Below are 220,572 nucleotides of genomic sequence, written 5' to 3'. Positions count from 1 at the left end.
TCAAGCGACAAGCGACAAGCGACAAGCGACAAGCGACAAGCGACAAGCGACAAGCGACAAGCGACAAGCGACAAGCGACAAGCGAAATGATGCGCGCGATTGGCTGTTGCGATGCAAGCGCCACGTTGGCGACAGGGAAGCGACAAACCCAACAGACCGTCATCCCCGCGAAGGCGGGGATCCAGAGCCGGGTCGTTGCAACCCGGCCTCGCAAAAAAGCCGGAGCGCGCAGCGCGCGCCGAACCTCACGCCTGTTCGGCGTCGGACTCCACCGCCGCGCGCGCGCGCTTGAGCGCGATCAGCGCCGAGGTATCCGACTCGCCATGCCCACGCTCGATCAACTCGGCGTAATCCGCCGCGGCCTGATCGATGGTGTTGGTGCGGATGCCGCTGTCGCGCGCGATGCCCTGGACGATGCGCAGGTCCTTGAGCATGTGCTGACACTTGAAGCCCGGCGCGAAGTCGTCGCGCAGCATGGTCGCGCCGCGCTTGTCCAGGAACCAGTTGCTGGCCGCGCCGGCCATCAGCGTCGGCAGCAGGCGCTCGGGCTCCAGGCCGAGCTTTTCGCCCAGCGCCAGACCCTCGCACACCGCTTCGTTGATGCCGGCGACCAGAATCTGGTTGATCGCCTTGGTCGCCTGTCCGGCGCCGGTACCGCCCATGTGGGTGATGCGCGCAGCGTAACTGTCGAGGACTTCGCGCACGCGCTCGAGCTGCGCTTCATCGCCGCCGACCATGATCGACAGCTTGCCGTTGCGCGCGCCCTCGGCGCCGCCGGACACCGGCGCGTCGAGGAAACCGATGTTGTGCGTGGCCAGCATCGCCGCCGAACGGCGCGCGGTTTCCAGCGAGACGGTGGAGTGGTCGACCACGATCGCGCCGGGCTTGAGCACCTCGGCCAGGGCGGCAACGTTTTCGAGCACGTCCGCGTCCAGCGACACGCACAGGATCACCAGGTCGCAATCGGCGAAATTCGCCGGCGAACGCGCCGCGCGCACGTCCAGTTCCGACGCCAGCGCGTCGGCCTTGGATTGCGTGCGGTTGCCCACCGCGGTCAACACGCCCTTGCCGTGCACGTAACGCGCCATCGGCGCGCCCATGGCTCCCAGACCGATCACCCCTACTTTCATTTCAACCTTCTGCCCGTTCGGGCGCTTGATGTTGCAAAAACCGTGATCCGGCACGACCGAGCGCTTAGCCCGGCCATCGTGCCATGCGGCAGCGCCTTGTTGCTGCGACCGATCTCATATGGGTACACGCGAACACCTCCACGTATACGAAACCGCGACCCCTATCTGCCTGAACGCGCGAACATCGGCGCGGTGAAGCCGACGCGACGGCCGTTCAGGTCAGCCATTCGTACACGTCGATCCGCGACGAACCCGTGATGTGCAGCGGGTCGCCGAACGCGAGCACGCGGGCCTCGTCCAGGTCGGCCGCGCGCAGCACATAGGCGCCGCCGCTCTTGTCGGAAAAGCCGCCGGCCAGCTCCAGCCGGCCCTGCTCGCGCAGGCCGTCGAGGAAGTCGCGATGCGGGCCGATCTGCTCGCTGTCGAACTGCGGCAGGCGCATGGCCATGACCAAGTAACGATTCATCGTCTCGTACCCGCTCAAGCCAAGGGTGCATCGCTGAGGTAGGTGTAACCGGTCAAGCCGGTTTCCAGCGCCTCGTCCAACCGCGCGGCTTCGTCGGCCGGCAGATCCGCCGCCGCGACCTTGCTGCGATACGCCTCGCGCAGGTCGGCCAGCTTGTAGCCGACGTAGTCGAGCATGACGTCGGTGGTATCGCCGCGGCGCTGTTGCGCCAGGCGATAGCCATCGCCGTCGACCCGCACTTCTACCGCGTCGGTGTCGCCGAACAGGTTGTGGATGTCGCCGAGGATTTCCTGATACGCGCCGACCAGGAAAAAGCCCAGCCGATAGCTTTCGCCCGGCTTGAGCGCATGCAGCGGCAGCGAGCTGTCCAGGCCTTCGTTCTCGACATAGGTGTCGACCTTGCCGTCCGAATCGCAGGTCAGGTCGGCGATCACGCCGCGCCGGTCCGGCCGTTCGTTCAAGCGCTCGATCGGCGCGATCGGGAACACCTGGTCGATCGCCCACACGTCCGGCATCGATTCGAACACGCTGAAATTGACGAAGTACTTGTCGACCAGGCGCTCGTTGAGTTCGTCGAGCAGATCGCGATGGCTCTTCTCGCCCACGTCCAGGCGCGCGCGCACCGCATGCGCGATGGCGTAGAACAGATCGTCGATGCGCGCGCGGTGGGTCAGGTCGATCTGGCCGAGCGCGTACAGCGACAGGCCTTCGCCGTGATGGTGCTGGGCTTCATGGAACAGCTCCACCGCCGGACGCAGGTCGAGCTCGTCGTGGATCTCGCGCAGATGGCGGATCACCGCCGGCTCGTCGTCGTGCGACGGCGGCACCCGGCCTTCGGGCGCTTCCTCGATTTCCGAGACGTTGGCGACCAACACCGCATGGTGCGCGGTCATCGCACGGCCGCATTCGGTGACGATGCGCGGCGGGGTCAGGCCGTATTCCTGACACGCCTCGGCCAACGGCTGGACGATGTTCGACGCATATTGATTGACGCCGTAGTTGATCGAGCAATAGCTGCGCGAACGGGTGCCTTCGTAATCGATGCCCAGGCCGCCGCCGACGTCCATGTAGCGCACGTTGGCGCCGAGCTTGGACAGTTCGATGAAATAGCGGGTGGCCTCACGCATGCCGTTGGCGATGTCGCGCACATTGGAGATCTGCGAGCCCATGTGGAAATGCAGCAGGCCCAAGCAATCCTGCAGGCCGCTGTCGCGCAACTGCTTCCACAAGTCCAGCACCTGGCGCGGGCTCAGGCCGAACTTGGCCTTGTCGCCGCCGCTGTTCTGCCACTTGCCGGCGCCGAGCGAGGCCAGCCGCATGCGCACGCCCAGGCCCGGCTTCACGCCGAGCGCCTTGGCTTCCTCGAACACCAGCTGCAGTTCGGAGGGCTTCTCGACGACGATGTAGGTTTCCATGCCGAGCTTGCGGCCGATCAGGGCCAGGCGGATGTACTCGCGGTCTTTGTAGCCGTTGCAGACGATCAGCCCGCCCGGCCGACTCAGCGCCAGCACCGCCATCAGCTCGGGCTTGCTGCCCGCTTCCAGGCCGAAGCCTTCGCCGGCGTGCGAGGCCAGGGTGCCGGCCACGCCGTGGTGCTGGTTGACCTTGATCGGATAGACCGCGGTGTAGCCGCCGGCGTAATCCCAGTCGCGCATGGCCTGGTCGAACGCGCCCTGCAGCGCGCCCAGGCGGTCGCCGAGGATGTCGGGGAAGCGCACCAGCATCGGCAGCTTGGCGCCCTGCGCGCGCGCGGCGTCGACGACTTCGGGCAGGGCCACGGTCGGGCCGCGCTCGCCGCGCGGCTTGACCACGATGCGGCCGGCGCCGTCGATGTCGAAGTAACCCTCGGACCAATGCGGGATCGAATAGGTCTTGCGGGCCTGATCGAGCGACCAGTCGGACATCGGCGGGCTTTCCAGAAAACCATGGGGAACACGCATTCTACAGGCCGCGTCCGGCGCGGGGGCCTCCAGCGCGATCCGGGACCGGGCACAGGCGGCCAAGTCGGCAAAATCCACGCCAGGGCGGGCCGTTCGCGACGAACGTTCATGCAGGTTCGCTACAATCCGCGCCCCAAGCCCGGCTCGCGCCGGGCGCCGGCCCGGCGACCGGTCCGACGGCCACCGCCGCGACCCGCCGGGACCTTCGCAATTCCCGCCCCAGCCCAGGAAGCAAGCGCATGACGACCGAACCGACGTGGCATTACGAAAACTTCGAGCCGACAGGCTCGTCCATCGGCTATCGGATCACCCGCAAGCTCGATGAAGTGCAGTCGCCGTTCCAGAAGATCGAGATCTACGAGACGACCGATTGGGGCAACCTGATGCTGATCGACGGCGCGGTCATGCTGACCACCCGCGACAACTTCCTGTATCACGAGATGATGTCGCACCCGGCGCTGTTCACCCATGCCGCGCCGAAGAACGTGGTCATCATCGGCGGCGGCGACTGCGGCACCCTGCGCGAAGTGCTCAAGCACGACGGCGTCGCCGAGGCGGTGCAGTGCGACATCGACGAGCAGGTCACCCGCATGGCCGAGAAGTGGTTCCCGGAGCTGTGCGACCGCAATAACGATCCGCGCGCGCAGTTGCTGTTCGACGACGGCATCGCCTACATGGCCAACCGCCCGGCCGGCAGCGTCGACATCATCATCGTCGACTCGACCGATCCGGTCGGTCCGGCCGAGGGCCTGTTCAACAAGGCCTTCTACGAAAGCTGCTTCCGCGCGCTGCGCGAGGACGGCATCCTGGTCCAGCAGTCCGAGTCGCCGCTGATGCTGCTCAAGCTGATCCAGGAAATGCGTACCGAGATGGGCAAGGCCGGCTTCCAGTCGTTCAAGACCCTGCCGTTCCCGCAGCCGTGCTACCCGACCGGCTGGTGGAGCTGCACCCTGGCGCGCAAGAGCGCCGGCAGTTTCGAATTCCGCGAAGCCGACGCCAAGGCCAAGACCTTCGACAGCAAGTACTACAACGCCGGCATTCACCACGGCGCGCTGTCGACCCCGGCGTTCGTGGCGCAGGCGCTGGGCGAATAAACCCTCCAGCATCCTGGCAACACAAAAAAGCCCCGCACTCGCGGGGCTTTTTCGTAGTACCCCTGCAGGAGCTGCGCAAGCTGCGACCGCGGCACCGCACGCCCGACGCAAGCGTGGTGTCGCGGTCGCAGCTTGCGCAGCTCCTACAGGGAGAATCCGAAATACTTCGCTAACCTGCGGCAAGCGGCCTCGGGGCAATGCCCCTCGGCCGCCGCAACCGCGCCGCCGTCAGCGGAACGCCGCCACCGCCGCCGCGCGCTCGCGCATGACCCGTTCGTTGTCGCGGGTGCTGGTGCCCAGCGGCCGGCTCACGCCGCCGGACACATAGCTTTGGTCGATGGTCGAGAAATAGCCGATGCGCGGCTGCGGATTCGAGTTGACCGCCATGATCGTGCGGAAATTGCCGGTGGTATTGACGTATCCGTGACCGAACGAGAACGGTGTGGTGGTCGGATCGTTGTCGTGACGCGCGCCAAACAGGTGCGCCGCCTCATGCACGAAGGTGAAGGTGCTGCAGGAATGGTTCTGCACGAAGAAACCGTTGGCCGCGGTCGCGCCGATCGAATACGCCTGCCCGCACAGCAGTCCGCCGCTGCTGCTCACCAGTCCGTCGCGCACGACCAGGGTCACCAGATCGGCGCCGGTGCTGTTGCGCTCGGTGGTCGAATAGGCGTCGTACCAGCCGTCGGTGGTGCCGCGGATGCGCGACAGCAGAGTCCCGGAATTGTCGGTCGACTGCGCCTGGGTGGTGAAGCGGACCCCGGCGCTTTCGAACCGCAGCGCCAGGGCGTTGTTGGTGAACGCGGTATTCGACTGGGCGATGAAGAACGCGGCGCGATCGTTCGCCGAATTCTGCCCGCCCAGTTCGGCCACGGCTTCCGGGGTGTAGACCTGCAGGACGCGGACGATCGAGTCGGCGAGCAACGCGCCCGCCGCCGGACGCGCGGCGAGCGCGGGGCCGCGATCGGTCTGCGGCGCCAGATCGACCTGGGCGGGCGTATCGTCCGCGCCCTCCAGGCTCGCCGGATCGCGCTTGACCAGGTATTGCCGCGCGCCGTCCTCCGAGGTCAGGACCTCGTACACCTCGCCGGTCGCGGCGACGATCTGTCCGGTGACGCGCTCGCCGCGCACGACGAACAGCGCCGTCGACGGCGGCTGGCCGCCGAGCTTGAGCTGGCCGCCGGGAAGCAGGCGGTCGGCGCCGGACCAGATCACATCGCCGTTGGCGTTGCGATAGGACTTCGCCAGGCGCATATGCAGACGCGCGCCCTCCGGCATGCTCAGCATCAATTCGCGCTGCCCGCCAACCAGGACCTTGCGGTCGATCGATACCGACGCGGCCCATTGCGCGGTCTTGTCGCGCACCATGTTGCTGACGCTCGCGGGCGCCGCGGCCTTCGACGGCTGCGCCTGAAACAGTTCCGGCACCGCGGCCGATTGCGCGTCGGCGATGTTGACCGCGGCGGCGACCAGACCGGCGATGGATAGTGCCAAGATTGCCTTCTGCATGTGATTCTCCCCGTAAGCGCTGCGACATCAAGAGTGATGGCGGGCGACCGCGGCCGCCCGGTGGCGTTCATCGCCGGTTCGCCGGCCGCCGCGCGCGATGACGCGATCGCGGAAGACTTCGAGCGAAGCTGAAGAACGGACTTGAGCTTGCACGCAAGTGCACGAACGCAGCGGGCCGGGCAAGCGGCGCATTCCCCGTTCAAACGCGATACGAATCACATATCGGCATATCGGTGACGCGATGCGGACGCGACATGCAAGCGGCGGCGGCGGAGCGCAGCCGCATGCGCCGGACGCGATCTCGCCGGCATCGCGGCGTTCGTGGCCGAAGCGCCTGGCACGCAAGAAAAAACCCGGCGATCGGCGGGGTTTTTCGTTATCCGGCGGCAGCAGGGGCGCAAGCTGTGAGTGCGTACTCATAACCATTGCGCGCGGGTTGTGCCGAAGGCACGCGTCGCGCCTTCGGCGATCGCCGCACCTCGCGCAGCTCAGCCGATCGCAGTAAACAATTTCGCCGCACCGACATTGAGCGCATAGCCGCCGATCGTCAGCACACCGAACAGAATCGCCGCCAGCAGCATCGGCTTCGCCCCGGCCTGCTTGATCGCGCCGACATGCGTGCGCAGACCCAACGCGGCCATCGCCATCGCCAGCATCACCGTGTCGATCTGCACGATCGCGGCCTTCCACGCCGCCGGCAACAGATGCAGCGAATTGAACCCGCTGACCACCACGAACAGCAACGCGAACCACGGGATAACGATCTTCGCCTTGCCCGCGGCGCCCTCGCCGCCCGCGCCGATACGCGAGGACAGGATCAGCAGGAACGGCGCCAGCAGCATGACCCGCAGCATTTTCTCGATCACCGCGGCTGAGGCGGCCGACTCGCCGATCGCGCGGCCGGCGACCACGACCTGGGCGACTTCGTGGATGGTCGAGCCGGCATACACGCCATACGCGTGCTCGCTCATTCCCAGATACGGATACAGCCACGGGTACACGAACATCCCGAGCGTCCCGAACACCACCACGGTCGCGACCGCGACCGACACCTTGTGCGCCTGTCCGCGCACCACCGGCTCGGTGGCCATGACCGCGGCCGCGCCGCAGATCGCGCTGCCAGCGCCGATCAGCATCGAGGTTTCGCGGTCGAGCTTGAGCCAGCGCGTGCCGATCCAGGTCGCCAGGCCGAACACCGTCGCCACCATCACCACGTCGATCGCCAGCCCGGCCCAGCCGACCCCGGCGATTTCCTGAAAGGTGACGCGAAAGCCGTACAGGACGATGCCGGCGCGCAGCAGCGTGCTCTTGCAGAAGTCCACGCCAGGACCGGCCTGCGCGGCGACGGCCGGGAACACCGTGTTGCCGACCGCGATGCCGAGCACGATGGCCAGGGTCAACGCGCTCAGGCCAAAGGATTGCAGCGCCGGCAGCGAGGCCAGCCCCATCGCCACGGCGGCGATCGCGGCCGCCAGACCCAGCCCCGGCCAGAACCCGCGCTGCCGGTGGGCACCCTGCGGGGCGGCGGCGGGAACGGTCGAAGTCGGATTCAGGGCGGACACGGCGGTGGACTCGGTGAGGAAGCGGCGCCAAGGTAGGCCCGCCCCCTCGGGGAGTCCAATACATATAATTCAACTATCCATGAGGTGAGCTCATAGCATGAACCTGCACCTGCTGCGCGTGTTCCTGACCGTGGTCGAGCAGCAAGGCTTCTCGCGCGCGGCCGAAAGCCTGTTCGTCAGCCAGTCGGCGGTGTCCAAGGCGGTGCGCGAACTCGAGCTGCAGCTGGACCTGCCGCTGATCGAGCGCACCGGCAGCGACGGCAAGGCCGTGCGCGGCATCCAGCTGACCGACCACGGCCGCGCCGTGTTCGAACATGCGCGCGCGATCTTCGCCCTGGAACGGATCGCGGTCGAGGACGTGCGCGACCGGGTCGAACTGCGCCAAGGCCGGCTGCGCATCGGCGCCAGCACCACCATCGCCGCGTACTGGCTGCCGCAGCAACTGGGCCCGTTCGTGCGCCGCCATCCCACCCTGGCGACCGAACTGGTGGTCGGCAATACCGAACAGATCCGTCATGCGGTGATCGATTGCACGGTCGATATCGGCTTCGTCGAAGGCTCGGTCGACGACCCGCGCATCGAGGCGACGCTGTGGCGCAGCGAACCGCTGCGGCTGATCGCCGCGACCGACAATACAGTGGGCACCAAACGTCGCGCCTCGATCGCCGAACTGAGCCGGCAGACCTGGCTGCTGCGCGAACACGGCTCGGGCACGCGCCAGGTCGCGCAGTCGCTGTTCGCCGCGCGCGGCATCGAACCGGCGCGGGTGATCGAGATCGGCAGCAACGAAGCGATCGCGCGCGCCGTGGTCGCCGGCGCCGGCATCGCCCTGCTGCCGGCGACCGTGGTCGCCGACCTGATCACCATGCAGCGCGTGCGCGCGGTCGCGCTGGGCGACGACGACGGCCTGACCCGGCCGCTGTATCGGTTGGAATTGCGTAATCGGCCGCGCGCGCCGGCGTTGCAGGCGTTCTTGCGGGCTGAAGACTAAGGGCGAGAAACGAGTGGAGAAAAGTGAGGAACGAGTCTAGGAGCGAATATTCGTAACGGTCGGGCGCGACGCCCCCACTCGTTGCTCACTCCTCTGAACTCTTTCCTCGCTCAAAGCGCGCCGCCATCCAGCTCGCCGGTACGAAGCTGCCGGCGACCGTGGTCGCCGACCTGATCACCATGCAGCGCGTGCGTGCGGTCGCGCTGGGCGACGACGACGGCCTGACCCGGCCGCTGTACCGGTTGGAACTGCGCAATCGGCCGCGCGCGCCGGCGTTGCAGGCGTTCTTGCGGGCTGAAGACTAAGGGCGAGAAACGAGTGGAGAGGAGTGAGGAACGAGTCCAGGAGCGAAGCTGCGCAGCGGTCGGGCGTGGCGCCTCGACTCGTTCCTCACTCCTCTGAACTCGTTTCTCGCCTTAACGAGTGGAGAAAAGTGAGGAACGAGTCTAGGAGCGAATATTCGTAACGGTCGGGCGCGACGCCCCCACTCGTTGCTCACTCCTCTGAACTCTTTCCTCGCTCAAAGCGCGTCCCCATCCAACTCGCCGGTACGAATACGCACGGCGCGCTCCAGGTCCCAGACAAAGATCTTGCCGTCGCCGATCTTGCCGGTGCCGGCGGCTTTCATGATCGCTTCGACCACGGTGTCGACCTGATCGTCGGTGATCGCCACTTCCAGCTTGATCTTGGGCAGGAAGTCGACCACGTACTCGGCGCCGCGATACAACTCGGTATGCCCCTTCTGGCGGCCGAAGCCCTTGACCTCGGTGGCGGTGATGCCGGCCACGCCGGCCTCGGCCAGCGCCTCGCGCACATCGTCGAGCTTGAACGGCTTGATCACCGCCATGACCATCTTCATTCGTCTGTCTCCGCGCCACCGATTCGAGTCGCGCGCAGGATAGCGCGCCACCGCCGCCGCGACCTAGCCGGCGACTCAAGCGCGGCGGCCGCCGTACCGTCCGTCCGGTAGCGTTCACACCGCCTGCGCGTCCGGCGTTGGACGATCATGTAACGCCGTCCGAAGACCTGAACGCGTGCAGGCCGCAGTGCTTGCAGCGCCGGTCGAGGGCGTGATGTAGTGACCGCGTCATCCACTTCGGACTTTTCCGACAGCCCGCCACGGCCCCAGCCGACGGCGCGGTCCCGGTCCGGCGGTCAAGCTGACCCCAACACCGGAGGAGCTTCTCTACATGATCGACCTGAACACCATCGACGACCTCGCCCGTCGCCTCAGCTCGCTGGTCCCCTCGGGCCTGCGCGAAGGCCGCGAGGAAATGCAACAGAACTTCAAGTCCGTGTTGCAGACCGGGTTGTCCAAGCTCGACTTGGTCACCCGCGAGGAATTCGAAGTCCAACGCGCCGTGCTGCTGCGCACGCGCGAGAAGCTCGACGAACTGCAACGCGCGGTCGCCGAGCTGGAAGCGCAGCTCGATCGCGCCGACACGCCCCAGCACTGATCCCGCCACCATGAATCTGGCACTCGTGCACAGCCGTGCGCGATCGGGCGTGCGTGCGCCCGCGGTGCGGGTCGAGGTGCATCTGGCGGGAGGTTTGCCGAGCATGTCGATCGTCGGCCTGCCCGAGGCGGCGGTGCGCGAAGCCAAGGACCGGGTGCGCGCGGCGATCCAGTGCGCGCAGTTCGAATTCCCGCAGCGGCGCATCACCGTCAATCTGGCCCCGGCCGATCTGCCGAAGGACGGCGGCCGCTACGACCTGGCGATCGCGCTCGGCATCCTCGCCGCGAGCGGGCAGATTCCGCTCGACGCCTTGAACGGTTGCGAGTTCCTCGGCGAACTCGGCCTCACCGGCGAACTGCGCGCGATCGACGGCGTGTTGCCGGCGGCGCTGGCCGCGGCCGACGCCGGGCACCGGCTCGTAGTGCCGGCCGGCAACGGCGCCGAAGCCGCGCTCGCCGGCCGGGTCGAAGCGCGCACCGGCCGCACCTTGCTGGAAGTGTGCGCGATGCTCAGCGGACAGAAGTCCCTGCCCGAGGCGATTGCCCTGCCGCTGGTGCGTGTCGCCGGGCCGGACATGCTCGACGTGCGCGGTCAGGCGCAGGCGCGGCGCGCGCTCGAAATCGCCGCGGCCGGCGGCCACCATCTGTTGCTGATCGGCCCGCCCGGCTGCGGCAAGACCTTGTTGGCCTCGCGCCTGCCCGGCCTGTTGCCCGAGGCCAGCGAAGCCGAAGCGCTGGAAACCGCGGCGATCGCCTCGGTCAGCGGCGGCGCGCACGGGCGCGGGCTCGATCCGGCGCGCTGGCGCGAGCGCCCGTTCCGATCGCCGCACCACACCGCCAGCGCGGTCGCCCTGGTCGGCGGCGGCGCCGACCCGCGCCCCGGCGAAATTTCCCTGGCTCACCAGGGCGTGCTGTTTCTCGACGAATTGCCCGAGTGGGAACGGCGCGCGCTGGAAGTGCTGCGCGAACCGCTGGAGTCGGGCGTGGTGACGGTGTCGCGTGCGGCGCGCAGCGCCGAATTCCCGGCGCGGTTCCAGTTGGTCGCGGCGATGAACCCCTGCCCCTGCGGTTGGGCCGGCGATAGCAGCGGCCGCTGCCGTTGCGCCGGCGATGCGATCCGCCGCTATCGCGCGCGCATCTCCGGCCCCTTGCTCGATCGCATCGACCTGCACATCGAAGTGCCGCGCCTGCCGCCCTCGCACCTGCGCCCGGATCAGCCCGGCGGCGAATGCTCCGAGGCGATCCGCGCGCGCGTCGTGCTGGCGCGGCAACGGCAGCACGCGCGCAGCGGCCGCATCAACGCCCAGCTCAGTCAGGCCGAGACCACCGCGACCTGTCGCCTGCACGAACGCGATCACGAGCTGCTCGAACGCGCGGTCGAAAGCCTGCAACTGTCGGCGCGCTCGATGCACCGGATCCTGCGCGTGGCCCGCACCATCGCCGACCTCGCCGGCAGCGAAGCGATCGCCACCGCGCATCTAACCGAGGCGATCGGTTATCGGCGCGCCGATCGCAGCACGGCTTCTATACCGTGAGCTATGCAAGTCGTCGCCGATGTCACCGCATCGGGTACCGCTGTCGAATATCCGTTCTCACAACTGAGGCGACGCTGGCCTAGCCGATAAAAACAGCAGGGCTGATGATGCCATTCGGGCAATTCGATTTCACCGACAAATGGCATGGCAACCGATCCAGTGAATTTAGCGCTCGTCGCAACGCCCTCATCATCGACACCGCAGGTCACCGCAACCGCTGTATGGAAGGCTATCTGGGAAAGTGGGGCCTCCCCCCCACAAACGGAAAACATGAATTCGGCCAACCGGGAACGGAACGCATCAGTAAAAAAGCTCTGCGGCGATAAGAAGTTCGGCCTATCGGACGAAAAATCCAAGCAGCTACAACGGACTGGCGCCATGCGCGGCGGCCGACAGGAAGTCCCGCAAGAATAAATAGCAGACACTGCCCGGCTCGGATATAACAGACTCACTGATACACCTAGCAGACGCAGCAATGGCCAAACGATCCGCACAAGTCAAAAAACTACGGATACGACCTCTTCTTTTACTGCTCTTGGCCCTATTTTTTTTGTCGCAAATAGTGGTAATTCCTTATCGCTACCCAGGGCCTTGGAAAAACCGAGCCACGATCGAGCAAGCCGAAAAGGCGGCGCTCGCTCGTTTCGGCGAGAATGCTCCTTTGAAGCTTCACAATATTTCGGTGTTGGAAAGCGGCGGATCGCCGATCGTATGCGGCGAATTGAGCAGCGACGAGCGTGAGTATCGACCCTTCGTCTTTCAGAAAAAAATCATCCTGCCCGAAGACATCGGCGCAGAGCATTTCGATAATTTGCAAAACGTCGCTTGTCAATGAGAACGAGATAGAAGAGCTCGGTCGCCGGTTCCGAAGTCGCGCGGGCCGAGCAACGCCTGTTCCGGTCGCACCCTCCCAAAAGTGCGCGCGATGCTCATATGCCCGCGTCACCGTCGACGTTGACTTCATGCACGGAACCGTCGCCCCATCACAGCGCGCGATCGCTCATCACCACATCATGGAATACGCCATCAGGATCGTACCGCCCGCGCAACAGGCGCAAGCGTGACCAGTTCTCGGCGGAATAGCACCGGTGCGCACTGGCCGATCGCTCCTCCAGATCGAACTCGTTGATGTAACAGCCCGACGCCACCGTCGCCAGTTGGTCGTACAAGGATTTGAGCCAGCCGCGGTTGATTTCGTCGTCCGCGACTTCATTCCATTGGGCATAGGTCGAAAAGAACCAACGGCCCTCGGCCGAATAGGCCGCGTCGGGCCAGGACGAGGCGCCACGCCAGATCAACAGCGGCAACGTGGCCGGCGAGGGCTGCGACGGCAGATGCGCGGCGAGTATCGCGACCGCGTCCGCGCCGCGATCGGTCAGGATGTTGTCGGTGCGGTAGCGCCTGGACACCAGCATCGCATCGCCCTGGCGGTAGATGGATTCGAAATCGCTGGGTTGATCGACCTCGACCGCGCGGATCAATCCGGGGGACAGCCGCTGCGCCAACGAGGCGTGCAGCGCTTGCGCATGCGCCGGGTTGTCGGCGAACGCGATCGTGTTCAACACCACCTGCCGGCCATATTCTCCGGCCGCGCGATCGTCGCTCTGCGGCACGATTGCGAGCATTACCTGCAACGAAGGATCAGGCTGTGCCTGTTCGATCTGCGCCAGCAATTGCGGCAGGGCGCTGAACTTCGCCAGATAATTGTTGCCGGTGATGCAAGCCGGCAGCGGCCAGCAATCCAGATGGAACCGGGTCACCACAAAGAACAGGCCGGGCCCGCCGCCGCGCGCGGCCCACAACAACTCGGGGTTTTCGTGCGCATCGGCATGCAGCACCTCGCCGTCCGCGGTCACCACATCGATCGCGCGGACATTGAACGTGCTCATGCCGCCCCAGGCGCGGAAGTTGATGCCGAGTCCGCCGCCGAGCAGGAACCCGCTCAGGCCGACCTCGCCGCCGTGTCCGGTCGGAAAAGCCAGGCCGTGCCGGGCGAGCGCGGCGCTCAGCTGTCGGCTGCTCACACCAGGCTGGATCTGCGCCAAGCGCCGACCGGGATCGATCTCGATGTCCCGCAAGGCCGACAGATCCAGCAGGACGCCGGTGTTGCGCAGGAAACAGCCGGCGTAGCTGTGGCCGCTGCCGCGCACGCTGACCGGTAGGCCGTGCCGGCGCGCGAAGTCGATGCTGTGCACCACGTCGGCGATCGATTCGGCGCGCACGATGTACTCCGGGTAGCGCTCGAAACCGCGCCCGTTCCAGCTCAGGTCGCGATGCCAGCCCGCGTACTCGGGGTGATGGCGCGAGCGCGCCTTGCCGTCGAGGCTGCGCGGAAAGATGCGGAAGTCATCGGCGCTGAGGGTTTGATAATGCGATTGCACGGGCTGGCTCCAGTCGCACGGGCGATGACGGTGAAGGGAATCAGTGCAACGCGCGCCGCGCCGGATCGGCGGCCGGCAAAGCGCCGCGGCCCGCGTGCGAATCGAGCGCGGCGTGCAGCAGGTCGCGGGCGACCAGCGAATACAGCGGCGTGGGCGTCAGGCCGAGCCGACGCTTGATCCGCTCGTTGAGGCGGCCGCCCTCCAGTCGCTTCAAACCACGCGCGAAGGCGTAGCGGTAAGCGCTGGCGAAGCACAGGGTGTAGGGACTGAAGCTGGAGCGGTCGTAGACGACGCCGGCCGACCACAGATGGATACGCTCGGCCTGCTCAAAACAGATGATGCCGCCGACCAGTTCGCTCCCGCATTCCACCACGACCAGGCGCACCAAGGCGCCGCAGCGTCTTACGAATCGCGCCAGCGGCGCGGGCGGAAAATACTGCGGGGTGCCGTTGCGGGCGGTGGTGCGATAACACAGTTCGGTCAGGCGCTCGAGCACGTCATCGAACGGCGGCGCGATCACTCTCGCCGTCGCGCCGCTCGCTTCGAATTTTCGCAGCTGACGATTCATCTCGCAGCGGCCATCGCTTGGAAGCTGCCGCACCAATTGTTCGAAGTTTTCGAATCGGCGCAGGTCGACATCGTAGCGGTCGACCAGATGGCCAGTGCTGAAGCCCTGCCCGCGCGCTTGTTCGAGCAGCGCCGGGTCGCGCACGCTCAGCAGGCCGGCATGCCGGGCGCCCTGGTCCCGCGCCAGTTGCTTGAACGCCCGCAGCAGCGCGGTACGCGCGTCGGGACGATCGGCTAGCGTGGGGACGGTGCTGTCCCAGCAATGCATGATGTGACTGAACAAGCCCAGGTCGCTGCCGCCATCGCGCACGCCGGCGCTCCGTTCCAGCAGGCCGAGCGGATCGATGGCGGCGACGCGCTGCAGATACGCCGGCAGCACGCCGATCAGCTCATCGCCCTCGCTCGCGCACAGATAAAAGACTTTCTCCACCGGCAGCAACGGCGAATGCTCGGCGGCGTCGAGAAAACGCCGGTCGTAGAACACCGGCGCCGCGCTCGCGGCATGCAGGGCGCGATACGCGTCGTCGTCGATGGATTGCAGGAAACGATGCACGTCGATGGTCAGGGCCATTGCGACTCCGCTGAACTTCGCGCAGCGGTCGCGCGACTGCACGACCGCTCCGCCGAGGGTTGGAACGACGTCGCGAACCTCGCCTGCGGTTGCCGAGATTCGCGCTGCCACGAATGCATCCACATCGTGGCTTCGTGGCAACTGCCGCCATCCAGGCGCATGTCTGTGCTTTGGCGCCGGCCCGGCAGCATCGACGGCAGTCGCCGCCATCTGCGGCGGGATGCGAATGGATTCGCGCGCGCCGCGTCCCGAGCCATCGTTTACGGACACGCGGCGACGCGATATCGCGAGTCAACATCGGACACGCAGTGCCCGGCGCGCTCCGGATAAATCAAAAAACCCACCATCCACCCGGCGCCCGACGACACACCGATGACGAGGAAACGCGACCGCTTGCGCAAGCGACCGTCCGGGAAATAGTTGGTCCGCGCCGATTCGAAAAACGTGATCGACATTGGCGGGTGAGCGAGGGTTATTCCGCGGATTCGTCAACGGTTCACCCGGACACAGACGCTGGATGCCGCGCGTCATGGATTCATGCACGACCGCATTCACCATTCGCCTTGCGACGTCGCATTCATCGCCGTACTCAGGCGTCGCCGCGACGACGATCGCGGCCGTCGAAAACCAGCGCCACGCGAACCGAAGCGCTAAGCTAGCCCGTCGCATCCATCGCCGCGACATCGGCGTCCGGCCTGGCCGTCGCCGTCTACCGCACCCAGCCATCGCAAGGGCATGTCCGAACTCACCGTCCACGCTCTGCTGCAAACCCCGACCGTCACCGTTCGCGACGTGTATTGCACCGGCAGCTGCCGAACGCAGAGCGAGGAGGAATGCGCCGACGCCACCCACCTGGTGTTTCCGTATCGCGGGGTGTACGTGCGCCATGTCGGCGAGGACCTGACCGTGGCCGAGTCCAGCCAGGTCCTGTTCTTCAATGCCGGCGAACGCTATCGGATCAGCCATCCGATCGAGGGCGGCGACGCCAGCCTGGCGGTCTGGGTCGAGGAGGCGATGCTGCGCGAACTGGCGCCCAAGGCCTTGTTGCGCGACGAGGACGCGCTCGCGTTCCGCTTGCCGCGGCTGCGCATCGACGCGCGCGCGCAGGCGCTGGTCGCGATGGTCCGCCACAGCCTGCGCGAAGGCATCGCCGAAGCGCTGGAAGCCGAAAGCCTGACCCTGACCCTGGTCCAGCGCGCGCTCGGCCCGCGCACCGCACATGCAGCCGGGGCCAGCCTCGGCCGGCAGCGCCTGGTCGAACGGACCAAGCTGGTGCTCACCAGCGATTTGTCGCGGCGCTGGAAGCTGGCCGAGATCGCCGCCGAAGTCGGCGTGTCGGCGGTGTACCTGACCCAGGTGTTCCAGCAGGTCGAGGGCCTGCCGCTGTATCGCTATCAGCTGCGCCTGCGGCTGGCGCGGGCGCTGGACCTGCTGGGCCAGTACGAGGACCTCAGCGCGCTGAGCCAGGACCTGGGCTTCTCCAGCCACAGCCACTTCAGCGCCGCGTTCCAGCAGACCTACGGCCGCTCGCCGTCGGAATTCCGCCAGTCCGCGCTGCAGCGCTGAGGCGCCGCCGGGCCGGCCGCTCCGAAGCCTCGGCCACCGATCGCTAAAGATTCTGACAGCGCCGCCCGCGCCGCGATGGCCTACTGTGCTCGCCCGGACGTCGGGCGCATCCCAGAGAAACCGCCATGACCAACAAAACCTGCGCCGCCTGCGATTGCCCGCTGGACGACAGCGCGTACCAGGTCCGCATCGGCGGCAAGGCCGTCGAAGTGTGCTGCGACGATTGCGCGCGCAAATTGAAGGAAGCCTACGACTCGGCGATCACGCCCGGAAACGACTGACATGGACGGCAATGCGCCCACCCTCACCCTGCAGCACGTCGACACGCCGTCGGGCTCGATCGCCTACCGTGAGCAAGGCCGCGGCCCGGTCGCGCTGTTCGTCCACGGCGTGTTGTTGAACGGGCATCTGTGGCGGCATCAGTTGGCCAAGTTGTCCGATCTGCGCCGCTGCATCGCCGTCGACCTGCTGGCGCATGGCGATACCGCGATCGCACCGGATCAGGATGTCTCGGTCACCGCCAATGCCGCGATGCTCGCGCAGTTCCTCGATGCGCTGAGCATCGATCAGGTCGACCTGATCGGCAACGACAGCGGCGGCGGCATCGCCCAGATCTTCGCCGCGCTGCACCCGCGGCGCGTGCGCAGCCTGACCCTGAGCAACTGCGACACCCACGACAACTGGCCGCCGGAAGCGTTCAAACCGTTCCTGGCCATGGCCGCGGGCGGCGGCCTGCACGATGCGCTGAGCGGCATGTTGGCGGACAAGGCCGTATACCGCTCGCCGCAGGCGCTGGGTCCGGCCTACGAACATCCCGAGCGCTTGTCCGACGCCAGCATCGAAGTCTATCTGCGGCCGTTCCTGCGCAGCCCGCAACGCACGCGCGACCTGCAGCGGTTTCTCGGCGAATTCGATCCGCGCCATACCCTCGCGATCGAACCGCAGTTGAAAACACTGCAGGCGCCGACCCTGATTGCCTGGGGCACCGACGATGTCTTTTTCGACACGCGTTGGTCGCACTGGTTGGCCGAAACGATTCCAGGCACCCGCCAACGGGTGGAACTGGAAGGCGCGCGGATCTTCTTCCCGGAAGAACGCTGGGCGCAGTTCAACGAACTGCTGCGCGCGCACTGGCTGGCGAGCGCCTGAGCCTCGCGCGTCGCAGTTGGCTAATTCAGCCCGCGACGATTTACGCCTGACCGCATAGCGGCGGCATCGCAACACGAACCTTCGATCTTCGACGCGGCGGCAACGCGCGGCGATGGCGACGTATTGCCGTCGCGTCGACCCGATCGATCCAAACCGACCCGATTCCACGCCGGCGCAACCGCCTTCTGGAGAATTCGCTCATGAACCGCAGACGTTTCCTGCAATTCGCCGGCGGCAGCCTGGCGACCGGCGCCCTGGCCGCCTGCCTGGCGCCCCGTCCCGACCACCCTTCGGCAAAGACGGTGACCGGCGAACTGGAAGCATCGAGCTTCCACGCGAGCCGTCGCTACGCCAAGCTGCGTTCGGGCGAGATCGCCTATGTCGAACGCGGCAGCGGCCCGGCCGCCTTGTTCCTGCACGGCTTCCCGCTCAACAGTTTCCAGTGGCGCGGAGCGCTGACCCGGTTGTCGCCGTACCGCCGCTGCATCGCCGCGGATTTCATGGGCATGGGCTACACCCGCGTCGCCGCGAATCAGGACGTCGGGCCGAAGGCGCAGGTCGCGATGCTGATCGAATTGCTCGACCACCTGGGCATCCACGACGTCGACGTGATCGCCAACGACAGCGGCTGCACCGTCGCGCAACTGTTGCTGGTCAATCACCCGCAGCGCGTGCGGACTCTATTGCTGACCAATGGCGACACCGAACACGACAGCCCGCCGCCCGCGTTGCAACCGGTGATCGACCTGGCGCGACAAGGCCGCTTCGTCGATGAATGGCTGGCGCCGTGGTGGCAGGACCCGCAACTCGCGCGCTCGGCCGCGGGCATCGGCGGCATGTGCTTCGCCGATCCCACCCAGCCGACCGACGAAGCCATCGACACCTATTTCGGCCCGCTGCTGTCGAGCGCGCATCGCAAGGCGATGGCGCACGCCTACGCGGTCGGACTGGAACCGAACGTGCTGCTCGGCATCGAAGCCGAACTCAAGCGCAGCCAGACGCCGACGCGGATCGTGTGGGGCATGGCCGACACGATCTTTTCCAAGCAGAGCCCCGATTACTGGGCCAACACCTTCGGCGGCTCGCGTGGCGTACGCAAACTCGAAAGCAGCAAGCTGTTCTGGCCGGAAGAGCGGCCGGACGTGATCGCCGAGGAAGCGCGGCGTCTTTGGAATGCATGGGCGGCGCAGGACGCCGATTGGCGTTGAGGCTCGATGCGAACGCAGTGAACCGCGTTCGCTCATCGCGTATCGACGCATCGGCGCCAATGCATCACGGCGAACGCATGCGACCGCTCAACCGGCGCGAGCACCGATCAACGCCAACGCCTCCCGCGCCAAGGCACGCGTCAACTCGTAAGTCGACAACTCGCGTCGATAACGCGCCTGCCCCGACCACAGCGGCATGAAATCGGCCGAGCCCGCGGCTTCGGCCTTCGCGCGCAACGGCGCAAGCGCGCCGCCGGCGAGCGGAAACGCGGGCGCGAGCGGCGACAGCGGCCCGGCGTCGCGCATCAAACGGTTGACGATGCCGCGCGCCGGCCGGCCGGTAAAGACGTTGGTCAATGCGGTCTCGTCCTCGCGCGCATCAAACAAGGCGCGGCGATGCAGCGGCGAAATCTTCGCTTCCGGGCAGAACAGATAGGCGGTACCGATCTGCACCCCCGCCGCGCCGAGCGCGAATGCCGCGGCGATGCCGCGCGCGTCGCCGATCGCGCCGGCGGCGATCACTGGCACATCGACCGCGTCGACGATCTGCGGCAACAGCGCGAACAGGCCGACCTGGGTGGATACGTCGTCGCTCAGGAACACGCCGCGATGGCCGCCGGCCTCGGCGCCCTGGGCGATGATCGCGTCGCAGCCGTGCTGTTCCAGCCAGCGCGCCTCGGTCACCGTGGTCGCCGATGAAATGACGCGCGCGCCGGTAGCGCGCACTCGCTGCAGCAGATCGGCGTCGGGCAGGCCGAAGTGGAAACTCACCACCTGCGGCCGCTGCTGTTCGACCAGTTCGCACCACTGCGCGTCGAACGGCGCGCGGTTCGACGGCGACACCGGCATCGCCGGGTCGAGGCCGAACTCGCGGTAATACGGCGCGAGCCGTTCGCGCCACGCCGCTTCGCGCGCCGGATCGGGCGCGGGCGGTCGGTGGCAGAAGAAATTCAGATTGAGCGGCCGGTCGGTGGCCTCGCGGATCAGACGGCATTGCTCATGCGCCTGCTCCAGGCTCAGCAGCGCGCAAGGCAGCGATCCCAGGGCGCCGGCGCTAGCCGCGCCGATCACCATCTCGGCCAAGGTCGGCCCCGCCATCGGCGCCTGCACGATCGGCAGTTCGATGCCGAACAATTCCTGGATACGACGATCGGGCCACATGCGGGTCGACCTCACTCGGGATATGCCGCGAGGATGGCATTAGCGCGGCGGCGCTGTCCTGGTCCGGGTTGGCATGCTGTGTTGCGGATGCGGGTTGGATTTCGCGAAGGTTTGGCGTTTGTTGCGGCACAGAAAAATCGAGCGCGGTGGTGTCTGTCTCGTCATTGTTTTTCGGGCGCTGGGGCCCGGACTTCTTTGAAGATCTGGAGTGCTGTCGCAGCGGAGAGGAACACAGCGCGGTTGGGCCTGTCTCGTCTCATTGTTTTTCGGGCGTTGGGGTCCAGACCTCTTCGTTTGGATCAAACTCCGTGGTTTCCATGCGCTGCGCGCGCCAACCGAAGCCGCACACCGCCAACGGGCCCTCGACCAGCGGGTCCAGACCGAAACCGCGTTCGATATCGATCTCGTTGATCGCCGACGTCACGAACGCGGCCAGGCCGAGCTCGGTCGCGCTCAAGTACAGCGTCTGCGACAGGTGGCCGCTGTCGAGCACCAGCGCGCGATACGCCTTGGGATGATTGCGGTATTTCCAGAAGCAGCGCGCATAGCGCGGCGCCAGCACCGCCAGCACCGGCGCGTTGGAGAACCAGTGTTGGCCCGCGAGTGCGCGGCGGGCGAAGGTTTCCAGCGGTTCGTCGGGCGCGGGCAAGGGCTGCAGCGCATGATCGGCGGCGTGGTAGTGGTACAGGCCCGGCGCGACACCGTCGACGCGCTGCACGATCAGATAGGCCTCGGTCGGATGCAGGCCGCCGCCGGACGGCGTGTGTTTCTTCAGGAACACGGTGTCGTCGTCGATCCGCACCTGCGCCTGCGCGGCGAACACGCGTTGCAGCATGTGCGCGAACAATGCGAACGGCAGCGAACGTTCGCCATCGAAATTGCGGCAGGTCGCGCGTCGCGCCAGCAACGTGTCGAAGTCGTTGCCGTCGATGCGCGGCAACGTCACCCGGCCATGCGCATCGCCGCGTTGCGGCGCATGCACCGGCGGCGACCCGAGCTTGCGCCGCAGTTCGGCGGCGGTGGTCATTTCGTTGGCTTCCATGGCGCTGACGCTGTCGAGCCCCTGCCAGCGCGCGAGCCGGTGCGCCATCGCCGCCGCCGGCCACCAGTGGCCGGCGCGCAGGGTCTCGTCGCGTTCGCGATGGCCGGCGTGGCGCTCGTCCTCGGCCACGATCAGGCCTTGTTCGAGCAGCCGCGGCAACGACGGCGCGAAACGCGGGTCCAGGGTCGCGCTGTCGATCCAGAAACCGGGACTGAGCGCGCCGAGCAATTCGCGCTCGTCGCCGTCGACCTCGACCTCCGCCTCCAGATGCGCGGCCAGGGCCAGCCAGCGCAGTTCGCGGCGCAGGCCGGCGCCGCCGCCGAGCAGCGAATTAAGATCGAAGCCGATCTGTTCGCGCGGCTCGAAGAAGAGCACGGCGCAGCGGCGTATGCGCATGAAGCGGTCCTGTGTCGTAGACGAAGCCGGAGGTGCGAGCCAGACCCGCCCAGTGCCGGCCGGGACAGGACGTTATCACGCGATCCGGACCGTCAGCGCCGACGCCGCGGACTCGCGCAACGCCGGCCATGCCATCGCCAGCGTGCCTGCGCCGCAAGCTGAATTGGCATAACGAAACAGCTCACGCCACGCTGCGGTCACACCAACCGGTTAGAAATCGGCGTCATCGAGTGCATGCAAGGCGTGCGAGCAGGCATGGTTGACCTGTTCGCGCGGGTTGTCGCGTTGTCCCTACGGGGTTAGATTCGGCGCTCAGTACGCCCTAAATGGGCATCATTAGTGGGGGAAATGGGGAATTATGGCTATCAGAAAACCACCCGGCGGCGGGCACACGCCGTTCGACCCGGCCGTCGCCGACAAGCTGCTGGAACTGCTCAGCACCGATAACGACTTCCGCGATCTGTTCGCGAAAGATCCTGAGGCGGCGGTACGCAAAGTCGGTCACGAGATCCCCGAGGACGCCTTGATGGCGTGCATGGCCACGGTCCAGATCGCGCCCAAGGAAGAGATCGCCCAGGCCCGCGCCTTGATCAAGGACTTCCTGACCTCGGCCGCGGCCTACAACAACCCTCACTGTTTCGAAGCGGGCAGGATCGTCTCGACTCTCGAGAAGAAGTAAGCCGGCAGCCACTTGGGAGGGCAGGCGGCCAAGAACGCCTGCGCCTCCTTGCGCGCCTCTTCGGTGCGGCCGAGTTGATTCAGGAACTCGGCCGCGCGCAGTTGGGCCAGGCGCGAATCGGCGACGTTCAACGGCTGCAGCGACTGCGCGCCGACCGGTTCGATATAGGCCAGGCCACGATGGCTGGCCAACCAGCGTGCCTGGATCAGCGCCTGCTCGGGCTGGTCGGCGGCGGCATAGGCCTCCATCAGCGCGGCGCGGCTTTGATACAGCTCGTGCCCGGTCAACAGGGTACGCAGGCGGCGGATCGCCGCTTCGGGCTTGCCGGACAAGCGCTCCTGGCCGGCCAGTACGATTTCGCGCAGTTCCGAAAGTTTCGGCGTCGCCCACAGCTGCGGGCGGTCCTTGAGCGCGTCGAGCACCGACTGGGCCAGGCTCGCATCACCCTGGCGCTGGACCACGTAGGCCGAGGCCAGGGCGAAATACACGTAATCGACTTCGTCGTAGGCCGCATCGGCCGCGGCCGCGTCGAGCGCGCGCTTGGCCAACGCGCCCAGGCGCTCGCGCGCACGCACGCGGTCGCCGTTGAGCGAGGTCACGCTGCCAGCGGCGACGCCGAGCACCTGCTGCAGCAGTTCGTTGCCCTCCACCGGCAGGCGCGCGGCCGCGTCGATGTAGCGTTCGGCCTCGGCCCAGCGGCCCTGGTCGAGCAGGACCGAGGTCTTGTCCAGGTCCTGCACCCGCGCATAGCCCTGCTTGCCGCCGTCGGACTTGCTCTCCAGCCGGCGCATCGCGTCGGCATAGCCTCCCTGCGCCGCCGAGACATTGGCGCGGCGGCGCGAGGCGTCGGAAATATTGAGCTTGAGCGCCTGGTCGAAGGCGTTGCGCGCGGCGGCGAAATCCTCCTGGCCCAGTTCGCTGCGACCAAGCTGATCGTAGCCGTGGCCGCGCAGCGGGTTCTGCGGCAGGGTGGTGCGCTCGGCGTAGGCCTGCGCTTCCTTGTAGCGGTTTTCCTGCATCAGGTTGAAGGCGTAGTTGGCCGCGCCGGCGAAGTAATCCGGGTACAGGTCGGCCAGCAGCTTCCACTTGCTCGCGGCCTGATGGCCGGTGACGAACTCGGCCGACCAGGCGTCGAGGTACAGCGCGTCGCGCGGCGGCAGGCGGTCGCGGTGTTCGATCGCGCGGGCCAGGAACGGCTTGGCATGGGTCGCGTTGACCGAAGCCACGCCGGTGCGCACGCTGCCCAGATAGGCCAGGGCGAAGTTCGGATCCAGCGCGGTCGCGCGCTGGTAGAAATTGGCCGCGTCGTCGTAGCGGCCGGCGCCGAAGGCCTTCTGGCCGAGCGCGTAGGAACGCAGCGCGTCGAGGTTCTTGGTCGCGACTTTCGGCAGCGGCTCGGAATCGCGTTCGATCGACTTCATCGCCTCGCCGAGCTTCTCGCGCAGCCCGGCGGTGACCGTGTCGATCGAACCCAGCGCCGAGTCGGCGCCGGCGCCGTCGGCCGATTGCGCATAGACGGTGGTCTGGGTATGCGGGTCGATGACTTCGGCGCTGATCCGCACCCGCCCGCCGACTTCGGCCACGGTCGGCAGGATCACCGCGCGCGCGCCGTCGCGCAGCGCGATCTCGGAGGCGACCGCGCGATCGAGCGTGGTGTCGGGCTTGCGCTGCATGCGTTCGAGGGTGTCGCGCGCCTTCAGGTCGGACAGCACGTTGACGTAACGCGACTGCTCCAGGCTGATGCGGAAAGCCTGTTCGAGCGAGTCGTCGAGCACGCTCTGGCCGGTCAGGTTGCGCAGGTCGCCGACCACCACCCAGTCGCGCTGGTTGAACGCGATCGCCGGCTGCGGCCGGGTCGCGAACCACACGCCGGTGCCGATCACCGCCAGCACCGCGATCTCGGCGGCGAGCGCGGCCGGACGCCGCCACAGCGGGATGTCGCGCCAGGCCTTGGGGCCGTTCGGCGGCGCGCGCAGCGGCGCGATGCCGGGTTCGCCGACTTCGTAGATTTCCTGCGGCTCGGGCACGCCCTTGAAGCGCCAGCGACCGTGCGATTTCCACAGCAGTTGCTGGCCGCGCTCGCCGAGTTCGCGCGCGGCGCGATGGGCCAGCGGCTCGGCCACCGCCGACAACAGGATCTGGCCCGGACGCGCGGTCGCCATCAAGCGGCCGGCCATCGGCTTGGCCAGGCCCTCGACTTCGACCGGCTTGGCCCCGACTTGCACCGCCTCGTCGCTGTTGCGCCAAGTCAGCACTTCGCCGACATGCAGGCCGGCGCGCGCCTTCAGTTCCAGCTTGCGCGCCGCGCCGAGCTCGCGCAGGCCGCGCGCGTAATCCAGGGCAAACCCCAGGCCGTCGATCGGGCGCTCGAACAACAGCAGCAGGCCGTCGGAGCGGTCGATCAGGCGGCCGCGCCAGCGTTGCTGCAAGGCCAGCACCAGACGGTCGTGAGCGCGGAACAGCTCCGCCGCCGGACCGTCGCCGAGGCGCTCGACCAGGGTGGTCGAATCGCACAGGTCGGTCAGCAGCAAGGTACGCAGTTGCGGACCTTCGGCCAGCGGGCGGTGGGCATCGTTCATCGCGGCATCCTTGTCGGCGGAACTCACGCCGGCGTCAGTTCGGCGTCCTGCCAATGCACGCGATTGCCGCCCAGGCGCTTGGCCTGATAGAGCGCGGTATCGGCGTGTGCGTACCAGTCGTTCCACTCGTGCTTGGCGCTGACCAGGCAGGCGCCGACGCTGACCGGACAGATGGTCGGCGGCGACTGCGGGATCAGCAGCAGGCCATGCACGGTGTGAACGATGAAGTCGGCGAAGCGCATCACGTCCTGGCGGGTGCGCGCGGCGACCAACAGACAGAACTCATCGCCGCCCAGACGGCAGGCGATGTCCTCGGGCCCGGCGACCGAGCGCAGGATGTTGGCCACGCTCTGCAGCACGCGGTCGCCGGCCAGATGGCCGTGATCGTCGTTGACCTGCTTGAAGCGATCGCAATCGATCAGCACCAGGCCCATGGTCTCGGCGATCCCGGCCGCGCGCGCGTCCTGCAGGTGCAAGGTCAGGCCGCGGCGGTTGTACAGGCCGGTGAGGTCGTCGGTGCGGATCAGCTCTTCAGTCTGGTTGAGCTGATGGGTGGTCGCGTACAGGCTGTCGAGCGCGGCTTCCAGATCCTGATTTCGCCGGCGCAGGCGCCGGATCAGGCTTTGTTCGTTGAGCACCACGCGCATGATCGCGCGGCGCAGGAAATACGAAACGAGCGAGGGATCGCGATCGACCAACCGCTGAAATTCTTCGTGGCGCAGTTCCACCAGCAGGCCGTCGGTGGCCGCGATCGCATCCGCGCTGCGCGCGTGATCGCCGATCAGCAAACCGAGCTCGCCGAAGAATTCGCGCACGCCCAGGCGCTTGGTGACCAGGTCGTCGCCGAAGTCGAGAGTGATCGCGCCGCGCGCGATCACGAACATGGTGGTGCCCAGTTCGCCGCGGCGGAACAGCACCTGGCCGGCTTCGATCCGGCGCGGCCGACCGATCTCGGCGAACAGTTCGAATTCGCCCGGGGTAAGCACCGCCATCGCCACATCCGTCGGCGCCGCGGTCGCAGTCGAATTGTCGGTCTCGCGGCCCAACGAGGGCGCCGCCGTGTCGCGATTCATCCCGATCTCCCGGCGCTCCACGTCCTGTGGAGCCTTGGCGGCAGGATAGCACCTGGTCTGAACTGCTAACGCCGCAAGACGGCCGAAACGGCCAGTCAGGTAGGCGATGCTACAGGCCACAGCGTGCGCTGACGACGTGCGTTTCGTCACTGCAACAGCACGCTCGGACCGCATCGCGTCGCGCTGAATGCGAGGCCGGCATCGCCGTCCGGTCCGACGCCTCTATCGCCGCCGCGCTCAGGCTGTTCATACTCGACCCGCCATCCCGTACCGCCGCGTCGTCCCGTCTTTCACCGGAGTCCGTCATGTCGCCACGATCCCTCGCCCCCCTCGCCGCCGCCGTGCTCGTCGGCTTGTGCAGCAGCCCCGCCTTCGCCGTGCGCCCGGCGGTCGACGGCGAACTGATTCCGCGCGCGGCGCTGTTCGGCAATCCCGATCGGATCAACGCGCAGATCAGCCCGGACGGCCGTTACCTGGGCTGGCTCGCGCCGCTCGACGGGGTGATGAACGTGTGGATCGCGCCGATCGACCAGCCCACCAAGGCGCGCGCGGTCACCGACGACAAGGCGCGCGGCATCCGTCAGTTCGTCTGGAGCTATCGCGACAGCACCTTGCTGTATCTGCGCGACAGCGGCGGCGACGAAAACTTCCATCTGTACGCGGTCGACCTGTCCAAACCCGGCCCGGCGCGCGACCTGACCCCTTACCCCAAGACCCGCGCCAGCCTGGTGCGGTTGGCCCACCGCCATCGCGACAGCGTGCTGGTCGCGATGAACGACCGCGACGGCAAATGGCACGACCTGTACCGGGTCGACCTGGCCAGCGGCGAACGCACCCTGGTGCATCGCAACGAAGAACGCATCGCCTCGTATTACGCCGACGGCGATCTGAAGGTCGGCCGGGTCAGCCGCGCGCGCGACGACGGCGGCATCGAACTGCTCGCGCCCGACGGCGACAAGGGCTGGAAGGTGGTCGACACGATCCCGTTCGAGGACACCCAGACCAGCGCGATCGAAGGCTACAGCGACGACGGCAAGACCCTGTACGCGACCGACTCGCGCGGCCGCGACACCTCGGCGCTGTACGCGATCGACGGCGACGGCCACAAGACCTTGTTGTCGGACGACCCGCGCGCCGACATCGGCGAACTGCTGACCGATCCGGTCAGCGACGAACCGCAGGCGGTCTCGGTGAACTACCTGCGCCGGCAATGGCGGCCGCTGGACCCGGCGATCGCGGCCGAACTCGCGCGCCTGGAATCGAAACTGGGCAAGGGCGAATACACCATCACCTCGCGCACCCTCGACGACAAGACCTGGATCGTCGACTACAGCTCGGCCGAACAACCCTCGACCATCTACCGCTACGACGGCGGCGGCAGCGGCACCCTGACCAAGCTGTTCTCCTCGCGCCCGGCCCTGGACGGCGCCGCGCTGGTACCGATGTGGCCGCGGGAAATTCCCGCGCGCGACGGCAAGACCCTGGTCAGCTACCTGACCCTGCCGGCCGGCGCCGAACGCGACGGCACGATCCAGCGCCCGGTGCCGCTGATCCTGACCGTGCACGGCGGGCCGTGGTCGCGCGACGTCTACGGCTACAACGCCACCGCGCAATGGCTGGCCAACCGCGGCTACGCCTCGCTCAAGGTCAACTACCGCGGTTCGACCGGCTTCGGCAAGAACTTCATCAACGCCGCCGATGGCGAGTGGGCCGGCAAGATGCACGACGACCTGATCGACGCGGTCGACTGGGCGGTCAAGCAGGGCATCACCACGCCCGACCAGGTCGCGATCATGGGCGGCAGCTACGGCGGCTACGCCACCCTGGTCGGCATGACCTTCACCCCGGACACCTTCAAATGCGGCGTCGACATCGTCGGCCCGTCCAACCTGGAAACCCTGCTCAAGACGATCCCGCCGTACTGGGCCAGCATCTTCGAACAGTTCGCCCGGCGCATGGGCGACCCGCGCACCGAGGCGGGCCGCAAACTGCTGGCCGAGCGTTCGCCGATCACCCGAGTCGACAAGATCAGCAAGCCCTTGTTGATCGGCCAGGGCGCTAACGACCCGCGGGTGAATCAGGCCGAGAGCGACCAGATCGTCGAGGCGATGCGGGCCAAGAAGATCCCGGTGACTTACGTGTTGTTCCCGGACGAGGGCCATGGCTTCGCGCGGCCGGAGAATTCGATGGCGTTCAACGCGGTGGCCGAGGGGTTTCTGTCGCAATGCCTGGGTGGTCGGGCGCAGGCGATCGGCGAGGATCTCAAGGGCTCCAGCATTACGGTGCCGGCGGGCGCGGATGGGGTTAAGGGGTTGGCGGATGCGTTGAAGGTGCATACGCAGGAAGTGAAGAAGTAGGTCGAGATGCGCTGCACGCGCGGATGAACGCACATGCCCGCATACGCGCGGACAGGTCCGCGCGTATGCGCCCCACGTCGTCGCGTCGTCATTACGCATTACGCATTACTCATTACTCATTACGCCGAAGCCTAGCTCCTTGTAGCGCCCCTCATTGCCCCCTTTGACAAAGGGGGCACGCGCCCCGCGAATTCCGAAGTCTCTACTGCGCTCCAGCGCGGGGGATTTGCTGTTGCTGTTGCTAACGCGAGTGCGTGGCCTCGCAGCGCTGGGTGAACTGCGCGGCTTCAAGCGCAAGCAAAAGCTACATGGGATTCCTGTAGGAGCGGCGTAAGCCGCGACCGCGAAAACCCAACCACGGTGCAAATCCCGAGGTTGCCGCAATGGCGCGGTCGCGGCTTACGCCGCTCCTACAGGAAGGAGATGGCGCCACGTCGGAACTGGGAACTCGAGACAGCGGTTGAAAATCACAGACCGGGCCATCGCACCCGACACAAACAACGAAGGGCCCCTCGCGGAGCCCTTCGTCTTACCCTCAAAAACCGCGATATCAAATCACGCCGCAGCCTTCTTCGAATCGTGGAACTGCTCCTCCTCCGTCGAGCCCTTCAGCGCGACCGTGGACGACTGCCCGCCCTGGATCGTCTGCGTCACCGCATCGAAATACCCGGTACCGACCTCGCGCTGATGCTTGACCGCGGTGAATCCCTTCTCCGCCGCGGCGAACTCGGCCTCCTGCAACTCCACGAACGCGCTCATCTGACGGCGCGCGTAACCGTGCGCCAGATTGAACATGCCGTAGTTGAGGCTGTGGAACCCGGCCAGGGTGATGAACTGGAACTTGTAACCGTAGGTCGCGATTTCCTTCTGGAACTTGGCGATGGTCGCGTCGTCCAGGTTCTTCTTCCAGTTGAAGCTCGGCGAGCAGTTGTAGGCCAGCAGCTTGCCCGGGAACTTGGCGTGGATCGCCTCGGCGAACTTGCGCGCGAATTCCAGGTCCGGCTTGCCGGTTTCGCACCACACCAGATCGGCGTACGGCGCGTAGGCCAGGCCGCGGCTGATGGCCTGATCCAGACCGTTGCGGGTCTTGTAGAAACCTTCGTTGGTGCGCTCGCCGGTGGTGAAGGGCTGATCGTTCGGATCGATGTCGGCGGTCAGCAGGTCGGCGGCTTCGGCGTCGGTGCGCGCGACGATCAGGGTCGGCACGCCCATCACGTCGGCGGCCAGACGCGCGGCGACCAGCTTCTCAACCGCTTCGCGCGTGGGCACCAGCACCTTGCCGCCCATGTGGCCGCACTTCTTGACCGAGGCGAGCTGGTCTTCGAAATGCACGCCCGAGGCGCCGGCTTCGATCATGCCCTTCATCAGTTCGAAGGCGTTGAGCACGCCGCCGAAACCGGCTTCGGCGTCGGCCACGATCGGCTGCAGGAAGTCGATGTCGCCGGTGCCTTCGGCGCACTGGATCTGATCGGCGCGCAGCAAAGTGTTGTTGATGCGGCGCACGACCTGCGGCACCGAATTGGCCGGGTACAGCGACTGGTCGGGGTACATCTCGCCGGCGATGTTGGCATCGGCCGCGACCTGCCAGCCCGACAGGTAGATCGCCTTGAGCCCGGCCTTGACCTGCTGCATGGCTTGGTTGCCGGTCAGCGCGCCGAGCGCGTTGACGAAGTCTTCCGTGTGCAGCGAGGCCCACAACTTGTTGGCGCCGAGCTTGGCGATGGTGTGTTCGACCGGCACCGTGCCGCGCAGGCGCACCACGTCTTCGGCCGAATACGGACGGGTGATGCCGTCCCAGCGCGGGTTGCTGGCCCAATCCTGGCGGAGTTGATCGGCGGTCGGCAGCGTGTGGCTCATGACTTCGATTCCTTGCGTTTGGGTCGTTGTGACGTGGGATTCGTGGGATTGGGGTAGGAGCGGCGTGAGCCGCGACCGCGAAGCCGCGGTTGCGTCGTCGGCGCGAGGTCCGTGTCGCGGCTCACGCCGCTCCTACCCCCGTTGATGCGGTGAATCAGTCGATGCGTTCGTAGGCCGGCAGGGTGAGGAATTCGGCCAAGGTGTCGGCGTGGGTCAGTTCGTCGAGCAGCGCGATCGCTTCATCGAGCTTGGCGCTGCCCGGCAACTTCGCATCGCCGGCGAGCTTGCTCGGCAGGCCGATCAGGGCGCGTTCGAGCAGGGCGAAATCGACCGGCGTGCCGTCGTCGAGGAACAGCGACGGCGCGTGCAGCCACTGCCACAACTGGGTGCGCGCGATCTCGGCGGTGGCCGCGTCTTCCATCAGCCAATGGATCGGCACGCAGCCGTTGCCTTCCAGCCACGCGGCGAGATAACGCACGCAGACTTCGACGTTGCCCTCGAAACCGGCGCGGGTGATGGTGCCGAACGAAGGCTTGATCAGATCGTCGCGGATGATCAGCACGTCCTCGCGCAGCACGTGCTGCTGGTGCGGGGTCGGCATGCGTTCGTCGAAGATGCGCATCGCCAGCGGGATCAGCGCCGGATGCGCGACCCAGGTGCCGTCGTGGCCGGCGGTGACTTCGCGCAGCTTGTCGGCGCGGACCTTGGCCAGCGCGGCCTCGTTGGCGGCTTCGTCGCCGCTGATCGGAATCTGCGCGGCCATGCCGCCCATCGCATGCGCGCCGCGCTTGTGGCAGGTCTGGATCAACAGTTCCGAATAGGCGCGCAGGAACGGCTGAGTCATGGTGACCTGACCGCGCTCGGGCAGCACCTTGTCGCGGTGCGCGCGGAAGGTCTTGATGTAGGAGAACACGTAGTCCCAGCGACCGCAGTTGAGGCCGGCGATGCGGCTGCGCAGCGCGTGCAGGATTTCGTCCATCTCGAACACGGCCGGCAGTGTCTCGATCAGCACGGTGACCTTCATCTGCCCGCGCTCCAGGCCCAGTTCGTTCTCGACGTGGTCGAGCACTTCGTTCCACAGCGCCGCCTCTTCCATCGACTGCAGCTTGGGCAGGTAGAAGTACGGGCCGCGGTCCAGCGCGGCGAGCGCCTTGGCGTTGTGGAAGGCGAACAGGCCCAGGTCGAACAGGCTGCCCGAGATCGCCGCGCCGTCGATGCGCAGGTGCTTCTCGTCGAGGTGCCAGCCGCGCGGGCGCACCATCAGCACCGCCTGCTCTTCGAACGGCTTGAGCGCGTAATGCTTGCCGCTGTCGGGCGCGGTCCAGTCCAGGCGGCCGGCGACGGCGTCGCGCAGCGCGCGCTGGCCGGTCAGCAGGTTGGCCCAGGTCGGCGCGGTGCTGTCCTCGAAGTCGGCCATGTACACCTTCGCGCCGGAGTTCAGCGCGTTGATGACCATCTTCGGGTCGGTCGGGCCGGTGATCTCGACCCGGCGGTCGAGCAGCGCGGTCGGCAGCGGCGCGACGCGCCAGGTGGAATTACGGATCGCGGCGGTGTCGTCGCGGAAATCGGGCAGGCCGCCGGCGTCGAAGAACGCCTGACGCTCGCGGCGCGCGGCCAGCCGGGCCTGGCGGGTGGGTTCGAAACGGCGGTGCAGGCCAGTGAGGAAGCTCAGGGCGGCCGGGGTCAGCAACGGCTCCTGTCCGGCCACGGCGGCCGTGAGCTCGATGCCGTCACCCGGCGGACGTTGCGGCTCGGGTTGCGGGTCCTGCCATTGCTTGATCACTGCCGACATGCTGCGACTCCTGTGGGGATGGGGCGGCCGCTACGAGCGCGTCCCTTGCCCCAGACCATGCGGCGCCGTCTTGTATTTGACAATCAAGTTTTTTCAATGCATATCATTTGGAAAACTTATATATGGCTTTCACGTGACATCCACGCGTGTGCTAAGTCCCCGATTTGCTTACAAAGGCGACCGCCTGAAGCCGCTGCGGGCGTTCTGCCAGACCGCCCGTTTGGGCTCTGTCTCACGTGCGGCTGAGGCGCTGTACCTGAGCCAGCCGGCGGTAACGCTTCAGCTTCAGGCCCTGGAGCGCGAAATGGGGGTGCGTCTGTTAGAGCGCAGCGGCCGCCGCCTGAGCCTGACCCGCGAGGGCCAGGAGCTGTACGAACTGGCCCGGCCGCTGGTCGAGGGCCTGGACGGGCTGGACGGCGCCTTTCGCGAACGCATCCGCGGCCTGGACGCGGGCGACCTCAACGTCGCCGCCGGCAGCTCGACCATCCTGTATCTGCTGCCCAAGATCGTCGAAGCCTTCCGCGCGGCCCATCCGGAGGTGCGGCTGACCCTGCACAACGTCACCGGCGCCGGCGGCCTGGACCTGCTGCGCTCGGACGGGGTGGACCTGGCGGTCGGGTCGATGCTGGATGTGCCCGGCGACCTGAGCTACGCGCCGGTGTATCGGTTCGAGCCGATGTTGATCACGCCGAAGGATCACCCGTTGGCGAAGCTAGAAAAGTTGACGCTGCAGGATCTGAGTCCCTTCGGTCTTATCTTGCCGCCGCAGCGACTTACGACTTACCGCATGGTTGACTTGGTGTTCCAGCAGAACCGGGTGCCGTACACGGTCGCGCTGGAAGTCGGCGGCTGGGAGGTGATCAAGCAATACGTGGCGATGGGGCTGGGCATCAGCATCGTCACCGCGATCTGCCTGACCGATGCCGATCGCGCGCGGCTGTCGGCGCGTTCGCTGGCCGACTACTTCCCCTCGCGCAGTTACGGCGTGGTGGTGCGCAAGGGCAAGTACCTGTCGCCGCAGGCGCGCGCTTTCACCGAGTTGATCCAGCCGGATCTGTTCGTGCGTGGCGACTATTACGCGACCGGGCAATCCGATCGCTGACGATTTCGTCCGTAGCCCCTGTAGGAGCGGCGCGAGCCGCGACCGCGATACCGCAGGTACGACGCCTGCGTCGCAGTGGCGTCATCTTCACCCGCGGCCCTATCGGCTTTACCGAGGTGGCGTGGTATCTGCGGTGTCGCGGTCGCGGCTCACGCCGCTCCTACAGGTAGACAATGAACCTTCGATGCTGTGCGAAAGCCCCTCTCCCGCTTGCGGGGTGAGGGGCCGTGCTTGCGAGCCACCGGCTCGCACGGCACCGAACGCCCGAACGCTATGCGTTCGGGCTGGGGCGGGGTTGGGGTGAGGGCCGATCAATACCGCGCAGTCACCCGCACACCACTGAACGCACTCACGCCATACAAGCTGACGTACACATACCCGGCCTGCGGCTGCGAGACCGTCACCGACTCGCCGTTGCCCGCATTGGTCGAACGGTACTGGTACGACTCACGCGTCGCCCAGTTGCGCGTGCTCGCATACATGTCGGCATTGCCGCTGCCGCCGCTGCTGGCGAAACTCAGCTGGCTGGTGCCGGCCGGCAGGTACAGATAGAAGTAGGCGTAGTTGCCCGCGCTCGCCGCGACATTGCTGCGCGCGCAGTTCTTGCCGAGCACCCGCACATCGTTGCCCACGCATTCGGGCAGGCCCGGCGCGCTGACCGCGACGGTCTTGCTGACGCTGTGGCTGGCGCCGCGATCGTCGGTGACGGTCAGCTGCACGGTGTAGCTTCCGGCGGCGGCGTAGGTCTTGCTCGGGTTGGTGGCCGTGGAGCTGCTGCCGTCGCCGAAGTTCCAGCTGCGCGAAACGATGCGGCCGTCGGCGTCGCTGGAGCTGTCGCTGAAGTTCACGGTCAAACCGGTGATCGCGAAACCGAAGCCCGCTTGCGGCGGTTGGTTCGGCGTAGTGCCGCAGTTCGGCGAATCCGGCTGCGCCACGCACGGCAGCCAGGCGCGGAACGCCGCGTCGTTGCTGCTGCCCAGGCTGGCCATGTAGCTGGCGTAGCCGGTGTAGTTGCCGGGACGGAAGTAACCCAGGATCGCGTTCACCTGATCGTGGCGCTGCTCGAACATGAAACGCACCGCCAGATAACCCCAGCGATAGACCAGGGTCTGGCCGCTGTTGTAGTCGTTCTGGTAGACCTTGCTGAGCGCATAAGTCGCGCGCGCGGCCTCGTCCCGCGCGCCGTCGTTGGCCACGCCGCGGTAGCTGTACGACAGGTACTCGGCGAAACCTTCGATCCACCACACCGTCTTTTGCGCGATCGCGTCCTCGAAGTCGCCCCACATGTTGAAGCGGCCGTCGAGGTAATGGACGTACTCGTGGGTGAGGTTCCAGATCTCGAAGGTCTGCGGACGCAGCCACTCGGCTTCATAGGCGATGAAGCGCGCCTGGTTGCCGGGCAGCGACGGATCGCCTTCCAGGTACATGCCGCCGTTGTTGGTGTCGATGCCGTAGATCGCGCCGGCGTAGATGCCGTAATCGTCGCTGCTGTCGAACACGGTCATTTCCAGGCTCGCGTTGCCGTCGCCGTTGACCGGCGCGCCGCTGGTGGCGAGCGCGTTGTGGAAATAGGTTTCCTGCCCGGCCACGGTGGCGCAGGTCGAGGCCAGTTCCGCCGCGCTCATCGATTGCGCGCGCAGCCGCAGGGTCGGGCTGCAGGTGTGGCGGATCGGCAATGCCGCCGCTTCGACCCGGGCGACGAAACCGCACAGGCCGTAGTAGGCGCAATTGGCCTGGTCGTAGTAATCGACCATCTCGCCGACGCCGACCCACAGCCGCGCAGTCGGGCCGGTCACCGCCGAGCGATCGATCAGCGCTTTCACCCGCGCCCGCGTCAGGGTCTTCAAGGCGCCGTCGTATTGCAGAAAGCGACCGAGCTCGCGACCGGCGTTGGCGACCAAGTACGCGTTGTCGCCGCCGAGCAGGCCGAAGTTGCGGTCGGCGAATCCGTACAAGGTCTCGACGATGGAACTGTCCGACTGCACCAACGCGCGGAACGCCGCGTCCTGATGGCCGCGGAAGGTGATCGTGTAAGCGTTGTTGACCGCCACCTTCATCCAGTAGAACGCGTTGTAACTGGCGTTGTAACCGTCGAGCAGACGCTTGACCACGGACAGATAACGCGCGTTCTCGGCCGAGCTGTCGATCAGGGTGACAAACTCGGCCAGCACTTCGCCGTGCACATCGTTGACCAGGCCGAAGCGGGCGTTGCCGGCGAACGCGTCCAGCGCTGAACGGATCGCGTTGCGCAGCGGAGCGCCGTACGCGCCGACGCTGGTGTCGTAGTACTGCACGTAGTAACCCGCGCGCAGGAACAGCACCAGTTGCAAGGTGCTGTCGGCATTGGTGCCGCCGTAGCCGCGCGCCGAGGTGGCGAAGGCATTGGCGATGCTGACCATCTGCGCTTCGCGGAAGGTGGCGTAGGCATTGGGCCCGCTGACGTTGAACAACTGGTTGACGCAGTCGGCGCTGGCGGTCTTGACCGCGCTGACCAGCGCAGTGCCGCTGAGCGCGCCGAACGCATTGGGGTCGCAAGCCGCCGCCTTCGCGCGTGCCGAGGCATGCGCGAACGATGGACGGCGCAGCAGATCGCGGCGCGTTTGCGCGCCGTCGTAGGCGCTGTCGGCGCGATCGACCAGGGACGGTTGCTGCGGCGCGCGGCGCGACGGTGCGAGCGCGCGATCTTGCTGATGTTCGCCGAACAACTGGCGTTCGGTGGCGGGTTGTCGCGGCAGGCCGATGATTGCCGTGGCGCGCGGTTGCGCCATTGGTGCTTGCGAATTCACGGCAACGATGAGGCCATGCGAATCCGCGCTCGGCTGCGCTTGCGACGACGCCGGCGCGACCACGCGCGCCTGCACCGATTCGAGCATGGACGCCCACGGCAAGGCATAACTGAAACAACTCACGACACTGACGGCCAGACCAAGCATGAGCGCTTGGCGCGTCCGCGGTTTGGGTGCGAAGGACATCGACGATCTCCTTGAAGGTAAGACCACGCGCAGGCGACGCCCGCGCGGATGCGCGGCGTGGCGGCCCGGGGTCGCGGTGATGGGTGCTGCGACTGCAAGTGGTGCGGATGCTGCGCGGTGCGGTCGGACGGTTGGATGGCGAGCGGCTCTCCGGCGTCGGAACGGGCGCGTGCGGCGTGCGGCGCGGGAACGCGCAGCCGGCATGACGATGCAGGGCATCGGGGTCCGGTTCCGCGATCGGTGGCACACGACCCATTGCGCCGGCTGCGGGCATGCGCCGACCCGGCCGTCGAGCGGCCGCGCGTGCGTATCCCGGTCACCGCGACTGCCCCCTCAGGCATGAGTCGCCCGATTGCCGCGGCCTTCCCCCTGCGTGTCATACGGCGGACACGGAAAGCTGCATATCGGTATAACGTATACGTTATATGCCTTGTTCATGCCGCTTCCGTGATCTCGGTCGTGGCTTGGTGTGCCAGTACCAGCCCGTGGCGGCACGCCGACGAACGGTCGGGGCTGGATCGTCTCGCCCGCCACCGAAAGCATCGAGGTCTGTTGTGGGAGGGGCTTCAGGCCCGACACTTTTCGATCCGCCTCGACTTGACTTCCAAGCGACCTGAGACAAGAGCGTCGGGCCTGAAGGCCCTCCCACAAAGGACTTCGGCTTCTGCGCAAATTGCCGAGGATGCAGAGCCAGATCCCGAGGCCGGTAAAACCTGCAAGTTCGCAAAACCCGACGCCTGCAAGCCCGCAAACTCCGAGGTCTATGTCGGTGGGGCTCCACCCCGACGCTTCTGTGCGCCCAAGCCGAACCCGACCGGCGAGCCGACCCCGACTTCAAACCACCCGGACTCGCGCACTGAAGCCCCAGCCCGCATTCGCGAGCGCGCGGCGGTTGGTTAGACTGACCGAATGAGCATCGTCCCCCGTTCGTTGTCCGACCAAGCCTTCGAAGTGGTCCGCGAACGGATCCTGTCGACCCAGATTCCGCCGCTGGCGCCGATCCGTCAGGAATTGCTGGCCGAGGAACTCGGCATCAGCAAGATTCCGCTGCGCGAGGCGCTGGGCCGGCTCGAACAGCAGGGCCTGCTGTCGTCGCACCCCAACCGGGGCTTCTTCGTGCCGGCGCTGACCTCGGCCGAGGCCGAAGAAGTGTTCGCGCTGCGGCTGAAGATCGAACCCGAGGCCGCCGCCGACGCCAGCCTGTGCGCCGACGAAGGCGAACGCGCGGCCGCGCGCGCGGCGCTGACCGCGCTGGAAAACGCCGGCACCGCCGACGCCCACGCCACGGTCCGCTTCAACCGTAGCTTTCACCTCGCGTTGGTGCGGCCGGGCGGCAAGCACATCACCGCGCAACTGGTCGAACGCCTGCAGGTGCTGGCCGAGCGCTACGTGCGCAAGCATCTGGAACCGGCCGGGCGCGAAGCGCGCGCGGCCAGCGAACATCGCGCCATCCTCGAGGCCTGGCTCGCGCGCGACGCCGCGCTGGTGAGCCGGCTGTTGTCCGGACACATCGTCACCACCCTGCACGACCTGCGCGAGCAACTGGAACAGATCGGCCCCGACGAGCCGATCAAGCCCGCGCGTCGGCGGCGGCGCACGGTGGATTGACCGGGAGGCCGGGCTTTTCCCTCTTCATTGCCACGAGCGCGGGCTTCGGTCTGTTTCGACGCAACCGAATATCCAGCGACTTCGAACGTTCCGGCGCGAAAGCCGTGGATGCACGACGGCGCCGAGCTGAAGCACGGCCCGCGTTCGCGGGAGTGACGAGCAGGTTTGGCGCAACCTCGCGCGGCCCTCAAACCGTGCCGTGGTGCTTACCCTGCCAGGGCTTGTACCAGTCGCGGATGCGGCGCATGTCGGCGTCCATGTCCTCGCCGAGGTGGAACATCTCGCCGATCCCGATGATCTTGTCGGGGTAGTGGAAATACGCCGGCACCACCGGCACGTCGGCGGCCTTGGCGATCTTCCAGAACCCGGCCTTCCAGCGTTCCACCGCCTTGCGCGTACCCTCCGGCGCGATCCCCAGCCAGAAACGCTCGGCGCCGCGGATCATCGCCACGGCCTGCTCGATCACCCCGTGCGCGGCGTTGCGGTTGATCGGAATCACCCCGAGCCGGCGCAGCAGCATGCCCAGCAGCGGCACCCGGAACAGCGATTCCTTGGCGATGATCTTCACGTCCAGGCCCATCGCCGCCTTGGCCGCGAAGCCCCAAACGCCGTCCCAGTTGGACGAATGCGGCGCGCCGATCAGCACCGCGCGCGGGATGTCGGGAAACGCGCCGACCATGCGCCAGCCGCCCAGCCGCAGGATGCTGCGGCCGATCCAGCGGGTCAGGCGGTTGCGCCGCACCTGCGGCACCTTCGGCGGCAACGGCAGCACGACGGGCAATTGATCGTCGTTCGAATCGTTGTTTCGATCGCTAGACATGCACGCTCCGTCGTCAGTCCCAATCGCGTTGCGCGCGGTTGCGCTTGGTCGCGCCGCGCTCTTTCTTGGCCCCGATCCGGCGCTCCTTGGCGGCGCGGCTGGGTTTGGTGGCGATGCGCGGCTTGGGCACATGCAGGCCGCTTTCGACGAACGCGGCCAGGCGCACGCGCGCGTCCTCGCGGTTGCGTTCCTGGGTGCGAAAGCGCTGCGCGCTGATCACCAGCACGCCTTCCAGGGTCACCCGCCGGTCGCGCTTGGTCAGCAGACGTTCGCGCACGGCCTCGGGCAGCGAAGGCGACTGCGCGATATCGAAGCGCAGTTCCACCGCTGTCGCGACCTTGTTGACGTTCTGCCCGCCCGGGCCGGTCGAACGCACGAAGCGCTCGACCAACTCCTGTTCGGGGATGGTGATTTCCGGTTCCGCCATGCTCTCCTCCGGGGCCGATTGTAGACCGGCGCGCGTTCACGTCCATGACGCGGCCTAGACCGGGCCCGGCGTTTGCGACCCGCGTCGTTGACGCGACCGGCCCCCGGGGCGACCATGCCAGACCGGTCCATGGAGGAACCCCCGCATGCTGCGTCCATCCCGCCCGCTTCTCGCGTCCTTGTTCGCCGCTTGCCTGCTGGCCGTGCCGGCGCTGGCCTGCGCGCAAGGCTACGACCCCGCGCGCGTGCAGTCGATCAGCGACCCGCGCTTCCAGAACCAGATCATGCAGTCCAGCCAGGCCGTGGCCGAGGCGCTGGTCGGCCGCCGCGCGAACGCGACCGATCAGGAAATCCTGCGCAAGTTCGCCGGCCAGCAGAGCAGCTTCCTGCGGACCTTGGAGAACGCCGCGCGGGCGATGCCGCAGAACGGCTACGACGGCTACGACAACCGTTACGACAGCGGCAACGGCTACGACGGCCGCGGCATGAGCTCGGGCGACCTGCAGGCGATCGCCGAGCTGTCACGCACGCCCGAAGGCCGGCGTGTGCTTGAGCAGCTGACCAACCAGCGCTACAACAACGGTAACTCGGGTTACGACTCGGGCTACAACGGCTACCAGCAGGGCGGCTATCCGCAGAACAACCAGCAAAAGCCCGCGCAGGTATTGCGCGATGCGCTGCTGCAGGATCTGACCAACGCCGCGTCGAATGCGGCGTATGGGCAGCCGGTGTATCGCGGCAACGGCGTGCATCCCTGAGCTATGCGGATGCGTCGGAGCGGATCGTTCGCTCCACACACGGCCTAAGGCCACGAGGGCTGAGCCCTTCTCCCGCACGGAGTTGAGTCCTTCTCCCGCTCAGCGGGAGAAGGTGCCCGAAGGGCGGATGAGGGCGCTCGCAATCTGAGTGACGACGGCAAATGTCAGCCCGCGCGCCCTCACCCCAACCCTCTCCCGTAAACGGGAGAGGGAGCAGATCGTCGCGCCGCGCCGACCGCAGCGCATTGACGACACACGCCCGCGCGCCCGACCATGCGGCTCCACGCATGGAGCACCCCGCATGAAATCCGTTTACCGTCTGCCCGCCATCCTGCTGTCGACCAGCGCCCTGTCGCTGGCCTTGCTCGCCGCGCCGGCCCAGGCCGCGCCGCCGACCGACGCCCAGGTCGACAAGCTCATGCAGACGATGAATTACGAGCGCATGAAGCGCGAGATCGTCCAGCAGATGAACGCGTCCACCCAGGGCATGGCCGAGGCGATGGCCGGCACCAAGCTCAGCCCGGCCCAGCGCCAGTCGCTGCAGCGTTCGATGGACAAGATGATGGCCCGCGCCGACCAGCTGCTGGCCTGGGAGAACGTCGCCCCGATCTACCGCAAGGTCTACCGCGACACCTTCCAGGCCAACGAAGTGCAGGCCATGATCGATTTCTACGGCACGCCCGAAGGCCGCAGCATCCTGGAGAAGATGCCCAAGGCGATGGGCCAGACCATGCAGGAAATGCAGCCGCTGATGAAGAAGATGTTCGAACAGATCCAGCAGGACCTGCAGAAGGACATCCGCCAGATCACCGACGAAGCGCCGCCCGCGCCGCCGGCACCGCCCATCCCGGTCACGGTCCCGGAACCGCCGCCGGTGATCGTCAACCAGGGTCAGTAACCGGGTTATCGGCTCACGCCGCCGGTTCGAACAAGGCCAGCGCCTTGGCGAACTGCGCATCCACCGGCGCGACCACCTGCATCCGCTCGCCGCTGCGCGGATGCAGGAACGCCAGCCGCTGCGCGTGCAGCAGCATGCGGTGGATCCCCATCATGCGGAAACTGCGGTTGTGGCGGCCGTCGCCGTGGCTGGTGTCGCCGATCAGGTGATGCGACAGATGCTTGAGATGGCGACGGATCTGGCGGAACCGCCCGGTCAGCGGCTGCGCGCGCAGCAGCGCGTAACGCGAGGTCTCGAAGCCCGACGACGGCAGCGCCAGCTCAGTCCGGCCCAGCACCGCGAACCGGGTCTGCGCCGGCTTCTTGAGCGGTTTGCCGGGGCCGCCGTCGAGATCGTGATCGACCTCGAACACGTCCTGCGCCGGCCAGCCGCGGCACACCGCGAGGTAATCCTTCTCGACCTCGCGCGACATCAGCACCTTGCCCAGGTCCGAGGCGGTCTGCCGATCGAACGCCAGCAGCAGGCAGCCGCTGGTGGCGCGGTCGAGCCGGTGGACCAGGAAGATCGGCCGGCCGAACTGGTCGCGCAAACGGTCGGCGGCGAAGTCGGTCTCGCCGCGCGCCAGCGCGCTGTCGTGAACCATCAGCCCCGCCGGCTTGTCGATAACCGCCAGAACCTCGTCGGCGTACAGCACCGGCAGTTCGGCCGGGACGGCGACGGATGCATCGTCGCCGTCGAAGGCGTCGTCGGCGCAAGTCAGTTCGTGGTTCATGCGGCCGTGGGTCCGAAACGAAGGATCGACGGCCATTTTCGTCTATTTGCCGCGTCTCCACCCAGACTCGCCGCGCTGCTACCTTGATCGCTTCGCGCTTCATCGTTCATCGCCGCCCGCAACTCAGGACCGTTCATGCCTTTACGCCGCTCTTCCGCCCTCTCCGCCTCGCTCAGCCTCGCTCTGGCGATCGCGCTGGGCAACGCCCACGCCGCCACTTCGCCGCCGCCCGCCGGCGTCAGCACCGGGCCCTGCGTGGAAGGCATCTGCGAATACCGGCTGGGCAATGGCCTGCGCGTGCTGCTGTTTCCCGACGCGACCCAGCCCACGGTGACCGTCAACCTGATCTACAACGTCGGCTCGCTGCAGGAGAACTACGGCGAAACCGGCATGGCCCACCTGCTCGAACACATGCTGTTCAAGGGCACGCCGAGCCATCGCGAGATCCCGGCCGAGATGAAGAAGCGCGGCATCAACTACAACGCGCAGACCTCGCAGGACCGCACCAACTACTTCGCCTCGTTCCCGGCCAACGACGCCACGCTGGACTGGCTGCTGGCGCTGGAAGCCGACCGCATGGTCCATTCCGACATCGCCCGCAAGGACCTCGACAGCGAGATGACCGTGGTCCGCAACGAGATGGAAAGCGGCGAAAACAGCCCGGTGTCGGCGCTGATCGAACGCGTGCGTTCGACCGCGTACCTGTGGCATCACTACGGCAACGACACCATCGGCGCGCGCAGCGACGTCGAGCAGGTGCCGATCGAACGCCTGCAGGCCTATTACCGCGCCTGGTACCGGCCCGACAACGCGACCCTGGTGCTGGCCGGACGGATCGATCCGGACAAGACCCTGGCCGCGGTCGCGCAACGCTTCGGCGCGCTGGTCAAGCCCAGCGAGCCGATGCGCGCGTTCTACACCCGCGAGCCCGCGCAGGACGGCGAACGCGAGGTCACCGTGCGCCGGGTCGGCGACGTGCGCGTGCTGATGAGCGCGTACCACATCCCCGCCGGCACCCATCCCGACGCCGCGCCGCTCGGCGTGCTCGACGACATCCTCGGCCACGTGCCCGGCGGCCGCCTGCACAAGGCGCTGGTCGAATCCGGCCTGGCCGCGAGCATCGGCGCCGGCAGCGAACAGCGTCGCGATCCGGGCCTGATGACCGCGCTGGCCGCGCTGCCGAAGGACGCCGACGCGGCCAAGGCCGAGCAGGTGCTGATCGATCAGCTCGAACAGATCCAGCGCCAGCCGATCACCGCCGAGGAAGTCGCCAGCGCCAAGCAGCGCATCGCCAACGGCTTCGAACTGGCCTACACCAACGTTTCCGGCGTGGCGATGGGCCTGTCGGACGCGGTCGCGGCCGGCGATTGGCGTTTGTACTTCCACTACCGCGACGCGCTGGAGAAAGTCAGCGCCGACGACGTCAACCGGGTCGCGCGCACCTACCTGCAATCGAGCAACCGCACCTTCGGCCGCTTCGAACCGACCCAGGCGCCCAAGCGCGTCGACATCGCCCCGGCGCCGAGCGCGGCGAGCGTGTTGCAGGGCTACACCGGCAAGACCGCGTTGCAGGCCGGCGAACACTTCGACCCGACCCCGGCCAACATCGACGCGCGCACCCAGACCTTCACCCTCGACACCGGCGCTGGCGGCGGCTTGAAGATCGCGCTGCTGCCGAAGAAGACCCGCGGCGGCACGGTAAACGTCGCGGCCTCGTTCAATTTCGCCGACGCCGATGCGCTGAAGGGCCATGACGTCGCCGGCAACGTCGCCGGCGCGCTGCTGATGCGCGGCAGCAAGGCGCTGAGCCGCGAACAGATCGACGCGCGTTTCGACACGCTGAAAACCGCCGCGCGCATCGGTGGCGGCCTGCAATCGGCGCGCATCGACCTGAGCACCCGCCGCGAGCAACTCGCCGACGCGCTCGCGCTAGCCGCGCAGGTGCTGCGCACGCCGAGTTTCCCGGACAAGGAATTCGAGCAGTATCGCCTGCAGGCGATCACCGGCCTGGAAGCCTCGCGCCAGGAACCGGGCAGCATCGCCGGCATCGCGATGAGCAAGCATTTCGATCCGTGGCCGGCCGGCCATCCGCTGCATGCATTGGATCTGGACGAATCCTTGGCCGCGATCAAGGCGCTCAAGATCGAGGACGTGCGCGCCTTCCATCGCGATTTCTACGGCACCGCCGAAGGCCAGATCAGCGTGGTCGGCGATTTCGATCCGGTCGCGGTCAAGCAGCAGTTGCAGCGGTTGTTCGCCGATTGGCGTTCGCCGAAGCCGTACGCGCCGATCTCCACCCGCTACACCGCGGTGGCGCCGCAACAGCAGCGCTTCGAAACCCCGGACAAGGCCAACGGCGTGCTGCTGGCGCGCGCGAACATTTCGCTCAAGGACACCGATGCGGATTTCCCGGCGCTGATCGCGGCCAACTACATCCTCGGCGGCGGTTCGATCAAATCGCGCCTGGCCGATCGCATCCGCCAGAAGGACGGCCTGAGCTACGGCGTGGGCAGCGATATCGACGCCGACAGCAGCCGCGACGGCCGCGACGATGCCGGCAACTGGTCGATGCAAGCGATCGCCGCGCCGCAGAACCTCGGCAAGGTCGAGACCGCGATGCGCGAGGAACTCGCGCGGCTGATCAAGGACGGCGTCGCCGCCGACGAATTGCGCGACGCGGTGTCGGGCCTGTTGACCCAGCGCGAACAGGCGCGCGCGTCCGACCCGGCGATCGCCGGCGGCCTGGTCAGCAACTTGTTCTATGGCCGCACCATGCAGTTCTCGGCCGACCTGGACGCGAAGTTCAAGGCCTTGACGGTGGAGTCGGTGAATGCGGCGATCCGCAAGCACCTCAAGCCGGAGCAACTGAGCGTGTACACCGCCGGTGACTTTGCCGCGGCTGCGAAAAAATCCGGCGTGAACTGAGTCGCCGGGGCCGCTGGAGCCACCGAAGCGTCCGAAGCCACCAGCCTCACCGATCCCACCTAACGGGTTCCCCCCTTTGCAAAAGGGGGGCCAGGAGGGATTTGCTTTTTGCTTTTGCTCTTCACCGCAAGCAAAAGCAAAAGCAAATCCCCCACGTCCGCTTCGCGGCCGTTCGCCCCCTTTGTCAAAGGGGGCAAAAGCAAGGGCGCATGCGAATGATCGGGGTGGTGTCGGACGGTTCCGGATCGTCCAGATCGAGTCACGGGAATCCGATCCGATCCGACCCGGAGCGATCGGAGTGGTCGAATCGAATCGAATCGAATCGAATCGAATAAATCAGATCACATCAAACCGACCTAACGCGATTCGCGCTTGCCCCGCGGCCACGCCGCCAGCAACGCCCACAAACCGCCCAGCCCGGCGATCCACGACGACGCCGGAATCGACCACAAACGCGGCCCGCCCGCTTCCAGCCCGAACAGCACCGCCGCCACGATCAACAGACCAGTGCCGAGAATCGCCGCCACAGTGCGGCGCACCGCGTCGCGGATGCTGCGGTTGAGATCGGTGATGTCGGTCGAACGCATCTTCAGTTCGTGCTGGCCCGACACCTGCTGGCTCAGCCATGCATGCAGCAGGCGCGGCATTTCCGGCGCGCGGGTCACGAACTCGGGCAGGCGCTTGCGGAACTCGGTCGCCAGCCGCTGCGGGCTGTAGCGCTCCAGCAAGATGCGTTGCAGCACCGGCCGCGCCACCGCCCAGATATCGAGCTTGGGATCGAGCAGGCGGCCCACGCCTTCGATATTGAGCAAGGTTTTCTGCAGCAGGATCAGTTGCGGCTGCAAGGTCAGTTCGTAGCGCTGCGCGGTGCGGAACAGCTTGACCAGCACCTCGGCCAGCGAGATCTCGCTCAGCGGCCGGGTGAAGTACGGCTCGCACACCGCGCGCGTGGCCGCTTCGAGTTCGTCGATGCGGATGTGCGCGGGAATCCAGCCGGCCTGCACGTGCAGCTCGGCGATGCGGCGGTAGTCGCGGTTGAAGATCGCCATGAAGTTTTCGGCGAGGTAATACTGATCCTCGTCCGACAACTGGCCCATGATGCCGAAGTCGAGCGCGATGAAGCGCGGATTGCGCCGGCGCGACGGGTCGCTGTCGACCCAGATGTTGCCGGCGTGCGCATCGGCGTGAAAGAAATTGTCGCGGAACACCTGGGTGTAGAACACCCGCACGCCCTTGGCCGCGAGCGCGCTGCGGTCGATGCCGGCGGCATCCAGTGCGGCGATGTCGTCGGAGGGAATGCCGTAGACGCGCTCCAGGGTCAATGCGCGTTCGCTGGTATGCGACCAGATCACCTCGGGCACGTACATGTCGTCGCTGTCGGCCCAGAACCGGCGCAGCACGCTGGCGTTGGCGCCTTCGCGCTGCAGGTCGAGTTCGGCGGCCAGCGTGCTTTCGATTTCGGCGACGATCGCGCGCGGGCGGATCTTGTCGGCGGCCGGATGGGCCCGATCGACCAGCGCGGCCAGCGCGTTCAACAGCGCGATATCGCCGGCGATCTTGCCCTCGATATCCGGACGCAGCACCTTGACCACCACCTCGCGCGCCGGCTTGCCGTTTTCCGGCGCCAGCCGCGCGGCGTGCACCTGGGCGATCGAGGCCGAGGCCAGCGGTTCGATATCGAAGGATTCGAACGCGTCCTCGATGCTGCGCTCGAGCGTGCCCTCGACGATGCGGCGCGCGGTCTCGCCGTCGAACGGCGCGACCCGGTCTTGCAGCAAGGCCAGTTCGATCGCGATGTCCGGCGGCACCAGGTCGCGGCGGGTCGACAGGATCTGCCCGAACTTGACGAAGATCGGCCCGAGTTCCTGCAACACCAGACGCAAACGCGCGCCGCGCGACATCGCCGCGATTTCGGCCGAGGCGCGCGGCACGAACGGGCGCGCGAGCTTCAGCCAGCGCTCGGCCGGGGTGCCGTCGAGCAGGTCGTCGAGGCGATAGCGCAGCAGCACGCGGCCGATGCGCCAGGCGCGGATGGCCGACCTCATGCGCCGCGCCTCGCGCGATCGCGCGCACGCGCCACGCGCGCGGCCGCGCGCTCGACATCGTCGCGCAGCACATCGACATCGTCGTGGAAGGCATTGAGTTCGTCGCGCGGGACCACGTCGCGCGATTCCTCGGTCACGTATTCGGCGACATTGCTGGCCAGCGCGCCGGCGGCGTCGCGAGCATGGCGCAGGGCGCCGGACACCGCGTGCGCGATCTGCACGCCGGCGACTTCGCCGAACACGGTGGTGAAGGGTTGTTGCCAATCCGGATCGAAACGTTCGGCCAGACGCTGCAGGCGGCGGGCCAGATCGGCGTCGCCTTCGATCCGCATCTTGCCGACCGGCGCGGCCTGCTCATTGCGCGCGGCGCCGAGCAGGTTGGGCAGTTGCGAGAAGATCGCGCCGAGGGTGCTGCGCACCGACAGATCGGGTTCGTCGCTGTCGCGCACCGGCCCGACTTCGAGCCGCTCACCGGCGACCAGGATGCGCAGCGCCAGCGGCGGCGAGGCCAGATGCAGGGCGACGCTGCGGCCATCGAGCGCACGCAGGCTGTCGCGGGTATCGGGGTCGAGCGCCAGCGCGCGGTTGAGCGCGGCTTCCAGCGCGCGTCCGGCCAATGGCTTGAGCGAGGACAGGAACGAGGGATCTGAGGCGGTCATGCGGCCATTGTAGCCCTCAGGCCGAGTCCATCCATGCATCGATGCCGGCGACGGCGAGCGAAATGGAACGGGCGAAATAGAGCGGGCGAAATACAGACGGTCCGGCCGAACGCACGCCGGCCCGCGCGATGCGCGGGCCGGCGGCGGAACGCTCGAGCGTCGGAGCGGGCGTCAGGCGACCTTGCGGCCGCGGAACAGCGAGATGATCGCCAGGATCACGAACACGACGAACAGGATCCAGGCGATGTTGCTGGCGGCGCCGGCGATGCCGGTGAAGCCCAGGACCGCGGCGATGATCGCGATGACGAAGAAGACGGCGGCGTAGTGAAGCATGGGGGAACCTCCTGGCATGAGAGAAAGCCACCACCGGGCTAGGTTTCCCGATGGCACGGTCCGATCCTGTGCCAGCGAAGGTTGTCAGCCGGTGACGATGGGCGCCTGCGTGCAGGCGGCCTTCAGCCGGGTGAGTCCTTCGTGAAAACTGACCTTCGGCACGTAACCGAAATCGCGCGTCGCCGGGGCCATGTCGTACCAATGCGTGGTCGACAACTGCTCGGCGAGAAACCGGGTCATCGGCGGCTCGCCCTTGAGCGGCAACGCATGCCACAGCACCTCGCACACCGCGCCGATGGCGTAGGCGGCGCCGAACGGCAAGGTCTTGTCGACCTGCGGCGCGCCGACCGCGCCGAGCAGGCCGTTGAGGGTTTCGCGCAAGGTCTTGGGCTCGCCGTTGCTGATGAAGTAGGCGCGGCCGGCGCAGGCGGCGCCAGGTGCGAGATGATCGAACGCATCGAAATGCGCCTGCGCGGCGTTGTCGATGTAGGTCGTGTCGATGCGGTTGTTGCCGTCGCCGACGAAGCGCAGGCGGCCGGCGTTGGCGCGCTGGACCAGTCGCGGCAGCAGTTGATTGTCGCCCACGCCCCAGATCAGGCGCGGACGCAGCGCGACGGTGGCGAGCTGCGCATCGTTGGCGGCGAGCACGGCTTTTTCGGCGATGGTCTTGGTGGTCGCGTACGCGGCCTTGAAGCCTTCGCCGTAGGGCACGGTGTCGGCGGTGCCGCCTTCGACCGGATGGGTCGCGCGGTGAGTCACGCTGGGCGTGGAGGTGTAGACGAGTTTGCCGATCCGGTGCTCGCGGCAGGCCGCGAGAACATTCTCGGTGCCGACCACGTTGGCCTGGTGGTAGCTGTCGTAGCTGCCCCAAGCGCCGGCCTTGGCGGCGTTGTGGAAGATCGCCTCGCAGCCTTGCGCGGCGGCGATCACCGCGGCGCGATCGGCGAGGTCGCCTTGCACCTGGGTCACGCCGAGCGCATCGAGCGCGGGGTAGTGACCGCGGTTGAAACTGACGACGTCGTGGCCGCGCGCGACCAGGCCGCGGCATAGCGCCTGGCCGAGGAATCCGCCGCCGCCGGTGACCAAAATCTTCATAGCATCAGTCCCGAAGTCATAGAGATAAAAGTGATCATGCTAAGTCGCACAAAGCCCGATCGATGCATCGCCACGATCCCCGACTGGATGTCCGACTGTAGGAGCGGCGTGAGCCGCGACCTCACCGTTGCGACGCATGTGTGATGTCGCGGTCGCGGCTCACGCCGCTCCTACAGGGGGCTTACCGACTTTCGGTGGCCTGGGCTTGCAGGGTGAGTTTTTCGCGACCGATCTTCGCGTTATGCCGAATATCCACCGGAAACCCCGGATGGAAACGGAACCGCTCGATCCCGGCGGTATGCGCATGCGCCGCGCCTATCGCGCGCAACTCCTCGACGATGCGTTCGCGCTCGGTATTACCGATGCGCGGCTTGTGCAGTTCCACCCACAGCAGCGGCAGCTGCGCGCCTTTCGCGCCGGTGCCGACCAGCGCGGTGCGGCGCACCTTGGGATGGGTGTTGAACACCGGTTCGACCTGCTCGGTGTACAGCGGGCCGTTCGTGGTCTCGACCCGGTGGGTCTTGCGTCCGCAGAACCACAGCCGGCCTTGTTCGTCGAGATAGCCCACATCGCCCATGCGATGGACGATGCGCTCGGCGCCATCGGCATGTTCGCGAATCTTCGCCAACTTGGTCATCGCGTCGCGATTGAAATAACTGTCGGTGGCGGTCGGCCCGGCGACGGTGATTTCGCCGACCACGCCGGCCTCTACCAGCAAGTCGTCGGACCAATGTTCGATCGGCGCATCGTCGATGCGGATGATGCGTACGTCGTTGCGCGCCACCGCGCGGCCGACGCAGGTGCCGGCGCCGGCTTCGGTAGCGGCGCGGGTGGATTGCAGTTCGCGGCCTTCGATCACCGCGACCGGCAGGCATTCAGTGGCGCCGTACGGGGTCCAGAACTGGGCGTCGTCGGGCAGCAGTTCGCGCAGACGCGCAACCGTGTCCGGCGGCACCGGCGCGCCGGCCGAGGTGACCCGCTTGATCGTCGGCATCGGCTGGCCGTGCCGCGCCAGCACCGCCATCAGCGCCGGCGAACCGAACAGCTGATCGCAGCCGAAGCGGTTGATCGAATCGAGCAGCTTGAGCGGATCGGCCTGCGCCGGCCGGGTCGGGTCCATGTCGGGAATGACCGAGGTCAGCCCCAGCGCCGGATCGAACAGGGCGAACGGCGGGAACGTCGGCAGATCGACGCCGCCGGGCACGATGCCGAAGGCCTCGCCCATCATTTCGATCTGGGCGACGAAGTGGCGATGGCGGAACACCACGCCCTTGGGCACCCCGGTCGAGCCGCTGGTGAACACGATCGCGGCGACTTCATCGGGTTTGGTGTCGGCCAGTTGCGAACCCACCCCCGCACCGGCGCGTTCGACCCGCTCGAGCGTGTCGTCGGCCAGGAAGGCGCGCTTGCCGGTGGTGATGCGGATGCGCGCGGATTTCGCCCAGCCCAGCACCACCCGCGCGACATGCGCCAGCGGAATGCCGATGAAGGCTTCCGGCGCGGCCTCGTCCAGGCATTGGCGCAGCGCGCGCTTGTCGATGCCCGGGTCGATCAGCACCGGCACCGCGCCGGCCTTGAACAGGGCGAACATCAGCAGGAAGAACTCCGGCGACGGCCGCACCATGATCGCCGCGCGAGTGCCGCGCACGATCCCGCGCTTCGCCAGGCCGGCGGCGATCGCATCGCTGCGGCGGTCGAGTTCGCCGTAGGTCAGCTCGACGTCGTAACTGGCCAGGCCGTCGGCGCGGCGCGTGCCGGGGCAGCGCATCGCCACGCGCTGCGGCGATTGCGCGGCCAACCGCGGCAAGGCGGCGGCAATGTTGCAGGTGGCGTGGTCGGGTGCGGCGTCCATGCGGACCTCAGCTCAGCGGGTGGCGGTCGAGGAAGGCGCGGATCTCCGGCACGAGCAGCTCGGCCTTGTCTTCCAGCACGTAATGCCCCGCGTCCTTGAACGCATGCACCTGCGCCTGCGGCAGCGCGTCGGTGAAGCCTTTGAGGAAATGATGGTCGAACACGAAATCGGCCAGGCCCCAGCCGATGAAGGCCGGGCGGTCGGCGTACTCGGGCAGCTTGCGACCCATCGCCTGCACCAGCGGCCAGGCCTTGTCGCCGTCGCCCAGTGGAATGTCCTGGACGAAACGCGAGGTGGCGATGCGGTTGGCCCAGCTGTCGTACGGCGCGACATAGGCGCGGCGCACCTGCGCCGGCATCGCCTTGACCACGCCCAGGCGCGAGGCGCCACCGGCGAAGGCGTTGAAGCCGCGGATCAGGCCGGTGCCGATCGACGAATCGCGGCCCAGGCGCAGGCGCTTGGGCAGCGGCTTGGCCGCCGGCAACGGGAACGCGCCGGTGTTGGTGATCACCAGTCGCTTGATCTGATCGGAATGCTTGAGCCCCCAGCCGAAGCCGATGCCGCCGCCCCAGTCGTGCACGGCCAGGGTCATCGGACCGGTGATGCCGAGGTGGCGCAGCAGCGTTTCGACGTCGTCGACGCGCGATTGCAGGGTGTATTCGTAGCCGGCGTCGTCGGGCTTGTCGGACAGGCCCATGCCGACGTGGTCGGGGACGATGCAGCGGTAGCGATCGCTCAGCCCGCGGACCAGCTTGCGCCAGTAAAAGCTCCACGACGGGTTGCCGTGCAGCATCACCACGACTTCGCCGTCGCGCGGGCCCTCGTCGAGATAGCTCATGCCGATGCCCGGGCGGACCTCGAAACGCCGCGGCTGGAAGGGATAGTCGGGGAAGCGGGAGCTGGAGCTGGACGTCATCGGCGACTCGGTAAGCGGCGCGCGCGGGGGGCGGGCCTGGCGGACAGGGCGACATTATCGGCTGTTTGGGGCCGGGAATCGGGAATTGGGAATGGGGAATCGGCCGTGACGATCCGTAACTCGAACGCTGCCGCCGTCGAATGAGGCCACGCGGCTTCGGGTCTCGGCGCTGAAGCTTCCTCTCACGGAGCCATCGTGCCCACCCGATCGCCGCACCCCGCTCTTCCGATTCCCGACTCCCCATTCCCGACTCCCCGTTCCCGATTCCCCATTCCCCATTCCCGATTCCCGATTCCCCCGCCCCACTCAATACAAAACCTATCGTTTGAACATGCGACCCCTGTGCGATTGCCACTGTTTGCTTGACGCACACTCCGGGGCCATGAGTGATCTCGATCCGCCGCGGTGGCCGTATGCGTAGCAAGCTGTTCGTGCCCGGGGTACGGCCGGAGCTGTTCGACAAGGCCCTGGCCGGCGACGCCGACGCGCTGTCGCTGGATCTGGAAGACGCCGTCGCCGAGGAGCGCAAGGCCGCCGCGCGCATCGCGGTCGCCGCGTTCGTCGGCTCCGAGGCGGTCGCCGCATCGCGCAAAGCCATCATCGTGCGGGTCAACGATCCGACCTCGGCGCATTTCGCCGCCGACCTCGCCGCGGTCGCGCGCGATGGCGTGGCCCTGATCAATCTGCCCAAGATCGAATCGGCCGCCGCGCTGCACGAAGCGGTCGCCGCGATCGAACGCGCCGAGGCGCTCAATGGCGTAAGCCAGCCGATCGGGCTGCTGGTCAATATCGAAACCCCGCGCGCGCTGCTGTACGCGGCCGACATCGCCGCCGCGCATCCGCGTGTGGCCGGTTTGCAGCTCGGCCTGGCCGATCTGTTCGAACACGCCGGCATCGAACGCTACGACCTGGCCAACGTGCATTCGGCGATGTTCGCCGTGCGCATGGCCGCGGCCGCGGCCGAGGTGTTCGCGCTCGACAGCGCCTACGCCGATCTGCACGACGAAGCCGGTTACGTGGCCGAAGCGCGCGCGGCGCGCCGGCTCGGGTTTCTCGGCAAGACCTGCCTGCACCCGCGTCAGGTCGCGCTGGCCAACAGCGCGTTCGCCGCGACCCCGGCCGAACTCGAAGCGGCGCGGCGCATCGTCGACGCGGCCGCGGCCGCGCCCGACGGCGGCCGCGGCGTGTTCGTGGTCGACGGGCGCATGATCGACCTGCCGTTCCTCAAGCGCGCGCAGGCGCTGCTGGCCTCGGCGCGGCGGACGTGAGCCGCACCGAAGCGCGCGGCCTCCAGATAGACATGGCAACACCGCGGGCCGGACCTTCCGGTGCGCGTCGATGATGGGACGTAATTCGATGTCGCAATTTTTCTTCGCGTTCGCCCGTGCTCGCCGCAGCGCGCGCGCCAAAGCAGTCGCGCTGGGCTTGTTCGCCAGTCTGGCCCTGGCCACGCCGCTGCAGGCCGAACCGCTGACGCCGCTGCTCGCCGGGACCTTGCCGACGCTGGAGACCGCCACGCCGCTGGTCGGCATGGCCAACCTCGACGGCCGCAGCGTCGCGCTGACCCGCGATCAGGCCTGGCGCCTGGACGGCGAGCGCAAGCAATGGGTCCCGCTGCAATGGACCGGCGCGGCGCAGGCCGGCGCGGTGATCGGCGATGGAACCCGCGCCTACCTGCTGCCCGCCGATGCGCAGGCGAGCGCTGCGCTTTCCGAAGCCTTGCCCTCTGAAGCATTGCCTTCTGAAGCCGGCCCTTCGAAAGCCGCCGACCGCAACACCGAACCGTCCAGCGCCGTCGCAATCGCCCCGGTCATCGCGCGCCTGGACGCCAGCGACACCCGCCTCGACCTGAAACCGTTGCCGCCGCTGCCGATCGCGCTGTCCTCGCTGCGCGCGAGCTTGTCGGGCGACAGCCTGTACGTCGCCGGCCTCGCCAGCGACGGCAGTGCGCATCTGCTGCAGCGGCCGCTCGCCGATGAAGCTGCGACCTGGACCTCGCTGCCGGGCTGGCCCGGCGCCGCCGCGCCGCGTTCGCTGGTCGCGCAGACCCGCGCTGTGTTCGTGATCGTCGCCGATCCGCAGGGCGGCGCCGACCGCATGCTGCGCCGCTCGCCGGAAAACCAGTGGAGCGAAGTCAGCCGCGTCCCCGGCCAGGTCCTGCCCGGCGCCGGCCGCGCGACCGGTCAGGCGCACGTGCTGTACCCGATCGTCGACCCGGCCAACGCCCAGGCCGCGGCGAAACTGATGATCTACCAGACCATCACCGGTTCCTGGGCGACGCTGCCCGGCGCCCAGGTCGCCGCCGGCGCAGGCGCGACCGCGAGCTGGCCCGACGGCCTGCTATGGGCGCGCGCCTCCGCCGACGGTCACCGCGTCGAATTCGCCACCGCCCAGGTGCAGGCGCGCAAGCTCGGTCTGCACTGGCTGGACTGGGTGGTGATCGTGGTCTACCTCGGCGGCATGATCGGCATCGGCCTGTTCTTCTACCTGCGCGAAAAGCGCGGCTCGACCAGCAGCTTCTTCGTCGGCGGCCGCAGCATTCCGTTCTGGGCCGCGGGCGTGAGCCTGTACGCGGCCAACACCAGCTCGATCAGTTTCATCGCGATTCCGGCCAAGGCCTTCGAAACCAACTGGCAGTACCTGGCCAACAACGTCATCGGCGTGCTCGGGCTGATGTTCGTGGCGGTGTGGATCGTGCCGCTGCTGCGCCGGCTCGACCTGATGTCGGTGTTCTCGTACCTGGAAACGCGCTTCCATCCGGCGATCCGCATGCTCGCCAGCGCGCTGTGCATCGTGGTCCAGATCGGCAGCCGCATGAGCGTGATCCTGTTCCTGCCCGCGCTCGGCATCGCCACCATCACCGGCATCAGCGTGTTCTGGAGCGTGATCCTGATGGGCGGCTTCACCATCGTCTACACCGCGATGGGCGGGATGAAGGCGGTGATCTGGACCGACTTCGTCCAGGTCATCGTCAAGATGGGCGGCGCGCTGTTCGCGATCGGCTTCATGATCTGGCACCTGCCGGGCGGCTTCGACCAGTACTGGTCGACCGCGATGTCGCTGGACAAGATGCACACCTTCGACTTCAGCTTCGACATGACCAAGGCCACGGTCTGGGGCTTTTTGTTCCTGGTGGTGTTCGAAGTGGTGCTGACGTTCCCGAAGGATCAGGTGCTGATGCAGCGCACCTTGTCGACCAAGTCCGACAAGGAAGCCGGGCGTTCGATCTGGGCCTTCGCCGCGATCACCATCCCCGGCGGCATCATCTTCTACACCATCGGCACCTCGCTGTTCGTCTATTACAAGAACAACCCGGAGCGGATGAACCCGTTGCTGCCGATCGATGCGACCTTCCCGATGTTCATCGCCGCCGAACTGCCGGTCGGGGTGACCGGGCTGATCATCGCCGGCATCTTCGCCGCGGCCATGGCCACCTTGTCGGGGATCATGAATTCGGTGGCCACGCTGATTTCGGTGGACTTCTACGACAAGCTGGCGAAGAACCGCACGCCGAAGCAGAGCGTGTTCTTCGCCGAGATCATGACCGTGGTGGTCGGCCTGATCGGCATCGGCACGGCGCTGCTGCTGTCGAAGTTCGACATCCACTCGTTGTTCGATCTGTCGATCGAACTGGCCGGCTTGCTCGGCGGCGGCTTCGCCGGCGCCTATACGCTGGGCATGTTCACTCGCCGCGCCAACTGGCAGGGCGTGGCGATCGGCATCGCCGCGAGCATCGCGTTGACCCTGGGCATATGGACCTTGCAGATGGTGCACCCGTACTACTACCTGGCGATCTCGATCCTGCTGTGCATCGTGATCGGCTATGTCGCCAGCCTGTTCTTCCCGGCGCCGCGGCAGTCGTTGAATGGGTTGACGATTTATCGCGATGCTGTTTGAAGCGGGAATCGGGAATAGGGAATAGGGAATAGGGAATCGGAACGGCAAAAGCCGACGCGGCTGGCACTGCGCCCAAGGTTGATGTATTGAGTTGAACCAGGTAGTCGGCGAAGCATCAATCGCCGGCGCAAGTGCTTTACCGATTCCCGATTCCCCATTCCCGATTCCCGCCCCATCGGTGCCCCGTGGAAACCCAGTTCCTCAATACCTTCGTGACCGTGGTCGACCAGGGCTCGATGGCCGCCGCCGCGCGCGTGCTCAACATCACCCCGGCCGCGGTCGCGCAGCAGATCCGCACGCTCGAACGCGAGATCGGCGCGCCGCTGATCGCGCGCGTGGGTCGCACCGTCAGCGTCACCGAGGAAGGCGCGCGGATCCTGCCGCGCACGCGCGAGCTGCTGCGCAACGTCGCCGACCTGCGCAGCGTCGCCAACGACAGCGAAATTTCCGGCGAGCTGCGCCTGGGCGCCTGCCCGACCGCGCTGGCCGGCATGCTGCCGGACGTGCTCGCGCGCATGGTCGAATCGTTTCCGGGCATCAACGTGTTCATCCAGCCGGGCTATTCGGCCGATCTGTACCATTGCGTCGAAAAGGGCGACATCGATGCCGCGGTGGTGCTGCAGGCGCCGTTCCCGCTGCCGAAGACCTGCGAGTGGCAGTTGCTGCGCGAAGAACCGCTGATCGTGCTGGCGCCGCGCAGCATGGCCGGACGCGATCCGCGCGAACTGCTGTCGACCCAGCCGCTGATCCGCTACGACCGTCACCACTGGGGCGGGCGCCAGGCCGACGAATACCTGCGCGCGGCCAACATCGTGCCGCGCGAGCGCTTCGAACTGAACGCGCTCAACGCGATCGCGGTGATGGTCGATCGCGGCCTGGGCGTATCGCTGGTACCCGACTGGGCGCCGCCGTGGCCCGAGGGCCTGCAACTGGCGCGCATCCCGCTGACCGATTCGACCGCGAAACGCTGCATCGGCATCGTCTGGTCGCGCTCCAGCGTGCGCGTGCGCCTGGTCACCGCGTTCCTGCGCGAGAGCCGCAAGGCGATGACCACGCAAGCACGTTGAGCGGACGTTGAGCAGCAGCGTTGAGCATCGCAGGTGACGTCTCGCCACCTTGACGATTGATCCAAGTGCAGACGCCAGCGCAATGCGATCACGCCGACAAATAACGTTGCGCACATGCAACTAAAACCTTGGTCTTATTCGCGCAGTTCCGGGTTCCAACCCGGCGATGCGGCGGTTAGGCTGCTCGCGAACGCAGCCCACGACGCACTCGCATCGCCAGGTTTCGCTCGGTAACACTCAATCCTCGGACCTCCCCAAAGACCGCCGCCGGCAGGACGCCTGCGGCGGTCTTGTCGTTTTTACCGCGACGTCGCGCTCGCGCGCACCGATGCTGCAATGCGACAAAACTTTTGCTATCGATCCGCGTCGCTTAAGACAACAAAACCTAGGCTGTGAACATACTCCGCGTCGGTTCCAACTGTGACAGCGAGCGCATAGGCTCGCCTCGAACCTGCACAGACGTCGGCGCGACAGGGAGAGGTCGCGACAGCGACAGCGCCGCCGCCCTGGGCACGCCACCACGGGCACGCGTCCCCCTCACGCGCAGGCTCGATCACCGGCACTCAACGAGACCGACATGCTCAAGCCACTTACCGCCGCGATCAGCAGCGTCCTGCTGCTCTCCACCTTCGCGGGCACCAGCCACGCGCAAGACGCCGACCCCGCCGCCACGCCCGCCAGCGACAAGGCGGCCGTCGACCTCGACAACGTCGTCGTCACCGGCACCCGCAGCCCCAAGGCGGTCGACAAGATCCCCGGCGCGATCACCCTGGTGTCCAAGGCCGAACTCGCACGCAGCCTGGTGCTGACCGAGGACGCGACCGCGGTGCTCGCGCGCACCGTGCCCGGCTACGCCGAGTCCTCGCAGGCGATGAGCAACACCGGCGAAAACCTGCGCGGCCGCGTCGCCCTGCGCCTGTTCGACGGCGTGCCGCAGGGTTCGCCGCTGCGCGAAGGCACCCGCAACGGCACCTTCACCGACATGGGCATCGTCGGCCGGATCGAGGTCATCAACGGCCCGTCGGCCTCCGAGGGCATCGGCGCGGCCGGCGGCATCATCAACTACCTGTCCGCGGCGCCGACCAAGGAAGGCAACGAGTTCACCATCACCTCGCGCTATACCACCCAGTTCAAGGACGACAGCGCCGGCTGGAAACTCGGCGCGACCTTCGCGCGCAAGGCCGGCAACTTCGACATGATCGCCGCCGCCTCGTTCCTCGACCGCGGCATCACCTACGACGGCAACGGCCGCCGCATCGGCATGAACACCAGCGGCTCGTTGTCGGACACCGAAGCGCGCAACCTGTTCATCAAGGCCGGCTACAACTTCGGCGAAGACGGCGTGCAGCGCATCGAAGGCTCGGTCAGCCACTTCAACATCGAAGGCAAGGCCAATTACATCCAGGTGCTGGGCTGCCGTCCCGACGAAGCCGCGCTGTGTGGCGCGACCCGCACCAACACCTCCGAGCGCGGTTCGATCTTCGGTTCGAAGGCCGCGATCAACGACTTCAAGCAATACCAGCTCAGCTACATCCATTCGGATTTCTTCGGCGGCACCCTGACCATCAACGGCTACAAGGCCGATCAGGAAATGCGCTATCTGCCGGAGAACACGATCGACAAGCAGGACCCGTTGATCGCGCCGATGGACACGATCTACGACCAATCCGAAATCGTCACCAACAAGAAAGGCTTGCGCACGTCGTGGGCGCGGCCGTCGCTGTTCTCGGTCAGCGGACTGGAACTGCGGGTCGGCCTGGACCTGGTCAAGGACACCGCGCAGCAACGTCTGGCGCTGACCAACCGACTGTGGGTGCCGCCGATGGAATACACCAGCAAGGCGCCGTGGGCGCAGCTGTCGTGGGACATCGGCCCGGTCACCCTGTCCGGCGGCCTGCGCCGCGAAGACGGCGAACTGCACGTCGACAGCTACACCACCACCTGGTTCCGCGACCGTCGCCACGTCGACGGCGGCACGCTCGACTATCAGGAAACCTTGAAGAACTTCGGCGCGGTCTGGCGCATCGACGAGGCCTGGTCGGTGTTCGGTTCCTACGGCGAAGGCTTCACCCTGGCCAACGTCGGCATCCCGCTGCGCAACATCCAGTGTTCGAACGATCCGGGCGACACCCAGCCCGACGGCTGCCCGAACGATCCGCGCATCGGCGTGGGCGATCTGCTCGACCTCAACGCGATCGTGGTCAAGAACACCGAGTTCGGCTTCAACTGGCGCGGCGAGCGCGGCGCGTTGAGCGCTTCGCATTACGACTCCAAGTCCGACTACGGCCAATCGCTGGCGATCGATCCGGCCACCAACGACTTCGTGCTGCTGCGCGCGCCGGTGCGGATCAAGGGCTACGAATTGTCCGGCGACTGGCGCTTCAACGAAGACTGGCGGATCAGCGCGGTGTATTCGCACACGCGTGGCAAGACCTCGTTCTGGTCGGCCGACGCGGCCGGACGCTACCCCGCCGGCGGCACCAACAAGCCGATGGGCGTGCTCGACATCAACCCCGACAAGTTCGCCTGGACCCTGACCTGGAACTTCCTGCCGAACGCCGACGTGAGCCTGGGCGCGACCACGCTGTTCTCACGCAATCTGTCGGGCAGCGAGGTGCGCGCCTTCGACAGCCAGCGCTTCAGCTTCAAGGAAAGCACCCACGGCTACACCCTGTTCGACCTGGGCATGAACTTCGAGACCGAGCGTTACGGCAAGTTCTCGCTCGGCATCGAGAACCTGTTCGACAAGCAGTACATCCTGAGCTGGTCGCAGCCGCCGGGCGGCTTCCAGAACTACTGGGCCGGGCGCGGCCGTACCGTGTCGCTCACCCATACCTTCAAGTTCTGATCGACCGCCCAGCCGCTGCCTCACCGACACCGCCGCCGAGCCCGATCGCTCGCGGCGGTCGCTTTCGCCACGCAGGACCGCATGCCTTGCCCGTCTCCGCCGCCCTTCGCTGTTGCCTGCTGATCCTGGGTGTGGGCTGCGCGGGGTTGGCTTGTTGTGCTCAACGCGTTGCGAACGATGCCCATGCGGTCCAGGCCACGGCCCAGCCCGACTTCAGCGCGCTGCACCGCTTCATGCGCGACGCGACCGATGCCGACGGCTACCTCGGCGCCGTCGTGCTTATCACGCGCGAAGGCCGCATCGTCGACTTCAATGCGTACGGCTATCAGGACCTCGCCCGCCGCATACCGATGCGCAAGGACGCGATCTTCCGCATCTATTCGATGAGCAAGACCATCGCTTCGGCCGCTGTAATGCTGCTGGTCGAACAGGGCCGCATCGGCCTGGACGATCCGGTCTCGCGCTACTTGCCCGAACTCGGCCATCGCCAGGTGCTGAGCGGTGGCACCATCGACGCGCCGCGGCTGCGCCCGGCCGCCAGCGAGATCACCATTCGCGAACTGCTGACCCACACCGCAGGATTCGCAGCGGGCCTCAACGGCGATGAAGCCGCGACCGAGCTGATGGAACGCAACGAACCGCACGCGGCCGGCGACCTGCATGGCTTCGTCGAACGCTTGAGCCGCGCGCCGCTCGCGGCCGATCCCGGCACCCGCTTCGGCTACGACGGCGCCGCGATCGAAGTGCTGAGCCGGGTGGTCGAAGTAGTCGCACGGCAACCGTTCGATGCGTTCCTGCGCGAGCGCATCTTCGTTCCGCTCGGCATGCGCGACACGGGCTTCAGCGTGCCGGCGTCGCAGCGCGGACGCGTGGTCGACATCACCACGATGGGCGACGATGGCTGGCTGCGGATCGCCGACGGGCCGAGCGCGCGTGAGCCGGGCGCGGCGTTGAATGCCTATCCCAGCGGCGCGGGCGGGTTGTATTCGACGGCTTGCGACTATGCGCGGTTTGCGCGGATGTTGTTGGATGGTGGGCTGATTGCGTACGGTGGTTTTGATTCGTCTTGTTCGAATTCAGACGCCACCGCTAAGCACCCGCACACTCACAATTCGTCATTCCCGCGAACGCGGGAATGACGGTAGGAAAGGTCTGCGCGATGCGAAAGCCGCGTCTGACAAAACCTCACGCCTCCCCGAACCCGCACGTCTGCTAAAACCCGAAACAGTCGCCCTGATGCTGCACAACCAACTCACCATGCTCGATCCCCCCGTGCATCAGTTCAACCCCGGCGAAGGCTTCGGTTTCGGCGGCTCGGTCGTCATCGATCCCATCAAGCGCGGCCAGCCCGGTGCGATTGGCCGCTTCGGTTGGCCCGGCGCGGCCTCGACCACCTACGCGATCGATCCGGCGAAGCAATGGATCGCAATCGCCTTGCTGCAGCATCTGCCACGCAGCGACATGCCACGGGATCTGCCGCGGATCAGCAAGGACTTCTATCGCTTGGTCGATGCAGCCATGGAAGACACAAGCAAAGACGACACTCGCAACACCACGAACCCGGAAACGACGAAATGAGCGGATCGAACAACCTGTCCGTCTTGATCGCCGGCTCCGCCAACCTCGATTTCGTCGTCCGCGCCAGCCACGTGCCCGCGCCCGGCGAAACCGTGCTCGGCCGCGAACTGGCGACGTTTCCCGGCGGCAAGGGCGCCAACCAGGCGATTGCCTGCGCGCGCGCCGGCGGCGCGACCACGCGCATGCTGCTCGCGCTCGGCGACGACGCCCATGCCGCGCCGATCGAAGCCTCGCTGCGCGAGGCCGGAGTCGAACTGCACCTGATCCGCTGCCCGGATCGCGCCACCGGCACCGCTTTCATCTGCGTGTCCGACGACGGCGAGAACGCGATCACCGTCGCGCCCGGCGCCAACGCCGCCTTGCGCGGCGACGATCTGCCCGCGCTCGACGGCGTCGGCCATCTGCTGCTGCAACTCGAAACACCCTTGCCCGCGATCGAAGCCTGGGCGCGACGCGCGCGCGCGGCCGGCGTCGCGGTCGTGCTCAACGCCGCGCCCGCGCGCGCGCTGCCGGCCTCGCTGCTGGACTGCGTCGATCTGTTGATCGTCAACGAAGGCGAACTGGCCGCGCTCAGCGGCATCGCCGACGATATCGACGCGGCGCTGGCACGCATTCCCACCGCCCAGGTCGTGGTCACGCTCGGCGCGCGCGGTTGCCGCGCACGCGTCGACGGCCGCTTTCTGACCCAGGCCGCGTTTCCGGTTCAACCGCTCGACACCACCGCCGCCGGCGACACATTCTGCGGCACACTGGTCGCGGCGCTCGCCCAGGGCGACGATTTCGCCGCAGCCTTGCGCCGCGCCAGCGCCGCTTCGGCCCTGGCCTGCACGCGCGCGGGCGCGCAGACCAGCGTGCCGACGCGCGATGAAGTCAAACGACTGCTCGCCGCAACGCCCTGATCGCCGGCCCTCCCTTCCCCGCCTCGCTCCCCACCGACGCCCCCAATGACCAGCCCTTACCGACCCGCCGCCGACGATGACGCTGCCAACGAAGACGAACGTCATGCCGTGCGCACCGAATACAAGTTCTCGCACGTCACCACCCAGCGTTATCTGCCGCTGCCGGGCAAGGCGCCGGGCTGGCCGTTCGCCGAGATCGGTCACTGGAAGGTCGATGTCGACGCGACCGTCGACGACTGGATCGCCGAGCTGATCGACTGGCGCCGCGAACACCTGATCCGCATCGGCTACGACGACGCGCATTACCGCCGCCCCGAACTGCAATGGGCGCAGCGCAATTTCGTCCACGCGCAGATGATGGCCGAGGATCGCTATTTCTACGATCCGGTCGCCGGGCGCTACACCGTCGATCGTTACCTCGACGATCTCGAACGCCGCTACGGCGGTATCGACAGCGTGCTGATCTGGCATGTGTATCCGAACATCGGCGTCGACGACCGCAACCAGTTCGATCTGGCCGGCGATCTGCCCGGCGGACTCGACGGCCTGCGCGGCGCGATCGAGGATTTCCATCGTCGCGGCGTGCGCGTGTTCCTGCCGACCATGCCGTGGGACCACGGCACCCGCGACAGCGGGGTCAAGGATTGGGAGGCAGTAGCCACACTGGTCAAGGCAGTCGGCGCCGACGGCGTCAACGGCGACACCTACAACGGCGTGCCACGCGCGTTCTTCGACGCCTGCGACGCGCTCGGTCATCCGGTGGTGCTGCAACCCGAGTCGACCATCAGCGCCGAGGAGGCGCTGATCTGGAACGTGCAGAGTTGGGGCAAGAAAGCGCCGAACGAATTGATCCCGCCGGTGGCCAAGTTCAAGTGGTTGGAACCGCGCCACATGATCAACTACGAGAACCGCTGGGGCCGCGATCGCAACCACGACCTGCAATACATCTTCTTCAACGGTGTCGGCTACAACGCCTGGGAGAACATCTGGGGCCTGTGGAACCAACTGACCGACCGTGACGCCGAAACCCTGCGCCGCATCGCCACGATCGAACGCGAGTTCGCCGCGTGCATGACCAGCGCCGACTGGCGGCCGTACGTGCATACCCGCCAGGCCGGCGTGTTCGCCAGCCGCTTCCCGCACGCGGGCACGACTGTGTGGCATCTGGTCAATCGCAACGAATACGAGATCGACGGCGAACAGATCGCGGTCGCGCATGAAGCCGGCACCCGCTATTTCGATGCCTGGAACGGGGTCGCGCTGGAGCCGCGCATCGACGGCGAGCAGGCGGTGTTTGAATTCGCCATGGAAGGCCGTGGTTTCGGCGCACTGTTGGCGTTGGCGCCGGGTGTCGAACATGCCGGCCTGGACACCTTCCTCGACGGCATGCGCCAGTTGTCGGACATTCCGCTGCACCGCTATTCCAAGCAATGGCGATCCTTGCAGCAACGCTTGGTGCCGATCGCGCCGACGGCCTTGGTCGCGACCGCGCCCGACGGCATGGTCGAGATTCCGGCCGGCGAATTCGACTTCGTCGTCGGAGGGATCGAGATCGAAGGCCAGACCTGGGAAGGCGTCGACGTGCAGTACCCGTGGGAAGACAGCGCGCGGCGCAATCACCGCAAGCGCATGTCGATGCAGCGCTTCTTCATCGATCGCACCCCGGTCACCAACGCGCAGTACCAAAGCTTCGTCCAGGCCAGCGGTTACGCGCCGCGCGATGCGCACAACTATCTGCGCGACTGGGTCGACGGCGCGCCGCGCCCGGGCTGGGAGAATCGCCCGGTGACCTGGATCGCGATCGAGGACGCGCGCGCCTACGCGCACTGGGCCGGCAAGCGCCTGCCGCGCGAATGGGAATGGCAGTACGCCGCGCAAGGCGGCGACGGTCGCCGTTATCCCTGGGGCAACGATTGGCGCGAGGACGCGGTGCCCGCGCCGAATCGCGGCCGGCGCCTGCGCGCGCCCGACGAGGTCGACGCACATCCATCCGGCGCCAGCGTGTTCGGCGTGCTCGATCTGGTCGGCAACGTCTGGCAATGGACCGACGAATACCACGACGAACATACCCGCGGCGCGGTGCTGCGCGGCGGCAGTTCGTACCAGCCGCAGACCTCGCACTGGTATTTTCCGCAGGCCTACCGGCTCGATCAGCACGGCAAGTACCTGTTGATGGCGCCGAGCAAGGACCGCTCGGGCTGCATCGGTTTCCGCTGCGTGGTCGATGCGAGCGCATGAGCCGCGAACCTGAGCCTTCAATCCACGCCATGAATCCAACAAGCGACTACACCGCCAAAGCCGCGCGCGTCGAGGTCCGTCTCGACGGCCTGCTCGGCGACGCGCTCGAGGCCAATCGCCGCGGCCGTCTGTCGCATTTCATCGTCGACGAAACCAGCCCGGCCATCGCGATCTTCGCCCCGGCCCATCGCCAGCAGAATGTCGAAGGCGACTGGTATGGCGAACATGCGGGCAAGTGGCTGGTCGCCGCGGCCAAGGCTGCCGCGCGCAGCGGAGACGAAGACTTGCTGGCGCGCGTGCGCCGGGTCGCCGATTTCCTGGTCGCGCATCAGGAAGCCGACGGTTACATGGGCACCTACGCGCCCGAGCATCGCTTCATGCGTAAGCAGGCGCCGAAACCCGGCACCTGGGACGGCGCGCCGAGCGTGCGCACCTGGGACATCTGGACCCACGCGTATCTGATCCTGGGCTTGCTGGAAATCCACAAGCATTTTCCCGAATCGCGCTATCTCGACGCCGCGCGCAGGATCGGCGCGCTATGCCTCGACACGCTGACACGCGGCGCTATCGACATCACCGAACTCGGCAATCACCACGGCATGTCGGCCACGGTGCTGCTGGACCCGGCGGTCGAGTTGTACTTCGCCACTGGCGAGCCCGCGTTTCTCGATCTGGCATTGACCGTGCTCGGCCAGGCCGACGCTAATCCCGACCTCGCCCTGCTCACCCGCGCGCTGGCCGGCGTGGACGCCGCGCACATCGCCACCGGCAAGGCTTATCAACTCGCGTGGAACCTCGTTGGCCTGGCGAAGCTGCATCGCGCCACCGGCCTCGCTGAGTACCTGCGCGCGGTCGAATCGCTATGGCGCAGCATCCGCGATCATCATCTGAGCCTCGGCGGCGGCCCCTGGGGCGGCGTCGCCCATCGTTCGCGCGAAGTGTTCAATCCGGCCGGCGTGTTCAGTCCGCAGGGCTATGTCGAAACCTGTTCGACCCTGGCCTGGATCCAGCTCAATCGCGAACTGCTGAGCATCACCGGCCAGGCGTGTTACGCCGAGGAGATCGAACGCTCGGCCTACAACGATCTGCTCGGCGCGCAGGCGCCCAACGGCGAAGACTGGTGCTACTACGTGTTTCCCAACGGGCGGCGCGTGCATACGACCTATTGGCGCTGCTGCAAATCAAGCGGTGCGATGGCGATCGAGGAGTTGCCGGCCATCGCCTACACGCGCGGCGACGACGATGCGCTGGCGGTCAATCTCTACGGACCGGGCACGGCGCGGGTCGAACTGACGCGGGCGGGCACGGTGCGGATCGAGCAGGACACGGCTTATCCGTTCGATGGCCACATCGGCTTGCGCGTGAGCCCCGAACGCGCGGCGCGATTCGCGCTGAAACTGCGAATTCCTTCGTGGGCTAACGGCGCGTCGGTATCGATCAACGGCGAACCGATATCGGCCGCGATCGTGCCTGGCGATTACCTCGTGCTCGATCGCGAGTGGAATGACGACGACCGCATCGCCATCGACTTCCCGATGACCCCGCACCTGCACACCGCGGTCAATCGCAACGTGCAGGAATCGCGCGCGCCCGACGGCAGCCCGGTCGCGCAGGAAGTGCTGCACAACGAATATCTGGCGGTGACCTGCGGCCCGCTGGTGTATGCGACCGGCCTGATCGACGGTTTCAAGACCGAGGAAACGCTCAAGCCACCGGCCGCACCGACGTCGCAGTGGCTGCACTGGCATGCCGCCGACGCACAGCACCCGACCCCGCGGATCGAACTGGACCCGGGCTATCGCGCGCCGCTGGTGTTTCAGCCGTATTACTGCGCAGGCGGCCGGGTCGACGGCGCGTGGCGGCTGACCTGGCTGTCGTTGCCGCCGGTGTCTCCACAGTGAACGGTGCGTGTACGGCGTGCGGAAACGCCCAAGTAATAATTTGTGCTCGCAGAACATACCTAACTCGCCTTTTTATCGGCCCGACCCCGGCGCAGAGTGGGTCGAGCCTCACGCATCGTCCGGACCGCACGGCATGACCCCCACTTCCATCGATCCGATCGCAGATCGCACCGCTGCGCCCGTCGCGGCGTCCGGCCCTCTGGCCGGCGTGCGGGTGCTCGATCTGAGCGCTTACATCGCCGGGCCCTACGGTTGCAGCCTGCTCGCCGATCAGGGCGCGGACGTGATCAAGATCGAGCCGCCCGACGGCGACAATCTGCGTCAATACCCATCGACGCTCGCCAGCGAAAGCCGTGCGTTTCTCGGGGTCAACCGCAGCAAGCGCGGCATCGTGCTCGACCTCAAGCGCGCCGACGACCACGCGGTACTGCTGCGGCTGGTGCGCGAAGCCGACGTGCTGGTGCATAACTTCCGCCCGAGCGTGCCCAAGCGCCTGGGCATCGATTTCGAACAACTGCAGTTGATCAACCCGCGGCTGATCTATTGCGCGGTCACCGGTTACGGTGAAACCGGGCCGATGAAGGACAAGGCCGGTTACGACCAGGTGCTGCAGACCATGACCGGCATGTGCAATCTGCAAGGCCGCCGCGGCGGACCGCCGGAAATTATCTACGGCTCGGTGGTCGACTATTACGCCGCCGCGCTGCTCGCGGCCGGCGTGTCCTCGGCGCTGTTCGAGCGCGAACGCAGCGGGCTGGGCCAGTTCGTCGGCGTGTCGCTGTTGCGCAGCGCGCTGACCATGCAGTCGGCGCGGATGATCTGGGCCGACGGCGAGGGCCTGGACATCGGCCGCGACATGCGCTCGGGCGGCGTCACCGGCATCCATCCGACCCGCGACGGATACATCTACATTTCCGCCAATACCGCGCGTTTCTGGAAGGCGTTGTGCGAGAAAACCGGCTTGCGGGAACTGGCCGACGACCCGCGCTACGACAGCGTGCGCAAGCGCGCGCAGGCGGTGGCCGAGATCGTGCCGCGCCTGCAGCAGGCGCTCGCCGCGCGCAGCGCGATGGAGTGGGAGACGATCTTCGGCGACGAAGTGCCGTGCGCGGCCGCGCGCCGGATCGAAGACATGTTCGATCATCCGCAGGTGTTGGCCGAAGGCATCGTCGATGCGATCGACCACCCGCAGGTCGGCCGCTACCGCGGCGTCGCCCAGTCGATCAAGTTCGGCCGCACCCCGGGCCCGGCCGCATTCGCGGCGCCGATGCTGGGGCAGGATACGCAGGCGGTGAAGGCGGAGTTGGGGGAGACGGGGGCGGTGGGGCGTAAACGGCGGGGGTGAGGGTTTCGGATCACGAGCTTCGCTGCGCGATCGCGCTGAGTTTGCATAAGTTTGAATCGCAGCGCTGACAGTTTTAGCGCCCTCTCAAGAACGTCATTCCCGCGAACGCGGGCTCCGTTTTACTTCGGTGTAGCCGAACATCCAGTGCCTTTTACGCTACTTGCACGAAAGTCACTGGATTCCCGCGTTCGCGGGAATGACGGTTATGAGAGTTACGCGCACTGTGCGTGTAACGACGCACTTTCGTAGCCACCTACGGCGTCGCGAACCGGATCGAATCGAATACCCAAGAACGTCATCCCCGCGAAAGCGGGGATCCAGGGCTCCACCCGACACAACTCTGAAGTCTCTGGCTCCCAGCCTTCACGGGGATGACGGTGACGAGAGTCGCGCGCTCAATACCGCGCCGCATCCATCCCCGGCAAAAACTTCGCCCACAACTCCTCGAACTGCCCCGCGAAACACCGCACCAGATTCGCATCGTCGGTCACCACCAGGTTCTCCTCATTGCTGGTGGTCGCGCTGCGCGTCCAATTGAAGCTGCCGTTGGCCAATACGCGGCCGTCGAACAACGAGAACTTGTGGTGCATGTGGAAGGGGCTGTCGTCGATCCGCACCGGCACGCCGAGTTCGCGCAGGCGCAGCACGTCGCTGCCTTCGTCGAATTTCTTGTCGTTGTCGCTGATCAGCCGCACCGCGATGCCGCGCTTGTGGCAGGCCAGGATCTCCTCGGTCAGGCGATCGTCGGAAATCGTGTACACGCAGATATCGACGCTGCGCTTGGCGCCTCGACACAGCTCGCGCAACTTGCGCAGGCAGGCATCGCCCGGGGCGAAGTAGGCGCTCGACACCACCGCCGGCGCGGCGGCGACCACGTCCAGGGTCTTGACCACCTGCTCCAGCCAACGCAAGGCGTCCAGCGTGCGCGGCGGCTCGGCCAGCATCAATTCGCGGGTCATGTCGAAGGCGCGATTGCGCAGATAGCGCACGCGGTCGGCGCCGACGCTGCCGCCGAGTTCGCGCAGTTCGAACTTTTCCTCGTTGTCCAGCGCGTAGTCGGCGATGCTCTCGCGCAGGGTCTGGTCGAGTCGTGCGAAATCCATGGCGTTGCCTTCCTTAGCGTTGCACGCGACCGTTGAGCCGGTCGGCGAAATCGTTGAGCGCGCGCTGCAGCTCGCGCTGTTGTTCGGTCATCTCCGCCCGGGTCGGCGCGTCCTGCACGTCGCGTTCGCCCAGTTGCCTGAAGATCTCCACCAGCGCTTCGTTGATCCGGGTCTGGCGCTCACCGCTGTCGTGCAGACGACCGACCAGCGGGTCGAGTGCGTGTTGCAAGGACGGACCCAATTGCTCCAGTAATGCGTCGTAATCGGGCGCCGGCGCAGCTGGTGCGAGCGGCGGCGGCGCGGACTGCGCCGCGGCGACGCGTTCGAGCAGGCCGAGGATTTCTACCCACGGCGCGGGATTCTCCGGCGCCACGGGCACGGGCGCCGCGGCCGCCTTGCTCGCGGACGAATCCAGCGAGCGCACGCTTTCGACCAGATCGTTGAGCTGCGCCACCACCCGGCCGCCGACATCGGCTTCGCCCGCGCCCATGGCCTTGTTGCGCTGGAAATCGCGCTTGATCTGAGCCCATCGCGCGGCCTGTTCCGGGGTCAGCACGCCGCGCAATTCGGCGAGCTTGAGCAGGTTCTCTTCAGCGCCGGAGGTCAGCAACTGCGCTTCGCCCTGGTAGTGATCGCCGATCAACTGCTGCAACTCGGCCTGGTTCATCACCGGCGAAATCTTTTCGGCCAGCTTGTTCATGTTGCGATAGCTGCCTTGCAGCTTGAACGGCGGCTCGGTGCGATAGGTCTCGGCCTGCGCGGCGCTGGCGATGTATTGCTGATTGACCTTGTAGACCACCTCGCGCACCTGGATCAGGCGCTCCAGGGTCGCGACGATCTCGTTGATCTCCGCGCCGCTGTAGGCATGGCTGAGTTCGTTCGCGGAGAACGGCTTGCCCTCGGCCTTGGCGACGAAGCGGTACAGGTCGGCCATCTCGCGGGTGGCCAGCGGCGCCAGCACCGGGTTCGAGGTCAGGCTGTTTTCGATGTAGCTCAGCACGAACGAGGCTTCCATGCCGCCGAGCACGTCGCCGAGGTTGTAGATGTCGGCGCGGTTGGCGAGCATGTCCGGAATCTTGAACACCTCGCCGGACTCGGTGTACGGGTTGCCGGCCATCACCACGCAGAACTTCTTGCCGCGCATGTCGTAGGTGCGGGTGCGCCCCTTCCACACGCCTTCTATGCGGCGGGTGCCGTCGCACAAGGAGATGAATTTCTGCAGGAACTCGGGATGGGTGTGCTGGATGTCGTCGACGTACAGCATCACGTTGTTGCCCATCTCCAGGGCGAGATTGAGCTTTTCCAGCTCCTGGCGCGAGGTCGCGTCCGGGGCCTGCTCCGGATCGAGCGAACGCACTTCGTGACCCAACGCCGGGCCATTGATCTTCATGAAGATCAGGCCGAGCCGGTGCGCCACGTACTCCATCAGCGTGGTTTTGCCGTAACCCGGCGGCGAGATCATCATCAGCAGACCCATCAAGTCGCTGCGCTTGCTCTCGCCGACCGTGCCCATCTGCTTGGCGAGGTTGTCGCCGATCACCGACAGGTATACGTCGTTGATCAGCTTGTTACGCACGAACGAACTCAGCGGACGCGGCTTGAATTCGTCCAGGCGCAGCGCATGGCGTTCGCGCCCCAAGATCTCATGGCGCAAGGCCTGATAACGCTGGAAACCGGGCACGAAACTTTCGCGATGATGACGCAGGCGCGCCGACCAATCGTCGATCGCCAAGCTCATGCGGCCGTCCTTCACCCGCGGATGCTCGCCAAGCAAACCCTGCACCGACGCGCTCAGGTCGGTCTCGGTGATTTTCTTCGGGAAACGCTGATCGAGCAGCAACAAGGTCGCCGCTTCGGCGGCGTAACCGGCCAGCGGCGCCAGTTCCGGCGCGCGCGCCAGCGCTTCGATCCAGTTCATCGCCAGCGCCCAGCGCGCCGCGACCCGATCGCCGAGGCCGTCGAGCGCCGCGGCGAAGCCGTCCCACATCCGCGCCGCGCTCAACTTCTCGCGCAGCGCCTGCAGCAGTTGTTGCGCGTATTTGCTGAATACGAATTGCGGGCGTTCGTCGGACAACTCCTGCACCAGGTATTCGGCGGCGCGCGGAGTCAGGGCCGGATCGATCGCCAGCGTCTGCTGCTGCGCGTAGGCGCTCATCGCCTCGGCGATCTCGCCGCGCAAGGCGTCCAGACCCGAGGCGCTGCCGAACAGGCGCTGGATATCGGCCGCGGTGCGCGCGCGTTCCGGCCACTGCTTCTGCGGCTCGTGCTGAGCGACTTGCGACCAATACAAGGCCGCCCACGCGCGCGCCGCCGGTTCGAACGCGAGACGGCCCGCGCTCGCGCGCAGCGGCAGCAGCGCCTGCAGGATCAAGGTCGCGTCGTGATCGTGGATGCCCTTCTCGTAGCCTTCGCGATAACGCGGGGCGGCGAAGTCGCGGACCGTGCGGCCCAGCAGCTCGGGTTGCGCGAGCTGCTGATGCAGCAGGTCCAGGCTCAGGCCTTCGCGATTGCCGGCCGCGGCTTCGATCACCAGTCCGGCCAGGTATTCGCCGCGGGACAGCTGCGGCGATTCGGAATCCATCGACACGCCCCAGTAGGCGCGCGCCGCGTCCAGATCCGGGTTGTTCAGGGGCTCGAAGAAATCGGTGCCGGTCAGATGCAGGTTCAACACGTCGCCGCGCGGCAACAGGGTCAGGTCGAGTTCCTGGGTGTTGACACTGAAACGGTGACGCGGCCCGAGCTTGATGACGTTGCCGCCTTCCTCGAACAGCTCGCTGCGATCGCGCAGCGCGCGCACGGCCTGGTCGCGCGCGCTCTTCATGCGCGCTTCGACGTCGTCGGCCTTGACGCTGTCCTTGAGCGCGCGCAGGCGCTCGGCCAGTTCGCGCAGCTTGAGGATCAGCGCATCGCCGGCGAAGAACGCGTTGAGTTCGTCGGCCGTGGCGAAGCGCGCGGTGCGCCGGCCGAGGCCGTCGAGAATGCGCGTGGCCGCATCCATCACCGCCTGCGCCTTGCGCTGGCGGTCGTCCATCAAGGTCTGCTTGTGCGCCTCGAAGGTTTCCAGCAATTCCTCGCGCTTGGTGAGGATGTCGCCTAGGAAAGCTTCGTGTTCGCCGAACTGGCTTTCCAGTTCTTCCAGTTGCACCATCAGCCGCGACAATTGTTCGTCGGCTTTTTCCGGGTCCTGCGCCAGCGACAACGCACTGGCGATGCTCTGCCCGAACAGGCTGAACTGGGCGCCGAACTGCGCCACCGATTCGGCCGAACCCAAACCCTTGCGACGCTGATCGGCGCGCGCCTTGGCCTGGTTGAGCCTGGAATAGATTTCCGAGATCGCCTCGACGATGCGGGTGCGCTGGGTCGCGTCGTCGACTTTCAGCGTAGCCATCAGCGCCGACAGCATGTCCAGGTCGCCGGACATCGCGCGCATCTGCTCCAGCGGTTCGACCAGCTGCGCGACCGTGGTCGCCTGCTGCGCCTGCGCGTCGAGCGCGGCCAGGCGTTCGGCCAGCGGCGCCAGCGCCTTGTCGCCGGCCAGGAACTGGCCGGTCGCGGCACCGATGCGTTCGTGCTCGGCGACCAGCGCCTGCTCCATCGCATCGATCGCGGCCACATCGATATAGCGGTATTCGCGGATCGTCAGCAGATGCCCGCGCTGCGCGGTCAGGCCGTTGAGCGCATCGACGAACTCCTGGACCTTCTCCCAGTTCTCCGGCTGCAGGCTGTCGAGCAAGGCTTTGTGCTTGCTCTGCGCCTCGCGCATCGCCCGGTCGGACTGATTGCGGATGCCTTCGACTTTCTCGTATTCGTCCAGTACCGACTCGGCGGTCGCGGCGATCTCGCGCAGCAGCGGCGCGGTCTCGCCGCAGTTCGGGTCCGACAGCCAGTGGTGGGCGTCGAACAGACGCCGGGTGTTCTGCGCGAGCAGGCCGTAACGCTTGGCCGAGACCTCGGTGGCCTCGATCTCGCGCGACAGGCTCATCAGCTCGGACACGCCGCGGACCAGCTCGGCGTTGCCGATCTTGCCCATGAAGCTGTTGCCGGCCGGCTGCTTGGCCGCGTATTCGTCGCTGTAGTACGGGGTCTGCCAGACCTGCATCGGATGCACGCGGGTCGGCTCGTCGCTTTCGGTGGCGAAGATCACCATGCGCCCGTCTTCCAGGCGCGCATAGCCGTGACCGAAGATCGGTGTCTGCAGGCGCCGTTCGATCATGTTGTAGGTGAACATCGCGGTGCGGCCCTGTTCGGGCTCGTAGAACAGATACAGCACGTCCTCGCCGTTCGGCGAACGGATGCTGCGCTTGTAGCGCATGCCGTCCATCGACTGGTCGAAGCTCTTGTGCTCGCCGTTCTGCAGGTAATACCCGCCCGGGAAGATGATGCCGTGGTCTTCGGGCAACTGGATGCAGGCCAGGCCGATCGCGTCCTGGCGCAGCACCTTGCGGGTCAGGGTGTTGAACACGAGGTAGCGCCACTGCTCCTCGCGGTAGGGCAGGATCTTGAGCAGGATCAGGCTGCCGACCTTGGCGAAATCGACCTGGGCGTCGTCCAGCGACTGGGTCTTGTCGTCGACCGATTCGCGGTAGATGCCCTTGCCGTCCTCGGTGTTGTTCTCGACCTTGATGGTGAGATCGCCGTTGACGGTCTCGACGAATACGCTGTCGAGGATGTTCAGATGCGGATGGCGGCCGTTGACCAGCATCTCGCGGGTCGCGCGGGTCCATTCGAAATCGAACGGCGCCGGCAGCGCGATGTCGCGCTCGCCGCGGTTGTCGATGTAACGCACTTCGCCGCTGGGCGAGACCGACCAGCGGAACACGCGCAGGTCGGTGATGCGCTCGCCGATCTGGAACGCGGCCAGCAGCTTGCCGTCGCGCATGATCAACTGGATCAGGCGGGTGTGCTTGTAGTACGCGTACAGCTCGCGGAAATCCTGGGCGAAACTGTCGATGCCGAGGAAGCTGCCCTTGAGCTCGACCGGGGTGACGTCGTAGCCTTCCGGCCCCTGCACCAGCTTGTACAGCGAGAACACGTCGGCGACGACGGTCTCTTTCTTCAAACCCATGAACACGTTGTAGCCGAACAGCAACAGATCGCCGACCTGGACGATGTCGCGCGCGACGCAGTTGTTCTCGGTGCGGATGCGGAACCGCCCGACCACCTCCATCTGACTGCTGCCGAACTCGCTCAGGCGCTGCTGGTTAAGCCCCTGGGCGATGCCGCGCAAACGCAGCCCCTGTTCGCTCAGCCGCTTGCTCAGCACTTCGTACGCGCCGCCCTGGGCGACCGCCTGATCGACCGCCGCGTGGGCGGCCGCCTTCGCGCTGTCGTTGGAAATGTCGCCGGTGGCGGTGTTCGCCGCGGAAGCGGTCGGCTTGGTATCGGCCATCAGTGGTTCGTCCTACCGGTCCTGCCCGCGGCGCGAAACGCTTGCGTCGCGGACGTCAATCCGATGCGCCGCCGCGAGCGGCGGCGCATTCCCTGGGTCAGGCGCGCGCTCAGGAATCCAGCGCGGTCTCGCCGGCGGGCTTGCCGTCGACCTTGCCTTCGAGCTTGGCGACGCTCTTGTCGTCGCCCTTGTTGAGCAGGCGCTGCAGCACGTCCTGCACGATCGGGCTCTTGCCGGCCACGCCTTCGATCGCCTTGCCGACCGACAGCGCCTTGGCGAAGGAATCGAAGAACGCGCCTTCGCCGCCGACGATGTCGATGTTGGCCTTGCTGAGCGCGGCGGCCAGCACGTCGGCCTGTTCCTTCGCCACTTCCTTGTTGGCGTCGATGCCGGCGATGGCCTGCTCGAAGTTCTTCTCCAGCTGCATGCGGAATTCCTCATGCGCGCGCGACTGGTCGCTGAGCGAATCGAGCGCGCCGAACTTCTGCGACAGGCCCTCGGCTTCGGACTTGAGCTTCTGCAGCAGCACGTCGGCTTCCGACATGCCCAGGTCGCGATTGGCCTTGGCCTTGGCCGAACCCAGCTGCTCTTCGCCGCGCGCCTGCGCGAACAGGTTTTCTTCCAGCACCTTGGCGTCGGACAAGCCGAGCTTCTGCTTGGCGTCGGCCTGCGCTTCCATCACCCGCGCCTGGGCCATGCCCTTTTCCTGCTCGCCCTTGGCTTCCGCGCCCATGGTCTCGGCGACCACGCGGGCCTTGGCCATGCCTTCCTTCTCGATCGCCGCGGCGGTGATCTCGCGCACCCGCGCATCGGCCAGACCCGGCGCCGCGCGCTCGGCCTCGATGCCTTCGGCCATCTTCTTCTTGGCTTCGGACTGCTTGCCGGCCGATTCCAGCTCGGCCTGCGCCAAGGTGGTGATCTCCACCGCCTTGTGCTTGGACGCGGTCTCGTCGGCCTCGGCCTGCTTGACCTGACGCACCATCTCTTCCTCGGCCTTGGCCTGCGCGTGCAGCACCATGACCTGCTTGGCGCGATCGGCCTCGGAGACCTGGCGCACTTCCTTGATCCGCTCTTCTTCCTGGGCCACGGTCTTCTCGACCGCGATCCGGTCGCGGATCACGTTGGCGATTTCCTTGCGCTGTTCCTCCAGCGCCTTTTCCTTCTCGATCCGGTTGAGCTCGACCTCGCGTTCGCGCGCGACGATTTCCAGATCCTTCGCGCGGGTGACCTTCTCGACCTCGATCACCACCGCGCGCTGGCGGTTCTGCTGCGCCACTTCGACTTCGCGCTGACGGTTCTCCTCACGGATGTCGAGCTGCTCCTGCACCGAGATGCGCGCGTTCTCCGACTTGAGCCGCTCTTCTTCCTGGACCTTGGCGGTCTCGGCCTGTTCGCGCGCCTGGATGGTCTGGATCTCGCGCTTCTGCCGCGCCTCGGCGTCGGCCTGCTGGCGTTCGAGCGCGAGCATGGCTTCGCGGGTCTCGACGTTCTTCTTGGTGATCGCCAGCTGCTCGTTGCGCTCGAGCTCGTTGGTGATGACGTTCTGCGCCGCGGTCAGCTCGGTGATCTTGCGGATGCCTTCGGCGTCGAGGATGTTGGTCGGATCCAGCGAGGACTTGGGCGTCTGCTCGAGGTAATCGATCGCGACGTCTTCGAGGATGTAGCCGTTGAGGTCGTTGCCGATCACCTCGATGATGCGGTCGCGGAATTCCTGGCGGTTCTCGAACAGCTTGACGAAGTCGATCTGCTTGCCGACGGTCTTGAGCGCCTCGGAGAACTTGGCGTTGAACAATTCATTGACCGCGGTGCGGTCGGATGCGCGGTCCACGCCGATCGCCTTGGCGACCTTGAGCACGTCCTGCTGGGTCTCGTTGACGCGCAGATAGAACGCGACGGTGATGTCGGCGCGCATGTTGTCCTTGCAGATCAATCCGTCCTTGGCCCGCCGGTCGACTTCCAGGGTGATCAAGGAGATCTTCATGAACTCCTTCTTGTAGATCACCGGGTACACCAGCGCGCCGGTGAAATGCACCTTGGGCGTGGACGACATGTCGTTGACGATGAGCGCGGTGCCCTGCGGGACCTTGATGTAGAACGCCTTGAACATCATCAGCAGGACGAACACGATCAGGACGCCCAACCCGACCAGGGTGAGGATCGTAAAAGCACTCGAAGGCAAGCTCATTGTTGCATCTCCCTATGACTCAACGTTGCGGACGCGTCGACCTGAGCGGCGTCGGAACTACGGTTGCGGATACGGCTCAGGCGCCGCGAAATTCGTCTTCGCTCACCACCCGGTAAGCGTTTTGTTCGGCGATGTATTCGATCAGCACGACCCGGTCGCCGCGCTGGTAGCCCGGCCCCTTGTCGTCGCGGATCTGCAGGATCAGGCCGGCGCCGCCGTCTTCGAGCGCGGCGGTGCCGGTGACCCGGTTGACCGGGCTGCGCACGGTCGCGGTCTGGCCCAGCAACGGACGCGGCGGCTCGGGCTGCATCTTGCGCAGCAGCTTGCGCACCGGGCGCAGGGCGAGCGCGGCGACCGGAATGGAAACGATGAAGGCGACGATGATCACGCCGACGCTGGCGACGGTGCGCAGCGGCCCTTCGGGCAGCAGGCGCAGCAACAGCAGGTCGGCGAAGAAGCTCAGCGCCCAGCCGCTGGCGATCAGGGCGCTGAGCACCACGGTCACCGGAATGCCGCCCAGGCCCAGGCGCATCAGCGGGTCGAACACGCTTTGATGATGGTGCGCGGCATCGCCGTGGCCGTGGCCGTGAGCGACGTCGCCGAGCGCATGGCCATGACCATGCCCCAGGCCGTGCCCGTGACCATGCCCGAGCCCGTGGCCGTCGCCGCCGAAGTGACCGTGGCCATGACCGCCGCCGAACAAACCGTCGGCCGCGTCCATGCCGACCAGCCCCAGCGCCGACAACAGCCAATAGCCGATCACCACCCCCAGCAGCACGGTGTAGAACGCCGTCGGAAACGCAAACACGATCTGCAGAAATTCGATCATCGCACCCCTCCCTTCCCCGCTCGCCGCCGTCCGGGCGGCGCCGCCATCGCGCCGGTCAATCCGGCAGTTTTTGTCGCAATCGGCTCAGCACCGCATCGGTTCCGGCGTCGTCGGCCATGATCCCGGCGTCGCGCAGTTTGCGTTCCAGCGCGTCGCCGCGATCGGTGCGCGCCAGTTGCTCGGCCGCTTCCACCCGCGCGCCGCGCTCGGCTTGTTTTTGCTTGATCCGCGCCAGCGAGTCGATCGCGGTCGGCATCTTGTGCGCCCCGGCATAGCGCTGGGCGACCGCGGCCTGCGCGCGCTGCACGCTCTGAGTCGCCTTGACCGTGTCGAGCTGTTGTTTCAAGCGGCGGATATTGCCTTCGGCCATCGCCACGGTCTTGCGCAGCTCGGCCACGCTGGCGGCGAGCTGCTGCAGGTGGCGTTGGTCGTCGCCGCGCCCCGCTTCGAGCTGCACGATCTTATCGGCGACTTCGCGCGCCAGCGCTTGCTCGCCCGAGGCCAGGGACTTGATCGCGTAGGTTTCGTATTCGGCGATCTTCTCGCCCGATTCGCTCAGCGCGCGCTCGGCCAGGGTGTGGCGGGCGAGCAGGTGCGCGAGCGATTCGCGCGACTGACGCAGTTCGATGTCGCAGTCGCGGATTTCCTGATCGAGGATGCGCAGCGCGCGGCTGTCGACCCAGTCTTCGCCGAGCTCGTGCGCGCCCTCGCGCAACGAGCCGAGCAGCTTGCTCCAGATATTGCCGCCATCGGACTTGGGCATGTCAGGCCGCCTCCAGCAGCTGCTGCTCGTAGGCTTCGGTGGCCTTGATCACGTTGTCGGCCAGGGTCTCGATCTCGTACAGCACGTTCGACAGCGAGGACGCGGCGCTGAGCGAGCCGAACATCATGTACACCGACTCGCCGTCGGCCAGGGTCTCGATGCCGATGGTCGACAGCGGGAAGATCACCTTGTGGGTGCGCAGCACTTCTTCGTTGAACGCGGCCGGGTCGCGCACATGCGAGACCGGCCACAGCAGCGCCTCGACCACGATCTGGTCGCCGACCACGGCCAGGAACAACGGCAGGTCGCCGTAGTCGCCCATCACCAGATGCAGGCTGGCCTGCGCGCCGTCGATCAGCTCGATATGCGATTCGCCGTAGACGAATTCGTCGGCCTGCGCCAATGCGTCGAACAGCCCTTCGGCCGTCCATACCTTTCCGTCGCTCATCGCCCTCTCCACGCGTCCACGCCCCGGCGCCGCACCGCGCGGCTGCCGCATCCGCTTCTCCACCACCAGCAGTTCGTCCGCGAACTCGGGCAGCACCCACAGCTCTTTCTTGACCAGCCCCTTGTCGCGAAGACGTTCGCGATGGCGGCGCTGGTAATAGGCGGAGGATCGGCGTTCCATGGCGGTCACGTTAGTTCATCACATGTGACATTGGCAAGGCATGACATGTAAGAGCCGACGAACGGTGATGTTGGCCACGGAATACGGTCGGCGGGTCAATGAATTCAAGGGCTTGGGGAAACGAGGGGATGAAGCTGGCGTCGTTGGCGGGGTTGCGTGGTCGCGGCTTGCGCCGCTCCTACATGGGCCATCTGTAAGAGCGGCGCGAGCCGCGACCGCGTCGCCTCGACCACGACGAAACCCGACCGGCGACCGCGAAGGCCGCCGGCCACGCATCAGGCCGGGATGTCGTGCAGCTTGCGCGCTTCCTCGATGCGCCGCTTCACTTCGGCATCGAGCTCGCCGAGCTCGGCCTGCTTGAAGATGTTGCCGAGCACGCGCTTTTCGTCTTCGTCGACCAGTTTGTCGCGCAGGGCGAGGTCGAGCAGTTTCTGCAGTTCGGCGACGTCGAGCGTGCCGTCGTTGGTGAACACCGGGATCGAGGCCAGGGCGATCTCGAGGTGGCTCTTGGGCTGGGCCATGTCGGCAACTCCGTTGCGGGTGAGGAATCGGTCCTTGGCGCGGCGGCGAAGACGACGCGCGCGCGGAAGGCCTCGACTATAGCAAGCGTGAGCGCGTGCACGTATCGCGACGATGCGCCGATGTTTTCGGCCGCCGCGTTTGCAGTGTGGCGCTTGAGCACCGCGGTTATCCGTAGGTACGGCTTGCGTCCTGACGCTTTGCGCTGCGATCGTCGCGATCTTCCACGGCGTAAGTGCCAACAGCGTTTATCGAAAGGCGTCGTTGGCTGAAACCGCTCCACCGAAACAACGCACTTGCGCAAACGAACGAACCCGTTCGATCAGCGCGCGCATGCGCCAGCATCCGAACACACACTGGTCCGCAAAAACAAACAGGCCCGATGCTTTCGCACCGGGCCCGTCGTTGTTTCGATCGCCGTTCGCCGCGCCGGCATCAACGCCGCGCGGATCGTGCGAAGTTGTTACCAGACCACTTCCGCCATCGAGCAGTTCAGGCCCGAGCCGATGCCCAGCAGGGCGACGCGGCTGCCCTTCTTCAGGCGGCCCATCTCGCGCAGCTTGCTCAGCACGATCGGCACCGAGGCCGGACCGATGTTGCCGTGCTCGCCGAAGATGGTCATGACCTTCTTCGGGTCGATGCCGAAGGCCTTGAGGAAGGCCTGGGTGTGGGCGCGGCTGACCTGATGGATCACGAACTCGTCGAGCTCCTCGACCGCCCAGCCCAGCGCGGCCTTGGCCGCGGCGAAGGTCTTGTGGCCGAGCTTGAGCCCTTCGATCATCAGCATGCGGCCGTCGGCCACCATGCGGTCGTGGTGCAGATCGCCCACGCACAGATGGTTCCACTCGGTCGCCGAACGGGTCACGCCGCCGCGGTACTTCGGCGCGCCGGGCACCAGTTCCGAACGCGCCAGCACCATCGCCGCCGCGCCGCAGCCCAGGGTCAGGGTCGCCATCTCGTCGCGCAACTGCGCTTCGGTGACTTCGGCATGGCTCAGGCGTTCGAGGGTCTTCTCGTACGCGAGGTTGGCGGTTTCGCCGTCGACGATCAGGGCGTAGTCGATCTCGCCGCGCTCGATCATGCGACCGGCGATGTCCATGCCGTTGATGAAGGCCAGACAGGCGTTGGCGACGTCGAAGTTCTGGCAGTTCTCGCCCAGGCGCAGATTGCCCGAGACGATGCTGGCCGTGGACGGCTCCAGGTAGTCGCGGCTGACCGAGGTGTTGACCAGCAGACCGATGCGGTCGGCGTCGATGCCGGCATCGGCCAGCGCCTTGACGCCGGCCAGGGTGGCGGCGTCGGAAGGCTTCATATCGCCGTCCCAAAGACGGCGTTCGCGCACACCGGCGACGTCCTGCAGTACATCCACTTTGATGCCGAGGCGGTCGAGCGTCGGCTTGAGCCGGGCGTTGATCTCATCGGACGTCAGCTTTCGCGGCGCATCGACATGAGCGAGGCCGGCGATGGCGACATGTTGGAACAGCATGGGCGTTAAACCCTTGGGGCAGAAAAGTGCGACAGCGTAGCGTCTTCCCGCCCCCCGCGCATTAGCTCCGGTCACACCGCGACCGGGGTACCGGCCGGCATTGGCGGCCTAAAACCCTTGCCAAACAATCAATTACCGACGTTACCGGCACGTAAAAAACCCGTACGCGGCCGTTTGGAAGCCCGCTCAGCCACCCACCGGGTAGGTCTGGGCGCCGCCGGAAGCCGGTTTTTGCGCAGCCGGGGCCGCGCCGGGGCCGCAGCGGTAGGCGGCGAAACGCTGCGAACCCTGCGACGGATCGGCCAGCGGCTGGATGGTATCGGCCTGCAGGCCGGGGGCCTCGTTGCGGGCCAGGGTTTCCAGTTCCTCGCGCACGCGCAGCGCGTTGCGCTCGTAGAAGGCGACGTTGTGCTTGACCGACACCACGACTTCGCCGCGCTTCTCGCAGCCCGGCGCCGCGCCCGCGGACAACACCCGCACCGCCTGCGCGCCCGGCGCCATGTTGACCCAGGTGCAGGCCGACGCGCTCAACGCCAGAACGATGGCTGACAGGGACAGCAGTGCCGGTGCGCGCATGAGGACCTCGGGTAGGGATTGGACCGGGCGCATTGTGGCTGGAATCGGCTGAGTGGGGTAGGAATGTTTGGGAGTTGGCGTTGGCGTTGGGAATCGGGAATCGGGAATCGGGAATCGGGAATCGGGAATCGGGAATCGGGAATCGGGAATCGGGAAGAGCGTAGCGTTCTATCGCTGCCGGTTACGCAAGCTATCCGAAGCAACGTACTTACACGTCCAACGTACTTACCTACCGTCATTCCCGCGAAGGCGGGCTCCGCCTTACTTCGGCGAAGCCGAATATCCAGGGCCTTTCGTGCGAGAACGCCTGAAGTCACTGGATTCCCGCCTTCGCGGGAATGACGGATAGGAGAGATGACGCTGAAGCCTCTGGATGTTCGGCTTCGCCCAAGTACGGCAGAACCCGCCTTCGCGGGAATGACGGCCTGGAGAGTTCTGGAGTTGTCGGTGCATGCCGCAAACCGATAAAGCACAACGGGCCGCATCGACGATGCGGCCCGCTGCATGCAACTCAACTCACTTCACTTCATGGCCACCGCGACACAGCGACCGCGACCAACCCACCCCGCGATCGCACAACCACCCTCACCGCACCGGCTTGCCATCGTTGTCGATCACCTGCACCTGACCGATCTTCAAGTCGCGGATCGGCTGCTCGATTTTGGACAGGTCGCCGACCACCACCCAGGTCAACGCGTCCGGGTCCAGCGCCTTGGCCGCGGCCTGGGTCAGCGCCGGGGTCATGGCGTCGTTGCGCGCCTTGTACTGCAGGATGTAATCGGCCGGGCGGCCGTAACGCTGGTCGGAACTGACCTGCAGCATCACCGCGCTATTGGTTTCGTAAGCGCCGGGCAGGCTCAGGGTGTTGGCGGCGCGGACCTTGGCGACTTCGGTCGCGGTCACCGGGGTGGCGCCGCTGGCGAAGGCGCCGATCTCGCGCTTGAGTTCTCCCAGCGATTCGACCGTCTTGTCCGACTGCACCGCGGCCTGGGCGATCCACGGACGCTGGCCCTTGGCGTTGCCCGCGCCGCTGTAGGAACCATAGGCCCAGTGCTTGTCCTCGCGCAGATTCATGTTGAGGCGCGAGCTGAATTCGCCGCCCAGCACGCCGTTGGCGAAATCGAAATCGATCGTGCCCGCATCGCCGGTCGGCGCGATCAGTTCGCCGACATAGAGGTTGGACTGGATCGCGCCGGGCTGGTCGACCAGGAACACCCGCGGCGCCTTCGGCCGCGCGACCTCGGCCAGGTCCGGCAAGGCCGGGGCGCCGGCCTTGGCCTTCCAGTCGCCGAAACGGCGTTCGAGCAGCGGCACGATCTGCTTGAGCGTGGTGTCGCCGGCCACGATCACCCGCACCCGGTCGGGCTGCAGCCAGTCGTTGTGGAACGCGACCAGATCCTCGCGCGTCAGCGAAGCGATCGAGGCCTCGGTACCGGTGCCGGTGAACGGAATCGCATACGGGTGATCGGCCCCGTACAGCAGCGGCGGCAGCACCCGCAGCGCGGCGGTCTGCGGACGCGCTTTTTCCTGCTTGATCCCGGCCAGCCACTGCGCGCGCACGCGCTCGATCTCGGCGGCGTCGAAGCGCGGACGCAGGACCACGTCGGCGAGCAGGTCGAGCGAGGGCTCGAGCTTGTCGGTCAACGCCGACAAGGACACGCTGGCGGTGTCGAGGCTGGCGTCGCTGCCCAGTTGGGCGCCCAGCGCCTCCTTGCGTCCGGACAATTGCAGCGCGCCGTACTCGCCGGCGCCTTCGTCGAGCATGGCCATGGCGAAGCTGGCGGTGCCGAGCTTGCGGCCCTGGTCGGCGCTGAAACCGCCGGGGAATTCCATCGACAACTGCACCACCGGGGTTTCGTGGCGTTCGACCAGCACCACCTGCATGCCGTTGCTCAGGCGCGCGGTCTGCGGCGTGGGGAAATGCAGTTCGGGGAAGCTCGCGGTGACGGGCACGCCGGTGCTGCGGTCGAGGTCGGAGGCAACGGTCTTGAAGCGCGGGTCGGCGTCCGGGATCGCCGCCGGCTTGGTCGCCGGCGCGGCGCGCACGGTTTCCGGGATCGACGAGGCCGGCTTGTCGCCGGGCTGCACCAGCAGCGTGTGCGAACCCACCCCGAGCCACGTGCGCCCGGCCGCCTGCACGCTGGCGACGCTGGCCTTATCCAGATCCTTGAGTTCGTCGCGATAGCAATCGGGCTTGCCGAGCAGCACCGCGCAACGGGCGAGCACGTCGGACTTGCCGCCGAAGCCGCCGATGCGTTCGATGCCGCGGACGAATTCGGCGCGGGTCGAGGTCTTGGCCTGTTCGAGTTCTTCGGCAGTCGGACCGTCCGCGATCAAGCGCTTGACCTCCTCGTCGATCGCCGCGCGCACCTTGGCCGGGTCCACGCCCTGCTTAACCGTGGCCATGATCACCAGGGTGCCGCTGATCTCGGCGTCGTTGATCGACACGCTGGCGCCGTCGGCGAGGCGGTCCTTGTGCACCAGCCGCGCGTCCAGGCGCGAAGCCGCGCTGCCGCCGAGCACCTGCGCGAACAGTTGCAGGTCGATGCCGTCGGCGGCGCCGAACTGGGCGACCGGCCAGGCGCGGTAGATGCGCGCCTGCGGTACCCGGTCGGGAATGACTTCCTCGGTGTCGCGCTCGCGCTTGGGAATGCGCGTGGCCATGTCGGCCAGGGTCGCGCTGGCCGGGATGTCGCCGAAGTAACGCAGCGCCTTTTGCTTGGCGGTGGCCAGGTCGATGTCGCCGGCCAGCACCAGCACCGCGTTGTTCGGGCCGTACCAGCTGCGGAACCAGGTCTTCACGTCGTCCAGCGACGCGGCGTCGAGGTCGGCCATCGAGCCGATGGTCTGCCAGCTGTAGGGATGATCGGCCGGGTACAGCGCTTCGTACAGCTTGGCGCTGATGCGGCGGCCGTAAGGCTGGTTTTCGCCCTGGCGCTTTTCGTTCTGGACCACGCCGCGCTGTTCGTCGAGGGTCTTCTGGTCAATCGCGCCGAGCAGATGTCCCATGCGGTCGGATTCCATCCACAGCGCCATGTCGAGCGCGGTCGTCGGCACGTTCTGGAAATAATTGGTGCGGTCGACGTTGGTGGTGCCGTTCTGGTCGGTCACGCCGACCAGTTCGAACGGGGTGAAGAACTCGCCCTTGTAGTTTTCCGAACCCTGGAACATCAGATGCTCGAACAGATGGGCGAAGCCGGTGCGCCCGGGCTGCTCGTTCTTGCTGCCGACGTGATACCAGACATTGACCGCGACGATCGGCGCCTTGCGGTCGGTGTGGACGATCACCCGCAGGCCGTTGGGCAGGGTGAACTCCTGATAGGGAATCGAGACCTCGGCCTTGGACGCGGCCAGCGCGGGCGCGGCGACGCCTCCGGCCAGGGCGAGGCCCAGCGCCAGGGCGAGCGCGCCGGTGCGCGGACGAAGGGACAGCGAGCGGGACGAGGGCATGGAAACTCCTTGGAAAAGCAAACGTCCGCGGGCGGACCAAGGCCCCCATCCTAGGCGGGCGGGGTGCCGCCGGCATAGGTCGCCGGTCACAGGGGGTGGAGCCGCGCTTTTGCGTTCGCCGGAGGATGTGCCTTTTACGTTGACGCCGAACCGGGCGGCATAATGCGCGCATGTTCGACGTCATCCTCTACCAGCCCGAAATCCCGCCCAACACCGGCAACGTGATCCGCCTGTGCGCGAACACCGGCGCGCGCCTGCACCTGATCGCGCCGCTGGGCTTCACCCTGGAAGACAAGCAACTGCGCCGGGCCGGGCTGGACTACCACGAGTACGCCAGCCTGCGCGTGCACGACAGCCTCGACGCCGCGCTGGCGGCGATCACCGAAGCGCAGTCCGCCATGCCGCGATTGTTCGCCCTGAGCACCCGCGGCCGCACCCGTCACGACAGCCCGCAGTACCGCGCCGGCGACGCCTTCCTGTTCGGCCCGGAGACCCGCGGCCTGCCGCAGGACGTGCTCGAGGCGGTGCCGGAACAACAGCGCCTGCGTTTGCCGATGCGGCCGGAGAATCGCAGCTTGAACCTGTCGAACTCGGTCGCGGTGGTGGTGTTCGAGGCGTGGCGGCAGTCGGGGTTCGTGGGCGGGGAGTAACGATCGGCCGACGTAGTTTCGTCGCGGCGAACGACGAATCCCCCGACCCTTGCGTGGAGTCGAGGGATTCGTTTTCCGTCAGACGTCCCCGACCGCTCAGCGATTACGGAACCGATACAGGTAGTAAGGCGGCTTCCCCTGATCGGCGCCGCCGGTGAAACTCGGCGTGGTGTCGAGCTGATTGGCCGATACGTAGATCCAGCCGTCCGGTCCGAAGCTGATGTTGTCCGGCCATTGCAGGCGCGGATCGCGAATCAGCGGCTGCAGGCGGCCGTCGCGCTCCTGGCGGACGATCGCATGCGCCTGCAGATCGGTGAAGTAATGCCGGCCGGCCGCGTCGGTCAACGCGCCGTCGCTGATCGGCTTGTTGCCGGCCGGCTGGATCGCCGCGGCGATGGTGGCGTCGTCGGCGCCTTCGCGCAGCAGCCGCGTCGGCAACCGGTACCAGGCGGTTGCGTTCATTGCGCCGAAGTACAGGGTGTCGCGGTCCGCCGACAAGGTGATCGGATCGATCGCCACCCGCGCCGGCTTGCCATTGAAGTGAATCACCCGGCCGTCGATGACCATGTCGATGTTCTCGGCCTGCAGCGAGGCGTGACCGCCGAACCGGCGCGCTGCTCCGGTTTTGAGGTTCAAGGCGATGATGCCCGGATCGGCGATGTCGGCCAGATACGCCCAGCCGCGGCGCTCGTCGATGACGAAGTCCTGCACGAAACTTCCTTTCGGCGCGACCTCGGACGGCAACTCGATCTTCTCGATCACCGCGTTCTTGCGCAGGTCGAACGCCCACAGCCGGGTCTTGCCGAGTTGCAGGCCCATGTCGATCACCCACAGGCGATCGCGCCGGTCGACGCTGAGCCCCAGCATGCTGTCGAAGGTCGCGTCCGAGGGCGCGGCGCCGTTCTTTTGCAAGGCCAGATTCGGATACGGGACGATGCGCCCGTCCTTGACCTCGCCGAGCTGGACCTTCGGATCACCGAGCGCGTGGAAGGTGGCGAACACGCGACCCTTGGCCGAGACGGCGACATTGCCCGGACGCACGTCGGACGCGGCGACTACTTCCAACTGCGGTCCGAGATTCGCGTCGGCCGAGGCTTCGGCGGCTTTGACGGCGGCAGCGGCACTCGACCACGCCAAGGCGGCGGCCAACAGGGAAACGATCGGAGCTTTCATGAGAACACTTCCTGAGCGATGAGGGAAACGGCGCGAGCCATAGGCTGAGCGCTTGCCCGCCCGGGAAAAACCCGGCATAAGCCGGTTCTGTTTCGTCCGGATGTTGAAAATGAAAGCCTTCGCCGACCTCGCCGTGTTCGTGCGCGCCGCCGACGCCGGCAGCCTGTCGGCGGCGGCGCGCGCGCTCGACATCAGCCCGGCCGCGGCCAGCGCCACGCTCAAGCGGCTGGAAGCGGAACTGCACACGCAATTGTTCGTGCGCTCCACCCGCAGTCTGCGGCTGACCCTGGAGGGCGAACGCTTCCTGTCGCACGCGCGTGAAGCGCTGCGCGCGATCGAGGACGCCGAGCAGGCGCTGCGCGGCGATCAGGCGACGCTGCGCGGCAATCTGCAATTGTCGATGCCGTCGGACCTGGGCCGCAGCCTGGTCCTGCCGTGGCTGGACCGCTTCATCGCCGAGCATCCGCATGTGCAGTTGCGCGCGAGCCTTTCCGATCATCTGGCCGACGTCTATCGACAGCCGGTCGACGTGGCGCTGCGTTACGGGCCGCCGCCCGATTCGAGCCTGATCGCGCTGCCGTTGAGCCCCGACAACCGCCGCGTGCTGTGCGCCTCGCCGGACTACCTCGCGCGCCGCGGTGCGCCGGAGCATCCAGAGCAACTCGCCGAACACAATTGCCTGCGTCAGATGATCCGCGGCGAAATCCACGAACGCTGGCGCCTGCAGCGCGGCGACGGGGACTGCACCGTCCGCGTGCAAGGCGACCGCGTCGCCGACGACGGCCACGCGGTCAAGCAATGGGCGCTGGCGGGGCACGGCATCGTCTATAAATCCTGGCTCGACGTATCGCGCGAGGTGCTCGACGGACGCTTGCAGGTGCTGTGCCGCGACTGGCGCGGCGAAAGCGCGCCGTTGAACCTGATCTGCCCGGATCGGCGACTGCTGAGCCCGCTGGTGCAGGCGTTGCGCGAGTTCCTCACGCAATGTTGCGATGCCACGCCTGCTATACCGGTTTGAACGCCGCCCGGCGCGCGCGGCGCTGGACTTTATATCGCTGAATCCATGATTGATCGGCGCAAAAAAAAGCCCTCTCCCTACCGGAGTTCAGGAGAGGGCAACTGAGGCGAGGGGAAGCGAATCAGCCGGCGGCGGCGGTCACCCCGGCGTCCGCCCGTATACGTGTCGCCCGATGCAGGCCGGCGGCGCTGAACAGACCGACCGCGCAGAACACCATCCACGGTAACCACGGCCAGTGCTTCATCGCCGCCAGATCGACCATCCAGCCGCCGGCGACATTGCCGATGCCGCCGCCGACCGCGAGGCTGAGCGAACTCACGCCGAGGAAGGTGCCCAGCGCGCGCGGATCGGCGAGGCCGGCGATCAAGGTCTGCTGGGTCGGCCGGGTCATCAACGCGCCGATCGAGAACGCACCCACGCACACCAGCAGACCGGCGAAGTCGCGCACCAGGCCGATCGCGCCGGCTGCGAGCGACATCACCACCACCCCGGCCACCAGCACCTGCGCGCTGCTCCAGCGTCGTTCCAGCCAGCGCACCAGCCCGTATTGCAACGCCACGGTCAGCCCGGCACTGAGCGCGAACATCACCCCGACGCTGTCGACCGTGCCGGTCAGGCGCTGCGCCAGCAACGGAAAGCTGATGTTGATCTGCACCGCGACGAACCAGTACAGCATCATCAAGCCGACCAGCACGATGAAGGCGCGGTTGCCGCGCACCAGATCCAATCCATGCCGCAACGGCGGCGGCTGTTCGGGCATGCGCACCTGCGGCAAGCGCAGCGCGACCAGGAAGTTCAACGCGAAGCAGGCCGCCGCCGCCAGACACACCACGCGGAAGTCGTAATGCAACAGGGCCACGCCCAGCAGCGGGCCCAATGTGGTCGCCACGCCGCTGATCCAGTTGCTGATCGCGTAATAGCGCGGCCGGGTGTTTTCGTCGGTCAGCGCGGCGATCGAGGCCTGATACGGCGCTTCGAACATGGCCCCGCCCAGGGCCGACAGCACCATCGCGCACAGCAGCATCGGCAGCGCATCGGCGAAGGCGAGGCTGGCGAAACCCGCGGCGCGCAGCAGCACGCCCAGGCAGATCATCCGCCGCGCGCCGTAGCGATCCGACAACACGCCGCCGACCAGGGCCAGCCCTTGCTGGGTCAGTTGCCGCACCGCCAGCGCCAGCCCCACCGCCGCGGCCGCCATGCCCAGGTCGTTGACGAAATGCACCGCGACCAGCGGCATCAGCATGGCGAAGCCGGTCACCATGAGAAAGGTGTAAACCAGCAAGCCATGCAGCCCGCGACGCCGCGCGGCTTCGCTCAGCGTCGCGCCCTCATCGATCGTCACCGACGTCGCCTCCACTTCGCGCCCTCAGGCCGCCACGCGCGCATCGCCGGCGACGAAGCCTTCGGCGCGGTACAGATGGATCGGGGTGGGATCGGCGCTGAACTGCGAGAACGGAAACGGTTCGGCCGACACCGCGGCCACGCCGTCGCCGAGGAAACGCGGCACGATCGCGCTGCCGGTCTGGGCGTAGACGATCAGCGGGATAGTGCGCAAACGCGTGGTCGCGAGGATCTCGTCGAACGAACCGTTGCTCAGGGTCATGCCGGTGGCGATGACTAGGTCCGCCTGCGCCAAAACAAGCGCCATGTCTTTAACTACTTCAGTACCGTCGGCCGTCCGCTCCATATTGAAGTCGCAAGGCAAACAGATCCCGCCATGCGCGCGGATCGCATCGACCAGCGGATTGACCACGCCGATCAAGCCCACCCGCATGCCAGGCTCGATCCGCAGCAGGCTGGCGATCGCCTGATCGCGCGCCTTCGCGCGTTGCAGCGGCGTGCCGTGCGGCAGCATGAACACCTGCGCCTGCGCGGCCTCGCGGTGCGGCCGCACCAGCGACAGATAGGCATCGAGCGCGGCGATCCGCACCGGCGTGCGCTCATCGCGCAGCAGCTCGGCGACGCTGCGGCCGGACAGTTCTTCTGCGATCACCGAATCGAGCTGATCGCGTTCGACGCAACAACCGCCGAAACCCGATTCCACCCGCAGCACCAGGTAGTAGTTGCGGTACTTGGTATCGGTGCCGGGGAACTGGGTGCTCTGGCGGACCCAGAACGCGCCCACCGCATGCAGCTGCGCCGGGTCGTCGCCGTAGTCACCACGCAGGACGGCGGCGGTGAGGTCTGCGACGCAGGTGTGGGAGAGGGGTTTGATGGCGGTGAGCATGATGGGTCTCGGAGTGGGCGGACGGTGTGTGACGAGCGAAAAAGAGCGCTGGAGAGCCACGGATACGGCGGCTATGTTTTCGCTTCTGTAATTGCTGATGCTGTTGCTGTTGCTTTCCCCCCTTTGCAAAAGGGGGGCAGGGGGGATTTGCTGTTGCTGTGGCTGTTGCTGTGGCTTTTAGAGCAGGAGCAAAAGCGAATCCCCCCTGCCCCCTTTTGCAAAGGGGGGAAAAGCGGTGTGCGGGGGGCTTGGCGATCACTGGAAACGCATCACGCCGCGGCAGCTTCCGCGTAATGCAACACCACCCGCCCCAACGCCCGCTCGGCGTACGCGCGCGCTTCCAAGCCATCGGCATCGACCGCGACCACATGCCCGAGATAGCAAGCGTTATCGATCGGCGCGGCGACCTCGCTGCCCGCGATCGGCGACAGGCTCCATCGCTGCACCGCCGGATCGGCGTCCAACGAAGCCACTCCGTCGACCGTGGCGACATGACCCCCGCGCGGCGGCACCAGGAACTTGATCGCGGCGCTCGCCACGCCGGTAGGCTTGCGCACCAGATCCGGCTCGCGCCCCAGCGCCAGTTCGATCTGCGCATCGAGCAGGTCGATGCCGGTCACCCGCTGGATCAGTTCGGCGATGTAGTTGCCGCCCGGGCGCGGATTGATCTCGACGATGCGCGGCCCGCCCGCGGTGAGTTTCACTTCGGTATGGCTGATGCCGTGGTCGTGCCCGACCGCTTCCAGCACGCCGCACACCAGCGCTTCGATCGCCGCCGCCTGGGCCGGATCGAGCTTGGCCGGGAACATATGCCCGTCCTCGATGAAATAAGGAAATCCGGTCACGCTCTTGTCGGTGATGCCGATGACCGTGGTGCGGCCACGATAAGTGCAGGCTTCCACGCTGACCTCTTCGCCGAGCATGTACTCCTCCAGCAACAGCAGCGGCACCCGCGCCTGATCGCGGAAATTTCGCGGGAACTGTTCCAATGCATCGAAGGATTGACGCAACTCGCCTTCGTCGTGGATCAAGCGCACGAACGCGCTCGAGGCCAGATCGGTCGGCTTGACGATCAAGGGATAGCCGATCCGCTGCGCTTCGCGCTGGGTCTGCTCCCACGACTGAGTCACCGCGAACTTCGGATTCGGCAGACCCGCGCGTTCGATCGCCTCGCGCACCCGGTCCTTGCGCCGCTCCATCACCACATTGGCCGAGAACGCCTGCGGCAGGCCGAGCGCCTGCGCGACCTGGGCCACGGTGTCGATGTAGTAGTCGCAGATCGTCACCACGCCGTCGAACTTCAGGATCGCATGCTGCGCGCGCAGGAATTCGATCAGCGCCGGCACGTTGTTGGTTTCGGTGGTCAGCACGTGATCGGCGTGTTCGATCACCGGATGGATCTCGCGCGAACGCGCATCGAGATAGTGACCGCGATTGCGGGTCACGAAGGTGTAGCGATGGCCGAGCCGGCCGATCGCGGGCGGAAAGATCCGGCCGGTGCCGCCGACCCAGCTTTCGATCATCAACAAATGCGCCATGGCGAGAATGCTCCAGGAAAAATCAGGTGGCGGCGGCAAACGCCGGCGCCGGAACGGGAAGGACTTGCGGCGCGGGCGCCTGATCGTCGAAATCGGCGCGCCGCCACGCCATCGCCGACCACGGCAGCACCAGCCGATCGAGCGAATCGATGCGCGTGGGTTGCAGATCGGCCAGCGCCAGCGCCTGCTCGTGCTGAGCGAACACCCCGTCGACATAACGATGGCCGGTATCGGCGGCGAGAAAAACGATGTTGCGTTCGGGCCGCAGCGCGGCCTCGCGTTGCGCGACCAGATAGCAGCAGCCGGTCGACAGGCCGGCGAACACCGCGTGCTCGCGCAGCAACGCGATCGAGCCCGAAAGTCCGTAGTCGAACGACACCCAGTGGATTTCGTCGTACAGCCCATGGCGCACGTTGCGGAACGGAATCGAACTGCCGATGCCAGCGATGATGATGCCGGGGTCTTCGATGTGCTGGCAGCCGAAGGTCATGCTGCCGAACGGCTGCACGCCGATCAGTTCGACCGCGGGATCGTGCGCGCGCAACGCGCGCGCCAGCCCACCGGTCGAACAACCCGAACCCACCCCGCCGATCACGCTCAACGCCGCGCCGCCGATCGAGTCGAGCAGCAGTTCGGCCACGGGTTCATAACCGTCATAGTGGATATCGTCGTGGTACTGCTGCATCCAGTGCACCGACGGATCAGCGTCGAGCAGTTGGCGGATGCGCGCGACCCGCAGGCTCTGGTCCATCTTCAAGGTCGCCTGCGGCTCGACCTGCTCGATGGTCGCGCCGAGGATGCGCAGTTGCAGCATCAAGGTCTTGTCGACGGTCTTGGAGCCGACGATGTGGCACTTGAGGCCGAACTTGTGACAGGCCAGCGCCAGCGCGTAGGCATAGATGCCGCTGGAACTGTCCATCAAGGTCGCGCCGGGCTGGATGCGGCCTTGCGCGAGCAGGCGTTCGACCGCGACCAGGGTGGAATACACCTTCATGGTTTCGAACCGGGCCACGTACAGGTTCGGTCCGAGCCGCACCAGATCGGGCACCTTGATCGCATCGGCGATATGCGCATGCACGCTCATCAGAACCCCGTCTCGGCGAAGCGGCACTGGTGACCCAGGCCGCGGAAGAACGACGACAGCTCGCCCATGCGCGCCGGATCGGGGCGGGCGATGAACAGATAGCCGAGCAGGCTGCCGGTGTGGGCGACGACGATGCCGTCGGCGGCGAAATCGCGTTGGCGTTCGAGCAACACCGCGAGATGGCGCTTGGCGATCACGCCCTGCGCCAGTTCCGCGCTGCGCGTGGAGCACTCGCAGATGCGGCGCAGGTCGTGGCGCGCGAACGCGTCGATCGCGCGATCGAGGTTGTGCCGATACGCCGGCAGGTTGCGCTGGTAGTGAGCGAGCAAGGGATGGGCGACCTTCTCGGTCTCGACCATGCCGCCCTCGTCGATGTAGCACGCGTGCAGCCGCACCGGCGCATCGAACGCGCGCACGACTTCCTGGCGGCCGCTGAGGTACAGCGCATGGGTATCGAGAAACACGCTGTCGGAACGCTCGATCTCGCGCAGCAATGCGGCGATCACCGGCGCCGGCGAATGCAGGCCGAAGATCCGGTCCAGGCAGCGGATCGTCGCGACCAAGTCGGCGGTGGAACTGGCCATGCCCTTGCCGAGCAGTAATTCGGAGTCATGACTCCAACGGCCGATCGGCAGTCGCTTGCCGTAATGCCGCAGATACAACTCGATCGCGCGCCGGCACTTTTCCTTGCCGGCCAGCTCGACCTCGATGTCGCCCGCCTCGCCCGGAGTGAAATGCACCCAGCTGTATTTGCGCACCGGCAGCGAGATCAGGCCGATATGCAGTTCGCCGTCGTGTTCGTATGGCCCCTGCAGCAATTCGCCCAGGGTGCCGTGGCACACACCGCTGCAAATCGCGGGCGATGCATACCGCGACGCCGCGGCCGCCGATTCGGCGTAAGCCGCCTCGCCGCTTGCCGAACCCGCGCATGTCCCCTCCGGCGTCGCCGGCATGCCGCGTTGAAAGCCACCGATGTGTTGCTGCCGCAGCATCGCCACGTCTCCCCGTTGTGGATCGATCCGTCTTGGATTTGTCCGTCTTGGATCGGTCAGCCGTCGAAATCCACCGCCAGCTGCGCCACGTAGCGCCGCCCGTCGGTCAGGCCGAAACTGTTGTTGCCGTAGATGGTCCAGGTGTAGGTGTCGCCCGCGTTGGCGACCAGCAGGCGCAAGGTCGCCGGCGCCGAACCTAGCTTGAAGCGATAGCGCGCGCCGACATCGACCAGGGTGTAGGCCGGCACCCGGTTGAACCCGTCGCGCGAGGCGACGCGTTCGCCGTAGTGGCTCATCGCCAGATCGAACGACCAGCCCGGCAATGTCGGCGGGCGGTATTCCAGATCGCTGCGCAGCACCCGTTCGGTCTGGCCGATCGGACGATCGCCGACGCGCCCCAGCCGCACCGCTTCGCCGCTCACGCGCGGACGCATCAGCACCGCGCCGGCGACCAGACTCAGGCTGTCGACCGGCCGTCCGCTCAGGCTCAGCTCGAGCCCGCGATGGCGCACCTCGCCGATCGCGCCATAGACGTTGTTCTCGTCGGTGGTGAAGTACGGCTTGCGCACGTCGAACGCGCCGGCCACCAGTTTCATGCTGTCGGCGAAGGCCCAGCGCAGGCCGGCGTCGGTCTGGCGGGTGCGGATCGCGGCCAAGGCCTGATTGCGGTTGGCCGCATCGTCCGGCGCGATCCCGCTTTCTTCCAGACCACGGGTGTGCCCGGCGTACAACGCCAGCGATTTATTGACGTAGACCGACGCGGTCGCATTCGGCAACCACGGATCGTCGCGCGACGAGGTGCGCGGCAGACCGGGCTGATCGACGCTCTTGCGATAGCGGCTGCGCTGCACCCCCAGGCTCAACTCGCCGACATCGCGCCAACGGCCTTCGTAAGCCAATCCACCGGTCCATTGTTCGACGTGGTCGCGGGTACGCGGGCCGAATTCGAAACTATCGGGTTCCGGCATCGGCCGCGGTTCGCCGAGCCGGCGCCAGCCGTAATCGATCGCATCGGCCGAACCGCCGTAGTCGCTGTCGAGACTGCGCCCGCGCAGCGCCAGATGCAGCACATGCAGTCGCGGGCCTTCGCTGAAGCTGCGGCTCAGACGCAACTCGCCGCTGGTCGAGGCGTAGCGCTGGCGCGGATCGGCGATGACTTTCTCGCGGGTCATGCCGTCGGCCGTGGTGTCGACGAACAGTTCGGCGAAACCGCTGGGCTGGTTGTTGATCGAACGGAACACGCCGCCGGCCAGCGCCCAATTGTTGCCGAAGCGCGCCTTGCCGAGCACGCCGTAGTTGCGGCTGTCGTACTCGTTGTCCGACCAGGTCTGGCCGAAATGCCGACGCCGCGCGATCTTCGGCGGCAGATGATTGCCCGAGGTGATGATGGTCGGCGCGACCTCTTCGTCGCGGCCGCGCGAGATGCTCCAGAACGGCAGGATCTCGATGTTCTCGGTCGGCCGCCAGCGCGGCACCAGACCGGCGCGCAGATAGCGCGCGTCGGCGCCGTCGTAATACTCCTCGCGCGCGAACGAGATATTGCCGGCCAGACCGAAGCGTTGATCGACGATCGGCAACTTCGCATCCAGTTCCAGCGCCGGCGCGCCGTAAGCATTGAGCGCGGCGAGCACGCTGATCACGCGTTCGTCGCCGGCCTTCTTCAGCCGATAGTCGACGATGCCGGTCGGCGCCGGGAACGGATAGTTCAATGCCGACAGGCCGACCCGGATGGTCGAGCCTTCGACCAGGGCCGGCGGCACCGTGCCCTGGCGATCGAAGTAAACCCCGTCCATGCGCACGTTGCCGGCATCCACCGGCGAGAACCCGCGCACCTGCTTGCTGCTGTACAGGCCGATGGTTTCGTTGCCGAGGGTCGCGCCGAACGCGTCCTCGGCCGCGGTCACCGCATTGTCGCCGGCGCGTTGCGCGTGCGCGCTGCCGGCCAGGGCCAGCGCGCCGCTCAGACTCCAGATCCATCCATGACGTTGTTTCATCGCTTAAAGCTCCGTCGGCCAGCGCCGCAAACGCCGCAACGCCACGCCGGTCAGCAGCGCGGCCAATAGCAACAGCCAGGCCGCGAACGGCAAGGTCGCGGCGACCCGCGCCGAGGCCGGCAGCTCGGCGCCGAGGTAAACCGGGATCGCCTCAAACTCGGCGAAGTTCATCCGCCCGTAGCTGTTGGGCGGACGCGGCGTCGGCGTGGCGATCTCGCGCTGGATGCGCGGATAGAACCAATCGCGCAAGCGCAGTTGGTAGGCGCGCGTCTGCGCCTCGAAACGCCGATGGCGATCGCTATCGGTACCGGCGAGCACCGACAGCGCCTGTTCCAGACCGAGCGAGGGCGACACATAACCAGCCCAGTCCGACACGCGTTCGCGCGCGGCCCGCGCCGCCAGTTGACGTTCGCGCAACGGCGCCAGCCGTCGCTCCAACTCGAGCGCCAGGAAGGTCATGCGCGTCGCGTAATCGATCTTCGCGACGCGATCGGTCGCCCCGGCCAGATCGGCGCGCGCGCGGAACATCGCGGTCACGATCGCGTCGCGCTCGTCGCCGATCGCATCGTTGGCGCGGCGCTGCGCATCGACATAGGCCACCGGCGTGGGCGCATCGCCCAGGCGATCGGCCCAGGCGCTGCCGAGCAACGGCAGGCCGATCACCAGCGCCGCCCACAACGCGCCCATCAGGCTGATCGCGCCGGCGGCGCTGGGCCACGCCGACACCACGACGAATCCCAGCGCGGCCCAGAACGACAGGTAGGCCACCACCAGTGCCGCCGACGCGAACAGTTCCGGCATCGCCGCGGTCGCGTCGACCCCGGCGAACAACAGACTCACCACGAACAACAGCAGCGTCGCCGGCGCCAGCCAGGCGAAGATCGCGGCGACGCGGGCGCCGAGCCACGCCCGCGGCCCAACCCGCTGCGCGGCGATCAGCCGCAACATGCCGTGGTCGCGCTCGAACGTGGACAACAGACCGATCAACAGGATCGTCGCCACCGGCAACAGATAAATCAGCACGAAGCCCAGATCGAACCGGCCCAACCCGAGCCCGCGCGGGTTTTCGAAGTCGTACGCGGGTTCGGCGCCGAACGGCGTTTCCAGCTTGACCGGCAAGCGGCTGGGCATCAGGTCGCTGACCCCGACCGCGAGCGGCGACAGCGGCAGGTGCGGCTTGTCGCTCTGCGCGCGCAGGAAGTAACGGCTGAAACCGGCCACGTCGGTCGGGTCCTGCCAGTACGGCACCGGGCTCTCGGCCGGCTCGGCGTAACGGCGCGCGCGTTCGCGGATCTGCGCGCTCCAGGCCGCATCGGCGGCGTAGCTGCGCGCGATCGCCGCGGTCTGCGCGCGATGCAGGCTCGCGCCGCTGTACGCGCCCCACAGCATCGCCAGACCGAGCAAGGCCACCACCATCCACAGCAGGCGCTGGCGGCCGATATGGCGCAGCTCCCAGGCGAGCAGCGTGGCGAAACCCACCGTCACCGGCGCGGTATCGGCCGCGCGCACGCGCCCGGCCTCGTGTGCGATCGCGCTCATGGCTTCATCCTCCGCGCCGTCCACAGCAAGCCGGCCAGCGCGAGCAAGCTCCAGCCCAGCAATGCGAACAACGCCGCGGCGGCGTTACCCCACGCCGCGCCCAGGCGTGGCGGTTGATGACGGAATTCGGGAATCTGCGCCCACAGCGATTCGCCGGCGGTGTGACGCGCCTGTTCGCCGTTGAGCGGATGCGCCATCACGTCCTGGTTCATGCGATTGACCAGGGCGCGGCGGTAGCGCTCGGCGCCGTCGATGAAACCGCGGTGATGGACGAAATCGCTGCCGGCCAGCAGCGGCGACAGGCTCTGCATCGCCGCCATCGGCGACAACCAGCCCATCGCGGCGTAGGCGCGGTCCTGCGCTTCGACCCGGTCGTAGAAACCGCCGAGCACGCGATCGAACACTTCGTGCGAATGGCGTTCGCTCAGGTCCAGCTCGGCGCCGCGCAGATCCACGCTCAAGTCCTGCTTGCTGCGCGCGCCGTACTTGGCCAGCAAGGCGGCCTGATGTTTCTTCGCATCCTCGGCGGTCCAGAACGACGGCGCCTGATCGATCAACTGCTGCTTGACCGCCTGCGACGACGGCAACGGCTGCGCGCGTTCGACCGCGCTGTTGGCCCAGCGCGGCAAGGCCAAGCCGAACACGATCCACAGCCCGAACAGCAACGCGAGTGCACCGCGCACGCTGCCGGTCAGCATCGACACCGTCACCCCGACCGCGGTCAGCACCGCGAGATACAGCGACATCGCGCCGGCCCACAACAACAGCCGCAGCGCGATATCGCCGTCGAACGCATCCAGCGCCGCCGACGCGATCGTCGCCGCCAGCGTCACCGGCGCGACCAAGGTCGCCACCAATGCGAGCCAGATCGCCAGCGCCTTGCTCGCCACGATCGCGCGCGGCCGCAATGCCGCGCCGAGCGCCAACCGCAAGGTGCCGCGTTCGCGGTCCATCGCCACCGCGGTGAACGCGAGCAGGAACGCGACCAGCGGCGCGAAGCCGATCAGCAACCCGGCCGGGCTGGTCAGACCGGCGCGCTGCAAGGCCGAGGCATCGCCTTGCGGCCGATACAGCATGTCGTTCTGCACATGCGCTTCCAGCCACACGGTCTGGCCGACGAAGGGCTCCACGCCCAGATCGAGCGCGGCCAGCACCGGCGTGGGCTTGAACGCGAAGATGCTGTAGTGCGCGGCCGAATGCGGGTCTTTTTCGCCCTGACCGAGCCAGCGCGCGCGTTCGGCATGGGCGACCTCGGCCTTGGCGGCGTTGGCGGCGGCGATCGTCGACAGATCGACCGCGAACGCGATCAGCACCAGCGCGCCCAGGCACAGCAGCGCCCACCATGCGCGCCGGTCGCGGCGCAGCAAGGTCCACTCGTAGCGGGTCAGCGAAGCGCTCATGCGGCCTGCCCGTCCACCGCGAGCAATTCCAGATACAACGCCTCGATCTGCGCGGCCGACAACTCGGCGGTGTGGCGCTCGGTCAGCAATCGTCCGGCGCGCAGAATGCCGAGCCGGTGCGCGACGTCCTTGACCCGATACAGATCGTGGGTCGCCATCAGCACCGCGATGCCGCGCCGCGACGCCGCGCGCACGCCCTGCGACAGATCGTTGGCCGCGCTCGCATCCAGACCCGAGGTCGGTTCGTCCAACAAAAGCAACTGCGCGTTCTTGGCCAGCGCGATCGCCAGCCCGACTTTCTGCCGCATGCCCTTGGAGAAACCGGCGGCGCGCCGCGCATGTGCTTCGTCCTGCAAGCCCGCTTCGCTGAGCAGGGCGCGCGCCTGCGCCTCGTCGAGCCGGCGTCCGCCGAGCAGGGCGAAGTAGCTCAGGTTCTCGATCGCGCTCAAGGTCGGGTGCAGCATCACCGTTTCCGGCAAGTATGCGATCTTGGCCCGCGCGCCCAGCGGATCGCGGTCCACGCGCACGTCGGCGACTTCGATATGCCCCGACTCGGGCGTCAGGAAACCGAGAATCAAATTGAGCGTGGTGGTCTTGCCGGCGCCGTTCGGGCCGAGCAAGGCATACACCTCGCCCGGCGCGATCGTCATCGACAAGGCGTCCAACGCATGCCGTTCACCGAAGTCCTTGCGTACCGCGTGGATCTGCAAGGTCGGGGGTTGCCGCGGACTGGGCGGCGCTTGCAACAGGCTCATAGGTTCACCTTGAAAGTCAGCTCGACGCTGCGCGGCGCGCCGATCACGATCTGGTCGGCCGCGCCGCCCGACCAGTCGGCGTAGAACGCGTCGGTCAAATTGCGTCCGAACAGCGCGACCTCGCCGAACGGCAAGCGGTACGCGACCGACGCGTCCCACACCGTGTGCGCGGCGACGCGGATGCTGTTGGCGTTGTTGGTGTAGAACGCGCCGACATGGCGCGCGCCGCCGCCGAGGGTGATCGGCACGCGTTCGAAGCGGTAACTCGCGAACAGGTTGGCGACGCGTTCGGGCACGTTCGGCGGAACATTGCCGGCGCGATCCACGCCGCCCGCTTCGCGCAGCTCATCGAAGCGCGCATCCAGCAACGCCACGCTCGCGTCCACATGCAGCGCGCGGGTCAGCGCGGCCGAGGCCGACAGTTCGATGCCGCGCGAGGATTGCCGGCCGCCCTGGATCGACACATTGGCGTTGGCCGGATCGCGGGTGACGATATCGTCCTGTTCGATCCAGTAGCCGCCCGCGCTCAGCTCGACGCGGTCCTGCCAGAACGAACTCTTGATCCCGACATCGACCGCGCGGCCGTGGGTCAGCTCGAACTTCGAATTCGCCAGCGACAGCAGCGGCAGGCTGCCGACCGGCGCGACCGCTTCGCTGTACTGAGCGAACAGCTGGGTCTTGGAGGTCAGATCGAACACCGTGCCCAGTCGCCACGACAACGGCTCGTAGCGACGTTCGAAACGGCTCACGCTGCCGGTGTTGAAATCGCGGATGCTGCGTTCGAGTTCGATCCGGTCGTAACGCAGTCCGGCCAGCAGCAGCCAGCGCGGGGTCAGGTTGAGCGCGTCTTCGAGGAACAACGACGCCACCCGCGTGTTCGAATCGAAGTCGACCCTATTGCCGGCGCCCGGGAAATTGATCGCGTTGTCGTCGAACGAAACCCGGCCGCGCACCGGCGCGAACGGATCGACCGCGGTGGTGGTGCCGAAGCGGCGCATCACCGCGAAGTCGCCGTCGGTGAATTCGACGCCACCCGAAGCCCGGTTGCGCCGTCCCCCGATCATCCCATCCAGAAACAGCGTCGCCCGCTCATTCCAGAACTGATGATCGTGCTCGATCCGGGTGATGCCGCGATCGAGCAAGCCGCTGCGACGGTTGTAGGTATACGTCTCCGAATTCAACCAGCGCCGGTGCGCGTCGTAATAGCTGAACTCGTTAGTGAAACGCAGGCCGTCGCCGAGCTGCCAGGCAACCCGCGTGCGCAACCAGTCGCTGCGCGAATCCTGTACGCCGTTGCCGACGTTGTAGTTGCGATCACGAATGGCCTTGTCCAGCACCAAGCCGTTGCCGGTGCGAACCAGGCCGCTGGGATCGCGCGCGATCGCCGCCGGGATCAGCGGTGTGCCCCAGTACGCGGTGTCGTAATCGTCCTCGAAGTGATCCAGGGCGATGTCGATATCGAGCGTGTCGCTCGGCCGCCAGCGCGCGGCCAGGGTGGCCGAGGTCGAATCGCTGGCGGTGCCGTCGACATAGCCGTCGCCGCTGCGATGGCTGACGATCGCGCGCAGGGCCAGGTCATCGCCGACCGGCAGGTTCGCGTCGAGCGCGTAACGCTGGCTGCCGAAACTGCCCCAGCCGGCCAGCGCGGAAAACGCCTGGCCGTCGAAGTTCGGCCGCTTGGGCACCAGATTAATCGCGCCGGCCAGCGCGCCTTCGCCGTACAGCACCGAGGCCGGACCCTTGAGCACTTCGATGCGTTCGAAGCTCCAGCTGTCGAAGTCGCGGGTGATCAGCGGTGCCGCGGTCTGGCGCACACCGTCGATCAGCAGCGCGATCGCGCCGCCGCTGAAGCCGCGCATCGAGGTCATGCCCGGCGACGACGGCAGTTGCCCGGCCAGCACCCCGGGCGCGGCGTTGAGCGCTTCCACGCTGCCGCGCAGGCCGCGCGCCTGGATCTGGTCCTGGGTCAGGACCTCGACCATGGCCGGGGTTTCGCGCGCGCTCAGGCCCAGCCGCGAACCGGTGCTGTTGGGGCTGTCCAGCGAGGCCGCCGGGGTGGCGACGCCTTCGACCGTGATCCGGTCCAGCAGCTTGGGCGAGGCGCCGCCGGCCGATTCGGTGGCCGCGCTATCGGCTACTGCATCGGCCGGATGACCCGGTGTCGCGAGGTCCCGCGCATAGGCCGGCAAGGCCGCCACGACCGCGCACGCGAGCATCGCCCGCGCTATGTAGACCGCCCCTGGGCGGTCGCCCTGACTGCATTTGCTCACTGTGATCCGCGCCCCGAAGAAAGTGTGAATTGAAACGTTATATTATTTCAATTCGACCGCAATGTAAGTCGCGGTGCAGGGCACGTCAATACGCATCGCCTAGATTTCGTCTGGCGAATCGGATGGCGGCACACGCCGAGGCGCCCACGCTCTCGCGAGCACAGGCAATCAGGAGGGAGATCGGCGGCAGCCACAGGCCAAGCCGCGCGCGGCCGAACGGGCGAGCGCGGCGAGCGAACGGCTGGCGAACGCAGCGAGGAACGATGACGCCTGCCGCCGCGTCGGACGGCTCAGCCGAGCCGGATGAAATCGTTCGAGGCGCAGCGACGGGTGCGCTTGGCCACCTCGAAACCGTTGGCCGAACCCTTGTGGTCGGTGTTGCCTTCGATACTCAAGAAGCTTTCGCCATCGCCGTCGAAGGCGAAGCCGGTGTGGACCCAGTCGCTCGCGGTCTTGCGCACCAGAAAGATGCCGCATGCGCCGAGCGCGGCGAAGCCCGGATTGCCGCTGACCACCGACTTGCCCGCGACGAAGCGGCCGGCGTCCTTGGCCTGGCGCGCGAGTTCGTCGCAGCCGAAGCTGCCGGCGATCGGCGCGCTGCGCCCGGCCTTGTCGGCCGCCTGCTGCAGCACGGTGCTGACGAAGCCCGCGCACCAAAGCATGGCGTCGCCCTCGCTGCCCTTCATGTACAGACGCACCCACGGGCCGCGATTGGCGCCGCCGAGTTCGACCGGATGCGCGGCCAGATGCTGCTCGGCGAACCAGCGCACCAGTTGCGGATAGGGCTTGTTCGGCGCGCTCGCCGGCAAGGCCACCACGCGCGCCATCGGTTCGACCAGCGCGTTCCACACTGGCTGATTCAAGCTGCCGGCGTAAGCCAGTTGCTTGCGCGCGGCGAAGGCTTCAATCGCGCGATTGGTCGCCGGGCCGAACTTGCCGTCGATCGGCGTGCCATTGCCATGAAAGCCCAGCCATTCCTGGATGCGCCGGGTTCCCGCGCCGCTGGCGCCGTTGGTCAATGCGCCGGGGAACTCCAGCTCGCGACGCACATAAGTCTGATCCTGCAAAGGCATGGCCTTACTCCCTGTTGGCTGTTACGTCCATGAACACGACGAACCGACGGCTTGCGCGCGCCACACGGGCACGCGTCGCGCATCGGCGCTCGTCGCGGTGTTCGCGGTGTTCGCGGTGGCACCGCGCTTGCGCGGGCCGCGACCTCATAGCCAACGCCACGGGCCGGCGCGGACGGTCAACGCGGAAGTGTTCGGATTTGCATCATTTGGCGCACGACGGCCAATGCATCGAACGCGGCGCGCGCCCGCGCAGCTCAGGTCGCGTCGTGGAAGATCACCCCGAGGGTATACCGCTCGCCCGCGCGCAGCCGGCTCACGCCATGCCGCATCGCCACCCGGTAATAGCCGCGCGCGCCGCGTACCGGCCGCTGATTGACCGCGAACACGACGGCGTCGCCCTGGCGCAACGGCACGACCTCGACCCGCGATTGCATGCGCGGCCGTTGTTCGGTCAACACGAACTCGCCGCCTTCGAAATCGCGTCCGGGCTCGGACAGCAGGATCGCAAGCTGCAGCGGGAACACATGCTCGCCGTACAGATCCTGATGCAGGCAGTTGTAATCGTCGGCGCGGTAGCGCAACAGCAGCGGCGTCGGCCGGGTCTGTCCCGCGGCGTGGCAGCGATCGAGGAAGCCTTGCAGCGTCGGCGGATACTCCAGGTCCTGACCGAGCTTTTCGTTCCAAGCCTGGGCGATGCGCGCCAGGTGCGGATAGAACGCTTCGCGCAGCTCTTGCACTTGCGACGGCAAGGGATAACGGAAGTATCGGTATTCGCCGCGACCGAACCCGTGCCGCGCCATTACCACCCGACTGCGATACAGCGTCTCCTCGTCGTAGCCGCGCGCCAGCGCTTCGCATTGCGCCGGACTCAACACGCCGCGCAACAGCGCATGTCCGCTGGCATCGAGCGACGCGGCCAACGCGATCCAGTCGCGCCGATCGGCCTGAAGCATCGATGCGTCGCTTCGCTGCGGCGATGCTGCGTCGGCCTGGATTTGGTCGGCGTTCATACGGCTCTCATGCATGACGAATGTCATTGATGATTTACGCATTCGCGCGCGCCGGATATCCGCTGCTTGCGCAGTGGCGCGGGTTTCATCGCCGACCTTGCCGAATGTGCTGTGTGGATATTCAGCCGCGAGCAAGAATGCCGCGCCGAATTTCGGCAAACGATTTCGAAACCCGAAAAAATCCATGACCAATGGGCTACGAAAACGTCCAAGTACCGTAATCAGAACGTTTAGTTCCTGTAAAAAACACGGAAAAATTCAGCTTCGATTGAAGCGCGATGACGATACTGCGCACACCGAATCCATTGGATGCCTCGCACGAGGCGCGAGATTCGGAATAAAACCAATAAAGAGGCTATGACCTTTATGAAGCGCGCATTGCTTGCCCTCACCCTCACCCTCGCCGCCGCCGTTCCGTTCGCCGCTTCGGCAGCCGAAGGCGTTTCCTACAACTACGTCGAAGCCGGTTACGCCAAGACCGACGCCAAGTCGAGCTTCGCCGACTCCGACGGCTGGGCCGTGAACGGCTCCTACGCGTTCGCTCCGAACTTCCATGTGTTCGGCGGTTACAGCAAGCAGGAAACCGATGCGAAGAACATCGTCTTCGGCAACGGCGTGTTCCGCACCCCGAGCATCGATGTCGACAACTGGAACGTGGGCGTGGGTTACAACCACGAACTGACCAAGCGCGTCGACCTGCTGACCCGCATCGCTTACCAGCAGAGCAAGGCCGACGTGAACGGCCTGAGCATCAGCGACAAGATCAAGGGCGGCAGCGTCGAAGCCGGCGTTCGCGGCACCCTGACCCCGAATTGGGAAGGCTACGCACTGGCCGGTTACCAGGACTACGACAAGGGCTACGACGGCAAGTTCTACGGCCGCGTCGGCACCTTGGTGAAGTTCAACCAGAGCTGGGGCATCACCGCCGACGCCAAGTTCCTCGACGGCGGCGAAAAAGAGTTCTTCGTCGGGCCGCGCTTCAGCTTCTAAGAAAGCGCTACCGACCAGCACTCCGCACCAATCGCGATTCTTCTCTCTCTCTCCCCCCTGAATCGTCGCGATCGAGCCCGGCTGAAAAGCCGGGCTCTTTTTTTGCGTCGCGAAATCGCGACCGGCGATCGCATCGACTCGCCGCCGCGCACGGCGGCACGGATCGACGCGTTCGCACGCGCGCGAACGCGACGCGGCGAAGGCCGCGATCGATCGGAGTGGTTGTTCCGGCGCGCGTCGGCCGGCTGACATCAACGCCGCAAGCGACGGCTCAACCGAACAGGTCGGCCGGGTACTCGGGCTTCTGTTCGCGCGACAGCAGCTTGCGCAAACCGTCGGTAGGGGTGATTTCGCCGTGCAGCACCGCGCGCACCGCGTTGGAGATCGGCAGTTCGATGCCGTGACGTTCGGCCTGGCGCATGACCTCGTCGGCGGTCTGCACCGATTCGACCACCTGGCCGATCTCGCGCACCGCGTCTTCGATCGACTGGCCGCGGCCGAGGGCCAGGCCCAGGCGGCGGTTGCGCGACAGATCGCCGGTGCAGGTCAGGACCAGATCGCCGAGACCGGCCAAGCCCATCAGGGTTTCGGGCTGGCCGCCAATCGCCTGATTCAGGCGCAGCATTTCGTTGAGGCCGCGGGTGATCAGGCCGGCGCGGGCGTTGAGACCGAGTTGCATGCCGTCGGCGACGCCGGTGGCGACCGCGAGCACGTTCTTCATCGCGCCGCCGAGCTCGGCGCCGAGCATGTCGTCGCCGGTGTAGGCGCGGAACGCCGGGCCGTGCAGCGCGTCGGCCACCGACTGGGCAAACGCCGCATCGTCGGAATGCACGGTCAGCGCGGTCGGCAGGCCTTGCGCGACTTCCTTGGCGAACGAGGGGCCGGTGACCACCGCCAGCGGCACGTCCGCGCCGAGCACTTCGCCGGCGACTTCATGCAGAAAGCGGCCGCTGCCGGGTTCGAAGCCCTTGGTCGCCCAGGCCACGCCGGCGTGCGGCGGCCGGTGCGGCGCCAGTTGGCGCAGGGTTTCGGCGAAGGCGTGCGAGGGCACGACCACCAGTACGAGGTCGGCGTCCTTGAGCGCGGCCGCCAGGTCGGTGGTCGCGCGCAAGGATTCGGGCAGGGCGATGCCCGGCAGGTAACGCGGGTTTTCGTGTTGCGTGTCGATGGCCGCGGCGCCGTCGGCGTCGCGGCCCCACAGCACGGTCGGGTGACCGTGACGGGCGATCAGGGCCGCGAGCGCGGTGCCCCAGGAACCGGCACCGAGCACCGCGATGCGCGGTTTCGGAGCCGTGGTGGCCGAGGCGGGTGAATTCATGCGCGCGGGCAGACCCTGAAAGTGATCGGACTCAGGCGTTGCCGGCGGTTTCCGCGTCGGCGAGGTTGTCGCCGCCCTGGGCCCGCTGGCGCATGCCTTCGGCGTACAGCGCGTCGAAGTTGATCGGCTGCAGGAAGAACGGCGGGAAGCCGCCGGCCTGGATCAGGTCGCTGACCAGCTGGCGCGCGTACGGGTACAGCACGTTCGGGCAGTGGGTGCCGAGCATCGCGTCGAGGGTCTGGGCGTCGAAGCCGACCAGGCCGAACACGCCGGCCTGCTTCACTTCGGCCAGGTACATCGACTTGTCGTTGGCGGTGCAGGTCAGGGTCACGCCGAGCACGACTTCGTAGGCGTTCTCGCCGACGCGCTGGACGTTCTGCGACAGGTTCAGCTGCAGCTGCGGCTGCGCGGTCTCGGCGAACACCGCCGGGGCATTGGGCACCTCGAAGGACACGTCCTTGACGTAGATCTTCTCGACGGTGAACGCGGGGCCGGTTGCGGCTTCGGCCGGCGCGACTGCGCCGTTGACGTTTTCTTCGGACATCGGGTGACTCCCCCAGCGGAATTGAAATCGGAAAAGAGGTCGATTATGCCCGCTCGCGCGGACCGGGACCAAACGCCCGGCCGGGTTCGCCCCTGCGGCCCGTCATCGACGACGAATCGAGTGAATTGAGGCGGGCCCGGCGCCAATCAAGGGCAAGGGCGGCAATCGCTCACGGATTGAGCCAGTGTGGGCGCGGCGCGTGGCGTATTCGCGACACGCGGCCGGTTCTCGCGACGGCGGGGCGGTGTGACAGCGGGCCGGTCAAGGCACGCCGGTTCAGCCGCGGCCCTTGATCAGCGGCAGGTCGGCCTGCTGCCAGGCCTGGACGCCGCCGTCGAGCCAATAGACCTGTTCGAACCCGGCCTTCTTGAGCCGCTTGGCGGCGTCGGCCGAGGCCTGACCGGTGCGGCACACCGCGACCACCGGCAGCGCCTTGGCGTTGGCCAACAGCTTGCTTTCCGGGTCGAACTGGCTGACCTGGACCGAACGGCTGCCGGCGATATGGCCTTTTTCGAACTCGCCGCTCGCCGACAGATCGATCACCAGGGCGTTGTCGCGGTTGATCAGCGCGGTCAGTTCGGCCGGGCGCAGGGCCTTGTAGCCGCGGAACAGGCGCGCGATCTCGGTGTAGACGATGGCGACGGTCAGACCGACGAAGCCCAGCGACAGGTACATGTGGCGGCCGGCGAATGCCAGCAGTTCATCAAAGCTCACGGAAGGCGGACTCACGCACGGGGCGAATCGGGGCGGGGGCCGGCACGGCCCTCGCGGGGCGGCGATTGTCGCCCAGGGCGGGCTGGCAAGCAAAACGGGGCGGGGTCGAGGCGGTCTGCGAAGTGCGCAAACCAATCCAAGGTGTTACTTGGCCCCTCTCCCGCGCGCGGGAGAGGGGTTGGGGTGAGGGCGGCAGACCTCGCGCCCTCATCCGCCCTGTCGGGCACCTTCTCCCGCGAGCGGGAGAAGGATTCGAGCAATGCAGAAGGACTGAGGCTTACTGCCCTTCCCAGAAATCCGGCAGGCCGCTGATCAGCCACCAGGTCTTGATTTCCGGGTCCCATTCCCAGGCCTCGGTGTAGCGCACGTTGCGCTCGGCCAGGGTGTGGCGGTTGATCACGCCGATGTTGACCAGGCGCACCGCGGTGCCCTTTTCCTTGTCCGCGCTGCTGCCGACGTCGTTGTAACCGGAAATCTGGATCTGCTTGTAACGCTCCAGCTGCAGCGGCGTCGGCGCCATCTTGGCGCGCAGCTCGGGCTTCATCAGATTGACCGCGCCCTCGAAATCGCCCCAGCGGATCGCCGCCGAGTAGTTGTACTGCATCTCGGTGAGCTTGTTGTTCTGGGTGCCGGTGGTCTGGCAGGCGGTCAGCGCGAAAGCGAACAGGCAGGACAGCAGCACGAATTTCAGCAAGCGCATCGCGGACTCCGGCGGAGGGGACGTTCGGCGTGCATCCTACCTGCGCCGTCAGGGCTTAGCGATGGCCACGTAGCGCGCGGTGAACTCGGTCGCGATGCCGCCCTCGGGCAGCAGCGCGCGCGCGATCAGCGAGGTGCGGGCGCGGCGGCGCTCGCGCAGGGTCGTCAGGAAACTGTTCCAGTCGGCCTCCGGCGCCAGCTCGGCATGCACTTCCAGATCGGCGAACAGCGGCGCCAGGTAGCGGATCTGGCTGTCGGCGACGAACACCTCGGCCTGCAGCCCGGCGCGTTCCAGCCCCAGCGACACCAGGCCCCACGAGGCCAGGGTCATCATCGACGCCAGACTGCCGCCGAAGGCGCAGCCCTTGTCGTTGAGGTGATGCGCCAGCGGCGCGCGCAGGCGCAGGCGCGTACCGTCGTAGCCGGCGACGGAAACCTGCATGGCCGCGACCGGCGGCATGGACTGGTAGTGCTGTTGCAGACGTTGCTGAGCGGCATCTAAGGGCATCGGGACTGGCTACGTTGGGGAAAGTGATGAGGCAGAACGAAAGCGGCGACCTGGAGCGAACACATGACGATTTCATGTCGACCCATGCGCTGTGCGCGATGCGTCGACGCGCGCGATCGCGACGACCCGCGACCGTCGGCGACTGCACGCGATGCGGACACTGTGCGAAGCTGATCGCATGAGCCGCACGCCGCGACAAACGACGCAACAAACGACGCGATGGTACGTGATCTCGTTGCGCCCGAGCGACGAGCATGAAGCATTGCGCGCGATAGCAAAACGATACGGCGGCGCATTGATCGAACTGTCACCTTGGTCGGTGCATACGCATAACAACGCTACGACGCGACGCGCGCTCGCGGATGCACTCGAGGCGACGCATATCGTCGTCACCAGCCCGAATGCAGCGCAGGCGCTGCACGATCTGCATGCGGCCGATCAACGCAGCGATGCGCCGTCGATGCGTTCCACACTGCGGCGCATGGATCAACATTGGTATGCGGTCGGCGCAAGCACGGCAGCGCGATTGCACGCGATCGGCATCGATGAAGTCGCATCGCCCGAACGCATGACCAGCGAAGGCCTGCTCGATCTGCCGTCGTTGCGACAACTGCACGGCAGCAGCGTCGGCTTGATCACCGCGCCGGGCGGACGCGGCGTGCTCGCGCCGGCGTTCGAGGCACGCGGCGCGCGCGTGTTGCGCGCCGACATTTATCGACGCGAGCCTTCGACCTTGTCGCGCTTCGCGATCGCGCAGGTGATCGGGCTCGACGCGCCGGCGGTGCTCGCCTTGTCCAGCGGCGAGGCCTTGCAGCAGGTGCTCGCGCAACTGCCCGACGACGCGGCGGCGCGACTGCGCGACGCGCATGTCAGCGCGGCCAGCGAACGCCTCGCTGAGCTGGCGCGGAGTCTTGGCTTCGCCGCGGTCACCCTGGCGGCCGGACCGCGTCCGCAGGACTTGCTCGATCCCGCCGTGCTGACGCGGCTACCCGGGGTGACGCTCAGCGAGCCGGAGCCGAAGGCGTCGACCGGGGACGATTGAGGTCGCGCGCCCGCGCACGGGCGATGCGAGCCGGCGCCGACCCGGCCGACCGCGCGCCAGCCCCGCCGCCCGCCGGCCATTTGCGCCGTCAAGGCGGTCTTGATGCGCTCATCCGGTAGCATGGCCGGGTCATGAACGTCCCCCTCGATACCGTGTCCTCGACTCCCTCCGCTTCCGCGCCGCCGCGGCGTGGCTCCAATGGCTGGCTGTGGCTGCTGATCGTGCTGCTGATCCTCGGCGGCGGCGGTTGGTACGGCTGGCGCGAATGGCAGCACCGGCAGGCGCGCGAACTCGCCGCAGAAGCCGATGCCGACCAGCGGCTGGACGCGCTGGACCAGCGCCTGAGTACCTTGCGCACCAATCAGGACGCGCAGAACCGCCGCATCGTCCAGGCCGACAGCACCAACCGGGTGCTGCGTGACGAGCTGCACGGGATCGGCCAGCGCGCCGCGCTCATCGAGGACAGCGTGTCCAAGCTCGCCGACCCGGACCGCCACGGCGCCCAGGCGATGCGCCTGGACGAAACCGAGTTGCTGCTCAGCCTGGGCCAGCAACGGCTGCTGATCGCCGGCGACCTGGAGGGCGCGCGCCGCGCCTACGCCCTGGCCGGCGGCGTGCTCGACGGCATCGACGATCCGGCCTACCTCAGCCTGCGCCAGACCCTGCTGCAGGAAACCGCCGCGCTCAAGGAACTGGGAATCGAACCGCGGGTGCAGGCCATGGCCAAGCTCGACGCGCTCGCCCAAGGCCTGAGCCTGCCGCCCGACACCGCGACCGCCGCCGCGCCGGTGCTGGCGCCGTGGTGGCAGCGCGCGTTCGGCACATTGATCGAAAGCCAGCCGGTTGATCGCACCGTTGCCGCGCACCCGACCGACCGCGCCGCCGCGCTGGCCGGCCTGCAGTTGGAGATTTCGCTGGCCCGCGCCGCCGCCGAACGTCGCGACGCGCCGGGTCTGCGCACCGCGCTGAGCCGCGCGGAGTATTGGGTGCAGCGCCTGTCGGCCGCCTCGCCCGTGCAACAGCGACAGCTCGCGCAGCTGCGCGAAATCGCCGCGCTGCCGCTTTCACTCTCGGTTCCTACCCTGGGCACCACACTGCAGCAATTGCGCCAGTTGCGTACGGCCCACTGATCCGGCCGCAACCCACGCCCGCGTCGTCGCATAGGCATCAACGCGCGCGCCTGGACGATTCCCGGCGCGCGAGTCAGAGCAAGGAGCCACCGCAATGAATCTGTTCCGCAATCTGCTGTTCTGGATCGTGCTCGCGCTGGTCGGCGCGTTGGCCGCGCAACTGCTGGTGCAGGATCCGGGCAAGGTCGTCGTCACCTACGGCGGCATGAACTACTTCACCAACGTGCCCAAGGCACTGCTGATACTGATCGGCGGATTGCTGGCGCTGTGGCTGGTGTGGAAGGTGCTCAGCCTGCCGTTCACCGCGGTGCGCCGGCATCGCAAGAAGCAGGCGCGCGCGCGTCTGATCGATGGCCTGGATGCGCTTCATCAGGGCCATTGGACCCGCGCCGAGAAATCGCTGGCGCAGGCCGCGCGCAACCGCGACGTGGCCGCGATCGCCGGCGTCGCCGCCGCGCGTGCCGCCGCCGCGCGCGGCGATGCGGCGGCGAAGGTGCAATACCTCGATGCCCTGGCCGCCGACCATCCGGTCGCGCGCGCCCTGGCCACCGCCGATCTGGCCTTGGCCGAAGACCGTCCCGGCGACGCGCTGGCCGCGCTCGACATGCCCACCGCGCAACCGCTGCCGCCGCGCGGCCTGGCCCTGCGTGCGCAAGCGCTGGCCGCGCTCGGCCGCGCCGGCGAGGCCTACGGCCTGCTCGGCGCATTGCGTCAGCACAACGTCTGGCCGGCCGAACGCCTGAGCCAGTACGAAGCCGCCTGGGCCGAAGCCGCGCTGCGGGAAGCCGCCGACGCGAACGTGCTCGCCGATCATTGGGAAACCCTGCCCAAGCCGCTCAAGACCGAACCGGCCGCGGTCGCCGCCTACGCCGAACGCGCCGCCGCGCTGCGTTGGGAGGAAGCCGCCGCCAAGAGCCTGGAACAGGCTCTGGACACGCGCTGGGACGAATCGCTGGCCGCGCTGTACGGCCGTCTGCCGATCGGTCGCCTCGACGCGCGCCGCGCCAACGCCGAACGCTGGCTGCAGGCCCATCCCGGCAGCCCCGGCCTGCTGGTGAGCCTGGCCCGCCTCGCCCGCGCGCAGGGACAGTGGCCGCAGGCCGAAGCCTATCTGCACCGCGCCCTGGCCCAGGGCGCCAACAGCGAAGCCTGGGAAGAACTCGGCCACGGCTTCGCCCAGGCCGGCGACGAAAACCGCGCGCGCCTGAGCTACGTCAACGCCCTGCGCGCCGGCCGCGGCGAGGCGATCACCGAATTGCCGGGGCGCGATCTGCGCCAGAAGTTGTTCGATGAGGCGGTGATCGAGGAACGCGATGAGTTCGGGATGCCGCGGTTGCGCGGTTGAGGCGCGTCGTTATTCGTCCGCCGGAACGGCCGCCTTCGGGGCGGCCGTTTTGTTTTGGGGATGTGCGTTACGCGGATGCAGGTGGCGGTTATTGCGTCGGGATCGAGGTCGGCGCGGCGCGAGCGTCGTTTGGGGCTGCTCGGCGCGGATATGGTTTTCGATGTTGTCGTGGTGACGCGCGTCGCGGCTTGCGCCGCTCCTACAGGGAGGCCATGTGGCTTTCATCTGAAGTCAGGTTTCTTCTCCAGCGCTGCGCGACTTCAAGCTCGAGTAAAAGCTGCACGGCCTCCCTGTAGGAGCGGCGCAAGCCGCGACCGCGAAATTACGATCACGACGCCATCGCAGTGACATGGCGACATCTCGTCGCTCGAAATCTTGCTCAAACCACATCTCTACGGCACCACGCGCCTAACCCCCACCACCATCGAAACACCTGTCCCGTCTCACGCCACCAAAACGAAAACGGCGCATCGAAGCGCCGTCTCGTTTGTCACGCCATCGCGAAATTCAGCGCAACGCCACCGTCAACGTCGAAGGATCCGACGCCGGCGAACTGAAACTCACGCTGCCGCCGATCGTGCTCGCGCTGGTGTAGCGCGGGTCCTGGGTGTCGACCACCAACACCAGCCTGCGGCCGGCCGGGATGTCCCAGCTGGTCGCCTCCAGGCGCAGGTCGATGGTCTGCGCCACGCCCGGACGCGCGCCGCGCAGCGAGTACGGCTTGTGGCTGAGCAAGGTGCCGTTGCCGAGCAGGTCGACGCTGTAGAGATAGGCGAACAGGCTCACCTCGGACTGGCTCGGGGTCACCGTGAGGTGCAGCTTCGGCATGCCGCTGAGCTGCTGCGGCAACCAGTTCATCGGCGTCTGCCACACGCCCGCGCCAGCGCGCAGGACCAGCGGAATCGATGCCTGCGGCGCGACCTGCACCGATTGCAGGAAACCGCTGACAAAGGCGATGCCGGAATCGGCGACGGTCGGCAGGCCGGTCAGGATCGAATGGGTCCAACCGGTGCTCGGCGCGCTGCGCAGCTCACCGGTCGGCGCGATCAGCCCGCTCGGCCGGCTCAGCGCGAGCACGGTCGAACCGGTCTGCACCGCATTCCAGTCGGCATAACCGCGCCAGTCGCCGTCCTGCGATTTCAGCCGCACCGCCGGTTCGCGCTCGACCCCGTTGTCGATGCCCTTGAGGTGATGGTCGAACCAGCGCACCGCGCCGGTGTAGACCTCGTTGGGCAGGCCGAACGCGCCGGCGACCTCGACCGTGGCGTGATCGCCGTGGGCGAACAGCAATTGCTTGGGTCCGCTCAGGCCGGTGTAGAAGTCGATGTACTGGCCCGGCGGGAACAGGCTGTCGTTGAAGGCGTTGGCGAGGAACACCGCGGTGCCGTTGCGGTTCAACGCGGCCGCGTCGGTGATCGGGCTGCGCTGCGGCACCACCGGCAACAGACCCTTGACCGCGCCGTCGAAGTCGCCGAGCGCGATGCGCGCGGTGGCGCCGGCCAGTTCCGGCCCGGGCCGTCCGGTCAGCGAACCGGCCAGCACCAACAGCGCCGCGCCTTGCTGGCTGACGGTGCGGTTGGCGTACAGCGACGCCTCCAGGTCGGCCCAGCCGCTCAGGGCCGCGACCGCCTTGATCCGCGGATCGCGCTCGGCCGCGAGCAGGCTGATGCCGGCGCCATAGGAAATGCCGCTGGCGCCGATCTTGGCCGGGTTGGACGGGGTATGCGCCAGGGCCCAGTCGATCACCGCGCTGACGTCCTCGACCGTGCCCGGCCCGGCGATGTCGATCTGCCCGGCCGAATCGTAGAACCCGCGCGAGGTGTAGCTGATCACCACATAGCCCTGGCCGGCGAGCACCGCGCCGCGGCCGACGTATTCCAGGTTCGGCGCGCCCCAGCTGGCCGGCATCACCAGCAGCGGAAACGGCCCCGGGCCCTGGTCCTTGGGCACCATCACGAAGGCGCTCATCTCCGCGCCGTCCCAACCGGGAATGCGCTGATAGCTGCCATTGAAACCACCCGCCATCGCCGGAGCGGCGAACACGGCAAGGACCAGACACAACGCGAACCACGACCCGAGCTTGCGCATGAGGCTGTCCCCTCCCAGAGACTGTTCAGCACATTAAGATACGTTTGCGTATGGTTTGTTGCCGATCGACCGTACCACCGCGAATGGAGACACAACAACCGTGCCAGCGGAGCAGCTTGGTGAACCGGCGCGACTGCGATCACGGATCGGGGTTCGGGTGGGTAGTCGCCTGGCCGGCATCGCCGATGGATGCCGCGACCTGGGGCAACTAACCACGACCCGTGGCCTCGACGATCGGCGTATCGCCGCCTTCCTTTACCCCTCCAGCAGCCGCACCTAGACTGGCCCGCTGTGCGAACCCCACCCGTACATCCGCACCGCATCAATGGAGGATGCCCATGACGACCTCGGCCCGGACTTGCCGCAGCTTCGTCCTCGCCGCCAGCCTCGCGCTGGCGGCCTGCACATCGTCGGCGCTGCCCTCCAGCCCAGCCCAGGAGCCTCATGCCATGACGGACGCCGCCGTCGCCTCGCCCTATACCGACAAACCGGTGCACGCCAAGCTCGGCCCGCACCGCTTCGAGATTCCCGCGAATTATTTCGACACCCAGCTCGGCCCGGATTTCCAGGGCAACATGCGGCTGATCGTGCAGTGGCCCGACCTGCAGCCGCTGGCGCCGGGCGAGCGCTACTTCGAAGGCGGCGAACAGCGTTTCGCCCGCAATATCGACATCGCTCCGACCTACATCGACCGCGTGCCGCTGCAGACCAGTCTGGACCGAGCGCTGATCTCCAATGTGGACTCCGAGCAAAAGCGTCGCGAAGACCCCACGCTCAACCCCGACCTGCGCCTTCGTGGCGAACCGGTGTTCGGCCTGACGCCTTACTACACCGATTTCGCCAAGCTCGATGCGTACAACCTCAAGACCCACGGCGACAAGATCGGCCGCGCCGGCGATCGAGACTCGCTGTTCAACAACGACTGGTTCGTGGCCCGCGACGCGAACGGCACGCTGACCACGGTCATCAAATGCACTTCGCGCGAAATGCCGGACGGCGCCGAGATACAGGGCACCACGTTACGCCTGCTCGGTACGCCCAAGCTGTCGATGTGTTCGCACGATTTCACCATCGCCCGCTACGACGCGCGCATCAACGTCAGTTATCTGCGCGTGTTCATGCAAGACTGGCAGAAAATCGAACGTCGCATCCGCGACCTTTTCGACCAGTACCACATCAACGACGCGCGCTAAGGCGACGATTTCAAGGAGGACATCATGAGCGGCATGAACCAGCAGGACATGGAAATCCTGAGCCACTACGCGCGCGCGGGCAATCGCGAGCTGTACTGGAATTATCTGGCCCAGCACACCGGCAACGACGGCTACGGCCTGCTGGCGCTGGGCGTGGTGCGCAACGACAACGCCCCCGGTCAGGTCGCCAATCTGTATGCGGACAACCGGGCGCGCAGCGATGGCCGCAATCTGAGCGAACGCGACTGGGAAAATTTCGGCGTCGACCTGATCCGCAGGGACCTCGCCCTGCGTCAGCAACACTTCGCCGACGGCCGGCCCGAGCGGGCGCTGAACCTGCCCGCCCAGGACGTACAGCGCGCGCACGACCAGGCATTCACTCACGCGCGCATCGATCCCAACGCCTGGACCCCGCGAGTATTGCTGGAAGGCGCCCGTCGCACGCATGGCGAAGGCGAGGTCGAGCAAGTGTGGTCGCACATGCTTAACAACGGCGGCCTCGGCCTCGAGCGCGGCGGCAGCACGCTGGCCGACATCGCTCGCAACCTGCCACCGATGGAAGCCGCGGGATACACCGCGCGGCTGGGGCTGACCCGGATGGGCGCGGCCGCGGGCAGCCACCCCACGACCGATCCGAACACCATCGGCGGGCCGCCTCTCACGTTTCATTACGATCAGCGCGACCGCAGTTGGACGTCGATCAGCGGCGGCGGTGCGGGCGGGATGCCCTACATCCGTGAAGTGCGCGATCCCGCGCAACTCGCCCAACTCAACGACGCGCGCGCGGTGCGCCTGCATCGACAGGAAATGCGCGACGACTTCCATGAAGCCGACCCCAATCGCGGCCGGCCGATCGCCACCAGCCCGTGGACGCTCGCCGACAACACGCAGCCGGGCCTCACTGCGCCTGGGCGCGAAACGGCCGTGCAATTGGCCAGCGCCGCGCCGTTCGACCCGCGCCGCGAAGACCATCCGCAGCACTCGCTGTACTGCCAATGCCGCGAGGGCGTGCAGCGCCTGGATGCGGCGCACGGCCGCAGCTACGACGACGGCAGCGAGCGCCTGACCGCGCGCCTGACCCAGCTCGCCGGCGACAACCGCTTCGATCGGGTCGATGCGGTCGTGCTCAGCCGCGGCACCGATCGGCTCGGCGCCGGCGAGAACGTGTTCGTGGTGCGCGGCGATCCGTCCGACCCGGCCGCCCAGCGCGCGCATGTCAACACCCGCGAGGCGATGGAGACCAAGGTCGAGCAGTCGTTCCAGGCGCTGGCGATGAATCAGCCGCAGGCGACTCAGCAGCAGGCGGCGCTGCAGCAAGAGCAGCAGGCCGAACAGCAACGCAGTCCGGCGCGCAGCATGGCGTGAGCGCTGTGATTCGTGCCGGCGCTTTGGCTTCGGCGCGAGTCTTGATCGCCGCATGCGTTGGGCGATCAAACAACAACCGGATCGCGCCGCGCTCACCCGCGGCGCGATCCCGCCGCAACCGAACTTCGATCAAAAATCGACGATCGTGCCGTCCTCGTCCAACCGCGCATGCGCCACGCTGCGCGCACGGATCAACTGCAACTGCGCGTCGAGCACCTTGCGCATGTAGACCGCGGTTTCCGCTTCCTGCTTGCCCGGGAACGCACGGTCGCGGCGCAGCGCCTCGAAGGTCGCCTGGGCCTGATCGAAACGCCCGAGGCGACGCTGCAATTCGCCGATCAGCATGCGCGTGTGGTAGACGCGATCGCTGCCGGCTTCGCCCGCGGCGCGTTGCTGCATCGCCTTCAACGCCTCGGCGGCGTAGCGCGGATAACGTTGGCTGCCAGCCTCCCAGGTCGCCTGCAGCAATACACCGGCGATGCGCTCGGGCGATTCGCCCGACCAGGCCATCTGCTTGGCCAAGCGGTAATACGGCGTGTCGTTCGCGACCCAACCGCGGTACTCGTCCGACGCCACGAACGCGCGCAGCTTGACCAGTTCGGCGTCGCTGTAGCTGCGGTTCTCGTCGATCACGATGAAACCGTTGCCCGGGCACACCGGCAGCGGCGCCGGCGAGGCGATCGCGCCGAAGCGCTGGGTATCGAAATACGAGCCGAACGAGGTGCCCGAACTCATCAGCCGCGTCGAGAAGGTCTGGCCGTCGATCGGGCAGACGAACGATTGCGCGGTCAACCTCATCGCCGCTGACGACAACGGCAGCAGCGAGAAGGCCAGCAGGGCGAGAACGGTGGAAGTGGAACGGCGCATGACAGCTCCTTGTCGTGACGGTGCGCACATATTGCCCGAGCGCACGGCGCCTGTATGCGCCCGGCCGACGCGCGGCGGTCACGGCCGTCCTGCCGGCGCCGTTACCCGCGTTTGAGCTTGCATCCCACGGAGCGACCGACATGGCCCTGAGCGATCTGTTCTCGAACGGCAACCGACCCAACCTGCTGCTGATCATTACCGACCAGGAACGCAGCCTGCTGCAATGGCCGGCGTCCTACCAACCCACCCTCGCCGCGGCCATGCCGGCGATGCGCCAGCTCGCTGCCAACGGCATCGATTTCCAGGCCGCGTTCACCGGCGCGTGCATGTGTTCGCCGAGCCGCGCCACGTTTCTGACCAGCCAGTACCCGGCGGTCACCGGCTGCACCCACACCGGCGGCGCGCCGCTGCCTCCGCCCTCGCAGTTTCCCAATCTCGCCAGCGTGCTCAAGGCCGCGGGCTATGGTTGCTACTGGATCGGCAAGTGGCATCTGCTCGGCAACAACGAACCGGGCACGCAGGACGATGAGCTCGCTCAGTGGGGTTTTTCGACCTGGGACCCGAACGACGCCGGCATCAGCTTGAACGCGACCTTCCTCGGTGGCGGCACCTTGAGCACGGGGCCGGTCACGCCCGGCGCGCCTAACCAGAACGATCAGCGCTACCTCGCCGATGCGCTGAGCTTCCTCGCCGCGCCGCCGGCCGCGCCGTATTGCCTGGTGGTTTCGCTGGTCAATCCGCACGACGTGCATCTGGGTTATCTCAATCAGGCCGCGAGCTATTACGACCAAGCGACCTATCGCGCCACCGCCGCGCCGATCCCGCTCAATGCCGACGAAAATCTTTCGAGCAAGCCGCGCGCGCAATCGAGTTACACCTTCGCCCAGATGAGCGGCAACGACGGCGCCAGCGAGCAGGACTTCGTCGACTTCTATGCGTATCTGGTCGGTTATGTAGATTCGCAGATCCAGCAGATCCTCGATGCGATGAGCAGCGAACAGATCGACCAGACCTTGATCGTGCGTTTCGCCGATCACGGCGAACTGGGCTTGTCGCACGGCATGGTCGAAAAATTCGTCAACGCCTACGACGAAGCCATCCACGTGCCGCTGCTGTTCTCCAATCCCATCGCATGGCCGCAGCCGCAAAGCACGCAGGCGCTGGCCAGTTCGGTCGATCTGTTGCCGACCTTGGCCAGCCTGCTCGGCGTGAGTTCGCAATTCCCCGGCTTGGCCGGCACCGACCTGAGCCCGCTGCTCGAAGGCAGCCGCGGCTCGGTGCAGGACTATGTGCATTACACCTACGACGACATCGGCGGCAACGGTCCGAGCGTGATCCGCGCGATCCGTTCGGCGCAGTGGACCTATGCGGTGTATGCGCCGGCCGCGGGCGCGCAGAGCCAGGGCGGCGATTGGGAGCTGTACGACCTGTCCGCCGACCCGCAGCAGAACACCAATCTGGCCGGCAATCCCGCTTACGCCGATCAACAGATAGCGCTGGAAGCGGAGTTGGCGATACAGATGAAGGAGAAGGGGACGACGCCGGTGGGGTGGCCGCCGCTGTACATCGCGGGGACGAGTCGGGGTGGGCCTGCTTGAGGCTGAGCTATTGCGATAGCGGCGCTATATCAATTTCGCGCATACCTGCTCCCTCTCCCGCTTGCGGGGTGAGTGGGCGCCGCTTGCGAGCCATTGGCTCGCGCGCCCGCGAACGCCCAAACGCTATGCGTTTGGGCCGGGGTGCGGTTGGGGTGAAGGTGTGCGAAGCCAGACGTTGGCTGCGCAACCGTTATGCATTACGCGCCCTCATCCGCCCTTCGGGCACCTTCTCAGCTCTGCACTCCCTTCGGTCGCCGCGCGCGGGAGAAGGAAACAGCGAAGCTCAACGCTCCAAAATCGCCACCACACCCATACCACCCGCGGTACAGATCGAAATCAAACACCGCCCACCGCCACGCTGCTTCAATTCCTTGGCCGCGGTCGCGACGATGCGCGCACCGGTCGCGGCGAACGGATGACCGGCCGCCAGCGAAGAACCATTCGGATTGATCTTGGCCGGATCGATCCGCCCCAGCGGCGCGTCCAGGCCGAGACGGTTCTTGCAGTAGTCCTCGCTCTCCCACGCGCGCAGCGTGCACAGCACCTGCGCGGCGAAGGCTTCGTGGATTTCGTAGATGTCGAAATCCTGCAAGGTCAGGCCGTTGCGCTTGAGCATCTCCGGCACCGCCACGGTCGGCGCCATCAGCAGGCCCTCGCCGTGGACGAAATCGACCGCCGCGACCTGCGCGTCGCGCAGGTAGCACAGCACTTCGTGGTTGTGCGCCTGCGCCCATTCCTCCGATGCCAGCAGGCAGGCCGACGCGCCATCGGTCAGCGGGGTGGAATTCGCCGCGGTCAGGGTGCCGCGCCCGGAGGTCTTGTCGAACGCCGGCTTCAAGGTCGCGAGCTTTTCCAGGGTGCTGTCGGCGCGCAGGTTGTTGTCGCGCGACACGCCGCGGAAACTCACCACCAGATCGTCGAAGAACCCGCGCTCGTAGGCCGCGGCCAGCTTGAGGTGCGACGACAGCGCCCATTCGTCCTGCGAATCGCGCGAGATGTTCCACTGCTTGGCCATGTCCTCGCAGTGCTCGCCCATGCTCTTGCCGGTGCGCGGCTCGGCCACGCCGGGGAACTCGGGCTTGAGCTCGCGCAGGTGGAAGCCCTTGAACGCGGCGAGCTTGTCCTTGGTGCTGCGCCCGCGCGCGGCTTCCAGCAGACGCCGGCGCAGGCTCTTGCCGTACACGATCGGCACGTCGGAGGTCGTGTCCGAACCGCCGCCGATGCCCGCTTCGATCTGGCCGACCGCGATCTTGTTGGCGATGGTGATGATCGAGTCGAGCGAGGTGCCGCAGGCGCGCTGCAGGGTGATGCCCGGGGTCAGCGGCGACAGGCCCGACGACAGCGCGGCCTCGCGGCCGAGGTTCCAGTCGCTGCTGTGCTTGATCACCGCGCCCATCGCCACTTCGCCGAGCTGCTGGCCGTGCAGGCCGAACTTCTCGACCAACGCGCCCAGGGTGCGCACCGACATGCCCAGGTTGCCGACATCCGCATACGCGGTGTTTTGGCGGCAGAACGGAATACGCACGCCACCGAGCACGGCGACGGGACGGTTTTGGCGCATCGGCACACCTCGCAAGGAGTTCTCACAGGGCCCGTCGCGGCGGACCGGGCATAATGGGTCCCAGTGTAGCGCCGCACACGCGCTCTACCAAACGCCAGCGTATCTTCGGTGACCATGAGCTCAGCCAGCCCTCCCGCCAGCGGCCCGTCCGCGCCCCTGCACGTCCTCGGCGCCCTCGCGCTGGAGCTCAAGGGCGACGCCGCGGTCAGCCGCAGCGTCCTGCCCCGCCACGACGCGGGCGCCCTGTCGGAAAAGATCGCCCGCGACCTGGCCGGCTTCGCCGCCGAGACCGCGGCGCTGGACCTGGTCACCGTCGGCGCCCACTACGACCCGGTCGAACTGCTGCGCCCGGGCTGGCCGCTGCACCGCGAACTCGACGAGCTGTCGGCCAACGCCCCGCGCGAGCGCGGCGCCGACAGCGCCGGCCGGGTGATCGCATTCGGCGCCCACGATCAGCAACTGCCCGGCGCGCTGGCGCCCTCGCCCGATTACGCCGGCGGCCCGCTGCGGCTGGTGCCGTTCGTGCTCAGCGGCGACCCGGACCGGGTCGCGCGGGTCGGCGAACTGCTCGAATCCAGCCTGCTCGAACGCGGCATGGCCGGCGCCGACACCGCCCTGGCCGCGCAGGAAGCCTTCGGCCTGCAGGTCGAACACGCGCGCTATCTGACCGTCCACGACCTCGCCGCGATGATGGCCATGCAGTACGACCACGCCGGCCTCGGCCCGCTATGGCCGCTGCTGGAAACCGCGCTGCTGCAGCCCGACGGCGAGGAATGGCTGGACGCCCCGCCCGAGCCGCTGATCCACTACAGCGAAGGCGAAGCCCGCATCGCCCTGTTCTCGCCGAACGCCTGGCACCAGCGCTACGCGCCCGAGGCGCCGTGCGACACCGACGAATGCCGCGAGAAGCTCAACCGCCGCTATCAGCACTTCGAAGCGCGGCTCAAGCAGATCGCCGCGGTGCTGGGCGCGCACGGGGTGGCGGTGACGTTTGTGCATTGCGACGACGGCGAGGCCCGCTCCGCGCTGTAACGACAGCGGTACTCACAGCGTGACCGGGGTGTGCGTCAGCCCGAGCTCGTGGCAAGCATCGAAAAGCGTCTGTCGGGTCCAAACCTCGCGCAGCGGGGCCTGCATGCAGTGCAGCAAGGTGTACAGCTTGAACGAATCTCCGGCGAAGCAGGCGAACTTAGCGTAGGTCTGCAGATTCTTCTGATCCGGGTAGCGTTGCACGAGATCCTCGAAGCCGGCCTTCATTTCCGTCCACCTCACCTTCGACATGGCGAACAGGCTTTCTTGATCCATCAGATTATTTTCAGCGTAATCGCCATAGATCCGCGCGTACAGCACGCGGCCCTCGCTCGCAGGGTTACGAAGCACGGCCTGACGTGCCAGTCTCTCAACGCCGTCTTCGTCCAAGGGTATAGCGCGCCCCCCGAGCCTGAGCGAGTACAACGGATAGTAGTCGGGAAATTTCGCCATCGCCTGATCGAACGTGCGCTCGAGTTTCGCGCCGTCATTGTGCAGCAAAGCGATCCGCATCCGGGTCGCGTAATACTCGGGGTCGCGCGAAGCCACCGCCGTCTCGGCCTCCAGATAGGCGTCAGCCTGACGTAACAACAAGTCGCGTTCGGGTTGCCGCTTGGCCTGGGTAAGGCTTACGAGGTCGTCATCATACGCGGTCGCATGAATCGCCTGCCGGACCAGGATGCCTGCGTACAGCACCCTGGCTAGCGCCGAGTTCGGCGCCGATTCCGCCCATTTGAGTGTGAGTGACCTTGGAACGCTCCAGTCGATTTTTTCGCTTCTTGCGCCGAGCTCGGCCAATCGGGTCAGCGCATCATCGGCCAGTATTTCGCTCTTCCAGCGGCCGTCCGAAGTCTTGCTACGCTGCGCCAGATACCGACCGTATGCGCCTTCGATCTGATCGAGCGCACTGGACTCCATGAAATTCGGTAATTTCGGCTCGGCATCCACGCTGACTTCAGAATCGATCAGCCTGGACACTGCTGCGTGCAGCGGCGCGCTGCAAATCTGGGGTTCCGCGTAAGCCACGGCAGGTATCGCGATCAGCCCCAGCAACACAACGCCCTTGATCGATGCGGCGCTTCGTTGCTTCAGACGTCTCTCGCAGCTGCGAATTGCGCTCATGCCCTGCCTTCCCTGGTCAGAATTCTCGCTCGAGGATCGAGTAACCGGCGTCGTGCATGCCTTGCGCGGCGTAGGTGTGGTGTGCGGGAGTATTAGCGCGCTCGACGTACAACCGCAAGCCGACCACGCCCGGCGTCGCCCGCGCCAAGTCCGCCACATGGCGGTGCAATGCGTTGTAGACGCCCTGCCTGCGATGCTCCGGCGCGACGTACACGCTCTGGATCCACCACCAGTCGCCGTTGCGCCAGTCGCTCCACTCGTGGGTGAACATCAAGGTGCCGGCCGGGACAGCGATGGTTTCGTTGCCGGCGACTTCGGCCTCGCGCATGGCGATGAAGTAGCGCGCCTTCGCCGCATCGGCCAGGCCGCCGGCGACGCCGGCGCGCACGGTGTCGGGGTCGAGCCGCTTGTGCTCGGTTTCCCAGGCCATCGCGATCATCCAGTCGGCGATCAAGTCACGGTCGGCGGGAACGGCGTCGCGGATGCGCAAGTGGGTCATGGCGAGGGTCGCTGCGTGGGATGCGCTCAGGATAAGGCGATGCGCGGCCAAGGGGTTGCCCTGATGTTTCGAGGTTCGTTGTGGGAGGGCCTTCAGGCCCGACGCTTTGCGCTCAGATCGCCGCGCAGCGATCGGCGAAGTCCCACGCGCCCGTCGGCCGGGAACTCGAATTCATCCTCGATCGGAACGAAGAGCGTCGGGCCTGAAGGGCCCTCCCACAAAAGATTCCGCTGCCTTCAGCGCAGACCCACGATCACTGCACGACCTTGATCACGCCGCAGGCCACGCGCGCACCGGCGTTGCCGGCGGGCTGGCTTTTGTAGTCGTCCTGCACGGCATGCACGATCACCGCGCGACCGGCGACATCGTTGATCGCGCCGCCGCCGAGGGTCACGCCGCTGGCGTGCGCGTCGACCTTGGCCACGCCTTCGGCATCGGCGTTGAGATTGTCCATGTCGCCGGCGTGATGCGCGCCGTGACCGACCTGACCGTGCGGCTGGCCGGCCGGGTTGAAATGACCGCCGGCGCTGCTCGCGTCGGCCGCGCTGCAATCGCCCTTCTCGTGGATATGGATCGCGTGCACGCTGTTGGGCGTGAGGCCGCCGATCTCGCCGGTGAGATGCACACCGTCGCCCATCGGACGCAGGGTCAGCTTGCCGCTGACCAGGCTGCCGGAGGCCGAGGCGAGCACCACCGTCGCCGATTGCGCGGTCGACACCGGCTTGGGCGGCGCGGGCGGCGGCGTGGGCTTGGTGGCTTGTCCACCGCAGGCCGCCAACGCGCCGACGAATGAGGCGATCGTGATCGTGCGAAGCAGGTGATTCATGCAGGACTCCTGTGCGTCGGCGCCCTGACGCGGCGCCGGATGGGACGGTGGCCCGACGCTAGCCCCGCGCGGGTTCAGTGCGGGTGAAACGGCGGTGAGAAGATGGCTGGCATGCGGCTGGCCGCTCGATTATGGCGGTCGCGACGGCAGCACGGTACGAGCCCTGCGATTCCGCCAAGTGCCGCATCACCGCGATGCGTGCAGGCCGAGCCATCGCGGACAACGCTGTTCGCACTGCCGCCGTGATGCCACGAGGTCTTTTGTGGGAGGGCCTTCAGGCCCGACGCTTTCGGCTCGGATCGCCGTGCAATGCCGGTGAAATACGATGCGTCTGCTGACCCAGACCTCCACTCGAACCTCGACCGGAACGAACAGCGTCGGGCCTGAAGGCCCTCCCACAAACGATTCCGCAGCGTCCGCCCGGTCGGGCGGTCATCGCCAGCCCAGGAATATTGAAGACCGATCTTTCATCGAACGCCTAACTGCGCTTACGCCCCGGCCCCAACTTGCGCGTCAAGGTATTGCGCCCCAGACCCAACCGCGTCGCCGCCTCGGTGCGCCGCCCGCCGGTGTGCTCCAGCGCCGCTTCCAGCAAGGCGCGGTCGAAGCGCTCGCGCGCATCGGCATGCAGGTTCGCGCGGCCATCGGCGAGTTGCGCGCGCGCCCACGACGACAGCTGCGCCTCCCATTCGGCCGCGTCGCTCGGCTTGCGCACCGAGACCCCAAGCACCTCGTCCATGTCCTCGCGGGTGATCGTATCGCCCGGCGCCAGCGCGGCCAGGCGCCAGCACACGTTCTCGAGTTCGCGCACGTTGCCCGGCCAATCGTGCGCGCGCAGCCGCTCCAGCGCCGGCTTGGACAGGCGCTTGGCCGGTGCGGCGAAACGGATCGCGGCCGAAGCGAGAAAACGTTCGGCCAGTTGCGGCACGTCGGCGCGCCGCTCGCGCAACGGCGGCAGGCGCAAGCGCACCACGTCCAGGCGATGCAGCAGGTCGGCGCGGAACTGGCCTTGCGCGACCAGGGTTTCGAGATCCTGATGAGTCGCCGCGATCACCCGCACATCGACCCGGATCAGTTCGCGTCCGCCGACGCGGAAGAACTCGCCTTCGGCCAGCACCCGCAGCAAGCGGGTCTGCAACGGCAACGGCATGTCGCCGATTTCATCCAGAAACAGGCTGCCGCCGTCGGCCTGTTCGAACCGCCCGACATGGCGTCGCTGCGCACCGGTAAAGGCGCCGGCCTCGTGGCCGAACAATTCGCTTTCCAGCAGTTCCGACGGGATCGCCGCGGTGTTCAAGGCCACGAACGGCCGCGCCGCGCGCGGCGATTCGCGATGCAGCGCGCGCGCGACCAGTTCCTTGCCGGTGCCGGTTTCGCCGGTGATCAACACCGACAGCGGTGCCTGCGCCAGGCGTCCGATCGCGCGGAACAGGGTCAGCATCGCCGGGGTGTCGCCGATCAAGGTATCGGCGGCGGCTTGCGGCGTTTCAACGACGTCGTGCTGCGTTTCGTTCGCCGCGAGCGTGCGCGCGGCCAGGGCAACCGCATCGTCCAGATCGAAGGGCTTGGACAGGAATTCCTGCGCGCCGCCGCGAAACGCACCGGCGGTGCTCGCCACATCGGTGTAAGCGCTCATCACCACCACCGGCAACGACGGCGCGCGCGCCTTGAGTTTTTCCAGCAGCACCAGCCCGCCATCACCGGGCATGCGCACGTCGGTGAACAACAGGTCCGGCGCGCCGCGCTGGTCCAACGCGTCCAGCGCATCGGCCGCGTTTTCGAACGCATCGACGTTGTAACCGGCCTCGCGCAACGCCGTCGCCAGCACGAAGCGCACCGAACGATCGTCGTCGACCACCCATACCCGCGCCGCGCTCATGCCGCGTCTCCTTCGCTTTCGATATGCATCGGCAACAGCAGGGTGAACACGGTGTGGCCCGGCCGCGAGCGATACGCCAGCGAGCCACGATGCTCGCGCGAGACCTGCTGCGCCAACGCCAACCCGAGCCCGCTGCCCTCGGCGCGACCGGACACCAGCGGCAGGAACAACTGCTCGGCCAGTTCGTCGGGCACGCCGCGGCCGTCGTCGATGATGTCAAGGCGCAGCGCGATCGGATGCGAGGTATCGGCGATGCGCACGCCGTGTTCGATGCGCGTGCGCAGATTGACGTGGGTCGCGCCGGCCTCGATCGCATTGCGCACCAGGTTCCACACCGCCTGCATCAGGCGATCGGCGTCGCCGTCGAATTCGGGCAGGCTCGGGTCGTAGTCGCGCACCAGCCGCACCGCCCAACCCGCGTCGGCCTCGGCCAGGCGCAGCACGCGTTCGAGCACGGCATGGATGTTCAACGGCGCGTGCGGCCGCGGCGGCGCCGGCGTCAGCAGACGATCGACCAGGCCGGTCAGGCGCTCGACCTCGCTGTCGATCAAACCGATCAACTCACGCGAATCGGCATCGTCGACCCGCCGCGCCAACAATTGCGACGCGCCCTTGAGCCCGGCCAACGGATTGCGCAACTCGTGCGCGAGCCCCTTCAACGACGCCGATAACGCCGACGGCAGCAGCAAGGCCGGATCGTCGCCGGGAAACTCATCGACCGGGTGCGCTTCCAGCAGCCAACCGCCGCCCTCGCGCCGGCTCAGCCACAGATCGGCGAAACGCTCCTCGCCATCGGCGTAGCGCAGCCGCATCCGCCGCATCCGCAGCGGCGCCTCGTCGCCGCCTTCGCGCGACAAGGCCAGCGCCAGACGGCCGTCGCCCGCGTCCAGGCCGGCCAGCGGCCACCCGAGCAAGCGCCGCGCGCCGATCCCGAACCAGCGCGAGAACGCGGTATTGCAGCCGCTCAAGGTCCCGCCCGCATCGCTCCAGGCGAGCGGCGTGGTCAGGCTGTCGAGGCTGAGGTCGAGGGCGGGCTGGGGGTCGGCGGGCATTGCACCATCTTAGTGCAAAGCTTCGAGGCGGATCGAACGGCAGCCGCGGTGCATGGCACCGGTGTTTGCGACGTTTCGGGTGCACGGCGCTTGCCCTGGCTTAGCGGGATATCCGTCAGCCGGTGGTCAGCCGCGCGGCCGACCCTGCGCATGTCGATCGCGCGGATCAATCGCGCGAAATCGCGATAGATGGCCCATATGCATTTGCGGAAACGATGACGATCCGCCGCCATCTCGTGACTTCAAGCGAAGGCTCGAAGGCTCGAAGGCTCGAACAACAATGATTGCATCGTGATGTCCTCGCCATTCGCGCATCGACTTGACGATCGGCACATTAAGAACACCGCCGATCCATCTTTCTATCAAGGAGCACAGGGCATGCGCGCTTAACTGTGTAACGTCGCTTTAACTTCGCCGGCTTCTTGCGCAGTTTTCTCTGAGAACGACCGCGCCGGACAATCGACAGAAAACACCTGGAAATCCAGCGATTATCGATGTCATCGCCAGGACAGATCGCACCTTCCGGAGATCGACGATCGTCATCGGAACCGCAACCGCTCGCCTGAGTACGCAGCCGCGTATCGGTTGTTCAACCCAACCCTTTACGCTGCATTGACGAGGGGCGCCGGATAACATCGGCCCAACATCCCACGCAGTACCATCGACGCGTAGCAAAGTCGTTTACTAAGGAGAGTAGGCATGAAGAAGTGGTATGTGATCGCCCTGATGGGTGTCGCTTTCGGCATGAGCCACAACGCGTTCGCGGAAGTGGTCAATCTGACCAACAGCGCGTCCGGCGCGACTCGCGACAGCGCCATCGCCTCGGTGAAGGAGAAATTGACCGCGGCCTGCACCGAGCGCGGCGGCAAGCCCGATCCGGATTCGTTCAAGCTCGACGGCGAGCAGAAGAGCCCCAACCCCGACGTGCCCAAGCCGTTTCATATCGATGCGCGGATGAAGTGCGATCTTCCGGAAGGTTGATCGCGGCGCCGGCAGCCGCTCGGTTAGCCGAAACATGATCCAGCAAGAGCCTCGCTTCGGCGGGGCTCTTGTTTTTGGCGCGCAGGTCGATCAAAAACGACCCGACGCGGGGCTTGGCTTGCGTAAACGCCGCCGATCCGGCGAACTGGGCGCGACGCCACGCAGTTCCGATTGACGCCCTCCCGTGGTCCCGTCGAGAATCCGGGCATTCCCCCTTTGGGGGTCGATCGCAACCAGGATGGTCGTCATGACGATGCGCAAGGCGCGACTGCTCGTGATGTTGGTAGGGATACTGCTGCCGTATGCGGCGCGTCTGCCGCACGGCATCGGCTGGCTTCAGCAATACACGGACAACGGCATCGGCGCCTGGCTGTTCATGGGGGCGTTCAACGCCATCGCCTGGGGCGCCATCATCGCCGTCAGCTTCCTCTACAAGCGTCCGTCGTCCTTATGGGCGCCCGCGCTGCTGGGCTTCGGCTTTCTCGCATTCGCCCATTACTCGCTGGACCTGGCGGCGGACGCGCAAGCGGCGATCGCCTTGGTGTTCATCCCGATCTATGCGTTGGTGCCGATCGCGATTGGCGCGATCGTTGGGTACTTCATGGATCGGGCGGCTCGGGTGTCTCGTGCTGCGTAGCGGCTGAAGCGACTGGGCCGCGGCCGTTGTCATCGCGCCGAGCCAGACGCCAGCAGCCATGTGGGCGTGGATTTCGCACTCGTAGCTGTCGGCGTGCTTGATCACTGATCGCTCGCGCCCGATACCGGCACTCACCAGCGCGTTTCTCCCGCTGAAACTCGACGTGCCCATCGCACTGCCTACCGCCTGACTTGTGATGCTGCCCGCGACGCCGCCGGCAAAGGCCGCGACACCCGCGCCGAGTGCGGTCAAGCCGATGCTGAGCCAGCGGGCCCGTAAGCATATTGAGCTGGGTCAAGATCGTAGGCTATCTACGCAAGCTGCCGCTGGTCGGCTTAGAGAAAGTTCGCGCCTCTGCGACCTAGAATTTCGCTGCGTACAACCTGATTCGGTTCGGAGATATTGGCCGATGGTAGACGCCGGCACCGACCTTAGCGGATGGTCGGTGTGGCGAGGCTATCGTTGGACATTATCGGTTTTTGGCTGCTGATCCATGCGTCGAACCTACCGTGCGATGGCTGGCGTTGGGTTTCTCAACAGCCTGTTAGAACTCTGCGTACGGACGTATTGCCTTCGAGTTCTTCGCGAATTTTTTCAGATGCCTGCAAACACACGATCAGTTCCTGAAAGAGAGAACTTGAGGCAAATCTCTCCGACGCCCACTGCCACTCGTTGCAACGCTTTTCAGGAAATGAAGCCCTCCCTTCTGTAGTGCTCGATGATCAACGGCGCCACCATCGAAGCTTCCGAAACTACGCAATTATCGACTAACTGCCCTCGCGGCAATCTGACCAAGCACCCCTCGCTCGAGAAGCGCACAGAAAATCCTCGAGAAAATAGCTTAATTCCATGCGCATCCCTGACTACCGTCCCTCCATTGATAATTAGCGGATCGGATGAGGAGATCTCTGCATGGATAGAAGCCAACTTCAGCTCTGCAATGATCAAGTCAATATTCACCTTCATCTCAACGGTCCGCCCAAACGGAAGCGACCTGAAGCTGTCGAATTGAATATTGCTGTTCCATGGGTGTCGCATCCTATCAGTGAGTTAGATGAATCAAATCCATCAACAATCACCCAATGCCCATCCCGCGGGAGATGCGAACGTCCACGCTGATCAGCAGGCCGTTGCGATTCTCCATCTGTCTATACATTGGCTAGATAGCCCAGGCGAGCTTGATGGCCCGAACTCTTGCGAACCTGCCGCGCACCCGGATCGCTGATGGAGGCGTGGGTATGGTTGCTGCGCCCTTGTCCACGAAAATCACCGCAGTCTCCATCGTGGTCGCCGTCCTTGCGGCGAAAGCTCTTATGCGAAGCCCACGCTTCCAGCAAGGTGCCATCGACAGAAAAGTGTTCGCTGCTCACCAATTCCTGGAAACACGCCAGCAAGACCGTGCTCTCGAAGAATCGTTGCGCGATGCGCTCATCGAACAATCGCTCGCGATTGAACGAGTAGGTCGAGTGATCTCACGCCCGATCGTCCACATTCAACCCCACGAACCAACGGAACAGCAGGTTGTAGTTCAACTACTCCATCAACAGGCGCTCGCTACGCGCGCTATAGACCACTTGCAACAGGCTGGCACGCAACAGATGCTCCGGTGGAATCGACGGACGGCCCACGTTCGAATAGCGACGCGCCAGTTCGTCGTTCATTTCGAGCAACAACGCATCCACCAGCACGCGCAGGGTTCGAATCGGATGAGTCGCGAGCACCCGCTCTTCCACTGACACGTACGAGAACAGGCCGGATTGCTGGGTGTCGGGGCTGCGCATCGGGAATCGTGCGATTGAAGAGGGTTATTATTTTCGTGGATTTTTCGGATTTCTCAACGGCCAGACAAGCCTTTTCATATGCGTCACAAGAAACCACCAGCCAATTCATTACCTAATAACTCTACCAGGGGGCTCTGGCGCATCTTTAGTCCAGTTCCAGCCTGTTTTTTCAATAATTACATCCTCAAAATCACAAGACGCCATCACAAACCGCCCCCCATCTCGGAGATTAGACACAAGTCTCGCCACCCCATATTGAAAATCCAGGATCTGCCCTGAAACTTCCCGCACAACACCAACGTCCACGTAATATTGTGAGCATTCAATAAAATCATAAGGAACCAACTTTCTAGAGGTCGCCTTAAAATCCTCATTTCGGTATGCGAGAACTTCCACTGGAACAGCGTTAAATATATTGAACTTCGATTTATTCAGCCCATCCAGAAATTCGTCAATTTGCTCATCCGTATCTATATATAGCTTGCAAAAATATGGGTCTGACATATACACCTCTAGAACCCGAAGGAAAGCGGCGTTTGGGGCCCATTGTCAAAAACCCCGCCATCCTGAACGATAGAAATCTGAACTTTTTCAGGAGGCAGTCTGAGTGTCTCAGCAAATATATGGCTGGGCCGGTGGCAACATCCATCGCGACCAGACCGTACTTTAATACTGGTGCCCTCTCTATCGCACGGCCCATACCAATCACGACGGGGCGGCCGTAGCTGTATTGGCACAGCACGCGACCGTCGGCATCGTACTCGTAGGGTTCGGCGTGCTTGATCCAGCCGGCGACCGGGATGTCCTTGCGCTGGTCATCGGCGTCGTAATACTCCAGGCGCTGGCTCAACCGGCCCAGGGCGTCGTAGACGTAGCGCTCCTTCAACGCGACCGGCGCGCTGCCGCCCAGCGGTTGCGCCATGGACACCAGTTGGCGCTGGCCGCGTTGATCGTAGCGGGTGGTTTCCTGCATGGCCTGCTGGCCTTGCAGAAAACGGCGATGCACCGCGCGACCGGCGCCGTCGTAGGCCAGGCCGTAACTCACGTCGGGATTGCCGAGCACGATCTGGCCGTTGACCAGCTTGCCGTGCGCGACGGTGACGCGGTTCTCGGCGTCGTAGTCGTACCAGTAGGTCTTGACCGCTTCGGGGGCGTTGTAGCGCGGGCTCTGGCTCGGCGTGCCCGGCGTGTCTTCGTCGCGCACGTACTGCCAGGCGAAGCGATCCATCACGATCGCCGAGCTGCCGTTGGTGTAGGCCACGCCGCCGATCGCCATCGTCACCGCGCCGGGCGGCACCTGCACCGGACCGAGCTCGGATTCCTGCCAGCCCGAACCGCTTTCGATCATCGTGCCGCGCGCGACGCTAACGCCATTGCCGTTGGCGTCGAGGAAATGGATGAATACCCCTCCGCCGGAGTCGCTACTGTTGTGCTGGACCATCGCGCTGGCGCTGACCCATTGGCCGGGACGCAACACCGGACGCGCATCGCTTTTGCCATTCAAAATGACGAGCGGAATAAAGGTCGTTCGCACAACGGACAGTACAGTGACCCGACTAGTGGGAGCAATCCCTTCTCTAGCGCTGTTTGCGACTATCGTCGGTTAAACTCAGCCATTATCTCATCCAGCTCAGCGTCTGTCATTAAATTAAAAATCAAATCGACGCCGATCAAAGCACGCAAGCCGCTGAGGTTGATGAATACATCTTTAGGGCCGTAAAGCAAGAACCTCCGACTCGAGACCGGAACTCGATCAAATTGTCCAGGAAGCAAGCTTAGGACGGTGTATTTTTCATGCTCTCGCCAAGCGTTATTTAGCGCATCGAAGGCGTCGTTCGCCGCGGCGATTGCAGTCAAATCAACCTCAATTCGCCCCCACTTTGCACCCGACATCCGTGTGTCTGAAGTGAACCCCTCGGCAGAATAAGCAAATCCGCAAGATGGGCAAACGCCACTTTCCGCAGTCAATCCTGTCCCGCACATTTCACACGTGCGCATAATCAGTCACCGCTCATGCAATAATAACGCAAGACTTAATAGAGATTTTTTTAAAAAATGATAATTCAAATATATTTTAGAATATCATCTTGATCAAGATATTTTTTATACCGCTCGACACGCCCGTTTTTTTCATGATCAACAAGAGCCCCAGAGAGGCGAAGCGGCTCACCCTTATCTAAGAAAAACTTGAACGTTCGATCTTTACTTAAAATAATATCGTAGGTGAGTTGCCGAACACCCAGCTCATTCATAACCGCGACACCGACGTCCTGCGCAATAATTATGCCTTCAACACCGAGATCGAGATCCTGCTTAATTAATTTCCCTAGAATTGTTTTCTTTACATAGAACGCAACGTAATTCGACACCATATCATCCGCGTCACCGACAATTTCAAAATTTACAAAACACCTAACCCAGCCAAAAGGAGCATCGGCCGTAATTTGGTCGATCAAAATTTTCCAATCAACGCTAGTGTGTGACATTTCCGTCGCCGCCCATGAAAATATTTCTGAAAGAGTCTTTGCTGCTCCACTCTCCACCGTTCATCCGGATCTGCGTCTCGATGATATTCGGTCGTCGCGACGAATTTCCAGACAAATACCTCGGGACGATTCTTGCCTCAACACTAGTTCCGGGGGTTTTGGCCAGATCCATAACTCTCTTCTCAAATCTCGCCCATTGGCTGTTATTAAGGTTTTTAATACCTCCAGGCAGCGGCTTACCGTTGCCCGGGATCACATTAAGCATGTTGACCAGACCGCCATCATCCGCGGGCCAGAGGTGGAAGCCAACATCCGTCCCCGGCCCGTTACAGCCGATCATCCTTTGTAGATCTTTATCCGGTGCAGCGGGCACGTGCCGAAATCTTCCTTTTTTGCGCCAAATACGCAAGCCCCACAAATACGGGCAATTCAAATCTTGGAAAACAGACTACTGACATGCATATAACGTAAGTATCTTTCTATCTTCTGAACCTCAGCGGCAGCGGCCAAAGACGAAGACAATCTCAACGGCTTTTCGAAATCCAGATAAATTGAAGGCTCTCGTTTTCTATCTATTATTATATCCATAGTCATATAACGACTGCCTTCGCGCTCCATGAACGCCCTGCCAATCTTGTGGATTAATATATTGTCTTCAACCGAAAGCTCAAAATTTTTTCGCTCAATTTTCCCAAAAATGCTGCTTGATATGCAGAACGAAACATCACTCGACTCCATATCATCTGAAAAAGATTTCATCTCATAATTAATGAATATCAATTTCCAATGAAAAGGCATTCGTGCCGCAATTTGATCAACAAGTTTCTTTTGATCTTCCACGAAAGCACCTTAACTTAATGAATGTTTGTGAACCGGCGCGGGCGTCGAAGTATTCCAGGCGCTGGCTCAAACGGCCCAGAGCGTCGTAGACGTAGCGCTCCTTCAGCGCGATCGGCGCGTCACCGCCCGGCGGTTGCGCCATGAACACTAGTTGGCGCTGGCCGCGCTGGTCGTACTGGGTCAACTCCTGCATCACCTGCTGGCCTTGCAGGAAGCGGCGGTACACCGCGCGGCCGGCGCCGTCGTAGGCCAGGCCTAACTTACCTCGGGGTTGCCAAGCACGATCTGGCCGTTCTTCATCACGACCGCGTAGCCAATACACGACCGCCCGATCCAGGGGAAAAGCGGAGGCGGCGAAAATCACACTGAGCATGAGCCGCACGCGCGTGCCTTACGACAATACCGTCGCCGAAAGCCTCTTCGCGACCCGTCAAGTTGGAACTGATGGAAGGTGTGAAATACGTCAGCCGCGAGGACGTTAAGCAAGCCGTATCCGAATATGTCGAGGTCTTCTACGACCGCGTGCGCTTACACTCATCGCTCGGCTATCGTACGCCGTTGCAAGCAGGGCTTGATTATCTGAAACTAAATCTGCTTCCTTACCACCTGTCTGTGGAAGCCGGGGCGCTCTAGTCTGACACCTGCGTTCCTGCCTGCTTTCTTAGTTCAATTTCAACGCCAGCAGTCTAGCCGACCGTCCGTTTTTAGCTGCATCAACAAATCATCGGATATATCTTTCGTTTCTTCGCCGAAGTCATTGATGGAATCAACGACCAAGCTGAAATCCTCAGATGGAAAATCACTAAAATCATCTCCGGGAGCGGGAACTCCGAGCAACACAAAAACAACCTCCTCACGTATAGCAATATAAGCCGAATATTCTTCATATCTTCCGGTCGAATCTTCGGAAAAAACCAAGCCGGCCAGCGCCTCACCAAGGATGCGTGCAGTTTCTGCGAGGGTTTCCGACGACTTGATATTGATATCTGCTACAACCATTGAATTAGCGCCCATCAGGAGCCACGAAGAATATTTGAGAGTCGTTATCGCGTTCCATTTGCCTCTGAATCTCCGCCTGAGTGAGTACGCGAAGTGAATTTGTTCTTTGTTCGCAACCCACCCATGCCGGGGCTTTGGCGCAACTCAGCATCGATTTTCTTCTGTATCTGACATGCGTCCCCCGTCGCGTAACCCTCGCGTTGGGTGCCGGGAACCTTTTGGTGTCGGATCGCAACAATTCTAATGGCTGCTGATACCCCCTGAGTTTTTCACTTCTGATCAAATTCCGTTAGAAGCGAATCACTCGATAGATCCGATCCGATATGTTTTCTGGCGCCGCGTATTTGATGAATTTTTGCTTGCGATGAGACGCTATGACATAGCGCAATCCGTTGCGCGTAATAACATCTTCTACAGATGCTCCTGCCAAATTCAGCGCCTCAATACGGGAGTCAGCTAACACTTGCCTTTGCACCCATTGCCTCTCTATCTGCACCTCGTACAGACGCACAGTCCACCATGTCCCGCTTCCGTTCTTTGCGTTAGCTACAAGACCCTCGTGATGCTCTCGCTCTGCAGGCAACATCCTTTCCAGACGCCATCCACCCGCAAGCTCCTTCGTGACTCGCTGCAACGTATCGCCGACCGCATCGTTCTCATACCGCCGCAGCGCCGCCGAGACATCCGCCTCTTTCATTCCCACCGGGACGTTCATCCACATTCCCTTGTAAACGATTTGCGCATTGTCGGTGTCATGTCCGACTGCTTTCGCAAGATCCGCGCCCAGCACCGATGCCAGCGACCGCTCGGATGGCCTTGCTCCATTAGGGACCTCAGCCGAATCGCGCTCCGCGGAATAATCCGTAGCCAACGTCGCTTGAAGCGGCGCAAGCAACATTAGACAAAGAAGACTCGCTTCCGTTTGGATGAGCATATCGCATCTCTGACAGTCTATTGAAACACTACCTTGCTCAGTTGGAATCGCCAGTGCTTCACAATAAATATCTGTATCACCCGACAATTTCTTTATCGACCTGAATATCCTCCGGCGTCAATGACCTTCGAACTGAAGGCGACGATCCAAACTAATTTGATGCGAATCGCTCTTCCAGCCTTACAAACCCGATATCACATACGCGCGGTTCAGCTCAAAGAAGGTACGCAGCTCTTCGATTGGAATTTTGTCTTCTTTCGCAAGGGTAGCCGCATCAATAATAACAACACAATCACCAGCCGGATGCTGATCGAACACGCCCATCAATCGGCGCCAAGCCCGCTCATTAACTACTGAAATTTCGGGCGCGACGAACACTCCACCTGCTTTAACCACAACTGTCGGCCAACCTGAATATCTATTGCTGCTGAAATCGCCATTAAAATGACGGCACAAATGCAATTTCGCATCCGTTAAATCACACTTTTCCAATGCGCCTGCGTCGACAGGATAGCTAAAATTATCTTCCAATCCACCAAAATCGACGCCTTTAAACCTCCCTCTCACCTTGACACCTTCAAAACGCACGCGATCGAATTTCTTTTCACTAAGAGGCACTCGCTGCCAAAAAATTCCGCCTTTCATGATGGAATCTACGAAGCCAAAAGCTCGCGATGACGCGGTCGACTCTATCGTGCAATCGATCAACTCACACATCCATATGGAACTGCGCAACTCGGCCTTGCCATCGATAAACAAGGTCTGACCTTCCATGGTCTGATGCTTCAGATCCAGATTTTGTCTTTCCATATTCATGGCTTTTTTGAACCGAAGGAGATCATACGGAAAATTATGTCCGACATGCCTTGCCGTGTTGCATGGGTGACAAAATTACTTTCCGTTCCCGACATGATGTCATAGCGCAGTCCGCCATGCGTGATATCCACACCAACCGACTTGCCGACGAGGCCAAGAGCTTTGACACGCGAATCATTCATTACCATGTCCTCATCCCACGCCCCTTTTCTCTGCATCTCAAAACGATGCACTTTCCACCATGGCACACTGCCACTTTTCGCACCGTCAATTAAATCCTTGTGATGAAGCTTTGCACGAGCGGACATCTGATTCAAACTCCAACCGCTTGCAACTTCACTCGTCACCTCCTGCAACATATCCCCGACCGGATCGTTCTCATACTGCCGCAGTGCCTTCGAAATATCTGCGCTGTCCATTCCGACGGGAATGTTCAATCGCATTCCCTTGTGCAGCGTCGCTTTGTAGATCACCTGCACATTGCCAGTGTTGTGCGCAATCGCTTTAGCCAAGTTACTGCCCAGCATCTCCGTCAGTGAACGCTTCAAGGTGCCGGCTTCGCGAAGCAGGGCCAACGACCCTTGCTTCCTGGTGGCCATCGCGTCAGTGCTTTCCAGCGCCAATTCGACACCGTCGGCAATCGGTCGACCGCCACCGACCTTATTGATACCGAACGCCAACAACAGACGGCGCGGGATGTCGGCCTCGTTGCTACGCGCCATCGCCGATATCGCCGCGGCTTCGGTGCGCGACATCAAGCCGAGCTTCGAAAACTGGGTCGCCATCTGGCGATCCCGCATCAGATCTTTCGACTGAAAGCCACCGGAGACGACCGCGATCGGCAAGGTGATTCGGCCCTGCGCGGAGCTGACTCCCATGTCGGCCACGAAGCCGGTCTGGCCCAGGTCGGCGATGTCGCCCGCACTCATGTTGACGAACTGATAAGCGATTTCCGATTGGCGACTGCCGGTCGTCGCCGCCAACCGGGTCTGCGCGGTGAAGCGCAGGCCGTTATTCAACGTGGAGGTCAAACCATTGGCCAAGGCCTGGCGAAGCTGGGGTTCGCTCAAGCCGCGCACGTCGATGGCACGCAGTTGCGAGGCGATCAGCACGGCGTTGCTGTCGTCGTTGGCAGCCGCGGCTGTTCTGACACCGGCCAGCAGGTCATCGCCGCCGCCCAAAGCGATTTGCTCATGCGCCGCCAACACCAGCCCCAGATGATTGACGAGGTCGTTGTGGTTCGACATGCGGTTTCGATAATCGCCGCTCGTATCCAACAAGCGCGAGCCGAGCGCGTCAGCTAATGCTTCGATCTTTTCGACTTCACGGCGATATCGATACTCCGCTCCGTCCGGATGCCCCGTACTGGGCAAGTCGGTTTCACGCATTTCGCCGAGTTCGGCCAAGCGTGCGTAGTCGTCCCATTCGTAGCTACGCTCGCCTTCTGTTGTATCCATGAAGTTCATCTGCAACATCGCCGATCGCTGATCGGCAGACAGACTTTCTATCCATTCGACGGCGCTCTGTCGCTCGCTCTGATATTGAACAAGATCGTTGACTGTATTACCCAGCGCATTCCCAAACGCATCCGCCGCCATCGCTCCATAGTCAATGCGATCCTTGAACCCGAAAGCCCGCCGCGTGTGCAGGCTCACTACCCCACCCACCAAGCCACCGACGGTGTCGTTTATCAATCCGTTGCTGATCCCCGGACCATCCAGCACAGTACCCATCGTCTGATTGATCTTGCCGCCGATCACGGCGCTGACAGCACCGGCCGCTATGCTGCGCCAGCTGAAACTGGTCTCGATGCCGGCGATTCTATTCGCCGCGTAACCGCCTGCAGCGGAGGCCGCGCCGGCCACTGCCACCTTGCCCCATTGCCCTTCGCTGATGAGCCGGCCCATGCCGCCAACCCCGCCCAAGGCCGCGCCAACGCCCGCTGATATGCCACCGGTTACACCTGAAGCGACTGCGCTACGCAGGCTGAAATGATCCACTACGCCCATCGCCTTGCCGACCGCCTGGCTGGCGACGCTGCCGACGAAGCCACCGGCGGCACCGGCCGCGAAGGCAAATCCTGCACCACCGGCACCGGCCAATGTGGCCGCACCCGCCCCCATGATGGAGCTCAGGCCCGCACCCATGCCAACCGTCGCAACGCCCGCGGTGAAGACCGTCGCAACCACGGCCACCGCGACCATGATGATCATCGCCAGGGCATTGCAGCTGTTCTTCGGCGGCGGCTCGATAAACGGCAGATTCGGCGTAGTGCTGCCGATCGCCTCGCTCGGGTCGAACGGCTTGAACGTGTTCGCGTCGTTCGCGGTGACCTTTACGTCCGGCACCTTGATCGTGGTGCCCGCGGTCAGTTCGGTGTCGGCGCCCAGCGCGTTGGCTTCGGCCAGCACGTACCACAGGTTTTCGTTGCCGTAGACGCGGCCGGCGATGCGGCGCAGGGTGTCGCCGGCTTGCACGGCGACGCGGATGACGCCGACTTCGCTGCTCTGGTAGGCGGTCATGCGGCCGAGCAGGTCGACGTCGCCGTTGAACTTGCCCGAGGCGATGTGTTGACCCGTCAGGTACGCGTAGGTCTGGGTCTGCAGCGACTCGTCGGCGTACTGCAGGAACCGACCGTCTTTGAAGTGGCCTTCGCGGCGGCGCAGGATGTTGCCGTCGCCGTCGAAGCTGAAGTAACGCAGTTTGTCGTCGACGCTGGATTCACCGGGAGTGCGTTCGTGCACGGCGGCGCGGCGGCCCCAGGCATCGTATTGGCTGTAGGTGGTGGTCGCCTTGAAGTTGGTATTGCTGCTGGTGCCATGCACGGCGGCTTCCAGGTAGCTTTCGCGTGCGTCGTATTCGTAGCTGTAGTACTGGGTGTAGCCGACCGGCGTGGTGGGCAGCGCGCCGGTGCTGTCTTCCAGCGCATGACTGACGAAGGCATAGCCGCGTTGACGGCCGACGTCGTCATAGCCGTAGCGGGCGTAGTCGACTTCGGAGATCAGGCTCAGCGCTTCGCGTTCGTGGCGTGTCCATTGCGAAGCGTTGGGATCGGGCGTCCATTGCAAGGGGCGGCCGTAGCTGTACTGGCGCAGCACACGGCCGTCGGCGTCGTACTCGTAGGTTTCGGCGTGTTTGATCCAGCCGGCGACCGGGATGTCCTTGCGCTGGTCGTCGGCGTCGTAATACTCCAGGCGCTGGCTCAACCGGCCCAGGGCCTTGAGGAAGCGGCGGCTGTTGCGCTTGATCAATGTGCTAGCGCTGATCCGCTGTTGCTCCGCGCATTCAGTGCAATCCTTAGATCCGCGCAATTACTTTCTGTCGATATTACCGCTTTCATTACACTTATCTTTAATGCCTTCAAATCCAGGAACCATCACTCTGGCAAATTCTATTTTATTCTCCATGCCTGCCGGAAGATCCAACATCACCTCACACCCCTCCCCCCCACCAAAGCACATCACGGGGACGTCCCTGTAATACACACCCGGATATTCAACAACAAAAACCGCGTCTTCTCCGACGAAATATTCAACACCCTTCGGCGCCCGAAATGATTTGTCCCGATATCCCGGCAACATGAAACTTGAATACTTCATCTTCGAGAAGAAGATAAAGTACTCCTCGCCCACGCGCATTTTTGCCGAAGATATGAATCTAATTTTTTTTGGGTTGGCATCACTGGATGTGGCAGAGTATTCCGCAGCAACGCAGTCATTATCAACGCAGTAACTTTTAGCCAAGCTTACTTTGTACTTACCGGAAAACTCCGCCCCTTTGTTCAATCTGCATATTTTGCCATAGGTCTTTTCATACGCATCGCAGCAAACAGAAATAGAATAAAATATAAAAAAAAATGACAGCTTTATGATTAGGTTAGGCATCAGTTTCTCCCATAATAGCCCACAAGATTACTCGCCCATCTACGCGCTTCGCCCTCGCCGTTTCTGGAAGTTACCTTAACGTTGGAACTAGGCAGCTTTTCATATCCGTCAGACCAAGTTCCAGGGGGGCCAGGTAACTTGACATTCTGATACAGTGTATTGACAAACATCGTGTGACGAAATTCGTGAGCTACGACAAATAATTGATGCCGCGCTGGGTCGTCGAACCATGCATCGTTGAAGAGCATTGCTCCCCCTATTTTTTTGGAGTTGTTATCAGTGGAGAAATTATAGCCCGCCTGGGCGCCATAGCCGCTAGGAGCACCCAACTCGATTCCAACAGCCCCTAGATTGTTCCATGCCTGAATGTCTTCGGCACGCCCCCTGGCCTTTATAAGCAGCCTAACCTTATTTACATTCGAAACTAATGTGTCAATTTGCCATTTCGGTATTTTTTTCATCTCCACCAGATATTCTTCACTGCCTGTGGCAATCATGACCGTGTCGTATCTGGCGATTCCGCCGCTAGTTTTTCTCTCAACATGCCTGAATATTGAAATTTCATCCCGAGTAAACTCATCATCGATACTTTTAAATAGCTTCGGAACATCCCTCGGACCAATAGCCGCTGCGACCTCAGGATAATTATTTTGCTCTTGGTACTTCCTCGCAGCCTCGGCAATCACATAGCTCGGGTCATCAAAATCCTCGCGGAACGCAATCTCTTCCTCTGTTACTGACACTTTTTCTATCAGATTTTCATCGCTATCGGCCGAGTCACTAGCGTCATAACCGTATGAACTCCCGACATCCCTTGATTCACCGACCTGGCTAGACGGCCAGAGGTTTATCCGCTTGCCTATATCTTCCGCTGAGAATGGATTGATGGCTGCCAATTCATTCAGTTCCTGCTCCAATTGCGCCTGCCGAGCCTTCCTATAATCCAACCCACCCTCTATGGCGTTGCCCAGCGTATTACCGAATGCGTCCGCCGCCACATCACGCCAGTTCCAGCTCGCGTCTTCCACACCAAAGACTTTCTCTGTGGCGAACTGAATTCCACCTCGGATCAGGTTCTGGCCGAAATCTTTCGTGAACTGTACGGCCGCTGCGGCCCAACTGAAGGCTTGATCGCCTTGCGTGACAGGCGCACGGGCGCTTGCAGCCGCATCGCCTCGTGCTTCGACTTCCCCTCCGCCAAAGATCGCTTGACCCGCGAATGCGGAACCGATGTTCGCCCCCAGTTGCCGATTGCTCCAACTGACGTCGTAGCCTGCCCACTTGCTGAATTGGTAATTTGAGGCGTAGCTGGTTGCGGCTTGGAGTGCCAAGGTCGTATAGGTGCCGGCGCCGACATACCGCGCGAAGTCGCCCATGCCCTGCGTGGCATACGCGGACGCACCAGAGATGGCGATGCTCTTGTAGTCAATCATGCCCGGCGCACCATGCGATCCCGGGTCGTAGACCGAACGCGCAAGATCTTCCCGGTTGCCGCCGAATGGATTCAACCCCAGACGCAGCGCCCGACCCCAGTCGTAGTCACCGTTGAGCATGATCTGGCTCATCTGGCCGGCATAGTTGCCCGCCATCGCGCCGAGCTCCCGACTGCCTGTGAAGTACGTAACAAGCACATTGACAACGATCGAAATAACTTTCGCCAATCCGGAACAATGGTTCTTGGGCGGCGGTTGGATAAACGGCAGATTCGGCGTAGTGCTGCCGATCGCCTCGCTCGGGTCGAACGGCTTGAATGTGTTCGCGTCGTTCGCGGTGACCTTTACGTCGGGCACCTTGATCGTGGTGCCCGCGGTCAGTTCGGTGTCGGCGCCCAGCGCGTTGGCTTCGGCCAGCACGTACCACAGGTTTTCGTTGCCGTAGACGCGGCCGGCGATGCGGCGCAGGGTGTCGCCGGCTTGCACGGCGACGCGGATGACGCCGACTTCGCTGCTTTGGTAAGCGGTCATGCGGCCGAGCAGGTCGACGTCGCCGTTGAACTTGCCCGAGGCGATGTGTTGACCCGTCAGGTACGCGTAGGTCTGGGTCTGCAGCGACTCGTCGGCGTACTGCAGGAACCGACCGTCTTTGAAGTGGCCTTCGCGGCGGCGCAGGATGTTGCCGTCGCCGTCGAAGCTGAAGTAACGCAGTTTGTCGTCGACGCTGGATTCACCGGGAGTGCGTTCGCGCACGGCGGCGCGGCGGCCCCAGGCATCGTATTGGCTGTAGGTGGTGGTCGCCTTGAAGTTGGTGTTGCTGCTGGTGCCATGCACGGCGGCTTCCAGGTAGCTTTCGCGTGCGTCGTATTCGTAGCTGTAGTACTGGGTGTAGCCGACCGGCGTGGTGGGCAGCGCGCCGGTGCTGTCTTCCAGCGCATGACTCACGAAGGCATAGCCGCGTTGACGGCCGACGTCGTCATAGCCGTAGCGGGCGTAGTCGACTTCGGAGATCAGGCTCAGCGCTTCGCGTTCGGTGCGTGTCCATTGCGATGCGTTGGGGTCGGGCGTCCATTGCAAGGGGCGGCCATAGCTGTACTGGCGCAGCACGCGGCCGTCGGCGTCGTACTCGTAGGTTTCGGCGTGCTTGATCCAGCCGGCGACCGGGATGTTCTTGCGCTGGTCGTCGGCGTCGTAATACTCCAGGCGCTGGCTCAACCGACCCAGAGCGTCGTAGACGTAGCGCTCCTTCAACGCGACCGGCGCGCCGCCGCCGAGCGGTTGCGCCATGAACACCAACTCGCGCTGACCGCGTTGATCGTAGCGGGTGGTTTCCTGCATGACCTGCTGGCCTTGCAGGAAACGGCGATGCACGGCGCGACCGGCGCCGTCGTAGGCCAGGCCGTAACTCACATCGGGATTGCCGAGCACGATCTGGCCGTTGACCAGCTTGCCGTGGGCGACGGTGACGCGGTTCTCGGCGTCGTAGTCGTACCAGTAGGTCTTGACCGCTTCGGGGGCGTTGTAGCGCGGGCTCTGGCTCGGCGTGCCCGGCGTGTCTTCGTCGCGCGCGTATTGCCAGGTGAAGCTATCCATCACGATCGCCGAGCTGCCGTTGGTGTAGGCCACGCCGCCGATCGCCATCGTCACCGCGCCGACAGGTACCTGCACCGGATCGAGCGTGGATTCATGCCAGCCCGAACCGCGTTCGATCATGGTTCCGCGCGCGACGCTGACGGTGTTGCCGTTGGCGTCGAGGAAATGAATGAACACCCCGCCGCCGGAGTCGCTGCTGTTGCGCTGAACCATCGCGCTGGCGCTGACCCATTGGCCGGGACGCAACACCGGACGCGCATCGCTGTAGATGCGGCCGGCGGTCGAGCCATAGAAGGCGGCGCTGAAGTCGGGATTCGGCGGGCCGTTGGGCACGATCCGCCAGCCGTCCTCCTTGACGCTCCAGCCGGTGTCGCCTTCGATGAAGTCGCCGTTGGGCACCGAGAACGACCAGCGGAAGTCGTCCATCCACAGCGGATCGTTGCCCGTGGTGCGATACGCCACGCCACCGATCTTCATGTAGGCCGCGTTGGGCGGCGCCAATGCGCTCAAGGTGGACAGGTGCCACGCGCCGCCTGAGCCATCGGTGACCATGTTGCCGCGCACGACGCTTTCTGGGATCGGATCGCCGTTGGCGTCGAGAAAGTAGAGGAACACACCGCCGCCGGCCTTGCCCGAATCCGATGCGCCCTGTTGCACCGCCGCGCTCAAGGTGACGCGCTCGCCGCCTCGGACCGGGATCGGCTCCTTGTAGGTGATGCGCCCGCCTTCGCCGGTCAGGTTGAACTGGGCACTGAACCCGCTGCCCTTGTAACCCTTGCCCGGGTCGTTGCTGACGATGCTCCAGCCGTTCTCCTTCTCCCATGCGGTGTCGCCGTGTTCGAAGCCGCCGTTGAACAGGCCACCTTCGTCCATTTGCGCCAGATTCGGATCGCCATAGTCGGTGGCGGCTTCGACCTTGCGCCGGTTGCCGACCGCGTCGTAGCCGTAGCTCACGTCGAGCAGGCGCTTGTTGCCGACTTCGTCCTGGGTGACCCGCGCGATACGGTTGTGTGCGTCGTACTCGGCGCGGACCAGCAAGTGGATGCGCTGACCGGCGCCGTCGCGGGTGAAGGATTCTTCGCTGGTGCGGTTGCCGGCGGCGTCGTAGGTGTAGCGGAACCAGTTATCGCCTTCGCGCAGCTCCTTCACCTGGCCGTTGGCGTAGTAGACCGTTTCGCGCGTACCCGAGCCGACCACGATCGGCGGCAGTTCGAGCGAGGGCGCTTGCTGGCCCTCGCGCCAGCGCCGCCATTCCTCCCAGGTCATTCCTTCGCGCGGGCCTTCGCCGGATGCGGCGACCTGCTGCGTTTGCGCGCGCCAGTGGCTGGTCTGTCGCTGCAACTGGCCGGTGAGCGGGTCGTACTCGTAGCCGTAGTCGGCGCCGCTGAGGTCGTTGTGGTCGATCAGGCGGCCGAAGTCGTCGTAGTCCCAGGTTTGTTCGTCGAGGTATACGACCTCGCCTTCTTCGTCGGCGCGGGTGCGGCGCCCGCCAGCGCCGCCGATCAGCGATGGATCCGACAGCGCATTGGTCTCGCGGATCTTCTTGCCGTTGGCGTCGAAGCCGTAACTCATGGTCACGCCGGCATTGCTGCGGCTGCGGACGACCAGGCCGCGGCTGTCGTAGTCGTACAGCGCCGATTGGCCGGTGATATCGGTCACCACGATGCGGTCGCCGCGCTGATTGAGGCGATAGGCCTCGCGCAGCTGCCAGTCGCGCGCGGTGCCTTCGCTGTTGACCAGATAGTCGCCCTGTCCGGCGATGCGGCCGGCGGCGTCGAACAAACGGAAGGTCAGATGGCCCAGCGGATCCTGGGTGAGCACCTGCTGACCAAGCGCGTCGTAGGCCATGCGGGTGACTTGCCCGGTGGCGTCGCGGCTGGCGAGCAGGCGACCGGCGGCGTCGTAGCTCTGTTGACGCAGGTAGCCGTTGGCGTCGCGGACGCCGAGCAGGCGGCCGAGCGCGTCGTAGAACCAGGCATTTTCGGGACGCTCGATGCGCTGACTGCCGTCGCGATGCACGACCACGACGTCCGGCCGGGTCTGCCGCACCAACTGGTTGGCTTCGTTGTAGACGCTGACGGTGATGCCGCCGCGGGTATCGACGCTTTCGAGCGCGTTGCCCCAGCGGTCCAGACGCTGGCTCCAACGCGGACGCTGAGCGAGATCGTCGCCGAACGCCGGCTGGGTCTGTTCGGTCACCCGGCCCAGGCGGTCGGTGACCTGAGTGGTCACGGCGTCGACCACCGCGCCGTCGGCGCCGCCCACGCGCACGGCCTGCGTGGTGGTCTGCAGATGGCCGGCGGCGTTGTAGCCGTATCGCCGCCACTGCCCGCCTTCGGCGTTGCTGGCGACGACCCGGCCGGCGGCGTCGTAGAGGTACTGCGCGGCGAACTGCTCGGTCGCCAGGGCTGTGTCGGTGCGGCTGTCCTTGGCGACGATTTCGCCGAACGCGTTGTAGCGCACCTGCGAGGCGGCATCGCGCGCGATGCCGGCGAACTGGCCGTCCTGGTACAGCTCGCGGGTAGTCAGCGCGACCGTCTGCCGCCCGCTGCGGTCGTAGGACGTGGTGACCACGATCACCGCGCTGCGTCCCTGGTTGCCGTCCAGGCGCGAGCGGACCTCGATCAGGTTGTCGGCTTCGTCGTACTGCTTGGTGTAGACGGTGCCCGCCGAATCGCGCTCCCACACCGCGCGTCCCTGCAGGTCGTAGCGGGTGGTGTGCAAGGTGTCGTTGCCGGCGGCCTGCGGCGCGGCCTCGCCGCTGCGCCAGCCGTTGGCGTAGCGGCGCAGTTGCACGAGGTTGCCGAATGCGTCGTAGACCATCGTGCTGTAGGGCGACACCCGCTCGGTCAGATCGGCGCTGTTGAGATCGACGCCGACATTGCGCAGTCGATCGAACGCATCCGCGCGGACCGCATCGCGCTCGGCTTCGAGCACCGACACGCTGCGGCCGAGCGCATCGAACGCCGTGGCGGTGGTCTGGCCGTCGACATTCACGGTCACGGCATGGCCTTCGCCGTCGTAACCGATCGTGGTGACCACGTCGCGCACGCCGCTGATGCCGTTGCCGTCGTGGGTGTGACGGGTGACGGTCTCGCTGACCTTGCGGCCCAGCGCATCGTACTGACGACGGATGCTGCGGTCGTAGCCAATGGCCGCGTCGCCCGCGACCGGCAGTGCCGGCGGTTGGGCGGTACCGAGGGTGGCGGTATCGACGGCCCGCGCGTATTCGGTGGATTCCACCACTTCGCCGGTGGTGTTGTAGCGCGACGCGCTGACATAGCCTTCCGGATCGACGCTGAGCGTGAGACGACCCAGCGCGTCGTAATAACGATGGGTATCGGCCCAGCGGGTCGCGTCGAGCTGTTCGGATTCCTTGACCAGATCGCCATAGGCGTCGTAGACAAAACGCTTGGCCGGCGCCATCGCCACCACGCTGCCGTCGGCATTGACCACGCTGACCACGCTTTGCACCACGCTGGTCTTGTGGCCGCGCTGGTCGTAGCTGGTGCTCAGGCTGCGGTCGCGATCGCTGGCGATCAGGGCGCCGAGCAGTTGCGCGCGATCGATCGGCTGTCCCGCGCCGAGCAGGCCGGCACCGATCGGATGGGCGTAGCGGGTCAGACCGGTCTGTTCGCCCAGCGCGTCGTAGGCGTAGGCGGTGACGTAGCCTTCCTGATCGACTTCGGCGGCGAGGCGGCCGAGCAGATCGTAGGTCTTGTAGCTGTAGTGGCCGCGCACATCGCGCTGGACCACGGCGCGACCGAGCGTGTCGTAGACGATGTCGATACTCGGCGCGCGGCCGCTGGCCACCAGTTCGCCGCTGGCCGGATCGATGCGGCCGGCATCGGGAAACACGGTGCGGACCTGATGGCCGCGGTTGTCGTAGACATAAACCGTGGTGCGCGCCTGCGCGGTATCGGCGTTGTCGGTGCGGGCGATGACGTTGCCCTGGCCGTCGTAGGCGATGCGCGCGATCACCGAACGCATCACCACGCCGACGTTGCCGGCGGCGTCGGCCTGCGCGACCGCGACCGGCGGGCTGATTTCGGTGCGTTTGCGGCCGGCGGCGTCGTACTCGTAGGTCCAGCGGTGACCGTCGCGATTGGTGACGCTGAGCACCTGACCGCTGCCGTCGTAGGTGATCGTCTCGCTGTGGTTGAGCGCGTCGGTGCGCACGCTGACCCGGCCGGCGGCGTCGTGCAAGCTGGTGCTGATGCGCTGTTCGCCAGCAGGCTGGGCCTGCGCCCAGGCGACCCAACCGGCCAGGCCGGCGCCGTCGAACGCGCGCGCCTGCTGGTAACGCACGCTCTGCACGACCAGACCGGTCGCGTCGTAGCGCATTTCGCTCACCGCGCCGACCGCATCGACGACGAAGCGCGCGCGACCGGCGGCGTCGTACACCGTATGCGTGCTGCGCTGCCTGCCCGGATCGGCGGCGAGCGCGGCGCTTAGCGCGTTGGCCACGTCGGCCTCGTTCGCGGCCGGATTGAAGCCGATGGTCACGCCGTACTGGATCTGCGCGATCACCCGGCCGACTGCGTCGAAGCGGCTTTCGCTGACCACCGCGCGATCGGTATCGGTGCGGGTCAGGGTGTAACGCAAGCGGCCGACGCGATCGTAGACCAGCACGACGCTGCGGTCGCGCGCCGGATCGGCGGTAAGCAAGCCCAACACCGCGTTGGCGTCGAGCGTGCCGGCGCGCAATTGCGCGCGGCGCCCGTCATCGAGCGGCCAGGCATGGGCGTAACGCACGCTGCGCAGCACGCGACCGACCGGATCGTAAATGGTTTCGGTGACCGCGCCGGTGGCGTCGATGCTCAGGCGCTCGCGGCCCAGCGCGTCGCGCACGCTGTAGCTGCTCTGGTCGCGCGCCGGATCGGCGACAACGCCGGCCAGCAGGCCGCCGATATCGGCCGTGCCGGCCCACAACTGCGCGCGCAGGCCGGGATCGAGCGCCCTGGCGTTGGCATAGCGGGTGACGGCGGTCGCCTGATTGGCGGCGTCGTACACGGTCTCGGCGACCGCGCCGGCGCCGTCGATGCGCAGACGCGCGCGACCATCGCGATCGTAGACGCGGTAGTCCTGCACGTCGCGCGCATCGTCGGCGCGCAGACGGGCCTGGACCTGCGCGCTGTCGATCGACAGCGGCAAACCGCTCAGGTCGATGACGTTGGCGTAGGCACGGACGGCCACCACCCGGCCATTGGCGTCGTACGCGGTTTCCACCACGCCGCCTTCGCCGTCGATCGCGAAGCGCTGGCGACCGGCTTCGTCGTACGTGTAGCGGGTGACGCGGCCGGCGGCGTCGGTGCGCGCGACCAGGTTGTCGTTGCTGTCGTAGGTATAGGTGGTGGTGAGGTCGAGCACGCCCGGCGCGATCGTTTCGCGGACCCGGCGCCCCAGGGCGTCGTAGCCGTATTCGATCGTGCGTGCTTCGGCGGTGCCCGCGCCGGTGGTGACGCGCACTTGCTGGCCGCGGGTGTTCCAGGCGTAGGTGGTGCGCAGGGCCAGGCCGTCGGCGTCGTGCACCTGTTCGATCAGGCGACCCTGCCGGTCGTAGCTCATCGTGCCGCGCACGCCGGCCGCGTCGGTCACCGACACGCCGCGCCCCTGGCCGTCGTACACGGTGCGCTGGGTCAGCGCGAGGCCATCGGGATCCTCGGTGCGTTCGATTGCGCGGCCGCGCGCGTCGTATACGAACCGGACCACGCGCCCGGCCGCGTCGACGCTGCGTATCATCAGGCCGCGTGCGTCGAACTGTTGCCGGCTTTCGCCGTTCAGTGCATCGGTGGTCTTGAGCAGCAGACCGTCGCGGTCGTAGTCGAAGGTGGTCACGCGGCCGAGGCCGTCGACGACGCGCACGGTCTCGCCGAAACGGTTGCGGATCGAGGTGGTCGATATGCCTTCGGGCGTGGTGACGGTGGCGCTGCGGGTTGCTTCGTCGTAGGCGTAGCGGGTGACCCGGCCCAGCGCATCGGTCTGGGTCAGGACGCGGCCGTGGACGTCGTAGGCAGTAGAAGCCAGCTCCTCGCGGCCGGACACGTTCTGACGCTGGCTGATCTGCCGACCCAGGCGGTCGTAGCCGTACTGCACGCTGTGCCCGCGCGCATCGGTGGCGGTGGCGACGCGGCCGAACGCGTCGAAGCTGCGGCTGACGCCGCGCAGGCTGCCATCGGCCGCGGCGCCGACCGACTGCTCGGTCTGGCTCAACCATTGACCGCGGCGGTCGTAGGCGTAACGCGTTTCCGCTTCGCGGCCGGCGCCGAGGTCGCGCCATTGCGCGGCCAATTCGCCGAACCCGTTGTAGCGGTTGCGGACGACCGCGCCTTCGGCGTCGGTGTGTTCGGTCAACTGGCCGCGGCGGTCGTAGACGAAGCGATGGCGGCTGTCCTGCGCGGCGACGAACTGCAGCGCGCGCACCGCGTCGTCGACCCGGGCGCGGTCGTACGGCGCGCCGATGACGATGCGGCCGGTGTAGGTGATGGTTTCGCCAACCTGGCCGAAGGTGGTGTAACGGGTCTCGCTGACTTCGCCGGCGCCGTTGCGAACGCCGGAAGCATCCTGCACGCCGTGGACGGTGAAGGTCGGACGGCCGGCGACGTCGTAGAAATACCAGGTCTTGTTGCCTTCGGCGTCGATGCTTTCGGTGCGCCGCCCGAGCACGTCGTAACTATGCCGCACGCCGTACTGGGCGTAGATCGCATCGAGCTGCGCCTCGCTCATGCCCGGCAGCAGATGGGTGGCGCCTTCGCCGTCGAGTTCGCCGATCAGATTGCCGAACACGTCGTAGCGGCGATGGCCCTCGCGCAATTCGCTGGTGCCGACCGCGCGCTCGGTCTTGAGCAGACGACCCTGGGCGTCGTAGCTGTAGCGGCTGAGCGTGCCTTCGGGGTCGAGCTCGGTGCGCAACTGACCGAGCGCGTCGAACTGGCGCCGGGTTTCGCGCGCGCCGCCGGCCTGCACCTGGGCGCGCAACTGGGCGAAGCTCTCGCTGCCGTTCGGGCTCGCGATGCGCTGGTGGTAGACGCGCACCGCGCGTTCGTTGCGCGCTTCGTCGAACACCGCTTCGGTCAGCGCGCCCTCAGCATCGAGTACGCCGATGCGGTTGCCGCGGCCGTCATGGAAATAGCGGGTGAGCTGATCGCCGGCGTGAGCGAGCGGACGCAACGCGGCCAGGTCGCCGGCCGCGCGCGCGGCTTCGGGCGTCGCCGCGGCATAGGCGATGGTCGCCTCGACCCGGCCGGCGCGGTCGTAACGGGTCTCGACCAGGAAGCCTTCGGCATCGAGCCGGCCGACCTCGCGTCCGAGCGCATCGCGCAGATAACGCTGCACGCGCTCGGGCGCGTCGTTGCCGACGGCCTGGACGCGGCTTTCGATCAAGCGGTTGGCGCCGTCGTAGACGTGGCGGGTGACCGTGCCCTCGGCATCGGTCTGGCTGAGCAGGCGGCCGAGCGCGTCGTAGCTTGCGAGCACGCTGCGATCGTTCGCGCCGGCGGCGGGACGAACGGCGGCGAAATCGGCCGGTACCACCGCGCCGTTGACCAGCCACGACGAGGTGTCCACGCGTTGCTCGTGCACGGTGGTGCGCACCACCCGGCCCAGGCCGTCGCGGACGTACGCGGTCACCGTGCCCTGTACGTCGACCTCGCCGGCCAGCGCGCCTTCGGCGTCGTAGAAGAAGTAGACGCGCGCGCCCGACGCATCCTCGCTGACGCGCAGGCGGCCGGTGCCGTCGTAGTAATTGCGGCTGGTGCGGGTTGCGCCGCCGGACACCGCCGACACCGTCGTCGCGATCAACTGGCCCGCCGCGTTGCGCAGTTCGGTGCGCAGCTGATCGTTGGCGCTCACGCCATCGCCGGCCGGCCCACCCTCGAGCGTGGTGCGCAAGGTGTTGCCGTTGTCCTGATGCACCCACGCGGTGGTGCGCACGACCCGCACCGCGCCGGTGCCGATGCGTTCGCTGACCGTTTCCGAGAGCATGCGGCCGATGCCGTCGTAACCGTAGGATGTGGTTTCGACGCTGTCGCGGCTGTCGTTAGCGGCCGCGGTGGCGCTGCGCTGGACGATCTTCTGGCGCAGCAGGCCCTGTGCGTCGTAGACGTAATCGATCAGTTCGGCCGCGTCGTCGACGATGCCGGCGCCGTTCGCATCGAGCTGCGCGTACGCCAGCGTGCGCGACAGCCGGCCGGCGACGTCGTAGTGCGATTCGACCAGCACGCTTTGCGCGCGCTGCGCAGCGGTCGCCCATGCATCCAATGCAGCCAGGCTGGCGTCGGCGGCGACGTAGGCCGCGCCGAGATAACGACGGGTGCTGGCGACCTGCCCGCTGCCGTTGCCGCTGGCGTGGTAGGTGCGTTCCTCGACCGCGCCGGTCGCATCGATCGCGTAGCGCAGGCGGTTGCTCGCGTCGTACACGAAGCGCGTGGTCAGCCCGCCGCCCGGCGCGTGCGCGGTGCCGACGCCGTCGGCGTCCAGGCCGGTGAACACGGTCTCGCTGGCCAGCTGATTGGCGGCGGTGTAGGTGCGCTGCACCGCGCGCGCGGCGCCGCCCTGCGCGGGGTCGACCTGATCCCACTGCCACAGCAGATTGCCGTTGGCGTCATAATTGAAATCGCTGCGGCTGAGCAGTTGCCCGCCGCGCTGGGTGCTGACCCGGATGACATTGCCGGCGGCGTCGTACTGGTAGTCGGTGACGTCGCGCAGGCCGTCGATCGCCGGCGCCTGCACCTGGATCAATTGCCCCGCGGCGTCGTAGCCGTAGGTCCAGGTGCGGCCGCTGGCGTCGCTGACGTCGGTACGACGGTGGTCGTCCTGCAGGTCGTAGCTGAAGGTCAGCGTCTGCAGCGAGCCGTCGGCGGCGCGGCCGCTGCTGACGGTGCGCACGCGGCCGCTGGCGGCGCCGCTGGTGTAATAGGTATAGCTCGATTCGGTGCCGTCGCTGTGGACGATCCGGGCCAGTCGCTGGCTGCTTTGCTCGTAACTGTAAGTGGTGACGAAGCTGCGGCTCGGATTGCCGGCGTTGTCGCTCCAATCGCCCGGGGTCAGGTCGCTTTCGACCCGGGTCAGCCGGCCCTGATTGTCGTAGCCGTAGCGGATCTGCGAACGGGCGACGCCGCCTTCGACGGTCGACAGGCCGAGCAGGCGCGAGCCGAAGCGGTCGTACTCGAACACCAGCGCATCGCCGTTGCTGCCATCGATGCGCTGCAGCCGGCCCTGGTCGTCGTAAAGAAAGGTGTATTCCGCGCCGGTCTTGAGGTCGGTGGTTTTCGACAAACGGCCGTCGAGCAGGCCGATGCCGAGCAGGGTGCCGGGGAAGTACTGCTCGCGCCGGGTCTGGTTGCCATCGGTCCATTGCCAGCGCGCCGGCTGGCCGGTTTGCTGCGGGATGTAGCGGAAGCGGTCGTGCGCGCCGTCGCCGACCGTGCTGATGTAATCACCGCTGGCTTCGTCGTAGTCGTAATAGACCATCGAACCGTCGCCCAGCAATTGCTGCACCTGGCTGCCGCGGGTATTGAGAACGTTGAGCAGGCGCAGGCCCGCGCGCGTCTCGAAACCGCCGTTCCAGCCGTCGGAACCGAACTCGCCGAACAGCCCGCGGCTGTTGTAGGTGCGCATCTGGCTGGCGAGAAAGCCGTTGCCGAACAACTGTTCGTCCTGGCCCTGCACGATCAGGTTGCCGGTGGCCACGTTGACGTATTGGCCGTGGCGTCCGGTAGCCGCCCTGGTGTCGCTGCCCAGTCCTCGCCCCACCTGGGTGAAGGAACTGTTGAACACGCCCAAGCCGCTGCCCGAAATCAAAGTCGTCATGTGTTCCCTCTCGCGTCCGATGGACGACCTTGCGCGGCGTCCTTGCTCTGGGAACAAATCCGATCTTCGGGGTTAAAGTTAATGGGCAATAGATGTGATTTTCTTCGTAGTGAATTTCGCGGCGCTCGACGCTATCGATCGCTTCATGCAGTCAGAATGCGCAAGTTCGTCACGTTGAAAGCAGCCACACACGACAATCACCGACACCGCCGCGAGCCATCCCGATGAGCGAACACGCCAGCGTTCCGAGCGAAATCCTCGCCAGACTCAACGCCATCTGCCTCGGCCTGCCCGAGGTGCACGAAGAATCCGCATGGACCGGCGTGCGCTGGATGATCGGCAAGAAAAATTTCGCCCACGCAGTGATGATCGACCGCGGCTGGCCACCGGCGTACGCGCACGCGGCCGGCAGCGACGGGCCGCTGCCGGTGCTTACGTTTCGTTTGCCGCTCGCGCGGCTGACGGCGCCGAAATTCGCCCGGGCGCCGTTCTTCAAGCCGCCGTGGTTCGCCGACATCGTCGGCGTCGCGATCGACGCGCACACCGATTGGGACGAGGTCGCCGACTTGATCGTCGAAAGTTATTGCGTGCTGGCGCCGAAGAAATTCGTCGCCTTGCTCGACCGCCCGCGCGGCTGAGCGGACTCAGTCCGAACTGCGCGCCTGGATCGCCCGCACCACCGCGGCCATGTCGGCGGCGCCGTGGCCCTGCGCGAGGGTTTCGCCGAACAAGGCGTGACACACGTCGAGCAAGGGCGAGGCGATGCCCGCATCGCGCGCGGCCTGTGCGATCAGGCGATTGTTCTTCAACACGTCGGCGATCGACGCCTGCACCGAGTAATCGCCGTCGACCAGCTTGGCCAGCTTGATCTTCGACACCGCGCTGGCCATCGGTCCGGCATCCAGGATCGCCTGCAGCTGATGCAGATCCAGGCCCTGGCGCCGGGCGAAATGCACCGACTCGGCCAGTCCGGTGACCATCGTGATCAGGAACAGATTCACCGACAACTTCATCAGCAACGCATTGGGCACCGCGCCGCAGACGAAACTCTGGCTGCACATCGGCGCGAGCAACGGCCGCACCCGTTGCACCGTGGCTTCCTCGCCGGCGAGCATCGCCACCAGTTGACCGGCCTCGGCCGGCAGCCGCGACCCCGACACCGGCGCTTCGACATAGCCACCGCCGGCCGCGCGAATATCGGCTTGCAGCGCCCGCGAATACTCGGCCGAGGTGGTGCCCATGTGGACGAGGATGCGATCGCGCAGATGGGTCGCGAACCGCGGCGTTCCGCGGCCGAGCACCGCATCGATCGCGGCCTCGTCGGCGAGCATCACGATCACCACCCGCGCTTGTTCGAACACCTGCGTCGGACTGTCCGCCACGCGCGCGCCGGCCTCGGCCAACACCGCCAACGCGGCGGCGGACCGGTTCCACACCACCGGCGCCATGCCGGCGCGGGCAAGATTGAGCGCCATGGGCTGGCCCATTACGCCCAGGCCGATGAAACCGATCGTCGTCATGCCGGGTCTCCGCGGGTGGGGCGCCGCCGCTCGAACGCACGCAGCGCGCCGCTTGCCACCAGTGTGACCGATGCCCGCGGCCGCCTCCATGGCGGCCGCGGGCGGATTACTCGATCGCTCAATGCCACGACGCCGGCGCGGTGAAGCCCGTGCCGTTGGAGTAAGCAACGAACCAGCGTCCATGACCGATCGGCGATCTCTCCGACCACGCACCCGATGGCGCGACCGCCCGTCGATGTGCGTCGTCTGGCGTTTGCCGTCGCGCGGTCTTCAGAGCCGGTCTTTATAGTGATCGCCGACGCGACGACCGGACGATGCCATGTGGGACCCCAAGAAATACCTCGACTTCGCCGACCTCCGCAGCCGGCCGTTCTTCGATCTGGTCGGACGCATCGGCGCCGAACATCCGCGCCGGGTGGTCGATCTGGGCTGCGGGCCCGGCAACCTCACTCGCGCGCTCGCGCAGCGCTGGCCGCAGGCGACGCTGGAAGCCAGCGACAACTCGCCGGAGATGGTCGCGGCGGCGCGCGCGGCGGGCATCGACGCGCGGTTGCTCGACGTGCGCGAATGGACGCCGCAACCCGATACCGACGTGTTGATTTCCAACGCCGTGCTGCAATGGGTGCCGGAGCATCGGCAGCTGCTGCGGCGCTGGGCGCGCGAGCTGCCTCCGGGCGCCTGGATCGCGATTCAAGTGCCGGGCAATTTCGACGCGCCGTCGCATGCGCTCACCCGCGAACTCGCGGCGAGCGCGGCCTGGGCGCCGCAGCTGGCCGATGTCGGTTTGCGCGATGACGATACCGTCGACATGCCGCGGCAGTACGCCGAATTGCTGGCCAGCGAGGACTGCCTGGTCGATGCGTGGGAGACCACGTACGTGCAGCGCCTGTCGGGGCCGAACGCAGTGCTGGAGTGGATCACCGGCACCGCGCTGCGGCCGGTGCGGTCGGCGTTGAACGACGCCGATTGGCAGCGGTTTCGCGACGAACTGGCGCCGATGCTCGATCGCGCGTATCCGCCGCGTGCCGACGGCACGACCTGGTTCGAGTTCCGGCGGATCTTCGTGGTCGCGCGCACGGCGGGATGAGTCGGAAGTCGGAAGTCGGGAATCGGGAATCGGGAATCGGCAAGAGCATTCACGCGTAGCGGATCGGCCGTCGCTATTCCGATGCGCTCGCTCCAAGGATCAACCGCCCTCTTGCCCACAAGAAAAAGCTTCCCGCCGCCATCCCTGCGGCGGGAAGCGGGTAACTAAAGCGCGCTACCGCCGAATTTGTGGGTGTACTGCAGATACACCTGACGGCCGACCGTATCGAACCAGGACACGTCGTAGTACGGATAGCTGGTGTAGGTCGCGTCTTTCGGTGGCAGCTTGTCGAACAGGTTGGTCACCGCCAGCGACAACTGGGCGTGGTCGGTGAAGCGGTACTGCACCGAGGCGTTGTAGCGGTAGGTCGCGCCGACCCACGGGCTGCCGCCGTCGTCGGGATCGTAGGACTGCTCATAGGAATCGTAGGTCGGCAACTTGCCCAGTCGCTCGCCATGCAAGGTCGCTGTCCAGCGGTCCTTGTCCCAGCTCACGCTGACGCTGGCCTTGCTGCGTGGAATATCGAACCCGCTGTTGACCGCGAACTGGTCCTCGACCGGATCGCCGCTGTACTGCTGGCTTTCGTGTTCGCGCACCCAGCTGTAGTTGCCGTTGAGGCGGAAGCTGCCGAAGCGCGTTTCCAGGCGGTAACGCGCGTTGAAATCGATGCCGTTGGTGCGTTCGCGGGCGATGTTGATCGGGTTGATGTAGATGCTGTACAGCTCGCCGTCGTCGTTGCGGCCGACGCGCGCGAGCGCATCGACGCAGGTCGGTGAGCCCGCGTCGACCGCGCTACCGTCCGGACGCCGGCCCAGCCGGCAGTTGGCCTCGTCCTGCAGGACGCCGTCGATGCGCAGGTCCTGGACCTGCTGGCGCAGTTCGATGTTGAAGTAGTCGATCGAGACATCCAGGTTCGCCATCGGCGACCAGACCAGGCCGGCGGTCCACGCGGTGCTGGTCTCGGGTTCGAGTTCGCGGTTGCCGCGGCGGGTCACCACCAGGTTTTCGTCGGAGTACGAGCAATCGCCCAGATCCGAATCGGGCTCCTCGGTGCGGCAGCGGTAGTAGTCGGCGCCGAACGATTCCAGATTGCCTTCGCCGGAAAACACGTAGTGCAGGTCCGGCGCGCGGAACGCGGTGCCGTAGGAGCCGCGCAGCAGCAGCGATTCGACCGGGCGCCATTCCAGGCCGGCGCTGTAGGTGAACTTGTCGATGTCGTGGCCGCCGTAGCGGTATTGGTCGTAACGGCCGGCGACGCTGAGGTTGATTTTTTCGAACAGCGGCAGGCGCAGCTCGCCGGCCGCGGCCCAGCGGTCGCGGCTGCCCTTGCCGTCGGAGTCGCGCCAGCTGTAGTAGTAGTACTGCGTCGCCAGCGGATCGGGGCGCAGGTTGTAGCTCTGATTGCCGACTTCCAAGGTGCCGGCGAAACCGACCGCGCCGGCCGGCAGGGTGAACAGCTCGGTGTTGGTCAGGGTCAGCGACGCGGTGTCGGTGCGCGACTTGGGCTGATACACGGTGCGTGCGGCGATCGCGTCGTACTCGGCGCGGGTCAGCGGGCGATACAGGCGCGATGGATCGGCGTTGAAGATCGGCAGGCCGTCGTCGTCGGTGCCCAGTTGCGGGCCGAGGAACAGATCGTTGGCCTTGGACGCGACGATCTGCGGCCAGCTGATCGTGGACTGGTACTGCGAATGGCTCAGCGCCGCTTCCCAATCCCAGTGCTCGCCCCAGCGGCCCTTGAAGCCGGTGGTCAGACTCAGTGTCTTCTGCCGATTGCGGATCGTGCCGGCGTCCAGACCGCCCATTTCCTCGGGCGAAAACTGGCGCTGCCAGTACTCGACCTGATCGCTGGCCTGATTGAAGAAATAGCCGTCCTCGTTGCCGTCGGGCGCCTGATAGCTCCAGTTGCCCACGTCGCGGAACATCGATAGCTCGTGGTAACCCATCTGCAGATCGGCGAACCACTCGCTGCCGTTGTCGAAGCGATAGCCCAGCGAGGCGAACGCGTTGACGCCTTTGCGCTCGCTGATCATGGTGCCGTAGCCGATCGATTCGTCGCTGCCGCAGTAATAGCCGTCCTCGCCGTCGGCGCCCCAGCCCGGGCGCGAAGCGCGATAGGTAGTGCCGCCATTGAGTTGCGCCAGGCCGGCGCAGGCCGCGCCAGGATCGAGGTATTCGTCGTCGAAGTTGGTGCGCAGGAACGCGCGCCGCGCCGCGCGCGTGGATTCGGTCCGCGCGTCCTTGGTCGAATCCTGACGCGCGCGCTCGTAGGCCCACAACGGGTTCTGCGCTTGCAGTTCGAAGCCGTAGATCGCGCTGAAACGTTCGTTGCTGTAGCCGCTGGACACGCTGAGGTTGAACGACTCGCCGCCGCCGCGGGTGCTGTCGCCCATGCGGAAATCCACGGTGGTGCCGTCGGCCTGCTTCTTGAGGATGAAGTTGACCACGCCGGAGATCGCGTCCGAGCCGTAGATCGCCGAGGCGCTGCCGGTCAGGATCTCGATCCGTTCGACCATGCCCAGCGGGATGTTGGAGATGTCGGTGAAATTGCTGCGGCCCTTGAACGGCATCGGAAAGTCGGCGATGCGGCGGCCGTTGACCAGCACCAGGGTGTGGTTAGGACCGAGCCCGCGCAGGTCGACCTGCTGCGCGCCGGGCGAGAAGTCCGCGCCGCTGGCCGATTGCTGGCTCTGGGTCTCGCCGCCGTTCTGGGTCATCGCGCGCAGCACATCGGGCACGCTGGTGAAACCGTTGGCCTTGATCTCCTGCGCGGTCATCACCGTGATCGGCGCCGGGCCTTCGATCTGCGCGCGCGGAATGCGCGAACCGGTGACCTGGATGCTTTCCAGTTCAGTCACCGAAGTCGGTTCGACCGAGGCGCCGCCGCTCGCCGGCGGCGTGCGTGGCGCGGGCTTCGGCGGCGGCGCCTGCACGATCACCATCGCCCCCGACACATCGCGGCGCGCGACGTAACCGCTGCCGCGCAGCAACCGGTCGAGCGCATCGGGGGCCGGCATCGCGCCGCGCACGCCCGCGGTGCGCAAACCCTTGAGCTGATCGGCTCGGTAGACGAATTGCACGCCCGATTGCCGCGCCAGCGCATCCAGCGCCGCGACCAGATCGCCGGCCGGAATGTCGACCGCCCCCGCGGCGACTTGCGCCTGCGCCGACAGCGCGGCGGTACAGGCCAGACTCAACAGCAACACGCGCAGACGACGCACCATCGGGTTCCCCTCCCCATCGGCGCGCATGCGGCGCCGTTGTGTTATCAGACGAACGAGTTGGAAAAATCCCGCATGCCGCGAATACACGCGCCCTGGCGCGGTGCATGCGAAGTCGGACGACCTCAGCGGCTGTGCAGCACGATCCGGTCCGGCAGGCGCTCGGCGCGCACCGGCATGGCCTGTTCGAGCAGGCCGACGAACACCTCGGCATTGGACCAGCGGAAGTTGCCGCCGACCCGCAGCTCGCCCACCGCGGCATCGCCGATCACCAGGCGACGGGTGTTGTAGCGGTTGAACTCAGCCACCGCCGCGCTCAACGCGGTGTCGCGGAACACCAGATAGCCGTTGCGCCAGTCGACGTAACGCTCGGCGTCTTCGATCGACCCGCTGCGCACCAGCACCCCGTTGGCGCCGGCCAGGGCGATGCTGCCGGCCGGCAACAACGTGGTCGGCTGCGCGCGGCCGTCGACCGGTTCGGATTCGAGCCGCACCGTGCCTTCGGTCACCACCACGCGCAGGTCGGGGCCGTCGCGACGCACCGAGAAGCGCGTGCCGACCGCGATCACCCGGCGCGCGCCGGCGTCGACCGCGAACGGCCGGCCCGGGTCCTTGGCGACGTCGAAGAAGGCTTCGCCGTGTTCCAGCGCCACATGCCGCTGCGCGCGCGACAGCGCCACCTCGATGCGGCTGTCGCTGCTGAGGGTGGCGCGCGAACCGTCGGCGAGGCCGATCGTATCGAGCGCACCCATCGCAGTGCGGTAGGAGCGATGTTCGACCACGCCGTAGCGCTGCCAGCCCCACAGCAACGACACCGCTATCACCGCGATCGCGGCCACCGCCGCGTAACGCGCGGTGCGCGCACGGCGCGGTGCAGCGCGCGGTGTGAACTTCAGCCCGATTGGCGACGCGGGCCCGATCGCCGTCATATGCGCCGCGGTAGATTTCTGTGTGGCGACAGCGCTCGCGTCCTCATCGTGATCGAGCTGCTCCGCCATGGCTTGACCAAGCTGACGACTTGCCTGCGCCTCACCGCGCGGCGCGTACGGCGAAGCCGACCAGGCGCCGCGCGCCGGTATCTCGCCCGCCGGCACGCCCGCGGCCAAGGCCTTCAGCCGGTCGCTCTGATTCCACGCCGCCTGCAAGCGCAGCCACGCGACCCGGTGCGCGGTCGACTGCGCGATCCAGGCATCGAATTCCATCTGATCGCCGGGCGACCAGTCGCCGCCGTCGCGCCTGGCAAGCCAGGCGGCGGCGTCGCGTTCAATCTGTCTGCTTCCTGCCATGTTCGCGATTCCTGTCGGCGTCCTGCGCAGCGTCGGCGGACGCCTGCGTTGCGCCGTAGTAGTGCTCCGCCAGCAGACGCATCCCCTTGGCGACCTGTTTTTCCACGGTCTTCTCGGTGATGCCCATGCGCGCGGCGACCTCCTTCTGCGGCAGCTCCTCGACCCGGCGCAGCCACACCACTTCCCGGCAACGGTCGGGCAGCAGGTCGAAGGCGTCGGCCAGGCGTCTGAGGTTCTGCCGCGCGCCGAGCCGGCGTTCGGGCGTCACCTCATCTACCAAGACGTTCAAGGACTCGAAATCACCCACCGGCTCGATCGACACCACCCGGCCGCGGCGCAGCCGGTCGGTCATCAGGTGACGCGCGGTCGCGAACAGGAACGACTTGGGCTGGTGCGGCCGCGCCCGTGCGGCGGCCTCGTAGACACGCACGTAGATCTCCTGGCGCACGTCGTGGACATCGTCGATATGCGCCCAGACCCGGCGCAGGTAATGCACCAGCGCAGCTTCATGCACCAGGATTTCGTCGGCGAACCAGGCGTCGAGAGCGGTGTCCATTGCGCCGACATTAGCCGACCGCCGGCCGCGTGACCACGCCGGGCGCGATCGCGACGACGCCGAGCCAAGCGATGGGGGATGCTGCGGCCTGGTTCGTCATCAACATCGATCCCTGCCGAGGCCGAGCGATGCACAGTTCGTCGAAAGGACCCAAGACCTCGCCGACGATACCGACGGCGATCGTGCGATCGGCGCGACTGCACTTGCGGCATGCCGTGTTGAAACATGTGATGGCGAAGGCGCTGTTGTTCGCATTGCTCGCCGGCACCGGCTCGACCGTATGTGCGCAGGACACAACACCCGCGCCAACCACTGAAACCACGCAGCGCGAAGGCTACCGCTACTACCAGATCGGCGACTTGTCCGCGCCGCGACCGACCCCGACCCAAGCCGGGATGATGCTGGTCGGCGGCGGCGACTGGCCGCGCGGAGCGTTCGAATGGATGATCCAGCGCGCCGGCCACGGCCGCATCGTGATCCTGCGCGCCTCCGGCTCGGTCGAGGCGCAGAACGAATTCTTCCACGACATCGGCGGCATCACCGCCGCGCAGACCGTGGTGTTCGACGACCGCCGCGCCGCCAGCGATCCGCAAGTGCTGGCGATCGTGCGCGAGGCCGACGGCATCTTCCTCGCCGGCGGCGATCAGTCCAAGTACGTGCGCTTCTGGAAAGGCACGCCGCTCGCGCGCGCGCTCGATGCGCACGTGCGCGCCGGCAAGCCGATCGGCGGCACCAGCGCCGGCCTGGCGATCCTCGGCGGCTATTCCTACGGCGCGATGGACGGCGGCAGTCTGGTCTCACAAGAAGCCTTGCACGATCCCACCGGACCGCAACTGACCTTGGTCGACGATTTCCTGCACATGCCGTACCTGCAGCGCGTCATCACCGACAGCCACTTCGGCAAGCGCGAACGGCTCGGGCGATTGATCGCATTCGTCGCGCGCCTGTCGAACGAACACGCGCGCGACGATCTGGTCGGCCTGGGCGTGGACGAGTACACCGCGCTGTGCATCGATGCGCGCGGCCACGGCACGGTGTTCAGCGGTAACGGCGGGCATGTATGGCTGGTGCGGCCGCGCCAGTCGGCGCAGGTGTATGCGCCGGGCCAGCCGCTGAGCATCCGTGAGGTGCCGGTGATCGGCCTGGGCACCGGCAGCCGCCTGCGCCTGCGCGATTTCAAGGTCGAGCAGCCTGCGTTCCGCGAGCTTTATGATGTCGAATCCGGGCAGCTGATCCGCCGCGAACCCGCGGCCTGATGCCGACCCACCGCACGCCACCGATCTGGAGCCGAGAATGAACTACGCCTTGCGTCATGCCTGTCTGGTCGCATTGATGGCCTCGGCCGCCGTCGTCCAGGCCGCGGAACCTGCAGCCGCCGCCACCGCGTCGAAAACGCAACCGGTGCTGGTGATCCACGGCGGCGCCGGCGTGGTCCGAGCTGGCATGAGCGCGCAGGACGAAAAAGACGCGCGCGCCGCGCTCGAACAGGCGCTACGCGCCGGGCACAAGCAACTGGCCGCGGGCAAGCCGGCGATCGACGCCGTCACCGCCGCGATCACCGTGCTCGAGGACGCACCGATGTTCAACGCCGGCCGCGGCGCGGTGTTCACCCACGACGGCAAGAACGAACTTGATGCGGCGGTGATGGACGGCGCCGGCCTGCGCGCCGGTTCGGTCGCGGGCGTGCATCGGGTCAAGAACCCGATCCTGCTCGCGCGCGCGGTGATGGAAAAATCCAAGCACGTGATGATGGTCGGCGACGGCGCGGAAGCCTTCGCCAAGGACAACGACATCACCCTGGTCGACCCATCGTATTTCCGCACCGAAAAACGCTGGCAGCAATTGCAGCAGGCGCTCAAGGAAGACGCCGCCGGCCAGGCCCACGCCAACTTGGAAACCGCAAAGCACTTCGGCACCGTCGGCGCGGTCGCGCTCGACGCGCAAGGCCATCTCGCCGCCGGCACCTCGACCGGCGGCATGACCAACAAGCGTTACGGCCGCGTCGGCGACGCGCCGATCATCGGCGCCGGCACTTACGCCAGCACCCATTGCGCGGTGTCCGGCACCGGCTGGGGCGAGTTCTACATCCGCGCGGTCGCCGCGCACGAGATCTGCGCGCGCATGCAATACGCCGGCCAGAGCCCGCGCGAAGCCGGCGAAGGCGTGATCAACCGCGACATCCCGAAAGCCGGCGGCGACGGCGGCGCGATCGTGCTCGGCGCCGACGGCCGTTTCGCCCTGCCGTTCAACACCGAGGGCATGTACCGCGGCTGGATCGGCGTGGACGGCAAACCGCATGTGGCCTTGTTCAAGGACGACGTGCTGGCGGAGCCGGGCGAGCCGAAAGCCGGCGGCTGAGCAGGCGCGGCAATCCTGATACGGGTGCGGCGCGCGGCGCCGCATCGATGCAAAGGCGCACCCGATACACCGGATAGAAACTGCACCGCGTCGGCGATCAAAGCGGCTTGCCGTTACGTCACCTCACGCCGGGCCGCCGCGGCCACGATCGCCCCGACCTCGTCCAGCCACCGCGCGCGCTGTGCCGCGTCGCTGCCCGACACTGGGCCGTAAATACGCCGGATCACGCTGTCCACGCCGCACAGCCCGGATACGCAGCGCGCCCAGATCGCCTCGAGCGGATCGCCGAACGCCGCCATTTCGCGGTCGATCGGCGTGTTTGACGTATTGAACACCAGCGCATGTCGCGCCTTCAGCAGCCCCACCGGCACGCCCTCGTAAGACACGCCGGGCGGATACGCATAAGCCGTATCCAGCCGGAACACCCGATCGATCCAGCCCTTAAGAATCGCCGGCGGCTGGCCCCACCAGTTCGGATGAAAGATCGCGATCAGATCGGCGCGCGCAAGCTCCCCGCAATGCCGTTCGACCAGCGGATCGCTCGAACCGACATTGCCGCTTTCGCCGGTGGGTTGCACCGGGTTGAATTGCTCGGCGTATAGGTCTTGGAAGGCGATTCGATAGCCGTGTTCGGCCAATACATCGCGCGCCGTCTACGCCATCGCATGGTTCAGGCTGGTGGGACTCGGGTTGGCGACGACGAGGGATGCGAGTATGCGGGTACGATTCCGAGACAAGGCCTGTGAACGCAACGGCGGCGATAACGGGTTGCCGAGCCTCGCCGCTCCGCCGCGATATGCGGACAGTCCAGCAGCATCCTGGCCGACCCGCGGAACGTCTCCTCATGACTATCGCCATCAACTGCTCGCGATACGCCTGCATGGCGAGAATCGATTGGCACGACCGCAGGCTCATGGCGAAAGGCCGCATATCCTCGAACGAGGATCGCGAGCGATTTGCCTTCCACCTGATTTCAGCCGTTGTAGTTGGCACTCTTTCCCCACCAAAGCTGTCGCGACTGGACCCGCATGCCCGTTGAGTGCGTCGCAGCGACGCGGACGGCATGGCGGCAGCATGGGACAATACGGCCCTCGCCGTCGTCGATCTCAATGCGATAAGGAAGTCCCATGATCCGCACGAATCACTACGCCGTTCTCGCGCTCACCGGCTGCGCTGCCCTGAGCTACGGTTCCAGCGCCCATTGCGATGGCTTGGTCGGCGGCAGCCTGTCCTATCGAGAGACCACGCTGATCGAGCAACCGATCCTGAGTTCGGTCAATTCGAACCTGTACATCGGCACGCACGACAAGACCGGTCCCTGCAACGGCCCTTCGGTGACCGGGCAGTTGTCGTATTACGAAATGGCCGGCGGCCGAAAAGTGGCTTCGATCCCGCAGGATCAGATGAACATGGTGCTGTGGGCCGACGACGAAGCTGCGCGTCTGCATGCCGCATCGTCTCCGACTCACTTCGCGCCATGGACCGGTCTGCAAGTCGATGCGCCTTACGCGTCGCACCAGACCGCCACCGACGCGTCCTGGCCGGGCTCCAGCGGCTTTCAGGTCAAGGGCGGCGAAATCGGCATGAACATCCATTCGCCGGATTTCCCGATCCACAACGAATTCTGCAAGGCCACCTCGGTCCTGCAGTACGACTTCAGCCAATGGCACTACCCGTTTCGTCATTCCTACCAGGACGAAATCGAGCTGTCGTTCGATCTCAAGGTGAAGACCGCCGACCGCGACACGGTGAACAAGGGACAGCTCAACGTCCTGGGCTACCTGCTTATCAACGAGGCCACCAGCGGTCACCAGCGCACCATCTGCCTCGGCGCCGCCGCGTTCGATCCGCGGATCGACCAGGCCGAGTTCAAGGTCATGAACGATCCCGATTCGGGCTGCCTCATCGTCAATCTGCCGCTGGGTCACGTCCCCACGTTGAACCTGTCGGATCAGACCACGACGTCGATGCGACAGAGCGTTTCGCCGGACTACTACCCGTACAAGCTGACCATGAACGCCGCGGGCTTTCGCGAAGTGCTCAAGAAGTCCAACGAATTCCTCAACGCCAACAACAAACCGCTGCTGTCGTATCGCCCCGAGGACTATTACGTCTCGACCCTGGTGTTCAATCCGGAGGCTTATGTACCCACGGGTTCGGACACTTACGCGCATCTGGGTTTGAGCGTCAGGAATCTCAAGCTGGTCGCGCGTCAGACCTATCCGCTGATGGGTTATGTCGACGACATCCGCCAGCAGGGGACCGATTGGATCGTCGATGGCTGGGCCTGCGCGCGCGCCTGGAACACGCCGGTCACCGTCGCACTGTTCGGCGGACAGTCCTACGAGCGTGGCGGAACCCTGCTGACGACGGTGACGGCGAATCTGCCGAACCTGTCCAGCGAAAATCAGGTGTGCGCGACGACCGCGGGCACGGCGCACCGCTTCCAGGCGACCTTGCCGGCGTCGGCGGTTGCGGCGGCGAGCGCGATACCGCTTTACGTCCATGCGGTCCGCGGAGGTAGTGTCGATCCATCGGCGTTGCTGGCGAAATCCGGTCAGTATCAAGTCGGCAACGGCACCGTTTCGGCCCTGGCGACCAAGCAGGTGTATCGCTGGGCCCTGGGCAACGACCGCGCCTACAGCACCGATCCGCATGAGTACGACGGCACTGGTTATGTATTGGAAGGCGAGACCACCCGCTTCCGGATCAAAAGCGCTGCATCGGCGGGCGCCGTGCCGCTGTACCGCTGCGTGGCGATCGGACGGGCTGATCACTTCCTGTGGACGGCTGCCGACTGCAACGGTCAGAACCAGGAGGGCTTACTCGGCTACATCGAGGCCAACGCCGTTCAAGGCATGCGCCCGCTGTATCTGTTCTATCACCCGACCCGTCAGGTCCACCTGTCGACGACGCAACTCGGGGAAGGCTGGGCGGCGCAGTATGAGCTGCAATACACGCCGCAGGCCCAGTTCGGCTACGTCTGGTAAACCGACGCTCTGTCTCCAGCGGGGTCGTACGACGCGGCGATGTCGATCTCAGCACGCAAAGCCGCACGCTTGGACGTGCGGCTTTTTTCTTAGCGTTTTTCGCATCGCTTGCGCATCGATCAACGCGCCCGCTTCGCCAACCGCCCCATCACCGAAGCACTGTTGAGCTCGCGCAGCGCATCCTTGCCGATCCAGCGCGGCGCGGATTCCTTGCGCGCGGCCAGCCTGGTCGCGGTTTCGTGCGCGGCGGCATGCAGGACGGCGTTGCGCTTGCCGATCGAACGCAGTGCCCAGTTGACGGCTTTCTTGACGAAGTTGCGTTCGTCGTCGGCATGGGTCTCGATCAGCTCCAGGCCGTGCAGGAACAAAGCGTCCTCGGCTTGCTTGTCGTGCACGGTCTTACTGGCGAGCAGCGCGAACGCGGCGCGCCTGACGTATTCGTCGCGGCGCGGCGCCCATTGCTCGATCTTGCGCCAGGCGTGCGGGCTGCGGTCGAACAGGGCGAAGCAGATGGTGTCGCAGACCGCCCAGTTGTCGAAATCGCGCGACCAGCGATCCATCTGCGCGGGCGTGACCCAGGCCGGGTCGTCGAGGTAGGACGCCAGCAGGCGCGCTTCGTACCAGGCGCTGTCCCACAACGCGGCCGCGAGTTCGTGATCGCGGCCCAGGCGCTTGGCCAGCGCCTGGATCGAACCCATCGGTACGCCGAAGGCGCGCTCACTGGGAATCGCGTAACGCGCCAGGCCGTCGCGATAGGCCTGGCTGGACGACATTCTGAGTTGATGCAGGGCGTCGTCGAGACGGGTCGCCAGGGCGGGCGCGGGCGTGGCCGTCTGGGTCTTGCCTCGGGGTGCCGAAGCATTGGATTTTGCTTTGACTGTGGCCGATTTCTTCGCGGCAGCGGGCGCACTTGCCGCTGACTTCGCCGCGATGGCTTGCTTCGGTGCGTTCTTGATCGGCGCCGTCTTGGCAGGCCCGGCTTTCTTCACCGCGACTTTCTTCGCGGCCGCTTTCTTCGCCGGAACCTTCACGACCGCCGCTTTCTTCACGGTCGCTCGCTCGAGCGTGGATGGCTTCTTAGCCACCGGATTGGTCGCTTTCGAACTAGCGGTTCTGGCCATGTCCTGACACCGGCGAAAGGGGCGCAAAGCGACAGCGCGGCATCAATGTAACCATCGATGCCGCGCCGCGCCATGTGCCTCGATCGCGATTGGGCGCAATCGCATTACCGCCGCGCGGTCAGACCGCGCTGGAGCCCTGACCGTCGCCGGGCTTGGCCGCGGCCGGACGCATCAGGCTCAACACCACCGAGCCGCCGATGATCGCGGCGACGCCGATCAGCGAGATCAGCACCGGGATCTTGTACACATCGATCAACAGCATCTTGCCGCCGATGAACACCAGCACCAGCGCCAGGCCGTACGGCAGCAGGTGGAAGCGGTCGGCCATGCCCTGCAGCAGGAAGAACATCGCGCGCAGGCCGAGCACGGCGAACACGTTCGAGGTCAGCACGATGAAGGGGTCTTCGGTGATGGCGAAGATCGCCGGGATCGAGTCGACCGCGAAGATCACGTCGGTCACGCCGATCAGCACGATCACCGCGAACAGCGGCGTGTACCAGCGCTTGCCGTCGCGCAGGATCGACAGCTTGCTGTCGTGGTAGTCGTCGGTCAGGCGCAGATGCCCACGCATCCACTTGAGCACCGGGTTGTTGTCCAGATCCGGCGATTTGCCCGCGGCCATCAGCATCTTGATGCCGGTGAAGACCAGGAACGCGCCGAACACGTACAAGATCCAGTGGAACTTGGCCAGCAGCAGCGCGCCGGCGAAGATCAGGATCGCGCGCAGCACGATCGCGCCGAGCACGCCGATCACCAGCACGCGCTGGCGCTGTTCCTCGGGCACGGCGAAGTACGAGAACAGCATCAGGAACACGAAGATGTTGTCGACCGCGAGCGATTTCTCGACCAGGTAACCGGTCAGGAATTCCAGGCCGATGCGGTTGCCGATCTCGGCGCCCGATTGCTCGCGCAGCCACCACCACAGGCCGGCGTTGAACAGCAGCGCGAGCGCGATCCAGCCCACGCTCCACCACGCGGCTTCCTTGAAGGTGACTTTGTGCGGCCCGCCGTGGCGCATCAGCACCAGATCGACGAGCAGCGCGACGACGACGAAGGCGGCGAAAGCGCCCCACAGCATCGGACTACCGATGGTTTCCATATGACTCTCCCGGATGATTAAAGGCGCTTCGTAGCCGCAGGGCACGAAGCGTCGTCCGTCGAGATCTGGAAGACGTGCCTTCGCCGCTGTCGGCGAAGGTCTTGCTCGCATCCGGCCGACGATGGTCGGTGATGGATGCCTGCGCACCGGGGCTGTGGGCCCGTAATGACGATGCGGCAGTCGGGAGCTACTCCCCTTCTGCGCGCAAGATAACACGAGGGTACGTGAATTGCGGTTCAGCCAGGCGCTTCACCGGCGCATCGACGCGCGCTCAGGTACGCAGGTCGAGCTCCGGCCGCCGCGAGGCCGTCTGGTTCCATTGCACCTCCAAGCCCGCGTCGCGAAAGGCTTCGACGATGATCCCGCCGACCCGCAGCATGTCGGCGTCGGCGCCTTCCGGCGCGCCCCAGAACGCCAGCGACAAGCGACTGCTGCGCTTGGCGGCGTTCAGATCCTGGCGGGTGTAGAAGCACACGCCGTGCAGGCCGGCGGCCTCGCCGCCGCGGTCGAGAAAGGCTTCGCTGGCGTCGGAAAATCCATCCGACTGGGTGTAGCCGGCGTCGTGCAGCGCGACCACGCCGGCCTGAGCGAGGGTGGCGAACACCGCATCGATCCGCAGTTTCGCCGCGCGCCATTGCGCCGGCGTCATCTTGACCGGTTCGGGTTCCGGCGGCGGCGGCTCGGGAATCGGCTTGCCGGTCACGCGCGACAGCAGTTCGACCACCTCGTCCATCATCGCGTTGACCAGGATGTGGTTGCCGTGGCCGTCGCTGATGTCGGCCTGGGCGCCGGCATCGATCAGCAGTTGCACCGCATCGGTCGTGGGCGCGAATTCGGCGGCGAGGTACAAGGCGGTGCGACCGCTTTTGCCCGCGTATTCCAACGGACTGCCGGCGGCTAGCAACACGCGCAGCACCGCGAGGTTGCGCTCGACCGGCGCGGTGTTCGCGCCCATCGCCGCGGTTTGTAATGCGGTGAAACCGTAGTCGCTGAGCGCGGCCGGATCGGCGCCGGCCTCGAGGCAGGCGCGGACGGTTTCGATGTCGCCCGCGCGCGCGGCGTCGAAGATGTTGTCGGTGCTCATGTCGCGTCCTTGTCGATGCTTGAATGGGTGGCAGGCACGGCTGCGCGCGATGCGTAACGAGCTGAAGCAGCATGCGATCGGCTCAACCAAGAAATTGGCTGCCGCCGGAATCGAGCGATTTAGAGTCACATCCGGCCCACGCGTCGTTCATCTACCTGATCGACGTTTCCCGCCCGCTTGCCGCACACCGACCGCAACTGCCGCGCCGGGTCAGTTTGTCATGGTTCTCCATGCGCGCATCACAGATTCAACGAGACCCTAATCAATAAATACTCTTTACTTTTCAATTTCTTACAACATTTTTCATCACGCCGTTTTTACGTATGCCCCTCGTAAATAGCAAGGACGTCAGGGGGCGTCATTAATGAAGAACATTGAAGTTTTCAGCATAGCCACCGCACGCATCTGTGCGGCCGCGCTCGAACAGCATCCCGTCGTAGCCCGCTTCAACGCCGAAGAATCCGCGCGGCATATGCCCGGCGTGGACCCCAGCAATCGCGAAGCCATGGCCGCGGCGGTGCTCGCCTGCGGCGCTACCTTCGAGTGGTTGATGGACGAGGGATATCTGCGCAGCACCGCCTGCGTGAAAGAGTCCTTGAACGGCGTGCCGTTCGTGCATCTGGCGCTGCGTTATCGGCTGACCGAGAAAGGCCTGGCGATTCTCGGCGCGCATGCGAGCACCGCCGACGAAAGCCGCACGATCGGCGAACGCCTGATCGCCGCGGTCAAGTTGGGCGGCGCCGAGCGGATCAAGGAATCGGTCAAGTTGATGATCGGCGTGGGCGCGAATGCACGGCCTGCGTTGCAGGTGAACAGCTGATCGCAGCGGGCTGACTACGGCGAAACAGCCATCGCGATCGATGCGAGGCCGCCGCGCACGATCGTCAGTCGCCGCCACTGGAACCTCGCGCGTTCGCGCCGCGTCTCATCCCCGGAGGTGTCGCGCAGGTGCGAGGTTCCAGTGGCGGCGGCTGACAGCGGCGAACACCGGACGCGCGATCGCGCGCCCGATGTTCGATCGACCCATCGCGATCAAGGCGTGTAGCTGAGCACCAGCTGCGGCGCATTCGCGCCTTCGCGCGAGGACCAGTCGACGCCGTCGGTGACGCCCGACGCCGGCACCAGGATCACGCCGTTGTTGGCCACGCTGCCGTTCGCCCAGTTCTTGACCAGTTGCAGGCCGGTCGCGTTGAGGGTGATGTACTGCTCCCCGGTCGCGTTCGGCGTCACCGAACCGAGCTTGCTGCCGAGCGTGGCGCCGGCATAGGTCGCGTTGCTTTCGCTCCAGGCGCTGGCGACCTGATACAGATCGTAGGCGCCGGTGGACCGGTCGCTGACCTGCAGCTTCACCTGCGCGCCGGTCAGGTTCAGACCGTTCGCGCTCGACACGTCCCAGCCCATCAGGCCGCGCAGCACCTGGCCACCGTCGCTGCCGTCGGCGTACAGCACCGAGGTGTTGACCCGGGTGCCGCCGGACTTGACGGTGACGTCGCGGGTCGCGTTGAGGGTCAGCGACTGCCCGGGCGGCGTGCCGGCATCGTTGCAGGTGCCGGTGAAATGATCGGTGTAGCTGCTGCCGGCGCGCGGCACGAAATCGCCGGTGTAGCCGTTCGCGGTCAAGGTCAGCTTGAGCACGCCATGGGTGCTGGCATTGCTGGCTTCGAGCAGCGGATGGCTGCCGCTGAGGCCGTAGAACGCGCGCCCGCCGGTGCCCACGAGGATCTGGCGGATGCCGTCGCTGGCGGCGGCCTGATTGGGATTCATCTTGCCGTAGCGCTGGTAGTTGTGATCGTGCCCGACCAGGACCAGATCGGCCTTGACCGCGTACAGCGCGTCCCAGATCGGCTTGACCTGGCTGTAGCCGCTGTAGTTGCCGCGGCTGACCAGCGGGTGATGGAAGTACGCGGCGATGCACGGCTTGGTGGTCGCGGCCAGATCGCTCTTGAGCCAATTGATCTGCGCGCTGGCGACGGTGCCGCCGGACATGGTGTTGAGCGCGACGAAGTGCCAGTCGCCCACGTCCCAGCTGTAATAACCCTTGCTGCGATCGCCGGCGGGGCCGGTCTGGTTGCCGACGCCGTTGAAGTAGTCGAAGTAGCCGCTGGCGCCGGAGGTGCCGTATTCGTGATTGCCCGGGGTCGGACTGGTCAGCGCCTTGAAACGGCCCCAGGTCGGCGCATAGCGGTTGTTGTACTCGCTCAGCGTGCCGCTGTTGTAGGCGTTGTCGCCGGCGGTGAACACCGCGGTCGGGTTGATCGACACGATCAGGTCCGAGGTGCCCTGACAGGCGCTGCCGCTGGTGTCGCAGATGTCGCCGGCGCCGGCCACGACCACGGTGGCCAGGTTCAACGGCACCGCGCTGTATTCGTAGCGGTCGAGCTGGAAGCCGCTGTCGGGTTGGCTGAAATAGGGCTGGATGTCGACGCACTCGCCGCGCAAGGCGCGGGTGGTGAAGCTGCGGTCGTTCCACTGCTTGCCCTCCAGCACCAGGCGGTCGCCGCCGCTGCTGCTGAGCACCAGCGAGTCGTAGCCCGACAGCTTGAGTTGCTTGAAGCCCACGCGCAGCCACTTGGCGCCGGTTTCGCATACGCGGTTGGACACCGCCTGCGACAGCGCGCTCTTGGCCAGCGGCGTACCGCGCAAGGTCGATGCGCTGGCGCTGATCGGCTTGCTGAGGGTGTCGTCCTCGGACAGTTGCAGCGTGCGCTGGGCGGCCTGCGCGGGCGCGAACGCGGCGCCGATGAGCACGGTGGCGAGGGCGCCGTGGGCGAGCTTGGAATTCACTGGCTGTCTCCGAAGACGGGGAGTGGCGGGTGGACGCGACGATACGAGCCGCGTTGGCTGCGGAGTTTGGCCGGAAAACTGCTACACGATTGCGACGGACTTCGCGCCCGATGCGGGGGTGGCTGAGGTCGTGGTCACAAGTTGAGCGCTTGGGCGACGGGCGGTTGCGGGACTGGCCCGGCGATCTGAACGAAGAGCGTCGGGGCTGAAGCCCCACCCACGAAAATCTTGCGTCTTCGCTCGTTTGTTTTTGCGTCTTTTCTGGCTTGCTTCACGCAGGCCGTATCCGCTTCGGCGGTAGTGCGCTGACGCGAGTTATCGATGTCATCGCGAACCTGGCGATAAACAAAAGCCGTAGACGATCACTTGAGCCGATCAAGCTCAATTCGCCAGCGCGGCCGCGAGGCTCTTTGTGGGATGGACTTCAGTCCCGAGGTCTTTTGTGGGAGGGGCATCAGCCCCGACGCTCTTCGCTCAGATCACCGCGAACCCACATCGCCTCACTCGTCATGCACCGGCGCACCCTCACCCGCGATCTCCAGCAACTCGATCTCGAACACCAGCACCGAATTGGGTTCGATCTGCCCGGCCATGCCGCGTTCGCCATAAGCGAGCTTGGCCGGAATCCAGAACCGGTACTGGCTGCCCGGCGTCATCAGCTGCACGCCCTCGGTCCAGCCCGGCATCACCTGCGCGAGCACGAATTCGGCCGGATGATCGGTGTCGTAGGTGCTTTCGAACTTGCTGCCGTCGAGCAGGCGGCCGATGTAATTCACCCGCACCGTGTCGCTGGCTTTCGGATGCGCGCCCTTGCCCGCGCGCATCACCTGATATTGCAGCCCCGAGGCGGTGGTGGTCACGCCCTGCGCCTGCGCGTTGCGCTTGAGAAAGGCCTCGCCGGTTTCAAGATTGCGCGCCGCCAGCGCCTTGGTCTGGGCATCGTGCTTGCCGCGCAGGTATTCGCTGAAGCCTTCGCGGATGCGCTTGCTCTGCGCTTCGTCGAACAGCGAAGGCCGGCCGGCCTGGGCGTCGCGGATCGCGCGCAGCACCAGCTCGGTATCGAGTTCGCCGCGCACCGGTTCGATGCTGCGGGCGAAATCGAGGCCGACGATGTAGCTGACCTTGGCCTTGTCGCTGGCTACCTGCGCCGCGGTCAGCGGCGCGGGCGCATCCGCCGACCCGGGGTTTCCCACGTCCTTGGATGCGGGCGTACACGCGGCCACGGCAAGCACCGCGGCGCTGAGAAGGCAGAGGCGGGAAACGGTCGAACGCGGCATGCAGGCGGCTCCGTGGGGCGGTGGTTGCTTAGGTCGGTCGATACGGCTCAGTCGGTCACCGCGAAGGTCAGCATCATTCCCATGTCCTCGTGTTCGAGGTTGTGGCAATGAAGCATGTAGCGCTGGGTGCCGCTGAAGGGTTGGGAGAAATCGATCGCCAGCCGCACGACTTCGCCGGGCCAGACCACGACGGTGTCGCTCCAGCCCAGGTCCTGCGGGTTCAAGCCGCCGGCCGCAACCTGACGGCCGCGAATGTCCGGCGGGCTGATCGCGCGCGACAGGATCCGGAACTGAAACCCGTGCAGATGGATCGGGTGCGGCATGCTGGTCATGCTGTTGCGGATTTCCCAGACCTCGCGGCTGCCGCGTCGGACCGAGAACGCGGGCTCGTGACCGCTGAGGTGGAAATTCCAGTCGTTGATGAACCAGCGGCCCTCTTCGTCCATGCGCAGGCGCAGCGCGCGCACCGGCCAAGTCGTGGTGTCGGGCAGCGGGCCGATCGTCGAGATCGCGCTCAGGTCGGGCAGGTGCGCGGGTGGGCGCTTGTCGGTCGCGCACTCGATCACCCGCACTTCCATCAGGTCGAGCGGCTCGCCCATCGCGGCCGCGCCGGGATGGTCGGCCATCGGATCGGGCAGGAACGCGCCCGATTCGTCCTCGTTCTCCATCGCCACGTAGTCCAGGCTGCGCAGCATTACCCGCTCGCCGGGCTTGAGCGCGCTGAAATCGACCAGCACGTCGATGCGCTGGGCCGGCGCGAGGAACACGTCGTCGACCGGCCAGGCGCTTTCGAGCAGGCCGCCGTCGTTGCCGATCAACTGCATCGTCAGCGCGCGTTCGCCCTGCATGAAGGCCACGCGCAACATGCGCGCGTTGGCGACATTGGCCAGGCGGAAGCGATACCACGCGGGGATCACTTCGAGGTACGGCTCGGGCGTCCAGTTGACCAGCACGCGATTGCCGATCCAGTCGTCGGCGCCGTCCTTGTAGACGATCGCGTTGTCGGCGCCGACCTGCTTGTCGGCGATCATCAACGGCAGGTCGCGTTCGCCCCAGCGCATGCCGAGGCGTTGGCGCAGCGCGAGCTCCTCGGCGTCCTCGATCAACAGCAGGCCGGCCAGCCCGCGTTGCAGTTGCACGCCGGTGCGGCCGTGCGGATGGGCGTGATACCAGTACAGGCCTGCGCGGTTGTCGATGCGCAGGCGATAGCGCCGCTGCGCGCCCGGTTCGACCGGATGCAGGCCGCTGCCGTCGTTGGCTTCGTCGACCGACAAACCGTGCCAGTGGATCGTGGTGGCTTCGGCGAGGCGGTTGTCGAGGCCGACTTCGATGATGTCGCCGCGGCGCGCGCGCAGCAGCGGGTTGACCGCGGCGCGCGCATTGATCTGCGTGGCGTAGGCCCACAGTTGCGTCGGCGCGCCGGGGAACAGCGCCTGCGTCGTCGTCTGCGCGATCAGTTGCAACGGCTGCCTGAGTTCGATCTCGGCCAGCAGCCCTTCCGCGCCCGGCAGGCGCAGCGGCTGCACGAAGCGCGCCTCGGGCGCGAGCAGTTGCAGGTCCGGCGCGGCGGCCGAGCCCATGCGGTGGCCGTGTCCGCCGGTCCAGCGCCACATCGCGATCGGCCCGGCCACGGTGGCGGCGCCGCCCACGGCGAGGCCGACCAGGAAACGGCGGCGTTGCGGATCGGTCATCGGTGCATGGTTCCCGGCTGCATGGTGCGACGGCTGTGGCGGTGGGTCGGAGCGACCCGCCATCATCCACGCCGGTTATTGCAGATGCTGCCGGCAGGCGATGCTTCTGTGACGCGGGTCAATCCTGGGACGGCCGATCGCGACGCTCAGATCGAGTCGTCGAGCTTGGCCTGCCAGATCCGGTCGCCGAGTTCGTGCATCTCGACCCCGGCGAAGAACTGTTCGCCGAGCACTGCGTAATCGGGTTCGCTGGCGCCGCGCCAGTCGAGGAACTTCGGCCGATGCACCGCGAACCCTTGTGGATGGGCGGCGTTGCGGTAGGGGATGGCCATGGTCAGGGTCAGATCGGCGGCGTGGTCGCGCGCGATCACGATCAAGGCGTCGATCCGCCCCGACGGCAGGGTGATGTAGCCGTCATGGACCACCACCGCCTGCGCGGCCTCTTCGTCGTTCTGGGCCAGGCTCGCGCGGGCCAGGGCCACGCCGTCCTCGAGCGAGTCGGCGTCGTAGCGGATCATCTTGCGCGCGCCCTGCTTGTCCTCGTAGGCGTACAGCGGAATCAGCGCCTCGCCGTCGGCGACGCACCACACGCCATGCGCGGCGAAGAAACCGGCCAGTCGGATTGCTTGCTCCACGAAACTCCCCTCGACGTCGATTCAGTCGGCCCCCCGGCGGGGTCACTTTACACGGTGGATGAGAGGTTGCGATGCGCTTGGGGTTTTGACTGAGCGGCACCTTTGTGTGCGGAAAGGAGCTGTAAGTCGCAATCCCGCTTGTGCTGTTCCCCCCTTTGGAAAAGGGGGGGAGGGGGGATTCGCTTTTGCTCTTGCTTGTTTGCTCGGATGGAAGCGAAAAGCGAATCCCCCGCGCTGTCGTTTCGATTCGACTTCGTGCCCACGCCGGGCGCTCGCCCCCTTTTACAAAGTGGGCGACGGTTGGCGCGGTGGTCGCTTGCGTGAGGGATATTCCCCCGTCGATGGCTTCAGCGAAGGATCGTCAGCTGCCGATGACTTCAATGAGGGATCGATGCCTGATGAGGAACCGTACGAACGGTCGCCTCCTCGACGCCTTGCGTCGACGCATCGACTGCCACGGCCGCCCCACCCTTGCGCGCCACCCACGTCCGCAACGCCACATAAAACACCGGCGTAAGAAACAGCCCGAACAAGGTCACCCCAAGCATCCCGGCGAATACGGCCACCCCGGTCGCCGCGCGCACTTCGCTGCCGGCGCCCTGGCCGATCAGCAGCGGCACCGTGCCGGCGATGAACGCGATCGAGGTCATCACGATCGGCCGCAGACGCAGACGGCAGGCCTCCAGCGCGGCGTCGACAATGCCGCGCCCCTGCCGCTCCAGTTCGCGCGCGAACTCGACGATCAGGATCGCGTTCTTGCACGCCAACCCCATCAACACCACTAGGCCGACCTGCACGAAGACGTTGTTGTCGCCGCCGCTGAGCCACACGCCGGCCAACGCCGACAGCAGGGTCATCGGCACGATCAGGATCACCGCCAGCGGCAAGGTCCAGCTTTCGTACAAGGCCGCAAGCACCAGGAACGCCAGCAGCACCGCCAGCGGAAACACGATCAGCGCCGACGAACCCTGGGTCGCCTGCTGATAACTCAGGTCGGTCCATTCGATCCGCATGCCGTTGGGCAGTGTTTTCTGGGCGATTTCACGCAGCGACTGCATGGCCTGGCTCGACGACAGCACGCGCGGATCGGCCTCGCCGATCAGGTCGGCGGCGGGATAGCCGTTGTAGCGGATCACCGGGTCGGGGCCGTAGCTGTGGCCGAGGGTGACCATCGAACCCAGCGGCACCATCTGCCCGCGCTCGTTGCGCACGCGCAGATTGGCGATGTCTTCGACACTGTCGCGATGCGCGCCGTCGGCCTGGGCGATCACCTGGTAGGTGCGGCCGAACTGGTTGAAGTCGTTGACGTAGGCCGAGCCCAGATAGGTCTGCAAGGTGTCGAACAACTCGCTCAGCGGCACGCCCTGCGCCTTGGCCTTGAGCCGGTCGACCTGCGCATCGAGTTGCGGCACGTTGGCCTGGTAGGTGCTGATCGGCACGCCCAGTCCCGGCGTGTTCGCGATCGCGCCGGTGAAATCGTTGAGCGCGTTCTGCAGCGCGCCGTAACCCTGGCCGTCGCGGTCCTGGATGTACAGCGCATAGCCCGAGCCGGTGCCCAGGCCGAGGATCGGCGGCGGCATGAACGAGAACGCCACGCCCTCCTGCAGACTCGCGAATTTCTCGTTGAGTTCGGCGTTGATCGCCTCGGCGCTGCGGCCGCGTTTGGCGAACGGTTCGAGTTCGAAGAACAAGGTGCCGCTGTTGGGCGTGTTGGTGAATTGCAACGGATTCAGGCCGGGATAGCCCTCCGACGCATCCACCCCGTCGGTCTCCATCGCGATCGCGCTCATCTTGCGGGTCAAGGCGTCGGTGCGCGACAACGAGGCGCCAGGGGGCAACTGCACGCCACCGATCAGGTACAGCTTGTCCTGGGTCGGGATGAACCCGCCCGGCACCGCCTTGAACATCAGCCCGCTCAGCGCGAGCAACAGCACGTACACCGCGAGCACCGCGCCGCGCCGGCCGAGCAAGCGGCCGATCGCGCCGTGGTAGCGCTGCGAACTCGAGCCGAAGAAACGGTTGAACGGACCGAACAGCCAGCCCAGCAGGCGATCGATGAGCCGCGTCGCCGCGTCCTTCGGCGCCCCGTGCGGCTTGAGCAACAAGGCTGCGAGCGCAGGCGACAGAGTCAACGAGTTGATCGCCGAGATCACCGTCGAGATCGCGATGGTCACCGCGAACTGCTTGTAGAACTGGCCGGTCACGCCCGACAGAAACGCCATCGGCACGAACACCGCGCACAGCACCAGGGCGATGGCGATGATCGGCCCGGACACTTCACGCATCGCTTGATGCGCCGCCGCCAGCGGCGTCAGCCCGTCGGCGATGTTGCGCTCGACGTTCTCCACCACCACGATCGCGTCGTCGACCACGATGCCGATCGCCAGCACCAGGCCGAACAGGCTCAAGGTGTTGATCGAAAATCCGAGCAGGTACAAGGCCGCGAACGTGCCCACCACCGACACCGGCACCGCCAGCAGCGGGATGATCGACGCACGCCAGGTCTGCAGGAACACGATCACCACCAGCACCACCAACAGCACCGCTTCGGCGAGCGTGGTCACCACCGCCTTGATCGAATCGCGCACGAACACGGTCGGGTCGTAGACGATGCGGTATTCCAGCCCGGGCGGGAATTTCCGCGACAATTCGTCCATGCGTTCGCGCACCGCGTCCGACAGCGCGATCGAATTGGCGCCGGGCGATTCGAAGATACCGATCGCCACCGCGTCGACGTTGTCGAGCTGCGCGCGCAAGGTGTAGTCGGCGGCGTCGAGCTCGATTCGCGCCACCTCCGACAGCCGCACGATCGTGCCGTCGTCGCCGCGCTTAAGCACGATCTGGCCGAACTCCGCCACGCTGTTCAAGCGGCCCTGACTGTTGATCGGAATCAGGAAATCGCTGCCGCCGGGCATCGGTTCGGCGCCGAGCTGGCCGGCCGAGACCTGCACGTTCTGTTCGCGGATCGCGCGCACCACGTCGCCGGCGCTGAGGCCGCGCGCGGCGATGCGGCCCGGATCGAGCCAGATCCGCATCGCGTAGTCGCCGCTGCCGAACATCTGGGTCTGGCCCACGCCGGGCAGACGCGCGAGTTCGTCCTTGAGTTTCAAGCTCGCATAATTGCGCAGGTACAGCGAATCGTAGCGGCCGCCGGGCGATACCAGATGCACCAGCATGGTCAGCGTCGGCGATTGCTTTTGCGTGGTGACGCCCTGCCGACGCACGTCCTCGGGCAGGCGCGCCTGCGCCTGACTGACCCGGTTCTGCACCTGCACCTGGGCCTGATCGGGATCGGTGCCGGGTTTGAAAGTCACCGTGGTGACCAGCACGCCGTCGGTGCCGGCCACCGACTTCATGTACATCATGTCCTGCACGCCGTTGATCGCTTCCTCCAGCGGCGTGGCCACGGTCTGCGCGATCACTTTCGGATTGGCGCCGGGATAGACCGCGCGCACCACCACGGTCGGCGGCACCACGTCGGGGTATTCGCTGACCGGCAGCAGCGGCAATGCGATCAGGCCGGCGGCGAAGATCAGGATCGACAGCACCGCGGCGAAGATCGGCCGGTCGATGAAGAAACGCGAGAAGTCCATGACGGTGTCCTGCCGCGACGCGCGGCCGCAAGGGGTCGCGGCCGACGCATCGGCGTCGGCCGTTTGAAGGGTGAAACCGGTTGGCGGCCGAGGTCGCCGCGTTCGTGCTTACGCCGCGGCGGCGATCACATTAGGCGTACGCCGCACCTGCACGCCGAACTCGCGCAGACGCTGCAGCTGATACGCCGGGTCGATCAATCCATCCGGCGTGTACAGACCGGGCGCGACCGCGTCGCCGCCGGCCAGCCCGAGCAGGCGTTCGACGCCGAGCGCGATGCCGATCGCGGTGATCGGCGCCTGGCCTTGCGGATGGGTCAGTTCATGCCGGCTGCGCGCGATGCGGCCGTCGTGCAGTTCGCCTTCCAGCTCGATCACGATCTCGGTCGAGAACGCTTCGCCGCGGCGCCGGCTCGCGCTTTCGCCCAGCGCCATGTCGAGGCGGATCGAATGCGCCTCGGTGGCCGCGGCCAGGCTGACCACATCCAGCGGCGAATACGCCGACGCCGCCACGCGGGTGCCGTCCACGCTCAGGAAGCTGCGCGCGGCCTCGTCGCCGCGCACCCAGCGCCAGCGGCCGTTTTCGAGAATCTGCGCGGCGGCGGCATCGACCAGTCGTTCGTAATCGGCCGCCGCGGCCGGGCCGCCCATGTCCTGTTCGTCGAGCAGGGCGCCGATTTCGATCCGGTCGACGCGGCGGAATTCTTCGGCGAAATGCAGGGCCGGCAAGGTCGCGGCGCCGGCCAGCCAGTGGCTGGCGAGCAGGATCGGCGCGGCATCGGGCGCGCGCAGATGGCGCACCACTTCCGGCGCGATTTCGAACGAACCGCTGGAGGTGCTGACGTAAGGCAGGCGATGGCGCTGCGCGTACTTGAGCGAGTTGAGGGTGTCGTCCTTGACGAACAGCACCACCGCGGAGAATTGCGCGTCCTCGGGCAGGCCGAGATCGGCGCGCTGCAGGTCCACGCGCAGTGCGCGAGCGTTGCCGAGGGTCGCGGCGACCGCTTCGGCGCGGGCCAGGTCGCGGCCGGCGATCGCGATCGGCAGATCGGGATGCAGCCGGCGCAGGGCCTGCGCGCCTTGCGCGCCGACCACGCCGGAACCGCCGATGATGAGGACGGGCTTGAGAGCGTTTGCGTTCATGACGAGGATTCCGTGGGGACGTGGCCGGCGCGGGTCCGGAATGGACCGACACAAGCTACGATTGGTAAGTTACCAATAGTAAGATACACTTCGCCCGGCGCTGTCAAGCGCTTCCTGTCTCCGCCGCAAGAGTTCCACGCATGAGTTCCACTGCTCCCTCCAGACGCCTGCCCAAGGCCGAACGCCGCGACCAATTGCTGGAAACGGCGATGACGATCGTGCGCGAGCAAGGCACCGACGCGCTGACCCTGGGCTACGTGGCCGAGCGCGCCGGGGTCAGCAAGCCGATCGCCTACGAGCACTTCGGCACCCGCTCGGGCCTGTTGATCGCGCTGTACAAACAGATCGACGAACGCCAGGCCACGACCGTGGCCCAGGATTTCGCCCGCACGCCCAAACGGCTGGCCGACGTCGCCGCGTTGATGGGCGACAGCTACATGAGCTGCTTCCGCACCGCCGGCCCGGAGTGCCACGCGATCTTCGCCGCGCTCAAGGGCGACGAGCAGATGGAGCGCGTGCAGCAGGAGCTGGTGCAGAACTATGTGGCGTTCTATCGCGATCTGCTGGCGCCGTACGCGAAGGTCGACGATGCCGAACTGCGGAGGCGTTGCATCGCCATCGTCGGCGCGGGCGAGTCCCTGTCGCGCGAGATGAGCGCCGGACGCATGACCGAAATGGACGCGGCGCGGACCCTGGCGTCGTTGATCGAGCGCTGGATGCGCGCGGATTAGTCGCCGCGGCGAATCACGTCCGAATGCGGCTCAGTGACAACCACCACCCTCGCCGCCGCATCCGCTATCGCCACCGTCGCAACCTGGCTTCGGATCGACGGCGATCGCAGGCACGAACTGCATCGACCCGGCCGCGCATTACAAAACCTTCATGCGGCAAAGGCCTACGCGGGGTTGACCCGGTCGCGATCGGCGAGGATCATGCGCCCGTTCACGCATTCCCGCCCACCCCAGAGGCTCCCCTTGGACAGTCGATCTAGACCTTTGCTGCAGCGCAAGCGCTGACGGATCGCCACAGGTCTGGGATGTCCCAGGTCGGCACCGTTCGCGCAGAACGGAGCCGCTAACGCCGAATCGTCGATTCGCGCGTCTCTTAACAAGCACTGCAGTTTCCATCTGAAGACACCTGCCCAGGTGGCCTTTGGCGTTTCCGTTCGTCCGCAGATCGCCGATGCCCCCGAAGACCGCATTCGTCCTGAGCGCGGCGCGCTTGCTTGCATCCGTGCGTGCGGCGCGCGTCAACGCACGCCTGTTCGTCGATGACACCGTCGCGCCCGGCCGCATCCGCGTGTCGAACGACAACACAACCGCGAGCGCGCACCGCCGCGCAATCGCCGACATGCCGCGCCTGATCGCGCACTGGCGACGCAATTCACTCGACCACCGTCTCGAATGCCGCTGGCGCGCGGCCCGCGCCGAAGGCGTGAACGAAGAACCTCCGCCGGCCGCTCGCCCGCGCTTCGCACTCGCCCACGCCGCGGTCGTTCGACCGATCCACGGCGCCGTTCCATCAAGCCGCATCGAGATTCGCCATGACGCCCATCGTCCGTCACCGTCCGCACTCCCCGCTGGTCGCCGCGCTGGCGCGCGCGCGCGGCTGGCCCAATGCCTATGACTTGGCCGCGTTCGCGCTGTTGATCGCCGCCGCGGCCGCACTCGCGCACGGCGCGGCCGACCTTCGCGAACCGCTTGCCGATCTGAGCCGACAGCCGGTAACGCTGCGGATCGCGAACCTGCCCGAGTACGCGCTGCGCACCACCTTGCGCATGTTCGCGGCGATGCTCGCCTCGTTGTTGTTCACCCTCGTGGTCGCCACCTGGGCGGCCAAGAGCCGGCGCGCCGAACGGGTGATCGTGCCCGCGCTCGACATCCTGCAATCGGTGCCGGTGCTCGGGTTTCTCAGCTTCACCGTGACCTTCTTCCTCGGCCTGTTCCCGGGTCGTCAGCTCGGCGCGGAATGCGCGGCGGTGTTCGCGATCTTCACCAGCCAGGCCTGGAACATGACCTTTTCGTTCTACCAATCGCTGCGCACGGTGCCGCGCGATCTGGACGAAGTCAGCCGCGGTTTCGGCCTGAGCGCATGGCAGCGTTTCTGGCGCCTGGACGCGCCGTTCGCCGCGCCGGGGCTGGTGTGGAACATGATGATGTCGATGTCGGGCGGTTGGTTCTTCGTGGTCGCCTCCGAAGCGATCACGGTCGGCGACACCACGGTCGAACTGCCCGGCATCGGCTCGTACCTGGCGCTGGCGATCGCGCACAAGAACCTCGCCGCGGTCGCCTGGGCGGTGTTGGCGATGGCGCTGTTGATCGCGCTCTACGATCAATTGCTGTTCCGCCCGATCGTCGCCTGGGCCGACAAGTTCCGGGTCGAGCAGACCGCCGGGCAACAGCGGCCAGCCTCGTGGGTCTACGACATGGCGCGGCGCACGCGCCTGCTCAAGCGAGCGCTGCGGCCGATCGCGTGGCTGTGGCAACGCGCGATGCTGCTGCGGCTGCGTCCGCGCGCGATCGCGCCGACGCCCGCGCGTGCGGCAGCGGCGAATTGGGGCGATCGCGTGTGGCTGGCGCTGACCCTTGCGGTGGCGGCATGGGGCGGCTGGTTCGCGTTCGATTACGGCCGTCAGACGCTCAGCCTGAGCGATGTGGCCGAAGCGTTCGGCGGCGGCTTGGCGACCTTGCTGCGAGTGGCGATCCTGATCGCGATCGCCAGCGCGATCTGGGTGCCGATCGGGGTGTGGATCGGCCTGCGTCCACGGCTGGCCCAGCGCGTGCAGCCACTGGCGCAGTTCCTCGCCGCGTTTCCGGCCAACGTGCTGTTCCCGGTGGCGGTCATCGCGATCATGCGCACCGGCGCGAACCCGAACGTGTGGTTGTCGCCGCTGATGGTGCTCGGCACCCAGTGGTACATCCTGTTCAACGTGATCGCCGGCGCCAGCGCGTATCCGACCGATCTGCGCGAAGCCGCAACCGTTTACCGGCTGCGTTCGTGGACCTGGTGGCGACGCGCGATCCTGCCCGGCGTATTTCCCTATTACGTCACCGGCGCGCTGACCGCCTCGGGCGGCTCGTGGAACGCGAGCATCGTCGCCGAGTTGGTGCATTGGGGCGATCAGCGGGTCGAAGCCTACGGCCTGGGTTCCTACATCGCGCGCGCTACCGAAGCCGGGGATTTCCATCGGGTGGTGCTCGGCGTCGCGGTGATGTCGCTGTTCGTCACCCTGTTCAACCGAACCGTCTGGCGGCCGCTGTACGCCTACGCCGAACGGCGGCTGCGTCTGGATTGATCGTTCGCGGCGACGCCCGCGCATTCGCATCGGCGCCTCGCCTTCCTGTTATCGCTGCACCGGAGTCACGACCATGACCTTCTCCTCCCTCGCTCCTACCCTGCCCGCGATCGCGCCGCTGATCGAAGTACGGCATCTGCGCCAGCACTACCGCAAGGACGGCGCAGCGCCGCTGGTGGTGCTCGACGATGTCGACCTGAGCCTGCACGCCGGCGAGATCGTCGGCCTGCTCGGCCGTTCGGGCTCGGGCAAATCCACCTTGCTGCGCGCGATCGCGGGGTTGATCCAGCCCAGCGCGGGCGAGGTCGCATTCTGCGGCACGCCGTTGCGCCAGGCGCCGGCCGACATCGCGATGGTGTTCCAGAGCTTCGCCTTGTTTCCGTGGTTGACGGTGTTGCAAAACGTCGAGCTAGGCCTGGAGGCACGCGGCGTCGCCGCCGCGCAACGTCGCGCCCGCGCGCTCGCGGCGATCGATCTGATCGGTCTGGACGGTTACGAAAGCGCGTACCCGAAGGAACTGTCCGGCGGCATGCGCCAGCGCGTCGGCCTGGCGCGCGCGCTGGTGGTGCAGCCACGCGTGCTGCTGATGGACGAACCGTTCTCGGCGCTCGACGTGCTCACCGCCGAAACCCTGCGCACCGACCTCCTCGATCTGTGGTCGGAAGGACGCATGCCGATCGAAGCGATCCTGATGGTCACCCACAACATCGAGGAAGCGGTGTTGATGTGCGATCGCATCCTGATTTTCGGCTCCAATCCGGGCCGGGTGATCGACGAGATCCGCGTCGATCTGCCGCAGCCGCGCGATCGGCTCGACCCGGGGTTCCGCGCCCAGGTCGACCGCATTTACGCACGTATGACCGGTTCGCCGTCGGCGCTGGCGCTGGCGCCACGCGAGAGCGACGCGATGCGACCGGGCCTGGCGATGGAACTGCCGCAGGTATCGAGCAATCTGATGGCCGGCCTGATCGAAGCCGTCGCCGCCGCGCCGTACCGCGGTCGCGCCGATCTGCCGGCCTTGGCCGGGCATTTGCAGATGGACGTGGATGCGTTGTTTCCGATCGCCGAAAGCCTGCAGCTGTTCGGTCTGGCCACGCTCGACGACGGCGATCTGCATTTGAGCGAAGCCGGCCTGCGTTTCGCCAGCGACGATATCGACGCGCGCAAGCGCGAGTTCGCCCATCAACTCGCGGCAAAGGTACCGCTGGCCGCGCATATCCGCCGCGTGCTGGATGAGCGCGCCTCGCATCAGGCGCCAGCACAACGTTTTCGCGACGAACTCGAAGACCATATGTCGGCCGATTACGCCGCCGCGACCTTGCGCGCGGTCACCAGCTGGGCGCGCTATGCCGAGTATTTCGCCTACGACGAACAGACCGATCGCTTCACCCTCGACAACCCGAGCTGAGCGACGGCCTCTCCAACCTGCCACTTATCTTCGAAGGAGCCGCGGCATGCGCTTCATCCAGACGTTTCAACTCTATCCCTTTCTCGACACGGTAATCAGCCTGCTCGCCGCGTTCGTTCTCGGCACCGCGATCGGCGCCGAGCGCCAGTACCGCCAGCGCACCGCCGGCCTGCGCACCAACGCGCTGGTCGCGCTCGGCGCGGCGGCGTTCGTCGACCTGGGCATGCGCCTGGCCGGCAACGCCGAGGCGGTACGGGTGATTTCCTATGTGGTGTCCGGCATCGGTTTTCTCGGCGCCGGCGTGATCATGAAGGAAGGCATGAACGTGCGCGGGCTCAATACCGCGGCGACGTTGTGGTGTTCGGCCGCGGTCGGCGCCTGCACCGGCGCGGACATGATCGCCGAGGGCGTGTTGCTGACCGGCTTCGTGATCGCCGGCAACACCTTGCTGCGGCCGTTGGTCAACGCGATCAATCGTATTCCGATCGATGAGCAGTTGTCGGAAGCGACCTACGAGGTGCGGCTGAGCGCCGATCCCGAATCGCTGCCGGCCGCGCGCGAATGGCTGGTCGAGCATCTGGAGGCGGCGAATTATCCGGTCGGCGATGTCGCGCTCGACGAGCATGGCGAGGGCGTGGTTGAGGTCGTCGCGACCTTGGTCAGCACCGCGGTGGATGCGAAGGAATTGGACGCGGTGGTGGAGCGATTGCAGCGCATGCCGGGGGTCAGGCATGTGGCTTGGGAGTCGAGTACGCGGGATTGATTGGTGCGGATTGGGGACTGGGAAGCGGGAAGCACACCACCGCTGCAAAATACGCAAATCGCCCGAAGCAACGCCCCTCTCAGACCGTGCAGCCCTCACCTACCGTCATTCCCGCGAAGGCGGGCTCTGCTTTACTTCGGCGCAGCCGAACATCCAGTGCCTTTCGTGCGAGAACGCTTGAAGTCACTGGATTCCCGCGTTCGCGGGAATGACGATCTGAAACATGGCGCTAAAGTCTCTGGATTCCCGCCTTCGCGGGAATGACGCTCTTGAGGGATGGCGCTGAAGTCTTTTGATATTCGGCTACGTCGAAGTAAGGCAGAGCCCGCCTTCGCGGGAATGACTGTCTTGAGTGATGGCGCCGAAGTCTCTGGATCCCCGCCTTCACGGGATGACGACTCGATGGATTCGCGCTGAAGCCTACATGTTGCCCATCACAGGGATGGCGCGTGGCAGAGACAGTCCTCTAACCACTCTCCGCCGCGCGCGCCAACAACAGTTCGCGTTCGCGGGTATTGCGCGTCAACGCGGCCGCGCGCTCGAATTCGATCCGCGCTTCCTCGCGACGGCCGAGCTTGAACAGCAAGTCGCCGCGCACCGTGGGCAGCAGGTGATAGCTTTTCATCGACGGTTCGTCGAGCAAGGTGTCGACCAGTTGCAGGCCGGCGGCCGGGCCGAAGGCCATCGACAATGCAACCGCGCGGTTGAGTTCGATCACCGGCGACGGCGTGCGCAACGCGAGTTGCTGGTACAGCGCGGCGATGCGCGGCCACGGTGTGTCCTGCGCGGTCGCCGCGCGCGCGTGGCAGGCGGCGATCGCGGCCTGCAGGGCGTACGGGCCGTTGGAACCGCTCAGTTGCACCGCGCGTTCGAGCGCGCTCAGGCCGCGCTGGATCTGCATGCGGTCCCAACGCGCGCGGTCTTGGTCCAGCAACAGGATCGGTTGTCCGTCCGGACCGGTGCGCGCCTTGGAACGCGAGGCCTGGATTTCCATCAGCGCGACCAGGCCGTGCACCTCGGCTTCCTTCGGCATCAGCCCGGCCAGGATGCGGCCCAGCCGCAGCGCGTCCTCGCACAGGCCCGGGCGCATCCAGTCGTCGCCGGCGGTCGCCGAATAGCCTTCGTTGAAGATCAGGTAGATCACTTCCAGCACCGACGACAGGCGCTGCGCGAGTTCTTCGCCGCGCGGCACTTCGAACGGCACCTGCGCATCGGCCAGGGTGCGCTTGGCGCGCACGATGCGCTGGGCGATGGTCGGTTCGCTGGCGAGGAAGGCGCGCGCGATTTCGTCGGTGGTCAGGCCGCCGAGCAGGCGCAGGGTCAACGCCAGCCGCGCTTCGGTCGACAGCACCGGATGACAGGAGATAAACACCAATCGCAGCAGGTCGTCGCCGATGTCGTCGTCGAGCTGGTCGAAGAACGCGTCCTCGACTTCGTCCTGGCTGGCTTCGATCTCGCGCCCGATTTCCTCGTGCTTGCGGTCGAGCAGCTTCTTGCGTCGCAGCCGGTCGATCGCGCGGTTCTTGGCGGTCTGCATCAGCCACGCGCCGGGGTTGTCCGGCACGCCGCTGTCGGGCCATTTTTCCAGCGCGACCACCAGCGCGTCCTGGGCGAGTTCCTCGGCCAGGCCTACGTCGCGCACCATGCGGGTCAGGCCGGCGATCAGCTTGGCCGATTCGATCCGCCAGACCGCATCGATGGCCTTGTGCGTGGCGCTGGAAGAGTGGGGGTCCGTCACGGCGACCGATCAGACCACCTCGAGCGCGGCGATGCAAGGGCAGAAAGCCTGGGCTCGCGCTCGGGCCGCGTCCGGCGGCGGCGATGCGAGCGCGGCCGCGTCAGGTCGAGCGCATCGCGCTGGTCGATGAGGCGCGACGCGTACGACGCGGCGCGATCGTCAACGGGGCGACCGCGCGTTATCGATTGCCGCGGTCGCCGCTCGCGCGCGAGTCATCCCGGGCCACCGCAATGCCTTCGCGCCGGATCATTCCGGGCAACCGATCCCGGCGCGAACGCAGTTGATCATCCACGGCACGCCGAAGCGGTCGGTGACGATGCCGTAGCTCAAGGCCCAGAAGGTTTCCTGCAGCGGCATCTGCACGCTGCCGCCGTCGGCCAGCGCGGCGTAGATGCGTTCGGCGTCGGCCGGGTCGTTGAGCATCAGCGCGACATGCGCGCCGACGATGCCCTGGTAGGGATGCGCGGCGGTGGCGTCGGTGCCCATCAGCATGCCGCCGTCGAGTTCGTAGCAGCCGTGCATGATCTTGTCGCGGTCGGCGGGATCGAAGTCGCCGCCATCGCAGCCGGCCTGGTCGCCGAACGGCATCAGCGCGAGGATCTTGCCGCCGAGGGTCTTGAGGTAGAACTCGAACGCCTGGCGACAGTCGCCGTTGAAGGACAGATAGGTAACCAGTTGCATGATGGGCTCCGGGTGGGTGGGGCGTTGCAAATCGGTGCGGCGAGTCGGCATGGCGGTTCGCCGGAAAGGGCGGGTGATGGGGTGGCGTGGCGATCGGAGCGAAAGGCGTCGGGGCTGAAGCCCCTCCCACAACAAACCTCGGGGCATTCGCGTCCAGCGTCGCGTTCGCGCGGGGAATCAGCCTGCTCGCGCGGCGACCTGTTCGCGCAGACGTTGCTCGGACGCGCGCAGTTCCGGACTGGCCGCGTCGCCGAAATCGGCGGCATCGAACACTTGGCGGATCTCGATCTGCGCCGGCGAGCCGTCCAGGCTCGGCACCCGCTTGACCCACTCGATCGCCTCGTCCAGCGAACGCGCCTGGATCAGCCAGAACCCGGCAATCAATTCGTCGGTGTGGGCGAACGGTCCGTCCTCGACCCGGCGGCCGCGGCCGTCGAAATACACGCGCGCGCCCTTGGCGCTGGCCTGCAGGCCTTCGGCGGCGAGCAGCACGCCGGCGCGGACCAGGTCCTCGTTGTAGGCGCCCATCGCGTTCAGCAGCGCGGCGTCGGGCAGCACACCGGCCTCGCTGCGGGCATCGGCCTTGACTATCAGCATGAATTTCATCGTCCTCGCTCCTCGTCGGCGAGCCGGCCCCGGGTCCCGGCGGGTCCCGGTCGGGCTGGCTTCATGAAGGCGACGAACGGGGAGGGCGGGAATCGACAAGCATTGGGGCCGGGGATCGTGAGCCCGGGGCTTCGGGCTGGATCGGCGCACTCGGCGGCCAAGGGCTTGGTTGGCCGCAAACAAAAAGACCTGCTCCGCGATGGGCGCGGAACAGGTCTTCGGCTGGCATGTGCTCGATCGCGGCGGACGATGCTCGCCGCGATCGGTGGGCCGCGACTTACTGGAAGTTGTACTTCACCCCGACCGTGAAATAGCGGCCGATCGCGCCGCTGGAATGCATCGGGTTGTAGTTGATCGCGCCGTAGGTCAGCGGGTCGAGCGGGGCGATCTTGTCGGTCAGGTTCTGAATCGAACCGAACACTTCCACGCCGTCCTTGGCCTTCCAGCGGCTGGACAGGTCGACGGTGGTGAACGAGGGAATGCGGCAACCGCCCGGCGCGGGGCGGCCGTCGGCGTAACGGCTGGCGCACACGTCGCCTTCGTAACGCACGTTCTTGAAGCTGCCGATGTAGTTGACCACGCCGCTCAGGCTCCAGTTGCCGAGCTCCCAGGTCGCGCCGAGGTTGATCCGGTCCTTGGGCGTGCCGATGCAGTTGGTCACGTCGCAGTTGCCGTGGGTGCCGGCGAACTCCAGCGAACTGCCGTCGAGTTCCTCGCGCTCGAAGGTGGTGATGTGGCTCCACTGCAGATCGAGGTTGAGCTTGCCGGCCGAATCCAGATCGAAGCCCTGGCGCACGTCCAGGTCGATGCCGCGCACGGTGGTCGAAGCCGAATTGACATAGTTGGCGAGCGCGGCGAGCAAGGTGCCGCTGTTGGCCTGGCCCGGCAGGTTGTTGTCGCTGCGGACCACCTTGCCGGCGGCGATCGCGGCATCGGTGGTCTCGACGTTGATTTCGTTGCTGCGCTTGATCTGCCAGCCGTCGAGGGTGACCGTGGTGCTGCTGGTCGGTTCGAACACCAGGCCGACGGTGTAGCTCTTGGACTCCTCGGGCTTGAGGTCGGGATTGGGGCTGGTGATCACCGCGATCTGGATGTCGCAATCGCGCACGCTACCGCCCGGCGCCGGGTTGCCGCCCGGGCAACGCACCGGGTCGGCCGCGGCGGTGAAGCCGGCCAGGCCGCCCTTGCCCGACTCGGCCGGGTTCGGCGCGCGGAAGCCTTCGGCGTAGGTCGCGCGCAGCGACAACTGCTGCAACGGACTCCACTTCACCCCGAATTTCGGCGTGGTCGCGCTGTCGCCGCCCTTGTAGCTGTCGTAACGCACCGCGCCGGACAGCTCCAGGCTTTCAAGTACGGGCGCGACGATTTCGGCGTAACCGGCCGCGACTTCCTGGGTGCCTTCGTAGGCCGAATAACCCAGGCCGATGATGTCGCCCGCGTCGGTGTAGGTCTGCGGCTTGAGCTCGGCTTTCTGCCGCCGCCACTCGGCGCCGAACGCCACGCCGAGCGCGCCGCCCTTGAGGTCCATCAGCGAGCGCGAACCCTTGACGTCGAACAGGTCCAAGGTGGTCTTGCCGTCGGCGTGGATGGTCGGCGAGATGTAGTCGTACAGCGCCTGCGAATTGAGGTTCGCGTTCTGGCCCAGGCGCCAGTAGCCGCCGGGGCCGGTGCCGTTGGTCAGCGCATCGCGCACCGCGCTGTAACGCAGGAAGCCGTCGCGGGTGTTGGTCAGATCGCTTTGCGAATGCAGGTAGGCGACGTCGACATCCCACGCGCCCGCGGTGCCTTTGACCCCGGCCAGAAAGCGGCTGAATTCGCTGTCGGTGCGGATCACCCGCGGGCCGACGTCGAACGCGGTGTAGCGCAGGTTGGCGGACTGGCCGGGGAACGGGTTGTCCGGATGATTCGGCCCGAGCACGACCGCGCCGTCGCCCGAATCGCCGTTGACCGGACCGCCCGGATACCCCCACGCGCCGGACGCATCCGACGGCGTGTTGACGAAGGTGTTCTTCTTCTTCGAATAACCCGCTTCCACATACGCCTCGAAGTTGTCCGACAGCACGAAGGTGGCGCGGCCGAACAGGTTCACGTACTTCTCTTCCGGGGTCAGGCTGTTGAACTGGCCGGCCTGCCACAGGCAACCGCCGCCGGGGTCGGTCTGCGGAATGGTCGAGAATTTCTCGCAGCCCGGCAGCGACACGTATTGGCCGCTGGTGGGGTTCTTGACGTTGCCGACCGGCGAGCCGTCGGCGTCGGCGCCGAGGATGAAACCGTTCATGAAACGCTTGGTCTGGCTGTAGCCCCAGCGACGCGCGTCGCCGGTGCCGATCCACTTGCGATCGGCGCGATCGGCGACCTGGATCTCGTCGGTCTGGCTGGCTTCGATGTTGAAGAACACGTTGTAGCGGTCCTCGCTCAGATTGCCGAAGCCGAACGTCGCCGAGGCCTTGGCCTGTTGTCCGTCGCCCTCGCCCGATACGCCGTAGGAACTGCGCACGGTGACGCCGGTGAATTCCTTGCGCAGGATGATGTTGACCACGCCGGCGATGGCGTCGGAGCCGTAGATCGCCGACGCGCCGTCTTTGAGCACTTCCACGCGTTCGACCGCGTCCATCGGAATCGTGCTCAGGTCGGTGAACACTTTCTGGCCGTCGTCGGCCAGGCCGTAGGGCGCGGTGCGCCGGCCGTTCAACAGCACCAGGGTCGAACCCGCGCCGAGGCCGCGCAAGGAAATGCCCGAGCCGCCGCCGGCGAAACCGGTGCCGAAGGTTTTCGGAATCGTGCCGGCGCCGTCGGTGGTCAGTGTCTGCAGGTATTCGGCGATGCTGGCCTTACCGGTGCGATCGATTTCCGCGCGCGTGACCACCTGCACCGGCGACGCGGTTTCCATGTCGCCGCGACTGATGTTGGAACCGGTGACTTCGACCCGGTCCAGGGTGGTGGGTTGCGCCGCGTCCTGCGCATAAGCGGCGACAGGCGCGACGCCGACGATGGCGGCGGCGAACAGCGCGCGAGCGATGGCGTGGCTGAGGATGGCGTGCGGCATGGTCGGCTCCGGTGGGTGGTCGTGCGAATGAACGACAAGGCGAACAAGACTGGACAAGGTGGATCGGGTTTTGTGTTTGCTGCTTTGGCTGTCGTGCGTGGCGCTTAGTGTTTCGTGCGTGGTTGCTCGTGCTTCGTACTTGGTGGTTAGTACTTGGTAATTGGTGTTCCGCGCTGGATGTTCGAGCGTATGTCCCATCGGCATTGTCGGGATCCAGGCGCGAATACGGTTGTGCGCCGCGCTTACTGTTTCTGCGCGCGATTGCGTAACCGGATATGCCGTCGTTGTTGAATCGCTACGCCGTTCTTACGAAATCCCCCTGAAAACGTGCACGTATCGGGCGTTACCGATTACGCGGAAAACACGCGATGTCGATCACGAATGGCGCGGGAACCGACGTTAATACGTCAAGGCCGCCGCATACTTCGACGCAGTTCCGCTTACTCGCGGCGCGACTTTGCGCAATGTGTCGAGTGTTTGCGGCGCTGCGCAATGCATCGGCGCATTGGGTTGCGATTGGACGCGGGTACGCGTGCCGTGATGATTCGGCTTCGTGTGTTGAAGTTCGATGGCATGCATGGCGAGGCGGTCTGCGATGCGATGCGGCCCTCTCCCCGGCCCTCTCCCGCAAGCGGGAGAGGGAGAGAAAAGTGGCGAGGTTGAAGATCCACTCGGCGTTGGAGATCTGCTGGCCGTTGAAGATCCGCTCAGCGTTGGAGATTCGCTCAGCGTTGAGGATCCACTCGAGGTGAGACTCGACTCGGCGTCGAGACCCGATGCAGAAGTACAACTCGAAGCAGCATCAAGACCCGGCGCCGCATTGATCCGCGCTGAAACCAATACTCCCTCTCCCGCTTGCGGGAGAGGGCCGGGGTGAGGGCCGCCCTATGCGTCGAAGAATCCGACACGCACGACTCAAACCGTCAGGCTCGCCGACACGCACGCGTAAAAAACTTTCGACCCCACTCAGCCCGTTCCGCGCACACCACGCCCGCGCTGTTTGCTTCGACTTGAAGCGATAACGGAAGACTCCACCGGCTCAGCCACGGTATGCCGGATCGCACTCGCCAACGGACTCGGCAATCCGCAGCACGGCGCGCGCGCCGGCCGGGTCGACGACGCATCGGCGCGCTTGCCGTTGGCCTTGCGATCGGGCGCGCCGGTGTCGGCCATCGTCAGCCGTCGCTCCACGCTCGCACTGACGTTGGCGCGCGATCGTGAACCTGCGCGCCTTGAACGCGCGCGCTAGTCGTCGTCGCGCGCATGCGCCGCCCCGTGGGTGGTCTGCAACTGCGTCAGGTAGTCGTCGAGCCGGTCCAGGCGCTGATCCCAGAATTCGCGATAGCGGTCGAGCCAACCGGACACTTCGCGCAGACGCGCGGTCTCCAGCCGGCACGGCCGCCACTGCGCTTCGCGGCCGCGCGCGATCAGGCCGGCGCGCTCGAGCACCTTGATGTGTTTGGAGATCGCCGGAAGGCTCATGTCGAACGGCTCGGCCAGTTCGGTCACCCCGGCCGCGCCGTTGGCGAGCCGGGCCAGGATCGCGCGCCGGGTCGGGTCGGCCAGGGCCGCGAAGGTGGTGCTGAGCGGGTCGGCGGGCATATCAACTCAACCAATAGGTTAAATAACACGGCTAGTTGAAGCCCGCTCGGCGCAGGGTGTCAAGCGTGCCGTGACGGCGCCGTCCAGGCATGCGGCCTGCGCCAGGGCACAATTTCGTTCAGCCTCTTCATGAACAGCCGCACTTTTCATCGGACGTCTCGGCGCAGTTCATCACATAATAAATGTGACGCTGTTCGCACTAAGAGGGAAGGGCTGACTCGGCTGCATGTCCCGTTAGTCGTCTGTCCAGGGCATGGCGGTACTCCGATGACGCTTGCGTATTCCAACGTGTTTTCCAACGTACTTCCACGTGCCGGGCGGTCTGTCGCGCCGGCCCCGACATGCGCGCGTCCGGACGATTCACACCGATGCGCATAGGCCTCGACTACCGCGCCGCGACCGCCGCCCCGCACAGCGGCCCCGGCCGCCAGGTGCTGGCGCTGGAGCGCGCGCTGCGGCGCCGCGACGGCGTCGAAACGGTGCTGTTCACCGAAGCCCCGCTGGATCATCCGCACCGCGCGATCGCAGTCAGCGCCGACCTGGGCGTGCCACTGGACGCAGAGCCCGGCCTGCGCCGCCGTTGGCGCTACGAGGCCGGGTTCCTGCCCGCGGCCCTGCGCGAGGAACGCGTCGACGTCTACATCGCCGCCGCCAACGGCGGCCTGCCGGTGTGGCGCAAACCCTCGGACGTGCGCCAGGTGCTGTTGCTGCACGACTTGTTCCGGCTGACCCTGCGCCGCCCGCCGGCCACGCCGTGGCGGGCGCTGACCTCGCGGGTCGTCGATCAGGCCGCGATCGGCCATTCCATCGCCAGCGCCGACGCGATCTGGACACCCTCGCGCTACACCACCGCCGAATGCGGCCGCCTGTACCCGGCGCACGCGCACAAGCTGTACGTGCTGCCCGACGCGGTCGCGCCGCTGCCGCCGCCGGCCGAGCGCAGCCAGCTGGCGCTGCCGTTACCGCCGCGCTACTGGCTGCTGGTCGGTACCCGCGAACCGCGCAAGAACGCCGATCTGTTCCTGCGCGCATGGCTGGACGCGCGTCGCCAGCATTACGACACCCCGGATCTGGTCGTGGTCGGCGCGCCGCGCGACGTCGCGCCCGAGCTGCAGCGGCTCAACGGCGTGCATTGGTTCGAATCCATCGACGATGCCGCTCTGGCCCGGCTGTATGTCGACGCCGAGCGGCTGTGGCAGCCGTCGTACGCCGAAGGCTTCGGCCTGCCGGTGCTGGAGGCGCTGGCCGCCGGCACCCCGGTCGCGGTCGCCGAAGGCAGCGCGCTGGAGGAAGTCGCGCCGGGCGATATGCCGCGCTTCGATCCGCACGACCGCCACTTGCTGGCGCAGTTGATGATCCGGCTCAGCCGCGAGTCGGTGGTTGGCAGCGCCGATCAACGCCGCGCGTTCGCCCAGCGCTTCGCGCCCAATGCTTACGCTGCGCGGGTGGCCGCGCTGCTCGACGAATTGCTCAAGAAGTAGTCGCCTGCGGACCGCGACGCGGCGCCCGCTCAGTCGCCGGTTTTACTCGTCCGCCTGTTCGCCCGCTTACTCGTACGGCGCGTGCTGCAAGCCCTGCGACATCAGCATGCGGTTGATGTTGGACACCACGTGCCCACGTTCGCTGCGCGGGGTCACCGTGAGCAGCCGTTCGACCAGGCTGTCGACGCGCGGCCAGAACACCGTGTCGTCGCTCCAATGGCGTCGCCACAACGGCAATGCAGCGCTGAGTTGGCATAAATCGCCGTCGAGTTCGGCGCGGGTTCGATGCATGGTTCCACTCCCCTGGCAACGACGGGCTCAGGCCCGCCCATCGGTTCGTCTCCCCGGACGAGCCGGGTCGCTGGATGAACCGTCATCGCCGGGGGAAGCAACGACGGACCGTGTGGGGCTGTGACGTACGCGGTCCCCACCGCGGACGCCGTCCTCCCATGAGGCTGAACGCTAGAACACTCTCTGACTCGAACGCGGCCGAAAGGTTCTTGCCCCACCTTAAATCACCAAGTTTTTGCTTAAAAAGTGACACTAGTCACGCAATGAGTGCCATAAAGCCAGTTCTGTCAGTGGGGTGTCGATGCCCGTCTCGCTGCACCGCAGCACGCAGATCGCACTGTTCTGATGGCTTTCGTTGACCTCGACCATGCTTGAGGTCGCAAGGTGGCCGCACCGTCTCCACCGGCCCCGCCCATGACTGCCCTCTCCATGCCCTCACCCTCGCCGGCCGTGCCGGTCGTCGCCGCCACCGACTGGATCGCGGTCGCCGCGGTGTTCGGCGCCGGCCTGATCGCGGCCTTGCAGGTCGGCAAGGTCGCCATCGCCCTGCCCGCGCTCAGCGCCGACCTGGGCCTGGACCTGCGCGCGGGCGGCTGGGTGATGGCGGTGTTCGGCGTGCTCGGCCTGGTCGCCAGCGTGCCGGCCGGCGCACTGGTGGCGCGGTTGGGCGATCGCGCGCTGCAGGTCGGCGGCTTGCTGGCGATGGCCGCCGGCAGCGCCCTGGGCAGCCTGGTCCACAGCCTGGCCTGGCTGCTGGCCAGCCGGGTGCTGGAGGGCGCGGGCTTTCTGTTGTTCGCGGTCGCCGGGGCGAGCGTGTTGCAGCGGGTGTCGCGGCCGGCCGATCGCAACATGGTGTTCGCGATCTGGAGCTGCTACCTGCCCGCCGGCATGGCGGTGGCGCTGGCCACCGGCGCGGTCCTGAGCGGTTGGCGCGGGTTCTGGCTGATCAACGCCGCGTTGTGCGTGGCCGCCGCGCTGCTGCTGCGCACCGGCGTGCCGGCGCCGCAGGCCGCGACCGGCGCCACGCCGTGGCGGCGCGTCGCCGGCGACGCGCTCGCGGTCGCCGGCGCGCGCGGGCCCCTGCTGTTGGCGCTGGTGTTCGCGCTGTACTCATTGCAGTTCTATGCGGTGCTGAGTTTCCTGCCGACCCTGCTGATGCAGCGCATGCAGGTCTCGGCGCTGGACGCGGGCCTGCTCAGCGCGGTCGCGGTCGGCGCCAACGTGATCGGCAACCTCAGCGCCGGCCTGCTGCTGCGTCGCGGCACGCCGGGCTGGCGCCTGATCGCGATCGCCAGCGCGGCGATGGGCCTGGCGGCGGTCGGCGCGTTCGCGCTCGGCCTGCCGGCGCCGGCAGTGTTCGCGCTGTGCGTGCTGTTCTCCCTGGTCGGCGGCATGCTGCCGGCCAGCGCGATCAACGGCGCGGCCCAGCTCACCCCGCGTCCGGCGTTGGCCGCGGTGGCGATGGGCTTGTTGATGCAGGGCAGCTACCTGGGCCAGGTGCTGGGGCCGTCGCTGTTCGGCGGCGTAATCCAGGCGGCGGGCTGGCCGGCGGCGTCGATTCCGGTCGCGCTCGCCGCGCTCGGCGCGGTCGCGCTGGCCTGTTTGCTGCGCGGCAGCCGTGCGCAGCCGGTGAGTGGCTGACTCTCAGTCGTCGAATAGCCGCAGCAGCGGTGGGTCGATCGCGGGCTGCGCAAGCGCGACCGCGCAAGCCGGTCGCCCTGCCGGATTCGGCTAACAAGCGCGTTATGTGCGCGCCGTTCGCCTCGGGCCGTTCCCCTAGGGTCGGCCCGAGGATGCCGCGACGCGGCCGCGGCATTAACGTCGATGCACGCGCAGCCTCCGCGGCGCGAGCCCCTGCGTGGGAGCACGCCCATGTCCATCAACCTGCCCACGGGCCTGCCCTTACCCTTGCCTGGTAACAGACCTTCGTTTCCGGGCGGACCGTCGGTGCCTGGCGCGCACGGCTCAGGGGACTTGCCCGATATCGCGTTACCGGGTTTCGAAGGCGGCCCGCAGGACCCGAGCAAACCGCTCGATCCCAACGCGCCCAACCCGCAGCCCGGCAACCACAACAGCGCCGGCGATCCCGGCGCCGCCAACGGCGACGGCCTGTTCAACAACGGCACCACCCCGGGCGCGACCGGCGACCCGTTGCGCGATCTGGCCAATCCCAACAGCCGCATGCTGCCCGGGCAATCCGCGCAGAACAGCAACAGCCCGTTCAACACCAGCCCGACCCAATACCCGGCGCCGACCCTGTCCGAACGCGCGCTCAACAACGCCGCGCAGTTCGCCAGCCTGGACCGGCCGGCGAACTTCAACGCCGTGCCCGCGGCGATGGCGAACGCGTCCTCGACCAGCGTGCAGAGCAACGCCCTGCCCAATGCCGCCGTGCTGCCCAACGGCGCCAGCAACGGCGCGCTCGCCAATACGGCCGCATCCAACGCGACCACCGGCAACGTCGCCGCGCCGACATTGACCCTGGTCGCCAACAACACGCCCAACGCGGTGCCGGCCGCGCCGATGGCCGCGGCCTTGAACCAGGACGCCTTGATCGCGCAGCAGAACGTGCTCGCGCGCCTGGCTAACCAGCAACACGCCAACCCGCCCGGCGCCAGCGCCGCGACCGCCGCGCCGCCGCCGTCGGAAACCTCGGCGACGCTGCCGTCGATACAGACCAACACGCTCAACAACGACGCGCGCAATCAGCCGCTCAACCTCAACGACCGCATCGCCCAGCAACGCGGCGACGGCCTGCCGAACAATCAGATCTACACCGGCGAAAGCATGCAGCGCCGTCCGCTGCGCCGCGGCGGCCGGGTCGACAACGCCAGCCTGACCCAGTGGTTGTCCGCGTTCGGCCGCGGCGGCGTGCATCGTCCCACCCACGAACACCAGCCGAGCCTGGAAGTGGTGCGAGCGCTGCAGTGGCTGTTCTGGGTGCTGACCGTAGCCGCCTACGCCTGTCTGGCGATGGCGGTGGTGCTGTTGCTGCCCGACGGCAGCCTGATCACTGAGCGCGCCAGTCCCGGTGGCAGCGGCGTGGCGCTGCTGCTGGGCGTGGCGGTGGCGGGCGGGGCTTGGTGGTTGGGTCGACGACTCAATCGGCGTTGAGCCTGCGCCGGTGTGCTTCGCGCGCGTGGCGTCTTTCTGAAACCCCAGCTTCAGCTGCGACTGGCATCAGCCTGAGCTTTGGCTGTGGCTTTGGCTTTGGCTTTGCTTAAGCCTGAAAGCAAAGAAAAACGCTTTGTTGTGGAGCACAAGCCCGCAAGTTTGAAGCATTGCGGGCACGCGCCACACCGGACATCCATGTCCCGGTGGCGCGCGACGCGCATCCATGCGCGTCGCCCTTCGGGTGTGCTTGTTGCTATCGCGAGCTACAGGCCTCGCAGCGCTGGATGAACTGCGCGATTTGAGACTCAAGCAAAAGCGGCATGGCCTACCTGTAGCAGCGGCGCAAGCCGCGACCGTGGAATTCGGCTACGGCGCAGGTTGCGAGGTGGTCGTCATGGCGCGGTCGCGGCTCGCGCCGCTCCTACAGGGGGCCATCGGAGGAATGGCGCGATCGTTCGATCGGGCCATGAAGATCATCGCGATCGGAGCGGAAGGCGTCTGGGCTGAAGCCCAACTAAGAAAGTCGCCCCGCAAGGCCTCGCAGGCGTGAGATCCCGTACACCACCAGCGACACTACTGCACCAACCCCTGCGCAGTGAATCGATAATTCTGCAGATCGATACCCAGCGTCCGGCGAATATCCTCGCGCGCCGCGCGCGCGAACTGCGCCTGCGTTTCGGGTTCGGGACGACGGGCGAACGCGTCTATGCGTTCGGACAGGTTCAAGGCCCGGAACAGGAAATCGTCGGCGACCCATTGCCGGCGTTGCGGCGCCAGTTCGGGCAGCGTGCTGCCCTGCGCCAACGAGCCGCGCAACTGATTGCGCAACGCGACCAGGCGCGCGCCGCTCGGCAACGGCGCCTGATGGACCAAGGCCCAGTTGACCGCGACATGGTAGGCGGCGACGTCGGCGAGGTTGTCGTTGGCCAGTCCCTGCGCCGGCAGGACCCGGGCGAAACGCTGGCGGTAGTCGGCGCTGGCCGAACGGCGCGCGAAGTCGTCGGCGACGCCACGGCTTTGCTTGGCCATCGCGGCGATCAGGGCCGCGCGCACGCGCTCGGTGGTGGCCGGATCGCGCCGGAACGACAGGTCGGCGCTGCTGGTCGCGGCGACCGCGGTGGGCGACTTGGACGCGCCCGCGCCGCGCTGGGCCTGCGGACGCGATGCCGGCGCCGCCGCACCGGAGCGCTGACTCAACGAACGCTTGATCGCGGCATTGACCGCGGCGGTGCCGGCCACGCTCTGCATCGAGTCCATGGTCGAGTTGAACCCGTCCATCTGCGGCTGATAGTCCTGCGCCGCGACCGCGCCGCTGAGCACCAGCACGATCGAGCCAAGCGCGAAACGCACGCCACTGCCTCGGTCGTGAGTGCCATCGCGGGCGTCGACACGAGCACGAGCGAGCGAGGCGACAAGCGCAAACCCATAACGCAGAAACGCAAAAGGAGCGAAGCCAGGCTTCGCTCCTTTCGCGACGGCTTGCGAACGCGGCATCAGCCCTTGCGCGAGGCCTGACCCAGGCTGTCGCCGAGGGTCTTCACCACGTTGGTGAAGGTGTTCATCATCAGCTGGAACTCGGACACTTCGGCCTGCGTCTTGAGCATGTCGCTCGGCTTCGCGTCGGCCGGCAGGCCTTCGATCGCCTTGGTCATCTGATCGGCCTTCTTGTCGGCCAGCTTGCCGGTCAGCTCGGCGATCGCATACAGCCAGCCCTTGCCGCCGCTGGCCTTGGCTTCCTCGGTCTTGCCGCGGACTTCCTGGGTGGCCAACGAGTTGACGAAGAGGGCGTTGACGTCGTTGCTCATGTCGTTCTCCAAAATTCATTTCGGTGTGAGAGATAGAGCCGTTCTGCCATCTCGCCGCGAACCGCCCCTGTTTCTGGATTCCATCTTCCCGCCGGGCCCGGGGGCCTACAAGCTATGGCGTACCCTAGGTGCCGGCGGGTGCAATACGTGCGCTTAGCCGCCATTTCCCCAGGGATTGCGCGGCGCCGGCTTCTTGCTGGCGCCGGCGGCCGCGGAATTCGTGACCGCGGCCGCGGTATTGCGCTTCTTGCGCTGCGCGTTGCGCTCGTTGAGCCATTCGGCCGCGGCGATCTCGCCGTCCTCGCGCAGGCGGCGGCCGTATTCCAGCGCATCCTGCACCGCGTCGCGCCGCAGCGGCTCCAGGGTGTCGTTGAAACGGCGGATCTGGAACTCGCGCTCACTGGCGTCGGCGTCGGGCATCAGCGCGTCGACCGCGGCGGCCCAGTCGCGGCGCATGCCTTCGGGATCGATCTGGATCGGCGCGTCCAGGTCCTGCTTGTCCAGGGCCTCGTTGAGCTTGCTCAGCAGGAAGGCGCGGTCCTGCGAACTCAGGTCGGGCTGCTGCTGCAACAGGTCTTCGAACGAAGCCCGCAGCTGGCGGCGTTGGTCGTCGGCGGTCGCTTGAGTCATGGCGTTGGCGGTCCATCGGGTTGGGTGAAGGAAACATCCGCGCGCTCACGGCGCGGACGCGAACCTCGCGCGGCGAGGTCAGTCGTGGAAATGCGGATCGATGCTGAGCTCGCCCAGGTTGCGTTCGGCGAAACGCCGCGCGAGCTCCGGGCCGGCTTCGCGGATCGCGTCGTAGCTCGAACGCGAACGCGAGTCGGCGCGCAGCTGCCAGCCCTCGGCGGTCTTGGTCAGCAGCAGGTCGGTGCCGGGTAGGGTCTGATCGGACAGGCGCAGCAGCACCTGGCCTTGTTCGCCGCTGGCGCCGCCGTTGCTGACCGCGAGCTGGCGCACGTGGCGCTCGATCAGGTCGGCGAACGCGCTGGCGTTGGAGGTCGGCTGCGCGGGCGGCGGTTGCATGGCGCTGTCGCGCATCGCCAGCTGCGCCTGCAGCATCGCCGAGCTTTCGGCCGGCGGCGGCGCGCTGTCGACCCGCTCGAAGCCGACCGACTGGCGCTGGTGTTCGTGCGCGCGCTCGCCGGCCGCCTGCTTGCGCGCGACCGCGTTGCCGGCTTCGGCGCGCACCTGTTCGGCGGTCATCTTGCCGCCGTCGGCGGCGCTTTCGCTCTGGCCAAGCAGGCGCGCGAGGCCTTCGTCCTTGCCGGCGGTTCCGGCCTGGGCGAAGCCGCCCTGGCGCTGCTGCAGCAGACTGCGGAACTGATCGACCGATTCGGGCGCGGCCGGCTGGCGGGTCGGCGCGCGCGTGGGCTGCGCCTGTTCGGCCTGCTTGGCGGCTTCGGCGCGCTTGGCATCGGCATCGGCGGAAGGCGAGCTGTTGCGGATCGTGCTCATGGCGACCTCGATCAGAAGGGGCCTTGCGACTGTTGGCGCGAGGCCATCAGCAGGTCGGCGGAATGGGCTTCCTCGCGGCGCTGGCTCGCCGCCTGTTGTTCCTTGCGCCAGACGTCCTTGCGCTTTTCCAGCGCGTCCAGCCGCGCCTGGGCGCGGAAGAAGGCCTTGCGCGCTTCGTCCAGCGCGGTCTCGGCTTCGCGCAGCTTGCCTTGCGCGTCGAGCAGACGCTGATGCGCGGCGACCGCGAGTTCGCCGAGATGATCGATATGCGATTCGCGCTGCGACATCGCCATCGCCCAAGGCACGCCCGGCGGCGGCGGATCGAGCAGGCGCAGCCGCTGCCCGGCGCGTTCGCGATTGAGGTTGGCGATCTCGCCCTCGATCGCGGTGCAGGCCTCGCGCCGCGCCTGCACCTGGCGCTGGCGTTCCATCACCACGCCGCGCGCGGTCTCGACCCGGTGCGAGCGCAGTTGCAGCAGCGTATGCAGCGGATAGCGGCTCATCCGAACAACCTGCGCAGCGCGTCGACGGATTGTTTGTAATCGGCCAGATCGCCGGCCGACTGCTTGAGCAACTTGCGGATCGGTTCGATCTTCTCGATCGCGATGTCGGCCTCGGCGTCGCTGCCGCGCTTGTACTCGCCCAGCTGCAGCAGCAGTTCGATGTCCTGGTGCTTGGCCAGGTATTTGCGCAGTTGCCCGGCGGCGCGCTGGTGGCCGTCGTCGGCGACCCGCGGCATGGTGCGGCTCAGACTGGTCAGCACGTCGATCGCCGGGTAGTGATAGGCCGCGGCGAGCTTGCGCGACAGCACGATATGGCCGTCGAGGATCGAGCGCACTTCCTCGGCGACCGGATCGTCGCCGTCCTCGCCTTCCATCAGCACGGTGTAGAACGCGGTGATGCTGCCCTTGTCGTTGTTGCCGGCGCGCTCGAACAAGCGCGGCATGGCGCTGAACACCGACGGCGGGAAGCCGCGCCGCGCCGGCGGTTCGCCGATCGCCAGGCCGACGTCGCGCAAGGCGCGGGCGAAGCGCGTGACCGAGTCGACCAGCAGCATCACCCGCTGGCCGCGGTCGCGGAAATACTCGGCGATCGCGGTCGCGACCCAGGCCGCGCGGCTGCGCTCGAGCGCGGGCCGGTCGGAGGTGGCGACGACGATGATGGATTTCTTCAGGCCGGCTTCGCCGAGGTTGTCCTGGATGAATTCGTTGACCTCGCGGCCACGTTCGCCGACCAGCGCGATCACGTTGACATCGGCGTCGCCGCCGCGCGCGAGCATGCCGAGCAAGGTGCTCTTGCCGCCGCCGGCGACCGCGAAAATGCCCAGGCGCTGGCCGACGCCGGCAGTCATCACCGTGTCGATCGCGCGCACGCCGGTGGCGAACGGGCGATCGATCAGGCTGCGCGCGAGCGGATTGGGCGAAGCGGCATAGATCGGGATCTGCACGGTCGGGCCAAAGCCGCCGCGGCCGTCGATGGGATCGCCGTTGGCGTCGAGAATGCGACCGAGCAGACCGTCGCCGGCGCGCACCGAGGCCTGACGGCCGGTGGCGATCACTTCGGTGTCGTGGGCCACGCCGTCGAGCGCGCCCAGCGGCGTCAGCAAGGTGTACTGGCGCGACACACCGACCACTTCGGCGGCCAAGCGGAAATTGCGGTCGCGCGGGCTGCGCAGTTCGCACAGCTCGCCGATCATCGCCTTCAGGCCGGTGGCGCGGATCATGGTGCCGTAGGCTTCGGCGACCTTGCCGATGCGCACCACGTTGGGCACACGCGCGAGCGCCGCGATCAGCGGGTCCTGTTGCGGCACCGGCGCCGCGACCGGTTGCAGGATGGTGCGCTGCAGGCTGCTCATCGCGCGCCTCCGCGAACACGGCAGGCGAACCCGGCGGCGAGCGCGCGGCGGTTCATTCGCTGTGCTCCGCACCGTATTCGGCGCCCGACAGCGCGACCCGGATCGCTTCGATCTGCTGGGCCACGCCGGCGCGGACTTCGCCGACTTCCGACACCACCACGCAGCTGAGCTTGTCCAGGCTTTCGTCGTCGACCAGTTCGATCACCCCGACCACCGGATGCGCCTGGCGCACCAGGCCCAGGCCCTTGGCGACGTCCTCGCGCACGCTGGGATGCACCCGGATCAGCAGGAACTGTTCGGCCTGCGCGGCTTCGACCGCGTGCATGACCAGCGGCGGCACCACGCTGCGCGCGTCGAACTCGGGGGAAATGCGCGCGACGATCGCGCAGGCCAGTTCGGTGACGCGGCTGCCGGCGTCGGCGAGCACGCGCGCGCGGCGTTCGTTGAGGTCGGCCAGTTGCTGCGCCATCTGTTGCTGCGCGCGCGCCAGCCCTTCGGCGAAACCGGCCGCGTAACCGGCCTCGCGCGCCTGCTTGATCTCGTCGCCGGCCTCGGCGTACAGCGCATTGACCCGGGCCAGGGCCTGATCGAGTTCGCCGATCGCGTTCCACTGCTTGGCCGGCACGATGGTGCCGGCGACCGCGCGTTCGAATTGCTTGCGTTCGAACACCACCACCGTGCCGGTGGCGCGCTGCGGTTCGATCCGGCGCGGACCGTCGCTCAGGCCCGTGCCCGCCGAGGCGGACGCGGAAGACGACAGGTCGGCGGAGAGCGGATCGGCGTGCATGAATGTCCTTGGATGAATGCGATAAGCGGCGGCGACGCGGCGGCTCAGGCCGCCAGCGGTCTGGCGCCGTGATGGGCATGCAGGCGCTCGACCGTTTCCGGCGGCAGATGCGCGACCAGCGACGCGCTCGGGTCATGCAGCCCGCGCGGCAGCAGCAGGCGCGACCAGTCGGCCAGGCCGGGGTCGCGACGCTCGGCCCACAAGCGCAGTTCGGCGCGGCCGCGTCGGTCGAGCAGGTCCAGCATGCTTCGATCGTCGGGATCGCGCAGCGCCGCATCGAGTTCGGCGTTGAGCTGCGCGCCCAGTTGCGCCTGGACCTTGCCGTCCCAGACCAGACTGTCGAGCGCGAGCAGATAGGCGTTGTCGAGCGCCTGCTTGAGCCGGCGCACCGGATCGCGCCTTACTTCGGCGCGGATCGCCGGGGCGTAGGCCAGCGCACCGAGATCGCGCACCAGACGCTCGACCCGCGCGCGCGGCCAGCGCAACGCGGCGGCGCCGAAGCCTTCGCCGGGTTGCGGCGCGAGCAGGGCCGGCGCGTCGCCGGCGGCGAGCCAGCGGCCGAGCAGGCGACGGCCGAGCGCGCTGTTGCGGGCGGCGGCGAGCAGTTCGGGTTCGATCCGGTCCGGACCGTCGCCGTGCCAGCTCGGATCGACCTCGGAGAGGATCGTCCGCAGCGCCGCCGTGCCGCTCATCCGTTCCAGACCCCGCTGCGTGCGTTGCTCGGCGCGGCCGCGGCGGCCGGGGCGAAGCGCGAGCGCAGACGGCCGAAGAAGAACGCAACGATCGCCAGCACCACCAGCACGCCGGCGCCGATGATGACCGCGCTCAGGTCGATCGAGCCGATCACCGCGTTGAGCGGGCCACCGCCCTGATGCGCCTTCGGCGGCGCGGTCACGGTGAAGAACTTGACCGTGACCTTGTTGACGTCGTCCAGGCCCTCGACGCTGTCCTTGACGAACACTTTGATGTCGGTTTCGCGATCGCGCAGACTCTGGCCGGGGCGTTCGAAGATCAGCACCGAAGCCGAGGAATCCTGCACGTTGCCGCCGAGCGGATCGCGGTCGGGCAAGGCGATATGCACGCGCGCCTCGACCACGCCGTCAATGCGGGTCAGGGTGCGCTGCAGTTCCTGCGACAGGCCGTACAGATAGCGCGCCTTTTCCTCCAGCGCGGAGGAAGCGAAGCCTTCCTTCTTGAACACCTCGCCGAGCGAGCTGTACTTCGAGCGCGGCAAACCGCGCGAGGTCAGCACCTGCATCGCGTAGGGGATGTCGCCGCGATTGACCATGACCTCCCAGCCGGTCTTGCTCGGCGAGGGGTCCTTTTCGGCCGGAATCCCCGCATCGAGCAGGGCCGCCATCAGTTCATTGGCCTGTTGCTCGTCGAGCTGGCTGTACAGCGGCGTGCTCGTACAGCCGACGATCAGCAGGCAGGCCAGCAGGGCCGCCATGACTCGTAACGCATTGAAGCCTGACGCCCTACCCATGCATCCCCCGTGGTGATTGCGTACCGATTGCGAGCGACTGCTCAGGACTGCTGACGGAACAATTGCTGGATGCCGTCCGAGGTCCGGTTGGCGACGTTCGAGGTGAGCTGCGAGGTGAACATGAACTGGTGGCAGCGCATGGTCATCTGGATCATCTCGCCCGAGGTCAGATCGGCGCTGTTGGCCGACATGGTCTTGGTCGCCGCGTCGATCTTGTCGGCGCCGCCGTTGAGATTGTCGAGCGCGGCCAGCACCGCGCGGGTGCCCTGCGACATTTCGGTCGGCGCGGCTTGCGCGGGCGCGCCGGCCTGAGCACCGCCCGAGGTCGGCGAGGCGCCGCGGTCGAATGCAGCGGCGAACTCGCGAATGTCGTACGCCGATGCCTGCGGCGACTGCGCCGGCGATGCGGCGGCCGGCTGCGCGGCTTCGGCTGCGACTTGAATGGCTTCGATCATGGCCCTTTCTCCTGGAGCGTTGGGTCCGAACGAACAACAAATTACGGCTGGCGATCAAAAAGCAGACGGTGCGGTGCGCGGTGCGATGGCGGCGCTTCGACGCAGCCGGCGCCCGGACCGAGATCCGGGCGCCGCGGCAGGAAGCGGCGACGTCGGGCCGCGCCCGGCCGTCAGTTCTTCGACGCCAGGGTCTTGAACGCGTCGCCGATGCTGTTGATCGAGGTCGAGGCGTTATTGGAGATGAACTGCATGCGCAGGCTCTCGGAGGTCAACGCGATCATCGCCGACGGCTGGTCGTTGCCGCCGCCGATCGAGCCCGACAGCTCGGTGATGCGGCCGGCCTGGCTGTCCAGGGTCGAACCCCACGCCTTGGCCATCGCTTCGAACCAGCTGCCGCTGCCGCCGCCCGCGCCGCCGCCGGCGGAAACACCGCCGCCGCCGCCGTTGGACGAGGCGCTGGCGTTCTTGCCGTTGCCGACGGTGTTGCTCTTGTTGACATCGGCGATGAAGCTGGTGACCAGGCCGGCGGTGCCGCCGGCGTTCGGATTTACCGTATTGCTCATGACGTCTCTCCTGCTCGTTGCGGCGTGGCCGCTGAATGGCGTGGAACAACGGATGAAGCTGAACTCTGAATGCGGCACTGCATACGGCCCAGTACGGACCTAAAGCGGATGCATGGTGCCGATCATGGATTTAATCGGTGATACACACGTGAAACCAGCTAGTGCTGACCCGGGGGTGGTCGGGGTCATTCCCGCCTCCCGGCCGGCTTCGCGGGCGCCTCGGAAACGCTGAAGGGGTTGTCGCGACTGTCCGCCGGCGTGGTCGGCGGGCGCGCGGCGGACTTGGCGGTCGGGCTTGCCGGCGCGGTGGGCGCGGTGGGCGCGGTGGGCGCGGCCGGGGTCGCATTGGCCGCGGTAGCGGTCGCGGTCGGCGCCGGGGTCGCACTCGGCGGGGTCGCAGGGGCGCCGCTGGCGGCGGCGGCCGCGGCGGCCTGCTCCTCGGCGGTCAGCGGCTGCGCCTTGAGCTGATCGGTCATGCCGGTCAGCTTGTTCAGCGCCCAGGCCTTGTCGCCGATCGCGATCAGGCTGCGGCCGTCGGGCATCACGTCGCCGACCGCGTACTCGTGGCCGTCGACATCGATCACGTGCGGGTTGGCGCCGCCGCGGACGATCTGCACGATCCGGGTCGGCTCGGCGCTGACCGGTTCCTTCTTGACCTCGGGCGCGGCCACGGTCGGCCCGGCCGGACGGCCGTCGTCGGCGAGATTGTGCGGAATCACCCGGTTGACGCCGTTGACGTCCTGCATCGCCCGCGATGCCACCGCGCGTTCGAACGCTTCCTTGCTTTCGAACCGCCCGGTGACTTCGACATCGCCGTTGCCCAGATAACGCGTCTGCGTGGTCAGGCCCTGGCTGCGCAGCACTTCGCGCACGTCGCCGGCGATGTCGTCGCCGGTGCGCAGGTCCAGGCGCGCGTCGACTTCATCGGTCACCAGGCGCTTGCGGATCATCTCGCGCACCGTGGCGTCCTTGACCGTACCCGACAGCACCAGGCTGCCGTCGTCGTTTTCGATCAGGCGGCCGCCGGCGATCGAGAACTCCTTGATCAGCGGCTGCACCACTTCCTTCGGCGTGGGCTTTTTCTCGAAGCCCGGCATCACCGCCGCGGCGATCGCCACCGACACCAGCGACAGCGCGGCCAGACCGGCGATCAGCGGCAGATGGCGCATCGAGGATTTGGCGGGTTTCGCCAGCTCGCCCATGTTGGGCAGCATCGTCGCCCAGCCCGGGTCTTCGGCGGCGCCGACCGCGATCGACGCGCCGCCCATGTCGACGCGCTGCATCGCGCTCAACTCGGCCGGGTCGCCCGGATTCAGGGTCTGGCCGTCGATCGTCAACGGCGCATCGAGCGCGCGCAGCGAGACCGTGCCGCCCATGCGGGTCAGGAACGCGTGACGCGGCGCGACGCCGGGATCGGACAGCACGATGTCGCAGTCGCCGCTGCTGCCGATCAGCACGGTTTCCTGCGCCGACAACGGACGGCTGGCGCCGATGTGCAGGCCCGAGACCACGCGCAGCACGCTGATCGCGGGGGTGATGCGAATCTCGCTGCGGGCAGCCTCGCCACGCACGTCGGCCTTGCCGTCGTGCGCGCTCTTGTCGGCTGCGCCGGGAACGACGGCGCCGTCGTCGGATGCAGTCGGATGTTCGTCGATGGACATGGCGGACTCCTGTCTCAGGCGCCGCCGCGGCGGGCGGCGCATACGGTCGGGACGCGCGATGCGCGCGGGCCGGACGACCGGTGAATGGGGCAATGATGGCGGAGAAGATTCATCGTCTGGGCTCCTCAGGCATTGACTTGGCCTGCCTGCACGATGCGCAGGTCAGGTGCGAGTTCCTGATAGGACAGCACCGGCAGTTCGAAGAAATCGATCTCCAGCAGCTTGCGCAGATGACGGCGAACATCCAGTGAACACAACAGCACCGGCTTAACGCCTTCAGCTTGACGGCCCAGATGCGCGCGCACCTCGCTGCCCAGGCGTCCGGCCAATTCAGGCGAAATCGCCAGCTGGGTCGCGCCGCCGGCCACCCGCACCGATTGGCGCAGACGGTCCTCCAATTCAGGATGGATCAGCAGCACCTGCATGGTGCGGTCGCTGTCGGCGTAGCGGTCGGCGATTTCGCGCTTGAGCGCGACCCGCACGTACTCGGTCAGCAGCACCACGTCCTTCTCGCGCCCGCCGACATCGGTAATCGCTTCGAACGCGTCGCGCAGATTGCGGATCGGCACGCCTTCCTCGACCAGCCGGCGCAGCACGTCGGCGACCCGCTGCGGCGCGACCACGCGCAGCATTTCCTTGACCAGGTCGGGGTAGTCGCGCTGCATCTTGCCGAACAGGTTCGAGGTCTCTTGAATGCCGATGAAGCTGCCCATGCGCCGTTCCAGCGCCGCGCGCGAATGCTCGATCACCGTGCTCAGGCCGTCGCGGATGTCGGCGCCGGCCTGGCCGGTCCACTCGCCCGCCAGCGGCGGGAAGAACCCCGGCAGCTTGGGCGCGTTGGCGTCGCCGAGCCGGGCCGGACGGAACTGCGCGTTCGGCGACAGCCGCCCGAACGCGATGCGCGCGCCGAACGCGGTCAGGCGATAGCCGCCCAGGCCGTCGCCGCTGTCCAGGTCGGCGGCGATCTTGATCACCGGCACCGGCAGCGGCACGCCGTATTCGTCGCGCAGACGGCGGGCGACGTCGACGATGCGCTCGCGCGCGACGTGTTCGCCGAACGCGGCCGCGAGGGTCGGCGACAGATCCAGTTGCAACGGCGCGGGCGGCGCGATCTCGTCCGCGTTGACGACCGTCTCGTCGATGCCGCGCTCGCCCTCGGGGACCTTGAACGCGCGCCGCAGCACCGCCGAACCGTGGCGATAACGCCAGGCCGCGTAGCCCAGCAGCACCATCGACAGGATCAGGAACACCGGCTTCGGAAAGCCCGGCACGAAGATCATCAGGAACGCGAGGCAGCCGGTGATCAGCAGCACGCGCGGCTGGCCGGTGACCTGGCGGGTGATCGATTCGCCCAGGTGACGGTCGTCCTCGTCGCCGGCGGTGCGGGTCACCACCAGACCGGCGGCGATCGTCGCCAGGATCGCCGGAATCTGCGACACCAGGCCGTCGCCGATGGTCAGGATGCTGTAGGTGTGGGTCGCGTCGGCCAGCGGCATGCCCTTCTGCAGCACGCCGATGGCCAGGCCGCCGAGCAGGTTGATGATGATGATGACGATGCCGGCGATGGCGTCGCCCTTCACGAACTTCATCGCGCCGTCCAGGCTGCCGTGCAGCTGGCTTTCGACTTCCAGCAGGCGGCGCTTCTTCTTGGCCTCGTCCTTGTCGAGCATGCCCGCGCGCAGGTCCGAGTCGATCGACAGCTGCTTGCCCGGCATCGCGTCCAGGGTGAAGCGCGCGGCGACTTCGGCCACGCGCTCGGCGCCCTTGGCGATGACGATGAACTGGACCACGGTGATGATCAGGAACACCACGAAGCCGACCACCAGGTTGCCGCCGGCGACCAGGCTGCCGAATGTTTCAACGATGTGACCGCCGTTGGCCTCGAGCAGGATCGAGCGGGTGATCGCGATCGACAGCGACAGCCGGAACAGCGTGGTCAGCAGCAGCACGCTGGGGAAACTGGAGAACGCCACCGGCGTGGGGATGTACAGCGCGATCAGCAGCAGGCCGAAGCCGATCGCGATGTTGATCGCGACCAGGGTGTCGATGATCGCCAGCGGCAGCGGCAGGATCATCACCGCGATGATGGTGACCGCGCCCATGGCCAGGACCACGTCGCTGTAACCGGCGCGGCGACGCGGAAGCGTGCCGGGCGGCGCGGCCATCAGGGAATTCAGCAGTGCTCGCATTCGGTCAGCCCCACATCCTGTCGCTGGGTGATCGGGCAGGGGTTCGGGCAGGGGCGATGCGGCGCGACCGGGATACCTCGCCGACACGCGCAGCGGCGAGCGCGCCACGCCACGGCGTCAAGCCGCGGGTTGCGATCGTCGTCGGGTTTGCGCTGTATCGAACGCTGGAAGCAATCACTGCTCTGCCATGTACCCCTGAGCACCCACGCATGGCGCTGTCCTCAAACACGATGCCGGTTCGGACGGCCGATACTAAGTGTTAAGTGTCACCTGTTGTGTGAACGCAAACGTTGTTGTGTGTGATCCGCACAATCACGTCGCCTTGATCCCCAAGGCTTACATTCGCGCTCATTCATCGCTGTTTTTGTGAACTCGTGCGCAATTGCGTGATCGCGTTCGACTAACGTAAGCGCGGAACGCTCAGGATTCGTGTTCGGTCGAAGCTGCGACGGCCGGCACAGAAGCAGTTGCGGTTGAAACCGTCGCGGCGACCGCCGGCGCGATGTCCGCGGGGTCGAGTTCGGCGATCAGATTCAGCGATTGCCCGGCCACGCCGACCGCCAGCGCGCGTCCGCTGCGCGTGCGCAGCACGACGATACGTTCGCGGGGGCCGACGGGGAGGATCTGCAGGATCGACAGCGGCGCATCGCGCCCGCTCAACCCATGGCGCTTGCGCAGGTAGTGCAGCACCGCGAGCAGCGCGGCGATGACCACCGCGACCGGCAGCAGGATCGAGATGAATTCGAAGAACATCGAAGGCGGTTGCGCGGCGGCGGCCGCGGGCGCCGCGGGTTTGGCCGCGGCGAACGCCAGCAACGGCGCGCAGGCCAGCGCCGATGCGCGGGTCAGCCCGACGAGACAACGGATTACGCAACGCGGCGGCAGGGGCAGTATCGGCATGGCGAGTCAGTGCGGGACCGAGGATCGGAACGTGGGAATGAGGGCGCGCGGGGCGCGGCCCATCGCGGCGACATACCGTAACAGCCCGGCGCCCCGGCAGGCGCGGCGCCGTCGCCGATGCCCGCGGCTTCACGTCGTCGGGCCGCTCGCCATGGCAGGGATGTGAGCATGGTCAACGCCAAGACCTCCCGTACCGGCAAGCGCGCCGCGCAGGCGCAGGCCGCCATCGACCCCTCCGCCGGCCTGCTCGGCGCGGTGCCGTTCGCCTGCGCGATGTTCGACGCCGACGGCGTCCTGATCGCCGGCAACGCGCGCTACCGCGAGGAATTCGGCGCGCTGCCCGAGCACATCAGGCGCGATGCGCTGCTGGCGCTGCTGCATGGCGACGGCGGCGACGGCGCGCCGCAGAATTCGCACGACGGTCCGCGCGAAGTGCTGGCGCCGCACAGCGGCCGCTGGTACGCGCTGCACTGGGGCCGCGCCGAACACGCCGCCGCGCCGGTCGAGGTGCTGACCGCGGTCGACATCAGCGAACGCATCGAGACCCTGGACTCGCACAAGAACCGCCAGGAAAAACTGCTGTTCACCTCGCGCCTGATGTCGGTCGGCGAGATGGCCGCGACGCTCGCGCACGAGTTGAACCAACCGCTCGCGGCGATCATGAATTATCTGAACGGAAGTCTGCGACTGGTCGAACAGGCCGGCGGACCGGTCCAGGTCGAACGCGCGCTTCAAGCGGCGCGCACCCAGGCCGAACACGCCGCGGCGGTGATTTCGCGGGTGCGCGAGTTCGTGCGCGCGCGCGAACCGCGACGCGACGCGCACGAGCTGAACCGGATCGCCGACACCGTGCTGGAACTGCTGCGGCTGGAGGCCGAGCGCCTGCAACTGCGCATCGATCTTGGTCTGCCGGCGAACCTCGCGCCGGTGTTCGCCGACCGGGTGATGATCGAGCAGGTGCTGCTGAACCTGGTCAAGAACGCGATCGAGGCGATGCGCGAAATCCCCGCGGCGCGGCGCGAATTGCGCATCGACGCGCGGATGAACCTCGACGACCAGATCGAAGTGCGCGTGTCCGACCGCGGCGCCGGCCTCAGCCCGGCCGAGCAGGACCAGCTGTTCTCGCCGTTCTTCACCACCAAGACCGACGGCCTGGGCATCGGCCTGGCGATCTGCCGCTCGATCATCGAATACCACGAGGGCCGGCTGTTCTTCGAACCGCGCGAAGGCGGCGGCAGCGTGTTCGGGTTTACCTTGCCGCGCTATGAGGCTCGCACTTGATGCTCGCCCGCGGACATCGCGGTAGCCCGACGGCGGCGCCGCCAGCCCGATCCGGTGCAAGCCGATCACAGATGACAAAGGTCAGCATCGCGACCACCGTCCGCCGGGTTATACCGTCGCGTTCGCTTGAACTCAGCGCGACGCGAGCGCAAGCGATGACGCCGGCCACCTGTTCATATCGTGCAACGCCCGATTCGCCGCGAAGGACCCGCCCGTGACCCAGCCCACGCCCACCCGATTGTCGTATGCGTCGCGCACACTGCCGTCGGGCGCATGCGACACAGGCGGCGCGGCGGCGCTTAAAGTGCGAGGCCCGCGAACGCGACGAGCCCGGCGGCGCCGGCAAGGAGAGCATCGCTGATGACCGAAGCACGCATTTACCTGGTCGACGACAACGACGGCTTTCGCGAATCCACCGCGTGGCTGCTGGAAACGGCCGGTTTCGAAGTGCAGGCCTATGCCTCCGGGCCGGCGTTCCTGGACGCCTACGCCGGCGAGCGCCACGGCGCCGAGCCGTGCTGCCTGGTGTCCGACATCCGCATGCCGCTGATGAGCGGGCTGCAGTTGCAGGAAGAACTGCGCCGACGCGGGATCGGCCTGCCGCTGGTGTTCGTGACCGCGCACGGCGACGTGCCGCTCGCGGTCGAGGCGATGCGCAAGGGCGCGTCCAATTTTCTCGAAAAACCCTTCAGCGACGAGGCCGTGATCGACGCGATCCGCGCCGCCATCGTCAATGCGCGCAACCACGCCGGCAGCGAGGCGGGCGACGATCGCCTGGCCAAGCTGAGCCCGCGCGAACGTCAGGTCATGGACTTGGTCGTAGCGAGCAAACCGAACAAGATCATCGCCGACGTGCTCGGCATCAGCGTCAAGACCGTGGAGCTGCATCGATCGAACATGATGAACAAACTCGGAGTACGCTCGCTGCCCGAGCTGATGAAGGTGGCATTGGGCCATGGATGAATCGCACGGCCCGATGACGGGGCATGAACACTATTCGGAACCTTCGGCGCAGGCGCAGGCCGGTTCGATCCGCGGCCGGGTGCCGTCGCTGCCGCTGTGGCAGGCTCAGGCGCTATGCGGCTTGTTCGGCGCCGCGCAGCGCTGGCCGGTGCGCGACGGCGGCTGGCTGAGTTTCGCCCAGGCCGGCGCGATCGACGGCGAGGTGGTAACGCTGGAAGGCGACGGCGCGCGGGTCAAGCTGCAGCTCGACAGCGGGCTGGCGATCGATACCGACACCGGCCTGCACTGGAGCGACTACCGGGGCCGCTCGCGCGTGCTGGCCTGGAGCCTGGCGCACGAATCGCAGCTGGTGCGGCTGAGCCAGGCGCTCGATATCGCCCTGATCCCGGTGGTCGACGACGGCAACACCTCGCTGCACGACTTGCAAACGCACAGCGCGGCCAGCCTCGACGGCCTGTGGCTGGCCTTCACCATCGCCGACGGCGGCGGCCAGGTGCGCGTGCGCGGGCATCTGCGCATTCCGCCGGGCTGGGTCGAACGGCTGCTGTTCCGCGCCGAGATGTTCGAGCGCGCGAGCGACGACGACTCCGGCGGCTACCGCGACTGGACCGATCTGCCGGTGCCGATCGCGCTGCGCTGGCTGGGCCCGCAACTGCGCCGCGCGCAATGGCGCCAGCTGCGTCCCGGCGACGTGCTGGTGATCGGCAACTACCAACGTCCGCCGCCGGTGCAGGCGCAGGTGCCGGGCTATGCCTGGCCGCTGCTGCCGGTCGCCGACGGCTGGCGCATCGACGGCCCGCCGTTGACCCTTTCCACGCATCAGGAGACTTCCGCGATGAGCGACACCGAAGCCGCGCCCGAATCGGCCGAACCCAACGCACCGGAGGTTCCGGTCCGCCTCGAATTCGACCTGGGCCGGCTCGAATGCCGTTACGAGGACCTGGCCGGCTTCCAGCCCGGTTACGTGTTCGCGCTGCCCTCGCGGCTGGAAGGCGCCAACGTGGTGATCCGCGCCAACGGCCGCGACGCCGGTCGCGGCGAAATCGTCGCGGTCGGCGACACCCTGGGTGTTCGCTTGATCGCCTGGAGCTGAACCATGGATTTCAGTTCGTTCTCGCCGGCGCTGGTGCTGATCACGGTGGTCAGCCTCGCGCTGGCGCCGTTCGTCGCGGTGATGGTGACCTCGTTCACCAAGATCGTGGTGGTGCTTAGCCTGCTGCGCAACGCGCTCGGCCTGCAGCAGGTGCCGCCGAACGTGGTCATCAACGGCCTGGCGATCGTGCTGTCGATCTACGTGATGTATCCGGTGATCCTGGAAACCCACGACGCGATCAACGCGCGCATGAGCGGCACGACCGTGGCCGCGGCGACGCAGGCTCCGCCGCCGGGCACCGCCGCGACGACGCCGGGTGCCGCGCCGGCCACGACCACGCCGGCACCGGCTGTCGCCGCGGCTCCCGGCTCCGCGCCTGCAGCCACCGCGCCGGCCGCGACGGTTCCGGCCGCGCCGGCCGCCGCGCCCACGACGACGACGAACACCGCCACCGCGCAAACCGCGGCACCGGCCGCCGGCGTGAAGCGGCCCGCCGCGCCGTCGGCCTTGCTCGGCGGTACCGGCAAGATGGACACCACCCGCCTGCTGCAGATGATGGACGCCGGCAAGGAGCCGTTGCGCAACTTCCTGATCAAGCACTCCAGCGACGCCGAGCGCGCGTTCTTCCTGCGCAGCGCGCAGCGCCTGCTGCCGCCCAACGCGCGCGCCGACATCAGCGTCAACGATTTCCTGGTGGTCATCCCCGCGTTCACCGTCAGCGAACTCACCGCCGCGTTCCAGATCGGCTTTTTGATCTTCCTGCCGTTCCTGATCATCGACCTGGTGGTGTCGAACATCCTGCTGTCGCTGGGCATGATGATGCTGTCGCCGACCACCGTGTCGCTGCCGTTCAAGCTGCTGCTGTTCGTGTTGATCGGCGGCTGGGCCAAGCTGGTGCATGGCTTGGTGTTGACGTATGGCGGTTGAAGTCGGGATTCGGGATTGGAGATTCGGGATTCGACCAAGCGGCAACCGCCGCCGTCCGATTCCAACCTCCCCCGACCCGCTTTTCCGAATCCCTAATCCCCAATAACGAATCCCGGCACTTATGGGCGACATGCTCGAAATGACCAAACAGGCGCTGTGGCTGACGCTGCTGCTGTCGGGCCCGCCTGTGCTCGCCGCCGCCGTGGTCGGGCTGGTCGTGGCCTTCATCCAGGCCGCGACTCAGCTGCAGGAACAGACCTTCGCCTACGCGATCAAATTCACCGTGATCGTGGTGACGCTGTTCGTGACCGCGTCGATGATCGGCGGCACCCTGTACACCTTCGCCGACCGCATCTTCCTCGATTTCCCGGGCATGGTCCGGCACTGATGCGCGGCGGTACGCTCGCGCGGCGCGCACGCCGATGAATTTCGATTCGGTCGGCAACATCATGCTGGCGCTGGGGCTGGTGCTGCCGCGGGTGATCGGCGCGTTCATGATGCTGCCGCTGATCACCAACGAAAACATGCCGCCTCTGGTGCGCAACAGCTTCATGGTCAGCCTGGCGATCATCGCGATCCCGGTGGCGATGAACGGGGTGCCCTTGAACGAACTGGGCACGCTGTCGTGGGCGCCGATCATCCTCAAGGAATTGTTCATCGGCGTGTCGATCGGGTTTTGCTACGGCATGGTGTTCTGGGCGATCAGCGCCGCCGGCAACGTCATCGACACCCAGGTCGGCATGACCCTGGCGCAGGTGTTCGACCCGATCCAGGGCCATCAGGCCTCGCTGCACGGCAACTTCCTGTCGCACTTCGCCTCGTGGCTGTTCATGGCCAGCGGCGCGTTCCTGGTGTTCCTCGACCTGCTGCTGTCGAGCTATGCGATGTGGCCGGTGAATTCGTTCTTCCCGAACCTGCATCAGGCCGGCATGGAGTTGTTCGTCGGCCAGTTCAGTTACCTGATGACCGCGCTGCTGGTGCTGGCCGCGCCGGCGATGGTGGTGCTGTTGCTGATCGACCTGTCGTTCGGCCTGGTCAACCGCTTCGCGCCGCAACTCAACGTGTTCACCATCACCATGCCGATCAAGGCGTGGCTGGCGACGTGGATCATTCTGTTGATGCTGGGCGTGTACGTGGAGATCGTGCTGGATCGGCTGGCCGGCAATCGCGGGCTGCTTGATGCGTTGAATCGGGTGTTTGGCGGCTGATTGGTTGCGGTGAGTCGCGGCGCATCGAGTCGCCTTCGCGCTTCGCTCGTGTTGGCCCGTGCGGCTTCGGCTTTTGCCCCCTTTGGAAAAGGGGGCGAACGGCCGCGAAGCGGACGTGGGGGATTCGCTTTTGCTGTTGCTGTTTAGGAACTGACGAGCAAGAGCAAAAGCGAATCCCCCCTGGCCCCCCTTTTGCAAAGGGGGGAACCCCTTCGGTTGAGGGGAACTCAGGTCGGGATGGCGCACAACTTCGGATGGCGCGCGACTTCGGGAAGACGGATACGGAGTGAGGCCATTCGCCCCGCCCCATCACTCCAACGGCGGCGGCAACTCCGGTGCGCTGGTGTCGCCGTCGCGCAGACGGCGCACGGTCTCGGCCCAGTGCAGCACCTCGGCCACGGCTTCGAAGAATTCGTTGCCGATGTAGTCGTCCAGTTCGACATGCTCGTGCAACCCGCGCGCCAGCTGCACGTTCTGCAGGATCGGCACGCCGGCCTCGGTGGCCGCGCGCTTGATCTCCTCGGCCAGATAGCCCTCGCCCTTGGCCACCACCACCGGCAGGTCGGTGGTGCCGTGCTCGTAGGTCAGGGCGATGGCGATGTGGGTGGGGTTGGTCACGACGACATTGGATTGGCGGACGGCATTGAGCATGCTCTGCTGAGACCACTCCTGATGCAACTGCCGGCGCCGGCTCTTCACGTACGGGTCGCCCTCGCTCTCCTTGACCTCCTGCTGGATGTCGCGCCGGCTCATGCGCAACTGCTTGGTGTAGGAGAACTTCTGGTACCACACGTCGATCGCCGAGACGAAGAAGAACACGAAGATCGTCCAGATCACGATCCGCACCAGCCCGTACCAGATGCCCGCACCCATCGCCTCGGCCGGCGCGTACGGCAGCATCATCAGCTGGGCGAGCATCTTGTAGATCACGAACACGCCGATGCCGATCAGCGCCGAGCTCTTCATCACCGATTTGACCAGCTCGACGAGGTTGTCCATCGAGAACATCTTCTTGAGCCCCTCGGCGGGGTTCATCTTGTCCAGACTCGGCTTGACCTTGCCCAGGCTCAGCACCGGCCCGACCTGCAGAAACTCGATCACCACGCCCAGGAACACCGCCATCCCCAACAGCGGCAACGACAGCCACAGCAGCGTGTCGAACGCGGCCCCGCCGACCTCGCGCAGGGCGTCGCCGAACGGCTGGTTGATCGCCTTCAGGCTGGTGTCGAACAGCAGGATCATCTTGGCGCGCATGAAGTCGAGCATCATCCAGCCGCACACCACCCAGCCGAGCATCAGCACGGTGCTGGTCAGCTCCTTGCTCTTGGCGACGTTGCCTTCCTTGCGCGCGTCGCGGATCTTTTTCTGGGTAGGCGGCTCGGTCTTGTCGGCGCCCTGGTCCTTCGCCATGCGCGGCCCTTGCAGCGAGGGGAGAATGAGGCTAGCACGCGTCGCGCAGGGCGGAAGTGGCGAGTGTCAGCAAACCGCGGGCCACGGCCAGCGAGGTATCCTCGAGCCGCCTGGCCGCGATCCGCGCTGCCACGGCCGGCTAGCGTGAAGCAGGACATGATCCGCCCCGGCCCACCTAGGGTCATCCCGAGTTGGCCGAGTCACCCCCCGGCGCTACATTCCCTCCATCCCCCCGACTTCACCCGTGACCCGCCCCGCATGAGCAGCATCGGCCCCGACTCGCGCATCGACCGCACCGGCTTAGACAGCCAGGCCGCGCTCGAAGCCCTGCGCGGGCGCGAGACGACGCCAGGCCAGCAAGTCCAGCAGGCCTCGCCAGTCGCCGAAGCGGTTCAGGCCTATGCCCCGCCCGCGGTTGATGCGGGCGAGACCGTGCTCAACGCCGATGCCTGGCGTGACGTGCCCGCCGGCGAGCGCCTGCTCTCGGGCGACAGCGGCCTGGAGCGCGAACTCGGCTCGATGGACCTGTCCGCCGCCGCCGATCGCGGCGCCGACGCGGTGCTGGATTCGCTGACCGCTTAAACCCGGTCAGACACCCGCCTCATCCGCGCCAACGCCGCCTGCACGCTATCGATCCTCGCGCCTGCGCTAGGCTAGCCGTCATCGCCGCCATCCGCGTTGTTCCGTGAACGATACCGCTCCCTCCGCCGAAGCCCTGCGCGCCGGCGCCGATCGCCTGATCTCGGCGCTCGCCGCGCACAGCGACCCCGAGTACCGCCTGACCGTGCTCAAGCGGGTCGTGCGTCGCCTCGGCGAGGACCGCTATCCCTTGTTCATCCGCCTGCTCGGGGTGGTCGCCGAGAGCGACGACACGCGCGCCCAGCGTCTGCTGGCCGACACCTTCGGCACCGCGCTACGGCGCATGGACCTGCCCGGCGGCGCGCTGAGTTCCTGGGGCGCGACCCGGCTGCCCGACGCGAGCGGGCCGGTCGCGGTCAGCGCATTGTCCGGACATTTCTTCGGCGCCACGCCGCGGCGCCTGCTCGGTCCGGTCGAGTACCTGACCGTGTGGCATCTGCAACGCACCCAGCGCACCGCGTTGGGCGCGGCGACCTTCCGCAGCGCGCTGTCGCACTTGGTCGCCCTGCTCAACCGCAGCGAGGATGCGCGCACGCTGTATCCGCAGAAGCTCGCCGCCGATGCGCAGAACGAACTCGAGGGCGCCTACACCCGTGCGACCCGCGAACGCCTCGCCGCGATCGCCGCCGCCTGGCGCGACGGCAAGTCGCCCGACGCGGTCGCGCAGGCGGCGCTGGATACCGACGATGCGCCGCATCCGAGCGGTTGGGTGGTGCGCGATCTTTGAAGCGCAGCATGTAAGCAGCGCGCATTACCGATATCGATCTTCGAGATCGCGATACCAATGAAGCTTTGATGCATAGCTCGCATCGAAGCCACTGGGCGCTGCGTCCGCGTTGAGCAAACGCGGACGCAGCGCGAGCCATCGATCCCCCGCGCCAGTCCTATCGCAACGACGCCACCGAACCGCCTGCGACACTCGGCCACATCCGCCGATCGCGCGCCGATGCTGCAATGCCGCTTTCCGCATCGACGAGGTGGCTCGTGCCCGACCGTCCCACCGCTCTCGCCCGCCTGCCGCGTTCGTTCGCGCGCCGGCGCCTGCTGACCGGCTTCGCCGCGGCCACCGTGCTGTCGGCCTGCGGCGGCCGCAAACCGCTGTCCCTGCACGGCATCGACCTGAGCGGGCGCGACTTCGGCAAGGACTTCCGCCTGCTCGATCCCGACGGACGCGAACGCACGCTCGCCGATTTCCGCGGCAAGCTGGTGCTGCTGTTCTTCGGCTTCACCCTGTGCCCCGACGTCTGCCCGACCGCGCTGACCCGCGCGGTGCAGATCCGCAAACTGCTCGGCCGCGACGCCGATCGCCTGCAGGTGCTGTTCGTCACCCTGGACCCGGAACGCGACACACCGCCGGTGCTGCGCGCCTACACCCAGGCCTTCGACCCGAGTTTCCTCGGCCTCACCGCCAGCCCCGCGCGCATCGCCGAGACCGCCAAGGCGTTCCGCGTGATCTACGCCAAGGTGCCGACCGTATCGACCTACACCATCGACCATTCGGCGCTGAGCTACGTCTACGACGCCGACGGCGTGCTGCGCCTGGCGCTGCGTCACGAACAGAGCGCGCCCGACTGCGTGCACGACCTCCGCCAGATTCTGTGAGCCCGCCCATGACAATGACTCAACCGATTGCTGCATTGATCCTGTCGCTGGCCTTGTCCGGCGTCGCCCACGCGCAAGTCGCGGTGGACACGCCGTGGGTACGCGCGACCGTGCCGCAGCAGACCGCCACCGGCGCCTTCATGCGCCTGACCGCGAGCCGCGACCTGCGCCTCATCGGCGCGCGTTCGGATATCGCGCAACACACCGAAGTGCATGAGATGGCGATGCAGGGCCAGATGATGCGCATGCGCGAAGTCGCCGCGGTGCCGCTGCCGCGCGGGCAGGCGGTCGCGCTCGCGCCCGGCGGCTACCACGTGATGCTGATCGGCCTGAAGCGGCCGCTGGCTGCCGGTGAGCAGGTAACGCTGACGCTGGTGTTCGAAGACGCGGGCGGCAAACGCAGCGAACAGACCGTGCAGGCGCCGGTACGGCCATTGGGAGCGGGCGCGCCGTAGTCGTCAGTACGCCATCGTTGCGACGATCGCCCCCTGTAGGAGCGGCGTAAGCCGCGACCGCAAATCCGCAACCACCGCGCAACCGGCTATCGGGCCATCGTGGCAACCGCCTTCGGCCGGCGACGACGCAATCGGTCGC

The 220,572-nt window shown here is 66.4% G+C and carries 177 protein-coding genes and 2 pseudogenes; 69 read left to right on the top strand and 110 right to left on the bottom strand.

The features are described 5' to 3' along the window. Window positions 1-245: 245 nt before the first annotated feature. The 3 genes from AC3A4T_RS17660 to speA all read right to left on the bottom strand — a co-directional run bounded on the left by AC3A4T_RS17660 (window position 246) and on the right by speA (window position 3,500). A complete protein-coding gene (locus AC3A4T_RS17660) occupies window positions 246-1,130 on the bottom strand; it encodes an NAD(P)-dependent oxidoreductase (protein ID WP_487676551.1) in 885 nt (294 codons plus the stop codon). A 214-nt stretch (window positions 1,131-1,344) separates the two neighbouring features. Next, window positions 1,345-1,596: a YciI family protein gene (locus tag AC3A4T_RS17655; protein WP_487676550.1), complete on the bottom strand. Its 252-nt coding sequence runs from the start codon at window positions 1,594-1,596 to the stop codon at window positions 1,345-1,347. 14 nt (window positions 1,597-1,610) lie between these two features. Beyond that, on the bottom strand, window positions 1,611-3,500 hold the full coding sequence (speA, locus tag AC3A4T_RS17650; RefSeq protein ID WP_056113564.1) for an arginine decarboxylase: 1,890 nt from the start codon (window positions 3,498-3,500) through the stop codon (window positions 1,611-1,613). A gap of 275 nt (window positions 3,501-3,775) precedes the next feature. Between speA and speE the strand changes: the two genes are divergently transcribed. Further along, window positions 3,776-4,630 carry a polyamine aminopropyltransferase gene (gene speE / locus AC3A4T_RS17645; RefSeq protein ID WP_487676549.1) on the top strand — a complete coding sequence of 285 codons (855 nt, stop codon included), beginning with the start codon at window positions 3,776-3,778 and terminating at the stop codon, window positions 4,628-4,630. Window positions 4,631-4,858: 228 nt separating this feature from the next. Here speE and AC3A4T_RS17640 read toward each other — a convergent pair whose 3' ends face one another. Together AC3A4T_RS17640 and AC3A4T_RS17635 are read right to left on the bottom strand one after the other, a co-directional pair. Next, window positions 4,859-6,139: a M12 family metallo-peptidase gene (locus tag AC3A4T_RS17640; protein WP_487676548.1), complete on the bottom strand. Its 1,281-nt coding sequence runs from the start codon at window positions 6,137-6,139 to the stop codon at window positions 4,859-4,861. A 488-nt stretch (window positions 6,140-6,627) separates the two neighbouring features. Further along, the gene (locus tag AC3A4T_RS17635) at window positions 6,628-7,692 is read right to left on the bottom strand and encodes a YeiH family protein (RefSeq protein WP_487676578.1); all 1,065 of its coding nucleotides are present in this window, start codon (window positions 7,690-7,692) and stop codon (window positions 6,628-6,630) included. Window positions 7,693-7,798: 106 nt separating this feature from the next. On the opposite strand from AC3A4T_RS17635, the gene AC3A4T_RS17630 reads away from it, so the two are divergent. Further along, on the top strand, window positions 7,799-8,692 hold the full coding sequence (locus AC3A4T_RS17630) for a LysR substrate-binding domain-containing protein (protein ID WP_487676547.1): 894 nt from the start codon (window positions 7,799-7,801) through the stop codon (window positions 8,690-8,692). Between the two features lie 158 nt (window positions 8,693-8,850). Further along, window positions 8,851-8,997: a hypothetical protein gene (locus tag AC3A4T_RS17625; protein ID WP_487676546.1), complete on the top strand. Its 147-nt coding sequence runs from the start codon at window positions 8,851-8,853 to the stop codon at window positions 8,995-8,997. Between the two features lie 215 nt (window positions 8,998-9,212). On the opposite strand, the gene AC3A4T_RS17620 is transcribed toward AC3A4T_RS17625, so the two are convergent. Then, complete coding sequence (locus tag AC3A4T_RS17620) at window positions 9,213-9,551, bottom strand: P-II family nitrogen regulator (RefSeq protein WP_036114992.1); 339 nt, start codon at window positions 9,549-9,551, stop codon at window positions 9,213-9,215. A gap of 331 nt (window positions 9,552-9,882) precedes the next feature. Between AC3A4T_RS17620 and ubiK the strand changes: the two genes are divergently transcribed. From ubiK to AC3A4T_RS17605, 3 genes are all read left to right on the top strand, one after another. After that, entirely contained in the window at window positions 9,883-10,149 is a 267-nt protein-coding gene (ubiK, locus tag AC3A4T_RS17615) for a ubiquinone biosynthesis accessory factor UbiK (protein ID WP_036114994.1), read from the top strand. A 10-nt stretch (window positions 10,150-10,159) separates the two neighbouring features. After that, window positions 10,160-11,683 carry a YifB family Mg chelatase-like AAA ATPase gene (locus AC3A4T_RS17610; protein ID WP_487676545.1) on the top strand — a complete coding sequence of 508 codons (1,524 nt, stop codon included), beginning with the start codon at window positions 10,160-10,162 and terminating at the stop codon, window positions 11,681-11,683. A 475-nt stretch (window positions 11,684-12,158) separates the two neighbouring features. Next, the gene (locus AC3A4T_RS17605; RefSeq protein ID WP_487676544.1) at window positions 12,159-12,518 is read left to right on the top strand and encodes a hypothetical protein; all 360 of its coding nucleotides are present in this window, start codon (window positions 12,159-12,161) and stop codon (window positions 12,516-12,518) included. Between the two features lie 148 nt (window positions 12,519-12,666). Here the strand turns inward: AC3A4T_RS17605 and AC3A4T_RS17600 are convergent, their stop codons facing one another. Both AC3A4T_RS17600 and AC3A4T_RS17595 read right to left on the bottom strand, forming a co-directional pair. Then, on the bottom strand, window positions 12,667-14,064 hold the full coding sequence (locus tag AC3A4T_RS17600; RefSeq protein ID WP_487676543.1) for an FAD-binding oxidoreductase: 1,398 nt from the start codon (window positions 14,062-14,064) through the stop codon (window positions 12,667-12,669). A 40-nt stretch (window positions 14,065-14,104) separates the two neighbouring features. Continuing rightward, the gene (locus AC3A4T_RS17595) at window positions 14,105-15,202 is read right to left on the bottom strand and encodes a GNAT family N-acetyltransferase (protein WP_487676542.1); all 1,098 of its coding nucleotides are present in this window, start codon (window positions 15,200-15,202) and stop codon (window positions 14,105-14,107) included. A 735-nt stretch (window positions 15,203-15,937) separates the two neighbouring features. Here AC3A4T_RS17595 and AC3A4T_RS17590 point away from each other — a divergent pair. From AC3A4T_RS17590 to AC3A4T_RS17575, 4 genes are all read left to right on the top strand, one after another. Continuing rightward, complete coding sequence (locus AC3A4T_RS17590) at window positions 15,938-16,768, top strand: helix-turn-helix transcriptional regulator (protein WP_487676541.1); 831 nt, start codon at window positions 15,938-15,940, stop codon at window positions 16,766-16,768. 125 nt (window positions 16,769-16,893) lie between these two features. Continuing rightward, a complete protein-coding gene (locus tag AC3A4T_RS17585; protein ID WP_487676540.1) occupies window positions 16,894-17,049 on the top strand; it encodes a hypothetical protein in 156 nt (51 codons plus the stop codon). A 1-nt stretch (window position 17,050) separates the two neighbouring features. Next, on the top strand, window positions 17,051-17,917 hold the full coding sequence (locus AC3A4T_RS17580; RefSeq protein ID WP_487676539.1) for an alpha/beta fold hydrolase: 867 nt from the start codon (window positions 17,051-17,053) through the stop codon (window positions 17,915-17,917). 200 nt (window positions 17,918-18,117) lie between these two features. Next, entirely contained in the window at window positions 18,118-19,125 is a 1,008-nt protein-coding gene (locus AC3A4T_RS17575; protein ID WP_487676538.1) for an alpha/beta fold hydrolase, read from the top strand. An 87-nt stretch (window positions 19,126-19,212) separates the two neighbouring features. Here AC3A4T_RS17575 and AC3A4T_RS17570 read toward each other — a convergent pair whose 3' ends face one another. Together AC3A4T_RS17570 and AC3A4T_RS17565 are read right to left on the bottom strand one after the other, a co-directional pair. Beyond that, entirely contained in the window at window positions 19,213-20,286 is a 1,074-nt protein-coding gene (locus AC3A4T_RS17570; RefSeq protein WP_487676537.1) for an NAD(P)H-dependent flavin oxidoreductase, read from the bottom strand. A 256-nt stretch (window positions 20,287-20,542) separates the two neighbouring features. Next, on the bottom strand, window positions 20,543-21,724 hold the full coding sequence (locus tag AC3A4T_RS17565; RefSeq protein ID WP_487676536.1) for a putative peptide maturation dehydrogenase: 1,182 nt from the start codon (window positions 21,722-21,724) through the stop codon (window positions 20,543-20,545). A 358-nt stretch (window positions 21,725-22,082) separates the two neighbouring features. Between AC3A4T_RS17565 and AC3A4T_RS17560 the strand changes: the two genes are divergently transcribed. Beyond that, window positions 22,083-22,403 carry an NHLP-related RiPP peptide gene (locus AC3A4T_RS17560; protein ID WP_487676535.1) on the top strand — a complete coding sequence of 107 codons (321 nt, stop codon included), beginning with the start codon at window positions 22,083-22,085 and terminating at the stop codon, window positions 22,401-22,403. Here the strand turns inward: AC3A4T_RS17560 and AC3A4T_RS17555 are convergent. Together AC3A4T_RS17555 and AC3A4T_RS17550 are read right to left on the bottom strand one after the other, a co-directional pair. After that, window positions 22,355-24,982, bottom strand: coding sequence for a putative peptide modification system cyclase (locus AC3A4T_RS17555; protein ID WP_487676534.1), 2,628 nt, complete (start codon window positions 24,980-24,982; stop codon window positions 22,355-22,357). The two genes, AC3A4T_RS17560 and AC3A4T_RS17555, sit on opposite strands and share 49 nt — an antisense overlap. A gap of 23 nt (window positions 24,983-25,005) precedes the next feature. Continuing rightward, a complete protein-coding gene (locus tag AC3A4T_RS17550) occupies window positions 25,006-26,055 on the bottom strand; it encodes a GGDEF domain-containing protein (protein ID WP_487676533.1) in 1,050 nt (349 codons plus the stop codon). A gap of 305 nt (window positions 26,056-26,360) precedes the next feature. Between AC3A4T_RS17550 and AC3A4T_RS17545 the strand changes: the two genes are divergently transcribed. Next, window positions 26,361-28,412: a S9 family peptidase gene (locus tag AC3A4T_RS17545; RefSeq protein WP_487676532.1), complete on the top strand. Its 2,052-nt coding sequence runs from the start codon at window positions 26,361-26,363 to the stop codon at window positions 28,410-28,412. 555 nt (window positions 28,413-28,967) lie between these two features. Here AC3A4T_RS17545 and aceA read toward each other — a convergent pair. Next, on the bottom strand, window positions 28,968-30,269 hold the full coding sequence (gene aceA / locus AC3A4T_RS17540) for an isocitrate lyase (protein WP_215497011.1): 1,302 nt from the start codon (window positions 30,267-30,269) through the stop codon (window positions 28,968-28,970). Window positions 30,270-30,423: 154 nt separating this feature from the next. Then, on the bottom strand, window positions 30,424-32,061 hold the full coding sequence (gene aceB / locus AC3A4T_RS17535) for a malate synthase A (protein WP_487676531.1): 1,638 nt from the start codon (window positions 32,059-32,061) through the stop codon (window positions 30,424-30,426). 133 nt (window positions 32,062-32,194) lie between these two features. Between aceB and AC3A4T_RS17530 the strand changes: the two genes are divergently transcribed. Next, on the top strand, window positions 32,195-33,163 hold the full coding sequence (locus AC3A4T_RS17530; protein WP_487676530.1) for a LysR family transcriptional regulator: 969 nt from the start codon (window positions 32,195-32,197) through the stop codon (window positions 33,161-33,163). Window positions 33,164-33,474: 311 nt separating this feature from the next. Here AC3A4T_RS17530 and AC3A4T_RS17525 read toward each other — a convergent pair whose 3' ends face one another. Continuing rightward, window positions 33,475-36,135 (bottom strand): collagenase, encoded by a 2,661-nt coding sequence (locus AC3A4T_RS17525; RefSeq protein ID WP_487676529.1) that lies wholly within the window; start codon window positions 36,133-36,135, stop codon window positions 33,475-33,477. Window positions 36,136-36,556: 421 nt separating this feature from the next. Beyond that, the gene (locus tag AC3A4T_RS17520) at window positions 36,557-36,784 is read right to left on the bottom strand and encodes a DUF6053 domain-containing protein (RefSeq protein WP_487676528.1); all 228 of its coding nucleotides are present in this window, start codon (window positions 36,782-36,784) and stop codon (window positions 36,557-36,559) included. A 260-nt stretch (window positions 36,785-37,044) separates the two neighbouring features. On the opposite strand from AC3A4T_RS17520, the gene AC3A4T_RS17515 reads away from it, so the two are divergent. Further along, a complete protein-coding gene (locus AC3A4T_RS17515; RefSeq protein WP_487676527.1) occupies window positions 37,045-37,743 on the top strand; it encodes a GntR family transcriptional regulator in 699 nt (232 codons plus the stop codon). Between the two features lie 187 nt (window positions 37,744-37,930). Here the strand turns inward: AC3A4T_RS17515 and AC3A4T_RS17510 are convergent, their stop codons facing one another. Further along, a complete protein-coding gene (locus AC3A4T_RS17510) occupies window positions 37,931-38,563 on the bottom strand; it encodes a 1-acyl-sn-glycerol-3-phosphate acyltransferase (RefSeq protein WP_487676526.1) in 633 nt (210 codons plus the stop codon). Window positions 38,564-38,576: 13 nt separating this feature from the next. Beyond that, on the bottom strand, window positions 38,577-38,990 hold the full coding sequence (gene arfB / locus AC3A4T_RS17505; RefSeq protein ID WP_057920462.1) for an alternative ribosome rescue aminoacyl-tRNA hydrolase ArfB: 414 nt from the start codon (window positions 38,988-38,990) through the stop codon (window positions 38,577-38,579). 145 nt (window positions 38,991-39,135) lie between these two features. Here arfB and AC3A4T_RS17500 point away from each other — a divergent pair, with 145 nt between their 5' ends. Then, window positions 39,136-39,747: a hypothetical protein gene (locus AC3A4T_RS17500; protein WP_487676525.1), complete on the top strand. Its 612-nt coding sequence runs from the start codon at window positions 39,136-39,138 to the stop codon at window positions 39,745-39,747. Between the two features lie 301 nt (window positions 39,748-40,048). Beyond that, window positions 40,049-40,645: a DUF2059 domain-containing protein gene (locus tag AC3A4T_RS17495; RefSeq protein WP_487676524.1), complete on the top strand. Its 597-nt coding sequence runs from the start codon at window positions 40,049-40,051 to the stop codon at window positions 40,643-40,645. A gap of 13 nt (window positions 40,646-40,658) precedes the next feature. On the opposite strand, the gene AC3A4T_RS17490 is transcribed toward AC3A4T_RS17495, so the two are convergent. Beyond that, window positions 40,659-41,417 (bottom strand): pseudouridine synthase, encoded by a 759-nt coding sequence (locus AC3A4T_RS17490; RefSeq protein WP_487676523.1) that lies wholly within the window; start codon window positions 41,415-41,417, stop codon window positions 40,659-40,661. Between the two features lie 135 nt (window positions 41,418-41,552). Here AC3A4T_RS17490 and AC3A4T_RS17485 point away from each other — a divergent pair, with 135 nt between their 5' ends. Further along, window positions 41,553-44,342 (top strand): M16 family metallopeptidase, encoded by a 2,790-nt coding sequence (locus AC3A4T_RS17485; protein ID WP_487676522.1) that lies wholly within the window; start codon window positions 41,553-41,555, stop codon window positions 44,340-44,342. A gap of 356 nt (window positions 44,343-44,698) precedes the next feature. On the opposite strand, the gene ubiB is transcribed toward AC3A4T_RS17485, so the two are convergent. From ubiB to AC3A4T_RS17455, 6 genes are all read right to left on the bottom strand, one after another. Beyond that, window positions 44,699-46,387, bottom strand: coding sequence for a ubiquinone biosynthesis regulatory protein kinase UbiB (gene ubiB / locus AC3A4T_RS17480; protein WP_487676521.1), 1,689 nt, complete (start codon window positions 46,385-46,387; stop codon window positions 44,699-44,701). Beyond that, window positions 46,384-47,046: a ubiquinone biosynthesis accessory factor UbiJ gene (locus tag AC3A4T_RS17475; protein ID WP_487676520.1), complete on the bottom strand. Its 663-nt coding sequence runs from the start codon at window positions 47,044-47,046 to the stop codon at window positions 46,384-46,386. The genes ubiB and AC3A4T_RS17475 overlap by 4 nt, the downstream gene beginning before the upstream one ends. Window positions 47,047-47,217: 171 nt before the next feature. Continuing rightward, window positions 47,218-47,379: a DUF1328 domain-containing protein gene (locus AC3A4T_RS17470; RefSeq protein WP_036107675.1), complete on the bottom strand. Its 162-nt coding sequence runs from the start codon at window positions 47,377-47,379 to the stop codon at window positions 47,218-47,220. Window positions 47,380-47,463: 84 nt separating this feature from the next. Further along, on the bottom strand, window positions 47,464-48,474 hold the full coding sequence (gene oleD, locus AC3A4T_RS17465; protein WP_487676519.1) for a 2-alkyl-3-oxoalkanoate reductase: 1,011 nt from the start codon (window positions 48,472-48,474) through the stop codon (window positions 47,464-47,466). Window positions 48,475-48,655: 181 nt separating this feature from the next. Next, window positions 48,656-50,326, bottom strand: a complete 1,671-nt coding sequence (gene oleC, locus AC3A4T_RS17460) for an olefin beta-lactone synthetase (RefSeq protein WP_487676518.1) — start codon at window positions 50,324-50,326, stop codon at window positions 48,656-48,658. Window positions 50,327-50,333: 7 nt separating this feature from the next. Beyond that, the gene (locus tag AC3A4T_RS17455) at window positions 50,334-51,242 is read right to left on the bottom strand and encodes an alpha/beta fold hydrolase (protein ID WP_487676517.1); all 909 of its coding nucleotides are present in this window, start codon (window positions 51,240-51,242) and stop codon (window positions 50,334-50,336) included. A gap of 413 nt (window positions 51,243-51,655) precedes the next feature. On the opposite strand from AC3A4T_RS17455, the gene AC3A4T_RS17450 reads away from it, so the two are divergent. The 10 genes from AC3A4T_RS17450 to AC3A4T_RS17405 all read left to right on the top strand — a co-directional run bounded on the left by AC3A4T_RS17450 (window position 51,656) and on the right by AC3A4T_RS17405 (window position 67,015). Continuing rightward, window positions 51,656-52,510 carry an HpcH/HpaI aldolase/citrate lyase family protein gene (locus tag AC3A4T_RS17450; RefSeq protein WP_487676516.1) on the top strand — a complete coding sequence of 285 codons (855 nt, stop codon included), beginning with the start codon at window positions 51,656-51,658 and terminating at the stop codon, window positions 52,508-52,510. A gap of 88 nt (window positions 52,511-52,598) precedes the next feature. Next, window positions 52,599-55,139 (top strand): sodium:solute symporter family protein, encoded by a 2,541-nt coding sequence (locus tag AC3A4T_RS17445; RefSeq protein ID WP_487676515.1) that lies wholly within the window; start codon window positions 52,599-52,601, stop codon window positions 55,137-55,139. A gap of 185 nt (window positions 55,140-55,324) precedes the next feature. Next, window positions 55,325-56,206, top strand: coding sequence for a LysR family transcriptional regulator (locus tag AC3A4T_RS17440; protein WP_487676514.1), 882 nt, complete (start codon window positions 55,325-55,327; stop codon window positions 56,204-56,206). Between the two features lie 577 nt (window positions 56,207-56,783). After that, window positions 56,784-59,054, top strand: coding sequence for a TonB-dependent receptor (locus AC3A4T_RS17435; RefSeq protein WP_487676513.1), 2,271 nt, complete (start codon window positions 56,784-56,786; stop codon window positions 59,052-59,054). A gap of 233 nt (window positions 59,055-59,287) precedes the next feature. Beyond that, entirely contained in the window at window positions 59,288-60,193 is a 906-nt protein-coding gene (locus AC3A4T_RS17430) for a serine hydrolase domain-containing protein (RefSeq protein ID WP_487676512.1), read from the top strand. A 97-nt stretch (window positions 60,194-60,290) separates the two neighbouring features. Further along, window positions 60,291-60,632 (top strand): hypothetical protein, encoded by a 342-nt coding sequence (locus AC3A4T_RS17425; RefSeq protein ID WP_487676511.1) that lies wholly within the window; start codon window positions 60,291-60,293, stop codon window positions 60,630-60,632. After that, window positions 60,629-61,531, top strand: coding sequence for a ribokinase (locus AC3A4T_RS17420; RefSeq protein WP_487676510.1), 903 nt, complete (start codon window positions 60,629-60,631; stop codon window positions 61,529-61,531). The genes AC3A4T_RS17425 and AC3A4T_RS17420 overlap by 4 nt, the downstream gene beginning before the upstream one ends. 45 nt (window positions 61,532-61,576) lie before the next feature. Beyond that, the gene (locus AC3A4T_RS17415; RefSeq protein WP_487676509.1) at window positions 61,577-63,769 is read left to right on the top strand and encodes a formylglycine-generating enzyme family protein; all 2,193 of its coding nucleotides are present in this window, start codon (window positions 61,577-61,579) and stop codon (window positions 63,767-63,769) included. Between the two features lie 29 nt (window positions 63,770-63,798). Further along, entirely contained in the window at window positions 63,799-65,670 is a 1,872-nt protein-coding gene (locus tag AC3A4T_RS17410) for a glycoside hydrolase family 127 protein (protein WP_487676508.1), read from the top strand. Window positions 65,671-65,803: 133 nt separating this feature from the next. Beyond that, window positions 65,804-67,015, top strand: coding sequence for a CaiB/BaiF CoA transferase family protein (locus AC3A4T_RS17405; RefSeq protein WP_487676507.1), 1,212 nt, complete (start codon window positions 65,804-65,806; stop codon window positions 67,013-67,015). Window positions 67,016-67,410: 395 nt separating this feature from the next. On the opposite strand, the gene AC3A4T_RS17400 is transcribed toward AC3A4T_RS17405, so the two are convergent. The 10 genes and pseudogenes from AC3A4T_RS17400 to AC3A4T_RS17355 all read right to left on the bottom strand — a co-directional run bounded on the left by AC3A4T_RS17400 (window position 67,411) and on the right by AC3A4T_RS17355 (window position 83,943). Next, a complete protein-coding gene (locus AC3A4T_RS17400; RefSeq protein ID WP_487676506.1) occupies window positions 67,411-68,118 on the bottom strand; it encodes a phospholipase D-like domain-containing protein in 708 nt (235 codons plus the stop codon). Window positions 68,119-68,131: 13 nt separating this feature from the next. Beyond that, entirely contained in the window at window positions 68,132-73,507 is a 5,376-nt protein-coding gene (locus AC3A4T_RS17395) for a DNA repair ATPase (protein ID WP_487676505.1), read from the bottom strand. 109 nt (window positions 73,508-73,616) lie between these two features. Continuing rightward, window positions 73,617-75,692 (bottom strand): flotillin family protein, encoded by a 2,076-nt coding sequence (locus AC3A4T_RS17390; RefSeq protein ID WP_487676504.1) that lies wholly within the window; start codon window positions 75,690-75,692, stop codon window positions 73,617-73,619. A 76-nt stretch (window positions 75,693-75,768) separates the two neighbouring features. Further along, window positions 75,769-76,521 carry a hypothetical protein gene (locus AC3A4T_RS17385; RefSeq protein ID WP_487676503.1) on the bottom strand — a complete coding sequence of 251 codons (753 nt, stop codon included), beginning with the start codon at window positions 76,519-76,521 and terminating at the stop codon, window positions 75,769-75,771. A gap of 55 nt (window positions 76,522-76,576) precedes the next feature. After that, on the bottom strand, window positions 76,577-77,284 hold the full coding sequence (locus AC3A4T_RS17380; RefSeq protein WP_487676502.1) for a PspA/IM30 family protein: 708 nt from the start codon (window positions 77,282-77,284) through the stop codon (window positions 76,577-76,579). A gap of 1 nt (window position 77,285) precedes the next feature. Further along, the gene (gene bacA / locus AC3A4T_RS17375) at window positions 77,286-77,912 is read right to left on the bottom strand and encodes a biofilm formation regulator BacA (RefSeq protein WP_056113448.1); all 627 of its coding nucleotides are present in this window, start codon (window positions 77,910-77,912) and stop codon (window positions 77,286-77,288) included. 275 nt (window positions 77,913-78,187) lie between these two features. Continuing rightward, the gene (locus tag AC3A4T_RS17370; protein WP_487676501.1) at window positions 78,188-78,433 is read right to left on the bottom strand and encodes a hypothetical protein; all 246 of its coding nucleotides are present in this window, start codon (window positions 78,431-78,433) and stop codon (window positions 78,188-78,190) included. A 461-nt stretch (window positions 78,434-78,894) separates the two neighbouring features. Then, window positions 78,895-79,917 carry a 3-oxoacyl-ACP synthase III gene (locus AC3A4T_RS17365; RefSeq protein WP_036107633.1) on the bottom strand — a complete coding sequence of 341 codons (1,023 nt, stop codon included), beginning with the start codon at window positions 79,915-79,917 and terminating at the stop codon, window positions 78,895-78,897. A gap of 252 nt (window positions 79,918-80,169) precedes the next feature. Further along, window positions 80,170-80,493 (bottom strand): annotated as a pseudogene (locus AC3A4T_RS17360) (DUF4156 domain-containing protein); the annotation flags it as partial. A gap of 585 nt (window positions 80,494-81,078) precedes the next feature. Then, on the bottom strand, window positions 81,079-83,943 hold the full coding sequence (locus AC3A4T_RS17355; RefSeq protein WP_487676500.1) for a M16 family metallopeptidase: 2,865 nt from the start codon (window positions 83,941-83,943) through the stop codon (window positions 81,079-81,081). A gap of 170 nt (window positions 83,944-84,113) precedes the next feature. On the opposite strand from AC3A4T_RS17355, the gene trmL reads away from it, so the two are divergent. Then, window positions 84,114-84,593 carry a tRNA (uridine(34)/cytosine(34)/5-carboxymethylaminomethyluridine(34)-2'-O)-methyltransferase TrmL gene (gene trmL, locus AC3A4T_RS17350; protein WP_487676499.1) on the top strand — a complete coding sequence of 160 codons (480 nt, stop codon included), beginning with the start codon at window positions 84,114-84,116 and terminating at the stop codon, window positions 84,591-84,593. A gap of 96 nt (window positions 84,594-84,689) precedes the next feature. Here trmL and AC3A4T_RS17345 read toward each other — a convergent pair whose 3' ends face one another. Then, window positions 84,690-85,766, bottom strand: a complete 1,077-nt coding sequence (locus AC3A4T_RS17345; protein WP_487676498.1) for an L-dopachrome tautomerase-related protein — start codon at window positions 85,764-85,766, stop codon at window positions 84,690-84,692. Between the two features lie 109 nt (window positions 85,767-85,875). Here AC3A4T_RS17345 and AC3A4T_RS17340 point away from each other — a divergent pair, with 109 nt between their 5' ends. Then, the gene (locus AC3A4T_RS17340; protein WP_487676497.1) at window positions 85,876-86,784 is read left to right on the top strand and encodes a LysR family transcriptional regulator; all 909 of its coding nucleotides are present in this window, start codon (window positions 85,876-85,878) and stop codon (window positions 86,782-86,784) included. A gap of 121 nt (window positions 86,785-86,905) precedes the next feature. Here the strand turns inward: AC3A4T_RS17340 and AC3A4T_RS17335 are convergent, their stop codons facing one another. From AC3A4T_RS17335 to AC3A4T_RS17280, 12 genes are all read right to left on the bottom strand, one after another. Continuing rightward, entirely contained in the window at window positions 86,906-88,126 is a 1,221-nt protein-coding gene (locus AC3A4T_RS17335; protein WP_487676496.1) for an MFS transporter, read from the bottom strand. A 24-nt stretch (window positions 88,127-88,150) separates the two neighbouring features. Next, window positions 88,151-89,011: a Rossmann-like domain-containing protein gene (locus tag AC3A4T_RS17330; RefSeq protein ID WP_487676495.1), complete on the bottom strand. Its 861-nt coding sequence runs from the start codon at window positions 89,009-89,011 to the stop codon at window positions 88,151-88,153. Between the two features lie 269 nt (window positions 89,012-89,280). Next, complete coding sequence (locus AC3A4T_RS17325) at window positions 89,281-90,549, bottom strand: ATP-grasp domain-containing protein (RefSeq protein WP_487676494.1); 1,269 nt, start codon at window positions 90,547-90,549, stop codon at window positions 89,281-89,283. A 22-nt stretch (window positions 90,550-90,571) separates the two neighbouring features. Beyond that, complete coding sequence (locus AC3A4T_RS17320) at window positions 90,572-91,633, bottom strand: pyridoxal-phosphate dependent enzyme (protein WP_487676493.1); 1,062 nt, start codon at window positions 91,631-91,633, stop codon at window positions 90,572-90,574. Next, a complete protein-coding gene (locus tag AC3A4T_RS17315) occupies window positions 91,633-92,625 on the bottom strand; it encodes a GHMP family kinase ATP-binding protein (protein ID WP_487676492.1) in 993 nt (330 codons plus the stop codon). The genes AC3A4T_RS17320 and AC3A4T_RS17315 overlap by 1 nt, the downstream gene beginning before the upstream one ends. 56 nt (window positions 92,626-92,681) lie before the next feature. After that, entirely contained in the window at window positions 92,682-94,619 is a 1,938-nt protein-coding gene (locus AC3A4T_RS17310) for a TonB-dependent receptor domain-containing protein (RefSeq protein ID WP_487676491.1), read from the bottom strand. Window positions 94,620-94,622: 3 nt separating this feature from the next. After that, window positions 94,623-96,158 carry a DUF3526 domain-containing protein gene (locus AC3A4T_RS17305; RefSeq protein WP_487676490.1) on the bottom strand — a complete coding sequence of 512 codons (1,536 nt, stop codon included), beginning with the start codon at window positions 96,156-96,158 and terminating at the stop codon, window positions 94,623-94,625. Continuing rightward, on the bottom strand, window positions 96,155-97,558 hold the full coding sequence (locus AC3A4T_RS17300) for a DUF3526 domain-containing protein (protein WP_487676489.1): 1,404 nt from the start codon (window positions 97,556-97,558) through the stop codon (window positions 96,155-96,157). Before AC3A4T_RS17300 ends, AC3A4T_RS17305 begins: the two co-directional genes overlap by 4 nt. Next, window positions 97,555-98,313, bottom strand: coding sequence for an ABC transporter ATP-binding protein (locus tag AC3A4T_RS17295; protein WP_487676488.1), 759 nt, complete (start codon window positions 98,311-98,313; stop codon window positions 97,555-97,557). The genes AC3A4T_RS17300 and AC3A4T_RS17295 overlap by 4 nt, the downstream gene beginning before the upstream one ends. Then, window positions 98,310-100,529, bottom strand: a complete 2,220-nt coding sequence (locus AC3A4T_RS17290) for a TonB-dependent receptor (protein ID WP_487676487.1) — start codon at window positions 100,527-100,529, stop codon at window positions 98,310-98,312. The genes AC3A4T_RS17295 and AC3A4T_RS17290 overlap by 4 nt, the downstream gene beginning before the upstream one ends. A gap of 344 nt (window positions 100,530-100,873) precedes the next feature. Further along, window positions 100,874-101,656 (bottom strand): peptidoglycan-binding domain-containing protein, encoded by a 783-nt coding sequence (locus tag AC3A4T_RS17285; protein ID WP_487676486.1) that lies wholly within the window; start codon window positions 101,654-101,656, stop codon window positions 100,874-100,876. 254 nt (window positions 101,657-101,910) lie between these two features. Further along, a complete protein-coding gene (locus tag AC3A4T_RS17280) occupies window positions 101,911-102,666 on the bottom strand; it encodes a 2OG-Fe(II) oxygenase (protein WP_487676485.1) in 756 nt (251 codons plus the stop codon). Between the two features lie 366 nt (window positions 102,667-103,032). Between AC3A4T_RS17280 and AC3A4T_RS17275 the strand changes: the two genes are divergently transcribed. Beyond that, window positions 103,033-103,656, top strand: coding sequence for a porin (locus AC3A4T_RS17275; RefSeq protein WP_487676577.1), 624 nt, complete (start codon window positions 103,033-103,035; stop codon window positions 103,654-103,656). Window positions 103,657-103,927: 271 nt separating this feature from the next. Here the strand turns inward: AC3A4T_RS17275 and AC3A4T_RS17270 are convergent, their stop codons facing one another. From AC3A4T_RS17270 to AC3A4T_RS17250, 5 genes are all read right to left on the bottom strand, one after another. After that, window positions 103,928-104,974, bottom strand: a complete 1,047-nt coding sequence (locus AC3A4T_RS17270; protein ID WP_056113403.1) for an NAD(P)H-dependent glycerol-3-phosphate dehydrogenase — start codon at window positions 104,972-104,974, stop codon at window positions 103,928-103,930. Window positions 104,975-105,005: 31 nt separating this feature from the next. After that, entirely contained in the window at window positions 105,006-105,518 is a 513-nt protein-coding gene (gene secB, locus AC3A4T_RS17265; protein ID WP_036107609.1) for a protein-export chaperone SecB, read from the bottom strand. A gap of 276 nt (window positions 105,519-105,794) precedes the next feature. After that, a complete protein-coding gene (locus tag AC3A4T_RS17260; RefSeq protein WP_036107606.1) occupies window positions 105,795-106,232 on the bottom strand; it encodes a rhodanese-like domain-containing protein in 438 nt (145 codons plus the stop codon). 277 nt (window positions 106,233-106,509) lie between these two features. Continuing rightward, window positions 106,510-106,932 (bottom strand): hypothetical protein, encoded by a 423-nt coding sequence (locus tag AC3A4T_RS17255; RefSeq protein ID WP_487676484.1) that lies wholly within the window; start codon window positions 106,930-106,932, stop codon window positions 106,510-106,512. A 48-nt stretch (window positions 106,933-106,980) separates the two neighbouring features. Continuing rightward, entirely contained in the window at window positions 106,981-107,439 is a 459-nt protein-coding gene (locus AC3A4T_RS17250) for a YiiD C-terminal domain-containing protein (protein ID WP_487676483.1), read from the bottom strand. A gap of 178 nt (window positions 107,440-107,617) precedes the next feature. Between AC3A4T_RS17250 and AC3A4T_RS17245 the strand changes: the two genes are divergently transcribed. The 3 genes from AC3A4T_RS17245 (at window position 107,618) to AC3A4T_RS17235 (ending at window position 110,956) form a co-directional block, all read left to right on the top strand. Next, window positions 107,618-108,481: a uroporphyrinogen-III synthase gene (locus tag AC3A4T_RS17245; protein ID WP_487676482.1), complete on the top strand. Its 864-nt coding sequence runs from the start codon at window positions 107,618-107,620 to the stop codon at window positions 108,479-108,481. 131 nt (window positions 108,482-108,612) lie between these two features. Further along, window positions 108,613-109,611, top strand: a complete 999-nt coding sequence (locus tag AC3A4T_RS17240) for a uroporphyrinogen-III C-methyltransferase (protein WP_487676481.1) — start codon at window positions 108,613-108,615, stop codon at window positions 109,609-109,611. A gap of 94 nt (window positions 109,612-109,705) precedes the next feature. Next, window positions 109,706-110,956, top strand: coding sequence for a heme biosynthesis HemY N-terminal domain-containing protein (locus tag AC3A4T_RS17235; RefSeq protein ID WP_487676480.1), 1,251 nt, complete (start codon window positions 109,706-109,708; stop codon window positions 110,954-110,956). 507 nt (window positions 110,957-111,463) lie between these two features. On the opposite strand, the gene AC3A4T_RS17230 is transcribed toward AC3A4T_RS17235, so the two are convergent. Further along, complete coding sequence (locus AC3A4T_RS17230; RefSeq protein ID WP_487676479.1) at window positions 111,464-113,044, bottom strand: CocE/NonD family hydrolase; 1,581 nt, start codon at window positions 113,042-113,044, stop codon at window positions 111,464-111,466. Between the two features lie 449 nt (window positions 113,045-113,493). On the opposite strand from AC3A4T_RS17230, the gene AC3A4T_RS17225 reads away from it, so the two are divergent. Further along, window positions 113,494-114,237, top strand: coding sequence for a hypothetical protein (locus AC3A4T_RS17225; RefSeq protein ID WP_487676478.1), 744 nt, complete (start codon window positions 113,494-113,496; stop codon window positions 114,235-114,237). 24 nt (window positions 114,238-114,261) lie between these two features. Further along, entirely contained in the window at window positions 114,262-115,602 is a 1,341-nt protein-coding gene (locus tag AC3A4T_RS17220) for an XVIPCD domain-containing protein (RefSeq protein WP_487676477.1), read from the top strand. A 129-nt stretch (window positions 115,603-115,731) separates the two neighbouring features. On the opposite strand, the gene AC3A4T_RS17215 is transcribed toward AC3A4T_RS17220, so the two are convergent. Beyond that, window positions 115,732-116,469, bottom strand: coding sequence for a hypothetical protein (locus AC3A4T_RS17215; RefSeq protein WP_487676476.1), 738 nt, complete (start codon window positions 116,467-116,469; stop codon window positions 115,732-115,734). 140 nt (window positions 116,470-116,609) lie between these two features. Here AC3A4T_RS17215 and AC3A4T_RS17210 point away from each other — a divergent pair, with 140 nt between their 5' ends. Further along, entirely contained in the window at window positions 116,610-118,067 is a 1,458-nt protein-coding gene (locus AC3A4T_RS17210; RefSeq protein ID WP_487676475.1) for a sulfatase family protein, read from the top strand. Window positions 118,068-118,350: 283 nt separating this feature from the next. Here AC3A4T_RS17210 and AC3A4T_RS17205 read toward each other — a convergent pair whose 3' ends face one another. Next, window positions 118,351-119,643 (bottom strand): acetyl-CoA C-acetyltransferase, encoded by a 1,293-nt coding sequence (locus tag AC3A4T_RS17205; RefSeq protein ID WP_487676474.1) that lies wholly within the window; start codon window positions 119,641-119,643, stop codon window positions 118,351-118,353. Between the two features lie 99 nt (window positions 119,644-119,742). Between AC3A4T_RS17205 and AC3A4T_RS17200 the strand changes: the two genes are divergently transcribed. Further along, the gene (locus AC3A4T_RS17200) at window positions 119,743-120,660 is read left to right on the top strand and encodes a hypothetical protein (RefSeq protein ID WP_487676473.1); all 918 of its coding nucleotides are present in this window, start codon (window positions 119,743-119,745) and stop codon (window positions 120,658-120,660) included. A 12-nt stretch (window positions 120,661-120,672) separates the two neighbouring features. On the opposite strand, the gene AC3A4T_RS17195 is transcribed toward AC3A4T_RS17200, so the two are convergent. Together AC3A4T_RS17195 and AC3A4T_RS17190 are read right to left on the bottom strand one after the other, a co-directional pair. After that, a complete protein-coding gene (locus tag AC3A4T_RS17195) occupies window positions 120,673-121,779 on the bottom strand; it encodes a hypothetical protein (protein ID WP_487676472.1) in 1,107 nt (368 codons plus the stop codon). Between the two features lie 16 nt (window positions 121,780-121,795). Further along, window positions 121,796-122,278: a GNAT family N-acetyltransferase gene (locus tag AC3A4T_RS17190; protein ID WP_487676471.1), complete on the bottom strand. Its 483-nt coding sequence runs from the start codon at window positions 122,276-122,278 to the stop codon at window positions 121,796-121,798. An 80-nt stretch (window positions 122,279-122,358) separates the two neighbouring features. Here AC3A4T_RS17190 and AC3A4T_RS17185 point away from each other — a divergent pair, with 80 nt between their 5' ends. Further along, entirely contained in the window at window positions 122,359-122,484 is a 126-nt protein-coding gene (locus tag AC3A4T_RS17185; protein WP_487676470.1) for a DUF6053 domain-containing protein, read from the top strand. Window positions 122,485-122,531: 47 nt separating this feature from the next. On the opposite strand, the gene AC3A4T_RS17180 is transcribed toward AC3A4T_RS17185, so the two are convergent. Beyond that, window positions 122,532-123,104 (bottom strand): superoxide dismutase family protein, encoded by a 573-nt coding sequence (locus tag AC3A4T_RS17180; protein WP_487676469.1) that lies wholly within the window; start codon window positions 123,102-123,104, stop codon window positions 122,532-122,534. A gap of 94 nt (window positions 123,105-123,198) precedes the next feature. Between AC3A4T_RS17180 and AC3A4T_RS17175 the strand changes: the two genes are divergently transcribed. Continuing rightward, on the top strand, window positions 123,199-123,423 hold the full coding sequence (locus AC3A4T_RS17175; protein ID WP_487676468.1) for a DUF6053 domain-containing protein: 225 nt from the start codon (window positions 123,199-123,201) through the stop codon (window positions 123,421-123,423). 159 nt (window positions 123,424-123,582) lie between these two features. Here AC3A4T_RS17175 and ntrC read toward each other — a convergent pair whose 3' ends face one another. Together ntrC and AC3A4T_RS17165 are read right to left on the bottom strand one after the other, a co-directional pair. Continuing rightward, window positions 123,583-124,983: a nitrogen regulation protein NR(I) gene (gene ntrC, locus AC3A4T_RS17170; protein ID WP_487676467.1), complete on the bottom strand. Its 1,401-nt coding sequence runs from the start codon at window positions 124,981-124,983 to the stop codon at window positions 123,583-123,585. Further along, on the bottom strand, window positions 124,980-126,035 hold the full coding sequence (locus tag AC3A4T_RS17165) for a two-component system sensor histidine kinase NtrB (protein WP_487676466.1): 1,056 nt from the start codon (window positions 126,033-126,035) through the stop codon (window positions 124,980-124,982). Before AC3A4T_RS17165 ends, ntrC begins: the two co-directional genes overlap by 4 nt. Before the next feature lie 699 nt (window positions 126,036-126,734). Between AC3A4T_RS17165 and AC3A4T_RS17160 the strand changes: the two genes are divergently transcribed. Both AC3A4T_RS17160 and AC3A4T_RS17155 read left to right on the top strand, forming a co-directional pair. Further along, window positions 126,735-127,016 carry a hypothetical protein gene (locus AC3A4T_RS17160; RefSeq protein ID WP_057920419.1) on the top strand — a complete coding sequence of 94 codons (282 nt, stop codon included), beginning with the start codon at window positions 126,735-126,737 and terminating at the stop codon, window positions 127,014-127,016. Window positions 127,017-127,263: 247 nt separating this feature from the next. Next, window positions 127,264-127,653 carry a hypothetical protein gene (locus AC3A4T_RS17155; protein ID WP_487676465.1) on the top strand — a complete coding sequence of 130 codons (390 nt, stop codon included), beginning with the start codon at window positions 127,264-127,266 and terminating at the stop codon, window positions 127,651-127,653. Between the two features lie 1,148 nt (window positions 127,654-128,801). On the opposite strand, the gene AC3A4T_RS17150 is transcribed toward AC3A4T_RS17155, so the two are convergent. From AC3A4T_RS17150 to AC3A4T_RS17115, 8 genes are all read right to left on the bottom strand, one after another. Further along, window positions 128,802-129,092 (bottom strand): hypothetical protein, encoded by a 291-nt coding sequence (locus AC3A4T_RS17150; RefSeq protein WP_487676464.1) that lies wholly within the window; start codon window positions 129,090-129,092, stop codon window positions 128,802-128,804. A gap of 93 nt (window positions 129,093-129,185) precedes the next feature. Continuing rightward, entirely contained in the window at window positions 129,186-129,434 is a 249-nt protein-coding gene (locus tag AC3A4T_RS17145) for a transposase (RefSeq protein ID WP_487676463.1), read from the bottom strand. A gap of 108 nt (window positions 129,435-129,542) precedes the next feature. Next, window positions 129,543-129,938, bottom strand: a complete 396-nt coding sequence (locus AC3A4T_RS17140) for a hypothetical protein (RefSeq protein ID WP_487676462.1) — start codon at window positions 129,936-129,938, stop codon at window positions 129,543-129,545. Next, window positions 129,895-130,968, bottom strand: coding sequence for a hypothetical protein (locus AC3A4T_RS17135; RefSeq protein ID WP_487676461.1), 1,074 nt, complete (start codon window positions 130,966-130,968; stop codon window positions 129,895-129,897). The genes AC3A4T_RS17140 and AC3A4T_RS17135 overlap by 44 nt, the downstream gene beginning before the upstream one ends. A gap of 59 nt (window positions 130,969-131,027) precedes the next feature. After that, window positions 131,028-131,291 carry a hypothetical protein gene (locus tag AC3A4T_RS17130; RefSeq protein WP_487676460.1) on the bottom strand — a complete coding sequence of 88 codons (264 nt, stop codon included), beginning with the start codon at window positions 131,289-131,291 and terminating at the stop codon, window positions 131,028-131,030. A gap of 206 nt (window positions 131,292-131,497) precedes the next feature. Next, the gene (locus AC3A4T_RS17125) at window positions 131,498-131,977 is read right to left on the bottom strand and encodes a hypothetical protein (RefSeq protein ID WP_487676459.1); all 480 of its coding nucleotides are present in this window, start codon (window positions 131,975-131,977) and stop codon (window positions 131,498-131,500) included. 372 nt (window positions 131,978-132,349) lie between these two features. Continuing rightward, a complete protein-coding gene (locus AC3A4T_RS17120; RefSeq protein ID WP_487676458.1) occupies window positions 132,350-132,760 on the bottom strand; it encodes a hypothetical protein in 411 nt (136 codons plus the stop codon). Next, window positions 132,735-133,133: a hypothetical protein gene (locus tag AC3A4T_RS17115; RefSeq protein ID WP_487676457.1), complete on the bottom strand. Its 399-nt coding sequence runs from the start codon at window positions 133,131-133,133 to the stop codon at window positions 132,735-132,737. Before AC3A4T_RS17115 ends, AC3A4T_RS17120 begins: the two co-directional genes overlap by 26 nt. A gap of 71 nt (window positions 133,134-133,204) precedes the next feature. Here AC3A4T_RS17115 and AC3A4T_RS17110 point away from each other — a divergent pair, with 71 nt between their 5' ends. Next, window positions 133,205-133,393 (top strand): hypothetical protein, encoded by a 189-nt coding sequence (locus AC3A4T_RS17110; RefSeq protein WP_487676576.1) that lies wholly within the window; start codon window positions 133,205-133,207, stop codon window positions 133,391-133,393. 39 nt (window positions 133,394-133,432) lie between these two features. Here AC3A4T_RS17110 and AC3A4T_RS17105 read toward each other — a convergent pair whose 3' ends face one another. The 6 genes from AC3A4T_RS17105 to AC3A4T_RS17080 all read right to left on the bottom strand — a co-directional run bounded on the left by AC3A4T_RS17105 (window position 133,433) and on the right by AC3A4T_RS17080 (window position 152,229). Continuing rightward, entirely contained in the window at window positions 133,433-133,759 is a 327-nt protein-coding gene (locus tag AC3A4T_RS17105; RefSeq protein WP_487676456.1) for a hypothetical protein, read from the bottom strand. A 289-nt stretch (window positions 133,760-134,048) separates the two neighbouring features. Continuing rightward, on the bottom strand, window positions 134,049-134,693 hold the full coding sequence (locus AC3A4T_RS17100) for a hypothetical protein (protein ID WP_487676455.1): 645 nt from the start codon (window positions 134,691-134,693) through the stop codon (window positions 134,049-134,051). A gap of 180 nt (window positions 134,694-134,873) precedes the next feature. After that, entirely contained in the window at window positions 134,874-135,509 is a 636-nt protein-coding gene (locus tag AC3A4T_RS17095; protein WP_487676454.1) for a hypothetical protein, read from the bottom strand. Continuing rightward, window positions 135,506-138,760 carry a LysM peptidoglycan-binding domain-containing protein gene (locus tag AC3A4T_RS17090; RefSeq protein ID WP_487676453.1) on the bottom strand — a complete coding sequence of 1,085 codons (3,255 nt, stop codon included), beginning with the start codon at window positions 138,758-138,760 and terminating at the stop codon, window positions 135,506-135,508. Before AC3A4T_RS17090 ends, AC3A4T_RS17095 begins: the two co-directional genes overlap by 4 nt. Before the next feature lie 60 nt (window positions 138,761-138,820). Beyond that, window positions 138,821-139,393 (bottom strand): hypothetical protein, encoded by a 573-nt coding sequence (locus AC3A4T_RS17085; RefSeq protein WP_487676452.1) that lies wholly within the window; start codon window positions 139,391-139,393, stop codon window positions 138,821-138,823. Beyond that, window positions 139,393-152,229: a hypothetical protein gene (locus tag AC3A4T_RS17080; RefSeq protein ID WP_487676451.1), complete on the bottom strand. Its 12,837-nt coding sequence runs from the start codon at window positions 152,227-152,229 to the stop codon at window positions 139,393-139,395. Before AC3A4T_RS17080 ends, AC3A4T_RS17085 begins: the two co-directional genes overlap by 1 nt. A gap of 224 nt (window positions 152,230-152,453) precedes the next feature. Between AC3A4T_RS17080 and AC3A4T_RS17075 the strand changes: the two genes are divergently transcribed. Continuing rightward, window positions 152,454-152,867 carry a hypothetical protein gene (locus AC3A4T_RS17075; RefSeq protein WP_487676450.1) on the top strand — a complete coding sequence of 138 codons (414 nt, stop codon included), beginning with the start codon at window positions 152,454-152,456 and terminating at the stop codon, window positions 152,865-152,867. A gap of 6 nt (window positions 152,868-152,873) precedes the next feature. Here the strand turns inward: AC3A4T_RS17075 and AC3A4T_RS17070 are convergent, their stop codons facing one another. Continuing rightward, entirely contained in the window at window positions 152,874-153,749 is an 876-nt protein-coding gene (locus AC3A4T_RS17070; RefSeq protein ID WP_487676449.1) for an NAD(P)-dependent oxidoreductase, read from the bottom strand. 319 nt (window positions 153,750-154,068) lie between these two features. Between AC3A4T_RS17070 and AC3A4T_RS17065 the strand changes: the two genes are divergently transcribed. Then, a complete protein-coding gene (locus AC3A4T_RS17065) occupies window positions 154,069-154,836 on the top strand; it encodes a trans-aconitate 2-methyltransferase (protein WP_487676448.1) in 768 nt (255 codons plus the stop codon). Between the two features lie 164 nt (window positions 154,837-155,000). Here the strand turns inward: AC3A4T_RS17065 and AC3A4T_RS17060 are convergent, their stop codons facing one another. The 3 genes from AC3A4T_RS17060 to AC3A4T_RS17050 all read right to left on the bottom strand — a co-directional run bounded on the left by AC3A4T_RS17060 (window position 155,001) and on the right by AC3A4T_RS17050 (window position 159,899). Then, complete coding sequence (locus tag AC3A4T_RS17060; protein WP_487676447.1) at window positions 155,001-158,060, bottom strand: TonB-dependent receptor domain-containing protein; 3,060 nt, start codon at window positions 158,058-158,060, stop codon at window positions 155,001-155,003. A 122-nt stretch (window positions 158,061-158,182) separates the two neighbouring features. Next, complete coding sequence (locus tag AC3A4T_RS17055) at window positions 158,183-159,343, bottom strand: FecR family protein (protein WP_487676446.1); 1,161 nt, start codon at window positions 159,341-159,343, stop codon at window positions 158,183-158,185. Further along, window positions 159,321-159,899 (bottom strand): RNA polymerase sigma factor, encoded by a 579-nt coding sequence (locus tag AC3A4T_RS17050; RefSeq protein ID WP_487676445.1) that lies wholly within the window; start codon window positions 159,897-159,899, stop codon window positions 159,321-159,323. Before AC3A4T_RS17050 ends, AC3A4T_RS17055 begins: the two co-directional genes overlap by 23 nt. Before the next feature lie 230 nt (window positions 159,900-160,129). Between AC3A4T_RS17050 and AC3A4T_RS17045 the strand changes: the two genes are divergently transcribed. Then, the gene (locus AC3A4T_RS17045) at window positions 160,130-161,155 is read left to right on the top strand and encodes a cyanophycinase (protein WP_487676444.1); all 1,026 of its coding nucleotides are present in this window, start codon (window positions 160,130-160,132) and stop codon (window positions 161,153-161,155) included. 76 nt (window positions 161,156-161,231) lie between these two features. Further along, entirely contained in the window at window positions 161,232-162,257 is a 1,026-nt protein-coding gene (locus tag AC3A4T_RS17040) for an isoaspartyl peptidase/L-asparaginase family protein (protein WP_487676575.1), read from the top strand. 113 nt (window positions 162,258-162,370) lie between these two features. Here the strand turns inward: AC3A4T_RS17040 and AC3A4T_RS17035 are convergent, their stop codons facing one another. Continuing rightward, the gene (locus AC3A4T_RS17035) at window positions 162,371-162,895 is read right to left on the bottom strand and encodes an NAD(P)H-dependent oxidoreductase (protein WP_487676443.1); all 525 of its coding nucleotides are present in this window, start codon (window positions 162,893-162,895) and stop codon (window positions 162,371-162,373) included. A gap of 489 nt (window positions 162,896-163,384) precedes the next feature. Between AC3A4T_RS17035 and AC3A4T_RS17030 the strand changes: the two genes are divergently transcribed. After that, window positions 163,385-165,247: a hypothetical protein gene (locus AC3A4T_RS17030; RefSeq protein ID WP_487676442.1), complete on the top strand. Its 1,863-nt coding sequence runs from the start codon at window positions 163,385-163,387 to the stop codon at window positions 165,245-165,247. 119 nt (window positions 165,248-165,366) lie between these two features. Here AC3A4T_RS17030 and AC3A4T_RS17025 read toward each other — a convergent pair whose 3' ends face one another. Then, complete coding sequence (locus AC3A4T_RS17025; RefSeq protein ID WP_487676441.1) at window positions 165,367-166,020, bottom strand: DNA alkylation repair protein; 654 nt, start codon at window positions 166,018-166,020, stop codon at window positions 165,367-165,369. Window positions 166,021-166,072: 52 nt separating this feature from the next. Between AC3A4T_RS17025 and AC3A4T_RS17020 the strand changes: the two genes are divergently transcribed. Continuing rightward, on the top strand, window positions 166,073-166,375 hold the full coding sequence (locus tag AC3A4T_RS17020) for a hypothetical protein (RefSeq protein WP_487676440.1): 303 nt from the start codon (window positions 166,073-166,075) through the stop codon (window positions 166,373-166,375). A 111-nt stretch (window positions 166,376-166,486) separates the two neighbouring features. Here AC3A4T_RS17020 and AC3A4T_RS17015 read toward each other — a convergent pair whose 3' ends face one another. Together AC3A4T_RS17015 and AC3A4T_RS17010 are read right to left on the bottom strand one after the other, a co-directional pair. Further along, the gene (locus tag AC3A4T_RS17015; RefSeq protein WP_487676439.1) at window positions 166,487-167,467 is read right to left on the bottom strand and encodes a TerC family protein; all 981 of its coding nucleotides are present in this window, start codon (window positions 167,465-167,467) and stop codon (window positions 166,487-166,489) included. Between the two features lie 271 nt (window positions 167,468-167,738). After that, complete coding sequence (locus AC3A4T_RS17010; protein WP_487676438.1) at window positions 167,739-168,551, bottom strand: ankyrin repeat domain-containing protein; 813 nt, start codon at window positions 168,549-168,551, stop codon at window positions 167,739-167,741. Window positions 168,552-168,915: 364 nt separating this feature from the next. Here AC3A4T_RS17010 and AC3A4T_RS17005 point away from each other — a divergent pair, with 364 nt between their 5' ends. Then, a complete protein-coding gene (locus AC3A4T_RS17005; RefSeq protein WP_215496908.1) occupies window positions 168,916-169,371 on the top strand; it encodes a hypothetical protein in 456 nt (151 codons plus the stop codon). A 212-nt stretch (window positions 169,372-169,583) separates the two neighbouring features. On the opposite strand, the gene AC3A4T_RS17000 is transcribed toward AC3A4T_RS17005, so the two are convergent. From AC3A4T_RS17000 to AC3A4T_RS16975, 6 genes are all read right to left on the bottom strand, one after another. Continuing rightward, window positions 169,584-171,335, bottom strand: a complete 1,752-nt coding sequence (locus AC3A4T_RS17000; RefSeq protein WP_487676437.1) for a DNRLRE domain-containing protein — start codon at window positions 171,333-171,335, stop codon at window positions 169,584-169,586. A 500-nt stretch (window positions 171,336-171,835) separates the two neighbouring features. Beyond that, window positions 171,836-172,612 carry an FKBP-type peptidyl-prolyl cis-trans isomerase gene (locus AC3A4T_RS16995; protein ID WP_487676436.1) on the bottom strand — a complete coding sequence of 259 codons (777 nt, stop codon included), beginning with the start codon at window positions 172,610-172,612 and terminating at the stop codon, window positions 171,836-171,838. 47 nt (window positions 172,613-172,659) lie between these two features. Next, window positions 172,660-174,303, bottom strand: a complete 1,644-nt coding sequence (locus AC3A4T_RS16990) for a multicopper oxidase family protein (protein ID WP_487676435.1) — start codon at window positions 174,301-174,303, stop codon at window positions 172,660-172,662. A 146-nt stretch (window positions 174,304-174,449) separates the two neighbouring features. Further along, entirely contained in the window at window positions 174,450-174,938 is a 489-nt protein-coding gene (locus AC3A4T_RS16985) for a hypothetical protein (RefSeq protein WP_487676434.1), read from the bottom strand. 377 nt (window positions 174,939-175,315) lie between these two features. Next, the gene (locus AC3A4T_RS16980; protein WP_487676433.1) at window positions 175,316-178,531 is read right to left on the bottom strand and encodes an efflux RND transporter permease subunit; all 3,216 of its coding nucleotides are present in this window, start codon (window positions 178,529-178,531) and stop codon (window positions 175,316-175,318) included. A 108-nt stretch (window positions 178,532-178,639) separates the two neighbouring features. Beyond that, complete coding sequence (locus AC3A4T_RS16975) at window positions 178,640-179,671, bottom strand: hypothetical protein (protein ID WP_487676432.1); 1,032 nt, start codon at window positions 179,669-179,671, stop codon at window positions 178,640-178,642. A gap of 140 nt (window positions 179,672-179,811) precedes the next feature. Here AC3A4T_RS16975 and AC3A4T_RS16970 point away from each other — a divergent pair, with 140 nt between their 5' ends. From AC3A4T_RS16970 to AC3A4T_RS16945, 6 genes and pseudogenes are all read left to right on the top strand, one after another. After that, on the top strand, window positions 179,812-180,402 hold the full coding sequence (locus AC3A4T_RS16970; protein ID WP_487676431.1) for a TetR/AcrR family transcriptional regulator: 591 nt from the start codon (window positions 179,812-179,814) through the stop codon (window positions 180,400-180,402). Between the two features lie 451 nt (window positions 180,403-180,853). Continuing rightward, window positions 180,854-181,297: a hypothetical protein gene (locus AC3A4T_RS16965; protein ID WP_487676430.1), complete on the top strand. Its 444-nt coding sequence runs from the start codon at window positions 180,854-180,856 to the stop codon at window positions 181,295-181,297. After that, window positions 181,215-181,991, top strand: a pseudogene (locus tag AC3A4T_RS16960) (ABC transporter permease subunit); the annotation flags it as partial. The gene AC3A4T_RS16965 and the pseudogene AC3A4T_RS16960, both read left to right, overlap by 83 nt. After that, complete coding sequence (locus tag AC3A4T_RS16955) at window positions 181,977-182,966, top strand: ABC transporter permease subunit (protein WP_487676574.1); 990 nt, start codon at window positions 181,977-181,979, stop codon at window positions 182,964-182,966. The pseudogene AC3A4T_RS16960 and the gene AC3A4T_RS16955, both read left to right, overlap by 15 nt. Window positions 182,967-183,039: 73 nt before the next feature. Further along, window positions 183,040-184,374 (top strand): ABC transporter ATP-binding protein, encoded by a 1,335-nt coding sequence (locus AC3A4T_RS16950; protein ID WP_487676429.1) that lies wholly within the window; start codon window positions 183,040-183,042, stop codon window positions 184,372-184,374. 46 nt (window positions 184,375-184,420) lie between these two features. Beyond that, a complete protein-coding gene (locus AC3A4T_RS16945; RefSeq protein ID WP_487676428.1) occupies window positions 184,421-185,137 on the top strand; it encodes an MgtC/SapB family protein in 717 nt (238 codons plus the stop codon). A 466-nt stretch (window positions 185,138-185,603) separates the two neighbouring features. On the opposite strand, the gene AC3A4T_RS16940 is transcribed toward AC3A4T_RS16945, so the two are convergent. From AC3A4T_RS16940 to AC3A4T_RS16920, 5 genes are all read right to left on the bottom strand, one after another. Continuing rightward, window positions 185,604-186,875, bottom strand: coding sequence for an RNA polymerase sigma factor (locus AC3A4T_RS16940; RefSeq protein WP_487676427.1), 1,272 nt, complete (start codon window positions 186,873-186,875; stop codon window positions 185,604-185,606). A gap of 246 nt (window positions 186,876-187,121) precedes the next feature. Next, entirely contained in the window at window positions 187,122-187,556 is a 435-nt protein-coding gene (locus AC3A4T_RS16935; RefSeq protein ID WP_487676426.1) for a VOC family protein, read from the bottom strand. Between the two features lie 177 nt (window positions 187,557-187,733). Beyond that, on the bottom strand, window positions 187,734-188,162 hold the full coding sequence (locus AC3A4T_RS16930; RefSeq protein WP_056107689.1) for a YciI family protein: 429 nt from the start codon (window positions 188,160-188,162) through the stop codon (window positions 187,734-187,736). Between the two features lie 277 nt (window positions 188,163-188,439). Continuing rightward, complete coding sequence (locus AC3A4T_RS16925; protein ID WP_487676425.1) at window positions 188,440-191,208, bottom strand: TonB-dependent receptor; 2,769 nt, start codon at window positions 191,206-191,208, stop codon at window positions 188,440-188,442. Window positions 191,209-192,453: 1,245 nt separating this feature from the next. Beyond that, window positions 192,454-192,810, bottom strand: a complete 357-nt coding sequence (locus tag AC3A4T_RS16920) for an ArsR/SmtB family transcription factor (RefSeq protein ID WP_487676424.1) — start codon at window positions 192,808-192,810, stop codon at window positions 192,454-192,456. A 368-nt stretch (window positions 192,811-193,178) separates the two neighbouring features. On the opposite strand from AC3A4T_RS16920, the gene AC3A4T_RS16915 reads away from it, so the two are divergent. Further along, complete coding sequence (locus AC3A4T_RS16915; RefSeq protein ID WP_487676423.1) at window positions 193,179-194,291, top strand: glycosyltransferase family 4 protein; 1,113 nt, start codon at window positions 193,179-193,181, stop codon at window positions 194,289-194,291. A 66-nt stretch (window positions 194,292-194,357) separates the two neighbouring features. On the opposite strand, the gene AC3A4T_RS16910 is transcribed toward AC3A4T_RS16915, so the two are convergent. Then, window positions 194,358-194,582: a hypothetical protein gene (locus AC3A4T_RS16910; RefSeq protein ID WP_487676422.1), complete on the bottom strand. Its 225-nt coding sequence runs from the start codon at window positions 194,580-194,582 to the stop codon at window positions 194,358-194,360. Between the two features lie 429 nt (window positions 194,583-195,011). Here AC3A4T_RS16910 and AC3A4T_RS16905 point away from each other — a divergent pair, with 429 nt between their 5' ends. The 3 genes from AC3A4T_RS16905 to AC3A4T_RS16895 all read left to right on the top strand — a co-directional run bounded on the left by AC3A4T_RS16905 (window position 195,012) and on the right by AC3A4T_RS16895 (window position 198,246). After that, window positions 195,012-196,223 carry an MFS transporter gene (locus tag AC3A4T_RS16905; protein WP_487676421.1) on the top strand — a complete coding sequence of 404 codons (1,212 nt, stop codon included), beginning with the start codon at window positions 195,012-195,014 and terminating at the stop codon, window positions 196,221-196,223. A 333-nt stretch (window positions 196,224-196,556) separates the two neighbouring features. Further along, complete coding sequence (locus AC3A4T_RS16900) at window positions 196,557-197,696, top strand: hypothetical protein (RefSeq protein WP_487676420.1); 1,140 nt, start codon at window positions 196,557-196,559, stop codon at window positions 197,694-197,696. Window positions 197,697-197,919: 223 nt separating this feature from the next. After that, window positions 197,920-198,246, top strand: coding sequence for a hypothetical protein (locus tag AC3A4T_RS16895; RefSeq protein ID WP_487676419.1), 327 nt, complete (start codon window positions 197,920-197,922; stop codon window positions 198,244-198,246). 23 nt (window positions 198,247-198,269) lie between these two features. Here the strand turns inward: AC3A4T_RS16895 and AC3A4T_RS16890 are convergent, their stop codons facing one another. The 14 genes from AC3A4T_RS16890 to AC3A4T_RS16825 form a co-directional block, all read right to left on the bottom strand. Beyond that, window positions 198,270-199,046 carry a DUF6683 family protein gene (locus tag AC3A4T_RS16890; protein ID WP_487676418.1) on the bottom strand — a complete coding sequence of 259 codons (777 nt, stop codon included), beginning with the start codon at window positions 199,044-199,046 and terminating at the stop codon, window positions 198,270-198,272. 143 nt (window positions 199,047-199,189) lie between these two features. Continuing rightward, a complete protein-coding gene (locus AC3A4T_RS16885; protein ID WP_036113420.1) occupies window positions 199,190-199,501 on the bottom strand; it encodes an EscF/YscF/HrpA family type III secretion system needle major subunit in 312 nt (103 codons plus the stop codon). Between the two features lie 153 nt (window positions 199,502-199,654). Then, window positions 199,655-200,131, bottom strand: a complete 477-nt coding sequence (locus AC3A4T_RS16880; protein WP_487676417.1) for a hypothetical protein — start codon at window positions 200,129-200,131, stop codon at window positions 199,655-199,657. 78 nt (window positions 200,132-200,209) lie between these two features. Beyond that, window positions 200,210-200,959, bottom strand: a complete 750-nt coding sequence (locus tag AC3A4T_RS16875; RefSeq protein ID WP_487676416.1) for a hypothetical protein — start codon at window positions 200,957-200,959, stop codon at window positions 200,210-200,212. A gap of 11 nt (window positions 200,960-200,970) precedes the next feature. Then, window positions 200,971-201,462 carry a hypothetical protein gene (locus tag AC3A4T_RS16870; RefSeq protein ID WP_487676415.1) on the bottom strand — a complete coding sequence of 164 codons (492 nt, stop codon included), beginning with the start codon at window positions 201,460-201,462 and terminating at the stop codon, window positions 200,971-200,973. Next, complete coding sequence (locus AC3A4T_RS16865; protein WP_082124656.1) at window positions 201,459-202,814, bottom strand: FliI/YscN family ATPase; 1,356 nt, start codon at window positions 202,812-202,814, stop codon at window positions 201,459-201,461. Before AC3A4T_RS16865 ends, AC3A4T_RS16870 begins: the two co-directional genes overlap by 4 nt. Window positions 202,815-202,866: 52 nt before the next feature. Next, window positions 202,867-203,601 (bottom strand): FliH/SctL family protein, encoded by a 735-nt coding sequence (locus AC3A4T_RS16860; protein WP_487676414.1) that lies wholly within the window; start codon window positions 203,599-203,601, stop codon window positions 202,867-202,869. A gap of 44 nt (window positions 203,602-203,645) precedes the next feature. Next, entirely contained in the window at window positions 203,646-204,293 is a 648-nt protein-coding gene (locus tag AC3A4T_RS16855) for a hypothetical protein (RefSeq protein WP_056109262.1), read from the bottom strand. Continuing rightward, window positions 204,290-205,051, bottom strand: coding sequence for a type III secretion system inner membrane ring lipoprotein SctJ (sctJ, locus tag AC3A4T_RS16850; RefSeq protein WP_487676413.1), 762 nt, complete (start codon window positions 205,049-205,051; stop codon window positions 204,290-204,292). The genes AC3A4T_RS16855 and sctJ overlap by 4 nt, the downstream gene beginning before the upstream one ends. A 77-nt stretch (window positions 205,052-205,128) precedes the next feature. Continuing rightward, complete coding sequence (locus tag AC3A4T_RS16845) at window positions 205,129-205,542, bottom strand: EscF/YscF/HrpA family type III secretion system needle major subunit (protein WP_056109267.1); 414 nt, start codon at window positions 205,540-205,542, stop codon at window positions 205,129-205,131. 170 nt (window positions 205,543-205,712) lie between these two features. Continuing rightward, entirely contained in the window at window positions 205,713-206,105 is a 393-nt protein-coding gene (locus AC3A4T_RS16840) for a hypothetical protein (RefSeq protein WP_194735187.1), read from the bottom strand. A 185-nt stretch (window positions 206,106-206,290) separates the two neighbouring features. Then, complete coding sequence (locus AC3A4T_RS16835) at window positions 206,291-207,766, bottom strand: FHA domain-containing protein (protein ID WP_487676412.1); 1,476 nt, start codon at window positions 207,764-207,766, stop codon at window positions 206,291-206,293. Window positions 207,767-207,891: 125 nt separating this feature from the next. Beyond that, window positions 207,892-209,955: an FHIPEP family type III secretion protein gene (locus AC3A4T_RS16830; RefSeq protein ID WP_487676411.1), complete on the bottom strand. Its 2,064-nt coding sequence runs from the start codon at window positions 209,953-209,955 to the stop codon at window positions 207,892-207,894. A gap of 420 nt (window positions 209,956-210,375) precedes the next feature. Next, window positions 210,376-210,855: a FliO/MopB family protein gene (locus tag AC3A4T_RS16825; RefSeq protein ID WP_487676410.1), complete on the bottom strand. Its 480-nt coding sequence runs from the start codon at window positions 210,853-210,855 to the stop codon at window positions 210,376-210,378. A gap of 168 nt (window positions 210,856-211,023) precedes the next feature. Here AC3A4T_RS16825 and AC3A4T_RS16820 point away from each other — a divergent pair, with 168 nt between their 5' ends. The 6 genes from AC3A4T_RS16820 to sctT all read left to right on the top strand — a co-directional run bounded on the left by AC3A4T_RS16820 (window position 211,024) and on the right by sctT (window position 216,327). Next, a complete protein-coding gene (locus tag AC3A4T_RS16820; RefSeq protein ID WP_487676409.1) occupies window positions 211,024-212,136 on the top strand; it encodes a sensor histidine kinase in 1,113 nt (370 codons plus the stop codon). 360 nt (window positions 212,137-212,496) lie between these two features. Next, window positions 212,497-213,099, top strand: a complete 603-nt coding sequence (locus tag AC3A4T_RS16815; RefSeq protein ID WP_487676408.1) for a response regulator transcription factor — start codon at window positions 212,497-212,499, stop codon at window positions 213,097-213,099. Then, on the top strand, window positions 213,092-214,192 hold the full coding sequence (gene sctQ, locus AC3A4T_RS16810; RefSeq protein ID WP_487676407.1) for a type III secretion system cytoplasmic ring protein SctQ: 1,101 nt from the start codon (window positions 213,092-213,094) through the stop codon (window positions 214,190-214,192). Before AC3A4T_RS16815 ends, sctQ begins: the two co-directional genes overlap by 8 nt. A gap of 3 nt (window positions 214,193-214,195) precedes the next feature. Continuing rightward, on the top strand, window positions 214,196-215,119 hold the full coding sequence (locus AC3A4T_RS16805; protein ID WP_487676406.1) for a hypothetical protein: 924 nt from the start codon (window positions 214,196-214,198) through the stop codon (window positions 215,117-215,119). Between the two features lie 121 nt (window positions 215,120-215,240). Beyond that, window positions 215,241-215,507 carry a type III secretion system export apparatus subunit SctS gene (gene sctS, locus AC3A4T_RS16800; RefSeq protein ID WP_056109282.1) on the top strand — a complete coding sequence of 89 codons (267 nt, stop codon included), beginning with the start codon at window positions 215,241-215,243 and terminating at the stop codon, window positions 215,505-215,507. Between the two features lie 34 nt (window positions 215,508-215,541). Next, window positions 215,542-216,327: a type III secretion system export apparatus subunit SctT gene (gene sctT / locus AC3A4T_RS16795; RefSeq protein ID WP_056109284.1), complete on the top strand. Its 786-nt coding sequence runs from the start codon at window positions 215,542-215,544 to the stop codon at window positions 216,325-216,327. A gap of 309 nt (window positions 216,328-216,636) precedes the next feature. Here the strand turns inward: sctT and sctU are convergent, their stop codons facing one another. Further along, complete coding sequence (gene sctU, locus AC3A4T_RS16790; protein WP_487676405.1) at window positions 216,637-217,737, bottom strand: type III secretion system export apparatus subunit SctU; 1,101 nt, start codon at window positions 217,735-217,737, stop codon at window positions 216,637-216,639. A gap of 258 nt (window positions 217,738-217,995) precedes the next feature. On the opposite strand from sctU, the gene AC3A4T_RS16785 reads away from it, so the two are divergent. From AC3A4T_RS16785 to AC3A4T_RS16770, 4 genes are all read left to right on the top strand, one after another. Beyond that, on the top strand, window positions 217,996-218,319 hold the full coding sequence (locus AC3A4T_RS16785; protein WP_487676404.1) for a hypothetical protein: 324 nt from the start codon (window positions 217,996-217,998) through the stop codon (window positions 218,317-218,319). 103 nt (window positions 218,320-218,422) lie between these two features. Continuing rightward, window positions 218,423-219,103 carry a hypothetical protein gene (locus AC3A4T_RS16780; RefSeq protein ID WP_056109291.1) on the top strand — a complete coding sequence of 227 codons (681 nt, stop codon included), beginning with the start codon at window positions 218,423-218,425 and terminating at the stop codon, window positions 219,101-219,103. 257 nt (window positions 219,104-219,360) lie between these two features. After that, on the top strand, window positions 219,361-219,978 hold the full coding sequence (locus AC3A4T_RS16775) for an SCO family protein (protein ID WP_487676403.1): 618 nt from the start codon (window positions 219,361-219,363) through the stop codon (window positions 219,976-219,978). 8 nt (window positions 219,979-219,986) lie between these two features. Then, window positions 219,987-220,433 carry a copper chaperone PCu(A)C gene (locus AC3A4T_RS16770; protein ID WP_487676402.1) on the top strand — a complete coding sequence of 149 codons (447 nt, stop codon included), beginning with the start codon at window positions 219,987-219,989 and terminating at the stop codon, window positions 220,431-220,433. Window positions 220,434-220,572 lie beyond the last annotated feature (139 nt).

The organism is Lysobacter sp. Soil_N_51, assembly GCF_057655755.1.
Note: the sequence above shows the minus strand (reverse complement) of the source record. Positions and strands in the feature narration are given on the sequence as shown.

Bases quoted from the DNA above. Each gene is read 5' to 3' on its own strand.
- AC3A4T_RS16895 (WP_487676419.1), top strand. From the start codon at position 197,920: ATGCGCGTCGCCCTTCGGGTGTGCTTGTTGCTATCGCGAGCTACAGGC.
- AC3A4T_RS16880 (WP_487676417.1), bottom strand. From the start codon at position 200,131: ATGACTCAAGCGACCGCCGACGACCAACGCCGCCAGCTGCGGGCTTCG.
- AC3A4T_RS17510 (WP_487676526.1), bottom strand. From the start codon at position 38,563: ATGTCTAGCGATCGAAACAACGATTCGAACGACGATCAATTGCCCGTC.
- AC3A4T_RS17060 (WP_487676447.1), bottom strand. From the start codon at position 158,060: ATGGTGCGTCGTCTGCGCGTGTTGCTGTTGAGTCTGGCCTGTACCGCC.
- AC3A4T_RS17420 (WP_487676510.1), top strand. From the start codon at position 60,629: ATGAGCGGATCGAACAACCTGTCCGTCTTGATCGCCGGCTCCGCCAAC.
- AC3A4T_RS17280 (WP_487676485.1), bottom strand. From the start codon at position 102,666: ATGAACGCCGACCAAATCCAGGCCGACGCAGCATCGCCGCAGCGAAGC.
- AC3A4T_RS17450 (WP_487676516.1), top strand. From the start codon at position 51,656: ATGCGTAGCAAGCTGTTCGTGCCCGGGGTACGGCCGGAGCTGTTCGAC.
- AC3A4T_RS17425 (WP_487676511.1), top strand. From the start codon at position 60,291: ATGCTGCACAACCAACTCACCATGCTCGATCCCCCCGTGCATCAGTTC.
- AC3A4T_RS17610 (WP_487676545.1), top strand. From the start codon at position 10,160: ATGAATCTGGCACTCGTGCACAGCCGTGCGCGATCGGGCGTGCGTGCG.
- AC3A4T_RS16835 (WP_487676412.1), bottom strand. From the start codon at position 207,766: ATGTCCATCGACGAACATCCGACTGCATCCGACGACGGCGCCGTCGTT.
- AC3A4T_RS17005 (WP_215496908.1), top strand. From the start codon at position 168,916: ATGAAGAACATTGAAGTTTTCAGCATAGCCACCGCACGCATCTGTGCG.
- AC3A4T_RS16875 (WP_487676416.1), bottom strand. From the start codon at position 200,959: ATGAGCACGATCCGCAACAGCTCGCCTTCCGCCGATGCCGATGCCAAG.
- AC3A4T_RS17105 (WP_487676456.1), bottom strand. From the start codon at position 133,759: ATGGTTGTAGCAGATATCAATATCAAGTCGTCGGAAACCCTCGCAGAA.
- AC3A4T_RS17655 (WP_487676550.1), bottom strand. From the start codon at position 1,596: ATGAATCGTTACTTGGTCATGGCCATGCGCCTGCCGCAGTTCGACAGC.
- AC3A4T_RS16805 (WP_487676406.1), top strand. From the start codon at position 214,196: ATGGATTTCAGTTCGTTCTCGCCGGCGCTGGTGCTGATCACGGTGGTC.
- ntrC (WP_487676467.1), bottom strand. From the start codon at position 124,983: ATGAGCGCGGCGCGGGTATGGGTGGTCGACGACGATCGTTCGGTGCGC.
- AC3A4T_RS17435 (WP_487676513.1), top strand. From the start codon at position 56,784: ATGCTCAAGCCACTTACCGCCGCGATCAGCAGCGTCCTGCTGCTCTCC.
- AC3A4T_RS17290 (WP_487676487.1), bottom strand. From the start codon at position 100,529: ATGCTCGCGTGCGCGGTCGTGGCGGCCTTGCCGGCCTATGCGCGGGAC.
- AC3A4T_RS17155 (WP_487676465.1), top strand. From the start codon at position 127,264: ATGACGATGCGCAAGGCGCGACTGCTCGTGATGTTGGTAGGGATACTG.
- AC3A4T_RS17340 (WP_487676497.1), top strand. From the start codon at position 85,876: ATGAAAGCCTTCGCCGACCTCGCCGTGTTCGTGCGCGCCGCCGACGCC.
- AC3A4T_RS17495 (WP_487676524.1), top strand. From the start codon at position 40,049: ATGAAATCCGTTTACCGTCTGCCCGCCATCCTGCTGTCGACCAGCGCC.
- AC3A4T_RS17550 (WP_487676533.1), bottom strand. From the start codon at position 26,055: ATGAATCGCGACACGGCGGCGCCCTCGTTGGGCCGCGAGACCGACAAT.
- AC3A4T_RS16925 (WP_487676425.1), bottom strand. From the start codon at position 191,208: ATGCCGCACGCCATCCTCAGCCACGCCATCGCTCGCGCGCTGTTCGCC.
- AC3A4T_RS16770 (WP_487676402.1), top strand. From the start codon at position 219,987: ATGACAATGACTCAACCGATTGCTGCATTGATCCTGTCGCTGGCCTTG.
- AC3A4T_RS17580 (WP_487676539.1), top strand. From the start codon at position 17,051: ATGGACGGCAATGCGCCCACCCTCACCCTGCAGCACGTCGACACGCCG.
- AC3A4T_RS16825 (WP_487676410.1), bottom strand. From the start codon at position 210,855: ATGCCGATACTGCCCCTGCCGCCGCGTTGCGTAATCCGTTGTCTCGTC.
- AC3A4T_RS17095 (WP_487676454.1), bottom strand. From the start codon at position 135,509: ATGAATATGGAAAGACAAAATCTGGATCTGAAGCATCAGACCATGGAA.
- AC3A4T_RS17525 (WP_487676529.1), bottom strand. From the start codon at position 36,135: ATGTCCTTCGCACCCAAACCGCGGACGCGCCAAGCGCTCATGCTTGGT.
- AC3A4T_RS17190 (WP_487676471.1), bottom strand. From the start codon at position 122,278: ATGACCCACTTGCGCATCCGCGACGCCGTTCCCGCCGACCGTGACTTG.
- oleC (WP_487676518.1), bottom strand. From the start codon at position 50,326: ATGGACGCCGCACCCGACCACGCCACCTGCAACATTGCCGCCGCCTTG.
- AC3A4T_RS16930 (WP_056107689.1), bottom strand. From the start codon at position 188,162: ATGAAATTCATGCTGATAGTCAAGGCCGATGCCCGCAGCGAGGCCGGT.
- AC3A4T_RS17085 (WP_487676452.1), bottom strand. From the start codon at position 139,393: ATGCCTAACCTAATCATAAAGCTGTCATTTTTTTTTATATTTTATTCT.
- AC3A4T_RS17285 (WP_487676486.1), bottom strand. From the start codon at position 101,656: ATGCCTTTGCAGGATCAGACTTATGTGCGTCGCGAGCTGGAGTTCCCC.
- AC3A4T_RS16975 (WP_487676432.1), bottom strand. From the start codon at position 179,671: ATGAACGCAAACGCTCTCAAGCCCGTCCTCATCATCGGCGGTTCCGGC.
- AC3A4T_RS17575 (WP_487676538.1), top strand. From the start codon at position 18,118: ATGAACCGCAGACGTTTCCTGCAATTCGCCGGCGGCAGCCTGGCGACC.
- AC3A4T_RS17400 (WP_487676506.1), bottom strand. From the start codon at position 68,118: ATGGATTTCGCACGACTCGACCAGACCCTGCGCGAGAGCATCGCCGAC.
- AC3A4T_RS17245 (WP_487676482.1), top strand. From the start codon at position 107,618: ATGAGCCGCACGCCGCGACAAACGACGCAACAAACGACGCGATGGTAC.
- AC3A4T_RS16830 (WP_487676411.1), bottom strand. From the start codon at position 209,955: ATGCGAGCACTGCTGAATTCCCTGATGGCCGCGCCGCCCGGCACGCTT.
- AC3A4T_RS17230 (WP_487676479.1), bottom strand. From the start codon at position 113,044: ATGCGCAAGCTCGGGTCGTGGTTCGCGTTGTGTCTGGTCCTTGCCGTG.
- AC3A4T_RS17585 (WP_487676540.1), top strand. From the start codon at position 16,894: ATGACCAACAAAACCTGCGCCGCCTGCGATTGCCCGCTGGACGACAGC.
- AC3A4T_RS17010 (WP_487676438.1), bottom strand. From the start codon at position 168,551: ATGAGCACCGACAACATCTTCGACGCCGCGCGCGCGGGCGACATCGAA.
- AC3A4T_RS17390 (WP_487676504.1), bottom strand. From the start codon at position 75,692: ATGAGCTTGCCTTCGAGTGCTTTTACGATCCTCACCCTGGTCGGGTTG.
- AC3A4T_RS17225 (WP_487676478.1), top strand. From the start codon at position 113,494: ATGACGGACGCCGCCGTCGCCTCGCCCTATACCGACAAACCGGTGCAC.
- AC3A4T_RS17630 (WP_487676547.1), top strand. From the start codon at position 7,799: ATGAACCTGCACCTGCTGCGCGTGTTCCTGACCGTGGTCGAGCAGCAA.
- AC3A4T_RS16920 (WP_487676424.1), bottom strand. From the start codon at position 192,810: ATGCCCGCCGACCCGCTCAGCACCACCTTCGCGGCCCTGGCCGACCCG.
- AC3A4T_RS16915 (WP_487676423.1), top strand. From the start codon at position 193,179: ATGCGCATAGGCCTCGACTACCGCGCCGCGACCGCCGCCCCGCACAGC.
- AC3A4T_RS17270 (WP_056113403.1), bottom strand. From the start codon at position 104,974: ATGAATTCACCCGCCTCGGCCACCACGGCTCCGAAACCGCGCATCGCG.
- AC3A4T_RS17555 (WP_487676534.1), bottom strand. From the start codon at position 24,982: ATGAACGATGCCCACCGCCCGCTGGCCGAAGGTCCGCAACTGCGTACC.
- sctU (WP_487676405.1), bottom strand. From the start codon at position 217,737: ATGGCGAAGGACCAGGGCGCCGACAAGACCGAGCCGCCTACCCAGAAA.
- AC3A4T_RS17445 (WP_487676515.1), top strand. From the start codon at position 52,599: ATGTCGCAATTTTTCTTCGCGTTCGCCCGTGCTCGCCGCAGCGCGCGC.
- AC3A4T_RS17430 (WP_487676512.1), top strand. From the start codon at position 59,288: ATGCGCGACGCGACCGATGCCGACGGCTACCTCGGCGCCGTCGTGCTT.
- AC3A4T_RS17300 (WP_487676489.1), bottom strand. From the start codon at position 97,558: ATGAGCGCTTCGCTGACCCGCTACGAGTGGACCTTGCTGCGCCGCGAC.
- AC3A4T_RS17250 (WP_487676483.1), bottom strand. From the start codon at position 107,439: ATGCCCTTAGATGCCGCTCAGCAACGTCTGCAACAGCACTACCAGTCC.
- AC3A4T_RS16910 (WP_487676422.1), bottom strand. From the start codon at position 194,582: ATGCATCGAACCCGCGCCGAACTCGACGGCGATTTATGCCAACTCAGC.
- sctQ (WP_487676407.1), top strand. From the start codon at position 213,092: ATGGATGAATCGCACGGCCCGATGACGGGGCATGAACACTATTCGGAA.
- AC3A4T_RS17370 (WP_487676501.1), bottom strand. From the start codon at position 78,433: ATGGCCCAGCCCAAGAGCCACCTCGAGATCGCCCTGGCCTCGATCCCG.
- AC3A4T_RS17605 (WP_487676544.1), top strand. From the start codon at position 12,159: ATGGCCAAACGATCCGCACAAGTCAAAAAACTACGGATACGACCTCTT.
- AC3A4T_RS16785 (WP_487676404.1), top strand. From the start codon at position 217,996: ATGAGCAGCATCGGCCCCGACTCGCGCATCGACCGCACCGGCTTAGAC.
- AC3A4T_RS17210 (WP_487676475.1), top strand. From the start codon at position 116,610: ATGGCCCTGAGCGATCTGTTCTCGAACGGCAACCGACCCAACCTGCTG.
- AC3A4T_RS17595 (WP_487676542.1), bottom strand. From the start codon at position 15,202: ATGGCCCTGACCATCGACGTGCATCGTTTCCTGCAATCCATCGACGAC.
- AC3A4T_RS17145 (WP_487676463.1), bottom strand. From the start codon at position 129,434: ATGCGCAGCCCCGACACCCAGCAATCCGGCCTGTTCTCGTACGTGTCA.
- AC3A4T_RS17500 (WP_487676525.1), top strand. From the start codon at position 39,136: ATGCTGCGTCCATCCCGCCCGCTTCTCGCGTCCTTGTTCGCCGCTTGC.
- AC3A4T_RS17345 (WP_487676498.1), bottom strand. From the start codon at position 85,766: ATGAAAGCTCCGATCGTTTCCCTGTTGGCCGCCGCCTTGGCGTGGTCG.
- AC3A4T_RS16815 (WP_487676408.1), top strand. From the start codon at position 212,497: ATGACCGAAGCACGCATTTACCTGGTCGACGACAACGACGGCTTTCGC.
- AC3A4T_RS17110 (WP_487676576.1), top strand. From the start codon at position 133,205: ATGGAAGGTGTGAAATACGTCAGCCGCGAGGACGTTAAGCAAGCCGTA.
- AC3A4T_RS17180 (WP_487676469.1), bottom strand. From the start codon at position 123,104: ATGAATCACCTGCTTCGCACGATCACGATCGCCTCATTCGTCGGCGCG.
- AC3A4T_RS17590 (WP_487676541.1), top strand. From the start codon at position 15,938: ATGTCCGAACTCACCGTCCACGCTCTGCTGCAAACCCCGACCGTCACC.
- AC3A4T_RS16860 (WP_487676414.1), bottom strand. From the start codon at position 203,601: ATGCACGCCGATCCGCTCTCCGCCGACCTGTCGTCTTCCGCGTCCGCC.
- AC3A4T_RS17100 (WP_487676455.1), bottom strand. From the start codon at position 134,693: ATGCTCATCCAAACGGAAGCGAGTCTTCTTTGTCTAATGTTGCTTGCG.
- AC3A4T_RS17415 (WP_487676509.1), top strand. From the start codon at position 61,577: ATGACCAGCCCTTACCGACCCGCCGCCGACGATGACGCTGCCAACGAA.
- AC3A4T_RS17160 (WP_057920419.1), top strand. From the start codon at position 126,735: ATGAAGAAGTGGTATGTGATCGCCCTGATGGGTGTCGCTTTCGGCATG.
- AC3A4T_RS17200 (WP_487676473.1), top strand. From the start codon at position 119,743: ATGAGCTCAGCCAGCCCTCCCGCCAGCGGCCCGTCCGCGCCCCTGCAC.
- AC3A4T_RS16855 (WP_056109262.1), bottom strand. From the start codon at position 204,293: ATGAGCGGCACGGCGGCGCTGCGGACGATCCTCTCCGAGGTCGATCCG.
- AC3A4T_RS17560 (WP_487676535.1), top strand. From the start codon at position 22,083: ATGGCTATCAGAAAACCACCCGGCGGCGGGCACACGCCGTTCGACCCG.
- AC3A4T_RS17220 (WP_487676477.1), top strand. From the start codon at position 114,262: ATGAGCGGCATGAACCAGCAGGACATGGAAATCCTGAGCCACTACGCG.
- oleD (WP_487676519.1), bottom strand. From the start codon at position 48,474: ATGAAGATTTTGGTCACCGGCGGCGGCGGATTCCTCGGCCAGGCGCTA.
- AC3A4T_RS17065 (WP_487676448.1), top strand. From the start codon at position 154,069: ATGTGGGACCCCAAGAAATACCTCGACTTCGCCGACCTCCGCAGCCGG.
- AC3A4T_RS17055 (WP_487676446.1), bottom strand. From the start codon at position 159,343: ATGGCAGGAAGCAGACAGATTGAACGCGACGCCGCCGCCTGGCTTGCC.
- AC3A4T_RS17310 (WP_487676491.1), bottom strand. From the start codon at position 94,619: ATGAAACAACGTCATGGATGGATCTGGAGTCTGAGCGGCGCGCTGGCC.
- AC3A4T_RS17620 (WP_036114992.1), bottom strand. From the start codon at position 9,551: ATGAAGATGGTCATGGCGGTGATCAAGCCGTTCAAGCTCGACGATGTG.
- AC3A4T_RS17405 (WP_487676507.1), top strand. From the start codon at position 65,804: ATGACCCCCACTTCCATCGATCCGATCGCAGATCGCACCGCTGCGCCC.
- AC3A4T_RS17295 (WP_487676488.1), bottom strand. From the start codon at position 98,313: ATGAGCCTGTTGCAAGCGCCGCCCAGTCCGCGGCAACCCCCGACCTTG.
- AC3A4T_RS16935 (WP_487676426.1), bottom strand. From the start codon at position 187,556: ATGCAACTGGTTACCTATCTGTCCTTCAACGGCGACTGTCGCCAGGCG.
- AC3A4T_RS17315 (WP_487676492.1), bottom strand. From the start codon at position 92,625: ATGCTGCGGCAGCAACACATCGGTGGCTTTCAACGCGGCATGCCGGCG.
- AC3A4T_RS17140 (WP_487676462.1), bottom strand. From the start codon at position 129,938: ATGTCAGACCCATATTTTTGCAAGCTATATATAGATACGGATGAGCAA.
- AC3A4T_RS16990 (WP_487676435.1), bottom strand. From the start codon at position 174,303: ATGACCGATCCGCAACGCCGCCGTTTCCTGGTCGGCCTCGCCGTGGGC.
- AC3A4T_RS17235 (WP_487676480.1), top strand. From the start codon at position 109,706: ATGAATCTGTTCCGCAATCTGCTGTTCTGGATCGTGCTCGCGCTGGTC.
- AC3A4T_RS17195 (WP_487676472.1), bottom strand. From the start codon at position 121,779: ATGAGCGCAATTCGCAGCTGCGAGAGACGTCTGAAGCAACGAAGCGCC.
- AC3A4T_RS17660 (WP_487676551.1), bottom strand. From the start codon at position 1,130: ATGAAAGTAGGGGTGATCGGTCTGGGAGCCATGGGCGCGCCGATGGCG.
- aceA (WP_215497011.1), bottom strand. From the start codon at position 30,269: ATGAGCCACACGCTGCCGACCGCCGATCAACTCCGCCAGGATTGGGCC.
- sctT (WP_056109284.1), top strand. From the start codon at position 215,542: ATGAATTTCGATTCGGTCGGCAACATCATGCTGGCGCTGGGGCTGGTG.
- AC3A4T_RS17515 (WP_487676527.1), top strand. From the start codon at position 37,045: ATGAGCATCGTCCCCCGTTCGTTGTCCGACCAAGCCTTCGAAGTGGTC.
- AC3A4T_RS16955 (WP_487676574.1), top strand. From the start codon at position 181,977: ATGGCGCTGTTGATCGCGCTCTACGATCAATTGCTGTTCCGCCCGATC.
- AC3A4T_RS16820 (WP_487676409.1), top strand. From the start codon at position 211,024: ATGGTCAACGCCAAGACCTCCCGTACCGGCAAGCGCGCCGCGCAGGCG.
- AC3A4T_RS16865 (WP_082124656.1), bottom strand. From the start codon at position 202,814: ATGAGCAGCCTGCAGCGCACCATCCTGCAACCGGTCGCGGCGCCGGTG.
- aceB (WP_487676531.1), bottom strand. From the start codon at position 32,061: ATGTCGGCAGTGATCAAGCAATGGCAGGACCCGCAACCCGAGCCGCAA.
- AC3A4T_RS17305 (WP_487676490.1), bottom strand. From the start codon at position 96,158: ATGAGCGCGATCGCACACGAGGCCGGGCGCGTGCGCGCGGCCGATACC.
- AC3A4T_RS17485 (WP_487676522.1), top strand. From the start codon at position 41,553: ATGCCTTTACGCCGCTCTTCCGCCCTCTCCGCCTCGCTCAGCCTCGCT.
- AC3A4T_RS17240 (WP_487676481.1), top strand. From the start codon at position 108,613: ATGAACGTCCCCCTCGATACCGTGTCCTCGACTCCCTCCGCTTCCGCG.
- bacA (WP_056113448.1), bottom strand. From the start codon at position 77,912: ATGGAACGCCGATCCTCCGCCTATTACCAGCGCCGCCATCGCGAACGT.
- AC3A4T_RS17045 (WP_487676444.1), top strand. From the start codon at position 160,130: ATGGCGAAGGCGCTGTTGTTCGCATTGCTCGCCGGCACCGGCTCGACC.
- AC3A4T_RS16965 (WP_487676430.1), top strand. From the start codon at position 180,854: ATGCCCCCGAAGACCGCATTCGTCCTGAGCGCGGCGCGCTTGCTTGCA.
- AC3A4T_RS16995 (WP_487676436.1), bottom strand. From the start codon at position 172,612: ATGCCGCGTTCGACCGTTTCCCGCCTCTGCCTTCTCAGCGCCGCGGTG.
- AC3A4T_RS17640 (WP_487676548.1), bottom strand. From the start codon at position 6,139: ATGCAGAAGGCAATCTTGGCACTATCCATCGCCGGTCTGGTCGCCGCC.
- AC3A4T_RS17275 (WP_487676577.1), top strand. From the start codon at position 103,033: ATGAAGCGCGCATTGCTTGCCCTCACCCTCACCCTCGCCGCCGCCGTT.
- AC3A4T_RS16845 (WP_056109267.1), bottom strand. From the start codon at position 205,542: ATGATCGAAGCCATTCAAGTCGCAGCCGAAGCCGCGCAGCCGGCCGCC.
- speE (WP_487676549.1), top strand. From the start codon at position 3,776: ATGACGACCGAACCGACGTGGCATTACGAAAACTTCGAGCCGACAGGC.
- AC3A4T_RS17040 (WP_487676575.1), top strand. From the start codon at position 161,232: ATGGCCTCGGCCGCCGTCGTCCAGGCCGCGGAACCTGCAGCCGCCGCC.
- AC3A4T_RS17475 (WP_487676520.1), bottom strand. From the start codon at position 47,046: ATGACCGCCTCAGATCCCTCGTTCCTGTCCTCGCTCAAGCCATTGGCC.
- AC3A4T_RS17355 (WP_487676500.1), bottom strand. From the start codon at position 83,943: ATGCCCTCGTCCCGCTCGCTGTCCCTTCGTCCGCGCACCGGCGCGCTC.
- AC3A4T_RS17165 (WP_487676466.1), bottom strand. From the start codon at position 126,035: ATGCCCGCCGACCCCCAGCCCGCCCTCGACCTCAGCCTCGACAGCCTG.
- AC3A4T_RS17565 (WP_487676536.1), bottom strand. From the start codon at position 21,724: ATGCGCATACGCCGCTGCGCCGTGCTCTTCTTCGAGCCGCGCGAACAG.
- sctJ (WP_487676413.1), bottom strand. From the start codon at position 205,051: ATGGCGGCCCTGCTGGCCTGCCTGCTGATCGTCGGCTGTACGAGCACG.
- AC3A4T_RS16945 (WP_487676428.1), top strand. From the start codon at position 184,421: ATGCGCTTCATCCAGACGTTTCAACTCTATCCCTTTCTCGACACGGTA.
- speA (WP_056113564.1), bottom strand. From the start codon at position 3,500: ATGTCCGACTGGTCGCTCGATCAGGCCCGCAAGACCTATTCGATCCCG.
- AC3A4T_RS17255 (WP_487676484.1), bottom strand. From the start codon at position 106,932: ATGCGCTTGCTGAAATTCGTGCTGCTGTCCTGCCTGTTCGCTTTCGCG.
- AC3A4T_RS17380 (WP_487676502.1), bottom strand. From the start codon at position 77,284: ATGCCCAAGTCCGATGGCGGCAATATCTGGAGCAAGCTGCTCGGCTCG.
- AC3A4T_RS17330 (WP_487676495.1), bottom strand. From the start codon at position 89,011: ATGCTCACCGCCATCAAACCCCTCTCCCACACCTGCGTCGCAGACCTC.
- secB (WP_036107609.1), bottom strand. From the start codon at position 105,518: ATGTCCGAAGAAAACGTCAACGGCGCAGTCGCGCCGGCCGAAGCCGCA.
- trmL (WP_487676499.1), top strand. From the start codon at position 84,114: ATGTTCGACGTCATCCTCTACCAGCCCGAAATCCCGCCCAACACCGGC.
- AC3A4T_RS17395 (WP_487676505.1), bottom strand. From the start codon at position 73,507: ATGGCCGATACCAAGCCGACCGCTTCCGCGGCGAACACCGCCACCGGC.
- ubiK (WP_036114994.1), top strand. From the start codon at position 9,883: ATGATCGACCTGAACACCATCGACGACCTCGCCCGTCGCCTCAGCTCG.
- AC3A4T_RS16840 (WP_194735187.1), bottom strand. From the start codon at position 206,105: ATGAGCAATACGGTAAATCCGAACGCCGGCGGCACCGCCGGCCTGGTC.
- AC3A4T_RS17025 (WP_487676441.1), bottom strand. From the start codon at position 166,020: ATGTCGTCCAGCCAGGCCTATCGCGACGGCCTGGCGCGTTACGCGATT.
- AC3A4T_RS16905 (WP_487676421.1), top strand. From the start codon at position 195,012: ATGCCCTCACCCTCGCCGGCCGTGCCGGTCGTCGCCGCCACCGACTGG.
- arfB (WP_057920462.1), bottom strand. From the start codon at position 38,990: ATGGCGGAACCGGAAATCACCATCCCCGAACAGGAGTTGGTCGAGCGC.
- AC3A4T_RS16870 (WP_487676415.1), bottom strand. From the start codon at position 201,462: ATGAGCCGCTATCCGCTGCATACGCTGCTGCAACTGCGCTCGCACCGG.
- AC3A4T_RS17070 (WP_487676449.1), bottom strand. From the start codon at position 153,749: ATGACGACGATCGGTTTCATCGGCCTGGGCGTAATGGGCCAGCCCATG.
- AC3A4T_RS17385 (WP_487676503.1), bottom strand. From the start codon at position 76,521: ATGATCGAATTTCTGCAGATCGTGTTTGCGTTTCCGACGGCGTTCTAC.
- ubiB (WP_487676521.1), bottom strand. From the start codon at position 46,387: ATGAGGTCGGCCATCCGCGCCTGGCGCATCGGCCGCGTGCTGCTGCGC.
- AC3A4T_RS17215 (WP_487676476.1), bottom strand. From the start codon at position 116,469: ATGCGCCGTTCCACTTCCACCGTTCTCGCCCTGCTGGCCTTCTCGCTG.
- AC3A4T_RS17115 (WP_487676457.1), bottom strand. From the start codon at position 133,133: ATGCTCAGTGTGATTTTCGCCGCCTCCGCTTTTCCCCTGGATCGGGCG.
- AC3A4T_RS17455 (WP_487676517.1), bottom strand. From the start codon at position 51,242: ATGACGTCCAGCTCCAGCTCCCGCTTCCCCGACTATCCCTTCCAGCCG.
- AC3A4T_RS16950 (WP_487676429.1), top strand. From the start codon at position 183,040: ATGACCTTCTCCTCCCTCGCTCCTACCCTGCCCGCGATCGCGCCGCTG.
- AC3A4T_RS17080 (WP_487676451.1), bottom strand. From the start codon at position 152,229: ATGACGACTTTGATTTCGGGCAGCGGCTTGGGCGTGTTCAACAGTTCC.
- AC3A4T_RS16885 (WP_036113420.1), bottom strand. From the start codon at position 199,501: ATGAGCAACGACGTCAACGCCCTCTTCGTCAACTCGTTGGCCACCCAG.
- AC3A4T_RS16980 (WP_487676433.1), bottom strand. From the start codon at position 178,531: ATGGACTTCTCGCGTTTCTTCATCGACCGGCCGATCTTCGCCGCGGTG.
- AC3A4T_RS17030 (WP_487676442.1), top strand. From the start codon at position 163,385: ATGATCCGCACGAATCACTACGCCGTTCTCGCGCTCACCGGCTGCGCT.
- AC3A4T_RS17320 (WP_487676493.1), bottom strand. From the start codon at position 91,633: ATGAGCGTGCATGCGCATATCGCCGATGCGATCAAGGTGCCCGATCTG.
- AC3A4T_RS17410 (WP_487676508.1), top strand. From the start codon at position 63,799: ATGAATCCAACAAGCGACTACACCGCCAAAGCCGCGCGCGTCGAGGTC.
- AC3A4T_RS17490 (WP_487676523.1), bottom strand. From the start codon at position 41,417: ATGAACCACGAACTGACTTGCGCCGACGACGCCTTCGACGGCGACGAT.
- AC3A4T_RS17015 (WP_487676439.1), bottom strand. From the start codon at position 167,467: ATGGAAACCATCGGTAGTCCGATGCTGTGGGGCGCTTTCGCCGCCTTC.
- AC3A4T_RS17545 (WP_487676532.1), top strand. From the start codon at position 26,361: ATGTCGCCACGATCCCTCGCCCCCCTCGCCGCCGCCGTGCTCGTCGGC.
- AC3A4T_RS17365 (WP_036107633.1), bottom strand. From the start codon at position 79,917: ATGCTGTTCCAACATGTCGCCATCGCCGGCCTCGCTCATGTCGATGCG.
- AC3A4T_RS16970 (WP_487676431.1), top strand. From the start codon at position 179,812: ATGAGTTCCACTGCTCCCTCCAGACGCCTGCCCAAGGCCGAACGCCGC.
- sctS (WP_056109282.1), top strand. From the start codon at position 215,241: ATGGGCGACATGCTCGAAATGACCAAACAGGCGCTGTGGCTGACGCTG.
- AC3A4T_RS17570 (WP_487676537.1), bottom strand. From the start codon at position 20,286: ATGTGGCCCGATCGTCGTATCCAGGAATTGTTCGGCATCGAACTGCCG.
- AC3A4T_RS17470 (WP_036107675.1), bottom strand. From the start codon at position 47,379: ATGCTTCACTACGCCGCCGTCTTCTTCGTCATCGCGATCATCGCCGCG.
- AC3A4T_RS17325 (WP_487676494.1), bottom strand. From the start codon at position 90,549: ATGGCGCATTTGTTGATGATCGAAAGCTGGGTCGGCGGCACCGGCCGG.
- AC3A4T_RS17075 (WP_487676450.1), top strand. From the start codon at position 152,454: ATGAGCGAACACGCCAGCGTTCCGAGCGAAATCCTCGCCAGACTCAAC.
- AC3A4T_RS17050 (WP_487676445.1), bottom strand. From the start codon at position 159,899: ATGGACACCGCTCTCGACGCCTGGTTCGCCGACGAAATCCTGGTGCAT.